Source organism: Streptomyces sp. NRRL B-3229, from assembly GCF_000719505.1.
GTDB lineage: Bacteria > Actinomycetota > Actinomycetes > Streptomycetales > Streptomycetaceae > Streptomyces > Streptomyces griseorubiginosus.
The window spans coordinates 227930-458615 of record NZ_JOGP01000001.1 but is presented as its reverse complement, the minus strand read 5'-3'; the positions used below and the strand labels follow the sequence as shown (position 1 = coordinate 458615).

General features: G+C 71.6%; 187 protein-coding genes and 6 pseudogenes (1 of these 193 only partly in view). 91 read left to right on the top strand and 102 right to left on the bottom strand.

What is annotated here, in order from left to right; all coding sequences use genetic code 11:
- Nucleotides 1–3960 carry the 3' portion of a hypothetical protein gene (locus tag IF54_RS39335; RefSeq protein ID WP_051735288.1) on the top strand. 258 nt of this gene lie to the left of the window's left edge, so 3960 of the gene's 4218 nt are visible here — the last part of the coding sequence; the start codon falls outside the window, past its left edge; it ends in the stop codon at nt 3958–3960.
- A 1-nt stretch (nt 3961) separates the two neighbouring features.
- Here the strand turns inward: IF54_RS39335 and IF54_RS0101990 are convergent, their stop codons facing one another.
- Both IF54_RS0101990 and IF54_RS0101985 read right to left on the bottom strand, forming a co-directional pair.
- Nucleotides 3962–4567, bottom strand: coding sequence for an SMI1/KNR4 family protein (locus IF54_RS0101990; RefSeq protein ID WP_030313755.1), 606 nt, complete (start codon nt 4565–4567; stop codon nt 3962–3964).
- A 10-nt stretch (nt 4568–4577) separates the two neighbouring features.
- Nucleotides 4578–5798, bottom strand: coding sequence for a glycosyl hydrolase (locus IF54_RS0101985; RefSeq protein WP_037819062.1), 1221 nt, complete (start codon nt 5796–5798; stop codon nt 4578–4580).
- A 103-nt stretch (nt 5799–5901) separates the two neighbouring features.
- Between IF54_RS0101985 and IF54_RS0101975 the strand changes: the two genes are divergently transcribed.
- Complete coding sequence (locus IF54_RS0101975; RefSeq protein WP_051735287.1) at nt 5902–6978, top strand: N-acetylglucosamine kinase; 1077 nt, start codon at nt 5902–5904, stop codon at nt 6976–6978.
- Nucleotides 6979–7109: 131 nt separating this feature from the next.
- On the top strand, nt 7110–9266 hold the full coding sequence (locus tag IF54_RS0101970; RefSeq protein ID WP_051735306.1) for a glycoside hydrolase family 3 N-terminal domain-containing protein: 2157 nt from the start codon (nt 7110–7112) through the stop codon (nt 9264–9266).
- On the opposite strand, the gene IF54_RS0101965 is transcribed toward IF54_RS0101970, so the two are convergent.
- The 6 genes from IF54_RS0101965 to IF54_RS0101940 all read right to left on the bottom strand — a co-directional run bounded on the left by IF54_RS0101965 (nt 9230) and on the right by IF54_RS0101940 (nt 18514).
- A complete protein-coding gene (locus IF54_RS0101965) occupies nt 9230–10114 on the bottom strand; it encodes a carbohydrate ABC transporter permease (protein WP_030313743.1) in 885 nt (294 codons plus the stop codon). The genes IF54_RS0101970 and IF54_RS0101965 overlap by 37 nt on opposite strands.
- Entirely contained in the window at nt 10111–11124 is a 1014-nt protein-coding gene (locus tag IF54_RS0101960) for a carbohydrate ABC transporter permease (RefSeq protein ID WP_030313741.1), read from the bottom strand. The genes IF54_RS0101965 and IF54_RS0101960 overlap by 4 nt, the downstream gene beginning before the upstream one ends.
- 2 nt (nt 11125–11126) lie before the next feature.
- Nucleotides 11127–12503 (bottom strand): extracellular solute-binding protein, encoded by a 1377-nt coding sequence (locus IF54_RS0101955; RefSeq protein ID WP_030313739.1) that lies wholly within the window; start codon nt 12501–12503, stop codon nt 11127–11129.
- Between the two features lie 118 nt (nt 12504–12621).
- Nucleotides 12622–13095: a peptidyl-prolyl cis-trans isomerase gene (locus tag IF54_RS44130; RefSeq protein WP_420790350.1), complete on the bottom strand. Its 474-nt coding sequence runs from the start codon at nt 13093–13095 to the stop codon at nt 12622–12624.
- 212 nt (nt 13096–13307) lie between these two features.
- Entirely contained in the window at nt 13308–17519 is a 4212-nt protein-coding gene (locus IF54_RS0101945; RefSeq protein ID WP_030313734.1) for an NEW3 domain-containing protein, read from the bottom strand.
- 110 nt (nt 17520–17629) lie between these two features.
- Nucleotides 17630–18514, bottom strand: coding sequence for a MurR/RpiR family transcriptional regulator (locus IF54_RS0101940; RefSeq protein WP_030313732.1), 885 nt, complete (start codon nt 18512–18514; stop codon nt 17630–17632).
- A 119-nt stretch (nt 18515–18633) separates the two neighbouring features.
- Between IF54_RS0101940 and IF54_RS0101935 the strand changes: the two genes are divergently transcribed.
- Nucleotides 18634–19398 carry a sugar isomerase domain-containing protein gene (locus IF54_RS0101935; protein ID WP_030313730.1) on the top strand — a complete coding sequence of 255 codons (765 nt, stop codon included), beginning with the start codon at nt 18634–18636 and terminating at the stop codon, nt 19396–19398.
- Between the two features lie 90 nt (nt 19399–19488).
- Here the strand turns inward: IF54_RS0101935 and IF54_RS40410 are convergent, their stop codons facing one another.
- The 4 genes from IF54_RS40410 to IF54_RS0101915 form a co-directional block, all read right to left on the bottom strand.
- On the bottom strand, nt 19489–22560 hold the full coding sequence (locus IF54_RS40410; protein ID WP_030313729.1) for a beta-N-acetylglucosaminidase domain-containing protein: 3072 nt from the start codon (nt 22558–22560) through the stop codon (nt 19489–19491).
- A gap of 47 nt (nt 22561–22607) precedes the next feature.
- Nucleotides 22608–23648, bottom strand: a complete 1041-nt coding sequence (locus tag IF54_RS0101925) for a lysylphosphatidylglycerol synthase transmembrane domain-containing protein (protein ID WP_030313728.1) — start codon at nt 23646–23648, stop codon at nt 22608–22610.
- 228 nt (nt 23649–23876) lie between these two features.
- Complete coding sequence (locus tag IF54_RS0101920) at nt 23877–24344, bottom strand: hypothetical protein (RefSeq protein WP_030313727.1); 468 nt, start codon at nt 24342–24344, stop codon at nt 23877–23879.
- Nucleotides 24345–24476: 132 nt separating this feature from the next.
- The gene (locus IF54_RS0101915; protein WP_030313726.1) at nt 24477–25466 is read right to left on the bottom strand and encodes a hypothetical protein; all 990 of its coding nucleotides are present in this window, start codon (nt 25464–25466) and stop codon (nt 24477–24479) included.
- Nucleotides 25467–25837: 371 nt separating this feature from the next.
- Between IF54_RS0101915 and IF54_RS0101910 the strand changes: the two genes are divergently transcribed.
- Together IF54_RS0101910 and IF54_RS40855 are read left to right on the top strand one after the other, a co-directional pair.
- Nucleotides 25838–29134, top strand: a complete 3297-nt coding sequence (locus IF54_RS0101910; RefSeq protein WP_030313725.1) for an AfsR/SARP family transcriptional regulator — start codon at nt 25838–25840, stop codon at nt 29132–29134.
- An 86-nt stretch (nt 29135–29220) separates the two neighbouring features.
- Nucleotides 29221–29754, top strand: a pseudogene (locus IF54_RS40855) (hypothetical protein); the annotation flags it as partial.
- Between the two features lie 31 nt (nt 29755–29785).
- Here the strand turns inward: IF54_RS40855 and IF54_RS42625 are convergent.
- Entirely contained in the window at nt 29786–30046 is a 261-nt protein-coding gene (locus IF54_RS42625) for a hypothetical protein (RefSeq protein WP_159002054.1), read from the bottom strand.
- Nucleotides 30047–30165: 119 nt separating this feature from the next.
- Here IF54_RS42625 and IF54_RS42900 point away from each other — a divergent pair.
- From IF54_RS42900 to IF54_RS0101885, 5 genes and pseudogenes are all read left to right on the top strand, one after another.
- Nucleotides 30166–30391, top strand: a pseudogene (locus IF54_RS42900) (IS5/IS1182 family transposase); the annotation flags it as partial.
- Nucleotides 30390–30881 carry a DUF6086 family protein gene (locus tag IF54_RS0101900; RefSeq protein ID WP_234438894.1) on the top strand — a complete coding sequence of 164 codons (492 nt, stop codon included), beginning with the start codon at nt 30390–30392 and terminating at the stop codon, nt 30879–30881. The pseudogene IF54_RS42900 and the gene IF54_RS0101900, both read left to right, overlap by 2 nt.
- A gap of 167 nt (nt 30882–31048) precedes the next feature.
- Nucleotides 31049–31714, top strand: a complete 666-nt coding sequence (locus tag IF54_RS0101895) for a M15 family metallopeptidase (RefSeq protein WP_030313720.1) — start codon at nt 31049–31051, stop codon at nt 31712–31714.
- A gap of 145 nt (nt 31715–31859) precedes the next feature.
- Nucleotides 31860–32342 carry an RNA polymerase sigma factor gene (locus IF54_RS0101890; RefSeq protein ID WP_234438893.1) on the top strand — a complete coding sequence of 161 codons (483 nt, stop codon included), beginning with the start codon at nt 31860–31862 and terminating at the stop codon, nt 32340–32342.
- A gap of 152 nt (nt 32343–32494) precedes the next feature.
- A complete protein-coding gene (locus IF54_RS0101885; RefSeq protein ID WP_030313716.1) occupies nt 32495–33640 on the top strand; it encodes a C40 family peptidase in 1146 nt (381 codons plus the stop codon).
- A gap of 65 nt (nt 33641–33705) precedes the next feature.
- Here IF54_RS0101885 and IF54_RS0101880 read toward each other — a convergent pair whose 3' ends face one another.
- Both IF54_RS0101880 and IF54_RS0101875 read right to left on the bottom strand, forming a co-directional pair.
- Complete coding sequence (locus tag IF54_RS0101880) at nt 33706–35148, bottom strand: sensor histidine kinase (protein WP_030313714.1); 1443 nt, start codon at nt 35146–35148, stop codon at nt 33706–33708.
- The gene (locus IF54_RS0101875; protein WP_037819059.1) at nt 35145–35819 is read right to left on the bottom strand and encodes a response regulator transcription factor; all 675 of its coding nucleotides are present in this window, start codon (nt 35817–35819) and stop codon (nt 35145–35147) included. The genes IF54_RS0101880 and IF54_RS0101875 overlap by 4 nt, the downstream gene beginning before the upstream one ends.
- 172 nt (nt 35820–35991) lie before the next feature.
- Between IF54_RS0101875 and IF54_RS0101870 the strand changes: the two genes are divergently transcribed.
- From IF54_RS0101870 to IF54_RS0101845, 6 genes are all read left to right on the top strand, one after another.
- Nucleotides 35992–37332 carry a ferric reductase-like transmembrane domain-containing protein gene (locus IF54_RS0101870; protein WP_078851838.1) on the top strand — a complete coding sequence of 447 codons (1341 nt, stop codon included), beginning with the start codon at nt 35992–35994 and terminating at the stop codon, nt 37330–37332.
- 11 nt (nt 37333–37343) lie between these two features.
- Nucleotides 37344–37748 carry an FMN-binding protein gene (locus IF54_RS0101865; RefSeq protein WP_030313708.1) on the top strand — a complete coding sequence of 135 codons (405 nt, stop codon included), beginning with the start codon at nt 37344–37346 and terminating at the stop codon, nt 37746–37748.
- Nucleotides 37749–37758: 10 nt separating this feature from the next.
- Nucleotides 37759–38517 (top strand): FAD:protein FMN transferase, encoded by a 759-nt coding sequence (locus tag IF54_RS0101860; protein ID WP_037819057.1) that lies wholly within the window; start codon nt 37759–37761, stop codon nt 38515–38517.
- An 87-nt stretch (nt 38518–38604) separates the two neighbouring features.
- Complete coding sequence (locus IF54_RS0101855) at nt 38605–39735, top strand: ABC transporter ATP-binding protein (RefSeq protein ID WP_030313705.1); 1131 nt, start codon at nt 38605–38607, stop codon at nt 39733–39735.
- Nucleotides 39732–40421, top strand: a complete 690-nt coding sequence (locus IF54_RS0101850) for an ABC transporter permease (RefSeq protein ID WP_030313703.1) — start codon at nt 39732–39734, stop codon at nt 40419–40421. Before IF54_RS0101855 ends, IF54_RS0101850 begins: the two co-directional genes overlap by 4 nt.
- The gene (locus IF54_RS0101845) at nt 40418–41086 is read left to right on the top strand and encodes an ABC transporter permease (protein WP_030313701.1); all 669 of its coding nucleotides are present in this window, start codon (nt 40418–40420) and stop codon (nt 41084–41086) included. Before IF54_RS0101850 ends, IF54_RS0101845 begins: the two co-directional genes overlap by 4 nt.
- 70 nt (nt 41087–41156) lie before the next feature.
- Here the strand turns inward: IF54_RS0101845 and IF54_RS0101840 are convergent, their stop codons facing one another.
- Genes IF54_RS0101840 through IF54_RS0101825 form a run of 4 tightly spaced genes read right to left on the bottom strand, consistent with a single transcriptional unit; the run spans nt 41157 to nt 45375 of the window.
- Entirely contained in the window at nt 41157–41762 is a 606-nt protein-coding gene (locus IF54_RS0101840; protein ID WP_030313697.1) for a GTP-binding protein, read from the bottom strand.
- Nucleotides 41749–42165, bottom strand: coding sequence for a DUF742 domain-containing protein (locus tag IF54_RS0101835; protein ID WP_020133718.1), 417 nt, complete (start codon nt 42163–42165; stop codon nt 41749–41751). Before IF54_RS0101835 ends, IF54_RS0101840 begins: the two co-directional genes overlap by 14 nt.
- Nucleotides 42166–42184: 19 nt before the next feature.
- Complete coding sequence (locus IF54_RS0101830; RefSeq protein ID WP_030313693.1) at nt 42185–42676, bottom strand: roadblock/LC7 domain-containing protein; 492 nt, start codon at nt 42674–42676, stop codon at nt 42185–42187.
- A complete protein-coding gene (locus tag IF54_RS0101825) occupies nt 42673–45375 on the bottom strand; it encodes a sensor histidine kinase (protein ID WP_030313690.1) in 2703 nt (900 codons plus the stop codon). Before IF54_RS0101825 ends, IF54_RS0101830 begins: the two co-directional genes overlap by 4 nt.
- 384 nt (nt 45376–45759) lie before the next feature.
- On the opposite strand from IF54_RS0101825, the gene IF54_RS0101820 reads away from it, so the two are divergent.
- Complete coding sequence (locus IF54_RS0101820) at nt 45760–46725, top strand: ABC transporter substrate-binding protein (protein WP_030313688.1); 966 nt, start codon at nt 45760–45762, stop codon at nt 46723–46725.
- A gap of 78 nt (nt 46726–46803) precedes the next feature.
- Here the strand turns inward: IF54_RS0101820 and IF54_RS0101815 are convergent, their stop codons facing one another.
- Genes IF54_RS0101815 through IF54_RS0101795 form a run of 5 tightly spaced genes read right to left on the bottom strand, consistent with a single transcriptional unit; the run spans nt 46804 to nt 52047 of the window.
- A complete protein-coding gene (locus IF54_RS0101815) occupies nt 46804–47400 on the bottom strand; it encodes a GTP-binding protein (protein WP_030313685.1) in 597 nt (198 codons plus the stop codon).
- Nucleotides 47387–47746 (bottom strand): DUF742 domain-containing protein, encoded by a 360-nt coding sequence (locus IF54_RS0101810; RefSeq protein ID WP_030313683.1) that lies wholly within the window; start codon nt 47744–47746, stop codon nt 47387–47389. The genes IF54_RS0101815 and IF54_RS0101810 overlap by 14 nt, the downstream gene beginning before the upstream one ends.
- Nucleotide 47747: 1 nt before the next feature.
- On the bottom strand, nt 47748–48170 hold the full coding sequence (locus tag IF54_RS0101805) for a roadblock/LC7 domain-containing protein (RefSeq protein ID WP_030313681.1): 423 nt from the start codon (nt 48168–48170) through the stop codon (nt 47748–47750).
- A 10-nt stretch (nt 48171–48180) separates the two neighbouring features.
- Nucleotides 48181–50985, bottom strand: coding sequence for a nitrate- and nitrite sensing domain-containing protein (locus tag IF54_RS0101800; protein ID WP_030313678.1), 2805 nt, complete (start codon nt 50983–50985; stop codon nt 48181–48183).
- A gap of 45 nt (nt 50986–51030) precedes the next feature.
- Nucleotides 51031–52047: a substrate-binding domain-containing protein gene (locus IF54_RS0101795; RefSeq protein WP_030313676.1), complete on the bottom strand. Its 1017-nt coding sequence runs from the start codon at nt 52045–52047 to the stop codon at nt 51031–51033.
- Between the two features lie 234 nt (nt 52048–52281).
- Between IF54_RS0101795 and IF54_RS0101790 the strand changes: the two genes are divergently transcribed.
- Nucleotides 52282–53013: a peptidase E gene (locus IF54_RS0101790; RefSeq protein ID WP_030313673.1), complete on the top strand. Its 732-nt coding sequence runs from the start codon at nt 52282–52284 to the stop codon at nt 53011–53013.
- Between the two features lie 250 nt (nt 53014–53263).
- Here the strand turns inward: IF54_RS0101790 and IF54_RS0101785 are convergent, their stop codons facing one another.
- Both IF54_RS0101785 and IF54_RS0101780 read right to left on the bottom strand, forming a co-directional pair.
- Nucleotides 53264–53815: a DUF6114 domain-containing protein gene (locus IF54_RS0101785; RefSeq protein WP_030313672.1), complete on the bottom strand. Its 552-nt coding sequence runs from the start codon at nt 53813–53815 to the stop codon at nt 53264–53266.
- Nucleotides 53815–54477, bottom strand: a complete 663-nt coding sequence (locus IF54_RS0101780) for a DUF6230 family protein (RefSeq protein ID WP_030313669.1) — start codon at nt 54475–54477, stop codon at nt 53815–53817. Before IF54_RS0101780 ends, IF54_RS0101785 begins: the two co-directional genes overlap by 1 nt.
- Nucleotides 54478–55146: 669 nt before the next feature.
- Between IF54_RS0101780 and IF54_RS0101775 the strand changes: the two genes are divergently transcribed.
- Nucleotides 55147–55806 (top strand): hypothetical protein, encoded by a 660-nt coding sequence (locus tag IF54_RS0101775; protein ID WP_030313667.1) that lies wholly within the window; start codon nt 55147–55149, stop codon nt 55804–55806.
- An 18-nt stretch (nt 55807–55824) separates the two neighbouring features.
- Here the strand turns inward: IF54_RS0101775 and IF54_RS0101770 are convergent, their stop codons facing one another.
- Nucleotides 55825–56778, bottom strand: coding sequence for a lytic polysaccharide monooxygenase (locus IF54_RS0101770; RefSeq protein WP_030313664.1), 954 nt, complete (start codon nt 56776–56778; stop codon nt 55825–55827).
- Nucleotides 56779–57235: 457 nt separating this feature from the next.
- Between IF54_RS0101770 and IF54_RS0101765 the strand changes: the two genes are divergently transcribed.
- A complete protein-coding gene (locus tag IF54_RS0101765) occupies nt 57236–59017 on the top strand; it encodes a S8 family peptidase (RefSeq protein ID WP_030313662.1) in 1782 nt (593 codons plus the stop codon).
- 93 nt (nt 59018–59110) lie between these two features.
- Here the strand turns inward: IF54_RS0101765 and IF54_RS0101760 are convergent, their stop codons facing one another.
- Complete coding sequence (locus tag IF54_RS0101760) at nt 59111–59773, bottom strand: ScbR family autoregulator-binding transcription factor (protein WP_030313659.1); 663 nt, start codon at nt 59771–59773, stop codon at nt 59111–59113.
- A gap of 158 nt (nt 59774–59931) precedes the next feature.
- Here IF54_RS0101760 and IF54_RS0101755 point away from each other — a divergent pair, with 158 nt between their 5' ends.
- The 4 genes from IF54_RS0101755 to IF54_RS0101740 all read left to right on the top strand — a co-directional run bounded on the left by IF54_RS0101755 (nt 59932) and on the right by IF54_RS0101740 (nt 63574).
- Nucleotides 59932–60858, top strand: a complete 927-nt coding sequence (locus IF54_RS0101755) for a ScbA/BarX family gamma-butyrolactone biosynthesis protein (RefSeq protein WP_030313657.1) — start codon at nt 59932–59934, stop codon at nt 60856–60858.
- Between the two features lie 70 nt (nt 60859–60928).
- Entirely contained in the window at nt 60929–61576 is a 648-nt protein-coding gene (locus IF54_RS0101750) for a ScbR family autoregulator-binding transcription factor (protein WP_030313654.1), read from the top strand.
- Nucleotides 61577–61596: 20 nt separating this feature from the next.
- Nucleotides 61597–62748, top strand: coding sequence for a damage-control phosphatase ARMT1 family protein (locus IF54_RS0101745; RefSeq protein WP_030313653.1), 1152 nt, complete (start codon nt 61597–61599; stop codon nt 62746–62748).
- Nucleotides 62749–62821: 73 nt separating this feature from the next.
- The gene (locus IF54_RS0101740) at nt 62822–63574 is read left to right on the top strand and encodes a class I SAM-dependent methyltransferase (protein ID WP_030313651.1); all 753 of its coding nucleotides are present in this window, start codon (nt 62822–62824) and stop codon (nt 63572–63574) included.
- On the opposite strand, the gene IF54_RS39325 is transcribed toward IF54_RS0101740, so the two are convergent.
- Nucleotides 63532–66804, bottom strand: coding sequence for a tetratricopeptide repeat protein (locus IF54_RS39325; protein ID WP_159002052.1), 3273 nt, complete (start codon nt 66802–66804; stop codon nt 63532–63534). The genes IF54_RS0101740 and IF54_RS39325 overlap by 43 nt on opposite strands.
- 661 nt (nt 66805–67465) lie before the next feature.
- Between IF54_RS39325 and cyc2 the strand changes: the two genes are divergently transcribed.
- The 5 genes from cyc2 to IF54_RS0101710 all read left to right on the top strand — a co-directional run bounded on the left by cyc2 (nt 67466) and on the right by IF54_RS0101710 (nt 73739).
- Nucleotides 67466–69628, top strand: a complete 2163-nt coding sequence (cyc2, locus tag IF54_RS0101730; RefSeq protein ID WP_030313649.1) for a germacradienol/geosmin synthase Cyc2 — start codon at nt 67466–67468, stop codon at nt 69626–69628.
- Nucleotides 69629–69976: 348 nt separating this feature from the next.
- Nucleotides 69977–70567, top strand: coding sequence for a PDZ domain-containing protein (locus IF54_RS0101725; RefSeq protein ID WP_030313647.1), 591 nt, complete (start codon nt 69977–69979; stop codon nt 70565–70567).
- Nucleotides 70568–70925: 358 nt separating this feature from the next.
- On the top strand, nt 70926–72050 hold the full coding sequence (locus tag IF54_RS0101720; RefSeq protein ID WP_030313645.1) for an aminopeptidase P family protein: 1125 nt from the start codon (nt 70926–70928) through the stop codon (nt 72048–72050).
- 49 nt (nt 72051–72099) lie between these two features.
- Complete coding sequence (locus IF54_RS0101715; RefSeq protein WP_030313643.1) at nt 72100–73065, top strand: aminoglycoside phosphotransferase family protein; 966 nt, start codon at nt 72100–72102, stop codon at nt 73063–73065.
- A 146-nt stretch (nt 73066–73211) separates the two neighbouring features.
- Nucleotides 73212–73739, top strand: coding sequence for a hypothetical protein (locus tag IF54_RS0101710; RefSeq protein WP_030313641.1), 528 nt, complete (start codon nt 73212–73214; stop codon nt 73737–73739).
- A 50-nt stretch (nt 73740–73789) separates the two neighbouring features.
- Here IF54_RS0101710 and treZ read toward each other — a convergent pair whose 3' ends face one another.
- Complete coding sequence (treZ, locus tag IF54_RS0101705) at nt 73790–75535, bottom strand: malto-oligosyltrehalose trehalohydrolase (protein WP_030313639.1); 1746 nt, start codon at nt 75533–75535, stop codon at nt 73790–73792.
- Nucleotides 75536–75707: 172 nt separating this feature from the next.
- Between treZ and IF54_RS0101700 the strand changes: the two genes are divergently transcribed.
- From IF54_RS0101700 to IF54_RS0101690, 3 genes are all read left to right on the top strand, one after another.
- Nucleotides 75708–76259: a DUF1707 and FHA domain-containing protein gene (locus IF54_RS0101700; protein WP_020133691.1), complete on the top strand. Its 552-nt coding sequence runs from the start codon at nt 75708–75710 to the stop codon at nt 76257–76259.
- A gap of 138 nt (nt 76260–76397) precedes the next feature.
- On the top strand, nt 76398–77762 hold the full coding sequence (locus IF54_RS0101695; RefSeq protein WP_030313638.1) for a M14 family zinc carboxypeptidase: 1365 nt from the start codon (nt 76398–76400) through the stop codon (nt 77760–77762).
- Entirely contained in the window at nt 77759–78181 is a 423-nt protein-coding gene (locus tag IF54_RS0101690; RefSeq protein ID WP_030313636.1) for an SSI family serine proteinase inhibitor, read from the top strand. Before IF54_RS0101695 ends, IF54_RS0101690 begins: the two co-directional genes overlap by 4 nt.
- A gap of 44 nt (nt 78182–78225) precedes the next feature.
- Here IF54_RS0101690 and IF54_RS0101685 read toward each other — a convergent pair whose 3' ends face one another.
- The 3 genes from IF54_RS0101685 to glgX all read right to left on the bottom strand — a co-directional run bounded on the left by IF54_RS0101685 (nt 78226) and on the right by glgX (nt 84501).
- Nucleotides 78226–79482: a M14 family zinc carboxypeptidase gene (locus IF54_RS0101685; RefSeq protein WP_030313634.1), complete on the bottom strand. Its 1257-nt coding sequence runs from the start codon at nt 79480–79482 to the stop codon at nt 78226–78228.
- A 464-nt stretch (nt 79483–79946) separates the two neighbouring features.
- A complete protein-coding gene (treY, locus tag IF54_RS0101680; protein ID WP_030313631.1) occupies nt 79947–82304 on the bottom strand; it encodes a malto-oligosyltrehalose synthase in 2358 nt (785 codons plus the stop codon).
- 70 nt (nt 82305–82374) lie between these two features.
- A complete protein-coding gene (glgX, locus tag IF54_RS0101675) occupies nt 82375–84501 on the bottom strand; it encodes a glycogen debranching protein GlgX (protein ID WP_030313629.1) in 2127 nt (708 codons plus the stop codon).
- A gap of 193 nt (nt 84502–84694) precedes the next feature.
- On the opposite strand from glgX, the gene IF54_RS0101670 reads away from it, so the two are divergent.
- The 4 genes from IF54_RS0101670 (at nt 84695) to IF54_RS0101655 (ending at nt 89090) form a co-directional block, all read left to right on the top strand.
- Nucleotides 84695–85516 (top strand): hypothetical protein, encoded by an 822-nt coding sequence (locus IF54_RS0101670; protein ID WP_030313627.1) that lies wholly within the window; start codon nt 84695–84697, stop codon nt 85514–85516.
- 61 nt (nt 85517–85577) lie between these two features.
- On the top strand, nt 85578–86897 hold the full coding sequence (locus tag IF54_RS0101665; RefSeq protein ID WP_030313624.1) for a copper amine oxidase: 1320 nt from the start codon (nt 85578–85580) through the stop codon (nt 86895–86897).
- 114 nt (nt 86898–87011) lie between these two features.
- The gene (locus IF54_RS0101660; protein ID WP_078851834.1) at nt 87012–88256 is read left to right on the top strand and encodes an SAV2148 family HEPN domain-containing protein; all 1245 of its coding nucleotides are present in this window, start codon (nt 87012–87014) and stop codon (nt 88254–88256) included.
- A 111-nt stretch (nt 88257–88367) separates the two neighbouring features.
- Entirely contained in the window at nt 88368–89090 is a 723-nt protein-coding gene (locus IF54_RS0101655) for a 3'-5' exonuclease (protein ID WP_030313620.1), read from the top strand.
- Nucleotides 89091–89097: 7 nt separating this feature from the next.
- On the opposite strand, the gene IF54_RS0101650 is transcribed toward IF54_RS0101655, so the two are convergent.
- A complete protein-coding gene (locus IF54_RS0101650; RefSeq protein WP_037819045.1) occupies nt 89098–90087 on the bottom strand; it encodes a DMT family transporter in 990 nt (329 codons plus the stop codon).
- Nucleotides 90088–90167: 80 nt separating this feature from the next.
- On the opposite strand from IF54_RS0101650, the gene IF54_RS0101645 reads away from it, so the two are divergent.
- Nucleotides 90168–91073 carry a LysR family transcriptional regulator gene (locus tag IF54_RS0101645; protein WP_030313616.1) on the top strand — a complete coding sequence of 302 codons (906 nt, stop codon included), beginning with the start codon at nt 90168–90170 and terminating at the stop codon, nt 91071–91073.
- A gap of 60 nt (nt 91074–91133) precedes the next feature.
- Here IF54_RS0101645 and IF54_RS0101640 read toward each other — a convergent pair whose 3' ends face one another.
- Nucleotides 91134–91988, bottom strand: coding sequence for an aminoglycoside phosphotransferase family protein (locus IF54_RS0101640; protein WP_030313615.1), 855 nt, complete (start codon nt 91986–91988; stop codon nt 91134–91136).
- 201 nt (nt 91989–92189) lie between these two features.
- Between IF54_RS0101640 and IF54_RS0101630 the strand changes: the two genes are divergently transcribed.
- The 4 genes and pseudogenes from IF54_RS0101630 to mgt all read left to right on the top strand — a co-directional run bounded on the left by IF54_RS0101630 (nt 92190) and on the right by mgt (nt 96529).
- On the top strand, nt 92190–93122 hold the full coding sequence (locus tag IF54_RS0101630) for a carbohydrate ABC transporter permease (RefSeq protein WP_030313613.1): 933 nt from the start codon (nt 92190–92192) through the stop codon (nt 93120–93122).
- Nucleotides 93119–93952 (top strand): carbohydrate ABC transporter permease, encoded by an 834-nt coding sequence (locus IF54_RS0101625; RefSeq protein ID WP_030313611.1) that lies wholly within the window; start codon nt 93119–93121, stop codon nt 93950–93952. Before IF54_RS0101630 ends, IF54_RS0101625 begins: the two co-directional genes overlap by 4 nt.
- A gap of 14 nt (nt 93953–93966) precedes the next feature.
- Nucleotides 93967–95241, top strand: a complete 1275-nt coding sequence (locus IF54_RS0101620; RefSeq protein WP_030313609.1) for an ABC transporter substrate-binding protein — start codon at nt 93967–93969, stop codon at nt 95239–95241.
- A gap of 57 nt (nt 95242–95298) precedes the next feature.
- Nucleotides 95299–96529: pseudogene (mgt, locus tag IF54_RS0101615) on the top strand (macrolide-inactivating glycosyltransferase).
- A gap of 90 nt (nt 96530–96619) precedes the next feature.
- On the opposite strand, the gene IF54_RS0101610 reads toward mgt, so the two are convergent.
- A complete protein-coding gene (locus IF54_RS0101610) occupies nt 96620–98887 on the bottom strand; it encodes an MMPL family transporter (RefSeq protein ID WP_030313605.1) in 2268 nt (755 codons plus the stop codon).
- Nucleotides 98888–99122: 235 nt separating this feature from the next.
- On the opposite strand from IF54_RS0101610, the gene IF54_RS0101605 reads away from it, so the two are divergent.
- From IF54_RS0101605 to IF54_RS0101595, 3 genes are all read left to right on the top strand, one after another.
- Entirely contained in the window at nt 99123–99671 is a 549-nt protein-coding gene (locus tag IF54_RS0101605) for a DUF1697 domain-containing protein (protein WP_030313603.1), read from the top strand.
- A complete protein-coding gene (locus IF54_RS0101600) occupies nt 99664–100029 on the top strand; it encodes a DUF4440 domain-containing protein (RefSeq protein WP_030313601.1) in 366 nt (121 codons plus the stop codon). Before IF54_RS0101605 ends, IF54_RS0101600 begins: the two co-directional genes overlap by 8 nt.
- A 244-nt stretch (nt 100030–100273) precedes the next feature.
- Entirely contained in the window at nt 100274–101293 is a 1020-nt protein-coding gene (locus IF54_RS0101595; protein WP_030313599.1) for a ketopantoate reductase family protein, read from the top strand.
- 80 nt (nt 101294–101373) lie between these two features.
- Here the strand turns inward: IF54_RS0101595 and IF54_RS0101590 are convergent, their stop codons facing one another.
- The 15 genes from IF54_RS0101590 to IF54_RS0101520 all read right to left on the bottom strand — a co-directional run bounded on the left by IF54_RS0101590 (nt 101374) and on the right by IF54_RS0101520 (nt 116237).
- Nucleotides 101374–102129 carry a sirohydrochlorin chelatase gene (locus tag IF54_RS0101590; protein WP_037819041.1) on the bottom strand — a complete coding sequence of 252 codons (756 nt, stop codon included), beginning with the start codon at nt 102127–102129 and terminating at the stop codon, nt 101374–101376.
- A gap of 4 nt (nt 102130–102133) precedes the next feature.
- Nucleotides 102134–103012 carry an ABC transporter permease gene (locus IF54_RS0101585; protein ID WP_030313596.1) on the bottom strand — a complete coding sequence of 293 codons (879 nt, stop codon included), beginning with the start codon at nt 103010–103012 and terminating at the stop codon, nt 102134–102136.
- Nucleotides 102999–103784: an ABC transporter ATP-binding protein gene (locus IF54_RS0101580; protein WP_030313594.1), complete on the bottom strand. Its 786-nt coding sequence runs from the start codon at nt 103782–103784 to the stop codon at nt 102999–103001. The genes IF54_RS0101585 and IF54_RS0101580 overlap by 14 nt, the downstream gene beginning before the upstream one ends.
- Before the next feature lie 36 nt (nt 103785–103820).
- Nucleotides 103821–104924: an ABC transporter substrate-binding protein gene (locus IF54_RS0101575; RefSeq protein ID WP_030313593.1), complete on the bottom strand. Its 1104-nt coding sequence runs from the start codon at nt 104922–104924 to the stop codon at nt 103821–103823.
- 222 nt (nt 104925–105146) lie between these two features.
- A complete protein-coding gene (locus IF54_RS0101565) occupies nt 105147–106481 on the bottom strand; it encodes a sulfate adenylyltransferase subunit 1 (RefSeq protein ID WP_030313589.1) in 1335 nt (444 codons plus the stop codon).
- Nucleotides 106482–106483: 2 nt separating this feature from the next.
- Complete coding sequence (cysD, locus tag IF54_RS0101560; protein WP_030313588.1) at nt 106484–107422, bottom strand: sulfate adenylyltransferase subunit CysD; 939 nt, start codon at nt 107420–107422, stop codon at nt 106484–106486.
- Nucleotides 107419–107997 (bottom strand): adenylyl-sulfate kinase, encoded by a 579-nt coding sequence (cysC, locus tag IF54_RS0101555; RefSeq protein WP_078851833.1) that lies wholly within the window; start codon nt 107995–107997, stop codon nt 107419–107421. The genes cysD and cysC overlap by 4 nt, the downstream gene beginning before the upstream one ends.
- Nucleotides 107994–108704, bottom strand: a complete 711-nt coding sequence (locus IF54_RS0101550; RefSeq protein WP_030313584.1) for a phosphoadenylyl-sulfate reductase — start codon at nt 108702–108704, stop codon at nt 107994–107996. Before IF54_RS0101550 ends, cysC begins: the two co-directional genes overlap by 4 nt.
- Complete coding sequence (locus IF54_RS0101545; RefSeq protein ID WP_030313582.1) at nt 108701–108880, bottom strand: hypothetical protein; 180 nt, start codon at nt 108878–108880, stop codon at nt 108701–108703. Before IF54_RS0101545 ends, IF54_RS0101550 begins: the two co-directional genes overlap by 4 nt.
- Nucleotides 108877–110574, bottom strand: a complete 1698-nt coding sequence (locus IF54_RS0101540; RefSeq protein ID WP_030313580.1) for a nitrite/sulfite reductase — start codon at nt 110572–110574, stop codon at nt 108877–108879. The genes IF54_RS0101545 and IF54_RS0101540 overlap by 4 nt, the downstream gene beginning before the upstream one ends.
- Before the next feature lie 126 nt (nt 110575–110700).
- Nucleotides 110701–110784 (bottom strand): putative leader peptide, encoded by an 84-nt coding sequence (locus tag IF54_RS44125; RefSeq protein WP_349817346.1) that lies wholly within the window; start codon nt 110782–110784, stop codon nt 110701–110703.
- Between the two features lie 127 nt (nt 110785–110911).
- On the bottom strand, nt 110912–111484 hold the full coding sequence (locus IF54_RS0101535; RefSeq protein ID WP_030313577.1) for a GNAT family N-acetyltransferase: 573 nt from the start codon (nt 111482–111484) through the stop codon (nt 110912–110914).
- A 17-nt stretch (nt 111485–111501) separates the two neighbouring features.
- The gene (locus IF54_RS0101530; RefSeq protein ID WP_030313575.1) at nt 111502–112800 is read right to left on the bottom strand and encodes a hypothetical protein; all 1299 of its coding nucleotides are present in this window, start codon (nt 112798–112800) and stop codon (nt 111502–111504) included.
- Between the two features lie 153 nt (nt 112801–112953).
- Complete coding sequence (locus IF54_RS0101525; protein ID WP_030313574.1) at nt 112954–114249, bottom strand: GAF domain-containing protein; 1296 nt, start codon at nt 114247–114249, stop codon at nt 112954–112956.
- Nucleotides 114250–114602: 353 nt separating this feature from the next.
- A complete protein-coding gene (locus IF54_RS0101520) occupies nt 114603–116237 on the bottom strand; it encodes an acyl-CoA dehydrogenase family protein (protein ID WP_030313571.1) in 1635 nt (544 codons plus the stop codon).
- 248 nt (nt 116238–116485) lie between these two features.
- Here IF54_RS0101520 and IF54_RS0101515 point away from each other — a divergent pair, with 248 nt between their 5' ends.
- From IF54_RS0101515 to IF54_RS0101505, 3 genes are all read left to right on the top strand, one after another.
- Nucleotides 116486–117631 (top strand): YihY/virulence factor BrkB family protein, encoded by a 1146-nt coding sequence (locus IF54_RS0101515; protein ID WP_030313568.1) that lies wholly within the window; start codon nt 116486–116488, stop codon nt 117629–117631.
- A 149-nt stretch (nt 117632–117780) separates the two neighbouring features.
- The gene (locus IF54_RS0101510) at nt 117781–118731 is read left to right on the top strand and encodes an AraC family transcriptional regulator (RefSeq protein WP_030313567.1); all 951 of its coding nucleotides are present in this window, start codon (nt 117781–117783) and stop codon (nt 118729–118731) included.
- A gap of 9 nt (nt 118732–118740) precedes the next feature.
- On the top strand, nt 118741–119406 hold the full coding sequence (locus tag IF54_RS0101505; RefSeq protein WP_030313565.1) for a helix-turn-helix domain-containing protein: 666 nt from the start codon (nt 118741–118743) through the stop codon (nt 119404–119406).
- Here IF54_RS0101505 and IF54_RS0101500 read toward each other — a convergent pair.
- Nucleotides 119389–119790, bottom strand: a complete 402-nt coding sequence (locus tag IF54_RS0101500; RefSeq protein WP_107047779.1) for a VOC family protein — start codon at nt 119788–119790, stop codon at nt 119389–119391. The genes IF54_RS0101505 and IF54_RS0101500 overlap by 18 nt on opposite strands.
- Before the next feature lie 52 nt (nt 119791–119842).
- The gene (locus IF54_RS0101495) at nt 119843–120475 is read right to left on the bottom strand and encodes a VOC family protein (protein WP_030313562.1); all 633 of its coding nucleotides are present in this window, start codon (nt 120473–120475) and stop codon (nt 119843–119845) included.
- A 301-nt stretch (nt 120476–120776) separates the two neighbouring features.
- Between IF54_RS0101495 and IF54_RS0101490 the strand changes: the two genes are divergently transcribed.
- Nucleotides 120777–121316: a peptidoglycan-binding domain-containing protein gene (locus IF54_RS0101490; RefSeq protein WP_030313561.1), complete on the top strand. Its 540-nt coding sequence runs from the start codon at nt 120777–120779 to the stop codon at nt 121314–121316.
- 33 nt (nt 121317–121349) lie between these two features.
- Here IF54_RS0101490 and IF54_RS0101485 read toward each other — a convergent pair whose 3' ends face one another.
- Together IF54_RS0101485 and IF54_RS0101480 are read right to left on the bottom strand one after the other, a co-directional pair.
- A complete protein-coding gene (locus tag IF54_RS0101485) occupies nt 121350–121811 on the bottom strand; it encodes a helix-turn-helix domain-containing protein (protein WP_030313560.1) in 462 nt (153 codons plus the stop codon).
- A gap of 254 nt (nt 121812–122065) precedes the next feature.
- Nucleotides 122066–123109: a LacI family DNA-binding transcriptional regulator gene (locus IF54_RS0101480; RefSeq protein ID WP_030313558.1), complete on the bottom strand. Its 1044-nt coding sequence runs from the start codon at nt 123107–123109 to the stop codon at nt 122066–122068.
- Nucleotides 123110–123360: 251 nt separating this feature from the next.
- Here IF54_RS0101480 and IF54_RS0101475 point away from each other — a divergent pair, with 251 nt between their 5' ends.
- Nucleotides 123361–124944, top strand: coding sequence for a carboxylesterase/lipase family protein (locus IF54_RS0101475; protein ID WP_199821162.1), 1584 nt, complete (start codon nt 123361–123363; stop codon nt 124942–124944).
- 105 nt (nt 124945–125049) lie between these two features.
- Here the strand turns inward: IF54_RS0101475 and mmuM are convergent, their stop codons facing one another.
- Nucleotides 125050–126018, bottom strand: coding sequence for a homocysteine S-methyltransferase (gene mmuM / locus IF54_RS0101470; protein WP_030313555.1), 969 nt, complete (start codon nt 126016–126018; stop codon nt 125050–125052).
- 102 nt (nt 126019–126120) lie between these two features.
- The gene (locus IF54_RS0101465) at nt 126121–128202 is read right to left on the bottom strand and encodes an autotransporter (RefSeq protein WP_030313554.1); all 2082 of its coding nucleotides are present in this window, start codon (nt 128200–128202) and stop codon (nt 126121–126123) included.
- A gap of 205 nt (nt 128203–128407) precedes the next feature.
- On the opposite strand from IF54_RS0101465, the gene IF54_RS0101460 reads away from it, so the two are divergent.
- Nucleotides 128408–129487: a family 43 glycosylhydrolase gene (locus tag IF54_RS0101460; RefSeq protein WP_030313552.1), complete on the top strand. Its 1080-nt coding sequence runs from the start codon at nt 128408–128410 to the stop codon at nt 129485–129487.
- Entirely contained in the window at nt 129484–130896 is a 1413-nt protein-coding gene (locus IF54_RS0101455) for an RICIN domain-containing protein (RefSeq protein WP_030313550.1), read from the top strand. The genes IF54_RS0101460 and IF54_RS0101455 overlap by 4 nt, the downstream gene beginning before the upstream one ends.
- Nucleotides 130897–130898: 2 nt before the next feature.
- On the opposite strand, the gene IF54_RS0101450 is transcribed toward IF54_RS0101455, so the two are convergent.
- Nucleotides 130899–132581, bottom strand: coding sequence for a rhamnogalacturonan lyase B N-terminal domain-containing protein (locus IF54_RS0101450; protein WP_030313548.1), 1683 nt, complete (start codon nt 132579–132581; stop codon nt 130899–130901).
- A 193-nt stretch (nt 132582–132774) separates the two neighbouring features.
- On the opposite strand from IF54_RS0101450, the gene IF54_RS0101445 reads away from it, so the two are divergent.
- From IF54_RS0101445 to IF54_RS0101435, 3 genes are all read left to right on the top strand, one after another.
- A complete protein-coding gene (locus IF54_RS0101445; protein WP_030313547.1) occupies nt 132775–133815 on the top strand; it encodes a rhamnogalacturonan acetylesterase in 1041 nt (346 codons plus the stop codon).
- Nucleotides 133816–134048: 233 nt separating this feature from the next.
- Complete coding sequence (locus tag IF54_RS0101440; RefSeq protein WP_030313546.1) at nt 134049–135740, top strand: DUF2264 domain-containing protein; 1692 nt, start codon at nt 134049–134051, stop codon at nt 135738–135740.
- Nucleotides 135741–135763: 23 nt separating this feature from the next.
- Nucleotides 135764–137812 (top strand): PE-PGRS family protein, encoded by a 2049-nt coding sequence (locus tag IF54_RS0101435; protein WP_234438892.1) that lies wholly within the window; start codon nt 135764–135766, stop codon nt 137810–137812.
- On the opposite strand, the gene IF54_RS0101430 is transcribed toward IF54_RS0101435, so the two are convergent.
- Nucleotides 137772–138569: an alpha/beta hydrolase gene (locus tag IF54_RS0101430; protein ID WP_030313542.1), complete on the bottom strand. Its 798-nt coding sequence runs from the start codon at nt 138567–138569 to the stop codon at nt 137772–137774. The two genes, IF54_RS0101435 and IF54_RS0101430, sit on opposite strands and share 41 nt — an antisense overlap.
- Nucleotides 138562–139149, bottom strand: coding sequence for a TetR/AcrR family transcriptional regulator (locus tag IF54_RS0101425; protein ID WP_030313540.1), 588 nt, complete (start codon nt 139147–139149; stop codon nt 138562–138564). The genes IF54_RS0101430 and IF54_RS0101425 overlap by 8 nt, the downstream gene beginning before the upstream one ends.
- A 169-nt stretch (nt 139150–139318) precedes the next feature.
- Here IF54_RS0101425 and IF54_RS0101420 point away from each other — a divergent pair, with 169 nt between their 5' ends.
- Nucleotides 139319–140563: an MFS transporter gene (locus IF54_RS0101420; protein ID WP_030313538.1), complete on the top strand. Its 1245-nt coding sequence runs from the start codon at nt 139319–139321 to the stop codon at nt 140561–140563.
- A 38-nt stretch (nt 140564–140601) separates the two neighbouring features.
- Here IF54_RS0101420 and IF54_RS0101415 read toward each other — a convergent pair whose 3' ends face one another.
- The 10 genes and pseudogenes from IF54_RS0101415 to IF54_RS0101370 form a co-directional block, all read right to left on the bottom strand.
- Complete coding sequence (locus tag IF54_RS0101415; protein WP_030313537.1) at nt 140602–141402, bottom strand: ABC transporter permease; 801 nt, start codon at nt 141400–141402, stop codon at nt 140602–140604.
- A 5-nt stretch (nt 141403–141407) separates the two neighbouring features.
- Nucleotides 141408–142211 carry an ABC transporter permease gene (locus IF54_RS0101410; RefSeq protein WP_030313535.1) on the bottom strand — a complete coding sequence of 268 codons (804 nt, stop codon included), beginning with the start codon at nt 142209–142211 and terminating at the stop codon, nt 141408–141410.
- 1 nt (nt 142212) lies between these two features.
- A complete protein-coding gene (locus IF54_RS0101405) occupies nt 142213–143208 on the bottom strand; it encodes an ABC transporter ATP-binding protein (RefSeq protein ID WP_030313534.1) in 996 nt (331 codons plus the stop codon).
- A 167-nt stretch (nt 143209–143375) separates the two neighbouring features.
- Nucleotides 143376–146294 carry a glycoside hydrolase family 2 TIM barrel-domain containing protein gene (locus IF54_RS0101400; RefSeq protein WP_030313533.1) on the bottom strand — a complete coding sequence of 973 codons (2919 nt, stop codon included), beginning with the start codon at nt 146292–146294 and terminating at the stop codon, nt 143376–143378.
- Nucleotides 146295–146321: 27 nt separating this feature from the next.
- On the bottom strand, nt 146322–147188 hold the full coding sequence (locus IF54_RS0101395; protein ID WP_030313532.1) for a carbohydrate ABC transporter permease: 867 nt from the start codon (nt 147186–147188) through the stop codon (nt 146322–146324).
- Entirely contained in the window at nt 147185–148153 is a 969-nt protein-coding gene (locus IF54_RS0101390) for a carbohydrate ABC transporter permease (protein WP_030313531.1), read from the bottom strand. The genes IF54_RS0101395 and IF54_RS0101390 overlap by 4 nt, the downstream gene beginning before the upstream one ends.
- Nucleotides 148154–148173: 20 nt before the next feature.
- Nucleotides 148174–149439, bottom strand: coding sequence for an ABC transporter substrate-binding protein (locus IF54_RS0101385; RefSeq protein WP_030313530.1), 1266 nt, complete (start codon nt 149437–149439; stop codon nt 148174–148176).
- Between the two features lie 231 nt (nt 149440–149670).
- A pseudogene (locus IF54_RS39320) lies at nt 149671–151503 on the bottom strand (glycoside hydrolase).
- A gap of 61 nt (nt 151504–151564) precedes the next feature.
- On the bottom strand, nt 151565–152812 hold the full coding sequence (locus IF54_RS0101375; RefSeq protein ID WP_030313528.1) for an ROK family transcriptional regulator: 1248 nt from the start codon (nt 152810–152812) through the stop codon (nt 151565–151567).
- 148 nt (nt 152813–152960) lie between these two features.
- Complete coding sequence (locus tag IF54_RS0101370) at nt 152961–154214, bottom strand: FAD-binding protein (protein ID WP_030313526.1); 1254 nt, start codon at nt 154212–154214, stop codon at nt 152961–152963.
- 187 nt (nt 154215–154401) lie between these two features.
- Here IF54_RS0101370 and IF54_RS0101365 point away from each other — a divergent pair, with 187 nt between their 5' ends.
- From IF54_RS0101365 to IF54_RS0101355, 3 genes are all read left to right on the top strand, one after another.
- Entirely contained in the window at nt 154402–155379 is a 978-nt protein-coding gene (locus IF54_RS0101365; protein ID WP_030313523.1) for a hydroxyacid dehydrogenase, read from the top strand.
- Nucleotides 155380–155537: 158 nt separating this feature from the next.
- Nucleotides 155538–156857, top strand: a complete 1320-nt coding sequence (locus IF54_RS0101360) for a radical SAM protein (protein ID WP_030313522.1) — start codon at nt 155538–155540, stop codon at nt 156855–156857.
- 304 nt (nt 156858–157161) lie between these two features.
- The gene (locus tag IF54_RS0101355) at nt 157162–158634 is read left to right on the top strand and encodes a cellulose-binding domain-containing protein (protein WP_030313521.1); all 1473 of its coding nucleotides are present in this window, start codon (nt 157162–157164) and stop codon (nt 158632–158634) included.
- A gap of 45 nt (nt 158635–158679) precedes the next feature.
- Here IF54_RS0101355 and IF54_RS0101350 read toward each other — a convergent pair whose 3' ends face one another.
- The 7 genes from IF54_RS0101350 to IF54_RS0101320 form a co-directional block, all read right to left on the bottom strand.
- A complete protein-coding gene (locus IF54_RS0101350; RefSeq protein ID WP_030313520.1) occupies nt 158680–159357 on the bottom strand; it encodes a GntR family transcriptional regulator in 678 nt (225 codons plus the stop codon).
- A gap of 57 nt (nt 159358–159414) precedes the next feature.
- A complete protein-coding gene (locus IF54_RS0101345) occupies nt 159415–160416 on the bottom strand; it encodes a proline racemase family protein (protein WP_030313519.1) in 1002 nt (333 codons plus the stop codon).
- A gap of 13 nt (nt 160417–160429) precedes the next feature.
- Nucleotides 160430–161323: a dihydrodipicolinate synthase family protein gene (locus IF54_RS0101340; protein ID WP_030313518.1), complete on the bottom strand. Its 894-nt coding sequence runs from the start codon at nt 161321–161323 to the stop codon at nt 160430–160432.
- Nucleotides 161324–161354: 31 nt separating this feature from the next.
- Complete coding sequence (locus IF54_RS0101335; RefSeq protein WP_030313517.1) at nt 161355–162752, bottom strand: NAD(P)/FAD-dependent oxidoreductase; 1398 nt, start codon at nt 162750–162752, stop codon at nt 161355–161357.
- Nucleotides 162745–163044 carry a (2Fe-2S)-binding protein gene (locus IF54_RS0101330; protein WP_030313516.1) on the bottom strand — a complete coding sequence of 100 codons (300 nt, stop codon included), beginning with the start codon at nt 163042–163044 and terminating at the stop codon, nt 162745–162747. Before IF54_RS0101330 ends, IF54_RS0101335 begins: the two co-directional genes overlap by 8 nt.
- A complete protein-coding gene (locus IF54_RS0101325) occupies nt 163041–164198 on the bottom strand; it encodes an NAD(P)/FAD-dependent oxidoreductase (protein ID WP_030313515.1) in 1158 nt (385 codons plus the stop codon). The genes IF54_RS0101330 and IF54_RS0101325 overlap by 4 nt, the downstream gene beginning before the upstream one ends.
- A gap of 120 nt (nt 164199–164318) precedes the next feature.
- Entirely contained in the window at nt 164319–165131 is an 813-nt protein-coding gene (locus IF54_RS0101320) for a hypothetical protein (RefSeq protein ID WP_030313514.1), read from the bottom strand.
- Between the two features lie 324 nt (nt 165132–165455).
- Between IF54_RS0101320 and rsgA the strand changes: the two genes are divergently transcribed.
- The 3 genes from rsgA to IF54_RS0101305 all read left to right on the top strand — a co-directional run bounded on the left by rsgA (nt 165456) and on the right by IF54_RS0101305 (nt 168646).
- Nucleotides 165456–166547 (top strand): ribosome small subunit-dependent GTPase A, encoded by a 1092-nt coding sequence (gene rsgA / locus IF54_RS0101315; RefSeq protein ID WP_030313513.1) that lies wholly within the window; start codon nt 165456–165458, stop codon nt 166545–166547.
- Between the two features lie 234 nt (nt 166548–166781).
- The gene (locus IF54_RS0101310) at nt 166782–168167 is read left to right on the top strand and encodes a DNA-3-methyladenine glycosylase 2 family protein (RefSeq protein WP_030313512.1); all 1386 of its coding nucleotides are present in this window, start codon (nt 166782–166784) and stop codon (nt 168165–168167) included.
- Nucleotides 168164–168646: a methylated-DNA--[protein]-cysteine S-methyltransferase gene (locus tag IF54_RS0101305; RefSeq protein ID WP_030313511.1), complete on the top strand. Its 483-nt coding sequence runs from the start codon at nt 168164–168166 to the stop codon at nt 168644–168646. The genes IF54_RS0101310 and IF54_RS0101305 overlap by 4 nt, the downstream gene beginning before the upstream one ends.
- Here the strand turns inward: IF54_RS0101305 and IF54_RS0101300 are convergent.
- Both IF54_RS0101300 and IF54_RS0101295 read right to left on the bottom strand, forming a co-directional pair.
- On the bottom strand, nt 168643–169014 hold the full coding sequence (locus IF54_RS0101300; protein ID WP_030313510.1) for a PPOX class F420-dependent oxidoreductase: 372 nt from the start codon (nt 169012–169014) through the stop codon (nt 168643–168645). The genes IF54_RS0101305 and IF54_RS0101300 overlap by 4 nt on opposite strands.
- A gap of 67 nt (nt 169015–169081) precedes the next feature.
- A complete protein-coding gene (locus IF54_RS0101295) occupies nt 169082–169564 on the bottom strand; it encodes a DUF456 domain-containing protein (RefSeq protein WP_030313509.1) in 483 nt (160 codons plus the stop codon).
- 179 nt (nt 169565–169743) lie between these two features.
- On the opposite strand from IF54_RS0101295, the gene IF54_RS43180 reads away from it, so the two are divergent.
- Together IF54_RS43180 and IF54_RS0101285 are read left to right on the top strand one after the other, a co-directional pair.
- A complete protein-coding gene (locus tag IF54_RS43180) occupies nt 169744–172335 on the top strand; it encodes a protein phosphatase 2C domain-containing protein (RefSeq protein ID WP_234438891.1) in 2592 nt (863 codons plus the stop codon).
- Nucleotides 172336–172392: 57 nt separating this feature from the next.
- The gene (locus IF54_RS0101285) at nt 172393–174135 is read left to right on the top strand and encodes a pyruvate dehydrogenase (RefSeq protein WP_030313505.1); all 1743 of its coding nucleotides are present in this window, start codon (nt 172393–172395) and stop codon (nt 174133–174135) included.
- Nucleotides 174136–174143: 8 nt separating this feature from the next.
- On the opposite strand, the gene IF54_RS0101280 is transcribed toward IF54_RS0101285, so the two are convergent.
- Entirely contained in the window at nt 174144–175679 is a 1536-nt protein-coding gene (locus IF54_RS0101280) for a helix-turn-helix domain-containing protein (RefSeq protein WP_107047775.1), read from the bottom strand.
- 203 nt (nt 175680–175882) lie between these two features.
- Between IF54_RS0101280 and IF54_RS0101275 the strand changes: the two genes are divergently transcribed.
- The 3 genes from IF54_RS0101275 (at nt 175883) to IF54_RS0101265 (ending at nt 178232) form a co-directional block, all read left to right on the top strand.
- Nucleotides 175883–176500 (top strand): hypothetical protein, encoded by a 618-nt coding sequence (locus IF54_RS0101275; RefSeq protein ID WP_030313501.1) that lies wholly within the window; start codon nt 175883–175885, stop codon nt 176498–176500.
- A gap of 110 nt (nt 176501–176610) precedes the next feature.
- Complete coding sequence (locus tag IF54_RS0101270) at nt 176611–177105, top strand: hypothetical protein (RefSeq protein ID WP_030313499.1); 495 nt, start codon at nt 176611–176613, stop codon at nt 177103–177105.
- Nucleotides 177106–177809: 704 nt separating this feature from the next.
- Nucleotides 177810–178232 carry an ATP-binding protein gene (locus tag IF54_RS0101265; RefSeq protein WP_030313497.1) on the top strand — a complete coding sequence of 141 codons (423 nt, stop codon included), beginning with the start codon at nt 177810–177812 and terminating at the stop codon, nt 178230–178232.
- A gap of 66 nt (nt 178233–178298) precedes the next feature.
- Here the strand turns inward: IF54_RS0101265 and IF54_RS0101260 are convergent, their stop codons facing one another.
- Both IF54_RS0101260 and IF54_RS0101255 read right to left on the bottom strand, forming a co-directional pair.
- Nucleotides 178299–179336, bottom strand: coding sequence for a DUF2637 domain-containing protein (locus tag IF54_RS0101260; RefSeq protein WP_030313496.1), 1038 nt, complete (start codon nt 179334–179336; stop codon nt 178299–178301).
- A 317-nt stretch (nt 179337–179653) separates the two neighbouring features.
- Entirely contained in the window at nt 179654–180520 is an 867-nt protein-coding gene (locus tag IF54_RS0101255) for a (2Fe-2S)-binding protein (protein WP_030313494.1), read from the bottom strand.
- A 170-nt stretch (nt 180521–180690) separates the two neighbouring features.
- On the opposite strand from IF54_RS0101255, the gene IF54_RS0101250 reads away from it, so the two are divergent.
- On the top strand, nt 180691–181473 hold the full coding sequence (locus IF54_RS0101250; protein ID WP_037819033.1) for a GntR family transcriptional regulator: 783 nt from the start codon (nt 180691–180693) through the stop codon (nt 181471–181473).
- A gap of 220 nt (nt 181474–181693) precedes the next feature.
- Here the strand turns inward: IF54_RS0101250 and IF54_RS0101245 are convergent, their stop codons facing one another.
- On the bottom strand, nt 181694–182467 hold the full coding sequence (locus tag IF54_RS0101245; protein ID WP_030313491.1) for a hypothetical protein: 774 nt from the start codon (nt 182465–182467) through the stop codon (nt 181694–181696).
- Nucleotides 182468–182594: 127 nt separating this feature from the next.
- Complete coding sequence (locus IF54_RS0101240) at nt 182595–184268, bottom strand: PucR family transcriptional regulator (protein WP_030313489.1); 1674 nt, start codon at nt 184266–184268, stop codon at nt 182595–182597.
- Between the two features lie 342 nt (nt 184269–184610).
- Here IF54_RS0101240 and IF54_RS0101235 point away from each other — a divergent pair, with 342 nt between their 5' ends.
- The 5 genes from IF54_RS0101235 to IF54_RS0101215 all read left to right on the top strand — a co-directional run bounded on the left by IF54_RS0101235 (nt 184611) and on the right by IF54_RS0101215 (nt 191227).
- Nucleotides 184611–185501, top strand: coding sequence for an FAD binding domain-containing protein (locus IF54_RS0101235; protein WP_030313487.1), 891 nt, complete (start codon nt 184611–184613; stop codon nt 185499–185501).
- Nucleotides 185501–186037, top strand: coding sequence for a (2Fe-2S)-binding protein (locus IF54_RS0101230; RefSeq protein ID WP_030313485.1), 537 nt, complete (start codon nt 185501–185503; stop codon nt 186035–186037). Before IF54_RS0101235 ends, IF54_RS0101230 begins: the two co-directional genes overlap by 1 nt.
- A gap of 1 nt (nt 186038) precedes the next feature.
- Nucleotides 186039–188426 carry a xanthine dehydrogenase family protein molybdopterin-binding subunit gene (locus IF54_RS0101225; RefSeq protein ID WP_030313483.1) on the top strand — a complete coding sequence of 796 codons (2388 nt, stop codon included), beginning with the start codon at nt 186039–186041 and terminating at the stop codon, nt 188424–188426.
- 144 nt (nt 188427–188570) lie between these two features.
- Entirely contained in the window at nt 188571–190028 is a 1458-nt protein-coding gene (locus IF54_RS0101220) for an NCS2 family permease (RefSeq protein WP_020133508.1), read from the top strand.
- A 47-nt stretch (nt 190029–190075) separates the two neighbouring features.
- On the top strand, nt 190076–191227 hold the full coding sequence (locus IF54_RS0101215; protein WP_030313481.1) for an XdhC family protein: 1152 nt from the start codon (nt 190076–190078) through the stop codon (nt 191225–191227).
- Here IF54_RS0101215 and IF54_RS0101210 read toward each other — a convergent pair.
- Both IF54_RS0101210 and IF54_RS0101205 read right to left on the bottom strand, forming a co-directional pair.
- Entirely contained in the window at nt 191179–192561 is a 1383-nt protein-coding gene (locus tag IF54_RS0101210; protein ID WP_030313480.1) for a lanthionine synthetase LanC family protein, read from the bottom strand. The two genes, IF54_RS0101215 and IF54_RS0101210, sit on opposite strands and share 49 nt — an antisense overlap.
- 27 nt (nt 192562–192588) lie before the next feature.
- Entirely contained in the window at nt 192589–193020 is a 432-nt protein-coding gene (locus IF54_RS0101205) for an SRPBCC family protein (RefSeq protein ID WP_030313478.1), read from the bottom strand.
- 179 nt (nt 193021–193199) lie between these two features.
- On the opposite strand from IF54_RS0101205, the gene IF54_RS0101200 reads away from it, so the two are divergent.
- Nucleotides 193200–193766: an HAD-IIIA family hydrolase gene (locus tag IF54_RS0101200; RefSeq protein ID WP_030313476.1), complete on the top strand. Its 567-nt coding sequence runs from the start codon at nt 193200–193202 to the stop codon at nt 193764–193766.
- A gap of 48 nt (nt 193767–193814) precedes the next feature.
- Here the strand turns inward: IF54_RS0101200 and IF54_RS0101195 are convergent, their stop codons facing one another.
- From IF54_RS0101195 to IF54_RS0101185, 3 genes are all read right to left on the bottom strand, one after another.
- Nucleotides 193815–194123: a DUF3040 domain-containing protein gene (locus IF54_RS0101195; protein ID WP_030313475.1), complete on the bottom strand. Its 309-nt coding sequence runs from the start codon at nt 194121–194123 to the stop codon at nt 193815–193817.
- Between the two features lie 73 nt (nt 194124–194196).
- On the bottom strand, nt 194197–194757 hold the full coding sequence (locus tag IF54_RS0101190) for a DUF305 domain-containing protein (RefSeq protein ID WP_030313473.1): 561 nt from the start codon (nt 194755–194757) through the stop codon (nt 194197–194199).
- Nucleotides 194758–194810: 53 nt separating this feature from the next.
- The gene (locus tag IF54_RS0101185) at nt 194811–195206 is read right to left on the bottom strand and encodes a DUF6153 family protein (RefSeq protein WP_030313471.1); all 396 of its coding nucleotides are present in this window, start codon (nt 195204–195206) and stop codon (nt 194811–194813) included.
- Nucleotides 195207–195562: 356 nt separating this feature from the next.
- Between IF54_RS0101185 and IF54_RS0101180 the strand changes: the two genes are divergently transcribed.
- Nucleotides 195563–196414: an isocitrate lyase/PEP mutase family protein gene (locus IF54_RS0101180; protein ID WP_030313469.1), complete on the top strand. Its 852-nt coding sequence runs from the start codon at nt 195563–195565 to the stop codon at nt 196412–196414.
- Here the strand turns inward: IF54_RS0101180 and IF54_RS0101175 are convergent.
- The 4 genes from IF54_RS0101175 to IF54_RS0101160 form a co-directional block, all read right to left on the bottom strand.
- A complete protein-coding gene (locus tag IF54_RS0101175) occupies nt 196389–196997 on the bottom strand; it encodes a hypothetical protein (RefSeq protein WP_030313467.1) in 609 nt (202 codons plus the stop codon). The two genes, IF54_RS0101180 and IF54_RS0101175, sit on opposite strands and share 26 nt — an antisense overlap.
- A gap of 303 nt (nt 196998–197300) precedes the next feature.
- Nucleotides 197301–198023, bottom strand: a complete 723-nt coding sequence (locus IF54_RS0101170) for a DUF1775 domain-containing protein (protein WP_030313465.1) — start codon at nt 198021–198023, stop codon at nt 197301–197303.
- Nucleotides 198024–198093: 70 nt separating this feature from the next.
- Nucleotides 198094–198720 carry a hypothetical protein gene (locus tag IF54_RS0101165; RefSeq protein ID WP_037819030.1) on the bottom strand — a complete coding sequence of 209 codons (627 nt, stop codon included), beginning with the start codon at nt 198718–198720 and terminating at the stop codon, nt 198094–198096.
- A 172-nt stretch (nt 198721–198892) separates the two neighbouring features.
- Complete coding sequence (locus tag IF54_RS0101160; RefSeq protein ID WP_030313461.1) at nt 198893–199120, bottom strand: twin-arginine translocase TatA/TatE family subunit; 228 nt, start codon at nt 199118–199120, stop codon at nt 198893–198895.
- Between the two features lie 346 nt (nt 199121–199466).
- On the opposite strand from IF54_RS0101160, the gene IF54_RS0101155 reads away from it, so the two are divergent.
- The 5 genes from IF54_RS0101155 to rox all read left to right on the top strand — a co-directional run bounded on the left by IF54_RS0101155 (nt 199467) and on the right by rox (nt 205878).
- Nucleotides 199467–200786, top strand: a complete 1320-nt coding sequence (locus IF54_RS0101155) for a hemolysin family protein (protein ID WP_030313459.1) — start codon at nt 199467–199469, stop codon at nt 200784–200786.
- Complete coding sequence (locus IF54_RS0101150; RefSeq protein ID WP_030313457.1) at nt 200783–201805, top strand: hemolysin family protein; 1023 nt, start codon at nt 200783–200785, stop codon at nt 201803–201805. Before IF54_RS0101155 ends, IF54_RS0101150 begins: the two co-directional genes overlap by 4 nt.
- A gap of 153 nt (nt 201806–201958) precedes the next feature.
- On the top strand, nt 201959–203281 hold the full coding sequence (locus IF54_RS0101145) for a hemolysin family protein (RefSeq protein ID WP_030313456.1): 1323 nt from the start codon (nt 201959–201961) through the stop codon (nt 203279–203281).
- Between the two features lie 78 nt (nt 203282–203359).
- A complete protein-coding gene (locus IF54_RS0101140) occupies nt 203360–204379 on the top strand; it encodes a hemolysin family protein (protein ID WP_030313454.1) in 1020 nt (339 codons plus the stop codon).
- Nucleotides 204380–204438: 59 nt separating this feature from the next.
- Entirely contained in the window at nt 204439–205878 is a 1440-nt protein-coding gene (rox, locus tag IF54_RS0101135; RefSeq protein ID WP_030313453.1) for a rifampin monooxygenase, read from the top strand.
- 21 nt (nt 205879–205899) lie between these two features.
- Here rox and IF54_RS0101130 read toward each other — a convergent pair whose 3' ends face one another.
- Entirely contained in the window at nt 205900–207546 is a 1647-nt protein-coding gene (locus IF54_RS0101130; protein WP_030313451.1) for a purine-cytosine permease family protein, read from the bottom strand.
- A gap of 212 nt (nt 207547–207758) precedes the next feature.
- A complete protein-coding gene (locus IF54_RS0101125; RefSeq protein WP_030313450.1) occupies nt 207759–208088 on the bottom strand; it encodes a helix-turn-helix transcriptional regulator in 330 nt (109 codons plus the stop codon).
- Nucleotides 208089–208218: 130 nt separating this feature from the next.
- Between IF54_RS0101125 and IF54_RS0101120 the strand changes: the two genes are divergently transcribed.
- Nucleotides 208219–208992, top strand: coding sequence for an ANTAR domain-containing protein (locus tag IF54_RS0101120; RefSeq protein ID WP_234438890.1), 774 nt, complete (start codon nt 208219–208221; stop codon nt 208990–208992).
- 87 nt (nt 208993–209079) lie between these two features.
- On the opposite strand, the gene meaB is transcribed toward IF54_RS0101120, so the two are convergent.
- Genes meaB through IF54_RS0101105 form a run of 3 tightly spaced genes read right to left on the bottom strand, consistent with a single transcriptional unit; the run spans nt 209080 to nt 214042 of the window.
- Complete coding sequence (meaB, locus tag IF54_RS0101115; protein WP_030313448.1) at nt 209080–210063, bottom strand: methylmalonyl Co-A mutase-associated GTPase MeaB; 984 nt, start codon at nt 210061–210063, stop codon at nt 209080–209082.
- A complete protein-coding gene (scpA, locus tag IF54_RS0101110) occupies nt 210060–212234 on the bottom strand; it encodes a methylmalonyl-CoA mutase (RefSeq protein ID WP_030313447.1) in 2175 nt (724 codons plus the stop codon). Before scpA ends, meaB begins: the two co-directional genes overlap by 4 nt.
- Nucleotides 212234–214042: a methylmalonyl-CoA mutase subunit beta gene (locus IF54_RS0101105; protein WP_030313445.1), complete on the bottom strand. Its 1809-nt coding sequence runs from the start codon at nt 214040–214042 to the stop codon at nt 212234–212236. Before IF54_RS0101105 ends, scpA begins: the two co-directional genes overlap by 1 nt.
- A gap of 104 nt (nt 214043–214146) precedes the next feature.
- On the opposite strand from IF54_RS0101105, the gene IF54_RS0101100 reads away from it, so the two are divergent.
- The gene (locus IF54_RS0101100; protein WP_030313443.1) at nt 214147–214497 is read left to right on the top strand and encodes an iron chaperone; all 351 of its coding nucleotides are present in this window, start codon (nt 214147–214149) and stop codon (nt 214495–214497) included.
- Nucleotides 214498–214521: 24 nt separating this feature from the next.
- Here IF54_RS0101100 and IF54_RS0101095 read toward each other — a convergent pair whose 3' ends face one another.
- A complete protein-coding gene (locus IF54_RS0101095; RefSeq protein WP_030313441.1) occupies nt 214522–215901 on the bottom strand; it encodes a glutamate decarboxylase in 1380 nt (459 codons plus the stop codon).
- 244 nt (nt 215902–216145) lie between these two features.
- Here IF54_RS0101095 and IF54_RS0101090 point away from each other — a divergent pair, with 244 nt between their 5' ends.
- Nucleotides 216146–216589: a hypothetical protein gene (locus IF54_RS0101090; protein WP_030313439.1), complete on the top strand. Its 444-nt coding sequence runs from the start codon at nt 216146–216148 to the stop codon at nt 216587–216589.
- Between the two features lie 112 nt (nt 216590–216701).
- Here the strand turns inward: IF54_RS0101090 and IF54_RS0101085 are convergent, their stop codons facing one another.
- Nucleotides 216702–218078, bottom strand: a complete 1377-nt coding sequence (locus IF54_RS0101085; RefSeq protein WP_078851858.1) for a hypothetical protein — start codon at nt 218076–218078, stop codon at nt 216702–216704.
- A gap of 116 nt (nt 218079–218194) precedes the next feature.
- On the opposite strand from IF54_RS0101085, the gene IF54_RS0101080 reads away from it, so the two are divergent.
- From IF54_RS0101080 to IF54_RS43175, 3 genes and pseudogenes are all read left to right on the top strand, one after another.
- Nucleotides 218195–219505: a molybdopterin-dependent oxidoreductase gene (locus IF54_RS0101080; protein ID WP_078851857.1), complete on the top strand. Its 1311-nt coding sequence runs from the start codon at nt 218195–218197 to the stop codon at nt 219503–219505.
- Entirely contained in the window at nt 219505–219972 is a 468-nt protein-coding gene (locus tag IF54_RS0101075; RefSeq protein ID WP_030313433.1) for a hypothetical protein, read from the top strand. Before IF54_RS0101080 ends, IF54_RS0101075 begins: the two co-directional genes overlap by 1 nt.
- Before the next feature lie 276 nt (nt 219973–220248).
- A pseudogene (locus tag IF54_RS43175) lies at nt 220249–220645 on the top strand (two-component sensor histidine kinase); the annotation flags it as partial.
- Nucleotides 220646–220734: 89 nt separating this feature from the next.
- On the opposite strand, the gene IF54_RS0101070 reads toward IF54_RS43175, so the two are convergent.
- Entirely contained in the window at nt 220735–221745 is a 1011-nt protein-coding gene (locus tag IF54_RS0101070; protein ID WP_030313431.1) for an NAD-dependent epimerase/dehydratase family protein, read from the bottom strand.
- Between the two features lie 417 nt (nt 221746–222162).
- Here IF54_RS0101070 and IF54_RS0101065 point away from each other — a divergent pair, with 417 nt between their 5' ends.
- Complete coding sequence (locus IF54_RS0101065; protein WP_030313430.1) at nt 222163–222471, top strand: hypothetical protein; 309 nt, start codon at nt 222163–222165, stop codon at nt 222469–222471.
- A 49-nt stretch (nt 222472–222520) separates the two neighbouring features.
- On the opposite strand, the gene IF54_RS0101060 is transcribed toward IF54_RS0101065, so the two are convergent.
- On the bottom strand, nt 222521–225169 hold the full coding sequence (locus tag IF54_RS0101060) for a hypothetical protein (RefSeq protein WP_030313429.1): 2649 nt from the start codon (nt 225167–225169) through the stop codon (nt 222521–222523).
- 722 nt (nt 225170–225891) lie between these two features.
- Here IF54_RS0101060 and IF54_RS0101055 point away from each other — a divergent pair.
- The 4 genes and pseudogenes from IF54_RS0101055 to IF54_RS0101040 all read left to right on the top strand — a co-directional run bounded on the left by IF54_RS0101055 (nt 225892) and on the right by IF54_RS0101040 (nt 230054).
- Nucleotides 225892–227559: an oleate hydratase gene (locus tag IF54_RS0101055; protein ID WP_267884939.1), complete on the top strand. Its 1668-nt coding sequence runs from the start codon at nt 225892–225894 to the stop codon at nt 227557–227559.
- Nucleotides 227560–227574: 15 nt separating this feature from the next.
- A pseudogene (locus IF54_RS42895) lies at nt 227575–228089 on the top strand (ornithine carbamoyltransferase subunit F); the annotation flags it as partial.
- A gap of 3 nt (nt 228090–228092) precedes the next feature.
- Nucleotides 228093–229016, top strand: coding sequence for a carbamate kinase (locus IF54_RS0101045; protein ID WP_030313427.1), 924 nt, complete (start codon nt 228093–228095; stop codon nt 229014–229016).
- A gap of 114 nt (nt 229017–229130) precedes the next feature.
- Entirely contained in the window at nt 229131–230054 is a 924-nt protein-coding gene (locus IF54_RS0101040) for a universal stress protein (protein WP_030313425.1), read from the top strand.
- Nucleotides 230055–230686: the final 632 nt, after the last annotated feature.

Below are 230686 nucleotides of genomic sequence, written 5' to 3'. Positions count from 1 at the left end.
CCCTTCAACGCATCACTGGCCTACTTCGACCCCTCCTGCAACCCGGCCACGCACACGGCAGTCTTCACCGCCTACCGTGCGGACAAGACCCGACTGGTCACGGTGAACACCCACGGCAAGGCCCTCGCGGACGTCACGGCCGCAGGCCAGATAACCTCGCCCGCGCCGATCAAGGACGCAGTGATCGCGGCCGCCGGCAACCGGCTCGTCCACATCGACCGGCACGGCGCGGCCGTCGCACTCGCCGAAACCCGGCACGCCCCCTACGACATCCATGTCCAGGCCGACGGCACAGTCAGCTACCTGGACCGCACCGGGGACACCGAAGCCGACGTCAAGACGACCGCCCACGGCAAGACGACCACCGTCGCCACCGGCAGGCTCACCGCGATGAACCTCCGCCAAGGGGCCGCCGGCGCCCTCTTCCTCACCGGCCGCTCCACCGCTGCCAAGAGCTTCAAGGCCAGCGGCATCACCGCGCTGAACGTCTCACCCGACGCCGACCTCTCCAGTCAGGGACGTCTCGCCGTCGACCCGGTCGTCTCCCCAGCCGTCCAGGCGGGCCTGGACCACATCGCCGACGCGGGCAAGGGCTTCTCCGCTCAGAAGACCAAGGAACCCACGCCCCAGCAGGAACACAGCACCACCAGCCACATCCTGACCGTCACCGGCACAGCAACGGCCACCGGTCACCACACCGAGCAGACCGTTTCGGCCCCCGACACGACAGCGGGGAGCACCACCTCACCGTCACTGACCGGCTCGAAGAAGCCGCAGACGACGATGAGCATGATGACCACTGCCGACACCACCAGCATCGAGCACGACCCCGTCGACACCGACCGCTGGTGCTCGGTGCCCCGCAACGACGTGGGCACCCAGGCGCTCCAGCCGACCCCCAATCAGGTCGAGTGGGCCGTGGACATGGCCGTCCGGGGCGACCTGCGCTCGAGTTACCTCACCCAGGGCGGGTGGCGCTCACAGACCGGGATCGGCACCATCGACCCACAGGGCATGTTCCCCGTCCCGACACTGAACACCGGCGGTCGTATCCCCGCACAGGTCGAACTGGGCATCCTCGCTCAGGAATCCAATCTGTGGCAGGCCGAATCCGGCGCCATTCCCGGCCAGATGGGCAATCCTCTCGCCGCAGTGGACGGCTTCTACGGCCACCAGAGCGGTGGGTCCCTCGCCGACTACTGGACGATCCACTGGGACGAGTCCGACTGCGGCTACGGCGTCGGCCAGGTCACCGACGGCATGCGCATGGCCGGCCACGAGAAGGCGGGGGAGACCGCTCGCGACCCCGATGAGCAGCGGGCGATCGCCCTCGACTACGCCACCAACATCGCCGCCTCGCTGTACATCCTCGCCGACAAGTGGAACGAGGTGCACCAGTCCGGCCAGACGATCACGGTGAACAACGACGACCCCGCAAAGCCCGAGAACTGGTTCGCCGCCGTGTGGAACTACAACCTCGGCTTCAACACGAAGGCCGACGCGGGCACCAACGGCAACTGGGGCCTGGGCTGGTACAACAACCCGGCCAACCCGGTCTACCCCGCGTCCCGGCTGAGCTTCATGAACACCGACATGGACCCGCTCGCCGCCAAGGACGCCGCCCACCCGCAGAACTGGCCGTACGAGGAGAAGGTGATGGGCTGGGCCGCCTGGTCCATCGACACCGGCCACTCCTATGCCACCTCCGGCCGCCAGGACTGGCCCGGCGAGTCCGGCTTCTCCTCGGCAGGCTTCCGGCCCGCCTACTGGAACGGCACGTCCGACGCATACACGGTCCCCGGCTCCGCGACCTACAACCGGGCCCACGTCTCGCCACCGCTCGACACGTTCTGCAACACCCAGAACAACTGCGACACCGCCGATCCGCCGAGCTGCCCGGACGCCGGCTGCTACACCCAGTACTGGTGGAACGCCTCCAACGCCACCTGGAAGACCGCCTGTGCCTCGACCTGCGGGTTCGAGAACATCAAGTACCAGACTTTGATCAGCGAGCCAGGACGCGGCACTCGCCTCCAGTACGGCACACCGGTGTGCAGTGGAGCGCCGACCGGTGCTGTCGTCGTCGACGATGTGCCGACGGGCACCAATACCTGGAGCGACTGCGGAACAACAAGCACCAGCGGCTCGTTCCAGTTCACCTTCTATCCCGATCCGAACGCGACCGGCCCGGGGCTCGGGCAGTACGACGCCAAGGCCGACCTGCACCAGATAGGCGGCGGGTACGACGGCCACTTCTGGTACGCCCACACCCGCGACGCCGATCACCTGGGCGGCGACGGCGGTCGCATGACGGTTCTCGGCGACTGGAAGTTCGGCAGCGCGATCACGGGTGGCCAGGGCAAGGTCTACGTGCACATACCGGACACGGGAGCGAACACCACCGACGCCACCTATCAGGTCGTCACGAAGTTCGGCACGTTCGACGAGACGGTCTCACAGGACGCCAATGAGTCGAACTCCTGGGTCTCCCTCGGCGGTTACCGGTTCGGCGACACGCCTCCGGAGGTGAAGTTGTCCAACACCACGGGCGACGGCACCGGGGACGACGACGTCGCCTGGGACGCCGTCGCGGTCGTTCCCGGCGACTTCAGCGGCATGCCCGAAGTCGACTTCGCTGCGGAGAACCCGGATGCTCCGGACCCCGACGACGTCGCCTCGCAAACGCCCGATGACGCTCCCGCGCCCACGGACGAAGGGCTTTCCGCTCTCGCCGCGAAGGCCACCGCACAGGACAGGGACGCGAGCAGTACCGCGGGCGCGTGCTCCGCCGGCAGCGACGAAGTCCAGCTCTGCGCGGGCCCCTACCAGCCGTGGAGCGAGCTGTCGAAGGGTTCGTCCACGGCGATCACCCCCAAATCCGTCGGTAGCCAGGCGGTGAGCTCCGAGCCGGTCCCCTGGTGCAAGACCGCCCCCGGATCCGACTTCCAGTACACCCGTACCCAGGGATGTCTGCGTGGCGGCTATGCCCTGTACGTCAAGGACGACAACGGTGACGTGATCGGCGGGGGAAACGTCAAGGTCGTCCAGGAGATCAAGCTTGATCCCACCTCGAACCAGTTCACCACTTGGACGGAGTTCTCCCTGCCGGATCTGACCGGCGTGGCCTCCGCGACGCTGGACGACTACTTCGAGGACTGCTGGGCCATGAGCGACTGCACAGCGGACGCGCCCGGTGCCTGGAACGGCAGCACCACTTGGACAGAAGGGGACCAGCACACCGCCAGCCGGACCGACACCTACAGCTGGAACAAGGTGGCCGGTGGCCAGTCCACGCTGGGCCTCGACTGGAACACCAGCTGGAGCTCTCCCGGTACCACGACCACGGCGAACAACCAGTGGAAGGACACGGCTTTCGCCATTCGCTGCGACAACCAGGTGGGCGGCAACACCGGGTGCGTCTTCCCCAAGGTCACTCCGACCCTGTTCCTCACCAGGGAAAAGTACCCCGCCGCCGCGGCCTATTACTGGGTCCTCATGGAGAAACTTGCCTCTCACCCGGGCAGCAAGAAGTACAAATCACCGCTCCATCGCCTCGCGGACGACACGACGGCACAGAACAACCGCAACAAGATGTGCCTGCTCGCGGTCGCCGAATGGAACCCGAACCCGGAAGCGATCGGAGCCAGCTGCGACGAGTACCCCTTCGCCAAGTCGCGCGAGAGCGGGGGGATGACGCTGGCCTCGGGCAAGTCATGCGTACAGATGTACGCGGTGAAGAACTCTGACGGCACCTACACGCTCAAGCTTGACGAGAACTACGCCTACCCGACTTGGAACGAGATCTGCGGCCGTGCCGCCATCACGAGTTCCCAGAACTCGGCGGCCGGTGGTGCCTTGGGCCGTTTCACTACGGCGGTGAGGCTGCTGGACAACGACGCCTACTACGTCAACACCGGTTATGAGTCCTGCGATCTCAGCGAGGTCTGTGACTTGAGCTGACCTACTGTGAGGGGCGGATGTGCCACTCGAGCATTCGCCCCTCATGCAGAACGGGAACGCGTGACAGGGAGGTCACCGGAGTGCCGTTCTCGACCGAGTCGCACAGGTCCACGAGCATCAGATCCATGCGCGGCCACAGCACGCGGTACTCGGGATCACCGAAGGACATCTCCCCGATTTCTCCCCAGTGATGATGCCTATGGTCCACGAACAGCAGATCGCCTGAGATGTTCCGGGCCAGGGGAACCCATTGCTCGTCCGCGATGCGGCCGACAACCAAGTCCTCCTCGCCTTCCTCGCGGGCATCCTCCACCATCGAGACGAGATCTCGATGCGCTTCCAGGATTCCGTCCACGTCCAGGAGGCTATAGCCGAGGAGAAAGGCTCCCGGGTCCGCGCCGGCCCTCCGCAAGGCAACGCCATTGTGTATTCCGAGGGTTGTCCTCACATCCTCATGGAGGGGGAACCCGAGGCTGTTTTCCAGGCGTTTGATCTCGTCGGTCGGACAGCCTTCCCGCAAGGACCCGTGATCTGCGGGAGCATGCTCGATCAGCCATCTTTCGAAGCGCTGCCACAATTCAGTGAGGCCGGGTATTCCGTTGGTCATGGGTACTACCTTACGCAAGTCGCTTGAGCTCCTTGATTCCTCGCGTCGCCAGGTATCCCTCGTCCCCCGCCCGCTCCGCCAGGACCACCGCCGGGCGCAGCCCCTCCTGACGCAGCCGCATCCACTCCTCGAAGTACGCCCCGCCCGGGCCCGACACCGACCGGGTGGACGGGGTGCAGTCCAGGACCAGGGCCGTGGCGCGGGGCTCGGGCGGCAGTGAACCGGTGCGCAGTTCCGCGATCGTCGCCGCCACCGCCTCCGCTATCGGCTTGGGGTGGCCCTGTGCGTCGAACAGGCCCAGCGTGTACTCCAGTTCGGGGAAGTCCGCGAGGGACCGGTCCACGTCGTGGGAGCACCACCAGGTAACGCCCCACAGGCCGTCGCAGCCGGAGGCGTTCAGGATCGTCTCGCGGGCGAAGTGCGGGGCGTCGGCGGCCGGGATGTGGGGTTCGGGAGCGCCGGTCTCCTGGACCCAGACCGGGCGGGCGGGGTCCTCGGCGTAGGCCTTGGCGAGTTCCGTGCCGTACTCGGCCAGGTGCAGGACCTGGGGTGAGCGGGGGCCGTAGAGGCTCGCGCAGCCGCCGGAGAAGACCCAGGGGTGGACCGTGGTGACGTCGCCCCTGCGGGCCGAGGCCTCCGGGGTGAAGGGGTGGTCGTCGCCGTACCAGGCCGCGTCGTACGCGGAGTGGGTCACCAGGCCCGCGCCCTCGCCGAGCCCCTCGCGGGCGGCGGCGAGCAGGGTGTCCAGGTAGTGGTCGACCTCCGCCGGCGTGGCCGGGTTGTGCTCGATCAGGTTGTTCAGCTCGTTGCCCAGCTGGAGGCCGATGAGGTTCGGGCGGCCGGACAGGGCGCGGCCGAGGGTGCGCAGCAGGTCCGCCTGGGCGGCGACGGCGTCCGGGTCGGTGAAGACGTTGCGGTGGTGCCAGCTGCGGGTCCACTCCGGGTAGAAGTCGAAGCTCGACAGATGGCCCTGCACGCCGTCCACCAGGACGTCCAGGCCCGCCTCGGCCGCCAGGTCCACCAGCCGCGCCAGCTGGTCGACGGCAGAGGTGCGGATCAGGGTGCGGTTGGGCTGGAGGAGCGGCCAGAGGTGGAAGATCCGGACGTGGTCGAGGCCCAGCCCGGCGATCTGGTCGAGGTCCGCGCGGGCGCGGGCCGGGTCGAAGTCGTGCCAGGCGTGGAACCAGCCGTGGCGGGGCGTGTAGTTGACGCCGAAGCGGAGCGTGGGAATGGGATCCTCCTCGGGTTCGGCCCGGTCCGACCTCGGCCCGGCTCGTGTTCCGCTCGAGTTCTGCTCTTGTCCTGCGCGAATGTATCAATCACCATAGTCATCGATGGGTAATTATTTGAACCACGACGTGCGCGACGCCGGCGCCCTGGTCATCGGCCTCGACGCCGGTGGCACCCGCACCCGCGCGGTCCTCGCCGCCGCCGCGGACGGCCGCGTGCTCGGGGAGAGCACCGGCGGCCCGGGCAACGCCATGACCGTTCCGGCCCCGCAGCTCACCGACCACCTCGCCGAGGCGCTCGCCCGGGTGGTGCCCGAGGAGGCGCGCGGCCGGGTCGTGGCCGTGACCGGCGGTTTCGCGGGCGCCACGGCCGCCTCCGCGCAGGACCCCGGCACCGTGAAGGCCCGCACGGCCCTCACCGAGGCGCTGCACCGCCTCGGCATCCCGGCCGACCGGATCGGCGTGTGCAGCGACATCGAGGCCGCCTTCGCCGCCGCCCCCGGCACCCCCTCCGAGGGCCTCGCCCTGGTCGCGGGCACCGGCGCGGTCGCCATGCGCATCACCGCCCGGCACGCCACGACCACGGTCGACGGCGACGGCTGGCTCCTCGGCGACGAGGGCAGCGGCTTCTGGATCGGCCGCAGCGCGGTCCGCGCCGCCCTGCGCATGGCCGACGGCCGCGGCCGCCCCACGGTCCTCGCCGCCTGGATCGGCCACACCCTGGGCCTGCCCGTGGACGTCCTCCCCAAGGGCCCGGTCCAGCCGTACGACCGTCACGGCACCGTCCCGCCCCCCGGCACCGGCACCCCCACCCCCGGGGTCCCCGGCTGGGAACGCGCCCGGCGTGAGGACTTCCGCCGGCATCTGCTGCCCGCCGTGCTGGCCGACCCCCCGATCCGGCTGGCGCGCTTCGCCCCGCTGGTCGCCGAGGCGGCCGCCGGGAACGACGCCGTGGCCCTGGCGATCCTCGCCGAGGCGGCCGACCACCTGCTGGACACCGTACGAGCGCTGGAACCGCGCCCCGGTGAGCGGATCGTCGCCACCGGCGGCCTTCTCGGCCCCGAGGGGCCCCTCACCGCCCCGCTCGCCGACCGACTCCACACCCATGGCCTGAACCTCGACTGGGTGGCCGACGGCCGCCCCGGCGCGGTCGCCCTCGCCCGACTGGCCCACACCTCATGAGCGACGCCCTCCACCGCGACCGCACCGCCCCGGCCGACGCCCTCCACCGCGACCGCACCGCCCCGGCCGACGCCCTCTATCGCGACCCCACCGCCCCGGTCGACGCCCGCGTCCGCGACCTCCTTGCCCGGATGACCTTGCGGGAGAAGGCCGGCCAGCTCAACCAGCGGATGTACGGCTGGGACGCCTACCGCCGCACCCCCGACGGCGGCTTCGAGCTCACCGACGCCCTGTACGCCGAGACCGACCGCTTCGAGGGTCTCGGCGCCCTGTACGGCCTCCAGCGGGCCGACGCCTGGTCCGGTGTCGAGCACGGCAGCGGGCCGGGTGCCGAGGACGGGGCCGCGCTCGCCGAACTGGTGCAGCGGCACGTCGTGCGGCGGAGCCGGCTCGGCATCCCCGCCCTCTTCGTGGAGGAGGTCCCGCACGGCCTGATGGCCCTGGACGGCACGGTCCTGCCGGTGAACCTGGCCGTGGGCGCCGGCTGGGACCCGGACCTGTACCAGCGGGCCGCCGCCCACGCCGCCGCCGAACTACGCGCCCGTGGCGGCCATGTGGCCCTGGTCTCGGCGCTGGACATCGCCCGCGATCCGCGCTGGGGCCGCACCGAGGAGTGCTTCGGCGAGGACCCGTACCTTGCCGCCCGGCTCACGGAGGCGCTGGTCCGCGGGATGCAGGGCTCCTGGGACCCCTTGGGCGGTGACGTCTTCGCCGCCGACAAGGCCCCGGTCGTCCTCAAGCACTTCGCGGGCCAGGGCGCCACCGTCGGCGGCCGCAACTCCGCCGAGTCCGAGCTCGGTTGGCGCGAGCTCCACGAGATCCACCTTCCCGCCGCCCTGGCCGGGGTCCGTTCGGGTGCCGCCGCCGTCATGGCCGCCTACAACGAGGTCGACGGGATGCCCTGCTCGGGCAACCGGGCCCTGCTCACCGGGCTGCTCCGCGAGGAGTGGGGCTTCGCCGGGCTCGTCATGGCGGACGGCCTCGCCGTCGACCGGCTGGCCCGCATCACCGGCGACAAGATCTCGGCGGGTGCCCTCGCGCTCAACTCCGGTGTGGATCTCAGCCTTTGGGACGAGGGCTTCACCCACCTGGAGGAGGCGGTCCAGCGGGGCCTCGTCACGGAGGCCGCCCTCGACGCGGCCGTCGCCCGTGTCCTGCGCCTCAAGTTCCGGCTGGGACTGTTCGAACGGCAGGACGGCACGGCCCGCCCGCCGGCCGGGGGAGCGGAGCTCAGCCGGGACGTCGCCCGGGCCGCCGTCACCCTCCTGCGCAACGACGGCGTCCTGCCCATCGGCGGACACGTCTCACGGATCGCCCTGCTCGGGCCCCAAGCAGCCACCACCGTCCACCAGTTCGGCGACTACACGGCCCCGCAGCGCCCCGGTACCGGCAGCAGCGTCCTCGACGCCCTGCGCCGGCTCGCCCCGCCCGGCCTGGACATCCGGCACGCCCCCGGCTGCACCCTCACCGGCGGGGATCTCTCCGGCATTCCGGCGGCGATCGCCGCGGCCGCCGCCTCCGACCTCGCCGTGCTGGTCCTGGGCGGCAGCAGCGCCCGTACGCCGGACACCGAGTTCGACGCCAACGGGGCCGCGCTCAAGACCGTCTCCGAGATGACCTGCGGCGAGGGGGCCGACCTGGCCGGACTGCGCCTCGGGGCAGCCCAGTACGCGCTGCTGGACGCCGTCCTGGCGACCGGCACACCGACCGCGGTGGTGCTGGTGCAGGGGCGCCCGCACGTCGTACCGGACACCGCGCCCGCGCTGCTCACGGCCTGGTACCCCGGCCCCTGGGGCGGCGACGCGATCGCCGAGGTGCTGCTCGGACTCGCCGAACCGGCCGGCCGCCTGTCCGTCTCCGTGCCGCGCTCGGCGGCCCAGCTCCCCGTCTACTACAACCACAAGGACACCGAGTACGGCGGTTACGTGGACGAGAGCGCCGAGCCCGCGTACTCCTTCGGGCACGGGCTGTCGTACACGGACTTCGACTGGACCGAGCCCGCGTTCACCGGCAGGGGTCTCAGCGTCGAAGTCACCAACGCCGGTCAGCGGTACGGCCGTTGTGTCGTGCAGGTCTATCTCCGCCGTCTGATCACCCCCACCTGGCCGCGCACCCTCGAACTGTGCGCGTTCGAGGGTGTGGGCCTTGCTCCGGGTGAGCGCCGTACGGTGACCCTGCCTCTCGAAGGCGTCACCGGCACGGTCGAGATCAGGGTCGCCGCGTCAGCCGCGCAGGCGCTCGCCGTGAAGGGTCACAGCTTCACGGCCCCCGACGAGACGCCCTTGTAGAACCACCGCTGGGTGATCACGAACAGCACCAGCACCGGGACGACGGAGATCACCGAACCGGCCATGACCATCCGCTGGTCGTAGCCGAACGAGGAGCTCTGGAGCCGGGAAAGCCCCAGGGTGAGCGTCATGTTGCTCTCGGAGCGCAGCACGATCAGCGGCCACAGGAAGTCGTCCCAGGCGCTGATGAAGGTGTTGATGACGACCACCATGATCGCGCCCCACGCGGACGGCAGGTACAGGTACCGGAAGCGCTGCCACTCGTTGGCACCGTCCAGCATCGCCGAGTCCTCGATCTCGCGCGGGACCGCGAGGAACGCCCCGCGCATGAGCAGGACGTTGATGGCGCCGACGAAGCCGGGGAGCCAGACACCGGCCAGGTTGTCGACCAGGCCCAGGTCGCGGATGCTGATGAACAGCGAGACCATGATCGACTCGAACGGGAACATCATCGAGGCGACCAGCACCACCCAGACCGACTTGCGGCCCTTCCAGGCGGGCTTGGAGAGCATGTAGCCGGCCGTCGTGGAGAAGACCAGCTGGCTGGTGACCGAGAGGGCGACCACGATCAGGCTGTTCCTGATGTACGACCACACCGGCACCTGGTCGAAGACCGTCCGGTAGGCGCGCAGCGTCGGATGGTGCGGCAGCAGCGTGGCGTCCGTGCCGAAGACGTCCTCGCTCACGCCCTTCAGGGAGGCGAGAAGCTGCCACAGCAGCGGGCCCACGGTGAGGCCGAGCACGAGCAGGAGCAGCAGATAGCGCACGACCAGCTCGCGCGGACGGCCGTAGTCACGCCAACGCGGCATCAGGCGACGGCCCTTGGTCCCGACGACACTCGTCGTCATGACTCGTCCTCCTTGGTCAGACGCTGCGCCAGCAGGGTCAGCCCCAGCGTCAGCGCGAACAGGGCCACGCTGACGGCCGAGCCGTATCCCGCGTTGCCGGTGATCGGGTCCAGGCCGACGTCCCGGATGTAGAAGGGGAGGGTGCGGTCGGCGCCGCCGGGGCCGCCGGTGGAGCTGCCGAGCATGTAGATCTCGGTGAAGACCCTGAGCGAGCCGATGCCGGTCAGGGTGCCGACGAGCATCATGGCCTGCCGGACGCCGGGGACCGTGATGTGCCAGAACCGGCGGACCGCGCCGGCCCCGTCCATCTGCGCGGCCTCGTGCAGCTCCTTGGGCACGTTTCCGAGGGCGGCCAGGTAGAACACCATGTACCAGCCCAGGCCCTTCCACAGCGTCAGGCCCATCGCGGAGAGCAGGATCAGCCACGAGTCCGAGAGGAACGGGATCGCGGACTTGATCAAGTGGGCCTTCTCCAGCCAGGTGTTGACCAGGCCGTCGTCGGCGAGCAGCCACTGCCAGCTCAGACCCACGACCACGCTGGAGGCCAACACCGGGGTGTAGAAGGCCGATCGGAAGAACCCGATGCCGGGCAGGTTCTTCTCCACCAGGACGGCCAGCATCAGCGGCAGCAGCACCATCAGCGGGACGACGATCACCGCGTACAGGATGCTGTTGCGGGTGGCGAGCCAGAAGTCGTCGTCCTGGAGCATCCGCGTGTAGTTGTCGAGCCCGACGAAACCCGCGGTGCCGCCAAGGGGTTTGGCGTTGGTGAACGACAGCAGGACCGTGTTGAGGAACGGGAACACGCCGAAGACCACCGCGCACACGATCGCCGGGGCGGTCCACAGCCAGGGCAGCCACCAACGGCGGTACATCGCCGCTCCGTTGGCCCCGGGGGCGGGACCGGGCAGCGCGGCCCTGGCGAGTCGGCGCAGGCGGGACGGGGCCGTGCCCGGCGCGGAGGTCAGGGGCTCCACGCCGGACACCGGATGCGTGATCTGTGCCGTCACCGTCAGCTGCCCTGCTTCAGCAGCTCGTTCGCCTTCTCCTGGGCGTCCTTCACCGCGTCCGCCGCGCTCTTCTTGCCCTGCATGGCGAGCTGCACCTGGGCCACGATGGCGTTCTGCACGGCCGGGGAGAGGTTGGTCTGGTTGGTGGAGGCCGTCTTGAGCTGGTCGGCGACGAGCTTGCGGGCCTGGGAGAACGGGTCGTTGCCGGTGACGTTCTGGAAGAACGGGTCGTCCAGCGACTTGGTGGTGGTCGGGAAGATCACCACGTCGGGGTCCTTGCACCAGGCCGTCTGGTTCTCGGCATTCGTGAGGAACTCCGCGAACGACAGGGCCACAGGCGCGTGCTTGCTGGTCGCGGCGACCGAGATGTACTGCGGGGCGCCGGCGGACGCCTTGCCGAGCGCGTCGTAGGGCTGCTGGCCGACGGCCGTCTTGGCGTACACCGAGGGGCTGTTCTGCTTCACGAAGCGCACGAAGCTCGGGTTCGTCGAACCGTAGGCCACCTTGCCCTGGCTGTAGAGCGTGGACGGGTCGTTGCTGGAGGACAGCGAGTCCTTCGGCATGGCGCCCTCCTTGTAGAGCTTCGCCATCCAGGCCACCCACTGGGTGGTGCGCGGGTCGTCGCCGAAGACGGCGGACCTGCCGTCGGCGGAGAGGACCTTGATACCCATCTGGTCGAAGTCGGCGGGGATGCGCCAGATCGGGTTGGCCATCGTCGCGAAGAACTTGCCGCCGGAGGCCTTGGCGACCTTCTCGTAGTCGGCGAAGAGGCCGAAGATGCTCGTCGGCGGCTTGGCCGGGTCGACGCCGGCCTTCTCCAGCAGGTCCTTGTTGTACGTCAGCAGGACACCGCCGGTGTACCAGGGCAGCGTGGTGTGGATCGCCTTGCCGGAGGCGTCCGGGAAGGTGGCGGTCTTCCAGAAGGACGGGACGAAGGGCTCGGCGGCGGCCGGGTCCTTGGTGCCGATGTCGAGCAGGTAGCCGGCCTTGGTGAGGGCGGTCGCCGTCGGTGCGTTGACGTTGATGACGTCGGCCATCGTGCAGGCCTGGGCGTCGGCGACGGTCCGGCTGGTGAAGGTGTTGTCGCCTGGGTCGTCGATCCACTTGACCTTGGTGCCGGGGTGGGCCTTCTCGAAGTCGGCGATCACTCCGTTGAAGAAGCTCCCGAAGTCTTTCTTCAGGTTCGTCGTCTGGAAGGTGATGTCGCCCTTGACCTCGCCGGTGAGCTTGCCCGACCCGACGTTGCCCTTGTCGACCTTGCAGCCGCCGGCGGTGGCGTCACCGCTGTCGGACCCGCCGCCGGACAGGCCGCAGCCGACGGCCGTGAGCGACAGCACGGCGATACAGGTCAGGGTGCGGGTCAGTCTCTTTGCGTGCATGTGATGCCCCTCCACGGCTGGTTCATTGAACCAACTCCGACTCCGATTGATGAAAAGGTGGACCAGAATTCATCGGAGGTCAATGGTTTGCCGTGTTGCTTTTAGGTTCCGTAGGAGATCAATGACGGTGTTCATGGTCCGGATGGGACGGATCGCCAGGGTGTTCGTGCCCATGGGAGTAGGTCACGCCCGCGCGCGACTGGTCCAGCCAACCGAAGAACGCCTGACGGCCGGCCGCCCTGAGGAGTTCGCGCGAGATGGCCTCGCGGACGTCCTCGTACGGCAGCGTGTCGCTGGGCGCGGCCTCGCCGAAGGGGTCGACGCCCCGTCTGAGGGCGTCCGGGGTCAGGAAGCGGTCCTGGTTGCGGTCGTAGTAGTCGCGTACGGCGGCTTCCGGGACGGTCTGCTCGGCTTCGAGGGCGGCGAGGAGGGTGCGGGCGGCTTGGGAGTGGGCCAACGCTGCCGCGACGATGCTGCCGAGGTCGGCTACGTCTGTCTCGGCGACGGCCAGGACGGAGGCGGGGGACAGCTCTTCCGGGATGCTCAGGCCTCGTTGGGAGCAGGCTCTTCGGGCGAGTTCGTCGGTGAGCACGACTTGTGTGGCCCAGCGGCGTCTTTGTCTCGCGACGGAGGGTGCCTCTGGTTGTCGTCTGGCGGGTGCGGGTTCGTTGTGGCTTGTCGCGCCCCGCGGCGGAGCCGCCGATTGGTACAGCCCCGCGCCCCTGACGGGGCGCGTCTCCAGGAACGAGTCCACACGTTCCCTCGGCAACGGGTCGCCGTCTATCAGGGCCGCGTGTTCCGGGTTCACTCGGTGACCTCCAGGGGGATCGTCCTCGTGTAGGCCACCTGGCCGTTCCATGCCGCCTTGGCCATGAGCCAGTACGTGCCCGGGGGGATCAGGGAGCCGTCGACCTCGATCACGGCCTCGGTCTGTTCTCCTCCCGGCACCCTGAAGCCCTGGAGGCCCGGCGTCACGCCCTGCCAGGTGCCCCAGGACGAGACCGCCCAGAGCTGGCCGCCGATCGGGCCCCGTGTGGTGTTGTGCAGGCTCACCGGAACCTGAGCCCGCTCACCTCTGCGCACGGTGACCCGGTCGGCGGCCAGGTCGCACGCCAGGCCCTGGCCGGCGGGCGGTCCGCCCGGCACGTCCAGGCCCAGCACGTCCTCGTAGGTCTGGCCGCCGTACGTCAGCCGGGCCGTGAGCCAGTGACGGCCGGGCTCCGGGTCCGGGGGCGGCGTCACCGTCACCTCGGACAGGGAGAAGCCGCCCGGGCCGAGTGCGTACGGCAGCACGGCGGGCTCCGCCGACCAGCCGGGCGGTACCTCGAAGACCACCGTGCCCGTGGTCGAGGCGTCCGTGAGTTCCGAGCCGACCCGGACCGTGGCCGTGACGGGGCCTGTGGCGGTCAGGGCGGTGGGGGAGACATAGACGGACACCGGCATGTTGCCGCGGGGGGCCGGTCCGGAGTTGTGGAGCCAGTAGCGGGTGTGGACCGGCTGGGCCGGCTCGTGGGCAGCGACTCCGGGGTCGGTCGCCGGCTCGGGAGCCTGTGGGGGCGTGGCCAGGACGGTGGCGACCTCGAAGCCCGTGAGCGTCGTCTCCAGGGCCCCTTCGCCGTCCGGGGTCAGCGGCTCGCCCGGCCGCTCCAGTACGTCCGCGCGGGCGCCCTCCGTCCAGGCGACCGGCCCGCGCACCCGGGCCCGCGCCGGCCGTCCGTTCACCTCGTGCACCCGGACCACGACCCCGCGTCCGGGGTCCGCCGGGGCCGAACCACCCCTGGCCAGCGGGGAACCCAGCGGCTTGAGGGCGTCCAGGAGGACCTCGCGGGCCGGTTCCACCTCCAGCAGCGACGTGGTGCGGGGCAGCAGCGGGGTGGTGCCCTCGCCGCGCACCCGGGCCGTGAGGGGATGGTTGAACTCATGCCCCCGTGCGGGGAGTTCGAGGTCCCGCCAGTCGCCCTCGCCGGCGACGACCGCGTACTCGAAGGTGTGGGACCAGCGCTGGAGCTGGAAGCCCGAGCCGTCGGGGGTGGTGCGTCGGGGCGGGTCGACCCAGATGCCGGACGGCCAGCCGGTGCAGGAGCGCATCAGCGACATGCAGAGGTCGCCGGAGCTCGTGATCACACAGCCGGGCGTGCCCCGGTTCAGGACGGCGAAGCCGCGCCCGTCCCAGGCGTCACCGGGCGGGAGCGCCTCGCCGCCGCCCGCCGCGGTGGCTGTGACGGTGAAGTCCTCCAGGTCCGTGATCAGTGCCTCGACCGCCTTGGCGTCCCCGGACGTGTCGGCGCCCGCGATCACCAGCAGCGGCAGCCGTTCGAGGTCGCGCAGGTCGGCGCCGGGCACCCACTCCTCGCGCAGGGAGGCGCGCGGCGCGACCCAGACGGCCGCCACGCCCCGCTCGGCGACCTGGCGGCGCAGTGCGCGGTCGGCGGCCGGGTCCATGGCGAGGGCCTCCGTGACCAAGGAGTTGCGGGCGGGGCCGCCGACGGCGATCCGGAGGTCGGGGAGGTTGGAGTCGACCTCCAGGTCGCCGTAGCGGGGGCCGCCCGCGACGGTCGAGGTGGCGGTGACGCCCGCGCGGACCAGGGCGGCTGCGAGCGGGGCGCCCAGCTCACCGGCCTCGTCCCAGTCGGTGTACACCAACTCGGCTACCCCGAAGGCCCGTTGACCCAGGAGCACGCCGGAGTCGTCGTGCAGGGCGACCCGTGCCGTGGACCCCAGTGCGAACCAGGTGTTGGCCGGGTTGTCGAGGGTCCACGGGAACTCCTCGCTGTTGACCTCCACGAACCCGAAGCCGCGTCCGATCACCGCGTCGGCGACCTCGTGCACGGGCAGTCCGCCCCGGACGTCGGAGGGCCAGCGGACCCGGATGAGGCGGTCCTCGCCGTCGTAGCCGTCGAGGGTCGTGGTGACGTCCAGCCGGTCCACGCCGGTCCACAGGGTCAGGCGCTGCGTGTACGTGAAGAGCCCGAGGTCGGCGCGGACGGTGATGCGGGAGCCGGCCGGGGAGTGATCGACATCGATGTCGGCGGTCACGTCGCGGCTGCGGGCGGCCGTCGTGCCGGTCGGGGTGAGGTGCCAGGGGCCCTCGCCGAAGCGCGGGTGCCGGGCGAACTCCTCCTGGACGACGAGCTCGTTGCCGATGTCCCCTGCGGGCAGGAGTTCCCGGCCCTCCAGGACGGATCGGAGACTGCTGACGGCGCCGCCGCGAGCCGGGTCGACCGTCACCTCGTAGAACTCGTTGCGGATGGTCAGGCCCTCGCCGGTGGTCCACTCGGGGATCGAACCGGCCGCCAGGGGAAGGGCCTTGAGGCCCATGCCGGGCACCTGCGGTACGACGACCTTGAGGGTGCCGTCCTCCTCGCGGACGGCCGGCAGCGGCTGGAAGTCGTCGCCGACGGGCACCAGACCCGGGTCGGCGACGGTCAGGACGTCCTGCCGTTCCCAGGTGGCGGGGTTGAAGACCACGAGATCGGGTCCGGTGCCCGGCTCGACCCGGTCGGCCAGCGCCCTCGTCGCGTCGGCGTGCACGGTCCCGGCGAGATCGGCCAACTCCCGCCAGCCGGTGAGGAGATCGATGTACACCTGGTCCGACTCGGAGCCCGTGATGGCGTCGTGGTGGGCGCCGTAGACCAGTTGGCGCCAGGCCTTGTCGAGGGCGGCGTCCGGATAGGGGTGCCCGGTGACCAGCGAGGCGAGCGTCGCCCAGGCCTCCGCGTCGGCGAGGAGCGTCTCGCCGTACCGCTGGGCCTGCTTGGTGTCGATGTAGGAGACGTCCTTGCCGGTGTAGACCGGGTTCATGTCCCGCGTCTGCGGCGAGGCTTTGCGTCCCTCGGCCTCCAACTCCGCGCGGACGGCGGCGAAGAAGTCCCGGGGGATGCCGGAGACGAACCGGGGCCAGACGTACCGGGCGTTCCAGTCGCGGTGGATGTCCATCACCCAGCGGCACGGCGGCGCGTAGTCCCCGCCGACCGGCAGCAGCACGTTGCGGGTGAGCGCGACCTGCTTGAGCCCCTTGAACAGCTTGAGGGCCTCGGCCTCCGCCTCGGGCAGCGTCGGCGCGTTGTCGATCCGCCAGCCGGCGCCGTAGTGGTTGACCATGTACGCGGTGAGGACCCCGCGCCCGGAGGGGGCGATCCAGTCGAACTCCGCCGGGAACTGCATGCGCTGGGGGTCCCGCGGCTCCTCACCGAAGACGGAGAGGGTGGGCCCCCACTGGTGGAAGGGTCCGCGCGCCCAGGAGCTGGACGTGACGCCCGCGTCCGCCATCAGCCCGGGGAACTGCGGGTCGTGCCCGAACGCGTCCAGCTGCCAGGCCGTCTCCGGCGATGCCCCGAGGATCGCCCGCTGGTATCCGTCGCCGTACAGGGCGTTGCGTACGGTCGCCTCGGCGCCGGTGAGGTTGGTGTTCGGCTCGTTGTAGGTGCCGCCCATGATCTCGACGCGGCCGGTGCGGATCAGCTCCCGCAGGAAGCCGCGCTCCTCCGGGAAGGCGTCCCAGTACGGCTTGAGGTAGTCGACCTCGGCGAGCACGAAGGTGTACGCCGGGTCGCGCCGGGCCAGATCGGAGTGGGCGCGGACCAGGCTCATCCCCGACTGGCCGCGCGAGTCGAAGGTGCGGGCGGGGAGTCCGGTGCCGGCCGGGTCGTCGGCGACGTCCCAGGTCTCGGTGTAGGCGCCCTGGGTGTTCCACCAGACCGGGTCGTAGTGGAAGTGGCTGACCATGAACATGGTCCAGCCGGGCTCGGCGGGCGTGAACTCGCCGCTCGCGCTCGCGCTCTCGTCCCCGTCGGCCGCGGTGACCGTGATCGGTCCGCCGGGGCCGGTCACGGGTATCTCGGCCCGTACGGTGCCGTCCTCGCCGACGGTGATCTCGGTCTCTCCGGTGCCGTGGCCCTCGACGCGGACGCGGACCGGGCGGCCCGGCAGGTGCTCGATCCGGGCCGCCACCACCTGGAGCGGTTGTTCGGGGGTGCCGACGAACAGCTCGGTCGACTCGACAGCGGTGACGCGCATGGGGCTCCTACGAGATGACTCGGGGGAGCCCCATCCTGGCACCGAGAGGATGATTCAAACAACCATCTTCGTGTTATCTCGGTGGTTCATCCATGCAAGATCAGTCATGGTCACCGAGTGCGGCGGGCCTTCACCGCGTGCTGCGGCGTGATGTGGTCGGTGAGCGCGAGGGAGGCGCTGGCCCGCTGGTACGCGACCTGGCCGACCCGGACGTAGAGGCAGTCCACGATCATCAGGACGGAGTGCCGGCCACCGATGCTGCCCGTGCGGAAGCTGGTCTCCGAGGTCGACGAGATGAGCCGGATGTCGGCGGCCCTGGCCAGCGGGGAGCGCGGGTCGGTGGTGATGGCGACGGTGGTCGCGCCCCGCTCCTTGGCCATCTCGAAGGGTTCGAGGGTCTCCCGGGTCGCGCCCGAGTGGGAGATCCCTATGGCCACGTCGGCCGGGGTGAGCAGGGCCGCCGAGGTGGCCGCGCCGTGCACCTCGGTCCAGCCGCGGACCTGGCAGCCGATGCGGAACAGCCGGGTCTCGGTCTCCTGGGCGACCGCGCCGCTGCCGCCGACGCCGTACACGTCGATCCGGCGTGCCTTGGCCAGCGCCTGGGCCGCGCGCTCCAGGGAGTCGAGGTCGATGCGCTCGATGGTCTGCTGGATCGCCCGCAGGTCGGCGCTGCCGACCACCTGGACGACGCGCTCCAGACTGTCGTCCGGCGAGATGTCGGGGCCGATCTCGGCCGAACCCCAGTCGGAGACCTCGCCGCGACCGCGCTCCTGGGCCAGTTCGATCAGCAGATGCTGGTAGGAGTCGAGCCCGATGGCCCGGCAGAAACGGGTCACCGTGGCCTGCGAGGTCCCGGTGCGGCGGCCCAGCTCGGCGGCCGAGCAGTGGGTGACGGCGGCCGGATCCTCCAGGATCAGCTCGCCGACCTTCCGCAGGGAACCGGCCAGCCGGGGCAGTTCGGTGCGGATCAGTGTGGTGACGTCCGTCGGAGGCATGGAAAGAAGGTATCAGCCACCCTATGGGGCACTGATTGAATACCAGGACCGTGCTGTGATTTATTGATTCATCGATCGGTGATTGAATGGTGGTTCAATCCATCAGTGGGGAGTGTCGCGTGTCCGTCGAGTCAGTCAGTGCCCAGGGCTTCGCCGAACAGAGCCTGGACGTCCTCCGTCACGTCACCGAGTCCGCCCACGAGGACGTGCGCCGAGCCGCCGGCCTCATCGCCGACTGCATCCGCGCCGACGGCGTGATCCAGGCCTTCGGCACGGGCCACTCCCAGGCGATGGTGCTGGAGGTCGCGGGCCGGGCGGGTGGGCTGGTGCCGACGAACCGCTTGCAGATGTCCGACCTCGTCGTCTACGGCGGGGACGCGCCGAGCGTTCTCGACGATCCGCTCCTGGAGCGGGAGCCGGGGATCGCCGTCCGCCTCTACGACCTGGCCGCGCCTGCGCCGCAGGATCTGTTCGTGATCATCTCCAACTCCGGGGTCAACAACGTCATCGTGGAGATGGCGCTGCACGCGAAGTCGCGTGGGCACAAGATCCTCGCGATCACTTCTCTCACCCATACCGGGGCCGTGCCCGCGGGGCATGTCAGCGGGAAGAAGCTGGTGGATCTGGCGGACGTGGTGCTGGACAACGCGGCGCCGGTGGGGGATGCGACGGTGGCCTTGCCGGGGGGTGGGGCGGTGGGGGCGCTGTCCACGTTGACCGGGGTGATGCTGGTGCAGATGGCTGTCGCCGAGGCGTGTGCGGTGCTGCTCTCCGCGGGGGAGCGGCCGCCGGTTTATGTCTCTGCCAATGTTCCTGGTGGGTTCGAGGGGAACTTGGAGTTGGAGAAGCGGTATGCGGGGCGGGTTCGGCGTACTGCTACTTAGGGTTTGGGGGCTTGGGGTATCGCGGGGAACTTGCGGCCGGTGGGGGCCGGTCGCGCAGTTCCCCGCGCCCCTGAGTGAGTTGCCCGGCCCTCAGTTCACCGGTACTGGAGTCAGGGCGACCGCCAGTGGATAGGCGCCCGTCGTCAGAGGTGACTTGACGGTGCTGGTCGCCGTGTCCACCGGGACCAGCACGTTGCCGTCCGCCGTCGTGACGTAGGCCGTGGTGCCGTTCCAGTCGAGGGCCACGTCGAAGGCCGACCTGCCCACCTTCACCGGGGTGCCGGAGGCGCCCGTGACCGTGTTCACCGGGGTGATCGTGTCGCCGTTGCTCGGGCTGACCCAGAGGGTGCGGCCGTCCGGGGAGAGACCGAGGCCGTAGGCCTGGCCGGTGACCAGGAAGGTCGGCTCCGTCTCGTTCGTCGCCGTGTCGATCGGGGTCACCGTCGAGCCGCCGGAGTCGGAGACGTACACCGTCCTGCCGTCGGGCGCGGCCACCACGTTGAAGGGGCTCGGGCCCACCGGGATCGCCTTGCCCGCGGTGGCGGCGGTCAGGTCGACCGGGGTGACCGTGTTGTCGTGGAGGTCGGCCACGTACAGGGTCCGGCCGTCGGGGGTGATCGCCATGTTCTCCGGACCGTCTCCCACGGGTATCGGTGTGCCCGTCCGCAGAGTGGCGGTGTCGATCGACTGCACTGTGCCGTCCGTGTAGTTGGCGACCCAGAGGGTGGTGCCGTCCGGCGTGAGCGCGAGGCCCGCCGGGACCTTGCCGACCGCCACCGTGGCCGTGACCGTGCCGCTCGGCACGTCGATCACGCTGACCGTGTTCGAGCCCTGGTTGGCAGCGTAGGCGGTACGGCCGTCCGCGCTCACCACGACCTCGCCGGGGTTGTCGCCGACGGGGATGTTCTTGGTCGTGCCGTCACCCAGGTCGATGGAACTGACCGACGCGCCACTGAAGTCGGCGGTCAGTGCGCGGCTCGTACCGGTGCCGTCGGTGACCTGGACAGGGAGGGCCCGGTCGAGGATGCCGGTGCCCTCGGCGATGACCGAGTGCACGCCCTCCGTCTTCCCGGTGAGGGTGATGGTGACCTTGCTGTCCGGCGTTGTGGCCGTGCCCTGGGAGGGGGTGGCGGTGACGCCCGGCGGCACGTCGAGCTTCCAGCTGACCGTCTTGGTCTGCGCGTCGGAGAAGTCGAGGGTGACCGTCGCCGATGCCCCCGGCTTCAGGGAGACGGAGGCCGGGGAGAAGGTCGCGTCCACTCCGGGGTCGGGGGCGTTCTCCAGCATCGTCGTGTAGAGGAACTGGTCCATCACGCCCGGTGAGACCTGCTGCGGGACGGCGTCCAACTCCTTCCGGTCGGCCTGGAGTTCGGCCCAGTACTTCGACACTGCGGCCGTGTCCCCGGCCCGGTGCGCGAGCAGCAGGTCCACGGCTGTCCCGCCGGCGCCGCCGTATGCGCCGAGCTTGTCGAGCCAGGGCGAGGTCTCGTCGAGGAAGCCGGGGTTGTCGAGGTGGACGCGCAACTGGGCGGGGGTGGCGGCCATGTCGGAGAAGTAGGACTTCAGCCGGGCTGCCGCCCGGTCGACTCCCCTGTTCTGCCGCAACGCCTCGCGGAAGGCGGCGATCAGGTGGGTGAGGGTGGGGGACTCGGTCGCGTCCAGCTGGGAGGAGTAGTTGTTCTCCGCGAAGATCCGCAGCCACTTTGCGGCTTTCGGGCCCGCCAGATCACGGACCGAGGCGAGGAACGCCCTGTGCGGGTCGTAGGAGTTCGGGTTCCACAGGTAGGCGGCCGAGGTGAACAGGGCGATCCGGCTGGCCTCGCCCTGGACCATCGGGTTGGCGGTCACCCCGGTCGCCTGTGCGGCCACGCCCGGCTCGCGGCCGGTGTACGGGCCGAGGAGGAGGCGGCTGGTGACGTAGTCGTTGACCGGGTAGTTGTCCCAGACCAGGATCGGGTGGCCGTAGACCTCGCGGGCCTGCTTCAGCTGGTCGGTGGTGAGGGTGGGCGCGATGACGCCGACGCCGGTCCACTCGACGACGACGGCGGAGTCGAGCTGCTCCCGAAGGGCCTTCTTGTACGGGGTGTCGGCGAGGTCGGAGTACTCGGTGGGGACCATCTCCAGGGGTTCGAGGTCCGGGTGGCTCGCGGAGAACCGCTTCCAGACGGTGTTCAGCAGGTGGGCCTGCGCGGCACCGGCCGCGGCGCCGCCCGTGCCGAACTCCTCTTCGTCCGCGGGGCAGTTCCACTTGGTGTAGCTGATGTCGTCGAGCGGGATCGCGAAGGAGCGGACACCGATGGCGTACAGCGAGTCGAACTTGGCGGTGAGGGCGTTGACATCGGCGTCGGAGGAGTAGCAGACCGAGAGGCCGGGGGACAGGGCGTAGGTGAAGCGGACGTGGTCGGCCGCGGCCCGGTCCACCAGCTCCTTCAGCAGGGCCAGTTGGGCGGCCGGGTACTCGTCCCGCCAGCGGGCGCGCAGATAGTCGTCGTCCTTGGGCGAGTAGACGTAGACGTTCTGCTTGGTACGCCCGTAGAAGTCGAGCTGGGCGAGCCGCTCGGCGTGGGTCCAGGGGGTGCCGTAGAAGCCCTCGATGACTCCGCGGAGTGCGGCGGTGGGCCAGTCGCGGATCGTGAGCTCGGGCAACTCGCGCTTTCCGGAGAGGAGTTGGCGCAGCGTCTGGGCGGCGTAGAAAGTGCCGGTCGAGTCGGTGCCGGAGAGGGCGAGGAGGGCCCGGCCGTGGCTGCGGCCGGAGGCGAGGACGTAGCCCCCGGGGGGGAGGTCCTTCGGGGAGCCGGCGTTGAGCTGCTTCAGGACCCGGTCGGTGGTGCCGTTCTCGCGGGGGCCGCCCAGGTAGACGGTGAGGGCGGCCGGGGGCGGCCGGTCGCCGGTGTGCACGGTGGTGATGCGGCCGGCTCCCGCTGCCTTCAGGGCCCCCTCGGCGACCCGTCGGGCGGAGGGGTCGGTGCCGGGGCCGACGACCTCCACGACCCGCTGGGGGACGGGCAGTTCGCCGTGTCCGACGGTGATCCGCTGAGGAGTCGGCCAGACCTGCGGCACTGGCTGCCCGGGTGCGGCCGAGGCGGGAGCCATGGGGGCGGCCAGACCGAGCGTGAGGAGCAGGGCGGCGGCCGTGCGTCTGAAGTTGATGAATGAATCCACCCTGCGAGGCTATTGATGTTGAATGAAGCATTCAATCGGAGGAACGTTCAAAGTACCTTGCGGTGCACCAGCGCCGACATGCACAGCACCCCTGGCAGCAGCGGCAGCCACACCGTCAGGACCCGGTAGCCGATCAGGGCCGCCGTGCCGACGCTCACCGGGACGCCGTAGACGGCCAGGGTGAAGACCATGGCCGCGTCCACCGGGCCGATGCCGCCGGGCGCGGGCACGGAACCGACCGCGGTGCTCGCGGCCAGGTACGCGAACGCGACCTGCGCCCAGGACAGTGTCACCCCGAGCGAGGCGCCCACCGCGTGGATCACGCTCGCCTGGAGCAGGGGCGCGGCGGCCGCACCGCCCCACAGGGCCAGGACCCGGCTGGGCATGGTGTGCAGCAGGCGGGCGTCGGTCAGTGCGGTGCGCACGAACGTGACCGCCGGCCGGCGCAGCGGACGGACCAGGACGAGGAGCAGCAGGGTGCCACCGAGACCGAGCCCCGCGGCCGCCAGGGGCAGGAACAGCATGCGGCGGTCCGGGACGAGTTCACCGAGCCGCAGCAGTCCGGGGAGGGTGACCAGGAAGCCGACCAGCACCAGCGTCTTGGCGATCGGCCTGACGAGCGAGTACAGGGCGAGCGAGGCGGTGGCCCGGGCCAGCGGGACACCCTGGCCGCGAAGGAAGCGCAGGGTGACCGCGTGGGCGCCGAGGCTCGCCGGCAGGACGTGGTTGGCGGCACCGGCGGCGAACTGCGAGGCCACCAGGAGCCCCGGGGGCAGCCGTTCGGGGAGAGCGCCCTGCCGTACGACGGACGCGGACACCCAGCCGAGGCAGGTCCACAGCAGCGCGACGAGCAGCCACCCGGGGTCGGCGTCGGCCAGCCGCGCGGTGCCGTCGTACAGGGCACGCCAGTCCAGCACCGCCCAGACGCCGATGAGCAGCACGGGCAGCAGGGTCAGCGTCCGGCGGGTGAGGCGGGACAGGGAGCGGCGGTGACCGGCGGGAGTGGGAGCCGGGGCGCTGCTCGGGAGCGGGGCCGGGGCGGGAGCGGGAAGCGGCCCCGGGGGACCTTCGAGCGGAAGCAGGGACACGGCTCACGTCGTCCTTTCGCGTCATGCCCCGTGCGGAGCGCGGGGCATGACGGAGGCAAGGCGATGCAGAGGGGACGAGTGAAACGTTCCCTCTCGGTGTGACGTTCAAATGTCCGGAAGCCGAAGGAGTGCGGGCGGGTGGGCGACACGGGGTGGGGCGGCGGTCACGGAAACGGGCCGCCCCGGCACCCTCGTCGGGGTGCCGGGGCGAGCTGGACGAGCTGATTGTCAGCTGATGAAGGAGCCCGGGGCACAGGCGGTCGAGGCCACCCAGGTGTGCGACTCGATGGCGTCGTTCATGTTCGCGTTGTTGGTGAAGTGGTTCCGGCTGAGGTCGTCCACGTACTTCTCGCCCGGCAGGAGGCAGCCGTACGAGTGGTCGTCGTACTCCCTGAGCCAGTAGAAGGCCACGACGTCCTTGCCGCCGACGAAGCCGCTGTTCATCACGGACGAGGCGCTGTTCGCGTCGCCGCCCTGGAAGGGGCCGAGGTTGTCGGCCCAATTGGGGTCCTTGCCCGCGGTGACGCCGAGGAGGGTGCCGCCGCAGTCGGTGCCGTCCCAGGCGCGGACGTTGCCGTCGCGGCCGTGGGAGTTCCAGTTGGCGTTGCAGCCGGGGCCCGCGTGGGCGGTCGCCGGGACGGCGATGCCGAGGGCCGCGATGCCCAGGGTGGCGAGGGAGACGGTCAGCTTGCGCATGACGGGTTCCTGTTCTGCTCGCGCCTCGTGGGAGGCGTGGTGGGGATGGTGAGGTGACGATCCGCGAGCGTCGTCGCGGGGTCTGTCCGTGACCCGGGGGCCGCGGATGTTCTGGGACCGGCGCGTACCAGGTCAGGCGCGGGCCGGGACGGTGCGTTCGGCGACGGTCAGGGCGTGCCGCTGCATCCGCAGGTGGGCGGTGAGGGCGGGGCCGTACTTGCCGGCGAGTTCGCCGATGTAGTGGGCCTCGCGCCGCTCACCGATGGAGCGCAGGGAGACGGAGCGGGCGCAGGTGGCGTCGGCGACCGCGATCCGGGTCTCGTTCGCGAAGGACCCGGCCTCCTCGGCCGGGGTCTGCTGCGCGCTGTGATCGCGTGTGGACTGGCGTGCCGCGTCGGGGTCGGGGAAGGGGTGGCCCGCCTTGTTCATGCACTGCGACCAGGCCGCCACCGCGCTCTTGAACTCCTTGTCGGCCAGGAGCTTGCCCACGTACAGGGGACGCAGGTTCCTGACTGCTACGTCAGAGCGGAACCACGCCTCCGGATCGCCGTACAGCGTCTTCTCGGCCTGGCCCGCGCAGCCGCCGGACTGCTTGCTGATCGTGCCGCCGGACGGTGTCGGCGCTTTCAGCACCGCAGCGTCCCGGCCGCCGTCCATCGCGATGTCGAAGGCCTTCTGACGGGACCTGGAGAGGGACTTGTGGTAGGCGATGTTGGGGTTGCGCAGGCGGGCTTGGTCCTCCTTCGCCTCGATCCGGCTGCCGTAGCCGTGGCTGCGCGCCCAGTCGACGTCGTCCTGCACATAGCCGACCGGCCGGCTCTCTTCCAGGCTCGGCGGCTTCTCCTCCCGGTAGTCGAAACCGTGCTTGCGCATGCAGACCGTGACGAGGTGCTGCTCGGCGTCGGAGATTCGCAACTCCTGGGCCCAGGTGAGCTTTGCGGTGGCCGAGGCGGCCTCGGCGCGGGCCACCGGCGAGGTGCGGTGGGCCGGGCCGGAGTCCGCCGAGCATCCGGTCAGGACGAGCGAGGACAGCGCGGCGATCGCGCCCACCGTGGTGGTCGCGCGCCGCGTGCCGCGTCCACTGGCTACCACCGTCCGGCGTGGGGCGTCGGCGCGCTTCATCGGCATGCTCCTGGGGTGTGCGGTCGAACCGGGTTGTTCCTACGAGCCGTTGACGCCCTGGGAGGCGCATCCGTATGCCCCTCGAATCGCGGTTTTTTTCTTGACCCGGGGCTCATACGAACGGCCCGGCCCAGCCGTCCCTCGGATGAGCCGGGCCTCTGCCCGTCGTCGAAATCCGGCCAACCGGCGTTCCGAGGGGAAGGCGGCGCGTACAAGGCCTGTTCCTTCGCGCAGGCCCTCTCCGGGGGCCGGGACGGGGTCGGGAACCGTCCGGATCCGGCCAGGAAGCTCCTGCGCGCGCCGTGTGATGTCCGTGCCCGTCGATATCGTCGAACGCGTATCCATGGGGTGGGTGCGGCGATCGGGGGATCATGCTCCAGGTACGACTGCTGGGTCCGGTGGAGGTGTGGCAGGGCGGTCGGCGGGCCCCGCTCGGCGGGGTCAGACCTCTAGCCGTGCTGTCCGCGCTCGTCGTCCACCTCGGCGAGGTCCTCTCCACGGACCGGCTCGTCGACTCCGTCTGGGACGAGCAGGCCCCCGCGACGGCCAGCGCCCTCGTCGCCACCCATGTCTCCGCGGTCCGCCGCGCCCTCGCCCGGGTCGACGCCGCCGAGGTGATCCGGACCCGGCCGCCGGGCTACGTCGCCGACCTCGACCCCGCCCAGGTCGACGCCCGCCGCTTCGAGGAACTCCTCGCCTCCGGCCGGTCCGAGGTTGCCCGGGGTCACCTGGAGGAGGCCGCCGACCTGCTGTCCGAGGCGCTCGGACTCTGGCGCGGCCAGGAGGCCCTGGAGGGGCTCGCACAGTCGTTCGCCCGGATCGAGGCGGCCCGGCTGGCGGAACTGCGGCTCGTCGCCCAGGAGGAGTCCTTCGGCCTGCACCTGGAGCTCGGCCGCGCCGACCGCACCATCGCGCCCCTGCTCGCCCACGTCGCCGCCCATCCCCTGCGGGAGCGGCCGCGCGGCCAGCTGATGACCGCGCTGTTCCGCACCGGCCGGGTCTCCGACGCGCTGCGCACCTACCAGGAGGGCCGCGAGGTCCTGCGGGAGGAGCTGGGCATCGACGCAGGGCCCGAACTGCGCGCCCTGCACAAGGCCGTCCTGACCAACGACCCCGCCCTGCTCGGCGCCGGCGCCCGGCCGCACGAGCCCGCGCGGTCAGGGCCCGGCTCCCGCCCGTCCTCGCCGCAGCGCCCCGGACACCCACCCCACGAGCCCTCACCCGCCGGTGCCGCGCAGCGCCCGCACGACCGAACGCTGTTCGGCACCGACGCCCGGCCGCACATCGCCTCGCGGTCCGGACCCGGCTCCCACCCACCGGTCACGGAGACCGGGCCCAACCGGATGCCCCGGCAGCGGACCACGAGCCGTACCGCGGCGGACGGCACCGGAGCGGGCACGCCGACCCGGCCCGCGCCCTCCCATCTCCCCCCGGACATCGCCGACTTCGTCGGCCGGGCGGACCAGATCGACTGGGCCGTCTCGCTGCTCGGCGGAGTCGACGACCCGGGCCGCACCGCCCCGCCCATCGGGGTGATCTCCGGACGCTCGGGCACCGGCAAGACCGCCCTCGCCGTCCACGTCGGCCACCGCACCGCCGAACTCTTCCCGGACGGCCGCCTGTTCGTGGACCTGAGGGCCGCCGACACCGCGCCCCTGGAGCCCGCCGACGCCCTCGCCCGGCTGCTGCGCGCCATGGGCGCCGAACCGGAGACCCTGCCCAGCTCGGTCGAGGAACTCACCGGCCTGTACCGCACCGTCACCGGACACCGCCGCATCCTGCTGATCCTTGACAACGCTGCCAGGGAGGCACACGTACGTCCCCTGCTGCCGCCGGGACCCGGCTCCGCGGTACTCGTCACCAGCAGGCGCCGACTGGTGGCCCTGGAAGGCGCCGCCCACCTCGACCTGACCGTGCCGGAACAGGACGAAGCCCTCGAACTCCTCCGACGCGTCGCCGGAGGGGACCGCACCGACGCCGAACCCGACCAGGCCGCCGAGATCGTCTCCCTGTGCGGGCGCCTGCCGCTCGCCGTCCGTATCGCCGGGGCCCGGCTCGCCGCCCGGCCGCACTGGGTGCCCGGCCGCCTCGCCGCCCGGCTGCGCGACGAACGGCTCAGGCTCAACGAACTGCGCGCCGGGGACCTGGAGTTGCGCACCAGCCTCGAACTGGGCTACGCCGACCTCGACCCGCAGCAGCGGCGCGCCCTGCGCCGGCTGGCCCTCCTCGACCTGCCCGACTTCGCCGCCTGGATCGCCGCACCCCTGCTGGACATCGGCACCGAGGAGGCCGAGGAGGCCGTCGAGCGGCTGGTGGACTGCCACTTCATCGACGTGATCGGCGTCGACGGCACCGGGCGCAGCCGCTACCGCATCCACGACCTGGCCCGCGAACACGCCCGCGAGCGCTGTCTGTCGGAGGAGAGCGCCGAGGAACGCTCGGCGGCCGTGCTGCGCCTCGTGGAGTGCTGGCTCGGACTGGCCGAGAAGGCCGCGGCCCGCGGACCCGGCGGCGCGGCGCGCTACTTCCCCGAACCGGCCGCCGTACGGCCCGTCGACCCGCTGGACCCGCGCGCCGAGGAGGACCTGCTCGCGCGGCCCGCCGCCTGGTTCGCCGCCGAACAGGCCGGTCTGCTCGCCGCGGTGGACCACTGCGCCGACCACGGCATGGACCGCGCCGCCCGCGACCTCGCCGGGGCGCTGATCGCCAGCTCCGTCGCCCTCTACAACCAGTTCGACGCCTGGTCCCGCTCGCACACCGCGGCGATGGCGGCGGTGCGCCGCAGCGGCGACCGCGAGGGCGAGGCGTGGCTGCACATCGGTCTGGGCCAACTCCGCTACGAACAGGACGAGTTCGAGGAGTCGTACGGCTACTTCCGGGACGCCCTGCGGCTGTTCGAGGCCCTGGGGGACGCGCCGCAGGGGTCGGCCCAGGCCCTGGTCGGCATGGCCACGGCCCGGCGCGAACAGGCCTGCTTCCGCGAGGCGTTGGAGCTGCTCGACGACGCGCTGGAGCGGTACGGGCCGGACGGCGACCGCGGCGCCCGGGCCCAGGTGCTGTACGGCCTCGGCTGTGTCCACCGCGAGCAGGGGCGGGGTCCCGAGGCCCGCGAGGCCCTGTCGCGCGCCCTGGAGCTGTACCGGGCGGAGGGCGACCGGTTCGGTGCGGCGCTGACCGTGCGGTCGCTGGCGCTGTGCCATCGGGCGGAGGACGCGTGGACGGCGGCGGAGGGGCTGCTGCGGGACGCGCTGCGGGGGTTCGAGGAACTCCAGGACACCTTGGGCCTGATGTACACGGAACAGTCGCTGGCCAAGGTGGAGCTGCGGCAGGGGCGGCTCGAGGAGGCGCGGGAACGGCTCGACCGGTGCCTGGAGGTGGCCCGCGACCGGCAGGACCGGTTCGGGGAGGCGCTGGTGCTGCGGACGCTGGGGGAGTGGCATCTGGCGGCGAATGACGCCGGGGGCGCACGGGAGCCGTTGGAGCGGGCGCTGTCGGGGTGGGAGAAGTTGCGGCTGCCGTTGTGGCGGGCGCGGACGATGTGGGATCTGGCGGAGGTGTTCGAGGCCTCGGGGGAGGTGGGGGCGGCGTCGGATGCGCGGGCTGAGGCGATGCGGGTTTTTGGAGAGTTGGGGGCCAGGGAGGCGGAGGAGCGAGGCGCTGGCGCCTGACAACGGCCGGCACAATGAGGTGGATCGCTGCTGCTTGCCGTGTCCAGGGCAGGGGTTGAGCGCTCGCCCCGTGGTGGGGACGTCACGCATCGCGACCGGACTTGTCCCGCTGCTTGGTCGACTCCTCCCACGTCCGGCCTTGAAGAAGGCAGCACACGGGCCCTTCGCCGGTCGACCGCGGGCGCGCCGGCTCGGAGTACCACGTGATCACCGACGGGCATGGCACACCGCTTGCGGTCCTGTTGACCGGCGGCAACCACAACGATGTCACCCACCGCGGCCAGGTCAGCGACCTACGCGCTCTGCCCGCGATCGCCCGGCGCGGCACACGACATGGCACCGGACTGGATACCTGCCGGTTGGTGATCGAGCGCAGCATCGCCTGGCTGCACGGCTTCCGAAGACTGCGTATCCGCTGGGAACGACGGGCTGACATCCACGAAGCGCTCCTCAAGCTCGCCTGCTCCCTGATCACCCACCGACAACTCGGCTCATCGCGTCAGCCGTTGCACGAGGTCGTCTCAGTTGGTGCGGGAGTCGCATTACGCGGTTCGGGCCGTGTGCCAGGCTTTGCCGTCCCAGCCGGCCATCTCCTCCTGCGCTGTGGGCGATGCTTCTGACCGGGCCAGATGGTGAACCGCTGGTGGACTGCTAGTGGCCACTGCAATGGAAGAGGATTTCTTCCTGCAGAACCCCCAGTTGGGCATCGTCGAGCTCTATTTCATTCTTCAATCGTTCGATCTCCTCCTTCAGTTGTTGAGTCTTTATCGGATCAGTCTCCTGAGTGAGCTTGATCTGGAGATCGGAGAGCTTTTTTCTCTTGTCTTTGAGTTCCTTTGCGCTCAGCTCGGCTTCGTGGCGCATCTTGGCGCACATGCCGATGTCAGAGCCAGCGCGAGGTGTCGTTGCCATGTCAGCACCTCTCCCGCATAGCGAGGATGTCAGGTAGCGCTGTTCTTCTACTTCTACCGTCGCACTGCCATGCAGTCCCCGCATCTTGGGGGGAGTTGAGATGAATTTCCCCCGGCAGCAAGCTTCGGTCGATAATCCACTTGCTCACCGACCGGAACGGACTGCCGCTCTCCCTCGGCACCTCGGGCGCGAACGTGCACGACAGCCTCGGTCCGGAACCGCTCGTGCGGGTCATCCCGCCGATCAGGTCGCGGCAAGCTCCACGCCGACAAGGGATACGACTACGACCACCCGCGCCGATGGCTCCGCAAGCGGGGTCCGGCACGCGGCAGCGACCGCAACGGTGATCCGGCTGGATACGCTCACCTTTCATGACCAGCCGAAAGGTGCCGTGTTGAGCCAGTACTTCGATAGAGGCGACGAGACTCTGTGGAACCCCTCCAACGGCGCTTCCCGTCTGTTCCAACGCCAAGTGTCGGTCTTCGAGGCGGAACTGGAGCTCTCATCCGGCATCGGGCCGATGGAGAACGACGAGTGCCAGATCAACCCGGCCATCTTCGAGATCTTCGTCAACGCCCTACTGGCGCAGCACCGAGGAACAAGCCACGCCGTACTGCTTGCGCTCTCCGAGGGGTTCACCGCCACCGTGCTGGTTCTCGCGGAGCGCGCCGGGATCCGGGTGGACTGGGCTCAGTCCGGGGCCGCCGCGGATGGCGCACGCGAAGATGCACAGATTTCCGCAGCCACAGGGATGCCCGCTCTGGCCGAACGGCGTTCCTGGGGTGCGGGACTGCGCGAGAGGGCACGGGAGCTCGGGCAGCACATGCCTCGCTGACCGGAGCAACCAGGTCGGCTGCGGCGCAGTCGTGGCTGGTCGCGCCCACGCGGCGGAGTCGCACATCGATACAGTCCCGCGCCCCTGACGGGGCGCTGCAAGACCCCGCTTCGCTGCTTGCAGGCGTTCTGCAGAGCAATTGCAGAGCGCCCCGGGACTCTGTTCCCGTGACCGACATCATCACGCTCGCCGATCCCCGGGTCGCCGCCGTCCGGCCGGACGAATGCGGTGAGCCGCTCGTCGATCTGCGGGTCGGCGGGCAGTTGCTGCTCGACGACCGGCAGGCCGACGACGACGGCAGCTACGCGCATCTGCGGGCCGGCGCGCTGAAGCGGCTCGTGCGGGCGCAGCGGCTGCTGCCCGCAGGGATCCGGCTGCTGGTGGTCGAGGGGTACCGGCCGCCGGACCTCCAGCGCCGCTACTTCGAGCAGTACGCGGCCACCCTGCGCGAGGACCTCCCGGACGCGGGTCCCGAGCGGATCCGTGAGCTGGCGAGCGCGTACATCTCACCGCCGGAGGTCGCCCCGCACGTCAGCGGCGGCGCGGTGGACCTGACCCTGTGCGACCGCACGGGCCGGGAACTGCCGCTCGGCACCGAGGTCAACGCCACCCCGGAGGAGAGCGGCGGCACCTGCCGCACCCACGCACCCGGCATCAGCGCCGAGGCACGTGCGAACCGGGCCCTGCTCGGCCGCGTGCTCGGCGCGACCGGATTCGTCAACTACCCCACCGAGTGGTGGCACTGGTCGTACGGCGACCGGTACTGGGCGCTGCTGCGCCGGGTGCCGACCGCCCGCTACGGCCCCGCCGACCCGCCCCGCCCTCCGGCCTGACCACCGGAGCGCGACAGCACACGAAGGACACCGCACGGGATCACCGGACCTACGTGATCCCCGCAAGAAGAATCACCGCTAGGGGGAACGAGTGGACCACAGTCACACCAGCTGTCCGCCACCACCGCGTGAGGCCGACCACGGGATGAGCCCGAAGGACTTCGACGCCTCCTTCACGGCCGACATGCCGCGGCTGCGCAGACGGCTGCTCGCGCTGACGGGGAACCCGCACGACGCCGACGACCTGCTCCAGGAGACCTATCTGCGGCTCTCCCGGCGGGCCCGCGCCCAGAGCCTGACACGACAGCAGCACCCGTACGCCTACACCTGCGCCGTCGCCCTCAACCTGCTGCGCGACTCCTGGCAGCACCCCTCCCGGCGCGAGCGCACCACCGACGAACTGCCGGAAGCCGGCTGGGACGGCGGGCTCGCCTCCTACGAGGCCTCCGCCACGGCCCTCGCGCTGCTCGGCATGCTCTCCGAGAAGGAGGCCGCCGCGGTCATCCTCGTCGATCTGGAGGGGCTCACCCACGACACGGCCGGGGAGCGGCTCGGCGCCCACCGCGGCACGGTCCAGCGGAACCGGCTGCGGGGCCTCGCCAAGATGCGCGCCGCGCTCCACAACTGACCCGGGAGGCACACCCCCACGGGGGTGGGGTGCGCCTCCCGGGTCTGACCACGGGCGTCACCGGCGTCCTGACCGGCATCCCGTCGGCGCCACTTCGAGCATTTCGAGCACCTCGACGTCACCTCGACGTCCCTCGACGAAGGAAGAGTTCCTTGAAGACCATCAGCACGCGCCGCCGGACCAGCGGCGCGATCCTGGGCGCCTCGGCCCTGGCCCTCACCGCCTTCTTCTCCGCCCCGGCCCACGCTGCCCAGGCCACCGCGGACGCGAGCTGCGGCGTCCTCGCACCCGGTGCCTCGGCCACCGCGCAGGCCGCCGTCGACGCGGCCTGTTCGCAGATCGGTGTCTGGTACAGCTGGGGCGGCGGTCACGCGGCCACCCCCGGCGCCAGCTACGGCTACTACGACGGCTCAGACCCGGACAGCCTCCACGACGGCGAACGCAAGGGCTTCGACTGCTCGGGCCTGATGCGCTACGCCTACTACCGGGCCACCGGCAAGGACCTGCTCAACGGCACCGCCGACGACCAGTTCCACACCTCGCAGGCAGCCGCCCGGTTCTCCGCCGGGCAGGGCACCGCCCCGCTGCTGCCGGGCGACCTGATGTTCTGGGGCAGCGGGCACATCCACCACGTGGCCATGTACCTGGGCAACGGCCAGATGGTCGAGGCCTACGAGTCCGGCACCCACATCCGGGTCACCTCGGTGCGCACCGGCGGCGACTACGCGGGCGCGGTCCGGATCAACGGCTCCGGCACCCCGATCCCGCCGCCCGCGAACGGTGGCACGGTCTTCGAGACCTGGGGCACCGGCGTGCGCACGCACCGCTCGCCGAGCGTGGGCTCCGACGTGGTCGACACCTTCCCCGGGCCGACGCAGGTGTCCGTGCAGTGCCAGCAGCACGCCGAGACCGTCACCGCCGAGGGCTACACCAACGACGCCTGGGCCAAACTCGCCGACGGCTCCTGGGTCACCAACATCTACATCAAGGGCCCGGCGTGGCTGCCCGGCATCCCGGACTGCGGCGGCAGCAGCACCCCGCCGCCGTCCGGTGGCAGCAAGGCGTTCCAGACCTGGGGCACCGGGGTGCGCACCCACAGCGAGCCCAACGTCAACGCCGGTGTCGTCGACTACTTCGCGCAGCCGACCACCGTCAACGTGGTCTGCCAGGCGCACGCCCAGACCGTCACGGCCGAGGGCTACACCAACGACGCCTGGGCCAAGCTCACCGACGGCTCGTGGATGACCGTCATCTACATCAAGGGTCCGGACTGGCTGCCCGGAGTGGCCACCTGCTGATCCGGTCACCGGTCCGACGCCTCGCCGGCCGACCGGCGAGGCGTCGCTGACGCGTTCGCCGGGCCTCAGCCGACCGTCAGCGGGAACGACACCGTGAACACGGTCGAGCCCGGCTCGCTCTCCAGGGCGATCGTGCCGCCGTGCGCCCGGACCAGGGAGCTCGCCACCGCGAGGCCGAGGCCGCTGCCGCCCCGGTCCCGGCTGCGGGCCTTGTCGACCCGGTAGAAGCGGTCGAAGACCCGCTCCTGGTCGGCGGCCGGGACACCGGGGCCCGCGTCCGCGATCCGCACCCGCGCGCTGCCGTCCCGCACCTGCACCCCGACCGACACCCCGGTGCCCGGCGGGGTGTGCACGGCCGCGTTGGTGAGGAGGTTGTCGAGGACCTGGCGGACCCGCTGCGGATCGAGCCGCAGCTTCAGGGCCTGCGGTCCCGGCACCACCGTCAGCGGATGGTCCGGGTGACTGGCCCGGAACGCGTCGGCCGCGTGCTCGGCCAGTTCCACCAGGTCCACCTCGGCCGGCCTCAGCGGGGTCTCCACCTCCGCCGCGTCGAGGCGGGCGAGCAGCAGCAGATCGTCCAGGAGGAAGCCCATGCGGGCCGCCTCGGCGCGCAGCCGGGCCAGGTGCCGGTCGCGCTCCTCGGGCGCGTTCGCGGCGGCGTACTGGAAGAGGTCCGCGTAGCCCCGGACGGACATCAGGGGCGTGCGCAGCTCGTGCGAGGCGTCCGCGACGAACCGGCGCAGCCGCTGCTCGGCCTCCGCGCGGACCGCGAGCGAGTCGTCGATGTGCTCCAGCATGGTGTTGAAGGCGGTGCGCAGTTCCTCGACCTCCGGCCCGCCGCCCCGCTTGTCGGCGCGCAACGGCAGCCGGGCCGCCGTCTCGGACAGGTCGTGCGAGGCGATGCCGTGCGCGGTGTGCGCCATGTCGCTCAGCGGCTTCAGGCCGCGCCGCAGCACCTTGCGGCCGACCACCACGAGCGCCAGCAGGGCGAGCCCGAACGCGATCACCTGCACGGTGATCAGCCGCCGTACCGTGTCGTCGATCTCGCCCGTCGGAGCCCCGCTGACCAGGATCACGCCGGGTGTGACCTCGCAGCTGCGCAGCCGGTACTCGCCCGCGCCCGCGATGTCCTCGGTGCGCAGCACCTCGGTGTGCGCGGAGATCTGCGCCTTGGCCACGGCGGTGAGGCCGGTGACGTCCTCGGGCAGGTCGCTCGGCTCCTCGGGCCTGCGGAGCACGGGGGAGCCGTGCGACACGTCGTACACCGCGTAGTACCAGCCCCAGTACTTCTTGCCCGCGAGTGTGCCGTTCTCCGCGATGCTCCTGGACTGGGCGACCTGGGCCAGTCCCAGCTGGTCGTCGAGCTGGTTCGACAGGTAGTCCCGCATATAGGTCGTCAGGGCCGTGCCGACCACGCCGAACACCAGCAGGGCCAGCACCCCGAGGCCCAGCGCGAGCCGGGTCCCCAGACGCATCCGGCGGTAGGCGGAGCGCAGCCGCCGGATCATTCCGCCGCCTGCCGGATGACGTACCCGAAGCCCCGCACGGTGTGGATCAGCGGTGCCCTGCCGTCGTCGGGCTCGTCCAGCTTGCGGCGCAGCCGGCTGACGACCAGCTCGACGACGTTCGAGCGGCCGCCGAAGCCGTACTCCCACACGTGGTCGAGGATCTGCGCCTTGGTGAGCACGGTCGGCGACTTGCGCATCAGGTACCGCAGCACCTCGTACTCGGTCGGGGTGAGCGTGACCAGCTTGTCGCCGCGGCGCACCTCGCGGGTGTCCTCGTCCATCGTGAGGTCCGCGACCCGGAGCACCGAGCGCTGGAAGCCGGGTCCGGCGCTGCGCCGCAGCACGGTCCGCAGCCGGGCCATCAGCTCCTCCACGGCGAACGGCTTGACCAGGTAGTCGTCGCCGCCCCGGGTCAGCCCGGCCACCCGGTCGGCGACCGCGTCCCGCGCGGTGAGGAACACCACCGGCACCATCGTGCCCGAGCGCCGCAGCCGGTCCAGGACACCGAAGCCGTCGATGTCCGGGAGCATCAGGTCGAGCACCACGATGTCCGGACGGAACTGGGCGGCGCGGGCGAGCGCCTCCTCGCCGGAGTTCGCGGTGACCGCCTCCCAGCCCTCGTAGCGGGCGACCGTCGCGACGAGATCGGCGATCGGCGGGTCGTCGTCCACGACGAGGAGTCGTACTTTTTCCACCCGCTCATAGTGCTGCAACACCGCCGGAAAGCGGGCACGGGGTGGGCTCCCGGGCCACATCGATAAGCTCTTGAAAGTTGTACGACAGCAAAACGACAGCTCCCCCCGGAGAAGCTCGACACCCAGGCCCCGATCAAGGAGCTAGTCCGTGACGACCGTCCAATCGCCCCCCTCGCCCCCCACGGCGATACAACGCCCCAGGGTGGTGGCCCGCACCGGTCTCTACGCCGTGCTGGCCGCCAACGCGGCCGTGGTCGCGTTCTTCTTCGCCCAGGCCGGCTTCGCCTCCAACGCGCTCATCGTGCTCGGCCGCCTGACCGGCCTGTACGCCGCGCTCGTCATGGCCTTCCAGCTGGTCCTGGTGGCCCGGCTGCCCTGGCTCGACCGCCGCATCGGCATGGACCGGCTGACGTCCTGGCACCGCTGCACCGGCTTCGCGCTGCTGTGGACGCTCCTCGCGCACGTCGTCCTCATCAGCTTCGGCTACGCCGAGGGCACCGATGTCGGCCCGATCGGCGAGATCGTCGACCTGGCCGAGACCACCGAGGGCGTGCTCCGCGCGGTCGTCGCGTTCCTCCTGATCCTCGTGATCGGCGCCGTCTCCGCCCGCTTCGCGCGGCGCCGCCTCGCCTACGAGACCTGGCACTTCATCCACCTGTACACCTACGTCGCTGTGGTGCTGGCCTTCACCCACCAGGTCGCCGTCGGCACCACCTTCACCTCCTCCTCGGTCGCCACCGGGTACTGGTACGGCGTCTGGGGCGTCGCGCTCGGCTCGGTGGTCCTCGGCCGCGCGGTGCTCCCGCTGTGGCGCAACTGGCGCCATCAGTTCCGGGTCACCGCCGTCGTCCCGGAGAGCGACAACGTCGTCTCGATCTACATCAGCGGCAAGGACCTCGACCAACTGCCCGCCCGGGCGGGCCAGTTCTTCCTGTGGCGGTTCCTGACCGCCGACCGCTGGTGGCAGGCCAACCCCTTCTCCCTGTCCGCCGCCCCCGACGGCAGGACGCTGCGGCTGACCGCCAAGGCGGCCGGCAAGGGCAGCGCGGCCCTCAGGCACGTCAAGGTCGGCACCCGCGTCTTCGCCGAGGGCCCCTACGGCGCGTTCACCGCCCTGCACCGCACCCGGCCCGAGTCCGTGCTCATCGCCGGCGGCGTCGGCGTCACGCCGATCCGGGCCCTCCTGGAGGAGATCCAGGGCCACGCCGTGGTGATCTACCGGGTCGGCTCCGACCGGGACGCCGTCCTCTACGACGAGCTGCGCGACCTCGCGCTCGCCAAGGGTGCCGAACTCCACCTGGTCACCGGGCCGCCGGTGCCCGACAAGCTGGCGGCGGGCGAACTGGCCCGGCTCGTGCCGGACATCGCCGAGCGGGACGTCTTCCTGTGCGGACCGCCCCCGATGATGAACGCCGTGCTGGGCAGCCTGCGGGAGCTGAACGTGCCCAGGGCGCAGACCCACTTCGAGCGCTTCAGCCTGGCGGGATGAGGATAGAGACCGTGAAACGAGCCATACCCGTCGTCGTCCTGAGCATCGCGGGCCTGGTGCCCGTGTGGCTGTACCAGCCCTCGGCCGGCTCCTCCACCGTCCAGGCCACCGCACCGGCGCCGTCCTCCACGTCCTCGGGGTCTGCGGGCTCCTCCGGCGGCAACGTCGTCACGAGCTCGACGATCACCACCGAGAAGGGCCCGGTCCAGCTCCAGGTGACCTTCGACGGCACGAAGATCACCGCCGTCAAGATGCTCCAGCAGCCGGACCACCCGCAGACCGAGGCCGCGGTGCCGAAGCTGGTCGCGGAGACCCTCCAGGCGCAGAGCGCGGACATCGACACCGTGTCCGGTGCGACCATCACCAGTGAGGGCTACAAGGAGTCCCTCCAGGCGGCGATCGACGCGAAGGGCTGAGAAACCGACCATGCTGCACCGCGTCGAACACGTCATGGGCTTCCCCGTCTCGCTCCGGGTCGACGACGAGCACGTCCCCGACTCGGCCGCGGACGCGGTCTTCGCGTGGCTGCGCGAGGTCGACGCACGGTTCAGCCCGTTCAAGGAGGACAGCGAGGTGTCGCGGTACGACCGCGCCGAGCTGTCCGAGGACGCACTGAGCGCCGATCTGCGCGAGATCCTCGACCTGTGCGAGCACTACCGTCGCGCGACCGGGGGAGCCTTCGACGTACGGCCCCCCGGTCGCCGTCTCGACCCCTGCGCGGTGGTCAAGGGCTGGTCGGTGCAGCGGGCGGCGGAGCTGCTGAAGCAGGCCGGCGCCTCCCGTTTCGTCCTCAACGCCGGCGGTGACGTGGTCACCGCCGGCGGCCCCTGGCGGGTGGGCGTACGGCATCCCGAGCACGCCGACCAGCTGTGCCTGGTCCTCTCGCTCACCGACGGGGCGGTCGCGACCTCCGCGCGCTACGAACGCGGCGACCACATCTACGACGCCCGCACCGGCCGCCCGGCGACCGGGCTGCTCAGCCTGACGGTCGTGGCGGCGACGCTGACGGAGGCCGACTCGGTCGCCACGGCGGCCTTCGCGCTGGGCCCCGAGGGCGTCGACTGGGCCGCCGCCCTGCCCGGTTGCGAGGTGTTCGCGGTGGACGCGGAACGTCGCGTGCTGCGGACCCCGGGCTTCCCGACGGCCGAGACGAAGGCGGCTTGGCGGGTCGCCGCACGGTGCTGAAACACTGGCCGTCTAGACTCTGCCGGACGGCCGTTCGACTGGCCGGAAGTGGTCAATCCCGGCCAGACCCGAAGGGTATTCGGCGCCTTGATACGGATAGATTCAGTCACCAAGCGGTACCCGGACGGCACGGTGGCGGTCGACCGGCTCTCGTTGGAGATACCCGACCGCTCGATCACCGTCCTCGTGGGGCCCTCGGGCTGCGGCAAGACGACGACCCTGCGGATGATCAACCGGATGGTCGAGCCCAGCGAGGGCACCATCCTGATCGACGGCAAGGACAGCCGTCAGCAGCCGGTCAACACCCTGCGCCGGTCCATGGGGTACGTCATCCAGAACGCCGGCCTCTTCCAGCACCGCACGATCGTCGACAACATCGCCACCGTGCCCCGGATGCTGGGCTGGGGCAAGGACAAGGCACGTGACCGGGCCAGGGAGTTGATGGAGCGGGTCGGGCTGGACGGCTCGCTCGCCAAGCGGTACCCCTACCAGCTGTCCGGCGGCCAGCAGCAGCGCGTCGGGGTGGCCCGCGCCCTCGCCGCCGACCCGCCGGTTCTCCTGATGGACGAGCCGTTCTCGGCCGTCGACCCCATCGTGCGCAAGGGCCTCCAGGACGAACTCCTGCGCATCCAGGACGAGTTGGGCAAGACCATCGTCTTCGTCACCCATGACATCGACGAGGCCGTCAAGATCGGCACCATGGTCGCCGTGCTGCGCACCGGCGGCAAGCTCGCCCAGTACGCCCCGCCCGCCGAACTCCTGTCGAACCCGGCCGACGCGTTCGTCGAGGACTTCCTCGGCGCCGACCGGGGCATCCGCCGGCTCTCCTTCTTCGGCTCCTCGGGACTGCGGCTGCTCACCGGCCCGGTCGTCGCGGTCGACGCCGGCGCCGAGCAGATCGCCGCCCGCGCCACGGACGAGGCCCCCTACCTCCTCGTCACCGACGTGGACGGCCGGCCCCTCGGCTGGAGCGAGCCGCGGGACCTGACCGCCGGGAGCGTCGACACCGCCCGACTGCTGCCGTACGGGCGGCCGTTCGTCGCCGGTACGGACTCGCTGCGGGCCGCGCTGGACTGCGCGGTGCTCTCGCCCACCGGCTGGGCGGTCGGCGTCGACGCCGAGGGACGGGTCGCCGGAGTCGTCTCCCAGCAGGCCATCGGCGAGGCGATCCGCGGGGCGCACGCGGAGGGCCGTACCGACTCCGAGGCCGTGCGGTGAACGGCTTCTTCGACATCCCCAGCGACCTCCAGCACAGCTGGCTCGGGCTGATCGGCCTGCACCTCAGGGAGGCCCTGCTGCCGGTCCTCGCCGGGCTGGTGATCGCCCTGCCGCTGTCCCAGCTGTGCGTGCGCTTCCGGTGGCTGTACCCGCCGGTGCTGTGGGTGACGACCGTGCTGTACGCCATCCCCTCACTGGCCTTCTTCGTCGTCCTCATCGACTACACCGGCCAGACCGAACTCACGGTGATGATCCCGCTCACCGTCTACACCCTCGTCATCCTGGTCCCGGCGATCGTCGACGGCGTCCGCTCGGTGCCCCAGGAGACCCTCGCCGCCGCGACCGCCATGGGCTTCGGGCCCGTCCGCCGCTACCTCCAGGTCCAGCTGCCCATCGCGGTGCCCGCCATCATCGCGGGGCTGCGGGTGGCGACCGTGTCGAGCATCTCGCTGGTCAGCGTCGGCGCCCTCATTGGCAACCAGGGCGCGCTCGGCAACCTCGTCAACGACGCCAACATCTACAACCGGCCCGAGCTCGCCGTGAACGCTGTGCTCACCATGGCGGTCCTCGCGATCCTCGCCGACGGGCTGCTGGTCGTCGTACGCCTGCTCCTGACGCCGTGGATGCCGAGCGGCGCGCGGGCGCGCCGCGCGCAGCGGCCCGAACCGGAGGTCGCCGCCCGGTGAACGTCCTCAACTTCGTCAACGCGTTCTTCAGCGACGGCGCCCACTGGCAGGGCTACGACGGCATTCCCACCCGGCTCGGGGAGCACGTCCAGTACACCCTCCAGGCGCTCGCCATCGCCGCTCTGATCGGGCTGCCGGTGGGGCTCGTCACCGGGCACTACGGGCGGGGCGGCAACGCGCTGGCCTTCATCGCCGTCGCCGGGCGGGCCCTGCCCACCTTCGGTCTGCTGGTGCTGATGACGCTGATGCTCGGGTTCGGGCTGATCAACGTGATGATCCCACTGGTGGTGCTCGCCGTGCCGCCGATCCTCGTCACCACCTACGAGGCGATGCGGTCGGTGGACCCCGCGCCGGTGGACGCGGCACGGGGCATGGGCATGCACGAGGTGGAGGTGCTCTTCCGGGTCGAACTCCCGGTCGCCCTCCCGCTGATCCTCGGCGGGCTGCGCTCCGCGGCCATCCAGATCGTGTCCACGGCCACGATCGCCGCCTATGTCTCCCTGGGCGGGCTCGGACGGTACATCGTGGACGGCCTCTACCAGCGCAACTACGAGAAGGTCGTGGGCGGAGCGACACTGGTCGCCGCGCTGGCGCTGGTCACGCTGGCGGTGTTCTGGGGGATCACCCGGCTGACCGTGTCGCGGGGCGTGCGCAGAGCCGCCTGAGGGGGTGCCGCGGTCTGTCGTGTGGCGGCCGCGGCGCCGTCGTGGCCGGTCGCGCAGTTCCTCGCGCCCCTCAGGGCGCTTCGGTACGCGCCAGTGCCTGTTCCAGTACGACCAGCAGGGCGTCCCGCACCGACCCCCGCTCCCTCGCGTCGAAGACCAGCACCGGGACGCGGTCGTTGACGTCGAGGGCCCAGCGGACCTCGTCCAGGGTGTGCTCGACCTTGCCGTCGAAGGCGTTGACGGCGACCGCGAACGGGATCTGCTTGTGCTCGAAGTAGTCGACCGCGGCGTAGCAGTCGTCCAGGCGCCGGGTGTCGACGATGACCAGTCCGCCCACCGCGCCCTCGACGATGTCGTCCCACATGAACCCGAAGCGCTCCTGACCGGGCGTGCCGAACAGGTACAGCTTCAGGGTCGGGTCGACGGTGATGCAGCCGAAGTCCATCGCGACCGTGGTCGTGGTCTTGCGCGGGGTGTGGCTGAGGTCGTCCACGCCCGCGGCGACCTCGGTGATGGCGGCCTCGGTGGTCAGCGGCTCGATCTCGGAGATGGAGCCGACCGCGGTGGTCTTGCCCACCCCGAAGCCGCCCGCGATCACCATCTTGACCGGCAGCGGCGGTCGTACGGCGGCGGAGGCCGCGGCCGAGGGCCGGAAGGCCGGTTCAGTCGGTGTCACGGAGAACCCCTCGGGAGTCGGGGATGGCGCGCAGGCCGTCGATCAGCCTGCGCAGGACGGACGCGTCGTGGGTGACGTCGGAATCGGGCACGTGCACCGTGAGCTGCCCTGCCGTGCGCAGGTCCTCGGCGAGGATCCGCACCACGTTCAGATGCAGCCGCAGCCGGGCCGCGATCTCCGCGATGGACTGCGGGATCCGGCACGCGGCCACGATGTCGTGCTGTTCGAAGGACAGCCGGTCGAGCACGGCGAGACCCTCGGCGGTGGCCACCACCTGGGTCTCCACGGGCATCGTCCGGCCGGACGGATCGGGTGCCACCCGGCCGGCGGTGACGAGGAACGGCCGTACGGCGGGCACGGGACCGCCCGGCTCCGGGTCCGGAGGCGTGCTGCCGTCCGCCATGACTGCGCTTCCTCCTCGGTCAGCGCTTCGACGTCGCGCCGACGCTGTTCTTCAGCTCCAGTACGAGCTGGGGGCTGAGCGCGGCACCGGCACGGTTGGCGAACAGCGTCATCTCGTAGGCGATGTTGCCGAGCTTGGCCTCCTTGTCGGTGACGACGCCGAGCACGGCGCCGCTGCCGATCGCGGAGACCAGGACATGGCCGCCCTCCAGGTCGATGATGACCTTGTTGAGGCCGCCGAGACCGTAGTTGCCGGAGGCGCCGGCGGCCAGGCTCGTGATGCCGGAGACGATCGCGGCGAGGCGTTCGGAGTCCGCGGGCTCACGCAGCTCCGAGACGGCTATGAGGAGGCCGTCCGAGGACACCGCGATGGCGTCGACGACACCCGCCGTCTCCGTCGCGAAACGGTTCAGCAGCCAGGTGAAGTCGGCCGCGGCGGCCTGAAGCTCGGCCGGCGTGCTGCCTGCCGTAGGGGTGCCTCCGGTCGGGGTGCCACCTGTGGACGTGCTCACTGCTCCGCTCCTTCCGTGGAGTGGTTCTGTTCGTGCGGGGGGTTGGATGCGGTCGGGTGGGTTTCCACGGTGTGGCTCGGTACCGGTCTGGTGTGGCTGCCGGTGTCCCGGTGAGCGCGCTCCACGGCCGCCTCGAACTCGTCGAGCTCGTCGCGTACCGCCTTCGCGTCGGCGGGCCGGGGAGCGGCCGTCTTCGGTACGACGTCGGCGCCGAGGGTGGTCCGCAGGGTGGCCCCGCGGACGCGGCGACGCAGCGGACGGGCGCCGGCGGGGTCGTCCGCGGTGCCGGAGGTCCCGGCGGGCACCGCCTGCTCTCCGGCGCGGGCCTTGGGGACGTACGGGGTTGAGGGGTCCGTGTCACGCTGCGGGACCCTGCGGGGAAGAGGCCCGGGCTCGCCGTCGACGGGAGCGTTCGCCGGGCCCCGGCCGGTCGGGGCGGAAGCACCGGTCGACGTGCGGGCGGTGCCCGGGGTGAGAGCACTGCCCGGCGCCGGTGCAGCGCCATCCGCACCTGAACCTCTGTGCACGGCAAGGGAGTTCGGCACCGCGACGGCGTCCGTGGCGGCTGCCCGACGGGAATCCGCGACCGTGCCGGACAGCGCACCGGTGTGCACGTCCGTCGCGGCTGGCGGACGGGAGCCGGCCGCCGTGTCCGGCAGCGCACCGGTGTCCGCGGTCGCCGCGGTACCGCCGGCGGCCACCGCCAGCGGGCTCATCGTCAGCAGGAGGGAGGACGGGATCGTCACCTCGGCCGTCACGCCCCCGCCGGGGGTGCGGGACAGGGTGACGCCGACCTCCCAGCGGCGCGCCAGCGTGCCGACGACGAAGAGGCCGAGGACCTTCGTCGGGACCAGGTCGAGGCGTTCACGGCGGATGAGCCGGGCGTTCTCCTCCGCCAGGCGCTCGGCGCTCATACCGAGACCGTGGTCGGAGATCACCACCAGCGCACCCTCGTGGCTGTCCTTGACGATCACCTCGACCGGGCTGCCCGCGGGGGAGAACGACACCGCGTTCTCCACGAGTTCGGCCACCATCAGCGTGAGGTCGCCGATGATGTCCGGCTCGACCATGACCTCCGTGCCCGCCTGGAGGGAGACCCGCTGGAAGCCCTCGATCTGGCCGAGCGCGACCCGGACGACGTTGGTCAGGGCGAGCGGACCCGAGTCCAGGACGGTCTCGCGGATGCCCGCGAGCAGCATCAGGCTGTCGGCGTTGCGGCGCAGCCGCACGGCGATGTGGTCGATGCTGTAGAGGCGTTCCAGCAGCGCCGGGTCGGTCTCACCGCGCTCGACCGCGTCGATCAGCGCCAGCTGCCGGGTGGTGAGGTTGCTGACCCGCCGGCCCACGTTGCCGAACATCTCGGCGACGTTGCGGCGGCTGAGGACCTGGCGTTCGAGCAGCGCGACCGCGGTCGTCTGCACCTGGTTGAACACGTCGGCGAGGTCACCGATCTCGTCCTTCGCGGTGACCGGCATCTCCTGGAGCCGCGGTGTCCCGGTGTCCTCGGTGTCGTCGTCGGCGACCCGCGCCAGCTCACGGCCCGCCACCTCGGCGACCTGCCGGGCGGCACCGGTCAGCGCCTGCACCGGCCGCACCACCGAGCGCCGCACGGCGACCGAGAAGGCCAGCCACAGCACGAAGCCGAGCAGGGCCGAGCCGAGCAGCCAGAACGCGTTGCTGCGGGCGTCCCGGGAGGCGGTGTCGGCGCGGTCGGCGATCTGGTCGATCAGCGAGGTGGTGGTCTTCAGCCGGGTCCGGGCCTGGGCGCGGTAGTCCGGGTAGGAGTCGAGCGCGGTCTGGAAGGCGGCCTTGATCTCGGCCGGGCTCTCCGCCTGGAGCGCCCCGGGGTCGATCTGGAGCTCCGCGTACTGCTGGGCGATCGTCGCCTGGGCGCTGTTGTGCTCGATGTCGCCGAGCGCCTCGGTCTGCGCCGGGGTGGCGAACCGGCCGAACCGCTCGACCTGGTGGGTGTACTCGTCGTAGGAGCCGATGGCGCCGATCAGCTCGATCAGGGCGTTGGAGTCGCCGGTGGTCGCGGAGAAGACACCGGTCTCGAAGGAGCCGTGCGCGGCGTCGGCGCGCAGCAGCGAGTCGAGGAGGTTGCCGGTGAAGGTGGCCGCGAGCGCCGGGTTCCGGTCCAGTCCGAGTCCGTCGATCAGACCCTTGGCCGCGTCGCTGTAGGCCGGGTCGATGTTGTCGGCGGGCAGGTACCCCTTCTCGATGGTGTCGCGCAGGTCCTCCAGGCCGTTGACCTCGCGCAGCGCCTGGGCCTCCTCGTCCGGCAGCCGGCCGCCGAAGGTCCTGCGGACCTGCTCGACCTGGTTGTCCACGCGGATCTGGGCCTCGCGGTAGGCGGTCTGCGAGGGGGTGTCGCCGGGCCGGTTGGACTGGTGGCGCACCGAGAGCAGGACGGCCTGCTGGTGCTCGGCCTCCAACTGCCCCACCAGCTTGGCCACCTGGGCGCTGTCCCGCACCAACTGGGCGGCCTTCGCCGCGTCCTGGGACTGGCCGACCTGGTCGGCGAAGAGATAGGCCAGCAGCGCGGCGACCACCGCGAGCGGCACGCCCACCAGGATGTTGAGCTTGCGCCGGAACGGCCAGCGCTCGGCGAAGTCCCGCAGGCCCCGGTCGTCGCGTGTCCTGCCCCGGCTCGGCGGCGGTGCCGACCGGGTGGACGCGTCCACCTCGTTCGTGGACACCAGCCCTCCTTCGTGGATGTCCCGGCCGACGCGCGAGGAGAGCGCGTGACCGATTCTGATCGCAACGGGACAGTGCATAGGGATACCTGAGTGGCTCCTGCACGCCTGTGTGACCGGCGCCAACTTCGGCGAGACTACAGCCTCTTCGGACAGCGCTTGCCGCCACCCCGAGTCAAGAATCCGTTACAACCTCTCGGCGCCCCGCGCGCCGGTTTCGCCTTTCCTTCACAACCGAACGGTGATGGAGGTCAATTGTGACCAGGCCGGTCTTGACTGGGCGAGAACAGGCTGGATTGGATCAGTCCAAAGGCTTCCCCCGAGGCCGAGAGCTTCACCGCAAGCTCCCTGAATCCCCTTGAGCCCCCAGAGTCCGGAACGGGAATCGTGACTGTTACCGCCGTACACCGCAGGTCCCTCAGGAAGAACCCCGGCCTGGCCGCCGTCGCGCTGGCCGCCGCAACGGTCCTGCTGGCGGGATGCGGTTCCTCCGACAAGAGCTCCGACCCCCTCAACGAGGACAGCGCGGGTGCCGGCAGCGGCGACACCGTCGTCGTCGGCTCCAACAACTTCGCCGAGAGCATCCTGCTCGCCGACATCTACGGCGAGGCCCTGAAGGCCAAGGGCGTCAAGGTCAGCTACAAGCCCAACATCGGCAGCCGCGAGACCACGTACGGCCTGCTCAAGAACGGCTCGATCACCGTCCTGCCCGAGTACAACGGCTCGCTGCTGGCCTACCTGGACAAGGACGCGGCGCAGGAGTCGGCCGAGGCCGTGAACACCGCGGTCAAGGCCAAGCTCGACCCCAAGCTGACGTTCCTCGACTCGGCGCCGGCGGAGGACAAGGACTCGGTCTCGATCAACGCGGCGACCGCGAAGAAGTACAACCTGACCGACGAGTCCACGCTCGCCGACCTCAAGAGCATCGCCGGGGAACTCGTCATCGGCGGCTCGCCCGAGTTCCAGACCCGGCAGCAGGGTCTGCTCGGCCTCGAGTCGGAGTACGGCCTGAAGTTCAAGTCCTTCAAGGCGCTCGACGCGGGCGGTCCGCTGACGCAGGCGGCGCTGAAGAAGAACACCGTGCAGGCCGCGGACATCTTCACGACCGACCCGACCATCGTCAAGGAGAAGTTCGTCGTCCTGAAGGACCCGAAGAACCTCTTCGGCTTCGCCAACGTCACCCCGCTCGTATACAAGTCCGGTCTCAGCAAGGACGGGGTGGCAGCGCTGAACGCGGTCTCCGCCAAGCTGGACACCAAGGCGCTCCTCGACATGGACCTCCAGGTCCAGCTGGAGAACAAGGACCCGCTGGACGTGGCGAAGGCCTGGCTGAAGACGAACGGCCTGGGCTGACCCACCCCCGCCGGGCCGCGGCACTCGCCGCGCCCCGGCGTCCGGACCCGACGGCCCGGCCACCGGGCCGTCCGGGCCCTAGTCGTCGACCGCCGCGGCGATCAGCAGGTCCATGAGGGCGATCAGGACGTCCCGGGAGGAGTCGCGGCGGCGTGCGTCGCACAGCACCACCGGGACGTGCTCCGGCAGTGCGAGGGACTCCCTGATGTCCTCGGCGGGGTAGGGGTGCCGGCCGTCGAAGCCGTTCACGGCGACGACGAAGGGGATGCGCCGGCGCTCGAAGAAGTCCACCGCGGCGAAGCTCGACTCCGGGCGGCGGACGTCGATCAGGACGACCGCGCCCAGGGCGCCCACCGCCAGGTCGTTCCACATGAACCAGAACCGCTGCTGGCCCGGGGTGCCGAACAGGTAGAGCACCAGTTCGTCGCTGATGGTGATCCGGCCGAAGTCCATGGCCACGGTGGTGGCCCGCTTCTGCTCGATCCCGGCGAGGTCGTCGACGCCCAGGCCGGCGACGGTGAGCGGTTCCTCCGTGCGCAGCGGGGTGATCTCGCTGACCGAGCCGACCATCGTGGTCTTGCCGACGCCGAAGCCCCCGGCGATCAGGATCTTGACGGTGTCGGGCGGGGCAGGAGTCTCAGCGGTCTCGCGGGTGCGCGTCTCAGAGCCGGCCAAGGCCTTCCCTCACTTTCTGCAACAGGTCCAGATCCGGGCGGCGGGGCGAGACCGGGCGCGGGGGATGCGCGGTGATCAGGCCCGCCTCCAGCAGATCGCAGAGCATGATGACGACCACGCTGACCGGCAGGTCGAGCAGCGCGGCCAGTTCCGCCACGGCGACCGGGCGGGCGCACCGGCGCAGGATGCGGCTCTGCTCGGGCTGCGGGCGCCGGGCCCGCTCCGGTGGCGGGTCCACCGCGGTCACCGTCGTGATGAGGGTGAAGTCGGCACGGCTGGGCCGCGTCCGTCCGCCGGTCAGGGCGAACGGCCGCACCAGCCGGCCCGCCGCGTCGCTGTCGGTCACCTCACCCGCCGGTGGGGCCGATGCCGGCCCGCGGTGCCGCGCTGAGGTGCTCGCCGATCTTCTTCACCAGCATGTTCATCTGGTACGCCACGACACCGACGTCGGCGTTCGGCCCGGTGAGGACGACGAGGTGGGCGCCGGGCCCGGCCGAGGTCAGGATGAGGAAGCTGTTGGCCATCTCGATGAGCGCCTGGCGCACCGGGCCGCCCCGGAAGTCCATGCTGACGCCCTTGCTGAGGCTCATCAGACCGGACGCGGTCGCCGCCAGCCGCTCGGCGTCGTCGCGCAGGAACCCGGTGGACTTGCTGACGACCAGCCCGTCCTCGGAGAGCACGACGGCCTGCGTCACGTCGGCGACCCGCTCCACGAGTCCGGTGAGCAGCTGGTCCAGCTGGGTGTGCGTGGCGGGGGTGGGGCGTGTCATGGCGTGTCCTTCATGAGCGATCGGTGTGGGGACCGCGGGCGGCGACGGCCGGGTCCTGCGGGGCGTCCAGGGGGCCGTCGGGGGGCTCGCCGTCCCCGGGGGTGTCGAGCGGGTCCAGCCCGTACGCGGTGGCCTCCTTCGGTACGTCGGCTGCGGCGCTGTCGGCGACGGGGTCCTGCGAGCCCTCCGGGACTTCGGCTGCGTCCTCCGAGCCCTCGGGGTCCTGCGGGCCGTCGAGGGTGTCGTCCTCGTCGCGGGCGCGTCGGGTGCCGCGCTGGAACCCGGCGAGCGAGGAAGCCGCGTGGTCCGCCGTGAAGTCCTCGGTGTCGCCCTCTTCCGCACCGGCGACCGGGGCCTCCTCCCGCAGCTCGACGGCGAGACTGGTCTGCGGCACCCGCCGGGGGAGCGGGGCGAGTCCGTCGGCCCGGGGGGCGGTGACAGCGGCCCCGGCACCGTGAGCGCCCTGCGCGTCCTGAGCGCCCTCCGCGGGCGCCGCGCCCTCCGCGTCCGGGCCGGCCTTGTCCGCGGAACGGCCCGTGCCGCCTCCGCCAGCCGTGCTGCCCTCGCCAGCCTTGCCGCCTTCGCCAGCCGTGCCGCCTCCGCCGTCCGCGCCGCTTTCCCCGGCAGCCGACGCGACTCCCCTGTGCTCCGGCTCCGCCGTCTCCGGCGAGCCCGGGAGCGCCGCGGAGTCCGGCGTACCGGCCCCGGTCACCATGTCCGCCGTACCGGCCCGGGCCGCCGTGTCCGCCGTACGGCCCGCTCCCGCCGCGCGCGCGGTCCTCGCGGGGCCGCTCGGCACCTCCGCGAGCCCGTCGTCCGCACCCGGGCCGCCGTACGAGGCACCGGCGGCGCCCGTCGCACCGGCGGCGCCCGCAGGGTCCGCCCCGGCCTCGTCCCGTACGACGATCTCGTGCGGGATCAGCACGATCGCCGTCGTCCCCCCGTACGGCGAGGACCGCAGCGTCACCTGGATGCCGTGGCGGTTGGCGAGCCGGGCGATGACGAACATGCCGAGGCGGAGGTCGTCGGCGAGGGCGACCACGTCGAACTTGGGCGCCTCGGCCAGATGGGTGTTGAAGGAGGCGTACTCCTCCTCCGACATGCCGAGCCCCCGGTCCTCGACCTCGACGACCAGCCCCTTGGCGACCAGCCCCGCCCGCACCCCGACCGGGCTCGGCGCGGGGGAGTACAGCGTGGCGTTCTCGATCAGCTCGGCCAGCAGGTGGATCACGTCGGCGACCGCGGGCGGCGCCAGGCAGACCTCCTCGTCGGTGTGCACCTCGACCCGCTGGTACTCGGCGACCTCGCCCACCGCGCTGCGCAGGATGTCGATCAGCGCGACCGGCTCGGTCCAGCTGCGTCGGGGCTGTCCGCCGCTGATGATGACCAGGTTCTCCTCGTACCGCCGCAACTGGCTTGCCGTGGAGTCCAGTTCGTACAGGCCTGCCAGGACGTCCGGGTCCTGGTGCTCGCGCTCCAGCGTGTCCAGCCGGCTGAGCTGGAGGTTGACGAGGTTCTGGCTCTGCCGGGCGATCCCGAGGATCACCTTCTGGAACCCCCGCCGGGTGTCGGCGAGTTCGACGGCGGTCTCCACGGCCGTGCGCTGTGCCGTGTTGAACGCCTTGGCCACCTGCCCGAGTTCGTCCGGACCGTAGTCCAGTTCCGGCGCGGCCCTGTCCACGTCGACCTTCTCGCCCCGCTCCAGCCGCGCCACCACGTCCGGCAGCCGCTCCTGCGCGAGACCCAGCGTGGCCACCCGCAGGCCGCGCAGGCGCCGGGACAGCGAACGGGTGATCCGCCACGACATGACCAGGCAGATCAGCAGCGCGATCAGTCCGACCGCGCTGAGCGAGGCGGCCGTCAGCAGTTGCTCGTGGGCCTTGTCCGCGCTCCTGGTCAGCAGTCCCGAGGTCTGCTGCCGGATCAGGGCGCTGTAGCGGACGGAGACCTCGGCCACCGCGGCCGTCCACCGCTTGCGCGCGTTCGGCAGGGCCACCTGCCCCGTGCCGTCGGACGGCCGTGCGGCGAGCACCTGGTCCTCGACGGACAGCAGGGTCTGCCAGTCCTCGCTCGCGAGGATCTGCTCGGTCTGTGTCTTCGCGCTGCCGCTCAGCGCGGGCACGATCTGGTCCTCGACCAGCCACCGGCGCGTGTTGACGAGTTGGACGAACTCCGCCCAGTCCTTCTCGCCGAGGTGTCCGGAGGGCCAGGCCAGGGTGAGCTCGACGTCCTCCTGCGAGGTCAGCTCCGCTGCGTGTTCCAGGGCGACGAGCGGACCGGCCTGCGAGGTGAGGTCGCCGTCGTCGACCTGGGAGAGCTGCTGGAAGGCGTGGATCTGGTCGTCGATGATCGACGTGTACTGGTCAAGGGCCTGCGCGGCGGTGATGTCGGTGGGATGGTCCACCTGGCCGCGGTAGTACTCCAGGCTGCCGACCGAGCCGAGGACCGAGTACAGCTTGTCGGCGACGCGCGCGGGCGCCTGCTGGATCTCGTCGGAGTGACCGACGAGCTGGGCCACCGCCTTGTCGGTGTCCGCGCGTTTCCGGTCCAGTACCGCCCGGGCGCCGGGCACCCCGGTGAGCCAGGCGGCGGAGGCGGCACGTTCCCCCTGGAGCGCGAGCGTGGTCTCGGTGCCCATCGCGCCGGTCGACCGGCTGAGATCCGTCTGCGAGCGCAGCCGCAGGCCCTCCGAGAACAGCTGCGTGGTCGTCACACCCCACATGGCGGCGAGCGTCACGCTCGGCACCAGCGCCAGCAGGATGAGGGAGAGACGTATGGAACCGAGGCGGCGCCGGGCACCTTTCCGGTCGGGCATGGTCGTCCTTGGGCGGTCAGGGGGAGGGGTTTCCCGAGGTCGGGGTCAACGGGTGCCGGCGGCTGCGAACTTCGCGACGGCCGCGACGTTCGTCCGGGTGACGAAGGCGGGCCCGGTGAGCACGGGGGCCACGCCGCCCCCGCTGATGTTGCCGTTGTGCCGGTACAGCCACAGCGAGTCCACCGCGAGGTAGCCCTGGAGGTACGGCTGCTGGTCCACCGCGAACTGTACGTTCCCGGCGCGGATCGCCTTGACCAGGTCGTTGTTGAGGTCGAAGGTGGCGACGTGGGCCCTGCTGCCCGCCGCCTTCACCGAACCCACCGCGTCCAGCGCGAACTGCGCGCCCAGGGTGACGACTTCGTCGATCCCGGGTTCCTGCCGCAGCTTCGCGGTGAGCACCGCGTCCACCGCGTCGGAGTCGGTGCCCTCCACGTAGAGGTTCTCGGTCTCGCCGCCGAACGTCTTCTTCACGCCGGCGCAGCGCGCCTCCAGGGCGACGTTGCCCCGCTCGTGGATGACGCACAGCGCGTGCTTGGCCCGCAGGCCGTTCAGCTTGTTCCCGACGGCCGCGCCGGCGACGCTCTCGTCCTGGCCGAAGTACTCGAGCAGGCCCTGCGACTTCCAGGCGTCGATACCGGAGTTGAGACCGACCACCGGGATGCCCGCCGCGAGGGCCGCGGCCACCGGTGCCTTCATGGCGGCCGGCTTGGCCAGGGTCACCGCGATGCCGTCGACGCGGTCGCCGATCGCGTCCCGCACCAGCTGGGCCTGGCCCGCCGGGTCGGAGTCGTTGGCGTAGGCAAGCTCGACACCGTCCTTCGCGGCGGCGGTGGCGGCTCCCTTGCGCACCAGCTCCCAGAAGGCGTCGTCCTTGCCGGCGTGGGTGAGCAGGGCGATCTTCATCCGTGCGGTGCCCGCGCCGTCCGTGCCCGCGGCGAGTCCTGTGTCGCCGGAGCCGGAGCCGGAGCCGGAACAGCCGGCGAGCAGCAGGACGACGACGGAGGCCACGGCGGCGGCGGACAGGAATCCGGAGCGGGCCCGAGGTGGGGGAGGAGGGTTCATGGGTGCGGCACCTCGCTGTGCGGCCGAGCAGGCGGAACGCGAAAGGACGGCCGGAACGCGGGCGCGTCGACCGTTTGAACTTTCACTGGCCAGGAGCCAACCGCGTGTGACCGCCGGTAGTCAAGTGATCAGCCCCTTGTAGTGACTTCTCGGTTCCGCATCGTAATGATCTTTCCGCCCGGGGCGGCGGGGAGTGACGGAGACGGGCGCGCGTCCCTGGCTAGGATCTCGTGAATGGCCACAGAACCGACGATCGTCGCGACCTCAGGAGGTCACCGCGCCGGTGGCCGCACCATGGTGTCCTTCCACGCGCTGGTCCACCACGCGGTCGACCTGTCCGGCGTCCACGGGCGCAGACCGCGCGTGATGTACGTCGGTACGGCCATCGGGGACGCCGAGCACTTCACGTCCCGGATGCACGAGGCGGCCCGGGTGGCCGGCTTCGACCTCACCCCGCTCCATCTCTTCCCCATGCCCAATCTGGACGACGTCGAGGGCGCCGTCCTGGATCAGGACGTGGTGTGGGTGATGGGCGGCTCCGCGGCGAACCTGCTCGCGGTGTGGCGGGTCCACGGCCTCGACCGGATCATGCGCAGGGCATGGCAGTCCGGCGTGGTGCTGAGCGGTGTCAGCGCGGGCTCCCTGTGCTGGTTCGAGGGCGGCACGACCGACTCGTACGGCCCCGAACTCCGCCCGCTCACCGACGGGTTGGGCCTTCTGCCGTACGGCAACGGGGTGCACTACGACAGCGACCCCGGCCGCCGCCCCCTGGTCCACCGGCTGGTGGCGGACGGCACCCTGCCCGAGACCCACTGCACGGACGACGGCGTTGGCCTCGTCTACCGCGGCACCGAACTCGTCGAGGCCGTCACGGAGATCCCCGGCAAGTCCGCCTGGACCGTCACCCGCGACGGCACCAGCACCCGAGAGGAACGCGTCGAGCCACGCAGGCTGCCTGGGGTGTGAGGGGGGTGTGAGTGTGCGGGGCGGTGTCCGCGCAGTGCGCTGGAGGGTGGCGGGTGATTGCGGGGTGCGGTGGAGGGTGCGCAGGTGATTGCGGGTTGCCGGGGGTCATGCAACAGTGCCACGGCGCCCTGGGCGAACGCGGCGAACCGCGCAGGCTGCCCGGTGCAACGGGTGGTGCCTGCGCGGTTCGGTCCCGGGAGGGGATGCGGATCCGGCGGTCCGCGGGGGTGTGGCTAGCGCGGGGTTCGGGTCACTGCGCGGTCTGCGGGGCGCCCGTGGTCATCCCGGCCGTGCCGTTCTCGGGCCGGTCGGTGTCGTACGACGGTCCGTCCTGCGCCGTCTGCTGCCCCTGCTTGCGCTGGTCGCGCCGGCTCACCCGCTGGTCCTGCTCGGGCAGCCAGCCGAAGGTGAGGACGCTGCCCACGACCCCCAGCAGGAGGCCGACCATGAAGCCGCCCAGGTTCGAGGTGAGCCAGGTGCCCATGGAGCACATGACGCCGACGATCGAGTAGAACAGCCGCTGCCCCGGGCTGAAGAGGATCAGCAGACCCACCAGGAGCATCAGGGTCGGCAGGAGGTAGCCCGCCACCCCCTGCATCCCGACATGCATGACGACCTTGATCGAGGCCTTCATGGTGAGCAGGATCCAGGCCCCGCCGAGGGTGAGCCACAGCCCGCCGAAAAAGGGGCGTCCGTACACCCAGCGGGTGAACGCGTCCTGTCCGACGGCGGGTTGCCCCCCGTCGACGGGCCGGCCGCCGTCCACCGGCTCCTGGCCGTCCAGCGGCTCCTGGCTCTCCATCAGCAACCCGAGCTGCTGAAGCTCATCTTGAGGCCGGGCAGCTTGAAGACCCCTGCCGTGGTGGCGTAGTTGGTCTGCCGCAGGTTGGCGATGTAGACCGTGTCGGCCTGCTGGCTGAAGACGCCGATGGGGCCCTTGACGCCCGCCTTGGTGAGGGTGCTGGCGTCGTTGCCGATCTCGATGTTGTTGAAGGAGGCGTCACCGGACAGCTCGGTGGAGTCCGTGGTGAGGTCGGTCGCCTCGACCTTCTTGCTGCCCTGGCCCGCCTTGATGAGCAGGTTGGTGCCACCGAGGTCGACGCTCTGGCACAGCTTGGTGAGGGTCGCGTTCTTGATGGCGGAGGTCATGATGAGGACCTGCCCACCGGTGTCACCGGCGTTCGGGCTGTTGTCCGCCATGTTGTCGAGGCCGCCGAACTGCTCGAACCCGGTGCCGTTCAGCTCCGTCGCGGTGACCGTGAACGGCATGCCGGAGATGGCGAACTGGACTCCGAGCGCACCCTCGGCGGTCATGATCGCGAGACCCGCGGTGATCACCACGGCCGGCACCGCCATGATCGCGGCCCGGCGGCCCCGAACCCGTCCGCGTCTCGCGGAGCCGTCGGGGACTTGTGGTGAACCGCTTTCGGGGGTCTCGAAGGTGTTGCCGACGGACGAGGCCATGTGCTGCTCCCAGGGACTTAGTCAACGCAAGTGGGGCTCACGTGCGGATGTGCGGCTTCAGTGGCTCGGTGTCCTGGCGCGGACATCGGCTGCGGCGCACGCCCCTTCACACCTCCCGGCGGCTGCAAGGGCTTTCCGGTGCGTACTCCGCAGTAACGCCACGGAAGTTACCGGCGGTTACGCTCGTGGGTCAAGCAAGTTGTGAGTAAAGGGTGTTGATTATGTGCCATCCGTGATCCACAACGGTCCGACATGCAGAAAAAAGCGCTGATTGAAGATCAACTGCCTTTCGATGCCTTGACGTTGACGCATGATCAGGTCTACAACTCTCCTGGCTTCCCCCGGATCCGTGGCGCCGGATCCAAGCCTTCGGGCGGTACCTGTCCGCTTTCCCGGACCGTCTGTCCTTCACGGGCTGTTCACCGCCCGAGCTCGACCCTCCACCGGCACCCGTGCGACCGCTTTCCCCCCGGGGTCGCACCGGGCCGGCCACCTCCCGCCCGGCCCGACCGGAGCCCTCCCCCATAGGGCCTCGGCCGGTCACCGGCCGGCTGCCGTTGCCGGTCCGTCACGTACGGAGAAGGCGTGACGGGTCGGCAACGGCGGACGCCGCCATGCGTCCGCGCTCCCCCCTCACCCACCCTCACCTCATGAAAGAGGCAATCCCGCATGCGTATGCGTTCTCTGGTCTCCCTCACCGCCGCTGCCGCCGCCCTCGCGCTCCCCGTGGCCGTGGCCGCCTCCGCCCCCGCCGCCGCGGACGACGTCGCGGTCCTCACCACCGGCACCGTCGGCGGCCCCGGCGTCGCCGAGGGCTCGACCATCACGGCGTCCCTGGCGAGCGGCACCTCCGCGACCCTCTACTCCACCGCGACCGGCACCAGCGGCATCACCTGTGGCACCTCCACGTTCACCGCCACGGTGGGCAGCAACCCGACCGCCCCGGGCACCGCCGTCGAGTCCCTGACCGGGCAGACCTTCGGCAACTGCACCTCGAACGTGATCGGCGTCCTCGGTGTCACCAGCATCACGGTGAACAACCTGGCCTACAACACCGACGTCTCCTCCGATGGCGCCGTCTCCGTGACCCCGACCAGCGGTCCCATCCAGACCACCGTCGTGCTGCGCACCCTGCTCGGCAGCGTCAGCTGCGTCTACCAGGCCGCGGCCGGTCTGTCCGGCACCGCCGACAACAGCGACAACAGCATCAAGTTCTCCAACCAGCAGTTCACCCGCACCTCCGGCTCCTCGCTGTGCCCCGCCAACGGCTTCTGGACCGCGAAGTACAGCCCGGTGACGGCGGGCGGCGAAGCGGTCTACGTCAACTGAACTCCGTGACCCGGTAGTTCAGCGCCGACGCAGGCGCAGGACCAGGGCGGCGCCACCGGTGAGTACCAACACCCCGGCGGCGCCGCCCGCCAGCATGGGCGCGGACGGCTTCGAGTCGGCGGCCACCGGCGTGGAGTCGGGGGCCGCCGCGGCCGCGGCACCGGCCACGGAGGAAGTCGGCGTGGCGGGCACGCCGGGAGCCGACGCCGTCGGACTCCTCGCGGGCTCCTTCTTCGCCGCCTCCTTCGCGGCGTCCTTCCCCGACTCCTTCTCCGTGGCCTTCGAGGGGGACGGAGACGCGGCGACGCCCGACCCGGCGGCCTGTTTCCCGGCCGCCGCCGCGAACACCACGTCCGAGCACGAGTAGTACGTGTCCGCCGTACTGCTGTTCTGCCAGATCGTGTACAGCACGTGCCGGCCCGTGCGGTCCTGCGGCAGCGTCATCCTGATCCGGTACGCCCCGTTCGTCAGCGCCGGGTCCTTCACCTGGGCGAACGGCTGCTCCGGCAGATCGGACCACCTCAACGGCTTCGACGGGTCGTAGCCCGGCTCGGTGAGGTACATCCGGAAGGTGCCGGTGTGCGGGATCGTCGAGATGTACTTCATGGTCAGCGTCGCACCGGGGGAGAGCCGGGTCGCCGGCCAGTCGGAGCGGGCCAGGTCCAGGCCCTTGTAGGCGGGCAGCCCGCCGCTGCACAGCTTGCCGTCCGGGATCGTCTGCCGGTCCCGGCCGTTCACGTTCGCGACCCGCAGGTTGTCCCACGCCGTGAAGGGCGAGCCGTTCGCCGCGACGGCCGCCCGGCACGCGGCGGTGCCGGTGGAGGCGCCGTCGGGGGAGCAGGCGAAGACCCGGCTCACCGGATCCGTGGGAGCGCCGTGCGCCTGCGCGGGCGCCGCCGCGAACACGGTCAGCAGGAAGGGAGTCAGGGCGGCGACCGCCGCACTCGTACGACGGGCTGTGGTCCAGGGCATCCGGGCCATCCGGAACGCCTCCTCGGGCGGCGCGGGAAAGACGGGCTTCCGTGCAGTACGCGGCGCGGACCCCACGCGTTCACCGGCACACCGGAACGTTCGCTCGCGACCTGTTCCGGCGCCCCCCGTCCGTCCGCGGGCAGACGCGGTCAAAGCGGCCGTCATCGGTCAACCGGCCATCGGCAAGGGGGTGTTCCCGGCCGCTTCAAGGGTTTCCCCTGTATCCGCATGACCAGCTCTTTGCCTATCGTTCGACCACAGCTGACCCACAGGTAACCCCGAACAGGTCACGCACGCACCCCCGTCTCTGCCCGGCCGGCCGCCGCGCTCCTGGCTTCACCTCGCTTCCGCGTGAAGCGAATCGACGCTCATGGCATCACCCCACGCCGCTTCATCGCCGAAGCGAACTGACTGCCGCTCCGCGCTGCCCGGAGCACGGCCACGAAAGGCAAGATCCTTGCGTACCTCCCCCTCCCTCCGGCGGAAGCTGATATCCGCCGCCGCCGTCTCCGCGGCCCTGCTCTCCGTCGGCACCGCATCCGTCGCCGTCGCCCAGGACGCCCCCGCCGAGGCCGCCGCCGTCCCGGCCGCGCTCACCGAGGCCGCCCCCGGCATCCAGGCCGAGCGCCTGATCGTCGGCTACAAGTCCGGTGCCGCCGAGGCCACCTCGAACAAGGCCGCCGAGGCCGACGCCGCCGCAAAGGACGCCGACTTCCAGCGCAGACTCGGCACCGGGGCCGCCCTGGTCGACCTGGGCGCGAACCCCAGCACGGCCCAAGTCGCTGACGCCGTCGCCGAGTTCAAGGCGGACCCGCAGGTCGCCTACGTCGTGCCGGACCGCTTGAACAAGCCGCAGGCGGACCCGAACGACACCGAGTACACCAAGCAGTGGGACCTGTTCGAGAGCACGGCGGGCATGAACGTGCCGGGCGCCTGGACCACCTCCACCGGCACCGGCGTCACCGTCGCCGTCATCGACACCGGTTACGTCACCCACAGCGACCTCGCCGCGAACATCGTCGCCGGCTACGACTTCATCTCCGACACCGCGGTCTCCGTCGACGGCGACGGCCGCGACAGCAACCCGGCCGACCCGGGCGACTACTACGCCGCCAACGCGTGCGGCGCGGGCATCCCGGCCTCCAGCTCCTCCTGGCACGGCACGCACGTCGCCGGCACCATCGCCGCGGTCACCAACAACAACAAGGGTGTCGCGGGCATCGCGTACGGCGCGAAGATCTCCCCGCTGCGCGTCCTCGGCAAGTGCGGCGGCTACGACTCCGACATCATCGACGCCATCACCTGGGCGTCCGGCGGCTCCGTCTCCGGCGTGCCGGCCAACACCAACGTCGCCAAGGTCATCAACATGAGCCTCGGCGGCGACGGCGCCTGCACCTCGGCGACCCAGACCGCCATCAACAACGCCGTCAGCCGCGGCACGACCGTGGTCGTGGCCGCCGGCAACGACAACGAGAACGTCTCCGGGCACTCCCCGGGCAACTGCAACAACATCATCTCGGTCGCCGCCACCAACCGCTCCGGCGCCAAGGCCTCCTACTCCAACTACGGCTCCCTGGTGGACATCTCGGCCCCCGGTGGCCAGACCAGCACCGGCACCGCCAACGGCATCCTGTCCACCCTCAACTCCGGTGCCTCGACGCCCGCTTCGGAGTCGTACGCCTACTACCAGGGCACCAGCATGGCCACCCCGCACATCGCGGGCCTGGTCGCCCTGGTGAAGTCGGCGAACCCCGCGCTGACCCCGGCGCAGATCGAGACCGCGATCAAGAACAACGCCCGTCCGCTGCCCGGCGCCTGCTCCGGCGGCTGCGGAGCGGGTCTCGCGGACGCGGCGAAGACCGTCGCGGCCGTGAGCGGCGGCGGTACGACGACGGGCACGACCTTCTCCAGCACCACCGCCGTCGCCATCCCGGACAACGGATCGGCGATCGAGTCACCCGTCACCGTCAGCGGCCGCAGCGGCAACGCCCCCTCGACCCTCCAGGTCGGCGTCGACATCACCCACACCTACCGCGGTGACCTGGTGATCTCTCTCGTCGCCCCGGACGGCACGGTGTACGGCCTGAAGACGGCGAGCTCGGACTCCGCCGACGACGTGAAGACCACCTACACGGTGAACGCCTCCTCCGAGACCGCCAACGGCACCTGGAAGCTCCGCGTCCAGGACACGGCCGCGCAGGACACGGGCACGCTCAACAGCTGGAAGCTGACCTTCTGAGCCTCCCGCTTCGACGGGACGGGTCGGCCTGTGCGTACGCAGCACCGGCCGACCCGTCCCGCGTGTGTCGTACTCAGAGGCGCGCCCCGCACCTCACGCCTCGGCACCCACCAGTTCACCGCTCTGAGCCGACGCCAGCACCCGCGCCCCCCGGTCCGGCCGGCTGTCGAGTCCGCTCAGCAGCCCCGGCACCGCGATGCTCGGCAGCAGATGGGCCCACAGGACCGAGATGCGGTGTCCGAGGTCCTCGCGGCCGTGCAGCGCACGGGACATCAGCTGCACCCCGGCGAAGGCCCCCACCAGCAGATCCGCGGTGTCACGCGGCTGCACCGTGGGCAGCAACTCGCCCTGGTCCCGGGCCCCTTGCAGCATCTCCACCACACGGTCGCTCCAGAGCCTGAACGGCCCCGTGTGATCGACCCCGGGCGGCGCGCACTGGTCCATCGTCAGGCGCACGCTCCCCTTCAGCAGGGAGTTGCCCCGCAGCCGGTGCCCGAAGACGAACGTCATGTCGATGATCTCCTGGAGCCGGCACGGATGCGGCGGCACGTCCCCCAGCGACAGCTGCTCGTCGAGCACCGCCTGGGCCAGGGACTCCTTGGAGGGGAAGTGGAAGTACAGGGCGCCTTTGGTGACTTCGGCCCGCTCCAGCACCATGGCGATGGTGGTCGCCGTGTACCCGTGCTCGTCGAAGACGGCGCCCGCCGCCTCCAGGATCGTCCTGCGTGTCCTGACGGCGCGCTCCTGTCTCGCCACAAGTACCCCTCCCATGAGCCGAGTCGGGTCTCTTCCGGTCTCGGTCAGGTCACATTGAAAACAGACCGGAATCCCTCGTACTCTATCGCTCACCGGCACGGGCACCTCGCCGTCCGTCATCGCTCCATGGAACCGCTTCGGGGGAACGAGGGGGAGACATGCCAGAGCCGCGGCAGTTCGCGGAACTCCCGTCCGAGGCCGGGCCCCTGACGGCGACCGTCCCCCGTGAGCTCGTGCACCGCGTGTCCGTCGCGGAGACCCTTCTCACCGGATGGACCAGGACGGGCCCTGACCGCTTCACCGTCACCGCCCAGTGGCCGCGTGCCCATCAGTTACACGTGTCGGCAGATCGCTCGGCCTATGAGCCGCTCCTGGTGGCAGAAACGGTCCGCCAGTGCGGGGCGCTGCTCGCCCACACCGCCTACGAGGTTCCGATCGGTCATCAGTTCGTCCTCCGGGAACTGCGGGTCGACACCCGTCCCGAGCATCTGGCGGTCGGCTCCGCCCCCGCCGAGCCCGCCGTCGACATCACCGTCGACGTGGTCCGCCGCCCCGCGGGCCGCCCCGCCGGACTGCGCTACGACGCCGTCGTGCGTCTCGGCCCGGAACGCGTCGGAACCGGTCGCATCGTCGTGAGCTGGACGAATGAGGCCGTCTACCGCCGGATGCGCGGGGGACGCACCGCCGACGTCGGGGCCCTGCGCCTGCCCCAGCCGCCTCCGGAACCGTTACCGGCCGCCACGGTGGGACGGGCCCTGCGCGCCGACGTGCTTCTGTCGCCCACCGGCCGCCCCGACCGCTGGCGGCTCAGAGTCGATACCGCACACCCCGTTTTCTTCGACCACCCGCTGGACCACGTCCCCGGCATGCTCCTCCTGGAGGCCGCCCGCCAGGCCGCACGGGCGCACGGCGGTCCGGACGGCCCGTCGCCCGCCTCCTTCCATGCCGTGTTTCACCAGTTCACCGAACTCGACAGACCGGTCTGGATCGAGGTGAGCCGTGCGGACGGCGCAGACGTACAAGTCGTAGCAATGCAAGGGGAGTCGGTGGCCTTCGAGTGCCGGGTGGGCGCCGTCGCGGGGTGAGTTATCGTGTACGGAGAGTTAGAAACAAACGGCATGCCCCGTTCTTTTCCTTCTCAGGAGTGTGCAGTCGATGCCGAGGCAGTTACGCGCTGAACAGACCCGAGCGACGATCATCACCGCCGCCGCCGATCTGTTCGACCGTCGTGGCTATGAGTCGACCAGTCTCAGCGACATCGTCGAGCACGCCCAAGTCACCAAGGGGGCGCTGTACTTCCACTTCGCGGCCAAGGGCGACCTCGCCCACGCGATCATGGAGATACAGTCCCGGACCTCGCGGCAGGTGACCGGGGACGTGGAGGCCCGCGGCTGCACCTCGCTGGAGGCGCTGGTCCGGATCACCTTCCAGATAGCGCGGTTGTCGGTCGAGGGACCCGTGCTGCGGGCCGGACTCCGGCTCGCCACCGGCGGGGTCGAGGTGCGGGAGCCGCTGCGGCACCCGTTCACGGAGTGGCTGGACCTCGCGACCGCCAAACTCCTCGGCGCGGTCAAGGAGTCCGACCTCCACCCGGACACCGACGTGGACGCGATGGCGCACTCACTCGTGTGCTTCTTCGTCGGCACCCGCGTGGTGGGACGGCACCTGGAGCCGGTGGGACGGCAGCCGCGGCGGCTCGCCCAGATGTGGCACGTCATGATCCGGGGCCTGGTGCCGGTGCCCCGCCGGGCCAGGTATCTGACCCTGGTGAGTCAGCTGGAGCAGGAGTCGAGGGCCGGCTGAGAGGTGGTTACAGTCGGCGTATGTCTCCCAGCGCCGCCGTCGTCCTCGCCAGTGAACCCGGCTCCTTCCCCCACAGCGTGCTCGCCGAGCGGCACCCCGCGATCATCGCGCAGGTGCGGGAGGCCTTCCCCTACGGCCCCGAGCAGCACCGCGCCCTCGACGCCCTGCTCGAGAACTGCACCAAGGGTGTGATCGAACCCCTCCCCGGCGGAGCGTGGGCCGAGTGGGGGATCGACACCTATGCCGGACAGTCCTGGTTCGACGTGCCCTGGCTGTGGTCGGAGAGCTACTTCTACCGCCGGCTCCTCGACGCCGTGGGCTACTTCGCGCCCGGCCCCTGGCAGGGCATCGACCCCTTCCGGCCCTCCAAGCTCGCCGAACTCGACTCCCCGGAGACGGACCAGGAACTGGCCGCGCTGTCCGAACTCGCCTCGCGGCCCGTCGAGGAGCGGGCCGCCGCCCTGCTGCACGGGTCGCTCTGGGGCAACCGCGCCGACCTGGGGTTCCGGCTCTCGGACGGCGCGGCCGAGGGCCGGGACGCCGTACCCGATCTGGTCGCCGACGACAGCGAGAGGCTGTGGGCGCTGCTGGACGGCACCGGCACGCTCTGCCTGATCGCCGACAACGCCGGCCGCGAACTCGTCCCCGACCTGCTCCTCCTCGCCCACCTTCTTGAGCACCGGCGGATCGAACGGGCCGTCCTGCACGTGAAGCCGTACCCCTACTACGTCTCCGACGCGACCAACGCCGACGTCGTCGACGCCCTGCGCCGGCTGGTGCAGGCGCCGGGGGAGGCCGGGCGGTACGGACGGCTGCTGTGGGACGCCGTGCCGGACGGACGGCTCGTCGTCCGTGCGCACCCGTTCTCGTGCGCCCCGCTGCCCTACGCGGACATGCCCGACGACCTGCGTACGGAGATCGGCCGGGCCGCGCTGACCGTCCTCAAGGGCGACCTCAACTACCGGCGCCTGGTGGGGGACCGGTGGTGGCCGCCGACCACGTCCTTCGCCGAGGCGACCGCCCGCTTCCCGGGACCGGTGGCCGCGCTGCGCACCCTCAAGTCCGATGTGGTCACCGGGCTCGACGCCCGCACCGAGGCCGCGCTGGTCGAGGCGGAGGGGCAGCGCTGGCGGACCGGCGGCACCCGTGCGCTCATCCAGGTCCGGCCCTGAGGAGCGTTATGCTGCCGACCTGTACCGGTGGGCTGCCGTACGTCCCGCCGACGGGCAGCGAAAGAGGACCCCATTGACCCCGCGGTACCTGAGCAATCCTGGGGAGCCCGTCTACGACGTGGACGCACGCCGCTACCTCGACGTCACCGACCCGCGTGACGAGGCCGACCTCCACGACGTGTTCACGGACATCTACCGCACCAACCGCTGGGGTTCCGACGAGACCCGCTCCGGACCGGGCTCCGAGCTGCAACGCATGAAGCGGGTCATCGCCCGACTCGGGCTCCTCATCGCGGACTTGGGCGTCCGGTCGGTACTGGACGCGCCCTGCGGCGACTTCAACTGGATGCGACACGTCGACCTGCACGGCGCCACCTACCTCGGCGGCGACGTCGTAGCGGAACTCGTGGCGGCCAACAGCGCCGACCACTCCGCGCCCGGGCGGGAGTTCCAGCTGCTCGACTTCACCGCGCAGCCCGTGCCGCGCGTCGACCTCATCGTGTGCCGGGACGCCCTCGTGCACTTCTCCTACCAGCATGTCGTGGAGGCGCTGACCCGGTTCCGGGAGAGCGGCTCGCGCTATCTGCTCACCACGACCTTCTCCCGGACCCCGGCCAACACCGACATCGTGACCGGCTGGTGGCGACCCATCGACCTGTGCAAGGCGCCCTTCGGTCTGCCCGAGCCGCTCCAGGTCATCGGCGACGAGGAGTCCGACGACTTCTACGACGACAAGGTGCTCGCGCTCTGGGACCTCGGGCAGATCCCGGCCCGCTTCCCGGGCTACGAACCGGCGGCTGCCGAGTCGGGGTCGCGGGGCGTCTGATCCCCCTCCGCGGCCCGCAGCCGGGCCAGCGCCTCCCCTGCGGCCAGGGTCCGCGGATGCCGTGCCCCCAGCACCTCCTCGCAGACCTCCCGTACCTCGGTGAACTCCGCTCTCGCCTGGATGAGTTCACCCTTGAGGCAGAGCAGGTCGGCCAGGTTGTGCCGGACCGCCAGGGTCCCCGGGTGCCGTGGGCCCAGCGTCTCCACGCAGTCCGCGAGCACCGTGCGGTACTCCGCCTCCGCCCGCTCGACATGTCCGCGCAGATGCAGGACGTGCGCGGCGCCGTGCCGTACGGACAGGGTCAGCAGGTGCTGCTCGCCGAGCACGGTCCGCCGGGCCTCGTAGACCTCCCTGAACTCCTGTTCCGCGGCCGCCAGCCGGCCCTGGTCCTTGAGCAGGTCGGCGAGGTTGTGGCGGACCGCCAGCGTGCCGGGGTGACGGGGTCCCAGGGTGTCGACGCAGTCCGCGAGGACCGTGCGGTACTCGGTCTCCGCCCGGTCGGTGCGGCCCCGCAGATGCAGGACGTGCGCGGCGCCGTGCCGTACCGACAGTGTCAACAGGTGCTGCTCGCCCAGCACTTCACGCCGCGCCGCGTACACCTCCCTGAACTCCGCCTCCGCTGCCTCCAGTTGCCCCCGCTCCATCAGCAGGTCGGCCAGGTTGTGGCGGACCTCCAGGGTGTGCGGGTGCATGTCGCCGAGCAGCCGGCGCTGCACCTCGAAGACCTCCCGGAACTCCGTCTCCGCGTCCCCGGGCCAGCCCCGGTCGCGCAGCACCGTGGCCAGGCCGTACCGGGCGGACACGGTCTCGGGGTGATCCTCGCCGTAGGCCTCGGCGCGCGTCGCGAGCACGGTGCGGAACTCCTGCTCGGCCTCGGCCAGCAGGCCCCGGTCGCGCAGCACGCCGGCGAGGTCGTGCCGGACCGCGAGCGTGCTCGGGTGGCGTTCGCCCAGCACCCGCGTGCACACCTGGAGCGTCTCCCGCAGCTCCGCCTCGGCCTGGCCGAACATGCCGCGCTCGTGCAGCACCTGGGCCATCTCGTGCCGGGTGGCCAGGGTGTCGGGGTGGTGGGCGCCGAGCGTCTCCCGGTAGGCGTCCAGCAGCAGGCGGTACTCCTCCTCGGCCTCCGCCAGCAGCCCCCGGTAGCGGGCCATCCACGCCACCCCCTTGCGGGCGGCGAGGGTCCCGGGGTCGCGCTCGCCCAGCAGGGCCCGGCGCGTGGCGTGCACCGCGCGGTACTCGGTCTCCGCCTCGACCGGGCGGCCCCGGCCGTGCAGCAGGTTCGCGAGCGCGTACCGGGCGTCCGCGGTCTCGCCGGAAGCGTCGCCGAACAGGGCCCGGGTGTCCGCCAGCACCGTGCGGAACAGCGACTCGGCCGCCGCCAGCCGGCCGCGCATGTGCAGCAAGTGGGCCGCGGCGGCGCGTACTTCGAGCGCGTCGGGATCATTCGGGCCGCACGCGAGCACCACCGGCTCGCAGGCGTCGAGCACCTCCTCCGCACGGTCCAGCCAGCCCCGCCGGAACAGATGCCGGGCCCCGGCCGCCGCCGCCCTGAGCGCCTTGGAGACCAGCTCGTCCTCGGCCTCGTACGGGTCGCCCATCAGGGCCAGCGGGGCGTCGCAGTGCGGGAGCAGCAGCCGCCAGCGCGGCCAGTCGCGCGGGTCGTCCTCGCTCAGCTCGGCGGTGGCGCACACGACCAGGTCGGCGACGACGGCCGCGTACTCCTCCCAGTGCTCGGCGAGGTCCCGCTGGAGCCGGCCGGCGTCCCGGACCAGCGGATGCAGCACCAGGGTGCGGGCGTGGTCGTCGCCGCCGGGCGGGGTGTGCAGTTCGACCAGGCCGAAGTCGGCGAGCGCGGTGAGCGCGGTGTACAGCTCCTGCGGTGTGACGCCGGGCAGCAGCGAGGAGGCCGCCAGCCGGTCCGGGCGTAACAGACCGACCAGCGGCACCGGAGCCTCGCCCAGGCAGCACAGCAGCCGCATCAGCGGCCGGGCCTGGGCGATGCCCCGCCGCTCCAGGAGGTCAAGGGACAGCTCCCAGGTGCCGGTCACCGGGACCGAGTAGGTGCCGCCCTGCTGCCCGGGCGGACGTTCGTCGAGGAGTTCGGTGAAGCGCTCGTCGAGGGCCACGCGGTAGTCGGCGTACGTCCGTACGGTCGTCGTGCCCGGCCAGGCGGGGAAGGCGGAGGCCGCCGCGAGGTGCGAGCCGGCGATGCGCAGCGCCAGCGGCAGCCCGCCGAGCCGCCGGGTCAGCATCCGGGCGTCCTCGCGGGAACCGGCCCGCTCCCCGGCGAGGTCCCAGAGCACCTCGGTCGCGTCGTCCTCCTCCAGGGCGTCCACGGAGTGCAGCGTGGCCCACGGCCCCCAGGTCGTCGGGCTGCTGTCCCGGCTGGTGATCAGCACCAGTCCCGGCAGCTCGGCGGCGGGCCGGATCCAGCCCGTGCCCTCCGCCAACCGGCCGTAGGGCGCGAGGTGTTCGGGCTCGTCGGCGTTGTCCACCACCAGCAGCCAGGGGCTCGCGGTGTCGCACAGCCGACGCCACAGCAGGTCGGTCGCGCTCGAACGCCCCGACCAGGCACGGTCGATGAGATCGGCGGGGGTGCCGAGCGCCGCCACCACCTCGCGCATGCCCGCGCTCAGCGCGGCGGGGTTCTTCGCCGTCACCCACCACACGTCGACGTTGAGGGCGGCGGCGTGGGCGGCGATCTCCAGGGCGACCGTGGTCTTTCCGCTGCCGCCCATGCCGTGCAGCACCCGCACACCCGAAGTCGGCTTGCCCACCAGCTGCTTGAGGGTGTCGAGGAGCGGTCCACGGCCGCGCACCCGGCGGTCGAGGCGGCCCAGCGGAGGCGCCACGGTCAGCGCGCCCGGGGCGCGGGCGGGCTCCAGCGGGGCCGCGGGCTGCTGGGCCTGGATGAAGACCGGGCGGACCACACCGGAGAACTCCTGCACGAACTCGGCCAGCAGCCCGGCCAGTTCCGGATTCCGGTCCAGCAGCCCGCGCAGGGTGCTGCCCCACTCCTCCCGCTGCTGTCGCAGGATGACCTGCTGCCGCCCCGGCGGCGCCGCGTCCAGCTCCGCCCGGGCCGCCTCCAGCCGCTCCACGTCCTCCCGGCGCAGGAACCGCGCGATCCGGTGCCTGGCCGCCTGCCAGGCGTCCGTGGTCATCAGCCCCACCATCGTGCCCGCGGCGGCGGCAGCGGTCTGGGTGAACAATTCTGCCCCGAACATCGAGGACCCCCTGTCGGCACACACCTCGACGGCTACGTCCGAACCCCTCTCCCGATTTCAGGTTCTCATGTCACGCGGTACGGAAGGGACTTGATCCTGCCGATGACGTCAAAGAGGGGCGATGACGTCAAGGAGGAAGGGATGAGAAGAGATCGTCGCGTTGTCGGCCCGGGCCTATCAGCCGGAACTTGACGGCGTCCCCGTTCGGTGAGCCGGGGTTCGGCAGCCGCCGGCTCAGGTGCTGGTGCCGCCGGGTTCGAGGCCGCCGTACGTCGCCCGGCGGCGGTTGTGGGGTGGAGCCCCGAGTGCCGAGCGTCGAGCGGGTGCGCGGTGCCGGGGGAGCAGCGGGAGCCGGGGGCGCGAAGTCCGGCGGGATCTCCCGAGCGACCCGGCCGGGCGTGGCGGGCCGTGCGGCGGTGGCAGCCGGCAGCCACAGCGAGCACGAGGTGCGCCGGGGATCGTCCTGGACCTGCCGGTGGGTCTCCCCGGGCGTCGGGGCCGGGTCGCCGTCCGGGGGCTGCCCGAGTCCGTGGCCCCGCGCGGAGCGGGGAACGTCACAAACCCCCTCCACCGTGCCCGGGTTCAGCCCCGATTCACGCGATGGTGTGATCATGTCCCGGCTCGCGGATGGCGCTTGAGGGCCCTGGGTAGGGCCCGGCTCATGACGCAGCAGCCCTTCGAACTCCCGCACTTCTACATGCCGTACCCCGCGCGGCTGAACCCGCACGTCGACGAGGCGCGCGCCCACTCGACCGCGTGGGCGCGCGAGATGGGCATGCTGGAGGGGTCCGGGATCTGGGAGCAGTCCGACCTCGACGCGCACGACTACGGCCTGCTCTGCGCCTACACACACCCCGACTGCGACGGCCCCGCGCTCTCGTTGATCACCGACTGGTACGTGTGGGTGTTCTTCTTCGACGACCACTTCCTGGAGACCTTCAAGCGCACGCAGGACCGCGCCGGCGGCAAGGCCTATCTCGACCGGTTGCCCCTGTTCATGCCGATGGACCTGTCGACCCCGATGCCCGAGCCGGAGAACCCGGTCGAGGCGGGCCTCGCCGACCTGTGGACGCGGACCGTGCCGTCGATGTCCGTCGACTGGCGGCGCCGATTCGCCGTCGCCACCGAGCATCTGCTCAACGAGTCCCTGTGGGAGCTGTCCAACATCAACGAGGGGCGGATCGCCAACCCCGTCGAGTACATCGAGATGCGCCGCAAGGTCGGCGGCGCCCCCTGGTCGGCCGGCCTGGTGGAGTACGCGACGGCCGAAGTCCCGGCGGCGGTCGCCGGGTCACGACCGCTGCGCGTCCTGATGGAGACCTTCTCCGACGCCGTCCACCTGCGCAACGACCTGTTCTCCTACCAGCGCGAGGTCGAGGACGAGGGCGAACTCAGCAACGGCGTCCTGGTCCTGGAGACCTTCTTCGGCTGCACCACTCAGGAGGCCGCCGACACCGTCAACGACGTCCTCACCTCCCGCCTCCACCAGTTCGAGCACACCGCGCTGACCGAGGTACCCGCCGTCGCCCTGGAGGAAGGTCTTTCCCCGGCCGAGGTCGCTGCCGTCGCCAAGTACACGCAGGGACTCCAGGACTGGCAGTCCGGCGGCCACGAATGGCACATGCGCTCCAGCCGCTACATGAACGCCCGGGCCGAGACCACCTCCCCCTGGCAGAACCTGACCGGCCCCGGCACCTCGGCCGCCGACGTCGGCGCCCTGCTCGCCGCGGCCGGCGCGGAGCGGCTGCGCGCCCACACGCATGTGCCGTTCCAGAAGGTCGGGCCGTCACTGCTGCCCGACTTCCACATGCCGTTCCAGGTCGAGCACAGCCCCCACCTGCCGGGCGCCCGGCCCCGCCTCACCGCGTGGATGCACCGCATGGGCATGCTCCAGGAGGGCGTCTGGGACGAGGACCGGCTCGACGCGGCCGACCTCCCGCTGTGTGCTGCGGGCATCGACCCGGACGCGAGCGCCGAGGCCCTCGACCTCAGCTCGCACTGGCTGGCCTGGGGCACCTACGGCGACGACTACTACCCCCTCGTCTACGGAGCCCGCCGCGACCTCGCCGCCGCCCGCCTCACCACCCACCGTCTCTCGCAGTGCATGCCCCTCGACGGCGAGCAGACCCTCGTGCCCGTCAACGGCATGGAACGGGGCCTGACCGATCTGTGGGCCCGCACCACGGCCGAGATGACCCCCGACCAGCGGCGCACCCTCAAGGACTCCGTGAACGCGATGACCGAGAGCTGGGTGTGGGAGCTGGCCAACCAGATCCACCACCGCGTCCCCGACCCCGTCGACTATCTGGAGATGCGGCGCGCCACCTTCGGCTCCGACCTCACCATGAGCATGTGCCGGATGGGCCACGGCCCCGCCGTCCCGCCCGAGGTCTACCGCAGCGGACCGGTCCGCTCCCTGGAGAACGCCGCCGTCGACTACGCCTGTCTGCTCAACGACGTCTTCTCGTACCAGAAGGAGATCGAGTACGAGGGCGAGATCCACAACGCGATCCTCGTCGTGCAGAACTTCTTCGGCATCGACTACCCGACCGCGCTGCGGGTCGTCCATGACCTGATGACCCAGCGCATGCAGCAGTTCGAGCACGTCGCCGCGAACGAACTGCCCGTCGTGTACGACGACTTCGGGCTCTCGGAGGAGGCACGCGAGGTGATGCGCGGCTATGTGACCGACCTCCAGCACTGGATGGCGGGCATCCTGCACTGGCACCGCACGGTCGACCGCTACAAGGCCGACTACCTGGCCGGCCGCACCCACGGCTTCCTCCCGGACAGGGCCCCGACGACACTGCCGGTGGCGGGCTGACGGGACTGCGGTGGGCGGGGCGCACGGAGTCGGCCGGGGCACGCGGAGTCGGTCGGGAGCGGGCGGGTCGGTCGGTGGGGGCTGGCGGGTCGGTCGGGAGCGGGCGGGTCGGTGGGGGCTGGCGGGTCGGTCGGGGGCGGGGTGCCCGCCCGCGTCGGGTTCCGCGACCGTCCGGCGCCCGCACGCCGCTCTCCGCGCGGCTGCGCGGAGCGCCGCGGCCCCCCGGGACCTGCTGGTTCCGGCCGCTTCCCACTCCTGACCACCCGTCAGTCTCACTCGTTCGTGGCTCGTCACGCGCCCGCGCGCCGGGTAGTCACCACCCGGTGGTGATCCAGCCGGAGGCGATCCATGGAACAGACAGCGTTGCGCCCCAAGCCGATGCCCGGTCAGGAGACCGGCGGTGGCAGGAAGCCCGGGTCCGCCCGGCGCCCGCACGCCGCGCGCCGGCGCGGACGCCGGTTCACGAGCGTGCTGTCCGGCTTGCTCGTCGCGGCCGTCCTGGTGCTGTCGGGGGTGGGCCTCGGCACGGTGGGCACCACTCTGATCGGCATGGGCAGACTGGCCGAACTCCAACGGCAGGTCGGCCTGAGCCCGGGCGGCCCGTCCACCCCGGCGCACCCGGGTCCCGCCCGGCCGTCCGCGACACCGACGTCCGCCCCCTCGGCCGCGCCCGCCGTCGCGACGCTCGGTCTGGAGGTCGTGGACGCCGAGAAGGCGGGCGCGCTGGTCGTCGGTGTCCATGTCCCGGGTCCGGGCTACACGGCGGGCCTGGTCCGCGGTGACGTACTGCTCGTGTTCGGCCGTACCCGCATCGACACGGCCGACGACCTCGCGCGAGCCGTCGCCCACGCCCGCTCCGGCCGCGAGATCGTACTGACGGTCCGCCACCGCAGCGGGGGCTACCAGCAGCTGACGGCGGTACCGGGCGTGGTGACGTGAACCCCCGCATGGCACCGCGACCCCGCCAAGCGGCGCCGGGCCGTGGGTAATGCCGTTCAGTCCCTCGAGGTGCGCCTCGGCCCTCAAGCTCTCTTCGTCGCGCTCCGTCACCGGTCGGCCTCTCATGGTGGCGAGCGCCCCTTCACCAGCTCCCGCGCGAGCGGGCCCCGGCGCCCGGGACCCGTCTCCGGGCACCGTACTGCTGCTTGCGGCCCTCCACAGCCGTAGGAGCCCGGCAGCCCGTCGCGAGGCAGCGCACTTTTCGCGCTCCGCCCGAAAACCACGCAACCGGCTCGCGCGCCCCACGCCGTGCGGGCAGGATGCTGCCCAAGACCCACACCCGCCCAGGGAGGCCCCGATGACCGGCACCGCAGCGCCCTTCGCCGCCGACGACTACCGGGCCCGCATGGAGCGCGCGGCCCGGTCGGCCGCCGAGGCAGGGCTCGCTGGACTGCTGGTGGCCCCGGGACCGGACCTGGTGTGGCTCACCGGCTACGCGCCCCCCGCCGCCACCGAACGCCTCACCTTGCTCGTCCTCGCCCCCGGCCAGGACCCCGTCCTGGTCGTCCCCGCCCTGGAGGCCCCGGACGCCGCCAAGGCCGTCGGCGCGAGCGCCCTGGCCCTGCGGGACTGGACCGACGGCAAGGACCCCTACGCCGTCACCGCCCCCCTCCTGGACGCCGGCGGCCGGTTCGGGATCAGCGACAACGCCTGGGCCATGCACCTGCTGGGCCTCCAGAAGGCGCTGCCCGGCACGTCGTACGCCGCGCTCACCGAGGCCCTTCCGATGCTGCGGGCGGTCAAGGACCGGGCGGAGCTGGAGCTGCTGGCGGCCGCGGGGGCGGCGGCCGACGCGGCGTTCGAGGAGATCCGGAAGCTTCCCTTCGGCGGCCGCCGGGAGTCCGAGGTCGCCGCGGACCTCGCCGACCTGCTGCGCCGCTTCGGCCACTCCCAGGTCGACTTCACCATCGTCGCCTCCGGCCCGAACGGCGCCAACCCGCACCACGAGGTGGGTGACCGGGTCATCGAACGCGGTGACATGGTCGTCCTCGACTTCGGCGGCCTCAAGGACGGCTACGGCTCCGACACCTCCCGCACGGTCCACGTCGGCGAACCCACCGACGAGGAACGCCGGGTGCACGACCTCGTCCGCGCCGCCCAGGAGGCGGGCTTCCACGCGGTGCGGCCCGGAGCTGCCTGTCAGGAGGTCGACCGGGCCGCCCGCGCGGTGATCGCCGACGCCGGCTACGGCGAGTACTTCATCCACCGCACCGGGCACGGCATCGGCGTGACCACGCACGAACCGCCGTACATGATCGAGGGCGAGGAACAGCCCCTCGTGCCGGGGATGTGCTTCTCCGTGGAACCCGGTGTCTATCTGCCGGGCCGTTTCGGGGTACGCATCGAGGACATCGTCACCGTCACCGAGAACGGCGGCCACAGGCTCAACGACACCACCCGCGAGATGGTCATAGTGGACTGACCCGACCCCAGGAGTCCCCTCCACCCCCCCCGAGCGACTACGGCGCGACATGACCCAGGCACCGACACCCACCGCGGACACGGTCCGCCGACTGGTCCGTTCCCTGCTCAAGGACGGGCCGTCGCTCAAGGACGGCACGTCCGACACCGGCGGGCCCGAGCTTCGGCCCGTCGCCGAGAGCGGCGCGCACTCCACCTGGTGGGTCGGCGCCCGCCATGTGCTGCGGCTGTCCGAGGACCGCGCGGCCACCGCCCGCCGACGCCGCGAACTGCGCGTGCGCGACCTGGTGCGCCCGCACGTCCCGGTCGCGGTGCCGACCAGCGTGGCAGAGGGCGAGTGGGCGCCCGGTCTCGTCTACACGCTGGACACCAAGGTCCCCGGCGGCTCGGCGGAGGAGCACGACGTCTCCGCCGTCGGCGAGGCCGACCTGGCCGGGCTCCTCACCGGGCTGCGCGAGGTGCCCGTACGGCAGGCCGAGGCGCTCGGCGTCCCGCGCGTCGCCCCGCGCTCACTGGAGGCGCTGCGCCGGGAGGCCGCCCGGGCCGCCGAGCTCCTGCGCAAGGCCGACGAGTTCGACCCGGCCCGGTTCCAGCAGCTCACCTCGGCCGCCGCGGTCCAGCTCGCCGCGCAGCCCGGCAGCGCGGTCCTCGTGCACCACGCCCTGACCGGTGAGCACCTCGTGGTCAGTGCCGACGGCCGGGTGCGGGGTGTGCTCGACTGGACCGACACGGTCGTCGGTGACCCCGCCGAGGACATCGCGGGCCTCGCCCTGGCCGTCGGCGCGCCCGCCGCCGTCCGGGCCGCCACCCTCGCCGGGTACGGAGCCCGCCCCTGCCTGCGCGGTCTCTGGCTGGCCCGCTGCGACACGGTGATCCACCTCGCCGCGGACCTGAAACGCGGGGAGGAAGCACCCCTGGGGCTGCTGAGGGCCCGGCTGGGCCGCGCCTGGGAGGCGATCCTGCTGGAGCGGGTCACCGAGCTGCGGGACGAGGGCTCGGACGACGCGGAGCCGTAGGGGCTCCACCTGTGGGCCGCTCCACCAGTAAGGCGCTCCACCCGTGGGTGGGCTCCCCCCTCAGACCGTCTCCACCTGCGTATTTCCACCCTCCGTCCACCCCTGGGCCGAGGCGCACGACCGTGCCCCAGCCGGATAGTCGGAGCATGACGATCTCCGACTGGCTCATCGACGTGGCACTCCTTCTCGTGGTCTTCCGGCAGCTCCGCGAGGAGAGACTGACCCCCCGCACGGTCCTGCTGCCCCTCGCGCTGATCACCTGGGCCGGGACCACCTACCTCCACCACATCCCCACGGCGGGCAACGACGAGCTGCTGATCGCGCTGTTCGCCGCAACCGGAGTCGCCTTCGGCCTGGCGGGGGGCCTGATCACCCGCGTGCGGTTCGCCGACGGACACATACGCGTCAAGGCGACGTGGGGCGCGGCGGCCCTGTGGGTGGTCAGCATGGGCTTCCGCCTCGGTTTCGCGGTCTGGACCTCCCACGCCTCCGGTGCGGCGCACGTCGCCCGCTTCTCCGCCGACCACGACATCACCAGTGGACAGCCCTGGGTGGCCGCCCTGATCCTCATGGCCTTCGGCGAGGTCATCGTCCGCCTCGGCGTCATCGTCGCCCGCGGCCTGCGCATACGGGATGGCCACCAGGGAGCGCCGGCCGTGCCCGCTCTCGCCTGAGGAGGGGCACGCCGGGCAGCAACGGGGGAGGCGAAGCGGTATCCGTGAGGTCAGGCCTGGAGCAGCACCACGCACGACTCGCCGGGAACATGAAGCACTCCGTCCGCGCCCGGCGCCTCCACCGGCTCCCAGGCCGCCAGGACGTGGGCCTCGCGGGGCCCGAGGGGGATGGCCGCCGTCGACTTCGCGAGGTTCACGGCGACCCGGACGTCCCCGCGCCGGAAGGCCAGCCAGCGCCGGCCCTCGTCATGGGCGATCTTGGTGTCGGCGAGGTCGGGGTCGGTGAGGTCCGGGTGTTCGTGGCGCAGCGTAAGGAGCCGGCGGTACCAGGCCAGCACCCGCGCGTGGGGCTCCCGGTCGAGCTCGGACCAGTCGAGGCAGGAGCGGTCCCGGGTCGCCGGGTCCTGAGGGTCGGGCACGTCCTCCTCCGCCCAGCCGTGCTCCGCGAACTCCCGCCGCCGCCCCCGCCGTACGGCCTCGGCGAGTTCGGGATCGGTGTGGTCGGTGAAGAACTGCCAGGGGGTGCCCGCCGCCCACTCCTCGCCCATGAACAGCATGGGGGTGAAGGGCGCGGTCAGCACCAGCGCCGCCGCGCAGGCCGCCAGGCCGGGGGAGAGGGACGCCGCCAGCCGGTCGCCCTGGGCGCGGTTGCCGATCTGGTCGTGGGTCTGGGAGTAGCCGAGCAGCCGGTGCCCGGCCGTGCGGGTGCGGTCCAGCGGACGTCCGTGGCTGCGGCCCCGGAAGCTGGACCAGGTGCCGTCGTGGAAGTAGCCGCCGGTGAGGGTCTTGGCGAGCGAGGCCAGGGGTGCGCGGGCGAAGTCGGCGTAGTAGCCCTGGGACTCGCCGGTGAGCGCGGTGTGCAGGGCGTGGTGGAAGTCGTCGTTCCACTGCGCGTGCAGCCCGAGGCCCCCCTCGGCGCGGGGGGTGATGAGGCGGGGGTCGTTGAGATCGGACTCCGCGATCAGGAACAGCGGCCGCCCCAGGTCGGCGGCGAGCGCGTCGACCGCCGTCGACAGCTCCTCCAGGAAGTGGCAGGCGCGGGTGTCCGCCAGCGCGTGCACGGCGTCCAGGCGCAGTCCGTCGATCCGGTAGTCCCGCAGCCAGGAGAGCGCGCTGCCCAGCAGATACGCGCGCACCTCGTCCGAGCCCGGCGCGTCCAGGTTGACCGCGGAACCCCAGGGAGTGTGATGCGTGTCCGTGAAGTACGGCCCGAAGGCGGGCAGGTAGTTGCCCGAGGGGCCCAGGTGATTGTGCACCACGTCGAGCACCACCCCGAGGCCCAGTTCATGCGCGCGGTCGACGAAACGCTTCAGGGCCTCGGGGCCGCCGTAGGGCTCGTGCACCGCCCACAGGGAGACCCCCTCGTATCCCCAGCCGTGCCGCCCCGGGAAGGGGCACAGGGGCATCAACTCGACGTGGCTCACGCCGAGTTCGACGAGGTGCTCGAGGCGGGCGGCGGCCGCGTCCAGGGTGCCCTCGGGGGTGTAGGTGCCCACGTGCAGCTCGTACAGGACCGCGCCCGGCAGGGGGCGGCCGGTCCACCGGCTGCGCCAGGCGTAGCGCTCGTGCTCGACGACCGCGCTGAGCCCGTCCGGTCCGTCCGGCTGGCGCCGCGAGCGCGGATCGGGCAGCACCGGGCCGTCGTCCAGCGCGAAGCCGTAGCGGGTGCCGTCCGCGGCCTCCGCCTCCGTCCACCACCATCCCGCGCGCTCCGGATCGCGTTCCAACGCGCGCGTGGCGCCCTCGCAATGGAGCGTCACACGGCCGGCCTGCGGTGCCCACACCTCGAACTGCACGGACGGTCCCCTTCGTCGGCTCATCCGGATCCAGCCCGTCCATGGTGCGTCAAACGCGATCAATCCGCCTCTGAATCAGCCCCTTTGCCGCAGGTGTCGTCGGGTCCGCGCGCGGGGCGGCCGTTGTCTCGTTTTCTGGACACCCGGGGTTCACTGCCCGACAATCACGAACGTGACGTCGTCCTTCGAGTTCAACACGTACCCCGCGCGGCTCTCCGACGTGGAGCGCGACAAGGCGCTGAAGGTGCTCCGTGACGGCGTCGCCATGGGCCGCCTGTCGCACGACACCTTCGTGCGCCGCATGGAACTGGCCCTCGTCGCCCGCCGGTCCGACGAACTCGCCGCGCTCACCGCCGACCTGCCCCAGGAGAACCGCGTCGCCCGGCTGGTGTTCGGCACCGTCGAGGCCGTCTCCGGCTTCACCGTACGGCTGCGCAGGGCATGGCAGGCCGAGCGGCTGCCCAAGCTGCTGCTGCCGCACCCCGGCAGCGGTCACGCGCTGCGCATCGGCCGGGACCCGGCCAACGGCCTCAGGCTGACCCACGAGACGGTCTCCCGCGTGCACGCCGAACTCAGCCGTCAGGGCGGGATGTGGGTGCTGCGCGACCTCGGCTCCACCAACGGCACCACGGTCAACGGCCGTCGGGTCATCGGTGCCGCCGTCGTCCGCGAGGGCGACCAGGTCGGGTTCGGGAGGATGGCCTTCCGGCTCGCGGTCAACTGAGGCCAAGCTCACCTCTGGCCTGGGCTTTACGTGCCGTCGTGGCCCAATGCCCTTTCCTCCGCACGGTGTTGACGTAACCGTCAAGTCGTGACTGACTGTGCGTACACCATGCACACCAGGTGAACCGACGGCACCACATTGTGGAGGTGTGCCCTGCCGCCCCTCCTCCGTTACCCGACCGCCGACGAGCTGGGCGCACGGGCCGCGTCACTCGTCGCCCGCCATCCCGCGGACGCCCGGCTGCGCCGGGTCGGCACCTCACGCGCCGGCAGCCCCCTGTGGCTGCTCTCCGTCGGCCACGGCAGCCGCCAGGCCCTCGTGGTCGCCGGACCGCACGCCAACGAGCCCGTGGGCGGCGGCACCGTCCTCAGACTCGCCGAGCGGGCCCTGGCCGACCCCCGCCTCACCGCCGGGGCCGACGCCACCTGGAACCTCCTGCTCTGCCTCGACCCCGACGGCCTGCGCCGCAACGAGGGCTGGCTGCGCGGCCCGTACTCCCTCGACCGCTACTTCCGGAAGTTCTTCCGGCCCGGCTTCGGCGAACAGCCGGAGTGGCTCCCGGACGGCGCACAGAACGCGGCGCTGCCGGAGACCCGCACCCTCCTCGCCCTCCAGGACGAGCTGCGCCCCTTCCTCCAGTGCTCCCTGCACGGCGTCGACGTCGGCGGCGGCTTCGTCGAACTCACCCGCGATCTGCCCGGCCTCGCCCGCCATGTCGCCCACACCGCCGCCGAGCTGAGCGTCCCGCGCGAGTTCGGCCCCTACGACACGCTCTACTGGCCGTGCCTGGGCCCCGCCGTCTACCGGATCCCGCCACCCCGCCGCGGTGACCTGGCCGCCGCCATAACGGAAGCCGCCGTCGAGTCGACCTGGTACCACCCGCACCCGTACGGCACCGTCACGGCCGTCGTCGAAGCCCCCATGTGGGGCGTGGCCGCCGTCGAGGACGCCGGCCTGCCGACCGACGCGGCCGCCGTGCTGCGGACCGTCAGCCACACCCTGCGCCGCGACGCGCGGCTCCTCGAGGACGTCCTGGCGCGGATCCGCCCGTACGTCTCGGACGCCCCGGACGCCGCCCGGCTGCTCGCCCCGGTCGAGGACTATTTACTGGTCTGCCCCGGGCTCGCCGACGCCTGGGACCCCGACGTCCCCGTCACCGCCCGCCCGCTGCCCCCGCTCAGCACCGGCCACCTGGCCGCCCTGCGCATCGCGGGCCGGCGCCTCGCCCTGCGCACCGCAGGACTCCTCCACCAGCTCGTGATCCGCGCGGGCACCGACCCGGCCGGCGCGCTGCCGGAGCTGGACCGGCTCATCGACCTGTGGTGCGCCGACTACCGCGACGGCTGCGGGGCCCGCTGGATCCCGGTCCCGCGCCAGATCGAGTACCAGTCCCGGGTCGTTCTCGCCGCCTTCGAACTCGCCGCACGGCACGCGCCCGCGCGCTCCCGTTCGGGTGAGCCCGGGTGGGGATCCGAGGCCGCCGTGCCGATGCATCGGGAATGACGCACACCCACACAGCGACAGCACTGCGACGAGCGGCCCGCACGGGACTGGCGGCGGCGGCCGTCCTGCTGGCCGTCGCGGCCCCCGTCTCGGCCGGGGACCGGTCCGGCGGCGACTACCTCTACCTCACGGTCACCAAGGGCGACAGCCGTTCCAGCGACACCCGCGGCACCCTCCTGCTGTGCGACCCGCCCCAGGGCCACGGCCGCGCCGCCGAGGCCTGCGCCCAGCTCGACGCGGCCGGCGGCGACATCGGCGCCCTTCCGGCCGCCGACGTGACCTGCCCGATGATCTACGCGCCGGTCACCGTCCAGGCGCGCGGACAGTGGAACGGCCGGCCCGTCGAGTACCGCCAGAGTTTCTCCAACGCGTGCTTGATGGAGGCACGGACCGGGGCGGTGTTCGCGCTGGAGAGCTGACCCGCCCGCAGAGAAGCACGGACGCACACGCGCGTGCCGCCGCGTCACCCTTGATCCGCCCGTTCCCGCGCGTGCAGCGCCACCGTCACGACCGTGCGGGCCTGGTGCTCCACCTGGTGCTCCAACGGCACCCAGCGGGCCCGGAAACGCTCCGCGAAGGCGTCGCTCCAGAGCCTGACGAGGTGTTCGAGGCGTGGCGCGGCGCGGTCGTCGTTCTCCCGGAGGACCCGCAGCAGCATGGCCGCCACCCGCAGCGGCAGCCGCCGGGAGAACGCGTCCACACTGCCGATGTAGGCCCGGGTCTCGTCGGCGGGGCGGGTGTGGATCCAGTCCGAGGCCAGCCCCGGCACCAGCTCCAGACCCCACGTGGCGGCCCGCAGCAGGGGCCCGTCCACCCCTTCGAGGCGCGGCCGCGCCTCCCCGAGCACCCGCTCCACCGTCCGCGCCTGCCGCAGCAGCCGGCCCGCCAGCCGCCGCATCGCCGCCGCCGGTGCCGGATGCGGTGCCGGATCGTCCACCAGGTCGCTCGCCCACATCGGCACCTCGACGACCGCGGTCAGACCGCCGTAGCGGTGCGCGTGGTACCAGGTGCTGTGCCGGGCGTCGTCCGGCATGCTCGGGTACGCCGACCCCGCGCCCGGCGCCGGCATCACATGCACCCCCGGCCCCGACGCCGGCCAGCCCGCCGCGTCCGAGGCACCGGTCTCCACCGGAATGTGCAACTCCGCCGCGGACTTGGCGAACGGCTCGGCGAGACCCGGGACGTCCTTCGTCAACTGCACCCAGCTGCCGCCCAGATCGGTGCCGTGCAGGGTCACCTGGAGGTAGGGCCGCAGTTCGTCGATCACCGCGGTCAGCGCACGGGTCTCGGGCGGCAGCCGGTCGGGCGGCAGCATCGACGGCGCCCACTCCGGCTGCTCCGCACCGGCCGGCCGGAAGAACCCGAGGTGGTAGTCGAACAGGCTGCGGGGCGCCGGGGTGACATGGAGACTCGCCCCGTCGGGATCCGCGCACAGCAGGAAGTGCCAGGCGGTGTCCGCCCGCAACTGCCGCTCGGCCAGCACCCGTTCGGCCACCGCCAGCGCCGCGGGGCCGCCGGTGGGTTCGTTGGCGTGGGCGCCCGCGACCACCAGGACGGCCCGCCGGGCGTGGCCGACCGACAGCAGGTGCAGGGGCCTGCCCGCGCGCGAGACACCCACCTGCCGCAGTCGGCAGACACCGGGTCGCCTGGCGGCCAACGTCCCTGCGGACAGCACAAGTTCGGGCACCGTGGGGTAGCGCAGCTCCGGCAGGAGACTCACCCCCGACATGTCCGACCGGCCTCGCAATCCGCAGTACCCCACGGTCCGGTTGAGCTGTCAAGGACGCCGAGGGGGAGGCGCCAGGGGGCGCCCGGAGGCAATGCGCCTACGGCGGGCACAACCGTGGTCGCCGAAGGGTGCCCTGGGCCCCCGTACCCGAGGCGCCGGCCCGGCGGTGACGGCAGGTCCGGTGTCCCCGTGCCGGAGCCGTCCGCCCCGCGGTGACGGCAGGTCCGGTGTCCCCGTGCCGGAGCCGTCCGCCCCGCGGTGACGGCAGGTCCGGTGTCCCCGTGCCGGAGCCGTCCGCTCGGCGGTGACGGCAGGTCCGACGACCCCGTGCCGGAGCCGTCCGCCCCGCGGTGACGGCAGGTCCGACGACCCCGTGCCGGAGCCACCCGCCCCGTGGTCACCGCAGGTCCGGTGCCCTCACGACGGGCCGGCCGTGCCCCGACGGCGGCTCGCGCTCACCCGGTCGCAGCCCTCCGCTCCAGCAGCGCCACCGGTGACGCGCCGAACAGGTCCGCCAGCCGTACCCGCCCCGAGAACTCCCGCTCCGGCACCAGCGCGTCGCTCCACACCCCGGCCGGCAGCGGCAGCACCGTCTCCCCCCAGCCACCCGCCTCCGCCAGCCGCAGCGACAGCCGGGTCACCGCCGTGAGCACCTCCCCGGAGCGCGTGAAGGCCACGCAGTGCCCCGCGGCGGGTCCCTCGGCGGCCAGCGGCTCATAGGCCGCCGACGCCCCGAAGACCTCCGGCCGCCGCCGGCGCAGCCGCAGCGCCGCCGCGGTGAGCGCGTCCTTGTCGCCGGAGTCCTCCGGCGGGAACCGCACGGCCCGCCGGTTGTCCGGGTCCACCAGCGCCAGGTACTCGCCCTCGGTGCCCTGGTACACGTCGGGCACCCCCGGCATGGTCAGCTGCACGAGGGCCCCACCCAGCACATTGGCCAGGATGTGCGGCCGCAGTCGGCTCCGCAGCTCGGCCACCCGCTCGCCCTGCGGCCCGCACGGCCCGGCCGCGACGAACGCCGCCACCGCCTCCTCGTACGCCGGCTCCTGCTCCGTCCAGCTCGTGTACAGGCCGGCCTCGCGCACATGCTTCAGCAGCGCCTCCCGCACCCGCCCGGGCTCCGCGGAGCCGAGCCCGAAGGCCGTCTGCCAGGCCGCCCACGCCAGTTGCGCGTCCGGCACCCCGTCACCCGTGCGCGTCACCTCCGCGAGCGTGTCCGACCACCACCCGGGGCATTCGGTGAGCACGGCCAGCGCGGCCCGCACGTCCGCGCTGCGCTTGGTGTCGTGCGTCGAGGCGACGATCCCCGTCAGCGGCCAGTCGCGCTGCACGCGCGCGCAGTACGCGTGGAACTCCTCCGGGGAGACCGCCGGGCTCCCGGGGTTCCCGCCGACCTCGGTCGCCGACAGCAGCGGCACGTACCGGTAGAACGCCGTGTCCTCCACGGACTTGGCCCGCAGCGCCGACGACGTCTGCGCGAACCGGGTCCGGAACTCCACGTGCTCCGGCCCGTCGCCGGCCCGCCCCAGCACGAGATCCCGTACGACGTCGACGGCCTCCGCCTCCTCGGGGACCGCGAAGGCGAGCCGGGCCTCGGCCGCGGCCTCCTCGGTGACCACGGCGGCGGCGTCCGAGGAGGCGTAGGGCCGGTAGACCTCCATCCGCACCAGGAGCTCCACGAGCGCGGTGCGCAGCGCCCAGGGTGCCCGGTCGCGCAACGCGGGCTCCGGGGACGCGGCGCACACGCGTACCGCCGCCCGGGTCAGCCGCTCGGTCTCGGCCGCCAGCTCGTGCGTGATCACCTTGTACGCCGCCCGTCGTACCGTCGCCGCCCAGTCGCCGCCGCGGTCCGTCTGGGGGGCCGCGAACCGCCGGTACTGGCCGAGGAGCTCCCCGAACCCGGCGGGGTCCGTGAAGAGCCCGTCGAGGTGCCGCAGGGCGTCGTAGCCGGTCGTCCCGGCCACCGGCCAGGAGGCGGGCAGGTGCTCACCGTCGGCGAGGATCTTCTCCACGACCGTCCAGCGGCCGCCGGTCGCCTCGTGCAGCCGCAGGAGATAGCCGTCGGGGTCCGCGAGGCCGTCCGGGTGGTCGATCCGCAGCCCGTCCACCACGCCCTCGTGCAGCAGCTGGAGGACCTTGCCGTGGGTGGCCTCGAACACCTCCGGGTCCTCCACCCGCACCCCGATCAGCTCGGAGATGCTGAAGAAGCGCCGGTAGTTGAGCTCCGTACGGGCCAGCCGCCACCAGCCGAGGCGGTACCACTGCGCGTCCAGGAGCTGCGGCAGCGGCAGGTCCCCGGTGCCCTCGCGGAGCGGGAAGACGTGGTCGTGGTAGCGCAGCACCTCGCCGTCCACGGTGAGGCTGCCCAGCTCCGCGCCGACCGGGCGCCCCAGCACCGGCAGCAGCACCTGGCCGTCCTGCGCCTCCCAGTCGATGTCGAACCAGCGCGCGTACGGCGACTTCGGGCCCTCCCGCAGCACCTCCCACAGGGCGCGGTTGTGGCGCGGGGCCATCGCCATGTGGTTCGGCACGATGTCCAGCACCAGGCCCAGCCCGTGCTCCCGCGCGGTGGCCGACAGCGCCCGCAGCCCGTCCTCGCCGCCCAGCTCCTCGCGCACCCGCGCGGGGTCGACGACGTCGTAGCCGTGCGTCGAACCGGGCACGGCCTCCAGGACGGGCGACAGGTGCAGATGCGAGACGCCGAGCGAGGCCAGGTAGGGCACGGCGGCCGCGGCGGCCCCGAACGGGAACTCGGGCTGCAACTGGAGCCGGTACGTGGCCGTCGGCACCGCAGGGACGGATCGCTCAGGTGTCATGCGAACCTACGTACCCGCCCTGCGGCCTTTCGTGTCATCGCTGCTCCATGTGCCCTCCCCGGGCGCCCCCCTAGACCGGCCGCTGCAACACGGTCAGGCTCCGGTCCACCAGGGTCAGCCGGTCCCCGGCCTGCACCTTCGCCCCGGTGCCGGGCGGCACCCCGTCCGGGCGGGCGGTGTCGACCACGACCTCCCACTGCCGGCCGTGGTTGACCGGCACCACGAAGTCGAGCGTCTTCGGCGAGGCGTTGAACATCAACAGGAACGAGTCGTCGGTGATCCGCTCCCCGCGCGGGCCGGGCTCGGAGATCGCGTTGCCGTTGAGGAAGACCGTCAGCGCCGAGGCCTGGGCCCGGTCCCAGTCCCGCTGGGCCATTTCCTTGCCCTCCGGGGTGAACCAGGCGATGTCGGAGAGCTCGTCATGGGTGCCCTCCACGGGCCGGCCGTGGAAGAAGCGGCGGCGCCGGAAGACCGGGTGGTCCCTGCGCAGCCACACCATCGCGCGGGTGAACTCCAGCAGCTCGCTGCCGAGCCCCGCCTCCTCGGCCCCGTCCGGCCACTGCACCCAGGCGATCTCGCTGTCCTGGCAGTAGGCGTTGTTGTTGCCGCCCTGGGTGCGGGCGAGCTCGTCGCCGTGGCTGATCATCGGCACGCCCTGGGAGAGCATCAGCGTGGCGACGAAGTTGCGCATCTGCCGGGCGCGCAGCTCCCGCACCGCCGGGTCGTCGGTCTCGCCCTCCACCCCGCAGTTCCAGGACCGGTTGTGGCTCTCGCCGTCCCGGTTGTCCTCCCCGTTGGCCTCGTTGTGCTTGTCGTTGTACGAGACCAGGTCACGCAGGGTGAAACCGTCGTGGCAGGTGACGAAGTTGATCGAGGCGAGCGGTCGCCGCCCGTCGTCCTGGTACAGGTCGGAGGAGCCGGTCAGCCGGGACGCGAACTCCGCGAGCGCGCGGCCCTCGCCCCGCCACAGGTCCCGGACGGTGTCGCGGTACTTGCCGTTCCACTCCGTCCACAGCGGCGGGAAGTTGCCCACCTGGTAGCCGCCCTCGCCCACGTCCCACGGCTCGGCGATCAGCTTCACCTGGGAGACCACCGGGTCCTGCTGCACCAGGTCGAAGAACGACGACAGCCGGTCCACCTCGTGGAACTGCCGGGCCAGAGTCGCCGCCAGGTCGAAGCGGAACCCGTCGACATGCATCTCGGTGACCCAGTACCGCAGCGAGTCCATGATCAGCTGAAGGACGTGCGGGGACCGCATCAGCAGGGAGTTCCCGGTGCCGGTGGTGTCCATGTAGTACCGCTGGTCGTCGGTCAGGCGGTAGTACTGCGGGTTGTCCAGGCCCTTGAAGGACAGGGTCGGGCCCAGGTGGTTGCCCTCGGCGGTGTGGTTGTAGACGACGTCCAGGATGACCTCGATCCCGGCCTCGTGCAGCGCCCGGACCGCCGACTTGAACTCCAGGACCTGCTGGCCGCGGTCGCCCCAGGAGGCGTACGCGTTGTGCGGGGCGAAGAAACCGATGGTGTTGTAGCCCCAGTAGTTGTTCAGGCCCATGTCGACCAGGCGGTGGTCGTTCACGAACTGGTGGACCGGCATCAGCTCCAGCGTGGTCACGCCGAGCTCCACCAGGTGCTCGATGATCGCCGGGTGCGCGAGGGCGGCGTAGGTGCCGCGCAGCTCCTCGGGCAGCCCCGGGTGCCGCATGGTGAGGCCCTTGACGTGCGCCTCGTAGATCACCGTCTCGTGGTAGCCGATCCTGGGCCGCCGGTCGTCGCCCCAGTCGAAGTACGGGTTGACCACGACCGACGTCATGGTGTGCGGCGCCGAGTCGAGGTCGTTGCGCCGGTCGGGCGCGTCGAAGTGGTAGCCGTACACCTCCTCGCCCCAGCGGATGGAACCGCTGACCGCGCGCGCGTACGGGTCGAGCAGCAGCTTCGACGAGTTGCAGCGCAGGCCGCGCTCGGGAGCGTACGGGCCGTGCGCACGGAAGCCGTAGCGCTGTCCGGGCATCACGCCGGGCAGGTACGCGTGCCGCACGAACGCGTCGCTCTCGCGCAGTTCCACCGCCGTTTCCGAGCCGTCGTCGTGCAACAGACACAGCTCTACTCGGTCCGCGGCTTCCGTGAAGACCGCGAAGTTGGTACCGGCGCCGTCGTACGTGGCACCGAGTGGATACGCCTCTCCAGGCCAGACCTGCATGGAACGACTCTTTCAGGTGTCACGCGCCCCGTGTGGCGCCTTGGGCTCGAGTGTCCACGAAAGTGATGGAACCACCTATGACTTACGTCCCTCTTACCCAGCGACCGGCGCACAGGACGATCACAGGACCGCCCTGGGCCGAACCATTGGGGCATACACGTACTCCCGGAGTTCCGGGGAGTAGGGGGAAGATGTGCGCAAGATAGTGCACCGCCACCTCGGGAAGGTGGTGGCAGGTGCGGCCATCGCGGTGGCCGGGACCGCCGTGATGATCGGGATCACCCTGCCGGGCACGGCAGGGGCGGACGCCGACCCGGCGGGCGCCGGATCGGCCGCGGGTCGGTCCGCGGCGCAGGCCGGAGCGGGCCAGGACGGGGCGGTGGCGCCCGGAGTCGTCGAGCAGGCCCCGGCGGCCGAGGGGGAGAAGGGCAAGGGCCGCGACCCGCTCACCGACGACGAGATCAAGCGGGTGGAGCAGCTCGCCGTGAACCGGCAGATGTTCAACACCAGTGAGGACGTCGAGGGCGAGCGCGGCCCCGAGCGGCTCACCGTGGACCTCGCCGACCCGAAGGCCGACGAACTCGACGACCCGAACGCGCCGCGGCGCGCGGACGTGACGTTCTACGACTACCGGGACGACACCCTCGTCACCAAGACCGTCGACCTCGCCAGCGGCAAGGTCGTCGCGACCGGCACCCAGCACGGCGTGCAGCCGCCGCTGAGCCGCGCCGAGTACACGGAAGCCGCGAGCCTGCTGATCGCCGACCCGCTGGGCGCGGACCTCAAGGCCGACTACAAGGACGCCACCGACAAGGAACTCACCGACCCGAACCAGCTGCTGCTCACCGGCGCGGTGTACCGGGCGGTACCGGGCGGCCAGCCGGCCGTGCTCGACAAGTGCGGCGAGCACCGCTGCGTACGGCTGTTCCCGAAGGTCAAGAACGGCCCCTGGATCGACGCCAGGGCCTTCGTGATCGACCTCAGCGCCCGCAAGATCGCCAAGCTCGCCGGCTGAGCCGCGTCTCTTCCTCGTCCACTTTTCCCACCTGCTCCTTCCGCAAGGGAGTCATCTCTTCATGCGTGTCAACAGAATCAGCCGCGCGCGCAGGCACGCGGCCCTCGGCGTTTCCGTGGTCGCGCTGGCCGCCGGTGTCACCACCGGCGCGGGCCCGGCCGCCGCCCAGCCGAAGGCCGCCGCCGCGGCCGCCGCGGAGTGCAGCTCCGCCTACAAGATCGAGCAGAAGCTGTCCAGCGGCACGACCTGGAGCATGTGCTGGCGCTACGACGGCAAGGCCGGGCTCGTCCTGGAGGACATCTCCTACCAGCCCAAGGGCGAGGCCGCGCCCATCAAGGTCCTCAACAGCGCCCGGCTCGGCCAGATCCACGTCCCCTACGACGACGGCAGCGTCGAGTACGACGACCTGACCGGCTTCGGCTTTGCGCAGGGCCTGATGAACCTGGACCCGGGCGAGTGCCCCGGCGGCACCATCAAGAAGGTCAAGGTCCCCGACTCCTGGGACCCGGACCAGTCCGACGTCAGCGGCCTGTGCACCACGACCCGCTCCCGCGGCCACGCCTACCGCATGCAGGGCGACAGCGCCAACAAGGTCTACCAGGCCCAGGGCAAGGACCTGCTGGTCTACTCGGTCAACCAGGTCGGCTGGTACGAGTACATGACCGAGTGGCGCTTCCAGGACGACGGCACCATCACCATGAACCTCGGTGCGACCGGCAGCCTCTCCTACTACGACTACGACGCCGGCGACGGCCGCGGCTGGCCCATCGGCAAGGGCCCGCGCGCCCAGGCCACCAGCCACAGCCACAACGCTTTCTGGCGCCTGGACTTCGCCCTCGACGGCTCCTCCAAGAACCGCGTCGAGCAGTACGACTCGACGGTCACCGCCGCCGCCGCGGGCCAGCAGGCGCCGAGCACCAAGACCACCCGCACCCCGGTCACCAAGGAACTCGCCGGCGACGCCAAGAGCTACCGCTGGTGGCGTGTGGTCAGCGCGGTCGGCAAGAACAAGGACTGGCACCCGCGGTCGTACGAGATCGTCCCCGGCCCGAGCACCAAGTACCCGGGGCGCAGCTTCACCAAGCACGACGTGTACTTCACCGAGTACAACGAGTGCGAGCAGTTCGCCAGCAACAACCCCGGCAACTGCGGTGCCGGAGCGGGCAAGTCCGTCGACAAGTGGGTCAACGGCCAGACGCTCACCCACCCGGTGGTCTGGATGAACGTGGGCTTCCACCACATCGCCCGGGACGAGGACCAGCAGCCCATGCCGGTGCACTGGCAGGGTTTCTCCATCGCCCCGAGGGACGTCACGGCTATGAATCCGCTCACTCCGGCCGAGCTCGCCGGGCAGAACGGGCAGTGGACCCCCGGTAGTTGAGATTGACCCTGTCCATCCGGCTGCACCGCCGACCGCTCCCGGAGTACCCTTCCTTGATCGTTGGGTGGGGAGACCCTCCGGGTGGCACCCGGGGGAGCGGAAGGCGGTGCGCGGGTGGGCTCGGGAGGGCTGGAGTTGCCCCCTGGTGACGAGGGTCACGAGGGGAACTCCCAAGACGCCCCGCCCGGCACGGTGTCCCTGGCACGGCCGATGGACGCGGGAGCGACGATCGGGCCGGAGCTGGACTGGGACGCCGAAGCCTGGCGTGAGGTGCGTACACGCGCGCAGCGGGCGGGGCGGGCCTACATCTGGCTGAACCTCGTGGAGCAGCGGCTGCGGGCCGTCGTGGCCGCCGTGCTGCGGCCCATCTACGAACCCGTTCACGGCCACGACGACTGGGTGGTGGCCGCCGCCGGACCCGCCGGGCAGGAATGGGTCCAGCGCGCGGTGGCCGTCCGCGAGGTCAGCCGCCGCAAGGGTTATCTGCTCGACCCCGCCGACGACAACGTCCTCAGCTTCCTCACCCTGCCCCAGCTGCGCGAGCTGATGGTGCAGCACTGGCCGTGCTTCGAGCCCTACTTCGACGAGCGCCGGGACGTCGAACTGGCCCTGGACGAGCTGGAGGTGACCCGCAACGTCGTCTCCCGCAACCGCGCCCTGTCCGAGGCGGTCCTCGGCCAGGCCGAGCGCGCCTCCGCCAAGCTCCTGGAGATACTCGGCGCCGGCGGTGACGTGCCGTCCGCCCGGCGGCTGCCCGTGGACGCGGTCGAGGACCTGGTCGGCGACCGGTACGCCGACGTGGTCGCCGTCCACCCCGACCGGGTGCGGCTGCTGCGGCAGTTCCCCGCCGAGGACATCTTCGGCGGCGCCCGCCGTCTCGACGCCGTCGGCATCGGCCTCAACCTCCTGGTGCAGAACTTCTCCGGCCGGCGTCTGGTGCGGCTCGCCGAGGCCGGCTGCCGGGTGCGGCTGCTCTTCCTGAACCCGGCCTCCAGCGCGGTCAAGCGGCGCGAGCGGGAACTGGGCATGAAGCGGGGCGAGTTGAGCCGCTCCGTCGAGATGAACATCCTCCACATGCGCCGGGTGCGCTCGCGGCTGCGCGACCCGGGCGCCTTCGAGATCCAGGTCTACGACGACACACCGCGCTTCTCGGCCTACCTGGTGGACGGCGACGGCACCGACGGCATAGCGGTCGTGCAGTCCTACCTGCGCCGGTCCCGGGGCATGGAGGCACCCGTGCTCGTGCTGCGCAACGGCAACCGGGTGGTGAAGGCGGGCGACGTGGACGACATCGGACTCTTCCCCACCTACCGCGAGGAGTTCGAGACGAACTGGGCTGATTCACGCCCGGTGTCCTGAACTGTCCGGAACCGCAGGGCCGGTAAGCGGAACGCGGCCGTCTGATTGTCAGTGGCGCATGGGAAGGTGGAGACCACTGGGGGAAAGCACCACCACGAAGGGGGACCGCCCATGGGCTGGCACCAAGAGCTGCTGATCGGCTTCGACCTGGAGACCACCGGCACCGATCCGCGCGAGGCGCGCATCGTCACCGCGGCCGTCATCGAGGTCAGGGGCGGGCAGCCCATGGGGCACCGGGAGTGGCTGGCCGACCCGGGCGTCGAGATCCCGGCGGACGCCGTCGCGGTCCACGGCATCAGCAACGAGCGGGCGGCCGGCGAGGGCCGCCCCGCCGACCAGGTCGCCGACGCCGTCGCCGACGTCCTCACCACCTACTGGAGGACCGGCGTCCCGGTCGTCGCGTACAACGCCGCCTTCGACCTGAGCCTGCTCTCCGCCGAACTGCGCCGGTACGGCCTGCCGTCCCTGCGCGAGCGCCTGGGCGACCTCGACCCGGCCCCGGTCATCGACCCGTACACCATCGACCGCTCGGTGGACCGCTACCGCCGCGGCAAACGCAACCTCGAAGCGGTCTGCACCGAGTACGGCGTCGCTCTCGACGCGGCCCATGACGCCTCTGCCGACGCCCTCGCCGCGGCCCGGCTGGCCTGCGCGATAGCCGTCCGCCATCCCAAGGTCGCCGCCCTCGGCCCGGCGGAACTGCACCGCCGCCAGATCGAGTGGTACGCGGAATGGGCAGCGGACTTCCAGGACTTCCTGCGCCGCAAGGGCGACGCGACCGCGGTGGTCGACGGCACCTGGCCGCTGCGCGAGCCGGCCGACGAGACGGTGTGAGAGACCCTCACGGGAGCAGAGCCGGCGGGGTGGGCGCCGTGGTGTCGCCCGGTGGCGTACCCGGGCACCCGATGCCCTGCTCGGCGGGACGGACTTCCCTGCGGCGCACGCCGGACGCCCGGTGGGCGCGCTCCACCGACTGCCCCCAGTAGGTGCCGGTGACCATCAGGACCGCGCCGAGCCCCGTCAGCACGGTGAAGTGCTCGCCGCCCAGCGCGACCCCGACCGCGGCGGCCCAGATCGGCTCGGTGCCCAGCAGCAGACTGGCCCGGCTGGCCGAGGTGCGCTGAACGGCCCAGGTCTGGGCGAGAAACGCGAACACACTGCAAAAAAAGGCGAGATAGAGCAGCTGGGTCCAGGTGGCGGTGTCCGCGTGGGCCAGGGCCGGCAGGTCCCGTGCGGCCGGGACCAGGAACAGGCCGGTGCCGACGAGGGTCTGCACGGTCGTCAGGTGCAGCGGCCGTATCGCCCGGCCCGCGGTGAACCGGCCGACCAGCGCCACATGGCCCGCCCGCACGACAGCGGCGCCGAGCATCAGCAGGTCGCCGAGGCGGGGAGCGTGGAAGCCGTTGCCCGCCATGAGGAGCCCGACGGCCAGGACGCACAGGCCGGCGGCGGCGTAGAAGACCGGCGGCAGCCCGCCCCGCTGACCGCCGCGGTCGAGAAGGGGGGTGAGCACGATGGTCAGGCTGATGATGAGACCGGCGTTGGCGGCGCTGGTGTGGGCGACGCCATAGGTCTCGACGACCAGGACGGCGGCCTGGGTGAGGCCGAGGGGCAGACCGGCCCGCAGCTCCTCCCGCGTCCACCGGTGAGACCTCCTACCGGGAGCGGCGACGACCACCCCCAGACACGCGAGCGCGGACAGGGCGTAGCGCGCGAACAGAACGAGCAGGACGGGAAGCGCGGCGGTGGCGGTCTGGGCGGACAGGTAACTCGAACCCCAGACGAGCGCGACCAGCAGGAGTACCACGTCGGTACGGCGGGCGTCGGACACCCGACCACCCTGCACCGAAGCGTCCCTGAAGCCCAGAACCAGTTTCTTCAACGATCTTTCAGTACTCCTACACTGTCGTGATGGACGAACGTCAGCTGCGGATCCTGCGGGAGCTGGGCGAACTGGGAAGCGTCACCGCGGTCGCCGAGGCGCTGCTCGTGACCCCCTCGGCGATCTCGCAGCAGCTGCGGCTGCTCCAGCGCTCGGTGCGGGTGCCGCTGACCGAGCGCGACGGACGCCGACTGGTCCTCACCGACGCCGGCCAGGCCCTGGCGGGCGCCGCCATCGAGGTGGAGACGGCCCTGGCACGCGCCCGGCACACGGTCGAGGAGTTCGCCGACCGCCCCGACGGCGAGGTCTCGGTGGCGGCGTTCCACAGTGCGGCCGCCGCGTTCTTCCCACCGCTGCTCCGCGCGCTGGCCGGCACGGACGGCCCGGTGCCGAGACTGGCCGACGAGGACGTCCCGCAGGAGGACTTCCCGCGCCTGACCCGCGCGTACGACATCGTCCTGGCCCACCGCCTGGAGCACGCCCCCGCCTGGCCGCCCACGGTGACCGCCACCACCCTGCTGCGCGAACCCCTGGACGTGGCCATGCCGGCCGACCATCCCCTGGCGGCCAAGCGCCGGGTGACCCCGAAGGACGTGGCCGGCGAACCCTGGATCACGGTCCACGACGGCTTCCCGGTGATGGCCACCATCGAGGCGATCTCGGCGGCAGCGGGCCACCGCCTCCACCTGGCCCACCGCATCAACGAGTTCGCGGTGGCGGCGGAGGCGGTGGCGGCGGGCGGCGGCCTGGCGCTGATGCCCCGCTGGACGATGCGCCGCCACCCGTCCCTGGCGCTGCGGCCCTTGAGCGGCGTCCAGGCGAGACGTCACATCGACGCCCTGTACCGCCCGGAGAGAACGGCGAGGAGAGCGGTCAGGACGGTTTTGGCGGAACTGAAGTCGGCAGCACAATCGATTCGTGGCGCGGCTGACTGACCTAGGGGCGCGGGGAACTGCGCGACCAGCCACAACGAACCCGCAGAGACCCACGACCTCTCAGAACGGATACCACCGCACAGTCGAATCCCCGTCCCGCAAAGAACCCACCCGCCGCTCGAACTCCACCAACGCCGCCGGATTCGACGCCGCATGCTGCGCGACCCACGCACAACTCGCCGTCTCCCGAGCCCCCCGCAGCACCGCACACCCCTCCCACTCCCGCACATCCCACCCGTACGCAGCGGTGAACGCGTCATAGGCGGCCGCAGGCACCCCGTACCGGTCCCTGGACAGCGCCATCACCACCAGATCGTGCTCCCGCAGATCCGAGGAGAAGGTCTCCAGGTCGACCAGGACCGGCCCGGACGGCCCCACATGCACGTTCCGCGGCAACGCGTCCCCGTGAATCGGCCCCGGTACCAGACGGGGCGTCACCGCTGCCGCCGCCCCCGCGAAACCGTCCCGCCGCTGTCGCAGATACTCCGCGTCGGCGGCGGAGATCGCGTCGCCCGCGAGCCGGAGCCACCGCTCGACACCGCCGAGCAGGTCCCGCGGCGGCAGGGCGAAGGGCGGCGCCGGCAGCGCGTGCACCACCCGCAGCAGTTCGGCCAGATCCCGCGGCTCGGCGGGCCGTACCGCGTCCGGCAACCGGTGCCACACGGTCACCGGATGCCCCTCGACGAGCCGGGCCTTCGGCTCGGCCGCCCGCACCGCGGGCACCCCCGCCTCCGCGAGCCACACCGCGATGTCCAGTTCCCGGCGCGCCCGGTCGAGGAGTTCGGCGTCGCGGCCGACCTTGACGACCAGGTCACCGGCGGCGAACACGGCGTTCTCGCCGAGCGCGAGCAGCAGTGCCGAGGCCGGCAGCACCCCCGTCGCGTCCAGTACATCCCGTGCCCGTGCCTCGTCCATGGTCCGGCCTCCAGTCGCCGTAGGTCCGCGTGCTCGCCCGCGCCGGGGGGAACGGCGTGATCGGGCCAATCATCGGCCAGTCTCGCATCAGCACAGGTCGGCCCGTGTGCGCGGAGTCTTGACGGGGCACGGCGTGGTCACGACCATGACGGGGCCCACCTGGACCCGGACCGTCACGAGCCGCGCGAAGGAGCCGATCACGTGACAGTGGTGACCGCGACGAAGCGGCCGGCGAGGGACGCCCCGCGCGCCGGGAGCAGGCGGAGTTCCGGCCGCGGTGCCTGGTTCCTGGTGCTGCCGGCGCTGATCCCGATCCTGGTGCTCAGTGTGGGGCCCCTGCTCTACGGGATCCTGCTGGCCTTCACCGACGCCCAGTCCGGCCGGACCCGGGCCACGCAGTGGATCGGCGGCCTGAACTTCCAGGACCTGCTGCACGACACGCTGTTCTGGGAGTCGTTCCGGATCGGTCTGGTGTGGGCGGTCGGCGTGACCGTCCCGCAGTTCCTGCTGGCGCTCGGGCTCGCCCTGCTCCTCGACCAGGACCTCAGACTGCGCTGGCTCGCCCGTGCCCTCGCGATCATCCCGTGGGCCATGCCGGAGGTCGTCGTCGGTGTGATGTGGCGGCTCGTCTACAACCCGGACGCCGGTGTCCTCAACGAGACGCTGCGCACCCTCGGCCTCGGCGACGGCCGGGACTGGCTGAGCGGTCTGTCCACGGCGCTGCCCGCCGTGATCGTCGTGGGGGTCTGGGCCGGGATGCCCCAGACGACGGTCACGCTGCTCGCCGGCCTCCAGAACACCCCGCGCGAACTCCACGAGGCCGCCGCGATGGACGGCGCGGGCGCCTGGCGCCGGTTCCGCACGGTGACCTGGCCCGCCCTGAGACCGGTGGCGCTCGCGATCACCGCGCTCAATTTCATTTGGAACTTCAACTCGTTCGCCCTGGTGTACGTGCTGACCAGCGGCGGCCCCGGCGGCCGGACCCGGCTTCCGATGCTCTTCGCCTACGAAGAGGCCTTCCGTTACGGCCAGTTCGGCTACGCGGCCGCGATGGGGCTCGTGATGGTCGCGGTGATCTCCCTGCTCCTCGCGCTCTTCCTGGTGGGTCGGATCAAGGGAGGTGACGAGGCATGAGGACCAGCACCGCCGGCCGCGTCGGCCAGTACGCCGCCCTTCTCGGGTATCTCGTCTTCCTCGCCTTCCCCTTCCTCTGGCTGATCTCCACCGCCTTCAAGTCCCCCCGTGAGCTGGGCAGTCTGCACCCCACCTGGATCCCGCGGGACCCCACCCTCGACAACTTCCGCCAGGCCTTCGACGAACAGCCCCTGCTGCGCGCCGCGGGCAACTCCCTGCTGGCCGCGCTCGCCGCCGCCGTGATCGCCGTACTGATCGCGACGCCGCTCGCCTACGTCATGGCCCGGCAGCGCACCCGGCTCGCGAAGGCCGGCACCGGCTGGGTGGTGGTCAGCCAGGCCTTCCCGCTGGTGCTGGTGATCATCCCGCTGTTCCTGGTGCTCAAGGAGCTGCGGCTGATCAACTCCCTGGCGGGGCTGGTGATGGTGTACGTCGTGTGGGCGCTGCCGTTCGCGCTGTGGATGCTCGTCGGATACGTCCGTGCCGTGCCGGGGGAGCTGGAGGAGGCCGCCGCCGTCGACGGGGCCGGACGCCTACGGACCCTGGTGTCGGTGACGGCGCCGCTGCTCGCGCCCGGCATCGTGGCGACGGCGCTGTTCGCCTTCATCACCGCGTGGAACGAGTTCTTCTTCGCCCTGGTCCTGCTGAAGACCCCGGAGAAACAGACCCTGCCGGTGATCCTCACCCACTTCATCGGTGCGGAGGGTGTCGCCGACCTGGGCCCGCTCGCGGCGGCCGCCTTCCTCGCCACTCTCCCCTCGCTGATCATCTTCGCGATCATCCAACGGCGGATCACCGGAGGCATGCTGGCCGGGGCGGTGAAGAGCTGATGCGTGGACAGCCGATGCGCGCACGGTGGATCGTCGTCCTGATGCTGCTCCTCGCCGGCTGCACCCACGGCGCCGGCGGCTCCGGCACGGGACCTGTCACCCTCCGCTTCCAGTCCCTCGCCTGGCAGGAGGAGTCCGTCGAGGCCAACAAGGCACTCGTGAAGGAGTGGAACGCGACCCATCCGGACGTCAAGGCCGAGTACGTGCAGGGGAGTTGGGACAGCGTCCACGACCAGCTGCTCACTTCCTTCGAGGGCGGGGAGGCGCCGGACATCATCCACGACGCCTCCGACGACCTCGCGGACTTCGCCTACGGCGGCTACCTCGCCGACCTGAGCGACCTGCTGCCCCAGCGACTCACATCCGACATCCCGCAGCACAGTTGGGACACCACCTCCTTCGGCGACGGGGTGTATGGCGTGCCGTTCCTCCAGGAACCCCGCGTCCTGATCGCCAACGCCACATGGCTGAAGCAGTCCGGTGTACGTGTCCCGACCGCTCAACACCCCTGGAGCTGGGGGGAGTTCCGGCGGATCACCGCCCGGCTCAGCGGTGCCGGGAAGTACGGCGTGGCCTGGCCGCTCAAGGAGCCCGTCTCCGCGACCATCAGCCTCTCCCTGTCGGCGGGCGGACAGCTCTTCCACCGGGCTGCCGACGGCAAGGTGACCATCCGCTTCGAACGGGCCGACGAAACCGTGCCGCGCACGATCCATGACCAGGCGAACACCGACCGCAGCGCCTCGCCCACCACCCTCGGCAGCGGCGGCTCCGACACCCTGCCCGGATTCTTCGGCGGCAGGTACGCGATGGTCCCGCTCGGCTTCTCCTACCGTCAGCAGATCGCGCAACAGGCGCCCAAGGGGTTCCGGTGGCAGGTCCTGCCCGCCCCGGCCGGCGCCGACGGGCTCACCCAGGGCGTCAGCCCGCAGACCCTGTCCGTCGCCGAGGACAGCCCGCACAAGAAGGAGGCCGCCGAGTTCATCGACTTCCTCCTGAGGCCGAAGAACATGGTCCGGCTGGCACTCGGCGACTGGATGCTGCCGACCGGCACGGAGGCCCTCGCCGACCCCGCCCTGCACACCGCGAAGGACGGCTGGGCGACCGGAACCGCCCTCGCCCCGCACCTCCGCCCGGCGCCCGCGCAGTCCGTGCGCGGCTACCCCGAGTGGAAGGACAAGGTGGCCACGCCCGCCTTCCAGGAGTACTACAGCGGCGCCATCGGCCTCGGTGAACTGCGGAAACGGCTGGAGGAGGACGGAAACCTGGTGCTCGCCCGCTACCAGCGCTGAAAACCGCTTGCCCGGGCCGACGGCGCCCACCGATTCGTTCCTCATGAGGCCAACCCATTGGACGAGACGTCTCGTCTCGCCTATGCTCGCCGGTATGACCAGTCGCTCGCACATCGCCATGTTCTCCACCGCCAACCACGGGCACGTGAACCCCAGTCTGGAAGTGATCCGGGAACTCGTCGCGCGCGGGCACCGGGTCACGTACGCCATTCCGCCGCTGCTCGCCGAGAAGGTCGCCGAGACCGGGGCGGAGGTGAAGCCCTGGAACTCCACGCTGCCCGGCCCCGACGACGACCCGTCGGCCTGGGGGAGCGAACTGCTCGACCATGTGGAGCTCTTCCTGGACGACGCCGTCCAGGCCCTGCCCCAGCTCGCCGAGGCCTACGACGGCGACGCGCCGGATCTCGTCCTGCACGACATCACCGCCTACCCGGCCCGGATCCTCGCCCACCGCTGGGGTGTCCCGGCGATCTCCCTCTCGCCGAACCTCGTCGCCTGGGAGGGGTACGAGGAGGAGGTCGCCGAGCCCCTGTGGGCCGAGCCGAGGAGCACCGAACGGGGACAGGCGTACTACGCCCGTTTCCAGGGGTGGTTGGACGAGAACGGGATCGCCATGCACCCGGATCCCTTCGTCGGCCGCCCCGACCGCTCCCTCGTCCTGATCCCGAAGGCGCTCCAGCCCCACGCCGACCGGGTCGACGAAACGGTGTACACCTTCGTCGGCGCCTGTCAGGGCGACCGGGCAGCGCAGGGGGAGTGGCGGCGGCCGGACGCGGCCGAGAGGGTTGTGCTCGTCTCCCTCGGCTCCTCCTTCACCAAGCGGCCCGACTTCTACAAGGAGTGCCTGCGGGCCTTCGGTGACCTTCCCGGCTGGCACCTAGTGCTTCAGATCGGCACGCACGTGGACCCGGCCGAGCTGGGCGCCGTACCGGACAACGTCGAAGTGCGGTCGTGGGTGCCGCAGTTGGCGATCCTCCGGCAGGCCGACCTGTTCGTCACCCACGCCGGCGCGGGCGGCAGCCAGGAGGGACTGGCGACCGTCACGCCGATGATCGCCGTACCGCAGGCCGTGGACCAGTTCGGCAACGCCGAGATGCTCAGCGCTCTCGGGGTCGCCCGGCGGATCGACACCGAGGACGCGACCGCCGAGGCGCTGCGTGACGCCGCGCTGGCCCTCGTCGACGACCCCGAAGTCGCCAGGAGACTCAAGGAGGTTCAGGCGGGGATGGCCCAGGAGGGCGGCACGCGTCGGGCCGCCGACCTGATCGAGGCCGCACTGCGCGCATGAGTGAGGGCCCGTTGGCACCCCGGTCGCCAACGGGCCCTCGGTATCAGGGGGTTCTGCCCCGATGAGGGGGGTTCGGCCCCGCCGAGGGGATCAGACCCTCACGCGCTCACCCTCGTCGTCCCGGGCCGGCGTGGGTCCCGCCACGGCGTCCGCGGACTCGTCGTGGGTGAGGTCCGGCAGCCGGTTCAGCCACTTCGGCAGGTACCAGTTGCGCTCGCCGAGCAGCGCCATGACCGCCGGGAGCAGCACGCCCCGGATGATCGTCGCGTCGATGAGCACCGCGGCCGCCAGGCCCACGCCCATCTGCTTCATGGACTGCATGGACAGCGTTCCGAAGATCGCGAACACGGCGACCATGATGACGGCCGCGCTGGTGACGACACCGGCCGTGGTGACCACCCCGTGCTGGATCGCGTCCCGCGTCGTACGGCCCCGCAGCCGCGCCTCGCGGATCCGCGAGACCACGAACACGTGGTAGTCCATCGACAGACCGAACAGGATCACGAAGAGGAACAGCGGCAGCCAGGTGATGATGGCCCCGACGCCCTCCGCGCCCACCAGGGACGCGCCCCAGCCGTGCTGGAAGACGGCGACGAGGATGCCGTAGGCCGCGCCCACCGACAGCAGGTTGAGCACGATCGAGGTGATCGCGACGGTCAGCGAGCGGAACGACAGGAGCATCAGCACGAAGGCGAAGATCACGACGAACGCGAACACCGGGACGACCGCCCCGGTCAGCTGGTCGTTGAAGTCCTTGGACCCGGCGACCTGACCGGTGATCGGCGCCTGGAGCCCGTCGACCTTGCCGAGCGTGGCCGGACGGACCTCGTCGCGCAGCTTGTCCAGGCTCTGACCGGCCTTGTCGAAGTCGGAGCCGCCCACCAGCGGGACGTAGACGAAGGCGAGGTTCTGCGCGTCGTGCAGCTTGATCTCGACCGGGCCCCGGGAGGCGCCCGAGGAGATCGCCCGCGCCTTGAAGTCGGCCAGTGCGGCGGTGACTTCGGGGGCGTTGATGTCGGCGGCCTTGACGACCACCTCGGCCGGCTCGGAACCGCCGGGGAAGGAGGCGTTGACCCGGTTGTAGGTCTGCACGATCGGCAGCGAGTCGCCGAACTCCTGGTCCAGGGTGAGGTTCTGGGTCTTCATGCCGAGCGCGGGCGCCGCGATGGCGAGCAGGGCGCCGGCCGCGACCACGACGCAGACGAGCGGCTTGGCTAGGACGCCCTTCAGCACGGCGGTCCAGAAGCGGCTCTCCCGGTTCCCGGCCCGCTTGCGGCGCAGCCGGCTCTCCGGGTGCAGCCAGGGGATCTTGCCCTTCTCGACCCGCTCGCCGAGGAGCGAGAGCAGCGCGGGCAGCACGGTCACGGAACCGACCATGGCGACCGCCACGACCATCAGCGAGGCCAGGCCCATCGCCTCGAACTCGGCGAGCCCGGTGAACAGCATTCCCGCCATCGCCACGCACACCGTGACACCGGAGACGATGATCGCGCGGCCGCTGGTCGCGGCGGCGATCTTCAGGGCGGTCTGCGAGTCCCGCCCGGCCTGCCGCTCCTCGCGCTCACGGCGCAGATAGAACAGGCAGTAGTCGACACCCACGGCCAGACCGACCAGCAGCATCACCGAGTTGGCGGTGTCGCTCATCGGCATCACATGGCTGACGATGCCCATCAGGCCCATCGTCGCCATGATCGCGCTGACCGCGAGCAGCACCGGCAGCAGGGCCGCGACCAGCGCGCCGAAGGCGATGAGCAGGATGCCGAGGGCCACCGGCACGGCGGAGAGCTCGGCCTTCTTGAAGTCGTCGCCGAACGCGTCGGAGAACGTCTTCTGCATGCTCGCGCCGCCGATCTCCTCGATCCGCAGCGACCCGTGCTCCTTCTGCACCCCCTCGACGGCCTTCAGCACCGGCTCGACCCGGTCGCCCGCGGTGTCCGCCTCGCCGCGCATGTCGAACTGCACGAGTGCGCTGCGGCCGTCCTTCGAGATCGTCTTCGTGTCGTACGGCGAGGTCACGTCGGTGACCTTGCCGGTGCCCTCGACCGCCTTCATGACCGCGGTGACGGCGGCCCTGAAGTCCGCGTCGGTCGCCTTGCCGCCGGCGTCCTTGGCCTGGATCAGCACCGTCTCACTGGCGGGCTCGTCGATCCCGGCGTCCTCGATGATCTTCGCGGCGGTGTGGGTCTCGCCCTTCAGCTGGTCGCTCTCCTTGACGTCGACGCGGCCCGCGGCCGAGCCGATTCCCATCGCCAGGACGACGAACAGCACCCAGATCCCGACGGCAGCCCATCGGTGCCGTGCGCTCCAGCCGCCGGCCCGGGCGGCCAGGCCACGCACCCTTGTGTCTCCGTTCCCCATGACGGGCTTGCCCCCTCGGAACCGGTGACAGCCCCCTGCCGTCACCTCTCGTTTCGAAGGTATGAGCTGGATAAACGCGTCTCGTCGTGCTGTCCGGTGAAGTGCGGGGGCGGTCGGCTCCTCCGGAGGGACCGCGTGCCCTCCGTACTGGGGAGGATCGTGACCCTTACATCTAACGGGGCTTGTGCGGGGCGGTGATCGGGGTCGGTGCTCCGGGCCGCCCTACGCTGTGCCCATGACGACCACGTACGCGGCGCTGCTGCGCGGAATCAACGTCGGAGGCAGCAGGAAGGTCCCCATGGCCGACCTGCGCACGCTGATGGAGGGGCTCGGCCACAGCGGTGTGCGCAGCTACCTCCAGAGCGGCCAGGCCGTCTTCACCGCCGACCACGGCGACGAGGAGTCCCTGGCCGCCGAGCTCACGGGCGCGATCGAGAAGCGGTTCGGCTTCGCGGTCGACGTGATCGTCCGCGACCACGCCTACCTGAGGGCCATCGCCGACGACTGCCCCTTTCCGGCAGGGGATTTGGAGGCGAAGCAGCTGCACGTGACGTATTTCTCGGCGCCCGTCGACGCGGACCGCTTCGCGGAGATCGACCAGGCTGCCTACCTCCCGGAGGAGTTCCGTCTCGGCGACCGCGCCCTGTACCTCTACGTCCCGGACGGCCTCGGCCGCTCCAAGCTCGCCGAACACCTCTCCAAGCCCCGGCTGAACAAGGGCGTGATCGCCACCAGCCGTAACTGGAACACGGTCGTCAAGCTGGTGGAGATGACCGGTGCCTGACGGCGGCGCCGCCGTGGAAGCGGCTGTCGCGGGGGAGCTGCGGCTCCTCGACCCCGGGGTGCGGGCCTCGCCGGAGCTGGTGGGGGCGCTGCTGCACCCCGAGTTCCACGAGTTCGGAGCGTCCGGCCGGCACTGGGACCGGGCGTCGATCATCGCGGCCCTCGCCGGCATCACGGACCAGGAGTCCGAACCGATCACGGCGACCGGTATGAAGGGGGTGGAGCTGGCCCCCGGCCTGGTCCACCTGACCTTCGACACGGAGCACAACGGCAGCCGCGCGCATCGCAGTTCACTGTGGCGGCTCACGGCGAGCGGCTGGCTGCTGTACTTCCATCAGGCGACACCGTTCGGGGGGTGACGGGGGGACCGGCTTCGGCGGGGTGTTCGCGGGGCCGGTCTTCGCGGGGTGGTCCCGGCCGTCCTCAATGCGTGACGCCCGGCAGGTCGTCGCAGGGGCCTTCCTCGCCCGGTTGTCGAAGTGCGGCCCCTGGCCGGTTCTCGGGGGACTGCGGGACCCCGCCCCCGAAGCTCCCCGCAGCCAGTCACCCCGATAAGCGCCACCGCCCCGAACGCCGGCGGATGCCCTGTGCGAGGCTCCTCCCATGCGCTACATCATCATCGGGGCAGGGGCGGTCGGTGGGGTCGTCGGTGGGCGGCTTGCCGGGGCCGGGTGCGAAGTCGTGCTGGTCGCTCGCGGGGCGCAGTACGCGGCGCTCCGGGACGGGGGACTGCGGCTGCGGGTGCCGGACGGGGAGTTCACCCACCGGCTGCCCGTCGTGGACGGCCCGGCCGGACTCGGCACCCTGCGCGCCGACGACGTGCTCGTCCTCGCCGTGAAGACCCAGGACACCCAGGCCGCCCTGGACGCCTGGGGCCCCGCCCCCGTGGAGGGCGGCGGCACGGCGGCCGGACGGCTGCCGCTGCTGTGCGCGCAGAACGGCGTGGAGGGCCAGCGGATGGCCCTGCGCACGTTCCGCCACGTGTACGGCGTCTGCGTGTGGCTGCCCGCCACCTTCGTGGAGCCCGGAGTCGTCTCCGCCGCGGGCAGCCCGCTCACCGGAATCCTGCACCTGGGCCGGTATCCGCGGGGCACGGACGAGACCCTGCGGCCGATCGCCGATGACCTGGAGAAGGCGAGGTTCGAGGCGCCGGTCGTGCCGGACCTGGCCCGCTGGCAGTACGCCAAGCTGCTGGCCAACCTCGCCAACGCGGTCGAGGCGGTCACCGGCCCCGTCGAGGGCGAGGCCGCCCTGGAGTTCGTCGAGCGGGTCCGCGCCGAGGGCACAGCCGTGCTCGACGCCGCCGGTATCGCGCACGCGAGCCCCGAGGAACAGCGCGCGCGGCGCGGCGACAAGGTGACCCTCGTGCCGCTGGAGAACGTCCCGCGCGGCGGCGGCTCCTCCTGGCAGTCCCTCGTCCGCGGCACCGGAACGGTCGAGGCCGACTACCTCAACGGCGAGATCGCCCTCCTCGGCCGCCTCCACGGCGTCCCGACCCCCCTGAACGAACTCCTCCAGCACCTCGCCAACACCTTCGCGCGGGAACGCAGGGAGGCCGGATCCATGCCCCTGAGCGAACTGGTGCGGCTTGCCGACGAGGCCGTGGCCGCCGTAGCCGAGTAAGCGTTCCTCGCGCCGACCAAACGCGCCTCGCGCCGACCAAACGCGCCTCGCGCCGAGGAAAGGTGCCTCTCACGCGCCTCTCACGCACTCACAGAAAGCCGCAGCCCTCGCGCCCACGCCGCGTCGTACCGTCCGAGCACCACCCGCGCCACCTCCGGCGCCGCCCCCAGCACCTCCGCCAGCACATCCGCCTCCACCGCGCCGCGCGCGATGCGGTCGGGGAGGAAGCCCGGGGCGAGGACGTACGGCGCCACGGCGACCCGGGCGCAGCCGAGCGCCCGGAGTTCCCGTACCGCGTCCTCGGTGCGGGGCAAAGCCGCGGAGGCGAACGCAGGCCGCACGGCGCACCAACCGGTGTGCCGCCACTCCCGCGCGATGTCAGCGATCACTGCGATCGCCTCCGGGTCGGTGGACCCCGCCGAGGCCAGCACGACCCCGGTCGAGGACTTGTCGGCGGGCGTCAACCCCGCCTCGTACAGCCGCCGTTCGAGCGCGGACAGGAGCAGCGGGGACGGGCCCAGCACCTCCGCCTGCCGGATCCGCAACTGCGGCGGGGCGTCCCGCAGGACCGCGGGGATGTCCGCCTTCGCGTGGAACGCCCGCGTCAACAGCAGGGGCAGCGCCACGACGTCGCGGACGCCCTCCGCCGCCAGCGACTCCAACACGCCCTGCACGGAAGGGATGTTGAAGTCCAGGAAGCCGGTCTCCACCCGCACGCCCGGGCGCAGCGCGCGCACCCGCCGTACGAGAGCGTGCACCGTCGCGGCGTGCCGCGGGTCGCGGCTGCCGTGGGCGATCACTACAAGGACGGGGCGGACCGGCTTCGTACGACGCATGGGCTCAGCCCTTCACCAGCAGACCGCGGCTGCGCAGCACCCACCGCTCCAGCGGGCTGAAGATCAGCAGGTCGATCGCGATGCCGACGAACAGGATGAGCAGGATCGCCTCGAACACCATGGCCATGTCGCTGTTGGTGCGGCCGTTCTCCAGCAACTGGCCGAGCCCCACGCCCAGGTCGGGGAACTGGGCGATGATCTCCGCGGCCATCAGCGAGCGCCAGGAGAATGCCCAGCCCTGCTTGAGTCCCGCCACATAGCCGGGCAGCGAGGCCGGCAGGGTGACGTGCCAGATGCCCTTGACGCCCGTCGCGCCCATGGTGCGGCCGGCCCGCAGGAACAGCGGCGGCACCTGGTCGACGCCGGACACCAGGCCGTTGGCGATGGAGGGAACCGCGCCGAGCAGGATCACCGCGTACATCATGGAGTTGTTCAGTCCCAGCCAGATCACGGCCGGCGGCACCCACGCCACCGACGGCAGCGACTGGAGGCCGGACAGGATCGGGCCGATGGCCGCGCGGACGAACTTCACCCGGGCCACGAGCAGTCCCAGCGGGGTGCCGATCAGCAGGGCGAAGAAGAAGCCCAGCAGACCGCGCGAGACGCTGGTCCAGATGTAGCCGAGCAGGTCGCCCTGGAGCCAGGCCTCCTTGAACGTGGAGCCCACGGCTGACGGCGACGGCAGCTTCGACGGGTCGTCGACGACCGGGTAGAGCAGGGTCCACACCACGAGGACCACCGCGAGCGCGATGACCGGTGGCAGGATCTTGTTGACGAAGGTCTGCCGCAGAGTCGGGCGGCCGCTGACCTGGGTCTCCAGCGCGTCGAGGCCCGCCTCTACGCTCCCGGCGTCCTGGGCCGGTGTCGTGTCAGTGCTGGCCATGACGGCGGATCTCCCCACGCAGTTCTTCGGTGATCTCACGGGCCAGTTCGGCCACGGGCGCGTCCTCGATGCGGCGCGGCTGCGGAATGCCGACCGTCCACTCCCGGGCGATCCGGCCGGGTCGCGAGGACAGCAGGATCACGCGCTGCGCGAGCCGTACCGCCTCGCGCACGTTGTGCGTGACGAACAGGACGGACACGCCGGTCTCCGCCCAGATCCGGGTGATCTCGTCGTGCAGCACGTCCCGGGTGATGGCGTCGAGGGCCGCGAACGGCTCGTCCATCAGCAGCAGGTTGCTCTCCTGGGCGAGCGCGCGGGCCAGTGCCACCCGCTGACGCATACCGCCCGACAGCTCGTGCACCCGCTTGCCGTACGCGCCCTTCAGGCGGACCAGTTCGAGCAGTTCCTCGGCCTTGCCGCGCCGGTCGGGCTTGGGAACTCCCCTGAGTTTCAGGGCGAGTTCGATGTTCTTGCCCGCGGTCAGCCACGGGAAGAGGGCGTGCTCCTGGAACATCAGGGCGGGGCGGCCGTCCGTCGTGATCGCGCCCGCGCTGGGCTGGTCCAGCCCAGCGACCAGGTTGAGCAGCGTGGACTTGCCGCAGCCCGAGGCCCCCAGGAGGGTGACGAACTCGCCCGGCGCGACATCGATGCTGACGTCGTCCAGGACGAGCTGCTGTCCACCCGGTCCCGCGAAGGACTTCGAGACGTGATCGAGGCGTGCTGCGTACTCGACGGACTCGTCGGCCTTGGCGAGCGTCGTGGTCGTGGCCATGGTCGTCACCTCCTGGGAACTCTTCGGGGACCGGGGTCAGCTGGTGCCGAGACCGGCGGCGTCCACCGTGGGCTCACCGTCGGCCTTGAGGACCTTGTTGAGGATCGTCAGGTCGTAGATCCCGTCGAGGTCGGGCTTCTTCAGCAGACCGGCCTTGACCGCGTGCTCCGCCTCGGTGTTGAGGGTGGCGGCCAGCGGGTCGTTGGTGAACTGGATCGACTTCCAGGCCGGGTCCAGGACCGCGGGCTTGAGCGCCTTGCCGGAGTCCGCCTCGAGCTGCTTGTTCGCCGCCGCCTTCGCCGCGTCAGGGTTGGCGTTGATCCACTTGTTGGCCTCCACCGACGCCTTCAGGACGGCCTCGACCGCCTTCGGGTGCTCCTTGAGGAAGTCCTGGCGCACGATGATGTTCGTGATCACGAACTTCTTGTCCGGCCACAGCGACGCCTCGTCGAGCAGCACCTTGCCGCCTTCGGCGACCAGCTTGGACGCGGTCGGCTCCGGCACCCAGGCGCCGTCGATGGAACCGGCCTTGTAGGCGTCCGGCGTGATCTTGTTGTCGGTGCGGACGACGGTGACGTCACCCTTGCCGCTCTGCGCGTCGACCTTCCAGCCCTGGTCGGCGATCCAGTTGAGGAACGCCACGTCCTGGGTGTTGCCGAGCTGCGGGGTGGCGATCTTCTTGCCCTTGACGTCCTTCAGGGACTTGATCTTGTCCGGGTTGACGACCAGCTTCACACCACCGGAGGCCGAACCGCCGATGATCTTCAGGCTCTTGCCGCCCGACTTGACGTAACCGTTGATCGACGGGGAGGGGCCGATCCAGCCGATGTCGATCGACTTGGAGTTGAGCGCCTCGATCTCGGACGGGCCGGCGTTGAAGGTCGCGTACGACGCCTTGGTGGCGCCCAGCTCCTTCTGGAAAAAGCCCTTGTTCACCCCGACGAGGGCGGTGCCGTGGGTGAGGTTGCCGAAGTAGCCGATCTTGACGGAGTCGAGTCCGTCGATCTTCTTGGCCCCGGCGGCGACCTTGGCGGTGTCGGTGTCCTTGGCGTCGGAGCCGTAGCCGCAAGCGGCGAGGGTGAGCAGCGGGAGCGCGGCGATGACCGCGAAGGAGCGGCGAAGAGCGGATGAAGCAGGCACGGGAGGTGTTCCTCTCGGAGGCCCGGCGGTCACGGTCTCTCAGGTCGTGGCCGGGAGGTCGGCAGGTCTGCGTCTACGGCTGTGGGGGGACGGGGCGCGCAAGCGGTGCGCGTACGTCAGCGCACACATCGCGCGACTCCGCCCTGCCCGCTGCCGAGCGCGCCGCTGCCTACGCGGCCGCCCTCCTTCGCGAACGTGGAGAAGTAGTCGGTGGAGTTCATGTCAGAAGTCCCACCCGTCGTCCTCGGACTCGTCCTTGACGGGCTCCGGGGACGCGAACGACTCGCCGACCATGCCCGCGGTGAGCGTGGTGCCGTCGTTCGGGTCGATCAGGATGAACGAACCGGTGCGCCGCGAGTCGGAGTAGGAGTCCACGGGCAGCGGCTCCGCGGTACGGATCTTCACCCGGCCGATGTCGTTGGCGACGAGCTGTCCGGGGTGCGGGTGCAGGGACAGGTCGGCGAGCGTGAGCCGGGACGGGATGTCCTTGACGATCGCCTTGACCGTGCGGGTGCCGTGCTTGAGCAGCACCCGGTGACCGACCGTCAGCGGGGCGTCGGCCACGTGGCAGACGGTCGCCTCGATGTCCTGGGTGGTCGGCGGGGCGTCCTTGCTGGGCACCAGCAGGTCGCCGCGCGAGATGTCGATGTCGTCCTCCAGGAGGATCGTCACCGACTGGGTCGTCCAGGCCACGTCGACCGGCTCACCGAGCAGGTCGATGCCGGCGATCTTCGTGGAACGGCCCGAGGGCAGCACCGTGATCTGCTCGCCGACCCGGAAGGAACCGGCGGCGATCTGACCGGCGTACCCCCGGTAGTCGGGGTGCTCCGCGGTCTGCGGCCGGATCACGTACTGCACGGGCAGACGCGCGTGGCAGTGGCTCAGGTCGTGCGTGACCGGGACCGTCTCCAGGTGCTCCAGGACGGTCGGACCGCCGTACCAGTCCATGTTCGCGGACGGCTCCACCACGTTGTCCCCGGCGAGCGCCGAGATCGGGATCGCGGTGACCTCCGGGACGCCCAGCTCGGTCGCGTACGCCGTGAACTCCTCGGCGATGGCGGCGAAGACGGGCTCGGCGTAGTCGACGAGGTCCATCTTGTTGACGGCGAGGACGACGTGCGGCACCCGCAGCAGGGCCGCGAGGGCCGCGTGCCGACGGGTCTGCTCCACGACGCCGTTGCGGGCGTCGATCAGGATCACCGTCAGCTCGGCCGTGGAGGCACCCGTCACCATGTTGCGGGTGTACTGCACGTGGCCGGGGGTGTCGGCGAGGATGAACCGCCTGCGCGGGGTGGCGAAGTAGCGGTAGGCGACGTCGATGGTGATGCCCTGCTCGCGCTCGGCGCGCAGGCCGTCGGTGAGCAGCGCGAGGTCGGGCGCGTCCTGGCCGCGGCTCGCGGAGGCGCGCTCGACCGCCTCCAGCTGGTCGGTCAGGACCGACTTGGAGTCGTGCAGCAGCCGTCCGACCAGGGTGGACTTGCCGTCGTCGACGGAGCCCGCGGTCGCGAACCGCAGCAGGGTCGTCTCCGAGAGCACCTCGGAAGTGGTCGTGCTCATCTCTAGAAATACCCCTCGCGCTTACGGTCTTCCATCGCGGCCTCGGACATCTTGTCGTCGGCGCGGGTGGCGCCCCGCTCGGTGAGCCGGGAGGCGGCGATCTCCGTGATGACCTGCTCGAGCGTCACCGCGTCGGAGTCGACGGCACCCGTGCAGGACATGTCCCCGACGGTCCGGTAGCGCACCAGCCGCTTCTCGACCGTCTCGCCGTCCTTCGGCCCGCCCCACTCACCGGCGGTGAGCCACATGCCGCTGCGCGAGAACACCTCACGCTCGTGGGCGAAGTAGATCTCCGGCAGCTCGATGCCCTCCCGGGCGATGTACTGCCACACGTCCAGCTCGGTCCAGTTGGACAGCGGGAAGACCCTGACGTGCTCACCGGGTGCGTGGCGGCCGTTGTACAGGTTCCACAGCTCGGGGCGCTGGCGGCGCGGGTCCCACTGCGAGAACTCGTCCCGCAGCGAGAACACCCGCTCCTTGGCGCGGGCCTTCTCCTCGTCGCGGCGGCCACCGCCGAAGACCGCGTCGAACTTCTCCGCCTGGATCTTCTCGGTCAGGGGGAGGGTCTGGAGCGGGTTGCGGGTCCCGTCCGGACGCTCCTTCAACACACCGCGGTCGATGTAGTCCTGTACGGAGGCCACATGGAGACGCAGCCCATGGGCGGCCACCACACGGTCGCGGTACTCAAGGACCTCGGGGAAGTTGTGTCCGGTGTCCACATGCAGCAGCGAGAAGGGGATAGCGGCCGGCGCGAACGCCTTCAGCGCCAGGTGCAGCATGACGATGGAGTCCTTGCCGCCGGAGAACAGGATCACCGGCCGCTCGAACTCACCCGCCACCTCACGGAAGATGTGCACGGCCTCGGACTCGAGGGCGTCCAGGTGGGACAGGGCGTACGGAGCCTCCGTGCCCTCGTCCGCCGTGGCGACGGTCGTCGTCATGCCAGTCCCCTCTCGGTGAGCAGCGCGTGGACCGCGGCCGCGGACTCCTGGACGGTCTGGTGCTGCGACTCGATCCGCAGATCGGGCGACTCGGGCGCCTCGTAGGGGTCGTCGACCCCGGTCAGCCCGGACAGCTCGCCCGCCGCCTGCTTGGCGTACAGGCCCTTCACATCGCGTACGGAGCACACCTCGACCGGGGTCGCCACGTGCACCTCGATGTACGCGGTGCCGCTCTCCTGGTGGCGCTTGCGCACCGCCTCACGGCTGTCGGCGTACGGCGCGATGACCGGGACCAGCGCCTTGACGCCGTTGCGGGCGAGCAGTTCGGCGAGGAAGCCGATGCGCTGCACGTTGGTGTGCCGGTCCTCGCGGCTGAAGCCGAGGCCCGCGGAGATGAACTCGCGGATCTCGTCGCCGTCGAGCACCTCGACGAGGTGGCCCTCCTCGCGCAGCCGGCCTGCCAGCTCGTACGCGATGGTGGTCTTGCCGGCACTCGGCAGACCCGTGAGCCAGACGGTGGCTCCGGTCGTCACGTGCAACTCCTTGCTGTCTGCCCGAAAGGCGTTGGCGGTCATCCGTGCAGCCCGCACTCGGTCTTGGAACGCCCGGCCCAGCGGCCGGCGCGCGCGTCCTCGCCCTCCAGGACACGGCGGGTGCAGGGGGCGCAGCCGACGGACGCGTAACCGTCCGTCAGCAGCGGGTTGGTGAGCACGCCGTGCTCCTGCACGTACGCGTCCACGTCGTCCTGGGTCCAGCGGGCGATGGGGGAGACCTTGACCTTCTGCCGCTTCTCGTCCCAGCCGACGACCGGGGTGTTGGCCCTGGTCGGGGACTCGTCGCGGCGCAGGCCCGTCGCCCAGGCCACGTAGTCCTTCAGACCCCGCTCCAGCGGCTCGACCTTGCGCAGCTTGCAGCACAGGTCGGGATCGCGGTCGTGCAGCTTCGGGCCGTACTCCGCGTCCTGCTCGGCGACCGTCTGACGCGGGGTCAGCGTGATGACGTTGACGTCCATCACGGCCTCGACCGCGTCCCGGGTGCCGATGGTCTCCTCGAAGTGGTAGCCGGTGTCGAGGAAGACGACGTCCACGCCTTTCCTCGCGCGGGAGGCGAGATGCGCGACCACCGCGTCCTCCATCGACGAGGTCACGCAGAAACGCTTGCCGAAGGTGTCGACGGCCCACTGGAGGATCTCCAGGGCGGAGGCGTCCTCCAGGTCACGGCCCGCCTGCTCGGCGAGGGCCTTGAGCTCGTCGGTCGTGCGCTCTTCCTGAGTCGTGGTCATATCTCGTCTCCCCCTGCGTCATGGTGCTGAAGGCCCCGGGCGAGCAGCCCGAGGAACTTCAACTGGAATGCGCGGTTGCAGGCCGCGCATTCCCAGGCGCCGTGGCCCTGCTCGCTGGGGCGCAGGTCCTCGTCGCCGCAGTAGGGGCAGTAGAAGGGGGCGGCCCGCTCGCTCACGACAGTGCCTCCTCGGAGGCGCGCGAGGCCCAGGCGGCGAAGCGCTCGCCGTCCTCGCGCTCGGCCTGGAACCTCTTCAGGACCCGCTCGACGTAGTCGGGCAGCTCCTCGGAGGTGACCTTCAGGCCACGCACCTTGCGGCCGAACCCGGCCTCCAGGCCGAGCGCGCCGCCCAGGTGCACCTGGTAGCCCTCGACCTGCTCGCCCTTGTCGTTGAGCACCAGCTGGCCCTTGAGACCGATGTCCGCCACCTGGATACGGGCGCAGGCGTTCGGGCAGCCGTTGAGGTTGATGGTGAGCGGCTCGTCGAACTCCGGGATGCGGCGCTCGAGTTCGTCGATCAGGGTGGCGCCGCGCTGCTTGGTCTCGACGATGGCGAGCTTGCAGTACTCGATGCCGGTGCAGGCCATGGTGCCGCGCCGGAAGGGCGAGGGCCTGGCCGTCAGGTCGAGCGCCTCCAGGGCCTCGACCAGCGGCTGGACCTGTGCCTCCTCGACATCGAGGATGATCATCTTCTGCTCGACGGTGGTCCGCACCCGGCCCGAGCCGTGGGCCTCGGCGGCCTCGGCGATCTTTGTGAGGGTGGCGCCGTCGACGCGGCCGACGCGCGGGGCGAAGCCGACGTAGAAGAGGCCGTCCTTCTGCCGGTGCACACCGACGTGGTCGCGCCAGCGGCCCGAGGGCTCGGCGGGCCCGGGACCGTCGACCAGCCGGCGCTTCAGGTAGTCGTCCTCCAGGACCTGGCGGAACTTCTCCGGGCCCCAGTCGGCGACGAGGAACTTCAGCCGGGCTCGGGTGCGCAGCCGCCGGTAGCCCCAGTCGCGGAAGATGCCGACCACGCCGGCCCACACCTCGGGGACTTCCTCCAGCGGCACCCAGGCGCCGAGCCGGACGCCGAGCTTGGGGTTGGTGGACAGGCCGCCGCCGACCCACAGGTCGAAGCCGGGGCCGTGCTCGGGGTGCTCGACGCCGACGAAGGCGATGTCGTTGATCTCGTGGACCACGTCCAGGAGCGGGGAGCCGGAGATCGCCGTCTTGAACTTGCGGGGCAGGTTGGAGAACTCCTTGCTGCCGATGTACCGCTCGTGGATCTCGTCGATCGCCCGGGTGCCGTCGATGATCTCGTCCTCGGCGATGCCGGCGACCGGCGAACCGATGATGACGCGCGGGGTGTCGCCGCAGGCCTCGGTGGTGGACAGGCCGACGGCCTCCAGCCGGTTCCAGATCTCCGGGACGTCCTCGATGCGGATCCAGTGCAGCTGGATGTTCTGCCGGTCGGTGATGTCCGCGCTGCCGCGGGCGAACTCCTCGGAGATCTCGCCGATCACGCGCAGCTGCTGGGTGGTGAGACGTCCGCCGTCGATCCGCACCCGCAGCATGAAGTACTTGTCGTCCAGCTCCTCCGGCTCCAGGATCGCGGTCTTGCCGCCGTCGATCCCGGGCTTGCGCTGGGTGTAGAGGCCCCACCAGCGCATCCGGCCGCGCAGGTCGTTGGGGTCGATCGAGTCGAAACCGCGCTTCGAGTAGATCGTCTCAATGCGTGTCCGCACATTGAGACCGTCGTCGTCCTTCTTGAACTGCTCGTTGCCGTTGAGCGGGGTGTGGTGCCCCGCGGCCCACTGACCCTCACCGCGGTGACGGCTCACCTTGCGGCGGGGCGCTGCGGCAGCAGGGTTCTGCGGGGTGGCGGCCATGGTTGTTACGTCCTTCGGGACAGGCGGAAAGCGGCTCTTACCTGCGCGTACGGGCGCATGGGTGTACCTGCGCGGCGTTGCGCGGGGAGGAGAACGGGAGTGAGTACCGGGTGACGCTGCGGCTCGTCAGCGCACCGGACAGATGGCGCTGGACATGCGGCCGAGGTCGACGTGCCGCCGACTCACCAAGGCAATTCCAGTTCCAGACATGACGGAAGCGTGTCACGGCGATCTGGACACAGTCCAGCTTTATCCGTCATGTGGACACCCTTGTCTCGCCAGGCGAGACAAGGGTGTCGTTGGTCACAAAGATCGCGAGACCTCTTGTTCCCGCAGGTCAGGCCGGGTAGGCCCCCGGCCAGGGCCCCGGCGTGGATACCTCCGCCTCCTCCTCGACCTTGGTGTCGAAGAGCTTGAAGCCCCGGCGCTGGTAGTTGCCCATCGCGTGCTCACCGTCCTTGCTGCACGTATGCAGCCACACCCGCTTGGTGTCCGTCAGCCCCGGCCAGCGGTCCGCGAGGTCCCACGCGCGGGCGACGCCGTACGAGAGCAGGTGGCCGCCGATCCGCCTCCCGCGGAAGGCCGGTATCAGGCCGAAGTAGACGATCTCCACCACCCCGTCGTCCTGGGGCTCCAGCTCCACGTAACCGGCGGGGGTGCCACGGTCGTAGGCCACCCAGGTCTCCACACCCGGCCGCTCCAGGTGTTCCCGCCATCGCGCGTACGTCCAGGAGAGCCGGTCGGTCCAGCGGATGTCCCCGCCCACGGAGGCGTACAGGAAGCGGCTGAACTCGGGGGAGGGGACTTCCGCGCGATGGATGCGGACGTCGCCCTCCGGGGGCTCGGCCGGGAGAAGGTCGGTCGGGGCGGTCTGTTCCAGGGACCAGGTGGTCACGGCGATGTTCGGCATGCCGATCAGGGAATCATCTATCCCAGAGATCTGTCGATGGAGGTCAGCGGCAGGGCGAACAGCACCCGACCCGACTGCGACCACACCTCGCCGGTCTGCTCCCAGTACGACAGCGACTCCGACTCCCCGCTCCAGCAGTTGCGGGAGTCGTCCGTGCCGCAGCGGGTGGCCTTGGCGGGGCCGGAGGTGGTCTGGCGCCACAGGGTGCCGTGATCGCCCTCGGCGCCTGCCGCCCGGCTCAGATACCACTGGGAGTCGTACGACAGGACCGGGCCGGACCCGGAGGCCTTGGTGAGGTAGGCGTCGTGCACGCGCGCGTAGCCCCCGGCGTCGGTGGCCAGCAGCCCGGCGCGGCCGGCGGCGCCGCTGAAGTCGTAGCGCCACAGCCGCGTGCCCCGGTCGTCGCCCGAGGACACCCACTCGCTCGCGACCAGGGAGTCCGGGGCGGTGCTGCGGTCCAGCGAGAGGTAGTCGGGACGGGCGCCGCCCGTGTCCCCTCCGGTCAGGCGGTAGGAGCCGACCGCGGGCAGCACCCACTGGGCGCCGTGCGCCGACCAGCCGCCGCGCACCTTGCCGACCGCGTCGCTGCGGACGCCGGCCCGCTGGATGCGGTTGATGTCGTACACGTACAGCGCGTCGCCGCCGTCGCCGCTCGCGGTCACCAGCAGCTTGTTCTGGTACCAGACCATGCCGGAGACCTGGGAGACCAGCCCGCGGTAGTCGCGTCCGCCGTCGACCGGGACGGCCAGCAGGACCCAGGAGTAGGTGGGACGGCTCATGTCGTCGGCGTCGACGAAGGCGACCCGGGCCAGGCCCCCGCCGTGCGCCGCGGTCCCGGTGCGGCTCCACGCGGAGAGGATCACCCGGTGGGTGCCCCACACGCCGTCGTCGTCGGCGTCCCCCGAGGTGGTGACCGCCCCGGCCCGCCAGGACCGGGTGTCGGCGGCGTCCCAGCAGTACGCGGCGGTGGCGCTCGGCGCCACCGGCAGTGCCTCGCGCTCGCCGGCCGTGCAGTCGATTGCGTCGCGCAGGCTCCGTTCGGCGGAGTCGAGGACCGCGGAGACCCCGACGGGGCGTCCCATCGCGGCGGAGAGCCGGTCGAGCGACCGCTCGGGAACCAGGGATTCCCTCAGGCGCAGGGAGGCGGTCTCGGCGGGGGAGTCGAGGGACTTCAACTCCCCGGGATTGGCGGCCACGGTGGCCTGGGAGGCGCTGATCATGGTGGCGGCGGCGGTCAGCGCGAGGGCGGTCCCGGCCAGGAAGGCGCGCAGGGCTCGACCGCGCCTCCGCCTGCGGTGTCTGCCACGATGCTTCATACGTCCTCCCGAGGCGGGCCAACTGCGCCTGATGATCCGTACGTTGACCGAGGAGCAGGTGGGGTGGCCCGTAGAGGGATGCTACGGCAGTACGGCACGGTTGGGGACGAAGACCGTGCAATTATGCGGGAGATGCGCCCAGATCGAGGGTTTTCACTCGGTCTCGGTGACGGCGCGGGCCCCGAGCACGGCCGGGGCCGTCGAGTGCGGCAGCAGATCGGCCGGGCTCTCCGGAAGCAGCACCTCCACCTCGGCGTCCTCGCAGAAACGATACGGCCGGTGCTCCAGGAAGGCCCCGAGGTACCGTCGTACCCGGGACATCTCCGCCCGTACCGTCACCGTACGGACCGGATCGCCGAACATGTCCTCGGCCAGGCCCGCCGCGGTCCGGCCCGAGCGGTGCAGTGCGAGCAGATAGAGCAACTCGGCATGCCTGGGGCTCAGTTCGTGACTCCAGGTGACCGATCCGCCGCCGGCCGTCACGGTCACCGTCCAGCGACGCGGGTGCGCGAGATCCAGGACGATCCGGGTGACGCCGGGCGGCTCCGGCTGGTCGGCGGCCCGGATCAACCAGCCGCCCGCCAGCGGCTCCAGCGTGCACAGACCGAGCGCGGGCAGCCAACGGCGTCCCGGCGAGGGCGATTTGGGCAGCGCGATCCGGTTCGGGTACGGCATTCCGGTCACCGCCGCCGTCCAGCCGTCCCGGTCCACCACCAGGGCCCTGCCGGTGAGCCGGGCGAGCACCGGCGAGGCCACGGCCCGCAGGTGCTCCAGCGAGGTCAGATGCAGCTCGCGCAGCCGCGCCTCGGCGAGCTTGGCCACCGAGTCGACCCAGGCGAGCGTGGCCGGATGCATGGTGTCCAGTGGTCCGCTCACGTCGACCACCCCGATCAGGCGGCCGTCCCGCGGATCCTTGATGGGGGCGCCGGTGCAGGTCCAGGTGGTCTGCGAGCGCACGAAGTGCTCGGAGGCGAACACCTGCACGGGGTGGCCCACCACCACCGGGGTGCCGATGCCGTTCGTGCCGACGACGTTCTCCCGCCAGTCGGCGCCGAGTTCGAAGCCGGTGCCGTCGGCCTTGCGCAGCACCGGCGAACTGCCCTCCCGCCACAGCACCCGGCCGTCCTCGTCGGCGACGACCATGATGTGGTGGGCGACGTCCGCGACCGCCAGCAGGCCGTCCCTGAGGACCGGCAGGACGTGCCGGAGCCGGGTGTCCTCCCGGCGCCGCTGGACCTCCTCCGGGGACAGCAGACCTGACCGGAAATCGTGGTCGGGGTCGACGCCGCCGCGCAGCATGCGGCTCCAGGACTCCTCGATCACGGGCCGCGGGGCGAGCGGTGCGGGCCGGCCGGACAGGGTGGCGGAGCGGACCTCGCTCAGCACCCTGGCCGCGCGAGCCGAGTCCACGGCGGCCAGATGGGTCACATGTGTCGGCGAGATCGGCACGGGTCCGCCCTCCGTCCGTCGTGGCTGCGCGTCCTGGCCGGCTGTCTTGACTGTCCGTCCAATAGTGCCGCTCGCGTCGGGGGCGGGAGGGCGGTCCGGCCACAGTCACCAGGAAGTTGCAACCCCCTGCAACCCTGGTGGTGGGCCCCGGCCTGGTTGAAACTTGAGCGGACGTCGTCTCGCAGCGGCGTTTTTCGGCCTCTGGGCCATCACGGGGGTGGTGCCGTGTCGGCGCAGCACCACCCCCGTCTCCGACGGTTTGGCCGGGCGCCTGCGGTGTGCCTCGTCGGGTGCGTTTGCGGCTGCGGGCCGGTGGGGGCTTGTCGCGCAGTTCCCCGCGCCCCCGGATCGGGTCAGGCCTGCGGCCTTGACCGGTCCACCACAGCCTTGAGGTCCAGGCTCGTCGGCAGAGTGCCGAAGGCCGTGCCCCCGTCCCCGCCCAGGCGGGACGCGCAGAAGGCGTCGGCCACCTCCGGTGGGGCGTGCCGGACCAGGAGGGAGCCCTGGAGGACGAGGGCCAGGCGTTCGGTGAGGTGGCGGGCGCGGCCCTCGATGCCGTCCAGGTCGGCCAGTTCCGTGAAGAGGCTCTTGACGGCGGCGTCCAGGCGGTGGTCGGCACCCCTGGTGCGGCCGATCTCCAGGAGGTAGGCGTTCAGCGCCTGCGGTTCGCGCCGGAGGGCCCGTACGACGTCCAGGGCCTGGACGTTGCCGGCGCCCTCCCAGATCGAGTTCAGCGGTGACTCACGGACCAGGCGGGGCAGGCCCGACTCCTCGACGTAGCCGTTGCCGCCCAGGCACTCCGCGGCCTCCGTGATGAGAGGTGTGCAGCGCTTGGTGATCCAGTACTTCGCCACCGGTACCGCGATCCTCAGGAAGGCGCGCTCCTGCTCGTCGCCGTTGTCGTAGGCGGCGGCCAGCCGCAGCGCGAGGGTGGTCGCCGCCTCGGACTCCAGGGCCAGGTCCGCGAGGACGTTGCGCATCAGGGGCTTGTCGACGAGCTTGCCGCCGAAGGCCTCGCGGTGCGTGCAGTGGTGGATCGCCTGGACCACGGCCTGGCGCATCAGGCCTGCGGAGCCGAGGGCGCAGTCCAGCCGGGTCGCCGCGACCATCTCGATGATGGTGCGGACCCCGCGGCCCTCGTCCCCGACGCGGCGGGCCCAGGTCCCCTCGAACTCGACCTCGGCGGAGGCGTTGGAGCGGTTGCCGAGCTTGTCCTTCAGGCGCTGGAGGAGGAAGGGGTTGCGGGTGCCGTCGTCCAGGACCCGGGGGACCAGGAAGCAGGTGAGTCCGCCGGGCGCCTGGGCGAGGACCAGGAAGCCGTCCGACATGGGGGCCGAGCAGAACCACTTGTGGCCGGTGAGCTCGTAGGTCTCGCCGTCGGGGAAGGGGCGGGCGGTCGTGGTGGCCGCCCGGACGTCGCTGCCGCCCTGCTTCTCCGTCATGCCCATCCCGAACAGCGCCCCCGCCTTGAGATGGGCGGGCCGCAGCTCGCGGTCGTAGACCATGGAGGTGAGTCTGGGCTCCCACTCGGCGGCGAGATCGGGGTCGGTGCGCAGGGCGGGTACCGCCGCGTGGGTCATCGACAGGGGGCAGCAGCTGCCCGCGTCGACCTGCGTCCACAGCAGGAAGGCGGCCGCACGCCGCACGTGTCCGCCGGGGCGGGCCCAGGCGGCGGTCAGGCCCGCGGCGACGCCCTTGCCGAGCACGCGGTGCCAGGCGGGATGGAACTCGACCTCGTCCACGCGGTGGCCGTGGCGGTCGTGGGTGCGCAGCCGGGGCGGGTTCTCGTTGGCCTGGGCACCCCACTCCTGCACCTGCGCGGAGCCGCAGGACCGGCCGAGCGCCGACAGCTCGCCGTCGACCTCGTCGAGCAGGGACGGGGCGACATGCCGCGCCACGGCTTCCTTCAGCGCGAGGTCGGCGCCGTAGACGTCGTAGCCGATCAGGGGTGGGGGCTGGTTGGTCACGGTGTGCGTGGTGCCTGCCATGCCTGCGAAAGTACCCCGGGGTGCGGGGTGGGTCACATGACGGACACGGGGGTGGGTGGGGTCGTCTCCGGGGCGGGGGCCCAGGCTGCCGCGTGCCGTGCGTCGAAAAGCAGGGGAGGTGTGTGCCTGGAGTGACCACGCGGTGGGGCGGCGGTGGCCGGTTCGAGCCTAGTCAGAGCCCTGTGGTGAGTGCCCCGCGCCGGGGCCGGGGGATGAGTGCACGCTCTCCTGGCGGATACCTTTAGGTCGTGCAGGCAGCAAGCGAATCCCCTCAACAACCCTCCGGGCGGCTCCACCGGGCCCGAGCGCTCTACCGGAACGTCTCCAAGCGCAGGACCGCCTGGCTGCTGCTCAAGGACACCGTCAACTCGTGCATCGAGTACCGCATCCTGGGGCTCGCCGCCGAGGCCGCGTTCTTCTCGCTGCTGTCGGTACCACCGCTGCTGCTCAGCCTCATCGGCCTGCTCGGCTACGTCGACGACTGGACCGGCACCGACAGCATCAGCAGCCTGGAGGCCAACCTCCTGGCCGCGGCGCGCACGGTGCTGTCCGACAAGGGGGTGCGGCAGATCGCGCAGCCGATCCTCGACGACGTGATGAAGGGCGGCCGCCCCGATGTCATCTCCGTCGGCTTCCTGTTCGCCCTGTGGTCCGGGTCGCGCGCGGTCAACGTCTTCATCGACACCATCACCGTCATGTACGGCCTCGACGGCGTCCGGGGCATCGTCAAGACCCGGCTGGTCGCGTTCGCGCTGTTCATCGCGGCGCTGCTGATCGGCTCGGTGGCGCTGCCGCTGATGGTGGCCGGGCCGGACGCCGTGGTGCGGATCGTGCCCTGGTCGGCGACGGTCGTGCAGGTCCTGTACTGGCCCGTGGTGATCATCCTGTCCGTCGCCTTCCTGACGACGCTGTACCACGTGTCCGTCCCGGTGCGCTCACCGTGGATCGAGGACGTCCCCGGCGCCCTCGTGGCCCTCGCGATGTGGGTGCTGGGCAGCTTCCTGCTGCGGATCTACCTCCAGAGCACGATCGAGGGCGCGACGATCTACGGCTCGCTGGCGGCCGCGGTCGCCGTGCTCCTGTGGATCGGCGTCTCGGCCTTCGCGGTCCTGGTGGGCGCGGCCGTCAATGCGGCGATCGACCGCGTCTGGCCGGCCGCGGCGACGGCGGCGGCGCGCGCCGCGAACGAGCGGGTGCGGGAGGCGCAGGTCGCCGAGTACGTGGCCCGCGCGGCGGCCGGCGTCCGGGACACGGACGTCGATCCGGACGACCCCGACATGCCCTCGGAGTTCCCGGAGCGCTGGTCCCGCTTCCTGCCGCCGGAGGACGTGACGTCCCGCCTGCGGACCCACGCGAAGTCGACGCATCCCCCGCACAAGCCGGAGGGGTCATGACAGGGGCGCGGTGCCGGGTGCGGGCCGACGGGGGCTGAGGGCGCCCGCCCGGACCGACGGCCGCATCACCGGGCGGGGCAACTCCCCTGCCCCGCAAGGGACCGCCGCTGAACGGCTCCTTCCCCTAAGGGCGCGTCTACGCTGGCCCCATGGACGCTCTGGCAGGCCTGCTGGAAGGACCGCGGGCGCGTGGCGCTTTCATGATCCGGGCGTGTTTCGACCCGCCCTGGGCGGTGCGGGTGGAGGACCGGGCGCCGCTGACGGTGATGCTGATGGTCCGCGGAGAGGCCGTCGTCCTGCCCGACACGGGGGAGAGCGTCCGACTGCGCCCCGGCGACCTCGCCATCGCCCGCGGACCCGACCCCTACACCTGTGCCGACGCCCCGGACACCGCCCCACAGGCGCTGATCCTGCCCGGCGCCGAGTGCCGCCACCCCGACGGCCGGACCCTGAACGGCTCCATGGACCTCGGTGTCCGCAGCTGGGGCGACCGGCTCGACGGCGGGACGGTGCTGCTCATCGGGACGTACCTGATGGACGGCGAGATCAGCAACCGGCTCCTGGACGCCCTGCCGCCGCTGCTGTCCCTGACCACCGACGTGTGGGAGTGCCCGCTGACCCCGCTCCTCATGGCGGAGATCGTGCGCGACGAACCCGGCCAGGAGGTCGTCCTGGACCGGATGCTCGACCTGCTGGTGATCGCCGCGCTCCGGGCCTGGTTCTCCCGCCCCGAGGCGGAGACGCCCGCCTGGTACGCGGCGCTCGCCGACCCGGTGGTCGGGCGGGTGCTGCGGCTGATGCAGGACGATCCGGCCCATCCGTGGACGGTGGCGTCCCTCGCCGCCAAGGCGGGGGTCTCCCGGGCGGCACTGGCCCGGCGGTTCACGGAACGCGTGGGGGAGCCGGTGATGGCGTATCTGACGGGATGGCGGCTGGCGTTGGCCGCGGATCGGTTGCGGGAGGGCACCTCGACGCTGGACGCGATCGCCCGGCAGGTCGGTTACGGCAGCGCCTTCGCTCTGTCGAGTGCGTTCAAGAGGGGCTACGGGGTCAGTCCGCAGGAGTTTCGGGTGCGGGCGGCCGGCGCCCGGACGTCCTAGCCTGGGTGGGTGTACACGGAACGGGCGTCCAGGCTCGCCGGTGCCGTCCTCTGGACCGGTGACGGCGCCGGACGCGTCCTGCCCGACGGGTGCATGGACCTGCTCTGGAACGACGGGCGGCTGCTGGTCGCAGGCCCCGATACGCGGGCGTGGGTCACCGCAGGCGCTCCCAGCACCTGGGTCGGCCTGCGTTTCCACCCCGGTACCGCACCCGCCTTCCTCGGTGTGCCCGCGCACGAACTGCGTGACCTCCGGGTCGAGTTGGCGGACCTGTGGCCTGCTGCGGACGTACGGCGGCTGCGGAGCCGTATCGCCGGGGCGGCCGACCCGGCCACCGCGCTGGAGGACATCGTGCTGGAGCGCGCCGCCCCCGCCGACCCCGTCCTGCGCGCCCTGGTGGCCTCCCTCGACGCGGGCCTGCCGGTCGGCGTGACAGCCGACGAACTCGGGCTCGGGGCACGGCAGTTGCACCGCAGGTCCCTCGTCGCCTTCGGGTACGGGCCGAAGACGCTGGCCCGGATCCTGCGCCTCCAGCGGGCGCTCGCGCTGGCCCGGGCCGGCGTGCCGTACGCGGCGACGGCGGCCCGGTGCGGCTTCGCCGACCAGGCTCATCTCGCCCGGGACGTCAGGGAGTTGACCGGCGTGCCGCTGACGCGGCTACTCGCCGCCGGGTAGCGGGGCGTACAGGTCGACGCCGTTGCCGTCGGGGTCGTGCAGGGACGCGTACCGCTGGCCCCACACCGCGTCCCACGGCTTGAGCTCCCCGTGCGCCCCCTCGCCCACCAGCCGCTCGTACACGGCGTCGACCTCGGCGGGGCTGTCGCAGCGCAGGGCGAGGCCGGTGCGGCTGCCGCCCGCCGGGACCCGCCAGCCGGGGTGGAAGGAGCGGACCGTCTCCTCGGTATCGAGCATCAGCCGCATTCCGCCCGGGAGTTCGGCCTCGGCGTGCGGCTGGGTCTCGGCGCCTTCGGGGAACGGGAAACCGAGCCGCCGGTAGAAGGCGACGGACGCGGCCATGTCGGAGGCCACCAGGCCGATGGCGTCGAATCGTGGAGTCATACCGGCACGGTAGACGGGGCTGCCGGCAGCGGTCTTGAAGGAATCGGACACGTCATCCGAAGCTCACCGGCCCGCGCGGGGTGTCCACCGTGAAGGAGAGACCCACCGGGCCCTCGGTGAGCCGCAGGTCGGTGCCGACGGCGGCGAGGAGAGGGCGGATCTCGCCCGGGGCGGGGTGGGTCGCCGCGAGGGAGAGCAGGGGCGTGCCGGGCAGGCCCGAGGCCGTGGGGTGCGGAGAGGTGCCCCAGTCGATGAGGAACGGGACCAGACCGGAGGGGTGCTGGGTGTCGCCGTCCGTGAGGCGCCACTCCAGGAGGGTCCCGTCGGGGCGGTGGCGGCTCATCGGGCGGATCTCCCCGGGGTCGTAGCCGCGGAACCGGGCGGCTGCCACCGCCGCGTCCAGGTCGGGCGGGCTGATCGCCCAGGTGACCGTGCGGGCGGCGGGCAACGTGTCCACGGTGAAGGGGCGCGGGCCCGTGGGCTCCGGCTGCTCCGGGTCCGGCCCGACGATCTCCAGATAGGCGGTGCCGCCCAGCGCCACGAGGTGGTTGCGGGTGCCGCGACCGACATGCACGCCGCCGGGGGCGGGCACGACACCGGTGCGCCGGGTGAAGTCGGCGACCGTCGCCGCCAGGTCGGGGGTCGCGAGGACCAGATGGTCGAGTCCTGCCGGAATCGCGTTCACCGCGCCGAGGCTACGCACCTGCGACCGCGCGAGGGAACACCCACGGCGGCCTGTGCTCGGGCCACGGCCTCCGGGCAGGGTGCCGGACCTGTCCCATCCCGTCCCGGCAGGTCCCCGTACGTCCCGCGCTCCCGGACCGCGCCGCCGTACACCGGGCGGACCGTCCCCCGCCGGACCGGGGACGCCTGCGGCTCTCGCCGTGCGCACCTCAGCCCTGTGACGCTGTGCCGTGCCGAGCGAAGCGAACCGCCCCAGGGGGAACCACGGGGGGAACCACGGCGGTTCGGAAAGGGAGACATCCATGAGCATGCGCAAGAGGGCCGCCGCGACGGTGACGGCCGTGTTGCTGGGCGCCGGGACCATCGGCCTCGCCGTGGCGCCGGCTGCGGAGGCGGCCCCGTACTACGGGATCGACGGCAACGGAGTCGTCAGCGACGACTTCCAGGACGAGGAGAACCTGGGCGTCGACGACCACGCCAACGGCAACGCCACCGCGCTGTGGCAGTCCGTCCTGTACGCGGACGGCGCCAAGTGGCAGGACGACGACGGGGACTGGCACAACTTCGCCAAGAACCGGATCGACGGTTCCTTCGGCCCGGAGACCGAGTCGGCGACCCAGTGGTGGCAGGAGCATTTCGGTCTCACCGACAACGACGGCGTGGTCACCGACCAGAGCTGGGAGTTCGCCCAGCAATGGCTGCACGGCCCCTTCTCGGGCGGCACCGTCCGCTACGACGGCGACAAACGGGACGTCGACTTCAAGCGGGTCGGCGGCAAGTACCGGGTGAAGCTCAAGGGCAGGGGCAGCTGGCGCAACGCCTACTACGACCAGGTCGGCTGACCCTGTCGGCGGGGGAGCGGGGCGGCCGTACCGTCACTCGCTCCCCGACGGCCACGCCCACAGCACCCCCGCCACCAGCAGCACGATCACCGCGAACGCCACCAGTGCCGCCGCCCGCCACCGCCGGTGCTCCGGACCGGGCACCGCCGGCGCCATGGCTTCCGGCGCGACCGCCTCGGGCACCTCGTCCGCCGGGATCCGCGGCGGCACCGAAGCACCCATCGGGCCGTACGGCCAGATCGGGTCGGCCAGTTCCCACAGCGCAAGCAGCCGTGCCTGGTCCGCGCCCGCCACCCGGCACAGCGCCCGCACCGCACCGCGCGGCGGCTGCTTGGCCCCGCTGAGGTACCGCTGCCAGGACGACTTGCTGTACGCGGTGCGCCGGGCGAGTTCCGCGAGGCTCAGATCCGTGCGGTCCTTGAGCTGCCGCAGCTGCTCGACGAGATGCCGGGCCTCCCTCGGCAGTGTGTCGGGCAGCGGCCGCCAGCGCGTCATGGTCGTCCCCCAAGTGCTCGCCGCCGCCCTGGCCGGGACGGCGGCCCCTCCCCGCCGCATCGTTCGACGCCCGTTTGCCCCGGCCAGTTCCCCGCGCCCATGGATGACCGAAGCTGAACGATTCCGACGCACACAGGCCCACGACCAGGGGGCACTCGGACGAACCTGCGGCGTGTCGCGGCGGCTCGGACGTCGGCCAGGGCCGCCCCGGCCGGTGGGCACCCCGGCGCGGGGCTCGGGGTGCCCGAACCCGCTCAGCCGCGCGGCGCCCCCGTGCTCGCCCGTTCCACCAGCCGTGTCGACAGTTCCGTGCGGGTGCTCTCCGGGCGGTCGCCGTCCATCATGCGGACCAGCAGCCGCAGGGCCGTCGCCGCCATTTCCGACAGGGGCTGGCGGACCGTGGTGAGGGCCGGGGTGGCCCAGCGGGCCTCGGGGAGGTCGTCGAACCCCACGACGCTCATGTCGTCCGGCACCTTCAGGCCGCGTTCGGCCAGGGCCGCGTACACGCCGAGCGCCATGCTGTCGGAGCAGACGAAGACCGCGGTCGGCGGTTCGGGCAGGTCCAGGAGTTCCAGTGTGCGGCGGTGAGCGGTGCTCTCGTCGAAGCCCGCGAGGCGGACGTACTCGGGCCGCTGCCGGACCCCCGCCGCCGCGAGCGCCGAACGGTAGCCGGCCACCCGCGCGCTGCTGCACATCTTGCGCTGGTGCCCGGCGACGACCGCGATGCGCTCATGGCCCAGCGCGAGCAGGTGCTCGGTCGCGGTCACCCCGCCCTGCCAGTTCGCCGCGCCCACCGAGACCACGCCCGACGGCGGCTCCAGGACCGGGTCGATCAGGACGTAGGGGATCCGGTGCTGGTCCAGCCAGCCGTACTGCGCCGGCGACAGCTCGGCCAGGTTGAACAGCACGCCCGAGGACCCGCGTCCGGTGAGTTTGTCCAGCCAGCCGCGCTCGGGGCGGCCGGCCCGGTTCCGGGTCAGCCCGGCGGAGACGACGACCTCCAGACCGGCGTCGTGGGCGGCCGCCTCCACCCCGTGCAGCACCGCCCCCGACCAGGAGGTCTCCAGCGAGTGCACGACCAGGTCGACGAGGCCGGACGACTTCGCGGCGTCGAACCTCGGTCTGCGGACGTAGCCGAGCCGGTCCAGGGCCTCGGTGACCCGGCGGCGCGTCTCGGGGGCCACGTCCTCGCGGCCGTTGACCACCTTGGAGGCGGTCGGCACCGACACACCCGCCTCCCGGGCCACCACCGCCAGCGTCGGACCGGCCGCCACGCTCGCACTCCCCGTGCGGACCATCGGAAACCACCCTCTCCGGCCCGCCCGAGGGCCATGGAAGTCTCGACCAGCGCGGAAAGGCAAGCGCGAGGAAGTAAGCGCTTCCTACCCTAAGTTCGCCCGGTGGCGTCGGGAAGAGGCCGGGCCCCGCCGGTCGCACCCCGACGTACGCCGAGTAGCCGCCGGAACGCGCTCTGCACCGGAATACCGGGCCGAAATGTGGTGCTCTGTTGTTCACGGTGCACAAGCGCGCTGAGGAGGCTGGTGGTCACATGGCAGCAGTCCGGACAGGTCCCGTGGTCAGCACGCCGTACGGAGCCGTACGCGGCCGCCACGAGGACGGGGTCGCGGTCTTCCAGGGCATCCCCTACGCGGCCCCGCCCTTCGGCCCGAACCGTTTCCGGCCCCCTGTCCCGCCCGAGCCCTGGGACGGCGTCCGCGACACCGTCGACTTCGGGCCGACAGCCCCGAAACCGCCGTACTCCGAGGCCTTCGGGCATTACCTCTCCGACCCGGTCGTCCCCGGAGAGGACTGCCTCAACCTCAACGTCTGGACACCCGAACCGGGCCCCGGCGCCCGCCTCCCGGTCCTGGTGTGGCTGCACGGCGGTGCCCTGACCAGGGGGTCCTCCGCGGTGCCGGTGTACGACGGACACGCCTTCGCCCGGGACGGCGTGGTGTTCGTCTCGGTCAACTACCGGCTCGGCGTCGAGGGCTACGGCCTCTTCCCGGACGCCCCCGCCAACCCCGGCCTGCGCGACCAGCTGGCCGCCCTGCGCTGGGTCCACGAGACGATCGAGGCCTTCGGCGGCGACCCCGGCCGCGTCACCCTGGCCGGACAGTCGGCCGGCGCCATCAGCATCGGGGCCCTGCTCGCCGCCCCGCAGGCCCAGGGCCTGTTCCGGCGCGCGGTCCTCCAGAGCGGGCCGCCCGAGGCGAGCGACCGCGACAAGGTACGGCGGATGGTGCGCCGCATGGCGACCCGGCTGAAGGTCCCCGCCACCGCCGCCGCCTTCGCCGAGGTCGACCGCGAGCTGCTGCTGCGCACCCAGGCCGAGGTGGGCCGCCTCAGCAGCCCCGTCCTGGGCGGCCCGGCCTTCGGCATCGTGATCGACGGTGACCTCGTGTCCCGCGACCCCCTGGAGGCGCTGGTCGAGGGCTCGGTGGCCCGCGAGGTCGAGCTGATGCTGGGCTGGACCAGCGACGAGTACCGCCTCTGGCTCGTCCCCGGCGGCCTCCTGGAGCGTGTCGACCGGCTCGGCCCGGTCGCCCTCGCCGGCGCGATGGCCCGCTGCCACTGCGGCTCCGAGGTGGTCCGCGGCTACCGCGCCCTGCACCCCGACGCCGGCACCGCCGACATCGTCGGCCAGATGGTCACCGACCACCTCCTGCGCATTCCCCTGCACCGCCTGGCCGAAGCCCGCCCCGGCTCGTCGTACGTCTACGAGTTCGCCTGGCCCTCCAACCTCCCCGACCTCGGCGCCTGCCACGCCCTCGAACTGGGCTTCGTCTTCGACACCGGCGCCGTCCCGGAGTCGGCCAAGCTCGCCGGCGAGGGAGCACCGGCCGAGCTCGCCGACGCCATGCACGGTGCCTGGGTGCGCTTCGCCACGGACGGCGACCCCGGCTGGCGGCCCTGGGACGCCACGCACCCGGTCCAGATCTTCGGCAAGGGCGACCCGTACGTCGAATCCGGTCCTCGGGACCGCGATTTCGCTGTGTGGACGGCGGACACGACCACGAAGGAGACCGCCCCGGTCTCGGAACCGGCGGAGGGCTGGCCGGCCAGGACGGCGGAACTCCGCTCGGTGGTCCGGCGGTTGCGGCGGACGGGGCTGGCCCGGCGGCAGCACTGATCGGGGCCGGGCGGGGTCGGCCGACGCCGGCGGGTCGGGGTCACCGTCACCGAGGCCCCCTTCTCCGGCTCCACCCCCATCCCGCGCACGGCGGCAACCCGCGCGTCACCCCGCGACGCCCCCGGGTCGCACCGCTGCGAGTGCCCCCGCGATCCCCGCGATCGTCCCCGGTCCGACCCGGCAGCAGCCTCCGATCAGGCGGGCACCCGAGTCCCGCCAGCCCCGTACCTGCTCCGGCGCGAAGCTCGAACTGCCCTCCCAGGCGCGGGTGTCCGCGTTCCAGGACTCCCCGCTGTTGGGGTAGACGACGACCGGCTTGCCGGTGACCCGTGCGGCGGTCTCCACCGCGGGCGCCACGTCCTCCGGGAGGCAGCAGTTGACGCCGACCGCGACGACCTCGGCCACGTCGGCGGCGAGCGCGAACGCCTCCTCGAGCGGCTGACCGGCCCGGGTGCGGTCACCCGCGACGGAGTAGGAGAGCCAGGCCGGGACCCCGAGCCCACGGACCGCCCGCAGCAGCGCCCGCGCCTCGTCGGCGTCCGGGACGGTCTCCAGCGCCAGCACGTCGGGCCCGGCCGCCGCAAGGACCTCCAGGCGGGGCCGGTGGAAGGCCTCCAGCTCGGCCACGCTCAGCCCGTACCGGCCCCGGTACTCCGAACCGTCCGCGAGCATCGCGCCGTAGGGCCCGACCGATGCCGCCACGTACAGCGGCCGCCGGACGCCCTTCGCCGCCGCCCGCCGCGTCGCCTCGCGTGCCAGCCCGACGCTGAGGGCGAGCAGCTCCGCCGCCCGCTCACGCTCGATCCCGCGCTTGGCGAACCCCTCGAAGGTGGCCTGGTAGCTGGATGTGATCGCCACGTCCGCGCCCGCCTCGTAGTACGCGAGATGCGCCTCGGTGATCGCCTCGGGCCGCTCCGCGAGCAGCCGCGCCGACCACAGTTCGTCGCTGAGGTCGTGCCCTGCGGATTCCAGCTGGTTGGACATTCCGCCGTCGAGCACGACCGGACCGGCCGCGAGAGCCTCGGCGAAGGGGCGGACGAGGGCGTCGGGGACTTCCGGGATGTCGCTGGTCATCCTTCGACGCTAACCGAACGGACGGCGGATCTCCGCGCCCGTCCGGCAACCGAACACCGGGACGGGCGGCGTTCCGCAACCACAAGAACCCGCCCTCCCGGCTCACCGGCCCGCCGCATGCCGGCCGCCGCCACCTCGCCGCCCCCACATCCCCAGGGCCGGGGTGACCGCCAGGCCCCCCAGGAGGCCGAGCGCCAGGACGTAGGGCCACCAGCCGAGGCCCTCGGCCGCGTCGGTCGGACGGGGTGCCGCGGCCTGGGCCGTCGATGTGGTGGCGGAACGGACCCGTGCGGCCGCGCTCGCCGTGTCCGTCGTGAGGACGACGTCGTTGCCGTCGCCGCCCCGGTAGGTGATCCGGTAGGTGGTGTCGGCGAGCTTGAGCCGGGTGCCCTCCTTGAGGCCCTTGAAGGTGCCCGTGGTGCGCGCACCGCCCCGGTGGTCCAGGACGGTGACCGTCCGCGCCGGTCGAATGCCGGCCGCCGCCAGGTCGAGGTCACCGGCCAGCCGTACCGCCCCCGACACCTTCAAAGGGTGCGTTCCCAGCACCAGTTCGCCCTTCGCGCTCTGCGTGTAGTCCCCGGCGACGCTCAACCCCCCGCTCACCACACCGTCGTTGACGACCGCACCCGACACCGTGCCCTTGCCGGACAGCGAGGACGCCACGCGCAGGCCCGCCGTCCCCGCGTCCAGCCGGGCCGCCGTCGAGGTGAGCCGGATGCCCTTGCTGTGGGCCAGAGTTGCCCCGCCCCGCAGGGCCAGCGTGCCGCGCTCGACCGTCGTCTCTCCCGTGTACGTGATCGCACCGCCGGTCAGAGTCGTCGTCGCCCGGCCGGCCTGCGTTAGGGAGCCGCTGCCGCTGATCCGGGGCAGGGTCAGGGGCTTGCTCGTGTTGTCGACGACGAGCGAGCCGTCGTTCACGACCCGGTAGTGGCCGCCCCTGGTGTAGAGCCCGCCGTCGCCGCCGGGTTCGCCGCTGCCCAGACGGAGTACGGCACCCTTCTCCACGGTCGTGGAACCGTCGTAGAACTGGACCGCGGCGAAGGTGACGTCGTTGCCCTTCGTCCCCTTGATGACGATGTCACCGGCACCGGGCGCGGACAGGGTGTCGTGGAAGCGGCCGCCGCCTATGGGGGCACCGAGGGTCACCGGGCCGTCGTAGTCGAAGGTCAGCAGGGAACGGGAGCGCGCCGCGAGGAGGTTGATGTACACTGTCTTCGCCGTGCCCGGCATGAAGATCCTGTTCGTCGTGCCGTCGCCCCACTGGACGTTCGCGCCCTTGATGTTGGTGCCCCGCTTGTTGACGTTCTTGGGAGCGGGCGTCCAGTTCAGGGCCGGGTCGCTGAGGGACGGGTCGGTGTCGCCGCCCCGGTTCGCCCAGCTGTACTGGCCGGTGAGGATCACCTTGCTGCCGGGCCGGGACTGGACGTTGATGTCGCTGCCGTACTCGCGCTGGTAGAAGTCCATGCGCTGGGTGACGGTCTCGCCCAGTGGCGTGTCCACCGTCCACGTGCCCTGGTTGAGCACCTTGCGGACGTTCGGCAGCGAGGTCGCGTACTCGGGCCGGCCGGCGTTGGTCTGGGTGCCGTTGTCGATGACTCCGGCGAAGGGGCCGGACGTCAGGTCCCAGGTGCCCCAGAGGAAGCGCGGCTGGGTGATCAGACCGGAGCCGCTGACCGTGCCCAGGTTGTAGGCGCTCCTCAGGGACAGCCGCAGGGTGCCGTCGACCCGGATGTTGTCCTGGTTCAGCCGGAACGCCGGGGTGCCGTAGGGGAAATGGCCGATCAGGCCGGTCGTGCCGCCGTCGCCGTACTGAAGGGTCGCCCCGCGCTCGACCGTGACCGCGGGCGGGTCGGCGGCGGTCGTGGTCACCCGGGGATGGTTGCCGCCCAGGATCCGCACCCGCTGCCGGGAGGCGGGCAGCGTGAAGTCGCTGTCCTTGGTGAGGACCAGGGTTCCGGTGCCGCGCACGGTGAGGGTGCCCTCGCCGCGGAACACCCCGTCGTACGTCGTCGTCCCGGCCGGGACGGTGACGACGGTGTCGCCGGTCAGTGTGACGTCCCGGTCTGCGAGCACGTCGGCGGTGATGTCCCGGGGGCCGGCGGCCCGGGCCGGGGGAGCCGAGGCGAGGAGGGCGACGAGGGCGCCCACGGCCGCTGCTGTCTTCTTGTGGGTTTGGCTGCGCACAGATGTGGAGACGCGCGGCGGCCGGACGGATAACAAAAACCTGGCGCACAAAACCCGGCACGCAGAAAGCGCCTTCTCCCATCGCGTCCAACCCGTTGACCGCCACCTTCCCCAGCCGTACCTTTCGGCTGTTCGCAATCACAACAGATGTTCTCAATATCGAACATCGCTCTCAGGACACCCCCCTCCCCGAGAGGCAGTGCGCATGAGCCGCGCCCACGATGTCCCCGACCGACGACTGCTGCTGAAGGGCGCCCTGGCCGCGGGCGCCCTGGCGGCGACCCCCACCGTCGCCTCGGCCGTCCCGCAGCAGAAGAAGAAGGCCGCGCCCTTCGTGAATCCCCTCGTCCGCAACCGGGCGGACCCGTTCATCCACCGTCACTCCGACGGCTTCTACTACTTCACGGCCACCGCCCCCGAGTACGACCGCATCGTCCTGCGCCGCTCCCGAACCCTGAACGGCCTCGCGACCGCCCCCGAGTCCGTCATCTGGACCAAGCACCCGACCGGTGTCATGGGCGCCCACATCTGGGCGCCGGAGCTCCACCGCATCGGCGGCAAGTGGTACGTCTACTTCGCCTCCGCACCCGCCGAGAGCATCTGGGACATCCGCATCTGGGTGCTCGAGAACGCCAACGGCAACCCCTTCAAGGGGACTTGGCAGGAGAAGGGGCAGGTCAGGACCGCCTGGGAGACGTTCTCGCTGGACGCCACCACCTTCACCCATCGCGGCAGCCGCTACCTCGCCTGGGCCCAGCACGAGCCCGGCCAGGACAACAACACCGGCATCTTCCTGTCGAGGATGGCGAACCCCTGGACGCTGACAGGCCCTCAGATCAGGCTCTCCACACCGGAGTACGACTGGGAGTGCGTCGGCTACAAGGTCAACGAGGGCCCCGCGGTCCTCGCCCGCAACGGCCGCCTCTTCATGTCCTACTCGGCCAGCGCCACCGACTGGCACTACTGCATGGGCCTGCTCACCGCCGACGCGAACGCCGACCTCATGAACCCGGCGAGCTGGTCCAAGTCAACGACCCCCGTGTTCACCAGCAACGACATCACCAAGCAGTACGGCCCCGGCCACAACTGCTTCACCGTCGCCGAGGACGGCCGCAGCGACGTGCTCGTCTACCACGCCCGCCAGTACAAGGAGATCGTCGGCGACCCGCTGAACGACCCCAACCGCCACACCCGCGTCCAGAAGCTCGGCTGGCACGCGGACGGCACCCCGGACTTCGGCATACCGGTGGCGGACACCGCCACGGACACGGAGGTCGCGTCATGAGACGTGCTCACGCGGTACTGCTCGCCCTCTGTCTGGCCCTGGCCGGCGCCCTGGCGACCGCGGGACCGGCCCAGGCCGCCCCGCTCACCATCCCCAACGGCGTGCAGTTCACGGACACTTCGGGCAACGCCCTGCACGCGCACGGCGGCGGGGTCATCAAGGTCGGCTCGTACTACTACTGGTTCGGCGAGGACCGCAACGCCGACAACACCTTCCGGTACGTGGACGCCTACCGCTCCACCGACCTGAAGAACTGGGAGTTCAGGAACCACGTCCTCACCCAGTCGTCCGCGGCCGAGCTGGGCACCGCCTACATCGAGCGGCCCAAGGTCGTCTACAACGCGACCACCGGCAAGTTCGTGATGTGGATGCACAAGGAGAACGGCACCGACTACAGCGAGGCCCGCGCGGCCGTCGCCGTATCCGACACCGTCGACGGCACCTACACCTACCGGGGCAGCTTCCGGCCGCTCGGCCAGTACATGTCCCGCGACATCACCACGTTCGTCGACACGGACGGCACCGCCTACATGGTCTCTGCGGCCAACGAGAACTACGACCTCCAGATCTACCGGCTCACCGCCGACTACACCGGCATCGCCTCCCTGGTCGCCAACCCCTGGCCGGGCGGCCACCGCGAGGCCCCGGCCCTTTTCAAGCGGGGCAACGTCTACTTCATGCTGACCTCCGGTGCGACCGGCTGGAGCGCCAACCAGCAGCAGTACGCCACCGCCACCTCCCTCGGCGGCCCCTGGACCGCGATGGCCAACATCGGCGACTCCACGACCTTCAACTCCCAGACCGCGTACGTCCTTCCGGTGCAGGGCACTTCGGGCACCTCGTACCTCTACATGGGCGACCGCTGGGGCAACTCCTTCGGCGGCACGGTCAACGACTCCCGTTACGTGTGGCTGCCGCTCACCTTCCCGACCTCCACCACGATGTCGATGTCCTGGTATCCCGAGGTCACGGTCGACACCGCCGCCGGGGCGATCGGTGGCACCAGCGCCACGTACAACACGCTCGTCGCCCGGCACAGCGGCAAGTGCGCGGACGTGGCTGACCAGTCACTGTGGCAGGGCGTCGCGATCAGCCAGTACACCTGCAACGGCGGTGGCAACCAGAAGTGGTGGTTCAAGAACCTCGGCACCGGCTACTACCAGCTGGTCGGCCGCGGCAGCTCACTGTGCCTCCAGGAGAACGCCACCGACGTGACCCAGGAGAACTGCTCGTCGACTGCGACGACCCAGCAGTGGTCGGTGGTCACCTCGGGCTCCTACGTGAACATCAAGGCCCGCGCCACCGGCGAGTGCCTGGACGTGAACGGCGCGTCCACCGCCAACTCCGCCGCGATCATCACGTACACGTGCAACGGAGGGACCAACCAGCAGTGGACGCGCGGCACCTGACGTCAGGTCAGTAGATCCAGGGCGTCGATCGACGTGCCCGCGCTGAGATAGGAGGTCGTCCCCGAACCGCTCACGATGTTGATCTTCAGCGTGTTGTACTGGCCGGTGTCCGTGCGCCAGGCACTCGCCGGCACGCTGTAGGTGAACGTGTGGTTGTTGCCCCGGTAGGACCCGTTGGTCAGCGACCGGGTGCTCGGCTGGGTGGGCGGGGAGGGGATCGCCGACGTCCAGGTGTCGTTGACGACGACCTGCGGCCGCCCGTTGGCGTAGGCCGTCGTCACCCCGATCCGCAGGGTGTGCGCGGCGGCGGCCTGCGCGGCGGTCAGCTTGAAGTACACCAGCAGACCGCTGTTGACATCCTTCCAGAGGTAGCAGGGGAACGCGGAGGTCTCGGTGCCGCTGCCGATGACGACATTGCCGGTCCAGGCGGCGGCGCGGACGTCGGACGGATGGGCGTACGTCATCAGGTCGGCGTTCTTGAAGCCGCTCGGCGTGCCCGTCCAGTCGTTGATCCGCCAGATCGCGCTCGCGTTGCTCGGGTCGTTGGAGGAGGGGATCGCGATCGAGTTCAGGGTGGTCGTACCACCGGCGGTCACCGTCACCGACGTCGTGTGGACGGCGAGTTCGCTCTTGAAGACGGTCAGCGTGTACGTCCCCGGCAGGACTCCGGCGATGGAGAAGTATCCGTCCGAGGAGCGGGCCGAACCCCAGTACTGGGCGGCCGCGTTGGCGAGTCCGACGGTGTACGGGTACGCGGTGTTCCGGCCCGTGATGCCGACGCCCGCGACTCGGCCCCGGCCGCCCGAGGCGACGTATCCGGAGATGCCGAGCGAGTCCGCCCAGGGGGTGGTGAGGGTGCCGGGGAAGAGGGACGAGGAGGGCGCGCCGCCGTCCGTGAGGGCGATGACGTACGGGCCCTGGAGGCCGAAGCGCTCGTCCTCGGTCTGGTTCTGGGCGTAGTGCAGGATCTCGTACAGGCCACCGCCGTCCGCGCTCTGGTGGCGCAGCAGGGAGCGGTAGAAGGGGCCGCCGGACGCCTTCTCGTGGTTGGAGCGCACGATCCACAGGCCGACGCCGTTCGCGCTCCAGCCGATGTAGTCGTAGTCGACGACCCGCAGCTTCGAGTAGTGCTTGGAGCGGGTCTGGCCGTCGGACTTGGCGAACACGTCCGAGGCCTCGATGGTGGTGGGCGCGTAAGTGTAGGAATCGGGCTGGTCGTTGAGGAACAGGCCGGCCTTCACGCGCAGGATGAAGCGGGTCGAGGCGACCGAGGTGTCGGCCCGGTTGGTCCACAGATAGATGTTGTTCTCGCCGCTGCGGGCCGCGTAGTAGTGCCGCAGGGTGCCGTACGCGACCGAGATCAGGATCGTCGACCCGGACTGCTTGACGGTGACCGTCGACGTGCCGAGTCCCGATTCGATGTGCGAGTTCTTGCCGCCGTAGCCCTGGTACTCGGTGCCCCTGTAGACCAGCGAAGTCAGGTCGCCGTTGGTCTTGCTGACTTTGAAGACGAGGCTCGCGCCGGTGTCGACGACGTAGTTCGAGCCGTCGTCGCGGTAGCCGAAACTCGCGGCGGACGCTGCCTGGGCGAGCGGCCCGGCGAGGGCGGCGGTGCCGGCGGCGGCCGCGGTGCCGAGGACGAAGGTACGGCGTCCGACCGGTCTGTTCGCGGTGGGTTCGGACATGGGGGTGCCTCCTTCGAGACGTGCGGGAGAGGTGCGGGTGTCTCGCAGGGTGACAGTTGAATCGATTTCGCGAAAGAGCTTTCGCCTGAAGGAAGTTGGCAGTCTCGCGAAATCGGTCCAGGGGCTAGAAAGCGCTTGCAGATAGGGGTACGGTCCAGCCGCCAGGCCATGTCGCCCATCTCGGGAGCCTCGAATGAGACGTTTCAATCTCGCCGTGCTGGCAGCGCTCACGCTGAGCACGGGCCTGACCGCCGTGCCGGCCCAGGCGCAGCCGGGCCATGCCCTCGGGATCGACAACTGCGCGGGGAACGCCTGCCACTTCGACGTCCCGCCCGGCACGTACGACGTGAAGGTCCTCCTCGGCGGCGACGCGGAGTCGAGTACCGGCGTCAGCGGCGAGACCCGGCGTTCCCTGCTGCCGGAGACGGCCGTGGCGGCCGGCGAGCGGACCGCCCGCAGCTTCACCGTGAACGTCCGCACCCCGGAGGGCGAGCCGACCGGCCCCGACGGCACCCCCGGCCTCGACCTGACACTCGGCGGCACCGCCCCCGCCCTCGCCGGCATCCGCGTCACCCCCGCCCGGCACGCCCGCCAGATCTTCCTCGTCGGCGACTCAACGGTCTGCGACCAGCCCGGCGACCCCTACTCCGGCTGGGGCCAGCAGCTGCCCCAGTACCTGCGCAAGGGCGTCTCCGTGGCCAACTACGCCGACTCCGGCGAGAGCACGGTGACGTATCTCGCCGAGCCGCGCCTGTGGGCCACCGTCCAGCAGCTGATCCGCCCCGGAGACCTCGTCCTGATCCAGCTCGCCCACAACGACAAGACCACCGACGGGGCGACGTACCGGGCGAACCTGGAGACACTGGTCGCGGGTGTGAGGGAGAAAGGCGGGAACCCTGTCCTCGTGACGCCCGTCGTGCGACGCTGGTTCAACTCGGACGGCACACTGAACAACGGGACGGCCCTGCTGGTCAACGGCCTCGGGGTGGACCATCCCGCGGTGATCCGCTCGGTGGCCGCGGCCGAGGGCGTCCCGCTGATCGACCTGACGGCGAGGACGAAGACGCTGGTGGAGTCCTTGGGCGTGGAGGGTTCCAAGGCGATCTACCTGTACAACGAGAAGAGGGACAACACCCACACCTCCGTGCACGGCGCCACCGTGTACGCGGGCCTGGTCCGCGACGAACTGCTCGCACAGGGGCTGGTGCCCGAGGGGGCTGTGCGGGTGGGATAGACGCCTGGGGCGTCCCGACCGGAACCGGGGCGCCCCAGGTCTTTGCCCGCGGGAGGTCTTGCCCGCGAGCGACCGACTCGCCGCGGGGCTCGGCCGCTTGAGCCGTTCTCCGACCGCGCGGGCCGGCCCGCCGGGCCGTTGGGCAGGAAGAGCGCACCGGGCCGCCGGGAAGAAATGGCCCTCCGGGCCGTCGAGCAGGAAGAGCCCTCCGGGCCGCCGAGAAGGAAGAAGCGATGCAGCTGCCTCCCGAGGACCGCACCCTCAGCCCGTACACCGGCTACACGCGCGCCCACTGGGAGGCCGCGGCCGACTCGCTGCTCGCGGCCGTGGAGCCGTACGCCACCGACGACCGCGCCCTCTACCACTTCCCCGGCGACCGCCAGAGCTGGACGGGCCGCCTCTCCGACGGCCTGGAGGGCTACGCCCGTACGTTCCTGCTGGCGGCCCTCCGCCCGGACGGCGCCACCCTCCAGCGGTACGCCGAGGGTCTCGCGGCCGGGGTCTCGGGCGTCTGGCCCCGGGTCGAGGACCGCCGCCAGCCGCTGGTGGAGGCGGCGTCGATCGCGTTCGCGCTGCGACTGACCCGGGAGTCCCTCTGGGACCGCCTCGACGACGGCGTACGGCAGCGGGCCGCGGCCTGGCTCGGCGACGCGCTGACCGCCGAGGCCTGGCCCTGCAACTGGGAGCTGTTCCCCGTCACCGTCGCCGGTTTCCTGGAGTCGGTCGGCCACGAGCCCGAGGCGTGCCGCAAGGCCGTGGACCGGGGCCTGACGCGGATCGAGCAGTGGTACGTCGGCGACGGCTGGTACACCGACGGCGACGGCCGCAAGTTCGACTACTACAACGGCTGGGCCATGCACCTCTACCCGGTGCTGCACGCCTGGTTTGCGCGGGACGAACGGCTGCTGGACCTCTACGGCGGCCGACTGTCCCGCCATCTCCAGGACTACGCCCGCCTGTTCGGCGCCGACGGGGCCCCGATGCACCAGGGCCGCTCCCTGACGTACCGCTTCGCCACCACGGCCCCCCTGTGGCTGGGCGCCCTGACGGGCCACACCCCGCTGCCCCCGGGCGAGACACGGCGGCTGGCCTCCGGCGCCCTCAAGTATTTCCTGGACCGGGGCGCGGTGGACTCCCACGGTCTCCTCACCCTCGGCTGGCACGGCCCCGACCCGGCGGTCCTCCAGGGCTATTCGGGCCCGGCGTCGCCGTACTGGGCCAGCAAGGGCTTCCTCGGCCTGCTCCTCCCGGCCGACCACGAGGTGTGGACCGCGGTGGAGGAACCGGCCCCGTCGGAGCGCGCCGACGCGCTCACGCCGATCGCCGCCCCCAACTGGCTTCTCCAGTCGACCGCTTCGGACGGCGTCGTCCGTCTCCACAACCACGGAAGCGAGGACGTCCGTTACGACCCGTACTACACCCGCCTCGCCTACTCCACGGTGACGGAGCCCGCAGAGTCGTACGACAACAGCCTGATCCTGGACGGTGATCCGAGCCGTACGGAGATCGAGCCGCTGGGGGTCGGCGAGGACTGGGCGGCCTCCCGGCACACGGCGGCCGGAGGCGCGCGCGTCACCGGCGTCGTCCTCGCCCGTGGATCCGCGGAGGTACGCGCCTTCCTCGTGACCGGCGCCGCCCCCGGCACCCCGGTACGCGTCACGGGCTGGGCCCCCCGGGACGGAGTCCGCACCGAACTCCTCCCCGCCGTGGCCCTGGACGGCGAGCTGACCGGCGTGACGGGCGACGGCGGCACCCTGTTCGCCGCACTGGCCCGCCTCACCGGCGACGCCGACGCGGTGCCGCTGGAAGAGAGGGTGACCGTACGGGCCGTGGGAGAGGGGGAGTTGACCGTGGCGTGGAGCGAGGGCCCGGAGCTGCGGGTCCGGCTGGACGGCTCCGGGGTCCACGTCGTCCCCGTCGGCTGAGTCGCTCGGGCAGTATGAGGATCATGGGTGGGAACGGCGAACTGACCGAACTGCTGGGCAGGGCCGGGCTGGAGGTCGTCGGGGAGCGCAGGGTCGAGGAGGTGCTGCCCGCGTCCGTGGCGTGGCGCCATGTCGCCGGATGGCAGACCGAACCGACCGTGGTCGTGGCGGACGACCGCCCCGACCCGGTCGCCGAGCTCAACGCCCAGTGGCACCGGCTGGCGTCCGAGGCGGGGACCCTCGGCGGCGACGGGGTGTTCCTCATCGCCGTCCCCGGTACCGGAGACGGCGGTTGGACACGCGTCCGGCTCGGCGGCGACTGGGACCTGGCCGGGGTGCTGGGCCCGCGGCCGGGGCAGCCGGAGTTCCTGACACTGTCCCCGGACGGGGACGCCATGGTGGGCGTCACGACCGAGGAGTACGCGGTCTGGCTCGTTGCCGTCGACCGACTCAGGGAGCGGCGCGAGGCGGCGGCCCGCGCGGCCGCCGAGGAGACGCCGGAGGACCGGGCCGCCGCCTGGGAGCGGCTGTTCCAGGGCCCGAAACCCACGGAGAAGGTGCTCAATGCCTGGGCGGACGGGCTCTCGCTCAACCCGGCGACCCCCGAGGAACTGTGGCCCCGGCTGGCGGGCCGGTCCGGGTACGGGATGTACCGCGCGCTGCCCGCGGAGGTCGTGGACGCGCTCCTGGCCCATCCGGACTGGAACCGTCGTGCGAGGGCGGCCGAGCACCAGCCGAACATCACGCCCGAGCAGTGGGCCCGGACGATCCTCGCGGAGCGGGACGAGCGGCACCGGTGGCTGCTGACCATGGTGGCCGCCGACCGCTGGGCCGAGCTCCCCGAGGACGCCTGCCGGAGGCTCGCCACCGATCCGTCCGCGCGGGTCCGCTCCGAGGCGGCCCGCCTCAAGGGCCTGCCGGCCTCCGTGGCGGTCGCGTTGGCCGCCGACCCCGACGGCGGAGTGCGAGCCGTGGCCTGCCGGGCGGCGTGGCCACACCTCGACGCCCCGGCACGAGAGGCGCTGCTGGCCGATTCCCACGACACGGTACGGGCGCGGGCGTTGCTGCTGCACCACCGGGAACACCCCATGGAACGGGCGGTGTTCGAGACCTTGGAGTCGCGAAGGGAGGCGCTGGAGGGCTGCATCCTGGACCCCGGACTCGCCGCGCACCTGGCCCGGCACGGGGATCCGGCGGAGCGCCGAGCCCTCGCCGGAAACCCCCGCCTGGCTCCGGAGCTGGTCGCCCTGCTCGGCCAGGACCCCGACGCCGGCGTGCGGTTCACGGTGTCCGTGCGAGCCGACCTCACGGAGGGGCAACGGGCCGGAATCCGCTACGACTTCGACACCGGCTCCCGGTATCGCACGCTCGACTGGGTCGTGGCGCTCTACGACGACCCGGACGCCATGCGCCGTCTGGCGGCCTCCTCCCACCCCCTCGTCCGCAGAAGCGTCGCACGAGCCCGGCACCTCCCGCCGGAGGCGGTCCAACGCCTCGCCCGGGACGAGGACCGAGTCGTCCAGCTCTTCCTCGCCGAGTCCTGCGACGACGCGCCCGCCGAGATGCTGCTGCGGGTGTGGCAGTGGTGGGACGGCGGTCTCACAGTCCCCGACCGCCCGCGCGGTCACCCGAACTTCCCCCGCGAGGACCTCCTCCGGTACGCCGACGACCCCAGCCCGCGCATGCGCCGCCTGGCCCTCGACGACCCGCGGTCCACCGCTGACCTGGTGGAGAGGTTCAGCCGCGATCCGAGCGAGGAAGTGCGCCACCGGGCTGCCCTCGACCCGCGGCTGTCCCCGGTGGCCGCGGCACGGCTGCTGGAGGATCCGCACGAAAGCATCCGCGACGCGGCCGCTCGTCACCCCCGTCTGCCCGTCCGTCTCCTGACGCAACTCCTGAGGAGCGGAGGAGTGGAAACGGCGGCGCGGAACCCGGCGCTCCCCGTCGAGGTCATGCTGCGCATGGTCGACGCTTTCAGCCCCGTGGACCCGGCGGAAGCTGCCCCTGGCGAGGCCGCCGGGGAGGCGTCCGTCAGTGGGGCCGTGTGCCCGCCCCGAGGAGCGTCCGCGTGAGCCGTTCCGCGAACTCCGTCGGATGCTGGAGGATGCCGAGGTGGCCGCCGGGGAACTCGACGAGGTCGGCCTGCCGGTCCTTCGCGAGGAACTCGGCGGTGCGGTGCAGGAGTTGCCCGCGGGAGTCGGTGCCCGCGCCAACGGTGAGGCGGACAGGGGAGGGCCCGGTCTCGGGAACGTAGGCCGTGAAGGGCCGAAGGACATGTGCGAGGGAGAGCGCCATGGGGTTCGTCAACTCCTCCTCCCGGAGCAACGGTTGCCCGTCGGGAAGCTCCCCTTCCACCTCCCGCTCCTCCAGTACCGCGGTCATCAGGGCGCCGGCCGCGGCAAGCCCCTTGGCCCGGTACACGTCGCAGATCTCCCCGAACCGGGCCTGCTGCCGCGCCCCGTCCGGCAACACCCCCACGCAGGGCGGCTCGTGGACGACGACGTGCCGCAGCCGCTCCGGATGCCGGGCGAGGAGGTCGAGCGCGACGATCGCACCCGCACTGGTGCCGAAGACATACGCCGACTCACCCTCTGGCAACGTCGCCTCCAGCACCCGCCGCGCACGGTCGCTCCAGTCCTGGACCCGCTGGTCGGCGACGGGTTCGCCGAGCCGCCCGTGGGCGAGGCCCAGGGGGTCGAGGACGACGACCGTGAAGTGCGGCGAGAGCACGTCCGTCATCGCGTCGAGCCCCATGGGATGGCCCGCGCCACCCGGGATGATCAGCAGCGTCGGTCCGTCGCCGGTGGTGTCGTAGTACAGGTCAGTCATCGGTGGTCTCCTCCTGGGGCCAGTTCTCGAGTGCGATGTGCAGGGCGTCGACGGCCTTGTCCCAGGACGCCCGTACCTCACGGGGCGCGCCGAAGCCGCCGGTGGACTCCAGGGCGCAGTAGCCGTGGAAAGTGGCGCGCAACAGGCGTACGGCATCGGTGAGATCGGGCTCGGACAGGCCGTAGGCGCGGAGCATGCCGTAGGTGATCTCGACGGTGCGGCGCAGGGCGGGGGTGCCGGCGATCAGCGACTGGTCGATACGGATCTGGGTGGCCGCGTACCGCCCCGGCCGTTCGAGCGCGTACGCGCGATAGGCCCCGGCGAAGGCGGCCAGCGCGTCCTTCCCGGCCCGCCCCGCCACCGCGACCGCGATCCGGTCGATCATCTCGCCGCCGGCCAGCAGGGCGACCCGGACGCGCAGGTCCTGAAGGTTCCTGACGTGCGAGTACAGGCTCGCGTCCTTCACCCCGAACCGCTTGGCCAGCCCGGCAAGCGTGACGTTCTCGAACCCGACCTCGTCGGCGAGATCGGCAGCGGCCACGGTGAGACGTTCGGCGGTCAGACCTGCGCGGGGGCTCATGGGAGCAGGTTACCTAGGGGGCCTAGGTTTTTGGCTAGCCATTTTATGTACGACGGACCTGTGCCGGGACAGGTCGCCGGCGTCGAGGGTGCGTCCGAGCAGTCGGAATATGCGATGCGAGCCGTCGCTCCCGGTCGTAGGGTGACCGGCGGACAACCGGGGGAGGGCCGTGACGAGCGAGGCGCAGCGGGACGGAGGGGCGGACCGGCGCACGCTTCCGCCGGTGCGGCCCCTGTGGCGGCAGCGTGACTTCGCCGTCTTCTGGGCCGCCCAGACCCTGTCCGTCCTCGGTGATTCCTTCGCTCTGATCGCGCTGCCCCTGCTGGTGCTGGAGGCGACCGGATCCGTCGCCCGCATGGGGCTGTTGACGGCGGTGGGCGGGGCAGCCGCCGTCATCGCGGCCGTGTTCGCGGGCGTGGTGGTGGACCGGGTCGACCGGCGTCGGCTGCTCGTCGGGTGCGACCTCGTGCGGATGGTGCTGTACGGCGTGATCCCGGTGGTGTGGCTCCTCGGGCCGCAGGTGTGGCTGCTGTACGGGGTGCTGCCGGTGTGCGAGGCGGTCGGGATGCTGTTCGCCGTCGGGTACGTCACCGTCGTACGGAGCCTCGTCAGTATCGGTCAACTCACCGAGGCGAACGGTCGGTTGAACGCCACGGCCGCCGCGGCCGGCGTGCTGGGGCCGGTCTGCGCGGGTGCCGTCGCGGCCTGGACCGGGCCCGCCACGGCAGTCGGCGTCGACGCGGTCAGCTTCGGGGTGTCGGCGCTCTGCACGGTCTTCGTGCGGTTCCGTGCCCGCCCGGCCGGCCCGGCCGAACGCACCGGGCTGTGGCGGGATCTGCGCACCGGAGCGGCCTTCCTGCGAAAACAGCCCGTGCTGCGCTCGCTCACCGTGCTGCTGTTCGTGTTCAGCTTCCTCACCCTCGGCCTCAACGACCTGCTGATCTACCGCCTCAAGCAGGACCTCGGCCGCGACGACGGCACGGTCGGCACCGTCATGGCCGTCGGCGCGCTCGGCACCATCACAGGGGCGCTGCTGGTGGCCCGGCTACGTCGCTGGTTCGGCTTCGGCGCGGTCTGGACCGGTTCCGTCGCCCTGTGCGGGCTCGCCGTCACCGGTATCGCCTGGACCGGGCAGGTCCCGGTCGTCGCGGCCCTGGGCGCCCTCTTCCTCGCCGGCGGCGGCATGGCGGGCACCTGCTCCATGTCCCTGCGCCAGGAGATCACCCCCGAACCCCTCCTGGGCCGCGTCACCTCGGCCTTCTGGACCCTCCACTACGCCGCGGCCCCCCTCGGCGCGGCCCTCCTCACCTGGGCAGCGGAACACCAGGGCACCACCCCGGTCGGCCTGACGGCGGGCGCCTGCTGCGTACTCGTCGCGACAGCCGCCCTGTTCACGCCGATCCGCGGGGCCTGACGGCAGCACCCCGTGAGGTGACTCCGGTGGCAGGTGTCTCACCCGCCGATCCCCGCATAATGCCGAAGGCTCCACCGCCACAGCACCCGTGAGCCCAGATACGCCGCCACCCCCACCAGCGGTGACACGGCCGCGAGCCAGTACGGGACGCCCGTGTCGTGGCCGTGGCCGGTCAGGACCGCTGCCGGGAAGTAGGCGACGAAGGCGAGGGGGAGGCCGTAGGTCAGCAGGCCGCCGACCGCCTTCGGGAGGACGTTCAGGGGGTAGCTGCCGAAGGTGCCGAGGAGTTCCTCCAGCCAGCGGCTCCAGTAGTCCGCCGCCGGATAGCGCAGGCCCGCCGAGGCGACCGCCGTGAAGAGGGCCGCCTCCAGGAACATGCCGCCGATGACCGCCGCGACGAGGTAGGAGATCCGGCCCGGTGTCCAGTCGAGCTGGCTGCGGCTCAGAGCGCCCACCATCAGGCCGACCGCGACCGTCAGGTCGCCTATCGCGTTCGTGGGGAAGAACTCCAGCTGGAGCTGGCGGTGCACCGGCATCGGGCGGGTCAGGTAGATGTCGATCCTGCCCTCCTGGATCTGCCGGCCCGAGCCGTGCACCCGGCCGAGGAAGAGGACGAACAGACCGTGCGCGAGCATCCGCGTCGCAGGGATCAGCAGCACCTCCGAGCTGTCCCAGCCGCCCATCCCGGTGAACCGGGTCAGCAGCACCGTCGCGAACACGATCACTGACACCTGCCAGATCGCCCCGATCGCGATCATCAGCAGAAACTCGGTCCGATACTCCAGTTGGGCACGGAAGTTGAGACGCGTGACGCGCCATGCGATCCGGACGCCGTTCATCGGCCTCAGCCTCCCTGGGAGATGACACGGCGGGCGGCACGCCGCCACAGGAAACGGGTGAACAGGGTGAGCGCCACGGCCCAGCCGGCCTGGACCGCCAGCTGCCCGCCGGCGTCCGACAGCGGGATACGGCCGATGTAGATCGACAGCGGCACGCTCAACGTCGCCTGGAACGGCAGGAATCCGCTCAGCGTGATGAACCAGTCCGGGAAGAACCACAACGGCGCGTACACCCCGGACAGCAGGTTCTGCGCGAAGATCAGGATCAGCATGGCCGCGTTGTTGCGGACCGTCCAGAAGCACAACTGGTCAAGGAGCAGCATCACGTTGTACAGGACCACCTGGCCGAGGAGCAGGCTCAGCACGAACACCCCTGCCACAGCCGCGGACTTGGGCGGGTCCACCACCCCCGCCGCGAGACACACCAGATAGCCGCCGAGGGCCCACGCGAAGCCGTACACCTGCTCGCCGAGCGCCCGCAGGGCGTGGTACCGCTGCGGGGGCAGCGGGCGCAGGTACCAGTACACGATCGTCCCGAAGTGCATGTGCTGGAGCACGGTGTCCCGGCCCGCGTACTGGTCCAACTCCCGCAGCCGGGAGGCCAGTACGGCCAGGACGGCGTACGTCACCGCCTGCCCCTCGGAAAGCCCCGCGGTGGTGCCGCTGCGGGCGTACAGGCCGTGCCACAGGGACGCCACCAGGATCACCTGGACGACGAGGCGGACCAGGACCGCCGTCATCCGGGGCGGCGCGTGCAGCTCGCCGAGCGGGGTGACGCGCGCGGCGCGCCAGGCGTGCAGAACCGCCATCTCAGACCGCCTCGGCGTGCACGTACGCGGCCCGCATCACGTCTTCGAGGTCCGCCTCGTCGATGGCGACGCCCGTCACCTCGTACCGCTCGATGACCGCCTTCAGCGCCTGGTGCACCGTCGGGGCGTCCGGTCCGTCGGGGCCGAAGACCACCTGCGGTCCGTCCTTGCGCAGTACGGCGATCCCGGGCAGCGGCTCGACCTCCGCGTGCGCGTCCGCGAACGTCGCCCTGACCTGCCAGGTCGAGCCGAACTTGCGGCGGATCTCGTCGAGGCTGCCGTCCAGGACGAGCCGGCCGTGGTTGATCAGCACGACCCGCTCGGCGAGCCGCTCCACCTCGGTCATGTCGTGGGTGGTCAGCAGGACCGTACGGCCCCGCTCCTCGACCTGGTGGCGCAGGAACTCCCGCACCTGCTCCTTGACCACCACGTCCATGCCGATGGTCGGCTCGTCGAGGAAGACCACCGGCGGGTCGTGCAGCAGCGCGGCCGCCAGGTCGCAGCGCACCCGCTGGCCGAGGGAGAGATGGCGGACCCGGGTGTCCCAGAACGTGGACAGCTCCAGGATGGCGTCGAACTCCGCGAGCCGGGCCGCGTGTTCGGCCTTCGGCACCTCGTAGATGTCCCGGAGGATCGAGAACGACTCCCGCACCGGCAGGTCCCACCACAGCTGGGTGCGCTGGCCGAAGACCGCGCCGATATTACGGGCGTTGCGTTCGCGTTCCTGGTACGGAACCACGCCCGCCACGCGGGCCTCGCCCGAGGTGGGCGTGAGGATGCCGGTCAGCATCTTGATGGTGGTGGACTTGCCCGCACCGTTCGGGCCGAGCAGGGCGAGGAGCTCACCGGGCGCCACGTCGAAGGTGATGTCCGAGACCGCGTGCTTGGCGACCCGCTCGGGGTTGACCAGGGAGCGCAGGGTGCCGGCGAGGCCGGGGCGGCGGACGGTGGTGTGGAAGGTCCGGGACAGACCGCGGACCTCGATGCTTCCGGGCACGCTGGGACTCCCTTGCTGGGAACAGGAGTCGCGGCCGGCCGGCTTGGAGGGCCGACCGGCCGCGGGTACACCATGACCGTCGCAGAATGTCGATCAATCGGGCAATGGATTAATCGATCCGTGAATTGGACTAATCGATCACCCGAAGATCACGGTCCACCCGGACGTCATCCGGAGACCTCCGAGAACACGAAGGAGAACTCTGCCGGCTCGGCGAGCAGGTGGTACTGCGGCAGCACGCCCGGACCGCAGGACGCGGTGCCGATGCCGTGGTGGCGGTGGTCGAGGCTGACCCACACCGTCTCGCCGGCCACGAGGTCGGTCAGGTGCGTCGCCGTGTCCAGCTGCTCGGTCGTCCAGCGCCGGGCCGCGAAGGAGAACTCCGGATCGCCCTCGATCCTGAGGCCCCCCACCTCCACCCAGCGCACGTCGGCGCGGGCGCCGTTCTCCTGTGGGCGCAGGTACGGCGTCTGGAGTGCGTCCACGGTCGCGCTCCAGCGGCCGACCTCGGAGGCCGCCCGGGTGTCCGGGTACGCCTCGCCGGGACCGCCGCCGAACCACGTGACCTCGTCGACCGCAGAGCCGACCGCAGAGCCGACCGCAGAGCCGACCGCAGAGGCGGCAGCGGAGCCCACCGCGGACAGCCCGAGCCGGACGCCGAGCCGCGGCAGCGGCACCGTCCACTGTCCCTCGGGCGTCACGGACACGGTCAGCTTCAGCCGCGAGCCGTCCGAGGTCCACCGGTACTCGGCGGCCAGGCCCACCTCGCGGGCCGCGGGCGCCACCCGGGTGCGCACGACCAGGGCCCGGGACTCCAGGTCCACCCCCACCAGACGGTGCCGCATCCGGTGCAGGCCCAGGGTCCGCCACAGCGTGCTGTAGCACAGCCCGGACTTCCACTCGGTGCCGTCGTCGTTGTCGGTCGTCGCCCGCCACACGTCCAGCCGCGGGTTCTCGACGGCGACCCCGCCGATCGTCCGCAGCGCGCCGGTGCGGCCGTCGAAGGTGGCCGGGCCGAGCGTGATCAGCCGCTCCTCGCGCACGGGTGAGGCGGAGGGCACGAGGGAGGGTCGTACGCCCGCGACCGCCGGGAACTGGCCCCAGGCGACCACATGGTCCTTCGGCGCCCACGCGGTGTCGGCGGCGAGCAGGGCCCGTACCGTCCACTGGGTCTCCGGGCCGTCCGCGTGGGCGGGCGGCTCGGGGAGCTTCAGGTCGGCGGACTCGCCGGGTGCCAGCGCCGGCACCGACAGCGTGCCCGCCTCGACGGTCTCGCCGTCCACCTGGTACGACCACTCGAAGGCGAGGGCGGACAGGTCGGCGAAGTCGTACTTGTTCGTCACCCGCACGGTTCCGTCGGAGCCCTCGATGGAGACCGGCTCGATGACCTTCTTGTACTCCAGGAGGCCGGGGGAGGGCGTGCGGTCCGGGAAGACCAGGCCGTCGCAGACGAAGTTGCCGTCGTGCAGCTCCTCGCCGAAGTCACCGCCGTAGGCGTAGCCCAGCTCGGGGTGCTTGACGCCGTGGTCGATCCACTCCCAGATGAAGCCGCCCTGGAGCCGCTCGTACTTCTCGAAGAGCTCCTGGTAGTCGGCGATGCCGCCGGGGCCGTTGCCCATGGCGTGGCCGTACTCGCACTGGATGAACGGCAGCTTCCGGCGCCCCAGGGTGCCGCCGTCCAGCTCCTTGCCGATCTGCTCGACCTCGGCGTGGTCGGCGTACATGCGGGAGTAGACGTCGGTGTCCCGGCAGTTCCAGTCGCCCTCGTAGTGGACGAGCCGTTCCGGGTCGCGCCCGTGGATCCACTCGGCCATCGCGGTCAGGCCGCGGCCGGTGCCGGCCTCGTTGCCCAGCGACCAGAAGACGATCGAGGGGTGGTTCTTGTCCCGCTCGACCATGCGGGCCGCGCGGTCCAGGAGGGCCGGGGTCCAGCGGTCGTCGTCGACGGGGTTGTCCCGCCACTCCTGCTCGGTGAAGCCGTGGGTCTCCAGGTCGCACTCGTCGACGACCCACAGGCCCAACTCGTCGCACAGGTCCAGGAAGGCCGGGTGCGGCGGGTAGTGCGAGGTGCGCACGGCGTTGATGTTGTGCCGCTTCATCAGCAGCACGTCCTCGCGCATGGTCGCGAGGTCGAGGGTGCGGCCCTTCTCGGGGTGCCACTCGTGCCGGTTGACGCCCTTGAAGAGGACCGCCTTGCCGTTGACCTTGATCAGGCCGTCCTCGAGCGCGACCGTGCGGAAGCCGATCCTGAGCGGGATCCGCTCGCCCTCGGTGACCAGCTCGCCGTCGTAGAGCCGGGGACTCTCGGCGCTCCACGGCTCCACCGGGGCCGTCACGGGCTCGCTGGTCGCGACATCGATGTCCAGGGCGGGCACCAGGACCCGTCCGTCGACGTCGGAGTCCACGCGCAGGGTGCCCTCGCCCGTGACGTGGTCGTAGGAGGCGTGCACGAAGAAGTCCTGGGCGCTGCCCGCCGGGCGGTGCAGCAGGGTCACCTCACGGAAGATGCCCGGCAGCCACCACTGGTCCTGGTCCTCCAGGTAGGACCCCGCCGACCACTGATGCACCCGGACCGCGAGGACGTTGCCCTTGGGCTTCAGCAGATGGCCCACGGCGAACTCGTGCGCGAGCCGGGAGCCCTTGAACTCGCCGAGGTCCGTGCCGTTGAGCCAGACCCGGGCGCAGGACTCGACGCCGTCGAACCGGACGACCGCGCCCCCCTCCGCGGGCCAGTCCTCCGGCAGGTCGAACACGCGCAGGTGGTCGCCGGTCGGGTTCTCCGTCGGCACGTGCGGCGGGTCCACCGGGAACGGGTAGAGGTGGTTGGTGTAGATCGGCAGCCCGAAGGCGCCCTCGCCCTGGAGGACCCAGTGCCCGGGGACCGTGACCTCGGCCCAGCCGGCGGCGTCGTATCCCTCCTCGGCGAAGGATTCGTCCTCGGCGTCGGCGGTGGCCGACAGACGGAAGCGCCAGGCGCCGTCGAGGGGCAGCGCCTTCGCGTCGGAGGATGCGTACCAGGCGCGGGGCGGGAGGGCCCCGCTGCCGGGCGACACGTCCTCGACGTAGTCGGTGGTGCGGAAAGACATCGGTCTCCAGGTCTTGAGAGAGGGGCCTCAGCCCTTGATGCCGGTCTGCGCGATCCCCTGCACCAGCCAGCGCTGGAGGAAGAGGAACACGAACACCAGGGGCAGGATGGAAATGGCGGCGGCCATGAAGATCAGGTGGAAGTTGACGGTCTGGTTGGTCATGAAGGAGGAGAGCGCGATCTGGACGGTCCAGGAGCTCGGGTCCTGCCCCATGACCAGGGGCCACAGGAAGGAGTTCCAGGCGCCGATGAACGTGATCGTGGCGATGGCCGCGAAGAAGTTCAACGAGTTGGGCACGACGATCCGCCAGTACGCGCCCCAGTAACCGAGCCCGTCCACCCGTGCCGCCTCCTCCAGCTCCTTCGGGAATCCCAGGAAGTACTGCCGGAACAGGAAGCAGGTGAAACCGCTGAACAGACCCGGGATGATCAGGCCACGATACGTGTCCACCCAGCCCAGGGAGGAGACCAGGACGAAGCTCGGGACGAAGGTCACGGCCGTCGGGACCATCAGCGTCGCGAGGACGGCGTAGAAGACCTTGTTCGCGTGCTTGTAGGGGATGCGGGCCAGGCCGTAGCCGGCCAGCGAGCAGACCAGGAGGGTGCCCAGGGTGCTGGAGACGGCGACGACCAGCGAGTTCACCATGGAGCGGCCGAACTCGACCGTGGGGTCGTTGAACAGTTCGGAGATGTTGCCCCACTGGAAGGAGGGCAGCACCTTCCAGTTCTCGCCGGTGATCTCCAGGTCCGTGGACAGGGCGTTGCGGAAGATCAGGTAGAAGGGGATCAGGAACAGCAGGGCAGCGACACTGACGGCGATGTAGAGGCCCGTGTTGCCGAAGACGCCCCGGCCCTTGCCGCGCTGCTTGCCGACCGGAGGAGTGGTGGTGGTCACTTGGAGTCCTCCCCCCTTCCGAAGCCCATGAACTTGCCCTGGAGCAGGGTGACGAGGCAGATGAGCAGCGACAGGACGACCGCGCCCGCGCTGCCCGCGCCGTAGTCCTGGCTGGTGCCGAGGGCGGTCTTGTAGAGCTCCATGAGCGGTGTCTGGGCCCAGGTCGCGTTCTGCCCGATGATGTTGAAGAACTCGTCGAACGCCTGGTAGGCCGCGACGAGCAGCAGCAGGATCACGGCGGTCGAGGTGGCGCGCAGCTGCGGCAGCGTGATGTGCCGGAAGGTCTGCCAGCCGGGCTTGGCGCCGTCGATGGCGGCGGCCTCGTAGAGCTCGGCCGGGATGTTCTGGAGCGCCGCCAGGAACAGGATCATGTAGAACCCGGACTGGATCCACAGCCGCAGGCTCACGATGACCACCCAGTACCAGGGCGGACTGGGGTTGGCGAGATAGGCGATGTTGTCGACGCCGAACCAGCCGAGAACGGTGTTCATCAGACCGAAGCGGACACCGCTGAAGATGGACATCTTCCAGATCAGCGCGGCGGCCACGTAGGAGACCGCGGTCGGCAGGAAGAACACCGAGCGGAAGAACGCGCGCATGAACCGCAACCGGTTGACCAGCAGCGCGAGCCCCAGCGACAGTGCCCAGGTGGTCGGTACGATGAATGCGGCGAACACCGTGAAGGTCAGCAGCGAGTCGGGGAAGTTGCTGTTGGTCAGGATCTGCTTGTAGTTGTCGAAGCCGATGAACTTGCTCGGCGTGACGGTGTACCGCGCGTCGAAGAAGCTGAGCCAGATGCTCCAGAAGATCGGCACGAAGACGAAGATCACCAGGCCGATGAGGAACGGCCCGGTGAAGAGCCAGAAGTTGACGGTCGGGTTGCCCCGCAGGCCCCGCCGCGGCCGGGCCGGGGAGGCCGTGGCCGGGGCGGGCTGGGCGACCCCGCGCGTGGTGGTGGTCGACATGACGTGGACTTCCCGGCGGCCTAACCGAACAGCTTCTTGAGCTCGACGTTGACCTTCTTGTCGCAGGTGTCGAGCGCCGCCTCCGGGTTGCCGTTCTTACGGACGGAGGACGCGATCACCTCGGCGAACGCGGTCTGCATCGTCTGGTCGTAGGCGATGTTGTCGAAGTGGCCGTAGTCGGTGAAGAGCTTCACGCCCTCGGCGGGCAGGCCGGTCTTGAGCTTGGTGGCCGAGGCGGCGATCGAGGTGCGCGGCGGGATGTGGAAGCCGTACGAGGTGGCCCAGTCCTCCTGGTACTGCTTCTGGTCGATCCACAGCCACTTGACGTACTCCTTGGCCGCCTCGACGTTCTTGCCCTTGGCGTTGACGAAGATCGACCAGCCGCCGTTGTAGACCGACTGCTTGCCGGCGGAGCCGATCTTCGGGAAGGGGAAGATGCCGAGGTCGTCGCCGAGTGCCTGCTGCATGGCCGGCATGGACCACATGCCGCCCCACTGCATGGCGCACAGGCCCTGGTTGAGCGAGGAAGGGTCCCAGAAGTCGGTCGGGGCGTCCAGGAGCACGTTGCCGCTGGTGAACAGCTGGCGCAGCTTCTTGAGGCCCTCGACGACGCCGTCCGTGTGGTAGGCGATCTCGTTCTTCTCGTTGATGGTGTCGGCGCCGGCGGACCAGATGATGACGTTCTGGATGGCGGTGAAGTCGTTGCCGAGGAAGGCGCCCTTGACCTTGCCCGTGGTGAGCTTGGCGGCGGCCTCGATCAGCTCGTCGAGCGTCGTCGGGACCTCGACCTTGGCCTTCTCGAACATCGACTTGCGGTAGTAGAAGAACTGCGGGTCGTCGATCATCCGTATCCCGTAGATCTTCCCGTCGACCGTGTGGGACTTGATGTCGTTGGGGTTGAAGTCGTCCTTGACCGGGTCGATCAGGTCGGTCAGGTCCGCCACCTGGCCGCTCTTGACGAGCTGGAGCTGCGGGTGGAACTCGAAGACGTCGGGCGCCTTCTTGGTGAGCAGGGCGGCGAAGAGCGCGGACTCGAAGTTGTTGCCGGTGATCCAGTTGGTGCTGACGTCGGCCTTCTTGTACGCCGCCGCGTACCGCTTGATGGCCTGCTCGGTGCCCGCCTCGCCGTAGGCGTGGAAGTACTGCGTCAGGGCCGTGCCCGAACCGGAGCCGCCTCCGCGGCCGTTGTTGCCGCCGCACGCGGCCAGTCCGCCCGCCGCGGCCAGACCCATCGCGGCCTTCATCACGTTACGACGGTTCCAGTTGGTGCTGCTCATTGCCGACATGCTGACGTCCTTGTCTCGAATACGGCTTGCGGCTCTGCGCCTTGGCTCTGCGGCTCAGCGCCAGGTGGCTCAAATGCTGTAGCGGTGCGGGGACGTTAACCTTCGGCTAAGGCTTCGGCAAGGGGTTGGACGAAGTCTGTACGAAGCGTTGTGAAGCGTTCGGGATACCGGACGCCCCGGGGTCACGGGCCGCCGCACCAGCGGCCCGCGACCCTTTGCGGGTGGAACGCGTTACTGCCCGGACCAGGCCTGGTTGGTCCCGCCGTTGCAGGTCCACAGGCCGACCTTGCTGCCGTCGGCGGTGGCTTGTCCGCCCACGTCCAGGCATTGGCCGGACGCCTCGTCGACGACCTGGCCGTTGGAGTTCAGCAGCCATGCACCGGTCGGCTCCGGGCTCGTCGTGAGCCCCGAACTGCCCGCCGTCAGATAGCCGTTCACGCCCTTCAGGCGGCCCTTCGCGTCGTACGACCACACCTGTCCGGCCCCGCCGGTGCAGCTGCTGATCGCCGCCCCGGAGGTGTCCGCGGTCAGGCACTTCCCGGACTGCCGGCCCTGGAGCGCGCCGGTGACGGCCGAGTTGCCGCGGCCCTTCTGGTCGAGGACGTACGTGGTGATGGACCGGGCCGGCAGGGTCGCCGACGCCGTACCGCCCTCGACCGCGGGCCTGGCGACGTTCGCCCAGCTCTCGGTCGCCGACGTCCGCACGGCCTTGCTCGCGCGCACCGGCGCCTTGCTGTTGAAGTGCAGGCTCAGCGCGGTGTCGGTGGTGTTGTGGTTGTTGACCACCACCACCCACTTGCCGTGGTCGTCGTAGGTGGACACCTCGACGCCGGCCGGCACCCCGGTCACGTTGTGGGCGACCGAGCCCGGCCGGACGAACTTGCTGTACTGGCCGAGCGCGTAGTAGCGCTTGGTGAAGTACAGGGTCTGGTTGCCGTTGGTGGCGTAGTTCGGGTCGTAGTAGATCAGGCCGTCGTTCCAGCCCTCGCTGTTGCGGGCCAGTGGATCGCTGCCGGCCATCTCCGACAGGGCCACCTACCACTGGAACGCCGAGTCGTGCGCGGTCGCGAAGTCCTTGTAGATGATCCGGGACAGGTTCAGGCCGCCGTCGATCGTGGGGTCGTACTCCTGCGCCCAGCCCGTGCCGCCGTTGCCGAAGCAGCAGATCTCCGTCGACCAGGACTGCTTGCCGACCGACCTGGACGTCTCGTAGACCTTGGCGCGCTGGTCGTCGCCCGGGTTGTTGTACGTGTGGTGGGCGAGCTTGTCGACGTACTGGGCGGTGCCCGGCTGCGAGATCCACTGCGGGACCTCGGTGTTGAAGCTCACCGTGGAGCTGGACTCGTCCGCGATGATGCCGGTCCGCTGGTGCCGGGCCTGCTGCTCGGCGCCCAACGCCCGCACGATGTCGTCGCGTTGGTCGACCGGGACCAGCATGCCCTCCTGGCCGCAGTCGCCGAAGCTGTTGGTCGGCTCGTTGAAGGGGCTGATGTAGTCGAACTTCACGCCCTGCTTCGCGAAGTGGGCGGTGACGTCGGCGACGTACTTCGCGTAGTCCTCGGTGTTCTCCGCCTTCAGATAGCCGCCGCAGCTCAGGCCGTTGGTCTTCCACTGCGCGGGCGCGCTGTTGACGAAGGCGATCAGGTCCTTGACCCCGTACCGGGCGGCCGCGTACAGGAAGGTGCGGCCCGCCTTGTCCTTGCTCCAGTCGTAGGACCCGTCGTCGTTCAGGAAGTCCTCGGGGGCGCGCGGCGCGTAGGTCACGCCGGTGCCGCCCCCGCCGATGTTGTAGCGGTAACTGCTCAGCGCCAGGCCGTCCTTGGAGAACAGCAGCTTGGCGACCCGGGCCTGGACCTTGGGGTCGAAGTTCTTCAGGTCGTTGACCCACCAGGCGCCCGAGGCCCCGATGTTGTCGATGGTCTGGGCCGCGTGGGGGGACACTTCGGCCGCCGAGGGGGTGGCGGCCGACGCGGGCGGGGCGGATATCAGGGGACCGGCGACGGCCAGTGCGGCCGCGGCCGTCAGCAGGGCCGGTCTCCTGCGGTGGGGGTGTGTCACGTGCATCCCTTCCGTCGTCGTGAAGGCGGTGCGGAGGCGGTGCGAAAGTCGGTGCTGTGTACGGCTCCTAGCGAGAGCTGTGGGTAGTGCTCCGCGCTGAGGTGGTGCGCTTTGTTGCGGACCTCTGCCCGACCGACTGGAGCGCCCCTTCGAGCGCGAACGTCGCCGCACCCAGACACGCCGGGTCCGTGGGGATCGGGGAGAGGACGATCTCGGTGGCGGCCATCGGCCGGGGCAGCGCGTGCCGGGCGACGGCCTCGCGCACCTCCGTGACCAGGGGCTCGCCGAGGGCGGCCGCGACCCAGCTGCTGAGCACGACCACCTCGGGGTTGAACAGGTTGACCAGGTGCGCGACGGAGGCGCCCAGATAGCGGGCGGTGTGCCGGACGACCTCGACGGCCACCGGGTCCCCGGTGAGCATCCCGCGGGCCAGTGCGTCGATGGTGGCCGTCTGGTCGCCCGGGTGCAGCAGCTCGCTGTCGGGGCTCAGCTCCCGCAGGTTCAGCATGATCCCGGGGGCGCCCACGTACGTCTCCACGCAGCCGTGGTTGCCGCACCGGCACAGGCGTCCGTCCAGGACGATCGTGTTGTGGCCCCACTCGCCGGCGCTGTTGGAGACACCGCGGTGCAGTCCGCCGCCCAGCACGAGACCGGCGCCGACGCCGGTGCCGAGGGTGACCACCACGGCGTTCTGGCTCCCGCGCGCGGCGCCGAACCACAGCTCGGCCACCGCGACGGCCCGCAGCGGGTTGTCCAGGTAGAGCGGGTAGGCGATGTACTCGGAGAGCAGGTCCACCAGCGGCACGTCGTGCCAGTCCCAGTTGGGCGCGTACTCCGAGATGCCGGTCGCGCGGTCCACCTGCCCCGGCACGCTCACGCCGACGCCGAGCACCCGGGCCCCCTCGATGCCGGCCTGGGTGACCACCGAGCCGACGGCGGCGGCGACATGGGCGACGACCTGCTCGGGGAGGCTCTCGCCGGGGCGGACGTCCTCCTCGGCGCGGGCCAGGACGTTCAACCCGAGGTCGAACAGCTCGACATGGACGTACGTCTCCGCGATGTCCACGCCGATCAACGCGCCCCCCGACGCGTTGACGGCCACGAGCCCCCGGGGCCGGCCGCCGGCCGACTCCTCGAACCCGACCTCCGTGATCATGTGGAGGTCGAGCAGCTCGCCCACGAGCGTGGCGACGGTGGCCAGGCTCAGCCCGGTGGCCGCCGCCAGCTCCTGCCGTGAGGTGGGCGACTCGGCGATGATCTGGCGCAGCACCTCGTAGCGGTTCGCGGTGCGGATGTCACGTGATGTGCGCTTCACCAGGCCTGCCCCATCCCTTCAGCTCAGGCCGGGACGACAGTGGCACCGGCGCGGCGCAAGGCTATGGGCTGCGGGGACTTTGTACAAGGGGTTAGGAAAGGGGCTTTATAAAGTCTGGCGCGAGGTCGGTGGCCAGCCGGTGGCCACGTCAGTCGGCGAGTACGGCCCGCACGAAGGCGTTGGCGAATTTTGCCCCGGGGTCCAGCTCGTGCGCCAGCTTCCGGAAGTCGCCGAGCCGCGGGTAGCGCCCGCGCAGCGCCTCCGCCGGAGTCGTGAAGACCTTCCCCCAGTGCGGCCGCGCGTCGAAGGGGTCCAGCGCCGTCTCCACTCCGCGCACCACCGGCAGCACGGCCGCGGTGTCCGCGATCCAGGTGAAGTGCAGCGCCACGGTGTCCCGCCCGTAGGAGGGGCTCAGCCACTGCTCGTCGGCGGCCACGGTCCGCACCTCGCAGATCTGGAGCACCCCGGCGACCGTGTCCCGGATGCCGTCGACCGCGTGCAGGGCGTCGAGGGCGTACTCGCGCGGCAGCAGGTACTCCGACTGGAGCTCCTCCCCGCTGCTCGGGGTGAACTCGGCCCGGAAGTGCGGGAGCCGGTCGTGCCAGGGCCCCGGCACCCCGGACTGCTCGGTGCAGTTGACCGCGGGCATCCCCGGCACCGGGTGCATCTTCTCGGCGGCGGGCACGGCCCACGGGAAGTCCGCGAACGGCTGGTCCGCGTTCCGCTTGACCCACACCTGCCGGAAGCCCGGCTCACGCCAGTCGGTGAACAGGCTCACGCTGTACGCCGCCGACATGACCGCCTCGAAAGCCGCCGAGTCCAGTCCGGCGAGGGGGAGTTCGGTGAACACGTACTGCTCGACGTCGAAGGACGGCACGAGGTCCAGGGTGAGCGCGGTGACGACACCGAGCGCGCCCAGGGAGGTCACGGCACCGCCGAAACGCGGGTCGTCCCGGCCGATGGTCAGCGGGGAGCCGTCCGCCGTGACCAGCTCCACCTCCCGCACGGCCGAGGCCAGCGGGCCGTTGCCGACGCCCGAGCCGTGGGTGCCGGTCGCCACCGAGCCGGCCACCGAGATGTGCGGCAGCGAGGCCATGTTGGGCAGCGCGAGGCCGTGGGCGTGGACCGTGCGGGCGAGTTCGGCGTAGCGGACGCCGCCCGAGACCCGTACGGTACGGGCCGCGGTGTCCACGTCGAGCACCGGCGGCAGGTCGGCGATCGACAGCAGGACGCCCTCGTCGCCCGGGTCGGCGATCTCGTTGAAGGAGTGCCCGCTGCCCAGGACGCGCACCCGGGCGCTCGCGGCGACCAGGGCACGGACCGCGGCCGGCGAGTGGGGCCGGTGCAGCTCCTTGGCGGAGTAGGTGATGTTGCCCGCCCAGTTGGTGATCGTCTCCGGCATGTCCGTCGTTCCTCCAGGGGAGTGTGTATACGTTGACCCTCTCATTTGCGGAGGCCTACCGTAGAGAGCGTTTTCCACATGCTTTCGGCAGGTATGGAGGGCCCCCGCCTTGTCCGAGCGACCCCGGACGCCGTCGTCCGAGCGGCCCCAGGTGCCGTCGTCCGAACGCCCCCGCGCGCTGTTCGCCATGACCGCCGAGAACGTGCCGCTCGTCTTCCCGCCCGAGGTGCTGGCGCGGCTGCGGGAGTCAGTGGACATCGATCCCGCGCTGGTGGCCGAGGATCTCACCGATCCGGCACTCGCCGAGGTCCTGTCCCGCACCGAGGTCCTGGTCACCGGCTGGGGCTGTCCCCGCCTGGACGCGTCCGTCCTTGACGCGGCCCCGAAGCTGCGGGCCGTCCTGCACGCGGCCGGCTCCGTCAAGGGCTTCGCCACGCCCGAGCTCTGGCGGCGCGGCATCACCGTCTCCTCGGCCGCCGAGGCCAACGCCCTGCCCGTCGCCGAGTACACCCTCGCGATGATCCTGCTCGCCGGGAAGGAGGTCCTCGTGCGGCGGGAGCAGCTGCGGGCCGGGCGGCCGTCCTCCGGCTGGGGGATCGTGCCGGGCATCGGCAACCACGGGCGGCGGGTCGGGCTGATCGGGGCGTCCCGGATCGGGCGCAAGGTGATCGAGCTGCTGCGGCCCTTCGACCTGCGGCCGGCCGTGTACGACCCCTACGTCGACGAAGCGGGCGCCGCCGCGCTGGGCGTGCCGCTGCTGTCGCTGGACGAGCTGCTGCGGAACTCCGGGATCGTCAGCGTGCACGCACCCGAGACCCCGGAGACCCGCCATCTGCTGGGCCGCCGCGAGCTGGCCCTGATGCCCGACGGGGCCGTCCTGCTCAACACCGCGCGCGGCTCGCTGGTGGACCACGACGCCCTCCTCGCCGAGCTGCGCACCGGCCGGCTCTCCGCGATCCTCGACGTCACCGACCCCGAGCCGCTCCCGGCCGACTCGCCGCTGCTGAGCCTCCCCAACGTCTTCGTGACCCCCCACCTCGCGGGTTCGCAGGGCAACGAACTGGCCCGGCTGGGCGAGGCCGTCGTGGCGGAGGCGGCGCGCGTCGCGGCGGGGGAGCGGGTGGCCCATCCGGTGACCGAAGCGGAGCTGGGGCGGACGGCCTGAGGGATCTTGCAGTGCCCTGTGTCACAGAAGGCGCTCAGGTGGCCGAATATGGATGAAACGCCATAAAGCGTGCTTCACGCAGGCCCCCCGTTCCGCCCTCGCCTCGCCGAAGGCATAACGTGAGGAGTCGTACGTCCGATCCGGGAGGAGAACACGGGATGGGCAGCCGTACCGCGCTGGTCGAGGATCTGATGGAGCGGTTCCCGCAGGTTCCGCGGGAAGCCGTCTTCAAGGAGGACCTGCTGCGAGGTGGCGTGGCCTTCGACCCGTCCGCCCTCAGCGACAACGAGTCCGGCGAGGTGAAGCCGAAGTCGTACTTCATCTTCTCCTTCGACCACGGCACCCTGCCGGAGCTGGGCGAGGCCGCGCTGCGACGGCCGCCGGAGGAGATCATCCTCACCGGCGGGCCGTACGACCTCAGGCGGACCGTGGTGTCGGTGCGGGTCAACCCCGCCTCGCCGTACCGCGTGGCCGCCGACGAGGAGGGGCTGCTCGGGCTCTACCTCGACGGGAAGCGGATCGCCGACGTGGGTGTGCCGCCGATGCCGGAGTACTACCGGCACAAGCTCTCCAGCGGGAAGTCCGTCATGGAGGTCGCCCCGACGATCCAGTGGGGCTACCTGATCTACCTGACCGTCTTCCGGGTCTGCCAGTACTTCGGCGCCAAGGAGGAGTGCCAGTACTGCGACATCAACCACAACTGGCGCCAGCACAAGGCGGCCGGGCGGCCCTACACCGGGGTCAAGGACGTCGACGAGGTCCTGGAAGCCCTGGAGATCATCGACCGCTACGACACCGCGAAGGCGTCCACCGCCTACACCCTGACCGGCGGTGCCATCACCTCCAAGCTCCAGGGCCGTGACGAGGCCGACTTCTACGGCATGTACGCCAAGGCCATCGAGGAGCACTTCCCGAACCGCTGGATCGGCAAGGTGGTCGCCCAGGCGCTGCCGAAGGACGACGTGCAGCGGTTCAAGGACTACGGCGTGCAGATCTACCACCCCAACTACGAGGTGTGGGACGAGTACCTCTTCAAGATGTACTGCCCGGGCAAGGAGCGGTACGTCGGCCGGGACGAGTGGCACAAGCGGATCCTGGACTCGGCGGACGTCTTCGGGGCGCGCAACGTGATCCCCAACTTCGTGGCGGGCGTGGAGATGGCCGAGCCCTTCGGCTTCAAGACGGTCGACGAGGCGATCGCCTCCACCACCGAGGGCCTGCGCTTCTTCATGTCGAACGGCATCACCCCCCGCTTCACCACCTGGTGCCCGGAGCCGACGACCCCGCTCGGCAAGGCCAACCCGCAGGGTGCGCCGCTGGAGTACCACATCCGGCTCCTCCAGGCCTATCGCCAGACCATGGACGACTTCGGTCTCTCCTCCCCGCCCGGCTACGGCCCTCCCGGCCCCGGCCGCGCGGTGTTCTCGGTGAGCTCCTTCATGGACAGCCTGCCCGCGCAGGAGCCGCTGGAGGTGTGAGACGCGGCCTCGCGCGAGGTCGAGTTCCCTGAGCGTGAAGACCCGGCTGCCCGGCAGCCGGGTCTTCTGTGTGACGTTTGGGCTCCGTGATACGCAGAAGGGTGGGGAGACGGTTGATTCCGCCGGGGATTGATACTTTTCCGCCTCGGGTCCGTATCCCTGGCTGGAACCGTTCGTCACCAGATTTGAATAGCCTGCTTGTCAGTTGTGTGGGAGACGTGAAAGGCTCCTGTCCTGCCGCGAGGTTCCCCCCAACTCCTTTGCCAGTATGGCGAGTTGACCTCGCTTTCGATGCAGGAGACCCATGCCCGACCTGCCGACCCCCCAGGACGCCGCTGAGGCCGCGCTGTTCTCCGAGTGCTGGGATGCCGTGCTGTCGTATGCCGACCTGTGCACGGCCGGCTCCGCCGCCGCCACCGATCTGGCCACGGAGGCATTCTCCCTCGGGATGCGCGAGGCCCGTGAAGCGGAGGCCGCCGTCCGCGGTGCGGGCCGCCGCCCGGCCCGGCTGCCCCGAATACCCCTGCTGCTCACCGCCGTTCGCACCACCGCGGCGGACTGGGAGGTGCAGGGCCTCGGCCACCGCCTCGACCCCGACCTGCGGCTCTGGCTCCACTCCGACAAGGCCGCACGCTACACCGGCCCGCCGCTCCAGCGCCCGATCGCCCTGCGCGGACTGCGCGACCTCCAGGCGGCGGACGCCGAACTGCTGTGGCTGGCCGAGGTGGAGGCACTTCCGCTGCCCGTCGTGGCCCGGCGGCTCGGCCTCGACCCGGCCACCGTCGGCGAGGAACTCGCCCAGGTGCGCGTCCTGTTCCGGGACCGCAGCAACCGCAACCACCTCGACTCGCCGATGGACGGCCCGTGCCGCAGCTACGCCCGGCTGCTGGACGCCGTCACCCGGTCCACCTCGGGCGAGACCCCGGACGACCTCTCCCGGCACCTCGCGCGCTGCCAGCAGTGCGCGGAGGCCGCCGCCTGTCTGCGGCTGCACGGCGGCGGACTGCCCGCGGCGCTGGCCGGCGGGGTCATCGGCTGGGGCGGCCTCGCCTATCTGGAACGCCGTCGCCGGGCCGCCGAGGTGCGCCTGGGCGCCGGCCGTCCGGCGCTGGAGAGCGGTCCCCCGAACCCCGGTGCGCACAAGGCGAAGGTCGTCCGCAATGGACTGCTGGTCGCGGCCGTCCTGGTCTCCCTGCTCGCCCTCGCCGTCTCGATGATGCCGGGCGGCGACATGGATCACGACGCCAAGTCCGGCACCGGCACCTCCGCCGACGGGCAGCCGGTGGCCAACCCCACCTTCCCCGTCCCCTCCGCCACCTCGCGGGCCCAGGGCTCCGCGGAGCCCACGAAGACCCCGACCACCGGTCCGTCCCCGTCGTCGAGCGCGAAGAAGTCCAATCCGGAACCGCAGGGCACCAACTCGGGCGGGGTCCCGGAGCCCGAGCCCAGCGAGAGCGCGGCGCCGTCCTGCGAGGTCGAGTACTCCCTCGTGAACCAGTGGCCCGACGGCTTCCAGGCCGCCGTCACGGTCACCACCACGGAGGCCCTCAGCGACTGGCGGCTCACATGGTCCTTCAAGGACGGCCAGAAGGTGACGCAGATGTGGGACGCGAACTACAGCCAGAGCGGGGCGAAGGTCACCGCGACCGCCAACGACTACAACAGGTCGGTCCCCGAGAACGGTTCGCTGGCCGTCGGGTTCATCGCCTCCTGGCAGGGCAAGAACGCGCCGGCGTACGACTTCTCACTGAACGGGCATGCGTGCGCCAAGGGGTAGTTCGTCGGCTGCGCGACCAGCCACGACGCACCGGTACCCGCCCGGCTACCGCGCCGCCCACAACCCCCGAACATGCCCGATGTGCTGTGTCATCACGCGATGAACCCCTTCCTCGTCGCGGGCGACCAACGCATCGAGCAGCTCCAGGTGTTCCTCGGCAGAGGCCACCAGCCGACCCGACTTCACCAACGGAGTCAGCCCGTACAGCCGGGACCGCTTGCGGAGATCCCCCACCACCTCGACCAGATGCGCGTTTCCCGCGAGCGCGAGCAGGCCGAGGTGGAAGCGGGTGTCCGCCTCGACGTACGCGATGAGGTCACCGGAGACCGCCGCCTGCACGATCTCCCGGGCAGCCGGCCGCAACGCCTCCAGGGAGACGGGGTCCGCGGTCCTGGCCAGCTCCACCACCGTGGGGATCTCGATGAGGGAGCGGATGTGCGTGTACTCGTCGAGCTGCTTCTCGGACACCTCCGTGACCCGGAACCCCTTGTTGGGGACGGTGTCGACCAGACCCTCCTTCACGAGGTCGAGCATGGCCTCGCGGACCGGCGTGGCCGAGACACCGAAGCGGGTGGCCAGCGCGGGCGCCGAGTACACCTGGCCCGGCAGCAGTTCGCCCGCGATCAGCGCCGCCCGCAGCGCGTCCGCGACCCGCTCCCGGTAGCTGCTCTTCTTGCCGCCCAGGACGGGCAGGGCCGGGGCGCCGGTGTGCTGGGCTGCCATGAGGTCGTCTCCTAGGGGGTGGTGCAATGTCACGTGCCACGACCCATTGTCGCGGGCTCAGAGCACGAACCCGGCCGGGAACGGATCCGTGGGGTCGAGCAGGTACTGGGCGGTGCCGGTGATCCAGGCCCGGCCGGTGAAACTGGGCAGCACGGCCGGCCGCCCCGCGACCTCCGTCGCGCCGAGCAGCCGGCCGGTGAACCGTGTCCCGATGAAGGACTCGTTCACGAACTCGGTGTGCAGCGGGAGTTCACCGCGTGCGTGCAGCTGGGCCATGCGCGCACTGGTGCCGGTGCCGCAGGGGGAGCGGTCGAACCAGCCGGGGTGGATGGCCATGGCGTGCCGTGAGTGACGGGCGGTGGCGCCGGGGGCGATCAGATGGACGTGGTGGCAGCCGCGGATGGAGGGGTCCTCCGGGTGCACCGGTTCCTCCTCCGCGTTGATCGCCTCCATGAGGGACAGCCCGGCCTTCAGGATGTCGTCCTTGCGGCCGCGGTCGAAGGGCAGCCCGAACTGCTCCAGCGGCAGGATGGCGTAGAAGTTGCCGCCGTACGCCAGGTCGTACGTCACCGTCCGCCCGTCGGCCAGGGTGGCCTTGCGGTCCAGGCCGACGGAGAACGACGGGACGTTCCGCAGCGTGACCGCGCTCGCCCTGCCGTCCTCCACCGCGACCTCGGCGACGACCAGGCCCGCCGGGGTGTCAAGGCGGATGGTGGTGACCGGCTCGACGACCTCCACCATGCCGGTCTCCACCAGCACGGTCGCGACCCCGATCGTGCCGTGCCCGCACATCGGCAGATAGCCGGAGACCTCGATGTAGACCACCCCCCAGTCGCAGTCGGGGCGGGTCGGCGGCTGGAGGATCGCGCCGCTCATCGCGGCGTGCCCGCGCGGCTCGTTCATCAGCAACTGCTTGATGTCGTCGCGGTGTTCACGGAAGTACAGCCGCCGCTCGTTCATCGTCGCGCCGGGGATGGTCCCGATCCCGCCGGTGATCACGCGGGTGGGCATGCCCTCGGTGTGCGAGTCGACGGCGTGCAGGACGAGTCTGCTGCGCATGGTCCCGCCTCCCTCAGGCCAGTCCGGCCGCGAGCGCCTTCTCGGTCGCGGCCCGGACGGCGGCCTCCTGCTCGGGCAGCAGCGCCACCCGGGGCGGACGGCAGGTGCCGCCGTGCCGCCCGGCGATGTCCATGGACAGCTTGATCGCCTGTACGAACTCGACCCGGGAGTCCCACCGCAGCAGCGGATGCAGTTGCCGGTACAGCGGCAGGGCGGTGTCGAGGTCGCCCCGGGTGGCGGCCCGGTACAGCTCGACCGAGGACTTCGGCAGGGCGTTGGGGTAACCGGCCACCCAGCCCTTGGCACCCGCGACGGCCAGCTCCAGCAGGACGTCGTCCGCGCCGACCAACAGGTCCAGTTCCGGGGCGAGTTCGGCGATCCGGTAGGCCCGGCGGACGTCTCCCGAGAACTCCTTCACGCCCTGGATGTGTCCCTCGCCGTGCAGCGTGGCGAGCAGCTCCGGCACCAGGTCGACCTTGGTGTCGATGGGGTTGTTGTACGCGACGACCGGCAGCCCGGCCTTCGCGACCTCGGCGTAGTGGGCGATGACGGCCCGCTCGTCGGCGCGGTAGGCGTTGGGCGGCAGCAGCATCACCGACGCGCAGCCCGCCTCGCGCGCCTGCTCGGCCCAGCGGCGGGACTCCGCCGAGCCGTACGCGGCGACTCCCGGCATCACCCGCGCACCGCCGACGGCGGCCACGGCCGTCTCGACGACCTTCGCGCGCTCCTCCGGGGTGAGCACCTGGTACTCACCGAGCGACCCGTTCGGTACGACCCCGTCGCAGCCGTTCTCGACCAGCCAGGCGCAGTGCTCCGCGTACTTGTCGTAGTTCACGGACAGGTCGTCGTCCAGCGGGAGCGCGGTGGCGACGAGGACTCCGCGCCAGGGACGAAGGTCGGTGGTCATACGGGTCTCCCTCTCGATGGGGTGTGACATGTCATCGGCTCTCGTTCTCCCCGGCCCGAGCCAGCACCCCCAGCGGCACCGGCCGCGCGAAGGGCCTGCGTACGGCCGTCTCCGCGCACCCGGCGACGCCGGCGACCCCGGGCCCGCACATCCGGCCCTGGCACCAGCCCATCCCGGCCCGCGTCAGCAGCTTCACGGTCCGCAGATCACCGGCCCCCAGCTCGCGGACCGCCTCCCGCACCGCACCGGCCGACACCTCCTCGCACCGGCACACCACCGTCTCGTCGGTGACCTGCTCGGCCCAGCGCGGGGGCGGCGCGTACACGGAGTCGACGGCGGCGAAGAAGGCGCGCAGCCGCTCCCGGGTCCGCGCGGCGGCCGCCCACCCGCGCGGATCCGGCTGCCGGCCGGAGAGCCGCGCGGCGATCGAGCGCCCGGCGATGTGCCCCTCGGCGAGCGCGAGGGCGGAGCCGCCGATCCCCGTGGTCTCGCCCGCCGCCCACACGCCCGGCACATCGGTGCGCTGCTCGTCGTCGGCGTACACGTCCGTGCCGTCGACCCGGCAGCCGAGCGCGTCGGCGAGGTCGGTGTGCGGCAGCATGCCGTGACCCACGGCAAGGGTGTCGCAGTCGAGGCGCCGCCGGGTGCCCGGGCGCACCCGCCCGTCCCGGTCGAGCGCCGCGACGGTGACCGCCTCCAGCCGCTCGGTGCCGTGCGCCTCCACGACGGTGTGGTGGAGGAGAGTGCGGACTCGGTGCCGGGTCAACTTCCCTGTGTAGAAGGCCCCTTCGGCGAGCTTGCCGGGCTGGGCCGCCAGCGCCCGGGACCGCCGCAGGAACGCTCGAGGAGCGGCCGAGTCCACCAGCGCGGCGACCGTCGCGCCCGCCGTGGCGAGCCCGGTGGCCACCGGCAGCAGCAGCGGTCCGGTCCCGGCGACGACCACGGTACGGCCGGGCAGCACGAGCCCGCCCTTGAGCATGGCCTGCGCCCCGCCCGCCGTGACGACGCCGGGCAGCGTCCAGCCGGGGAAGGGCAGCACCTTCTCATAGCCGCCGGTGGCGAGGAGGACGGCGTCGGCCCGCACCTCGGCCGGCTCCTCCTGCCCGGCACCGAGGAGGGCGTGCACGGTGAAACCGGCGGCACCACGGCGTTCGACGAACCACACATGATGATCCGTCAAGTGCCGTACCCGGCCCGCCCGTACATGACCGTCCAGCCCGTCCCGCAGGCGCTCCCAGGTGCGCCACTGGTGGTGCAGTGCCTGTGGGCGCCGGGCGCCCAGGCCTGGCGCGGGCTGCCGGTAGAACTGCCCGCCCGCCTCCGGGGCCGAGTCGACGAGCACGACGTGGATGCCGCGCGCAGCCGCGGCGAGGGCGGCCGCGAGCCCGGCCGGGCCCGCGCCGATCACCGCCAGGGTGGGTTCACTCATCGTGGCCGGTCCCCTCCTGGGTGCGGATCCGGTCGCCCGGGCGCAGGGGCAGCAGACAAGCCCGTTGGTTCGGGCGGTCGTTGACGGTCACCAGGCAGTCGAAGCAGACGCCGATGCCGCAGAACAGCCCGCGCGGGCGGCCCTCGCCCCGGGTGCCTCGCCAGGAGGTGACGCCCGCCGTCCACAGCGCGGCGGCGACCGTCTGACCGGGCAGGGCCTCGATCTCCCGCCCGTCGAGCGTGACGGTGAAGGCGGGACCGGGCTCGGCGCGCGCCAGTTCCAGCGGGTTCACACGGCCTCCTCGGTGTCGGGGAACCGGTCGGGGCGGAAGGGCGCGAGACCGAGCTCGGGGATCCCACCGGTCATCACCTGGGCGATCAACCGCCCTGTCCCCGTGGACAGTCCGATCCCCGCGCCCTCGTGCCCGCATGCGTGGAACAGCCCCGGCACCCGGGGGTCGGGGCCGATCGCCGGCAGATGGTCGGGCATGTACGGCCGGAAGCCCAGGTAGGTCCGCATCGCGCGCACCCGCTCCAGGAACGGGAACAGCCGGGTCGCGCCGGCCGCCAGCGCGCGCAGGGCCGGCAGCGACAACGACCGGTCGAAGCCGACCCGTTCACGGCTCGCGCCGACGAGGACGGGGCCGGCCGCCGTCCCCTCGACGACCGGTGAGGTCTGGAGGGCCGCCGAGTCGCTGGCCACGTCCGCCACGTAGTCGGCGGCGTACACCTTGTGGCGGATCAGCCGGGGGAGCGGCTCGGTGACGAGGACGAAGCCGCGCCGGGGGAGCACGGGCAGGCCCGCCCCCGCCAGTGCGGCCAGCTCCCCGCCCCAGGTCCCGGCTGCGTTGACGACGTACGGCGCGTGGATGTCCCCCCGGTCGGTCCGTACCCCGCGCACGGCACCTGCCGTGTCACGCGCCACCTCGGTCACGGTCGTGCCGGTGAGCAGACGGGCACCCGAGGCCCGTACGAGATGGGCCGCGGCCAGCGTCGGCATGACCTGGGCGTCCTGGGGATACAGCACACCGCCCGCGAGACCGGGCGCCAAGTGGGGCTCCAGGTCGTGGAGTTGCTCCGCGGCCACCCGCACCGCCTCGACTCCCGCGGTCCGTTGTCCGATCGCGAGCTTCTCCAGGGCGTCGAGACCGTGGGGAGTGGAGGCGACGACCAGGCCGCCCTTGCGCTCGTACTCGATGAGCCCGCCGAGCTCCTCCGCGAGCTCGGTCCACAACCGGCCGGACAGCAGGGCGAGTTCTAGCTCGGGGCCCGGTTCCTTGTCGGAGACCAGGAGATTGCCCTCACCGGCGCCGGTCGTGCCGCCGGCCACCGGGCCGCGGTCGACGACGGTCACGTCGAGGCCTGCCCGGGCGGCGTACAGAGCACAGGCGGCGCCCACCATTCCGGCTCCGACGACCACGACATCGCAGGTCAGTCGCTTGCTCACGCCAGTACCATGTCACATGGCGCTCAGCTCGGGAACACCCCCGGCCACGCCCGGTCGTCGTCGTAGTCCGGCCGCCGGGGGGCCGCCGCCCGCCGCCCGCCGCCCCGCCCGTCCGTACCGTCACTCGATCTCGCTCGGGTCGCCGGACGGGGTACGGCCCGCCTGCACGTCCTGGAGACGAGCCGTTCCCAGCTTCACGGCGGTCTCCGTGCTGTCGTGGTCCGCGCCGCCGAGACCGCCGTTGGTGACGGTGATCGCGTCCGCGCCGACCCGCACGGCAGCGACGTCGAGGGTGAGGGTGGTGGGCGTACCGCCCGACGTGCCCTGGACGGTGACCTGCAACCCCTGCCGGGCGTCGCCCTCCTTGGGCAGTGGGGCCTCGACCACCTGGACCGTGCGCTTCCCGGCCGAGCTGTCCGTGGCCGTGAACTGGTCGCACTTGTCCGGCAGGCTCTTCAGCCAGGAGAAGGAGGAGTCCAGCGTGTTCTTGTCGTAGGCGGCGACCTGGTACAGCAGCCGGGACTCGCCCTCCTGGAAGCCGGTGAGCGCGCTCGCCCCCGACGGCTTGCCCAGGAGGTCGTCGTCGTACAGCGCGTCGAGGAGCTTCTGGCAGTCGGCCGCGTTCGTCTTCGCGGTGAGGAAGTCGGCCACGTCGACCTTGCCGACCAGGAGACTGTCCTGCCAGCCGGCCGCGTTCTTCACCTGGTCCCAGTCGCCCTCCAGGTCCGCCTCCGTCACCAGCGCCGCCTTCGCCCCCGCCGCCGTGAGCGCGGACGGGGACTCCTGCGCGAGCGGCGAGGAGGAGATCCGCGTGGTGTCCGCGCTGCCCGCCCCGCTGTCGTCACCGTCCGAACAGGCGGCTGTCGTCAACAGGGCACCGGCCGCCAGGGCCGAGGCGAGCACACGGACGGGGCGGGGCGGACGCTGGGTCATCACGAGGTCTCCTGGACGTGGGCGAGGCCTTCCGGTGCCTTCCATGCCACAGCCGCCGGTCGCGTACGACCAACGCACAGGGCTGTTCGAGTGAGTGCGCGGTGACGAGAAAACCCGTGGCGCGCACGGAAGGGGCCCTCTAAAGTGAGGACCGCTTCGCACGCCGGCTCACGGCCGCCGTGCCTGACGAGCTTGGAAGAGGAGGTGTCGACCGATGGCTGTCTTTGCGATGAGCGCTGCCCGCATCCAGATCATCACGTCCACCTCCGTGGCCCTCGGCTGACCTCATATTCCTGTGCCGGGCCACCCTGTGAAGGGTCTCCCTTGACTTCCACCTCAGTTTTCACCGCTCTCGCTCCCTACGGCTGGGACGAGGCATGGGCGAAGGAGTTCGCCCCCTACGAGCCCGAAGGGCTCATCCCCGGCCGCGTGGTCCGGGTCGACCGCGGGCAGTGCGACATCGTCACCGCCGACGGGACACTGCGCGCCGACACCGCCTTCGTCACCCCGCACGACCCGATGCGGGTCCTGTGCACCGGCGACTGGGCCGTCGTCGAACCCGGGGGCAACCCCCGCTACGTACGGACGTATCTGCCGCGCCGTACCGCTTTCGTCCGCTCCACCTCCTCCAAGCGGTCCGAGGGGCAGATCCTCGCGGCCAACGTCGACCACGCCATCGTCGCCGTGTCACTGGCCGTCGAACTCGACCTCGGCCGCATCGAACGCTTCCTCGCCCTGGCCTGGGAGTCCGGTGCCCAGCCCCTCGTCGTGCTCACCAAGGCGGACCTCGTGCCGGACCCGGTCACGCTCTCCCACCTCGTGCAGGACGTGGAGATGACGGCCCCGGGAGTGCCCGTGCTGACCGTCAGCGCCCTGGACGGCGACGGCCTCGACGTCCTCGTCGCGTCCGTCTCCGGCGGTACGACCGTGCTGCTCGGGCAGTCCGGCGCGGGGAAGTCCACGCTGGCCAACGTGCTCGTCGGCGAGGACGTGATGCAGGTGCACACCACCCGGGACGTCGACGGGAAGGGCCGGCACACGACCACCACCCGCAACCTGCTCGCCCTGCCGGGCGGGGGCGTGCTGATCGACACCCCCGGCCTCAGGGGCGTGGGGCTGTGGGACGCCGAGACCGGCGTCGGACAGGTCTTCGCCGAGATCGAGGTGCTGGCCGAGCGGTGCCGGTTCCACGACTGCGCGCACGAGGCCGAGCCGGGGTGCGCGGTGCTCGCCGCGATCGACTCCGGGGAGCTGGTGCAACGGCGGCTGGAGAGCTACCGGAAGCTGATCCGGGAGAACCAGCGGATCGTGGCGAAGACCGACGCGCGGCTCCGTTCGGAGATCCGTAAGGAGTGGAAGAAGCGGGGGGCGCAGGGGAAGGCGGCGATGGAGGCGAAGAGGGGGCGCTGGGCGTAGTCGTTCGGGTGCGGCGGGGTGCGGGGCTGGTCGCGCAGTTCCCCGCGCCCCTGAGTGGGTGCAGTCCTGGCATGCCCAGCTGCAACCTGCCTAGGGGCGCGGGGCTGTATCCATGTGCGGCTCCGCCGCGTGGGCGCGACCGGCTACGACGGACCCGCACCACCCACGCACCGCACCCCCACGTCCGTTTTCCGCCAGCGGCACCTCCGCGCACGGCGGAGACTGGAACGCGTGATGGACGAAGACACCAGGTACGAAGCCGTCCGCAGCAGGGACGCCCGGTTCGACGGGGAGTTCTTCTTCGCTGTCCGGACGACCGGGATCTACTGCCGGCCCAGCTGCCCCGCGGTGACCCCGAAGCGTCACAACGTCCGCTTCTACCCGACGGCCGCCGCCGCCCAGGGCTCCGGATTCCGGGCCTGCCGGCGGTGCCGCCCGGACGCGGTGCCCGGTTCCGCCGACTGGAACGTCCGCGCCGACGTCGTGGGCCGGGCGATGCGCCTGATCGGCGACGGAGTCGTCGACCGGGAGGGCGTCGCCGGGCTCGCCGGCCGCCTCGGCTACAGCCCACGCCAGGTTCAGCGGCAGCTCACCGCCGAGCTCGGCGCGGGACCCGTCGCCCTGGCCCGGGCCCAGCGGGCCCACACCGCCCGTGTCCTGCTCCAGACCACCGCCCTGCCGGTCACCGAGATCGCGTTCGCGTCCGGCTTCGCCAGCGTGCGGCAGTTCAACGACACGGTCCGCGAGATCTACGCCGCCACGCCCACCGGCCTCCGGGCCGCCGCCAGGACCGCCCGCCGCCCGGCCACCCCCACCGCGGGCATTCCGCTACGGCTCGCCCACCGCGGCCCCTACGAGTCCGCCGCCGTCTTCGACCTACTGGAGAACGAGGCCGTTCACGGCGTCGAGGAGGTGACCGGAGCACCGGGCCGGCGCACCTACCGCCGCACCCTCCGCCTCCCGCACGGCACCGGGATCGTCGCCGTCCTCGAACGGCCCGGCACGGTCAGGGCCCCCTCCGGCGCCCACCCCGGCGGCTGGCTCGACGCCCACCTGCATCTGACCGACCCCCGCGACCTGACCACCGCCGTCGGACGGCTGCGGCGCCTGTTCGACCTCGACGCCGACCCCTACGCCGTCGACGAGCGCCTGGCCGAGGACCCGCGGCTCGCCCCGCTGGTCGCCGCCCGCCCCGGACTCCGCTCGCCCGGCGCCGCCGACCCCGAGGAGCTCGCGGTACGGGCACTGATGGGCCGTACCGCATCCGAACGGCTCGTCCTGCGTCACGGCAAGACCCTGGACGCCCCCTGCGGGAGCCTCACCCACCTCTTCCCCGAGCCCGCCGCCCTCACGGAGGCGACAGGACCACTGGGCGCGCTCGCCACCGCCCTGGCCGACGGCGCCGTACGGCTGGACCCGGGTGCCGACCGCGACGAGGCGCAGCACGCGCTGCTCGCCCTGCCCGGCCTGGACGCCCGTACCGTCGCCACCGTCCGCGCCCGCGCGCTCGGCGACCCCGATGTCGCCCCACCCGGCCTCGACACCCCCGACAGCTGGCGCCCCTGGCGCTCCTACGCCTGGCAACACCTGCGCACAGCAGGAGAGTTGGAGACATCATGACCACCCGCTGGACCCGCCTGGACAGCCCTGTCGGCGAACTGCTCCTCACCGCCGACGAGACCGGCGCGCTGACCTCGCTCTCCGTGCCCGGACAGAAGAACGGCCGTACCGTGCAGGAGGGCTGGCGGCACGACCCCGGCCCCTTCCGGGCGGCCCGGGAGCAGCTCGACGCCTACTTCGCGGGTGAACTCAAGGAGTTCCAGCTGGAGTTGCGCCCCGAGGGCACCGAGTTCCGCACCCGGGTCTGGGACGCCCTGGACGACGTCCCGTACGGCGCGACCACGACGTACGGCGAGATCGCCGCCCGCGTCGGCGCCTCCCGGGTCGCGGTACGGGCCGTCGGCGGTGCGATCGGCGCCAACCCGCTGCTGATCGTCCGCCCCTGCCACCGGGTGATCGGCGCGAACGGCTCCCTGACCGGGTACGCGGGCGGCCTCGAACGCAAGACGGCCCTGCTCACCCTGGAAGGGGCGCTCTAGCCCTCCTCCAGACCCCAGCTGTGGATGCGGCGCGGATGAATGCGGATCACTTCCTCGCTGAAATGCGGGCCCAACTCGTGCGGGCCGGTGAGGAGTTCCGCCTCCCCGCGGATGTCGATGCCGCGTACCGTCCACGGCCTCAGGCTCACGATGTCGTCGACGACCAGCGCGACCTTCGGGTTCCGCTGGAGGTTGCGCCACTTCTTGGTGCGGCCCATCGCGTGGCCGCCGATCAGGATGGTGCCGTCGTCCTGCGGGAAGAAGCCGACCGGGTTCGCCTGCGGCTGCCCGTGCTGATCGACGGTGGCCAGGCGTCCCAGCCGCTGTGACTTCAGGTATGCGCGCTCGGCCTCGCTGAATGCGGTCATGGCAGACACCCAAACACGTGCGAGGGAACCGCACATCGGAATCCGGTCCTGGGGCCGCGGTCCTGTGTCAGCCCCACAGCACCGTCCCCAGCCACGCGCCCATGATGAGCAGGCAGGTGAACAGCTCCGCCAGCACGCTGGAGCCGCCCGAGCGCATCGCCTGCCGCAGCGCGGCCCGCGCCTCCCCGTGCCGGCCGAGGCGGAGACGTTCGCAGACGTAGACGCCCGCCATGAAGCCGGGGATCGCGCCGAGCACGGGGACCAGGAAGAACCCGAGGAACGCGCCCGTCCCGGCGTACACCGCCATCCTCGGGGTGGCGCCGCTCTCCCGCAGTCGGCGCGGTGGCAGCGCCCAGCGGACCACCTGGGACAGGAACAGGGCGACGGTGGCCGACACGAGCACGAACCAGGCGACCGGCTGGGGATCCTTCAGCGCCCACCACAGGACCGCGGCCCACACCAGCCACGACCCCGGCACTCCGGGCACCAGGACGCCGACCAGGCCGAACAGCATGACCAGGCCGACCAGCAGGAGCTCCCACACCCCCATTCGTCCAGGGTGCAGGAGAGGGCGGGGACGCGCAGGTCAGCGAGTTCGGCGCCGGGGCGGACACCTTTCGTCACACCTGTTCGACGGTTCACTCGACACGCCGTTCGAGGCACTCGGTCGTGCACCATTTTTGTGGATGCCCCGTTTCCATACGGCTCCCGCGGTGGACAATTGGGGGCATGAGCCAGCAGGGGGGTAGGCCCACGGGTCACGAGGACGACTGGTGGGGGCAGCTGTACGACTCCACGGACGACACGGGCCCCGCACCGGCCCCGGACACCCTGGACGACCGCTTCGCCTCGGCGGCGGGGGCGGTGGAGGACGGCGGCGGAGGTGCCGTCGGGCCGAGCGCGCGACCTGCTGGCGGCGTGCCGGCGCCGCGCTTTCCCGAGCCGGGTGTCATGGAGCTCGGCCTCTCAGGGTCCGGTGGTGCGGAGTCCGGCTTCTCAGGGTCCGGTGGTGCGGACTCCGGCTTCTCAGGGTCCGGTGGTGCGGAGTCCGGCTTCTCCGGGGCCGGTGTTGAGCCCGGCGCCACCGCGCCCGGCTTCTCCGAGCCGGGGGACGTGCCGCCTCGCACGAGCAGCGGTCGGGACCCCGGCCGGGACCCCCGCTTCCCGGAGTCGGCGCCCGGCACCGCTCAGGGCCCTGTGGCCTTCCCTCCCGGCCCCAAGCCCCCTGGCTTCGACGAACGCGGCCCGTCGGACCTCCCGCCGTCGCCTTCCGGTGGGCGTACGTCCACGGAGACACCTCCCGTCACGAACGTCCCGGCGTCCCGCAGGCCCCCCGACGCCCCGAGGCCACCCACCGCGGCACCGCCACCTCCCACGGCCCCGCCACGCCCGGCGACACCACCCCCGCCACCGGAGGACGGCGACTGGGGCGCGCGGGAGGACTGGGGAGCTGAGCGGGGCAACGGTCGGGACGGTGCCTCGCAGGCGGCTGCCGGGCGGGTGCCTGGAGACGGGGGCCGCCGGTCCGAGTCAGGTGCCGGCTCCGGCCGGCCGGATGCGCGGGACGTCGGCGTGGGCGGTCCCGCGCAGGGCGACGACCGGCCCGGTCCGTACCACCCCGGTGCCTTCGGCTACGCCGAACCTCATGCCGGCACGGACTCGCGCATGGGCGGCCCCGGTCCGGACTCGCGCACAGGCGATTCCGGTCCGGACCCGCGCACAGGTGACTCCGGCCCGGACCTGCGCAAGGGCGACCCCGGCGTCGACCCGGACCCGCGCAAGGGCGACCCCGATGCGGGCTCCGTCTCCCCGGGCGGCTCCGGGGACGCGTCCTCCCAGGCCGGCCCCCGCCGCCCCGGGGCCCCCACGGCCCGCCGTGACGAGCCCACCCACCGCGCCGAAGGAGACTGGTGGGCCACCCCGGCTCCCGGCACCCCGCAACCCGCTGCGCCCACCGCCCCCACCGGCCCCGGCTCCACCCAGCCCAACCCGACGCCGGAGCCCCCCGACCAGGTCCGCGACGCGACGTCCGGCGGGGGTTCCTCCCCACAGCGCGGCGAGACCACGACCGACCGCCATCCCGAACCCGGTCCCCATACGGCACCGAACGCATCCTCAGCGCCCGGTCCCACCGCCGCCCCGGCAGCCGACGCCCACTCCACACCGGCCCCCGACCGCCCGTCGGCCGCCCCGCACGTCACCAGCCCCCCGTCACCCGCCCCGGACCCGGCAGCCGAAGCCCACGCCACCTCGGCCCCCGATCGCCCGTCGGCCGCCCCGCACGCCACCAGCCCCCCGTCACCCGCCCCCGACCCCCTCCGCACAGCCACCCGAGTGGACCTCCCCACGCTTCCTCCCGCCCCGGTCGGATTCGTGGGGTCCGGGCCGCCCACCTATGACGCCGAGCCCACCGCGCTCCCGCCCGCCGATCCCGACGAGCTCGACGACCTCGTGGCGGACACCGTGCTGGACGGGGCCAGGTACGGGGCCTGCACGCTGCGGGCGGTGTCCGTGCGGGGGGACTCCGCGAGGTTCCGGGGGGAGCCGAGGAGGGACTCCCTGCTCACCGCCCGTTTCGGCACCGGCGACCAGGCGCTGGTGCTCGTCGCCATGGCCACCGGCGCCCGCGCCACCCCCGGCGCCCACCGGGCCGCCGCCGAGGCCTGTCAGTGGATCGCACGGGCCGTGGGACGCAGCCACGCCCGCCTCGCGCAGGACATCGGCGCCGCCCGCCGCGGCGACCTGAAGTCCGGACTGCACCGTCTCACCGACCGCAGCCTCGGCAGACTCCGGGCCAGCGCCGCCGAGCAGGGCATCGACCCCGAGGAGTACGCGGCCACCCTGCGCTGTCTGCTGCTGCCCGCCGACCCCGACTGCCGGGTCCGTGTGTTCTTCGGCGTGGGCGACGGCGGTCTCTTCCGGCTCCGCGACGGCGAGTGGCACGACATCGAACCCCTGGTCAGCGAGGTCACCGGAGAACCCGTCGTCGGCTTCGGCTCGCTGCCCTCCGAGACCCCCGACGGCGACCGCCTCACCATGGACCTCGGCATCCCCACACCCCCGAGCCCCTACGAACCCGCCCCGGAACCGCCCCGCGCACCCTTCCGCTTCCGCGCCTCCGTCGCCCGCCCGGGTGACACCCTCCTCATGTGCACCGGCGGCCTCGCCGAACCCCTGCGCGGCGAACCCGAACTGTGCGAGTACCTCACAGGACGGTGGTCAGGGCCCCCGCCCGGACTCGCAGCGTTCCTTGCCGACAGCCAGGTGAGAGTCAAGGGGTATGCCGACGACCGGACGGCCGCCGCGGTTTGGGAGGCGTGATCGCGGCCATTGTGGATTGATGGACCCACGGAAGACCGAAGAGGGGTGCAGGGATCCATGGCCAAACAGAACGTCGCCGAGCAGTTCGTGGACATCCTCGTCAAAGCCGGAGTGAAGCGTCTCTACGGCGTCGTCGGCGACAGCCTCAACCCGGTCGTGGACGCCGTCAGGCGCAACGCCGCCATCGACTGGGTGCACGTACGGCACGAGGAGACCGCCGCCTTCGCCGCCGGCGCCGAGGCCCAGATCACCGGCAAGCTCACCGCCTGCGCCGGCTCCTGCGGGCCCGGCAACCTGCACCTCATCAACGGCCTCTACGACGCCCATCGCTCCATGGCCCCGGTCCTCGCCCTCGCCTCGCACATCCCCTCCAGCGAGATCGGCCTCGGTTTCTTCCAGGAGACCCACCCCGACCGCCTGTTCCAGGAGTGCAGCCACTACAGCGAGATGATCTCCAGCCCGAAGCAGATGCCGCGGCTGCTCCAGACCGCCATCCAGAACGCCGTCGGCCGCTCCGGCGTCAGCGTCGTCTCCCTGCCCGGCGACATCGCCGACCAGCCCGCCCCCGAGAAGGCCGCCGAGACCGCCCTCGTCACCTCACGGCCCTCCGTCCGCCCCGGCGACGCCGAGATCGACAAGCTCGTCGAGATGATCGACAAGGCCCAGAAGGTCACCCTCTTCTGCGGCAGCGGCACCGCGGGCGCGCACGCCGAGGTCATGGAGTTCGCGGAGAAGGTCAAGTCCCCCGTGGGCCACGCCCTCCGGGGCAAGGAGTGGATCCAGTACGACAACCCCTTCGACGTCGGCATGAGCGGACTGCTCGGCTACGGCGCCGCCTACGAGGCGACCCACGAGTGCGACCTGCTGATCCTGCTCGGCACCGACTTCCCGTACAACGCCTTCCTGCCCGACGACGTCCAGATCGCCCAGGTCGACGTACGGCCCGAACACCTCGGCCGCCGCTCCAAGCTGGACCTGGCCGTCTGGGGCGACGTGAAGGAGACCCTGCGGTGTCTGACGCCCCGGGTCAAGGAGAAGACGAACCGGCGCTTCCTCGACAAGATGCTCAAGAAGCACGCCGACGCGCTCGAAGGGGTCGTCAAGGCGTACACCCGCAAGGTCGAGAAGCACGTCCCGATCCACCCCGAGTACGTGGCCTCCGTACTGGACGAACTCGCCGCCGACGACGCCGTGTTCACCGTCGACACCGGTATGTGCAATGTGTGGGCCGCCCGCTACATCTCGCCCAACGGCCGTCGCCGGGTGATCGGTTCGTTCTCGCACGGGTCGATGGCGAACGCGCTGCCGATGGCGATCGGAGCCCAGTTCACCGACCGCAAACGGCAGGTCGTGTCGATGTCCGGCGACGGCGGGTTCTCCATGCTGATGGGCGACTTCCTGACCCTCGTGCAGTACGACCTCCCCGTGAAGGTCGTGCTGTTCAACAACTCCTCCCTCGGCATGGTCGAGTTGGAGATGCTGGTCGCGGGACTGCCCTCCTACGGCACCGCCAACAAGAACCCCGACTTCGCCGCCGTGGCCCGCGCCTGCGGCGCCTACGGAGAGCGCGTCGAGAAGCCGAAGGATCTCGCCGGGGCGCTCAAGGCAGCGTTCAAGCACAAGGGCCCGGCCCTCGTCGACATCGTCACCGACCCCAACGCGCTGTCCATCCCGCCGAAGATCAGCGCCGAGATGGTCACCGGATTCGCCCTGTCCGCCTCGAAGATCGTCCTCGACGGCGGGGTAGGCCGGATGGTCCAGATGGCCCGCTCCAACCTCCGGAACGTGCCTCGGCCCTAGGCCCGTCCTCAGCCGGTGTACTCCACCCAGGCCCGCTGACCGGCCGCGTCCGTGCCGTACCAGTAGCGGGGCAGGCCCTTGATGCCCGTCGTGCGGAACGGCTTGCCGTGGTCGTCGATCCGGACCGTGCCGGTGCGGCCCTGGGAGGACCAGTCCAGTTCGAGGTACCAGTTGCAGTCGCAGGTGACCGTCTCCGCGGTCACCAGCAGGATCTCCGGGTCCGTCGAGGAGACCCGGTAGGGCATCCTGACGGCCGGGATGACGTTCTCGCCGTCGTTGCCGGGCTTCGACCGGGCGATCGGACGGTCCTTGTCGAGATCGACGGAGAACTCACGCGGGGTGAGAGCGCCGCCGCACCCCTGCTCCATGGCGTACGAGTTGCCCTGGACCGGCGTCCCGCGTGAGGCCACCCGGACCCGGAGGTCCTCCAGGACGACCGCCGTGGAGCTGCGGCCCTGCACCGAGATCCGCACCATGGTCTGCCGGCCGTGGATCGCGCCCTGCGTCGCCGCCCACTGCGCCGCGTCCTGCGAGACCGGGGGCGGCGGGACCTGGGCCGGCGGCTTGGTGATGACGTAGTCGTGGCCGCAGCCCGCGAACCAGACGTGGGAGTTGGCGGTCCAGGTGAGCGGCGTACCGGTGAAGCCGCCCTGCTTCCCGGCCTTGCCGGTGCCCTGGGAGGCCGAACCCCCGCCCGGCGCCGACGCGGACGGGCTGCCGCTGTGGCCCTTGGGTGTCGGGGAGCCGGAGGTGGCGGACGGACTCGGCGAGGCGGACGGGGAGCGGTCGGGCGTGCTCGACGCCGAGGTGCGGGACGAGGGGTCGGGCGCGTCGGCGACCGTGTCCGACCCGGAACGCCCCGAGGGCAGCGCCGACAGACTGCCCAGCGTCGCCAGCAGCGCCACCGCGGCGGCCGCGGTGACGGCGATCCGCCGACGGCGGTACCAGGGGCGGGGCGGGGGAGCAGCGGTACCGGGGCCCGAGAGCAGTCCGTCGTCACCGTCGGCGTTGCTGGTCTCGTCACCGGTACCCGGGTCACCGACCGCCGCGTCCGTATCCGTGCCGCCGACCGCGGCGTCCGTAGTCGTCTCGCCGGATGTCTCCGCCGCCGTACTGCCGGCCGTCCCCGCCGCCGTACTGCCGGCCGTCCCCGCCGCCGTACTGCCGGCCGTCCCCGCCGCCGCGTCGGCGGGATCGTCTCCGGGGATCGGCGACGCCGCCGTGGCTTCCTCCGCCGCTCGGGGTCGCTGCCTCGCCGCCACCGCCGACAGCCACAGCCGGTGCAGATCCATCCGTTCCTCGGCCGAGGCCCCGCACAGCGCGGCGAATCGTTCCACCGGAGCGAAGTCGAGCGGCACCGCGTCGCCGGCGCAGTAGCGGTGCAGGGTCGAGGTGTTCATGTTCAGGCGCCGGGCCAGCGAGCCGTAACTGCGGTCCGTGCGTTCCTTCAGGCTCCGCAGCAGTGCCGCGAACTCCTGGACCTCGTCCTGCGGTTCGGGTGCGGACAACGATTCCCCCCTGATCCGGTATCCCAGGCCCACCATATACCTGCACGTCAGAAGGGGTGGGATGGTTCCACCACTCCGAAAGGGCCGCTAGTCGTTGCGCCGACCTCCTGTGACAGCGGATGCTTCTGGTGTCGCACCGACCAGGGCCGGACCGACCACCGGCGGCGGGCGTCATTCCATGCTCATGCACCCATCACTCCTGCATGCCATCACTCATGCACTCATCACGGGGGACATCCATGTTCACGCGTACTCGAGTCGGCGCGCTCTCCGCTCTCGCCCTCACCGGTCTCGCCCTCGGCGCGACGCTCGCCACTCCGGCGCAGGCGGCACCCAAGGCACCCGGCTTCCTCGCGGCCGCCGACCTCCCGCCGCACCCGAGTTCCGACTGGACCGCCGGCAAGGTCACCGGCGGGGTGGGCGAGGCAGGGCTCGGTGTCTGCGCCCAGGCCGGCGTCCCGGCCCGCTCCTCCGCATGGAACCGTGAGTTCCGAACCGAGCTGGAGACCGGCGCCCGACAGGTCACCGTCGTCCTGCGCGACACCGCGTCGGCGAAGAGCCTCGTCTCCCGGCTGAACCGGGACTTCAAGAACTGCGCGACCAGGATCGAGCAGGCAGACCCGGAGACCAGCGCGACCGGCAAGGACTTCGGAAAGCTGTCCGTCGAGGAGGGCGCCCACGTGTACGGGCTCGCGACCGAGACCTCCTGGGGCGCCCTCGACGTCCACCTCATGTCCGTCGGCCGGGACGGCCGCACCGTGACCGTCGTCAACTGGGGCGAGATGGGCCGCCTCGGCGACGCACCGGTGAAGGCCTTCAAGAAGACCACCGTCACCGCGGTCAACAAGCTCCACTGACCGGCGGGGCCGCCCTCCCGCACGGGGGTCGGGCGGGCGGCCCCGCTCCGGACCACGACACAGCAGCGCACAGCACAACAGCGCACAGCACCTGAAAACGGGGATCAGACATGAACAGCAGCACCAGGACCCGCCGTACCGCCCTGGCCGTCGGCCTCGCCCTGGCCCTCGGCCTCGGCGCCACCGCCCAGGCCTCCGCCAAAGCGCCGCGCAGCGTCGGCGGGAAGCCCTCCGACAACCTCACCCGCATCGCCGACTTCTACGGCACCTACATCGACGCGGTGACCGACGAGGACAGTGGCGGCCTCCGGGACGCGCTCCGCGCCCACTACCTCACGCCCGCCTTCCAGAAGGAGTTGAACGCCTGGGAGGAGAGGGAGCACGCCGACGGCGTCCTGCGCGCCCAGAACGTCCCGCTCGCCTGGAAGGTCACCGAGAGTGGAACCGCCAGGCACACGGAGGCCGTCGTCACCCTCACGTGGAGCGCAGGTCAGACCAGCACGCTCGTCGTCGACATGACCCGCGACACCCACAAGATCTTCCACATCGGCACCAAGGGGATCGGCACCAAGGGCGCCGGAGGCAAGAGCAGCGGAGGCAAGTGACGGCAGAATCCGGCCAGTTTCCCGCCTGCCCCGGCTCTTCACCGGCTACGGCGGGAACGGCAGCCCGGTGTAGGTGAATCGGCCCATGCGGTGTCATCCCGGTGTCCCGGGGCCGCGTGGGCCGATTGCCGTGTGGCAGCGCGGGACCGGCCGCCGACGCCGGGCCGGATGAACCGGCGCACCTCCACTCGCTGTCACGGGCGCATCCGAGGTGCCGTGCGGCAGCCCCCCGCCCGTGAGGGCTGAGGGAGCACCCGGTGTCTCGGACCGTACCTGCGTCCCGCGCGTCCCCGGCCAGCCGCGCCCTCGGCTCAACCACCGCTCCCAGCAGGGGCTTTGCGAGCCGCAGGACCGGCACGACCGCACCGGTTCGCCTGGCACATGCCGTGAGGCGAGTCCGGAGGCACGGACGTCGAGCGCCGCGGGGCGGCGCGGCCGGGAGCCGTCTTCGGGCACGGCGGTCCGGGAGCCGCGGTCCGGGAATCCGCAGCTCCGCGGGCGGGACCGGGGTCGCCCCCACAACTGTGGCCGAACACCTGGTCGTTGACGATTCGACATGACTGCCGTCCGAACTACGGGGGCATGGATCCCCGTGAACGTGTTCGAGCAGGAGGGGAACCGACATCGGCACGCGGGCGGGGGTCATGAAGAGGCAGGCACGAGGAGGCGGTCCCACGGCAGGAGGGGCCTTCTCGGCACAGACCATGGAGGAGACGACCGACGGCACCCTGGAGCTGGCGCGGTCGCCACAGCTCCGGCGGAGACTGGAGCGGGCGGACCTGGGGGCCGTACCGGAGACTCGCAGGGCCCTGCGCGAGCTGTTACGGCAGTGGGGCAGGCCCGGACGATCGGAGATTGCGGAACTGCTCACCAGCGAACTGGTCACCAACGCACTCGTCCACACCGATCGCGACGCGGTGGTCACGGCCACCGTGGGACCGCAGGCCCTGCGGGTGGAGGTACGGGACTTCGTGGCCCACCGGCCCAGGGTGCGGATACCCGAAGCGGGCGAGAGTACGCACGGCCGGGGCCTGGTCCTGGTGCAGTCCCTCGCGGACGCCTGGGGCGTACGGGCGCATGGGGTGGGAAAGTCCGTCTGGTTCGAACTGGACGCCGAAGCGGCGTGAAAGACGGCAACGGGAAGGGGGCGTGACCGCGTCGGTCACGCCCCCTTCCCATGGTGCCTCGGCTCCCTAGCCGAACTGCTGCTCAAGATCCTTGAGCTTGCGCTCCAGCGAGTCGAGACGCGGCAGAGCCATTGTGTCGTCCTCCGCGGTGAGGTCGACGGAGGAGTCAGCCCCATGGCGCACGGGCTGGAGCGAAGGACGCTGCCGTACGGGCAGCGGCTGGGGCTCCGGCGTCGATATGGCAGGCTCCGCGGACGCGCGCTCCAGAGCCGCGGCCTGCGGCGGCTGCTCCAACTGACGTCCCCGGCCGACGAATCCACGGTGGCCACGGCTGATGGCCTTCAGCTGCGCACGCTCCATGCGCTGCTGGTCCCGGCGCCGTATGCGGGCGGTTTCCTTCTGACGCTGGTCCTCGCGGACCTCGTCGACCGCCTCGTCGAGGCTGCGGACGTTCTCCAGCAGCATCAGCGACCAGGCCTTGTAGGTCTCACGGGGCGCCCTCAGCCAGCGCACCACGCGGATCTGCGGCAGCGGCCGCGGCACCAGACCCTGCTCACGGAGCGCGGCCCGGCGGGTCTGCTTCAGCGCGCGGTCGAACAGTACGGCGGCGGAGAGGGACATGCCGGAGAAGAACTGGGGGGCGCCGTCGTGGCCGAAGCCCCGCGGGGCGTGCACCCAGTTGAACCAGGCCGCCGCGCCGGCGAACGTCCACACCAGTATCCGGGAGCCGAGCGCCGCGTCACCGTGGCTGGCCTCGCGCACCGCGAGCACGGAGCAGAACATCGCCGCGCCGTCGAGCCCGAACGGCACCAGGTACTGCCAGCCGCCGGAGAGGCTCAGGTTCTCCTCACCGAAGCCGACCAGGCCGCGGAAGGAAAGGGCGGCGGCGACCGCCGCACAGCAGAAGAGGAGGACATAGGAGGCGGTGCCGTACAGGGCTTCCTTGCGCCTGCGGCGCTCCTCGCTGCGCTCCCAGGAGTCGTCTTTCGCGTGCTCCCCGCCGGACCGCTTGCTCCGCGCGAGCACCGCTACCGCCGCCAGCATGCCCAGGAGCAGTACGGCGCCCGGAAGCAGCCAGTTCAGCGATATGTCGGTCAGTCTCATCTGGGGGTCCCTTGCATTGGGATAGGGCGTAACGCCCGCCATAGTGGCCCACTCCCACCGGCCCTCAGGGGGTTTCGGGGCAAGTGGCCGCCAAGGAAGTGCAAGGGAGTTGCCCAGGGCAGCGTTTTGCTCGAACTGCCGCTTGAGGGGCGGGAGTTGAGTTCGAATAAGACTACCCGTACGGGTGGTTCTCCGGAAAGTTCCTGCGCCAAGTGAGGAAGTTGTGAAGTGCCTGTAACCGAACGGGCGTCTCAGTCGGCGTTGATCTTACGGGACCCTTCCGGGGGGTGTGCACGGGGGGTCCTCCTGACGGAAGCTCAACTCGCGGCGGTCGCGGTGAGCTTGGCGATCCGGTCCGTGTCGCAGGTGCGCGGGCAGGTGGCGCAGGTGTCGTCCGGGGCCAGTGTGTAGTACATGCAGCAGCTCACCCGGTCCCGGGTGGGCAGGGCCGCGCCGTCCGGGCCGGTCAGCATCCGGAAGGCGGGGGAGCCGACGTACGGCTTGGTGGTTCCGGGGAGGAGCCGGTCGAGTTCGCGCTCGGCCCGGTGCTTCTCGTGCTCGCCGAGGAGTCCGGCGACGTACCAGATCCCCTCGACGATCTCGTCCGTCACCATGCCCCGCAGGGCCCGGCCGCGGCGGCGCATGCGGGGGCCGAAAGCGGTGAGCAGCGGTGCCATGTGCTCGGCGATCGCGTCCCGCAGTTCGGCGCGCAGGGACTCCTCGTCGGGGACCGGGCGTGCGCCCGGGAGTGCCGCCGCGGGGTCGTCCGGGAGGCAGGCGAACGAGCTCGGGTGCACCGCGAGGGCCATCGGGCCCCGGGTGCGGTCGTAGGAGACGTGGGTCACGGGATAGCGGGGGACCCTGCGGTGGAGGAACCAGGGGGCGGTGAAGAGGAGACAGGCCGGCCAGGCGTAGCGGTGCAGGCCGAAGCCGGCGATCACGTCCGGGCGGCCCTGCCGGCGGTTGTCCCTGAGGACCTGCTCGTGGTCCCAGGCGAGGAACGCGTCCAGGGCGGTGGGGTTCCCTGCGAGGTCCGCGGCGGTGACCCAGCCGCCGCCGGCGGGGAGGGGGGTGGGCGGGGGGAGTTCGGTGACGGTCAGGGTGGGCAGGGCCTTGGTCAGGCGGGCGTAGGCGGGGGTGACGGGGGTTGCCGGGGAAACGGGGGCGGGCGGTGGTGTGGGCATGTGAGCCACCCGTTCGCGGTCGGTCTGGGGGCGGGCCTGCTTCAAAGGTAAGGCTTACCTTATCAAGGCTTTCGGGATTTGAACTGAGGCGTTCTGCGCCTAAGGTGCTTGACGGGTGAGTAACAACCCGTCGTAATGACCCCAAGTGCTGACACGTCCGAGGAGGGCCCGTGAAGGGTGTGGGGCGGGACGTGGACCGGGCCGTACGGGAGGCCGTGGCCGACGTCCGGGTGCCGCCGCAGACGCGGGCCTCCGAGATGCGGGGTGAGCACGCGCAGGCTGAGCACGCGCGCGGTGAGCACACGCACAGCGAGGTGCCGATTCCGCGGGCGGTCGTGCAGCGGGCGTCCGTGCGGGGGCAGGTCCTGGACGCTCTGCGTACGGCGTTGATGGCGGGGGAGTTGCGCCCGGGGGACGTGTACTCGGCGCCCGCGCTGGGGGAACGTTTCGGGGTGTCCGCGACGCCCGTGCGGGAGGCCATGCAGCAGCTCGCAGTGGAGGGGGCCGTCGAGGTCGTTCCCAACCGGGGGTTCCGGGTGGTCGAGCGGGGGGCCCGTGAACTGGCGGAGCTGGCCGAGGTGCGGGCGCTGATCGAGGTGCCGGTGATGGTACGGCTGGCGCGGACCGTGTCGGTGGAACGGTGGGCGGAGCTGCGACCGCTGGCGGAGGCGACGGTGCGGGCGGCGGCGTCGGGGTGCCGGGCGACGTACGCGGAGACCGATCGGGCGTTTCATCGCGGGGTGCTGGGGTTGTCGGGGAACGAGCAACTGGTGCAGATCGCGGAGGACTTGCATCGGCGGTCGCAGTGGCCGTTGGTGGGGGGTGTTTCGTCTCGGGGGCGGGGGGATCTGGTGGCGGACGCGGGGGAGCATGTCGCGTTGCTGGATGCGTTGATGGCTCGGGACGTGGATGTGGTGCGGGGCTTGGTGGGCGGGCACTTCGCCGGCGCGTGAGGGTGGTCGGGCGTCGTCTGCGGCTTCGGTGGGGGCGGGCGTTCCGCGCAGTTCCCCGCGCCCCTGAAATGCCTGCGGCGGCCCGTTGCGGTCCGGCGGGGGCGGACGGTCCCGCCGTAGCGCAGGTGAACTGCAACTCCCCAGGGGCGCGGGGAACTGCGCGACCAGCCACGAGGGACCCGCACCCGCCGAACAACCGGACTTGGCACCCCCGTTGGCGCTACGCCGACGCCGCCGGTGGAGTCAGCTGGCGGGACAGCCATGTCGGGACGCCGCCCAGGAGGCGGTGCAAGCGGCGGGCCTCCTCGCGGAGTCGGGTGGCCTCGGGTTCGACCTCCGCTTCTGCCAGGGAGGCCAGTGCAGGAGCCGTGCCGACGAGGTAGCCCAACTCCTCGCGGATCCGGAGGGATTCGGCGAAGCCGTGCCGGGCCTCGGCCAACTCGCCGTCCCGCAGGGCCAGTCCGGCAAGGTGGCGCCAGGTGCAGGAGAGCAGGAGCGGGTCGGACTGGGCCGTAGCTCCGGCGTGGGCGCGGCGGTAGGCCGCGCGGGCCGACTGGGGGGAGTGGGCCAGGTTCTCCGCCAGCAGGCCCCGGCGGAAGTCGAGGAGGGCCCTTCCCTCGGCGCCCGGGGCGATCAGCGCGGCGGCCCGGCCGAGCGCCGCCCTCGCCTCGTCCGCCCGGTCGCGCACTCCGTGGATCGTCGCCGCGTACGCAAGGTGCCCCCGTTCACAAGCGGCCGCGCCCCGCTCGTCGTCGCTGTGGGCCAGCGCCTCCGCGGTCCGCAGCGCGTCCTCCGCCTCCGCCCAGCCCTGTTCGGTGTACAGGCAGCGTTCCACCAGCAGCGCTGTCCGCTGGAGGGCCGCCCGCGCGGTGACCGGTTTTAGCAGGGCGGCCGCGTCGGCCCAGCAGGCTCTCGAGCGCAGCCGCCATACCGCGGTCTGGAGTGGATCGTCACCGGCAGTCGTTCCGTTACCAGACATGGCGGTATGCGCCACGTTGCCCTCCCCGAGCGCGCCATCGAGCTATGAGTGGTGGGCGCAGTTCAGCATGAATCCGCGGGCCCGGCCAAGGGGGTGGGTGAAGGAATTCACAAAGTCGTGGGAGTCGGGGGGTTCACGGGTTTCAGCTCATCCGCAGTGCCAGGAAGAAATCCAGCTTGTCCTCGAGGCGGGACAGGTCGCGGCTCGTCAACTGCTCGATCCGGCCGACGCGGTAGCGCAGCGTGTTGACGTGCAGGTGGAGGCGGGTGGCGCAGCGGGTCCAGGAGCCGTCGCAGTCGAGGAAGGCCTCGAGGGTGGGGATCAGCTCGGCCCGGTGACGGCGGTCGTAGTCACGCAGGGGGTCGAGGAGGCGGGCGGTGAAGGCTCGGCGGACGTCGTCGGGGACGAAGGGCAGCAGCAGGACGTGCGAGGCCAGTTCCTGGTGGCCCGCCGCGCAGACCCGGCCGGGGCGCGCCGCCGCCACCCGGCGGGCGTGCCGCGCCTCCTCCAGCGCGCCCCGCAGGCCTTCCGCCGAGTGGACCGCGGCGCTCACGCCCAGGGTGACCCGGCCGTCGCCGTCCAGGCCCGCGGAGAGGGGCTCCCGGACGGATGCGAGGAGGGCGTCGGCGAGGATGCCCGTCTCCGAGCCGTCGTGTTCCGTCGAGACGGCGGGCAGGGGGACCAGGGCGATCGCCTCGTCGCCGGTGTGGGCCACCGCGATGCGGTCCGAGGGCTCGGGGCCGGTCGCGAGGGGGTCCACCAGGATCTCCTCCAGGAGGGACTGGGCCACCGGGCCGCCTTCCAGCTCGCCGTCCTGCCACTCGACCCTGGCCACCACCACCTGCCAGTGCGGGGCGGCTCCGAGACCGGGCAGCAGCACCGGGGCGGCCACCCTGAGGCGGGCGGCGATCTCCGCCGGTGCCGCACCCGTCTGGACCAGTTCCAGGACCTCCTGGGCCAGGCGGCGGCGGACCGTGCGGGCCGCGTCCCTGCGGTCGCGCTCCACCGCGATCAGCTGGGTGACGCCCTGGAGGAGGTCGAGCCGTTCCTCGGGCCAGTCGCCGGCGTCCGCCTCCACCGCCAGCAGCCAGTCGGACAGGACCGTCTCGCGGACGTCCCGGGAGGCGTGGGGGGAGCGGCCCGAACTGCGGACCGGGAAGAGGGAGTACGTCGACGAACCGAGCGTGACCCGGTGGGGGCCGCGGCGGCCGGTGCGGGCCGCCGCCAGGTGTTCCGCCGCGAGCTTCGCGCAGAGGTCCGCGGGGAGGCCGGGGCCCGCCGTCTTCGGGCCCGCGATCGCCCGGCCGGCGGGGGAAAGCACCCAGGCGCGCAGGTCCAGGTCGGAGCCGAGGAGATCCAGGACCACGTCCGGCCCGCCGCCCGCCGGGCCCGAGGTCATCATGCGGCGGTGCCGGTCCACCACGGCCGCCAGGTCACCCGCGCGCTCGCCCGAGACCTGCCGTACGACATGCTCGGTGATCGTCGCGAACGCCACCGACTCGTGCACGGCGAAGAGGGGGAGGCGGTGCCGGGCGCAGGCCACGACCAGGTCCTCCGGGATGTCCCCGAGCTCCGCCTCGCCGGCCGCCAGCGCGGCCACGCCGGCCTGCACGAGCAGTCGTACGAACGGCTCCGAGTCGGCGGCGTCCCGGCGCCAGGCGAGGCCCGTCAGGACCAGCTCGCCGCCCGAGAGGTAGCGGCTCGGGTCGCGCAGGTCCGTGGTCATGACACCGCGCACGGTGCGGTCCAGTTCGCCCTCGCCACCGAGCAGCCGCAGGCCCAGCGCGTCGGTGTCCAGCAGTGCGCGCAGCCGCATTCTCGTCGCCGCCGTTCTTTGTCTCGAAATCTACGATGGGGGAAGGGTCCGGTGGAGGAGGAGCGGCTTCTGCCGGTTCCGGGGCTGTGTCCCAGGTCACGTGGGCCGTGCCGCACGTTTCCTCGGCGAAACGGGGAGGTTACCGAGGACCTCCGTTCATACGAATCTACAAGATGAGGGCCGCGACCAGCCAACTCCTTCATGGTTTCCGTGACTGACCCGGTCGGAGTACGGCGCTGTGTACTGGCTCCACTCCACGTAAACAGCACATGAACGAGCCCGGGCCGCCGCACACGATCTGGCTCGATCCGTACGATCACGAGACGAAGAAGAGAGCCGGTCATGGACTTCCTTCGCCCCGCCAGCTGGGAGGAGGCGCTCGCCGCGAAGGCCGAGCACCCCACCGCTGTGCCCATCGCGGGCGGCACCGACGTGATGGTCGAGATCAACTTCGACCACCGGCGGCCCGAGTACCTGCTCGACCTGAACCGTGTCGGCGAGCTGACCGACTGGGAGGTCGGCGAGGACTCCGTGCGGCTGGGCGCCTCCGTGCCGTACACGCAGATCATGGAGCACCTGCGCGGCGAGCTCCCGGGACTGGCCCTCGCCTCGCACACCGTGGCCTCCCCGCAGATCCGCAACCGCGGTGGTGTCGGCGGCAACCTCGGCACCGCCTCCCCGGCCGGTGACGCCCACCCGGCCCTGCTCGCGGCCGGCGCCGAGGTCGAGGTGGAGTCCGTACGCGGATCGCGGCGCATCCCGATCGACGAGTTCTACACCGGCGTGAAGCGCAACGCGCTCGCGGCCGACGAGCTCATCCGCGCGGTGCACGTGAAGAAGGCCGACGGGCCCCAGCAGTACAGCAAGGTGGGCACCAGGAACGCCATGGTCATCGCCGTGTGCGCGTTCGGGCTCGCTCTGCATCCCGAGACGCGGACCGTGCGGACCGGGATCGGTTCGGCCGCACCCACGCCCATTCGGGCCAAGGCCGCCGAGGAGTTCCTGAACGCGGCCCTGGAGGAGGGCGGCTTCTGGGACAACGGCAAGATCATCACCCCGTCGGTCGCCAAGCAGTTCGCGGACCTGTGCGCCGCCTCCTGCAACCCGATCGACGACGTCCGGGGCACCGCGAGCTACCGCCGCCACGCGGTCGGCATCATGGCTCGCCGCACCCTGACCTGGACCTGGGAGTCGTACCGCGGCACCGCCGCCACCACGGAGGGAGCTGCGTAATGCGCGTCAACTTCACTGTCAACGGCCGTCCGCAGGAAGCCGACGACGTCTGGGAGGGCGAGTCCCTGCTGTACGTGCTGCGCGAGCGGCTCGGACTGCCGGGCTCGAAGAACGCCTGCGAGCAGGGCGAGTGCGGGTCCTGCACGGTCCGTCTGGACGGCGTCCCGGTGTGCTCGTGCCTGGTCGCCGCCGGGCAGGTCGAGGGCCGCGAGGTCGTCACCGTCGAGGGGCTCGCGGACTACGCCAAGGAGCGCGCGTGCGGGCACCGGGCTCCCGAGGGGCAGGACTCGCAGACCGGCGAGGGCACCGAACTCGCTCCGATCCAGCAGGCGTTCATCGACGCCGGTGCCGTCCAGTGCGGCTTCTGCACACCGGGGCTGCTGGTCGCCGCCGACGAGATGCTGGAGCGCAACCCCAACCCGAGCGACGCGGACATCCGTGAGGCGCTCTCGGGAAACCTGTGCCGCTGCACCGGCTACGAGAAGATCATGGACGCGGTCCGCCTCGCGGCCGCCCGGCAGGGAGAGGCGGTCTGAGATGTCCACTCCCAACGGCACCCCCACCAAGATCACCCAGGGTTCGCAGACCAGGGGCGGCATCGGCGAGTCCACGCTCCGCCCGGACGGCACCCTCAAGGTCACCGGCGAGTTCGCGTACTCCTCCGACATGTGGCACGAGGACATGCTCTGGGGGCAGATCCTCCGCTCGACCGTCGCGCACGCCGAGATCGTGTCCATCGACACCAGCGAGGCGCTCGCCCTGCCGGGCGTGTACGCCGTCATGACCTACGACGACCTGCCGACCGAGGTGAAGAACTACGGCCTGGAGATCCAGGACACCCCGGTCCTCGCCCACGGCAAGGTCCGCCACCACGGCGAGCCTGTCGCGATCGTCGCCGCCGACCACCCCGAGACGGCCCGCCGCGCCGCCGCCAAGATCAAGGTCGAGTACCGCGAGCTGCCCGTGATCACCGACGAGGCCTCCGCGACCGCCCCCGACGCGATCCTCGTCCACGAGAACCGCGACGACCACCACATCGGGCACGTCCCGCACCCGAACATCGTGCACCGCCAGCCGATCGTCCGCGGGGACGCCCAACAGGCCGCCGAACGGGCCGACTTCGTCGTCAAGGGCGAGTACACCTTCGGCATGCAGGACCAGGCATTCCTCGGCCCCGAGTCGGGTCTCGCCGTGCCGGACGAGGACGGCGGTGTCCACCTCTACATCGCCACCCAGTGGCTGCACTCCGACCTGCGGCAGATCGCGCCCGTGCTCGGCCTGCCCGAGCGCAAGGTGCGCATGACGCTGTCCGGCGTCGGCGGAGCCTTCGGGGGCCGCGAGGACCTGTCGATGCAGATCCACGCCTGTCTGCTGGCCCTGCGCACGGGCAAGCCCGTCAAGATCGTCTACAACCGCTTCGAGTCCTTCTTCGGACACGTCCACCGCCACCCGGCCAAGCTGTACTACGAGCACGGGGCCACCCGCGACGGCAAGTTGACCCACGTCAAGTGCCGGATCGTCCTCGACGGCGGCGCCTACGCCTCCGCCTCCCCGGCCGTGGTCGGCAACGCCTCCTCGCTGTCGATCGGCCCGTACGTGGTCGACGACGTCGACATCGAGGCCATCGCCCTCTACACCAACAACCCGCCCTGCGGCGCGATGCGCGGCTTCGGCGCGGTCCAGGCGTGCTTCGCCTACGAAGCCCAGATGGACAAGCTCGCCGACGCGGTGGGCATGGACCGGGTCGAGTTCCGGCAGCTCAACGCCATGGAGCAGGGCACGATCATGCCGACGGGCCAGCCCGTCGACTCGCCGGCCCCGGTCGCCGAACTCCTGCGCCGCGTCAAGGCGATGCCCCTCCCGCCGGAGCAGCAGTGGCTGTCGGCGGGCGAGCAGGCCGACGTACGGCAGCTGCCGGGCGGTCTGTCCAACACCACCCACGGCGAAGGCGTCGTGCGCGGGGTCGGCTATGCGGTCGGCATCAAGAACGTCGGCTTCTCCGAGGGCTTCGACGACTACTCCACCGCGCGCGTGCGCATGGAGGTCGTCGGCGGTGAGCCCGTCGCCACCGTGCACACCGCGATGGCGGAGGTCGGCCAGGGCGGTGTGACCGTCCACGCGCAGATCGCCCGCACCGAGCTCGGTGTCACCCAGGTGACCATCCACCCCGCGGACACACAGGTGGGCTCGGCGGGTTCGACCTCGGCCTCCCGGCAGACGTACGTCACCGGCGGCGCCGTGAAGAACTCCTGCGAGCTGGTCCGGGAGAAGGTCCTGGAGATCGGGCGTCGCAAGTTCGGCTCCTACCATCCCGCCTGGGCCACCGCCGAGCTGCTCCTGGAGGGCGGCAAGGTCGTCACCGACGGCGGCGAGGTCCTCGCGGACCTGGCCGAGGTGCTGGAGGGCGAGTCCGTCGAGGTCGAGGCGGAGTGGCGGCACCGGCCCACCGAGGCCTTCGACCTGCGCACCGGACAGGGCTTCGGACACGTCCAGTACTCCTTCGCCGCCCACCGCGCGGTCGTCGAGGTCGACACCGAGCTCGGCCTGGTCAAAGTGATCGAGCTGGCCTGCGCGCAGGACGTCGGCAAGGCGCTCAACCCGCTCTCCGTCGTCGGCCAGATCCAGGGCGGCACGATCCAGGGCCTGGGCGTCGCGGTGATGGAGGAGATCATCGTGGACCCGGTGACGGCGAAGGTCAGGAACCCCTCGTTCACGGACTACCTGATCCCCACGATCCTCGACACGCCGACCATCCCCGTCGACGTGCTCGAACTCGCCGACGACCACGCCCCGTACGGGCTGCGCGGCATCGGCGAGGCACCCACCCTGTCCTCGACTCCCGCTGTTCTCGCGGCAATTCGCAACGCGACGGGCCTGGAGCTGAACCGGACACCGGTACGGCCGGAACACCTGACCGGCACCTGACCAACCGGCGAGTCACCCGGGGGACCTGGTCCCCCGGCCCCCAACTGTCCGTCCTGGGCCGTCCCCCGGGTCGTGCACATCCCAAATCCCGTGCCCGAAAAGGCGGTCGCACGGGTGCCCCTGTGAACCTTGGGAGACGGCACCATGACCCAGCAGCAACTCGAGCCGGCGACCACCGCCGACGACGCGGGCGAAGGCACCCGCGTCCCGGCCGGCCGGTCCTGGCTCGACCGGTACTTCCACATATCCCGGCGCGGATCCACCGTGGCACGTGAAGTGCGCGGCGGCGTCACCACCTTCATGGCGATGGCGTACATCCTCCTGCTCAACCCCCTGATCCTGTCCGGCAAGGACGTGGCCGGGGACACCCTCGGCCAGAAGGCCCTCATCACCGCGACGGCGTTCGCGGCGGCCTTCACGACGCTGCTGATGGGCTTCTTCGGCAAGGTGCCGCTCGCCCTCGCCGCCGGCCTCTCCGTCTCCGGCGTGCTGTCCTCGCAGGTCGTGCCCGTGATGACGTGGCCGCAGGCCATGGGCATGTGTGTGATGTACGGCGTGGTCATCATGCTGCTGGTCGTCACCGGCCTGCGCGAGATGATCATGAACGCGATCCCGCTGGCCCTCAAGCACGGCATCACCATGGGCATCGGCCTGTTCGTCGCCCTGATCGGCTTCTACAAGGCCGGCTTCGTCCACCAGGGCAAGGCGACCCCGGTGACGCTCGGCCCCACGGGCGAACTCGCGGGCTGGCCCGTCCTGTTGTTCGCCGTCACCCTCCTCGCCATCTTCATGCTCCAGGCGCGAGGCGTCCCCGGCGCGATCCTCCTCGGCATCGTCGGCGGGACCGTCCTGGCCGTCGTCCTCAACGCCGTCGGGGCCATCGCCCCCGGGCAGTGGGCGAGTGGCGCCCCCGAACTGCACGGCAGCGCGGTCTCGATGCCCGACTTCTCGATCTTCGGGAAGGTCGAGTTCGGGGGCTGGGGCCAGGTCGGCGCGATGACGGTCGGCATGATCGTGTTCACGCTGGTGCTCGCCGGGTTCTTCGACGCGATGGCCACCATCATCGGCGTCGGCACCGAGGCGAAGCTCGCCGACGAGCAGGGCCGGATGCCGGGCCTGTCCAAGGCGCTGTTCATCGACGGGGCGGGCGGCGCGATCGGCGGTGTGGCCGGCGCCTCGGGCCAGACCGTCTTCGTCGAGTCGGCCACCGGCGTGGGCGAGGGGGCCCGCACCGGGCTCTCCTCCGTCGTCACCGGACTGTTCTTCGCGGCCTGTCTGTTCTTCACCCCGCTCACGGCCATCGTGCCCGGCGAGGTCGCGGCCGCAGCCCTCGTGGTCATCGGCGCCATGATGATGATGAACGCCCGCCACGTCGACTGGGCCGACCGCGCGACCGCGATCCCGGTCTTCCTCACCGTCGTGATCATGCCGTTCACCTACTCGATCACCGCCGGCGTCGCCGCGGGCGTCATCTCCTACGTGGCCATCAAGGTCGCGCAGGGCAAGGCCCGGGAGATCGGCGCCTTCATGTGGGGACTGACGGTGATCTTCGTGGTCTACTACGCCCTCAACCCGATCGAGAGCTGGATGGGCGTGCACTAGCCGCCGTCAACGCCCCTGTACGCAACCGCTGTTAAGGAGACCGAGACATGCTGGACATCGCCGAAGAGCTGCACCGGTGGGTCGAGCAGGGACGTGACTTCGCCGTGGCCACCGTGGTGGCCGTCGGCGGCAGCGCGCCCCGCCGGCCGGGCGCCGCCCTCGCGGTGGACGCCGACGGCACGGCGATCGGCTCGGTCTCCGGCGGTTGCGTGGAAGGAGCCGTCTACGAGCTGTGCCAACAGGCGCTCCAGGACGGGGAGTCGGTCCTCGAACGCTTCGGCTACAGCGACGACGACGCCTTCGCGGTCGGCCTGACCTGCGGCGGCGTCATCGACATCCTGGTCACTCCGGTACGGGCGGGCGACCTTGTCCGTACGACGGTCGGGGGCGCCCTCGAAGCCGCCGCGCGCGGCGGGGCAGCGGCTCTGGCGCGGGTTGTCTCGGGCCCGGCGGCCCTGGTCGGCCGGGCCGTGACGGTCCGCCCCGACGGCTCCTGGGACGGCGGTTTCGGCGCCCACCCCGAACTGGACCGCACGGTCGCCGCCGAGGCCCGCGCCTTCCTGGACGCGGGCCGCACCGGCACCCTGGAGATCGGCGCACAGGGATCGCGCTGCGGGGTCCCGCTCACCGTGCTCGTCGAGTCCTCCGTGCCGCCGCCCCGGATGATCGTCTTCGGTGCGATCGACTTCGCGTCGGCGCTGGTGCGGGTCGGGAAGTTCCTGGGCTACCGGGTGACCGTGTGCGACGCCCGGCCGGTCTTCGCCACCGAGACCCGTTTCCCGGAGGCCGACGAGATCGTCGTCGAGTGGCCGCACCGGTACCTGGAGCGCACCGAGGTCGACGCCCGGTCCGTCCTGTGCGTCCTCACCCACGACGCCAAGTTCGACGTACCCCTGCTCCAGCTGGCCCTCACCCTCCCGGTCGCCTACGTCGGAGCCATGGGATCCCGCCGCACCCACCTGGACCGCAACGAACGCCTCCGCCAAGTCGGCGTCACCGAGATGGAGTTGGCGCGTCTGCGGTCACCCATCGGACTGGACCTCGGCGCCCGCACCCCGGAGGAGACAGCCCTGTCGATCGCCGCCGAGATCGTCGCGGCCCGGCGCGGCGGCAGCGGGGTCTCCCTCACCGGGGCGCACACCCCGATCCATCACGACGTGACGGCGGACCCGCCCCGCCGGATCGGGTCCGTGGCCTGAACGGACACCGGCGGCTGGTCCGGCCACGCGAACGCGTACCCCGGCTCACCGCCCCGGCTCAGCCGGGCGAAGCGCAGCAGCTCACGCACGATGCCCGCGCTGCCCTGCGCCCAGCCGGTGCGGGGCTCCAACTCGCTCGGGGTGGAACGGTGTTCGACGTTGGACCAGCGGGCGCCGTCGCCGTCCCGGACCGCGCGGGCGACGAGGTCGGCGACCAGGACCTGTGCGAAGTCCTCCGCCCGCCGCCCCTCGGCGATCCGGTCCGAGGCCAGAGCCAGGACGCTCGCCGTACCGCAGCAGCGGCCCTGGTTGTCCCAGAACCCGGGACGCAGCCGGCGCGGGAGCCCCGAGTGCGTGACGGTGTGCCAGCAGCGGTCGGCGAGGGCGTCCCAGGCCGGACCCCCGTCCGCCCCGCCGCCCGAGCCGCCATTCGTGTCCCTGCCTGTCTCCCTGCCCGTGTCTCTGCCCCTGCCCGCGTCTCTGCCCGAGTCGCGCAGCAGCCGGAAGATCTGGGCGTCACCGGCCGGTCCGTGGCACCAGCCGTAGCTGATCGGCTCGATCAGGTCCGGGAGGAACTGCGGGGTGGAGTGCCGGACCAGGAAGCCGTCCGGACCGGCCTGGTCGCGGGCCACGACGTCCGCGACCCCGGCCAGCGCCGAATCCACGAGGTCCGCCCGGCCGGTCGCGTACCCGATCCGGGCCAGGGCGTAGGCGATGCCGAGGGTGCCGTGGGACATGTGGTGCAGACGCGCCTCGGTGCCCGGCCGGTGCGGCCAGGTGACACCCCACTCCGTCCGCTCCGCCGCCCGGAGATAGGGCTCCACCGCGAGGACCGCGAACTCGGGGTCGCCGACCGCCAGTGCCGTCAGACCGATCCCGCCGTTGCCGCCCATCAGCTCGAACAGCTCGCCCCAGCGTTCTCCGTCGAAGCCCGACCGTACGAGAGTCATCGCCCGGTCGGCCGCCGCGCCGCAGGCGGTGTCGCCGAGTTCCTCGTGCAGGGTGTGCAGCATCAGCGCGACGCCCGCCCGGCCGAAGTACAGGGAGTTGTCGTCGAGGCCGTCGACGGCGGTTGCCAGACCTTGGCCCGCGCGAAGGGCGAGTTCGGCCCAGGAGTCGTCGCCGAAGTGCCGCCAGGCCTCCAGGAGTACGGTGACGATCCCGGCCGTGCCGTCGTACAGGGACGGGTTGGGCTCCTTCGCCGAAGGCGCGGACGGCCAGACGAGTCCGCCGTCCGCCGTCTCGCGCGCGGCCCCCACTAGCCAGCGGAGTCCGTCCACCGCGAGCGCCTCGACCTCGTCGGTCCGTACCGTCGTACCGTCAACTTCCGTCATGCCGACCACTGTTGCACGGCCCACCGATCACGTTCCGCGCAGCAGCCGGTTCAAGGCGCTTCCGAAGACCGACCGGGCCGCCGTGCCCAGCAGCAGGCCGGGGAGGAGGCGGACCTCCAGCTCCTCGCGCCAGATCACGCGGGCCCGGCCGCCGGGGCCGGGGTGCACCTCCAGTTCGGCCCAGCCCTTCACCACCCGGCCGCGCTTCTCCAACCGGCACAGACCGGAGACGCCCTCCGTCGGGGGGCGCCAGACCATGACCTCCATGGGGTCGTCGAAGGCGAGCGGGCCGACCCCGGAACGGGCGACCACCAGCGTGCCCTCGGTCGTCGGACCGGGCGGCACGACGGTGACGCGCGTCAGGGGGACGACCTCGCCGTGGCGGGGCCACTCGGTGAGGCGGCGCCACGCCTCCTCCTGGGAGAGCGGGGCGGTGCGTTCGAGAAGGAAGGTGACCACGCGCCGATCTTAGGTAATCGGGCCTGCTCAGCGGGGATTTCACGCAGGGTTCGTCACCACCGTGATCCACGGCCCGTACTGCCTCCGGCGGACCCGGTGGATCACCGGCCCCGCATGGACCGCCCCCGTGTGGTTACCCGTCAGGAAAGGAGTGACGCGAGAGCCAGGAGGTGGCGCGCATGACGCGCGTGCGTACGGTCCTGTTCGACCGCGACAGCTTTCTCGTCGAGGACGCCCTCGACCCGGACCAGGTGCGCCCGGCACCCGGAGCCCGTGAGGCGCTCGACCTGCTGCGGCTGTACGACGTCCGCACCGGGTTCGTCGCCGTACGGCCCGGCGACGGGCGCCTCAGCGACGCCGGCGTACGGGCCCTCAACCGCCGCGTCGACGAACTCCTCGGCCCCTTCGACATCTGGGGCGTGTGCCCGCACGGTCCCGACGACGGCTGCCACTGCCGTCCGCCCGAACCGGGCCTGATCCTCTGGGCGGCGGGCCGGGTGTGCACCGCGCCGGGCGACTGCGCGGTGGTCGGCACCGCGGCGGACGCCGAGGCCGCCGCCCGGGTGGGCGCCCACGGGATCCTCGTACCGGACGAGCGGACCCGCCCGGAGGAGACGGCACGGGCCGAGCACGTGGCGCCGGACCTCCTGACCGCCGTACGGGCCCTGCTCGGCGGGCCGCCGCGGGGACGGGTCCTGGTGGACGAACGGCCGATCGAGTCGGCGTTCGAGCCCGGGGAGGGCTGACCGTCCCGGCAGGGCGGGGACGCTCAGCGTTCCCGACAGGGGGGACGGTCAGCGTTCCGTCCAGCGGCACAGCAGCCGGAAGGACGCGAACAGGGTCAGCGGCCACAGGGCCGCGAACGTCCAGATGACCGCGGGCTGCGAGGTGACGATCCCCAGCACCATCAGCGTGATCGACGCCGTCAGCAGCAGCCCCACTGTGAGCACATGCGGACGGTAGTGGGTGACCCGGGAGAGGTCGGGACACCGGCGCATCCGATGGGAGCGCATCCGGCGCTCCAGACGGCGGTCGCGGCGCAACGCGCGCTCCACCTCGTCCAATATGCGCTGTTCGTGATCGGGGAGTCGCCCTGTCGCCACTGTCGCTCCTCGCGGATCCGGAGAGTCCTTCTCCGGGTGCCCGGAGAAGGACTCGTTATCCGTGAGGTGTGGGTCACTCTGCGTTGAGGAGCTTCTTCATCTCGGCGATCTCGGCGTTCTGCGCGGTGACGATGTCACCGGCCATGGCCGTGGCGTCCTTGTAGTCGCCCTTGGCCTTCTCGGTGGTGGCCATCTTCACGGCGCCCTCGTGGTGTTCGACCATCATGGTCAGGAACATGGTGTCGAACTCCTTGCCGGAGGACTTCTCCAGCTTGCCCATGTCGGCGTCGTCCATCATCCCGGCCATGCCGGAGTGCGCGGAGTGGTCCATGCCGGACATCGCCCCGGGGACCTTCTCGTCCCAGGACTTCAGCCAGCCGGTCATGGTCGTGATCTCCGGCCCCTGGGCCTTCTCGATCCGACCGGCGAGGTCCTTGACCTCGGGGGAGGAGGCCCGGCCGGAGGCGAGTTCCGCCATCTCCACGGCCTGCTGGTGGTGCGGGATCATGCCCTGGGCGAATGAGACGTCCTGGGCGTTGTGGGACGGGGCGCTACCGCTGTCGGCATCGTTCCCGCAGGCCGCGAGGGTGAACACGGCGCTCACGGACACGGCGATCAGTCGGGTGGTACGCATGCTGGAACTCCATTGCTGCTGAAGGGATCTGGACGCGTCGGAGCACGCGGTCTCTAGATCCGCAGCAGCTGGAGTTCCGAGAGGGACGGCGGAGCGCGGGCCCCGTCCTGGGACGCGAACCCGTCCGGGCAGGGCTCGTCGGAGCCTACGACGGTGAAGGCGGGGTCCGGCGCGAGCGCGGGCAGCACCGGCCCACCGCTCACTGCGCCGGACGCGCAGGTCGCGTCGGCGTGATGGAGGTGTCCGGAGCCGCAGCCGTCGTGACAGGCCTGGTCGAGGCTGACACCGGCGGCGACGGTCGCTGAGGGCGCGGGGCGCATGGCCTCGTGGCTGTGGAGCCCACCCCCGGGAGACAGCCCGTGCATGCCCAACAGCCCTGTGAGCAGCCCGAGCAGGAGCAGCGCCCGCCAGAGGGGCGGTCGCGAGCGGAGCTGCGTGGGGCTGGGCATCGGGCACATCCTAGAGGGCGGCGCCTGGACGCACCGGGGAGGGGCCCGGAGAACTGTGTGACCAGCCGCAACGGCGGCGACCGCACGGGCCTCTGGGCCGCACAGGCTTCCAGACCTCACCGGCCTCCAGGCCGTACCGGCCTCCAGACCTCACCGGCCTCCAGAACGTACCGGCCCCCCAGACCTCATCTCCCTCGCGGCCGGCGAAGTCGCCCTCGCGCCTTGACTCGCCCTCGCCGCAAAGGTGTTGCCGCTCTCGCGACCCGGCCCGGCGGAGGTCATGACATGCGCCCGTGGCCCCCGCCGCGTACCTTCGCCCTGAGCCCGTCGAGGGGCGACGGGCCGGGAAGGACCGCGTGGACACCGACCGCCGAGCCAAGGCGCAGCGCTTCGCCGACCTGCACCGGGAGGGCTGTTTCCTGCTCCCCAACGCGTGGGACGTGGGCAGCGCCCGGATCCTGGAGGCGGCCGGGTTCCCGGCCGTGGCGACGACCAGCGCGGGCGTCGCGTTCTCCCTCGGGCGGCCCGACCACGACTTCTTCGCCGAACAGCCGCCCGAGGACCGCGTCGACCGCGCCACCATGCTGGGCCGCGTCCGGGAGATCGCCGAAGGACTGCACGTCCCGGTGAGCGCCGACCTGGAGGACGGATACGGCGAGTCCCCCGAGACCGTGGCCGAGACCGTCGAGCTGACCCTCGCCTCGGGGGCCGCGGGCGGCAACATCGAGGACTTCACCGGCGACCGGGCCCGGCCCCTCTACGAGGAGAAGCTCGCCGTCGACCGCGTCCGCGCCGCCCGCGAGACCCTCATGGCCCACGGCGAGCCCTTCGTCCTGGTCGGCCGCACCGATGTGCTCCTGGTCGGCGGCCCGCTCGACGAGGCCGTACGCCGTGCCAACTCCTACCTGGAGGCGGGCGCCGACTGCGCCTTCGTCCCGGGCGCCGCGGACGCCGAGACCATCGGCGCCCTGGTCCGCGGGATCGACGGCCCGCTCAACGTGGTCATGGGGCTGACCGGCAACGCGCTGTCCCTGGACGACCTGCGCGACCTCGGTGTCCGGCGGGTCACGGTCGGCGGCAGCATCGCCCGCGCGATGTACCGAGGGCTGATCGACGCCGCACGGGAGCTGGCCGACCACGGCACCTTCTCCTACGCCGCCGACCAGCTCTCCCAGACGGAGCTCAACGACCTGTTCCGGCAGGGCTAGACGACGGCACCACGCAGCTGGGTGCCTCCGGGGCGTCCTGCGCGTGCCGGGTCAGCGCGCACACGGTCCGCAGCCCGACCTTCCACCGACCGTCCTGGAGTACGGCCGCCCCCGGGCCGCCGGTGTCGAGCCGGCGGTCGCCCAGGCGGAGGTCGTAGGCCACCTCGGCATGCACGTCGGAGGTGTACGACACGGAGGTGACCTTCGCGCGCAGCCTGCCGCCGGACGGGTCGCGGAAGAGGTTGTCGATCATCAGGGAGTTCTCGTCACCGTCCTCGACCACGGCACTGCGCTGTTCCGGCGAGGACCCGGGATCGAAGAGGACTCCCCAGGCCTTCCGGACGTCCTGTTCGGCCTGCTCGGGATCGGCGGGCGCGGTGGGTGTGGGCGAGACGGACGCCGCTGGCGAGGTCCCGGCCGAGGTCTTGCCGGGTGACCCGGTGGCGGAGGACCGGGCCGTCCGGGAGGGGCCCCCGCCCGCGCCACCGTCCTGGTCGTCACAGGCTCCGGTGAGGACGAGGACGGCGACGCCGAGCGCCACCGCCCAGGCCCCGTGCCGTGCGGGGGAGTTCGCGCGGATCATGGCTCTCCATCTCCGGGTACGCCGTGTGCCTGGCCTACCCCGCGGCGAGGCTTTCATCCAGAACACACGGGAAACCACCGGGACGGGGGCGGGGAGGTGAGCCCTTGGACGCGGCGCGGTGGTACCGGGCTCGGCCTCCGGGCGTGGCGGGGCAGTCCCGTGTTCCGCCTTTGGGGGCAGCGTGGCACCCCACACCCCGGCCCCCGGACACAGCGTGGCACCCCACACCCCGGCCACGGACGCAGTCTGGCAACGACGTCACCCGCCCCCGGACGGGGCGCGGCGTCCCCGGCACGCGTTCGTCTACTCCTCCGCGCCGCCCCGACGCCGTACCGCGAGGACCACCGCGGCTGCCGCCACGAGGATGCCCGCGCCGATGCCGGTCCAGGCGGCCGCGGACAGCCCACTGGCGGAGTCCTCGGCGGTGTCGGCTGCCTGCGCGGAGACGGTAGGGAGCGTTTCGCCGGCTGCCGGAGTCGGGTCCGCGTCGGTCGGGGCCGCCGAGGCCGGGTTCTCGGTGGCACTCGCGGACGCGATCGGCTTCGCGCCCGGTGCCGCCGCCTTCAGCGCGAGCGTCGGCGCGGGGTTCTCGCCGTTCTCGTCCAGTTCGATCCAGCGGTCCACATGCCCGTCGCCGTAGGTCTGGAGGGTCTTGAAGGCCACTTCCTTGGCGTCGGGCAACTGCCGTACGACCACGGAGTACTCCGCGCTCACACCGGTCTTCAGCTCCTTGCCTCCGACGGTGTAGCCGTCCTTGTCCGCGGTGAACTTCCAGCCCGCCGGGCCCTTGTCGTAGGTGACGTCGGCGGGGGTGATGCCCTCGGGCAGGACCACGCGCACCTCCTTGATGCCGGAGCTGTCGGACTCGGCCTCGGCGTGGAAGGTGACGGTGACGTTCTCGGCGAGGGCCTGGGCCTTGTCGGCCTCGACCTCGGTGTGGGCGGCGGCCGGAACGGCGGTCAGCGCGACGGCGGCCACGGAGGTGGCGACGGCAACGGACAGTCGGGGCAGGGTGATTCGGGACATACGGGACTCCAGGCAGGGGGGTACGGCGGGGTGGCCCTCCGGCACGGGCCGGATCGGCGTCCCCGAGGGGTCAGTGGGCGAGAGCTGCGCTCGTCGCCGGAGGACCCCGCCGCACCACCGCGTGCGCCAGCAACGGCTTTACGGTGAGCGGTCGTTGGTCGTACGTCGGCACGACGGCCGGCGCGGTCGGCGGCCCTGGTGTCACGGGCCGGGCGAGCAGCAGCCGGGCGGCCGTGAGCCGGGCCCGGACCCCGTCGATCGCCGCCGTCACCCCGCGCGCCAGCGACCAGCAGACCGCGTCCGCGCGGTGCAGCAGGACCGCGACCGCCGTGGCGGCCAGTGCGTGGGCCGCTGTCATGGCGAGGGAGCCGTGGAGCTGTTCGTGCCAGGCGGGCCGGGCCCCATGCGGATGTCCACCGGAGTGCTGGGCGGCCGCGGTGAGCGTCAGCCACAGGTGCAGCCCCGACTGGCCCGCGACACTGCACGCCACGACGGTCGCGAGGCTGCGGGGCCGCTGGACCCCGATGAGCCCCACCGCGAACAGCACGGCTGTCGCGGCGGCGCCACGCGTCCAGGGCACCGGTCCCTCGGCGAGCAGATGGTGGGCGCTCACCCCGAGGACCGTGCCGACGACGGCGAACACCGCGGCCCGCAGAACGGGCAGCGGCGCGCGGGTCGTCGTGACGGATCGGTGCATGGCCCGCTCATCATGAGCCATCCGGGGCCCGCCTGGCAGCCGGGTCGGTGAAAGATCGGCACTGCCGGCTCCGCCCGGCAGCCGGGTCGGCCGAAGGTCGGTACTCCCGTCGCCGTACGGCTGCCTCGTCGGCGGAAGGTCCGCGCCCCCGGTGCCGTACGGCAGCCATTGATCAGGCGGTGTCGGGCCCCTGCGGTCGCGGTCCCGTCGGGCTGCCGGGCTCGACGACCTCGCCCTGGATCACCTGCGGCGCCGGCTGCGGATCCCGCGCCGCGCGGGCCTCCGCCTTCAGGATCCGCGTCGACCTGCCCGCCGAACGGACCAGCTCGGGGCCCTTCTTGACGGCGATGACCGCTATGACGACGATCAGGATGATCGCGAGCTCGCTCAGTCCGAACATGGGGAAGGCCTCCGTCAGAGGTGGACACCGACGCCGGACGAGACGCCCGCCGGACCGGCAGCGTACCCCGCGCCCCCCACCGGGTGTCCCTACCATGGACCGCCCGTGACGTGCGCGGCAGCACCGTCATGGTCTGCCTTCCTTCCCGCTTGCCGTGGACCTGAGACCTCACCTTCTACAAGTGCGTAGAAAAATTCCCGGTCTCCCCCTGCCAAGGCGCTTTGCCTGTCCTTTACCATTGGGTGAACGACGTCCCGACCCGAAGGAGCCACGGACCCGCAATGGGTGAGCCTCCCAGTACCAGCCGAGCCGCGTCCCACCCGTACCAGGGGAGGCATGAGGCCCGGTGACCGAGATCCTGCTGCTCCTGCTGGCCCTCCTGCTGACGCTGGCCTGTGCCGTGTTCGTCGCCGCCGAGTTCTCCCTGACCACCGTCGAGCGCGGTGACCTGGAGCGGGCCGCCGAAGCCGGTGAACGCGGCGCCGAGGGCGCCCTGAAGGCGGTCCGGCGGCTGACCTTCCAGCTCTCCGGCGCCCAGCTCGGCATCACCGTCACCTCTCTGGTGATCGGCATGCTCGCCGAACCCTCCCTGGCCGTGCTGCTCAGGGGCCCGCTCGCCGGCCTCGGCCTGGGTGGGGCCACCGCACCGGTGGCGACCGCGCTGGGCGTGGCCCTGTCGACCGTGGTGCTGATGGTGGTCGGCGAGCTGGTGCCCAAGAACTGGGCCATCTCCCGCCCGCTGGCCGTCGCCAAGGTGGTCGCCGGGCCGCAGAGCGCCTTCACCACGGTCTTCGGCCCCTTCATCCGGCACCTCAACAACACCGCCAACGCCGTCGTACGACGCTTCGGCCTGGAGCCCGCCGAGGAGCTGGCCTCCGCCCGCAGCCCCGAGGAACTGGTCGCGCTCGCCGAGCACTCCGCCGCCGAGGGTGCCCTGGAGGCCGACTCCGCCGAACTGTTCGTGCGCACCCTGCACCTGGGCGAGCTGACCGCCGAGAACGTCATGACCCCGCGCGTCGACGTCAAGGCCCTCGAAGCCCACGCGACCGCCGCCGACGCGGCGAACCTCACCCACGCCACCGGCCTGTCCCGCTTCCCGGTCTACCGCGACAGCCTGGACGAGGTGATCGGCACCGTCCACATCCGCGACGTGCTCGCCCTGGAGCCCGGCAAGCGAGCCGTCACCCCGGTCACCGAGCTGGCCACCGCGCCCCTGCTGGTCCCGGACAGCCTCACCGCCGACCGGCTCCTTCAGCGGCTGCGGGCCACCCGCACCATGGCCGTCGTCATCGACGAGTACGGCGGCACCGCCGGAGTGGCGACCGTCGAGGACATCGTCGAGGAGGTCGTAGGCGAGGTCCGCGACGAACACGACCCCGTCGAGATGCCCGACCTGCGGCCCGCCGGCACCGGGGCCTGGGAGGCGGAGGGCTCCGTCCGCGTCGACCGGCTCGCCGGGATAGGCCTCACGGCGCCCGAGGGGCCGTACGAGACCGTGGCCGGACTGGTCGCCACCCGCCTCGCCCGCATCCCCGCCAAGGGCGACGACCTCGACCTGGACGGCTGGCGTCTGGAGGTCCTCGACGTCGACCACCACCGCGCCGGCCTGATCCGCATCACCGCACCCGCGCGGGTGCCGGTCACGGCGGGGGAGGAGTCCCGATGACCACCGTCCAACTGCTCGTCGGCGCCCTCACCCTGCTGACCAACGCGTTCTTCGTGGGCGGCGAGTTCGCCCTGATCTCCGTGCGCCGCAGCCAGATCGAGCCACGCGCGCGTGACGGCGACAAGCGGGCCCGGATGACCCTGTGGGGCCTCGAACACCTCTCCGCGATGATGGCCACCGCCCAGCTGGGCATCACCGTCTCCTCGCTGGTGCTGGGCGCGGTCGCCGAACCGGCCATCGCGCACCTGCTGGAGCCCGGCTTCGAGGCCGCCCACGTCCCGCACGGACTGGTGCACCCGATCGCCTTCGTGATCGCGCTGTCGCTGGCCACCTATCTGCACATGCTGATCGGCGAGATGGTCCCCAAGAACATCGCCCTCGCCGCCCCCGTGCCGACCGCGTTGCTCCTCGGACCGCCCCTGGTGGCCCTCACCCGGGCGCTCAGGCCCTTCGTGTTCGGCATCAACACCTTCGCCAACGCCCTGCTGAAGCTGCTGCGCGTCGAACCGAAGGACGAGGTCGAGTCGGTGTTCACCGACGACCAGCTCGCCCGCATGGTCGTCGAGTCCGGCGAGGCCGGGCTGCTCTCGCCGACCGACGGCGAACGGCTGCGGGACGCGCTGGAGCTCGGCACCCGCCCGGTCGGCGAGATCCTCGTCCCGGTCCCCAAGATGCGCACCGTCGACGCCTCGGTCACCCCGGCCCGCCTGGAGCGCATGGCCGCCGACGCGGGGTACTCCCGCTTCCCGGTCACCGGCCCGGACGGCACCCTGCTGGGCTATCTGCACATCAAGGACACCCTCGGCGTCACCGACCGCGACCGGCCCTTCCCGCGCTCCGCCCTGCACCCGGTCACCCGGGTCCGCATCGACACCCCGCTCGACGACACCCTCACCGCGCTGCGCGCCGACGGCAGCCATCTCGCGGCGGTGACGGGACAGACGGGGGCCGTCCTCGGGTTCGTGACCATGGAGGACGTCCTGTCCGAGCTGGTCGGCCCGGCGCCGGCCGCCGTGTGACGCCGTCCGATCGCCGGGCGGTCCCCCCGCCCGGCTGGTAGACCTGGGAACGCCGCTTTCGTCCCGGTCGTTCCTCCGACGCACCCCCTACTGAAGGAGCAAGCCCGTGTCCGCCCCACCGACGGACTCCCGCCCGACGCGATCGACCCGCCGTTGAGTACCGCCAGTGCCCTCCTCGGCCTGCTCGCCGTCTTCCTGCTGACCGCCGGCACCGGCTACTTCGTCGCGCAGGAGTTCGCGTACGTCTCCGCGGACCGGCTCGCCCTCTCCCGCCAGGCGGAGGCCGGCGACCGCAGGGCCGCCCGCGCGCTGACGGTGCTGGAGCGGCTGTCGTTCATGCTGTCCGGTGCCCAGCTGGGCATCACCGTCACCGGACTCGTCGTCGGCTTCATCGCCGAACCGTCGGTCTCGGCGCTGCTCAAGCCCGTCCTGACCGGCATGGGCATCCCCGAGGGCGCCGTCGGCGGCATCTCCGTCGTGCTGGCCTTCGTGCTCGCCACCGTCGTCCAGATGGTCCTCGGTGAACTCGCCCCGAAGAACCTCGCCATCGCCGTCCCCGAGCGGCTCGCCAAGGCCCTCGCGCCCTCCACGCTCGGCTACCTCAAGGTCGTCGGCCCGCTGGTGCACGTCTTCGACGGCGCCGCCAACCGCCTGCTCCGCCGGGCCGGCATCGAACCCGTCGAGGAACTCCACCACGGCGCCACCCTGGAGGAGCTCGGCCACCTCATCGGCGAGTCCCACGAGCAGGGCGAGCTGCCCCGGGACACCGCGGAACTCCTCGACCACGCCCTGGAGTTCTCCGAGCGCACCCTCGACGAGGTGATGGTGCCGCGCGTCGACACCGTCTTCGTCCGCGGGGACGCCACCGCCGCCGAGGCGGTCGGCCTGATCGCCGAGCGCGGCCACTCCACCTACCCGGTCCTCGGTGACCACCCCGACGACGTCCCCGGCGTCCTCGGCGTGCGCGAGCTGATGCGCCTGCCGGCCGCCGACTTCGCCCGGGCCACCGCGGGCTCCCTGGCCCGCAAGCCCCTCCTGCTGCCCGACACGCTGCCGTTGCCGGAGGCGGTCGCGCAGATGCGGGAGCGGGACGACGAGTTCGCGGTCGTCCTCGACGAACACGGCGGCGTCGCCGGCATCGTCACCTACGAGGACATCGCGGAGGAACTCGTCGGCGACATCGCGGACGAGACCGACACCGTCACCGAACCCGCGGTGCCCGACGGCGGGGGCTGGCTGGTCGACGCGGGCCGCCGCCTCGACGAGATCGCCGACGCCACCGGGATCGAGCTGCCCGGGGACGAGGACTACGACACCGTCGCCGGGCTGGTCGTCGACCGCCTGGGCCGTTTCCCGGCCATCGGTGACCGGGTCACCGTCGACCTGCTCGACGGAGCCCGCGCGGTGATCGACGTACGCGCCCTGGACCGGCATGTGCCGGAGCGGGTCCGCATCGAGAGGGTGGGCGAGGCATGAACTTCCCGACGGCACTCTTCGTCAGGACCGGTGAGGCATGAGCTCCACGACGGCACTCCTCGTCAGGACGGGTGAGGCATGAGTTTCCCCATGGCGCTCTTCGTCACCGTCCTGCTGCTGATCGGCAGCGGGTTCTTCGTCGCCGCCGAGTTCGCGTTGGTCGCCGCCAAGCGGCACCGCATGGAGAAGGCCGTGGTCGAGGGCCGACGGGGTGCGAAGGCGGCACTGGCAGGGATGCGCGAGCTGTCCCTGATGCTGGCCGGCGCCCAACTCGGCATCACCGTGTGCACCCTGGGCCTCGGTTCGGTCTCCAAGCCCGCGATCTCCCACGAACTCGACCCGCTGCTGCACGACCTGGGTCTGCCCACGGCTCTGAGCTACGGGGTGGCCTTCGTGTTCGCCATGGTCGTCGTGGTGTTCCTGCACATGGTGGTCGGCGAGATGGCCCCCAAGTCCTGGGCCATCGCCCACCCCGAGCGCTCCGCGATGCTGCTCTCGCCGCCCTTCCGGGCCCTCGTCAAGGCGGTCCGACCGCTGATCTCGGTGCTCAACACCCTGAGCAACGCACTGGTACGGCTGTGCCGGGTCACCCCGCGCGACGAGCTCGCCGCGGTGCACAACCGTGAGCAACTCACCCATCTGGTCGAGGAGTCGGAGCGGCTCGGACTCATCAGCGAGAGCGACTCGGAGCTGCTCACCCGCTCGCTCACCGAGCCCGAGACCCCGGTCGGCGAGCTCCGGATCCCGGCAGCGGACATCACCTCGGTGCCCGGCACCGCCGACCTCGACACCGTCCTGCGCACGGCCGCCGACCACGACCGCACGCGCATGCTGGTCCGCGAGGACGACCGGGTCCTCGGTTCCCTGCACGCCCGGGACGCCCTGGTCGCCCGCGCCCAGGGCCGCACCGCCACCGCCCGGGCCCTGGCCCGGCCGGTCCCGGAACTGACCGAGGACACCAAGGTGGCCGACGCGATCGACCTGCTGCGCCGCAACCGCGCGTCCCTGGCCGTCGTACGGGACGACTCCGGCACCCTCACGGGCATGGTCACGCTGGACGACCTGCTGGCGCGCTATCTCCAGCCGCAGGGGGTGTGACCCGGGCCCGAGCGGTCACGCAGGAGAAGAACGCACATCGCTGAGAAACGGGGGAATCGGTGTTCGACGTGATCATTGCCGGAGGCGGGCCCACCGGGCTGATGCTCGCCGCCGAACTGCGGTTGCACGGCGTGCGGGTGGCCGTGCTGGAGAAGGAGCGGGAGCCCTTCCCGTACATCCGCGCGCTCGGCCTGCACGTGCGCAGTGTCGAGGTGCTGGACCAGCGGGGCCTGCTGGAGCGGTTCCTCGCACACGGCAAGCAGTCCCGGGCGGGCAACTTCTTCGCGGGCGTCACCAGGGGCTGGCCCGCCCGGCTGGACACCGCGCACGCCTACACGCTCGCCATCCCGCAGACCGTGACCGACCGCCTCCTGGCCGAACACGCCGTGGCGGCCGGTGCCGAGATCAGGCGGGGCGCCGAACTGGTCGGGCTGAGCCAGGACGAGCGCGGCGTGGACGCCGAACTGGCCGACGGCACCCGGCTGCGGGGGCGGTACCTCGTCGGCTGCGACGGCGGCCGCAGCACCGTGCGCAAACTGCTCGGGGTCGGCTTCCCCGGTGAACCGGCCACGCGGGAGGCGCTGTTGGGCGAGATGGAGGTCGACGCCGATCCGCAGACGGTGACCGCCGTGATGACCGAGATCCGCGAGCGGGAGAAGTGGTTCGGCCTCGGACCCGTCGGGGACGGCGTGTACCGGGTCGTGGTGCCCGCCGGGGAGGTGAGCGGGGACCGGACGGTCACGCCGACCCTCGACGACTTCAGGCGACGGCTCCGGGCGGTCGCCGGCACCGACTTCGGCGTCCACTCGCCGCGCTGGCTGTCCCGCTTCGGCGACGCGGCACGGCAGGCCGACCGGTATCGGGTGGGCCGGGTGCTGCTGGCGGGAGACGCGGCGCACGTCCACGCGCCGGTGGGCGGCCAGGGCCTCAACCTCGGCATCCAGGACGCCTTCAACCTCGGCTGGAAACTGGCCGCGGAGGTGGCCGGCCGGGCTCCCGCGGGACTGCTGGACAGCTACCACGCCGAGCGGCACCCGGTCGCCGCCGACGTCCTGGACATGGTCCGCGCCCAGTCCCTGCTGATGTCCCCGGAGCCCGGACCGCGGTCGGTGGGCAGGCTGCTGGCGCGGCTCACGGAGTTCGAGGACGTGAACCGGTACCTGGTCGAGAGGATCACGGGAGTCGGGATCCGCTACGACCTCGGCCCGGGCCCCGAGCCGCTCGGCCGGCGCCTGCGGGATCTCGCGCTGGAGCGCGGCCGCCTGTACGAACGGATGCACGGCGGCCGCGGACTGCTGCTCGACCGGACCGGCCGGCTCTCACCGGCGGGCTGGTCGGACCGGGTCGACCACGTCGTCGACCCCGGTGCCGAACTGGACGCGCCCGCGGTGCTGCTGCGGCCGGACGGCCATGTGGCGTGGGTGGGCGAGGACCAGGGTGAGCTGCCGGAGCACCTTGCCCGGTGGTTCGGGGCGCCTGCGCTCACGGGTATGGCGTGACCTGACCTCTGCCGCAGACCGTCAAGCTGTCGCCGGCAGGACGTGGTCGCCCGCCTTGTCCGTGCTGAGGCACAGCGAGCACACCACGGCGTCGTGGGTGGCGCAGGCGGCCAGGTCGGGGCGCTCGTAGGGCTGGCGGCAGACATGGCAGTCGAGGGTGACCGCGCTCGGGTTGCCGTTGGCGTCCAGCAGGGGCTCGTCGATGCCGTCGCCGGTGCGGCGCAGGTAGTACCTGCCCTTGGTGACGATCGCCATCAGCGGGGTGAGGACGAAGGCGATGACGGCGGCGGCGACCGGGGAGTACGGCTGGAGGGTGTCGCCCAGGGCGTGGAAGTACATCGCGATCGACAGGCCGGACGCGGCGACGAAGGCGACCACGCCCACCGGGTTGACGGCGTGGAGCATGCCGCGGCGGAACTCCGGCTGGAGCGGGGAGAGCTTCAGCAGGTACTTGTTGATGCCGATGTCGGTGGCGACGGTGACGACCCAGGCGATCGCGCAGTTCGAGTAGAAGCCCAGGATGTCGTTGAGGAAGCTGAACATGTCCGCTTCCATGAGGGCGAGCGCGAAGCCCAGGTTGACCAGGACGAAGACCATGCGTCCGGGATAGGTCCTGGTGACCCGGGTGAAGGAGTTCGTCCAGGCGAGCGAGCCGGAGTAGGCGTTCGTCACGTTGATCTTGATCTGGCTGATCACGACGAGGGCCACGGCCAGCGGGAGGACCAGCCAGGACGGCATCATCGCGTCGAAGGCGCCCTTGAACTGCTGGATCGGTTCGGGAGCGACGTCGGGGCCGACCTTGGCGAGGATGTACACGGCGAGGAAGACACCGATGGCCTGCTTCAGCGCGCCGAGCACCACCCAGCCGGGACCCGCCATGAGGACGGCCGTCCACCAGGTGCGCTTGTTCGCCTCGGTCTTGGGCGGCATGAAGCGCAGGTAGTCGATCTGCTCACCGATCTGCGCGATGAGGGACAGGCACACGCCCGCGCCGAGCAGCACGGAGGCCGTGTTGACGCCGCCGTCGCCGTCCGTGCCGGCGTAGGCGAGGAAGCGGTCGACGGTGCCGGGGTCGGTGACGATCAGATAGACCAGCGGGCCGACCATCAGCAGCAGCCAGATCGGAGTCGTCCACACCTGGAGCTTGCTGAGCGCCTTCATGCCGTAGATGACCAGCGGGATCACCATCAGCGTGGAGACGAGATAGCCGAGCCACAGCGGCAGCCCGAGGCCGAGCTTCAGCCCCTGGGCCATGATCGAGCCTTCGAGGGCGAAGAAGATGAAGGTGAAGCTGGCGAAGATGACGCTCGTCAGCACCGAGCCGTAGTAGCCGAAGCCGGAGCCGCGGGTGATCAGGTCGAGGTCGATGTTGTAGCGGGCGCCGTAGTAGGCGAGGGGGAGACCGGTGACGAAGATGACCACGGCGGCGACCGCGATCGCCACGAGCGCGTTGCCGGTGCCGTGGGCCAGGCCGATGCCGGCGCCGATGGAGAAGTCGGCCATGTAGGCGATGCCGCCGAGGGCGGTGGTGGCCACGACCATGGGGGTCCAGCGGCGGTAGCTGCGGGGCGCGAAGCGGAGGGTGTAGTCCTCCAGGGTCTCCCTGACCGCCTGGTCTGCGACTGTCGTGGGTTCTGCCGTTGCCGACCGTGATTCAGTGGTGCTCATGTCACGCCTCCCGATGGGGTGTGCGGGGGGTGGGGATGCGTGGGGACCCGTTCGGCGTCATCGGCGGCACGGGGGAGCCCGAGGGCCGTCATGAGCGGGCTGGCAGGGCTGTTGGCGGTTGGGTGCACGGCTCCGGTCCCACGGCCGGTCACGTTACGTAGCGGCTGTTAACACCGGCGCCGGGCTGTCATGAACGCGCCGTTTCTGGAACCTCACCGGGCCTCGGGGGCGGTGGAGCGGGTCGCCTCGTCCTGGACGAGCAGGGAGAGCAGGGAGGCCACGGTCAGGCCCGCCTCGGCGGGATGGCGCAGCACCTGGCCCGCCTCGATGCGGTAGGTGTTGGTGCGGCCCTCTCGGACGTGCGAGAGGTATCCGTCCTGCTCCAGATCGGAAATGATCTTCTGTACGGCACGTTCGGTGAGCCGGCAGTACGCGGCGATGTCGCGGATGCGGGCGTTGTGGTTGTCGGCGATCGCGGCCAGTACGCGCGCGTGGTTGGTGACGAACGTCCATCCGGTGTGTGGCTCGGGCACTCCATGCATGGCTCAACTCTAGCGACCTGTTATTCACGCATCCAAAAACCTGAACTAAATTTCATGTATTAGTTGACGTATGTGGGTCGACGCAGCGAATCTGGTGAGCAAGGCAGCGGAGCACATGAGGGAGAGGGTCATGCCGGAACCTGCGCACTCGGCGCAGCCCCTCACCGCGACGGACGTCCGTCCCCCGTGTCTGGCCTCCATCGAGGCGGTGACGGCCGGCGACCGGGTGACCGTCGTCTGCCGCGGCGAGCTGGACGTCGGCGCCGAACGGCTCCAGCCGCAGCTGTACGACCTTCTGGCGACCTCGTCCATGGGGGTGGACCTGGACCTGGCGGGCGTGGGTTTCTGCGACTGCGCCGGGCTGAACGTCCTGCTGGACCTGCGCCAGGAGGCCCTGGACCAGGGCAAGACGGTCACCATCGCCTCGTGCGGCCCGGCCCTCGGGCGTCTGCTCGACCTGACCGGCGCGCGGGAACTGTTCAGGGCGGAGAGGGTGGAGGGGGCGGAGAGCCGTCCCGAGGCTCCGGACCCCGTGCCCGCCGCCCCGGAGTCAGACGTGGACGTGGACGAGGAGTTGCGTCTCGAGGTCACCCAGCTGCGCCGGGCGATGCGGACCCGGCCGTCCATCGACGTGGCCCGCGGCATCGTGATGGCCTCCTTCGGGCTGAGCTCCGAGGACGCGTGGACGGTGCTCGTCACCGTCTCCCAGAACACCAACACCAAGCTGCACCACCTCGCGGAGAGCCTGATGGGCGCGGTCCACGGGGAACCGGTCCCGGAGGACGTACGGCAGCAGATGGCGCGGGCGGTCGCCAGGGTGCGGGAGACCCCGTCGACGCCGTTCGCCGAGCCGGGAGAGCGAGCCGGCGGACCGGCCCTGGGTGCCGACGCCGGAGCCGCATGACCGGGGCCGGCGCGCAGGGGGGCTGGGGGTGCGCGTCGTCCGTACGGCGCAGCGAGCCGTCGTACGGAGCTACGAGCCGCCCCGGGGTCAGTCCGAGGTCGTGCCGAACGCCCCCAGGATGCGTTCGGCGGCCAGCGTCGCCGTCAACTCGCCGTTCCTGACCTGCTGTTCGAGGTCGGGTGCGAGGGCGCGGACGGCCGGGTCGGCGTGCAGCCGGCCGAGGAGTTCGTCGCGGACCATCGACCAGGTCCAGTCCACCTGCTGGTCGCGGCGCTTGGCGGCGAGCCGGCCCGTGGAGTCGAGCAGGGTGCGGTGCTGTTCGAGGCGTTCCCACACGGTGTCCAGGCCCGTCGACTCCCGGGCGCTGCAACTCAGCACCGGGGGCGTCCAGGCCGCGTCCTTGCCGTGCATCAGACGCAGCGCACCCGCCAACTCCCGTGCCGCCGCCTGCGCGTCACGCTGGTGCGGGCCGTCCGCCTTGTTCACGGCGATCACGTCGGCCAGCTCCAGGACGCCCTTCTTGATGCCCTGCAACTGGTCGCCGGTGCGGGCCAGCGTGAGCAGCAGGAAGGAGTCCACCATGTTGGCGACGGCGGTCTCCGACTGCCCGACGCCGACCGTCTCGACGAGGACGACGTCGTAGCCCGCCGCCTCCATCACCACGATCGACTCCCGGGTGGCCTTCGCGACCCCGCCGAGCGTGCCCGCGGTGGGGGAGGGCCGTACGAAGGCGGCCGGGTCGACGGCCAGGCGCTCCATCCGGGTCTTGTCGCCGAGGATGGAGCCGCCCGTACGGCTGGAGGACGGGTCCACGGCGAGCACGGCCACCCGGTGCCCCAGCGAGGTCAGCATCGTGCCGAACGCGTCGATGAACGTCGACTTGCCCACGCCCGGCACACCACTGACGCCGATCCGCCGGGCCCGGCCGCTGTGCGGGAGCAGCGCGGTGAGCAACTCCTGCGCCAGCACCCGGTGCTGGGGCCGGGTGGACTCGACGAGCGTGATCGCGCGGGCGATCAGCGCGCGCTTGCCGTCGAGGACGCCCTTCACATAGGTGTCGACATCGATCACAGCTCGTGCCCGAGGTCGGCCGAGAGCCGCTGGACGAGGTCGTACGCCGCGTCCGGGATCACCGTCCCGGGCGGGAAGACGGCCGCCGCGCCCATCTCCAGCAGTGTGGGCACGTCCTGCGGCGGGATCACCCCGCCGACCACGATCATGATGTCCTCCCGGCCCTCCTCGGCCAGCGCCTCCTTCAGCGCCGGTACGAGGGTGAGGTGCCCGGCCGCGAGCGACGAGACGCCGACGATGTGCACGTCCGCCTCCACGGCCTGCCGGGCCACCTCGCCCGGGGTCTGGAACAGCGGGCCGACGTCGACGTCGAAGCCGAGGTCGGCGAAGGCGGTGGCGATCACCTTCTGGCCGCGGTCGTGCCCGTCCTGGCCCATCTTCGCCACCAGGATGCGCGGCCGCCGGCCCTCGGCCTCCTCGAAGGTGTCCACCAGGGCGCGGGTGCGGTCCACGGACGGCGACTCCCCTGCTTCGTTGCGGTACACGCCGGAGATCGTACGGATCTGGCTCGCGTGCCGGCCGTAGACCTTCTCCAGGGCGTCGGAGATCTCGCCGACGGTGGCCTTCGCGCGGGCCGCGTGCACGGCCAGCTCCAGCAGGTTGCCCTCGCCGTCCGCGGCCCGGGTCAGCGCGTCGAGGGCGTCCCGGCAGGCGGTCTCGTCCCGCTCCGCGCGCAGCCGCCGCAGCTTCTCGATCTGCTGGGCGCGCACGGAGGAGTTGTCGACCTTCAGGACCTCGATCGCCTCGTCGGTCTCGACGCGGTACTTGTTGACGCCGATGACGGGCTGGCGGCCGGAGTCGATCCGGGCCTGGGTGCGGGCCGCCGCCTCCTCGATGCGCAGCTTGGGGATGCCGGCGTCGATCGCCTTCGCCATGCCGCCCGCCGCCTCCACCTCCTGGATGTGCTGCCAGGCCTTGCGGGCGAGGTCGTAGGTCAGCTTCTCCACGTAGGCGCTGCCGCCCCACGGGTCGATGACCCGGGTGGTGCCGGACTCCTGCTGGATCAGCAGCTGGGTGTTGCGGGCGATGCGCGCCGAGAAGTCGGTGGGCAGCGCCAGTGCCTCGTCGAGGGCGTTGGTGTGCAGCGACTGGGTGTGGCCCTGGGTCGCCGCCATCGCCTCGACACAGGTGCGGGTGACGTTGTTGAACACGTCCTGCGCGGTCAACGACCAGCCCGAGGTCTGCGAATGGGTGCGCAGCGAAAGGGACTTGGGGTTCTTCGGGTCGAACTGCCTGACCAGCTTCGCCCACAGCAGGCGCGCCGCCCGCAGCTTGGCGATCTCCATGAAGAAGTTCATGCCGATCGCCCAGAAGAACGACAGCCGGGGTGCGAACGCGTCCACGTCCAGGCCGACTTCACGTCCCGCGCGGATGTACTCGACACCGTCCGCCAGGGTGTACGCCAGCTCCAGGTCGGCCGTCGCGCCCGCCTCCTGGATGTGATAGCCGGAGATGGAGATGGAGTTGTAGCGCGGCATCCGCTGCGAGGTGAACGCGAAGATGTCGGAGATGATCCGCATCGACGGCTTCGGCGGGTAGATGTAGGTGTTGCGGACCATGAACTCCTTGAGGATGTCGTTCTGGATGGTCCCGGCCAACTTCTCGGGCGGCACGCCCTGTTCCTCCGCCGCCACGATGTACAGCGCCAGTACCGGCAGCACGGCGCCGTTCATCGTCATCGACACGGACATCCTGTCGAGGGGGATCCCGTCGAACAGCTGCCGCATGTCGTAGATCGAGTCGATCGCCACGCCCGCCATGCCGACGTCACCGGTCACCCGGGGGTGGTCGCTGTCGTAACCGCGGTGCGTGGGCAGGTCGAAGGCGACCGACAGGCCCTTCTGCCCGGCCGCGAGGTTGCGCCGGTAGAAGGCGTTGGACTCCTCGGCGGTGGAGAAACCCGCGTACTGGCGGATCGTCCAGGGCTGGTTGACGTACATCGTCGGGTACGGCCCGCGCAGATACGGCGCCACACCGGGGTACGTCTCCAGGAAGTCCAGGCCCTCCAGGTCACGGCCGGTGTAGAGCGGCTTGACCTCGATGCCCTCCGGGGTCTCCCAGACGGGCTCGGCCTCCTGCGTGGCGTTCTTGACGGCCGTACGCCACTCGTCGGCGCCGCCGTCGGCGGCCGGGGTCCCCAGGTCGATCCCGGTGAAGTCGGGGATTCCCATCAGGACACTCCCATGCGGTCGAGGGTGGCGGTGAGCACGGCTACGGCGTCGCAGCCCGCGAAGACATAGGAGTCCACGCCGGAGTACTGCCCCGGGCGTCCGGCGAGGAACACATGCCGTGCGCCCGCCGACTTGAGGGCCTGCGAGGTCTTCTCGGCCTGCTCCTCGTACAGCGCGTCGCTGGAGCACAGACAGGCCTCGGTGGCGCCGCTCTCCTCGAAGGTGCCCTCGGTGACGGGCTCGACCCCGCCGGCCTGGAAGAGGTTGGCGGCGAAGGTCAGCCGGGCGGTGTGGGCGGCGGCGGGGCCCAGCGCGGCCAGGAAGACCCGGGGGCGGGCCCCGGTCGCCGCGAGATGGGCGTCGGAGCGGGCGCGCAGCTCCTCGAACGCCTCGTCGCGCCGGACGCGCGGGAGACCCCCGGACGGCTGCTCAGGGGCGGGCACCCGCTCGACCGGTTTCTCCGACAGGAACGGGAACTCGCTGACACCGGTGATGGGTTCGCGGCGGGTCGCGAGCCGCTTGGAGCGCTGCGCCCACGTCGTCGCCAGGTCCGTGCGGAGCCGGCCGGAGCGCAGGACGGCCGCCTGGCCGCCGTCGCGCTCGATCGTCCGGAAGAACGCCCAGGCGGACTCGGCGAGTTCGTCGGTCAGCCGCTCCACGTACCAGGAACCGCCCGCCGGGTCGATCACCCGGGACAGGTGCGACTCCTCGACCAGGATCGTCGAGGTGTTGCGGGCGATACGGCGGGCGAACGCGTCCGGCAGGCCCAGCGCGTGGTCGAAGGGCAGCACGGTGACGGACTCGGCGCCGCCGACCCCCGCGGCCAGCGTGGCGATCGTCGCGCGCAGCATGTTCACCCACGGGTCCCGGCGGGTCATCATCACCGGCGACACCACGGCGTGCTGCGCCTGCGCGCCCGCGGCGGGCACCCCGCACACCTCGGCGACCCGCGCCCACAGCCGGCGTGCCGCGCGCAGCTTGGCGATGGTCAGGAACTGGTCGGCCGTCGCCGCGTACCGGAACTCCAACTGCGCGCAGGCCTGTTCGGCACTCAGCCCGGCCTCGGTCAGCGCCCGCAGATAGGCGACACCGGTGGCGATCGACGCGCCCAGCTCCTGCGCCGCCGAACCGCCCGCCTCGTGGTACGGCAGCGCGTCCACGGTCAGCGCCCGCAGCCCCGGGTACTCCTCGGCGCACCTGCGCGCCAGCGGGACGACCGGGGCGAAGCCCAACTCCTCGCCGGTACGGGCCTCGTGACCCAGCGGGTCGGCACCCAGGCTGCCGCGCGCGGACTCGCCCGGAATGCCGCGCTCGCCGTAGAGCCGCAGCAACTCCTCGGCAGCTTCGGCGAATTGGCGGCCCGCGTCGAGGGCGACCGGCGCGAGGTCCAGATAGACGCCGTCGAGGACCTGGCCCAGCGACGCGACCGGAATGCCCCCGTCGCCGACGGCGAGCCACAGCGAGGTGACGCCGTTCTCCAGGTCCGCGAGCACCGCGCTGTTGTCGGCGACCGCGTGCCGCTGCCGTACGTCCCAGCCGCCCGAGGTGTTCCCCTCGGGCCGTGCACCCCGTACGAAGGGGGCGAAGCCGGGGAAGCCGGGCTCGGGTGCGGTGTCGTGCGCGGTGTACAGGGGCCGGGTGCGCAACCCGTCCTCCAGCGCGGTGGACAGGGCGTCCTCCGCTGCCGCGCCGGAGACATCCCTGCCCGACTTGCGCAGGACACCAGCCACCAGGCCGTGCCACTGTTCAAGGTTCGCGTCAGGGAACTCGGCGGCCAGCGAGAGCCCGTCGTCAGGCAGGACCGTCATGCTCGGATGCTAGGCCAGACCCCCGAAGAGGCAGCAGAGGGCACGGCTGTGACCTTGCCCGCAACGTCACTGTGACGCCGGTCTCCCCTGTACAAATAGGGCGTATGGACGCTGACGTACAGGCCTATATCGACGGCATCGCCCCCGAGCACCGACCGCTCTTCGACCGCATCCACCGGCTGGTCCTGGCGGCGTACCCCGAGGCGACGGTCGGGCTCTCCTACGGCATGCCCACCTACCGGGCCGGCGCCCGCGGGCTGCACGTGGGTGTGTGGCGGCACGGCGTGTCCCTCTACGGCTGGGACGCGGACGCCGGCGCCGACCTCCTCGCCCGGCACCCGCGGCTCCTCAGCGGGAAGGGCACCCTCCGGCTGCGCTCCGGCGAGGCGGCGGACGTCACCGACGACGAGCTGAGCGCTCTCGTCCGCGCCTCGCTGGGAGCCTGCGCCGACTGACCGCGACGCCGAGTCGGTGGGGCGTCAGCCGAGCCGGGGGGCCGGCCGGTCGGTGTGCAGGCGCCTGGTGACCTCCGTCAGGTCGGCGACGAACATGCCGGCGAGTTCCGCGGTGAACCCGGTGCGGACCACCACCCGCAGCACGGAGACGTCCTGGCAGGGCGCCGGGAAGGTGTACGCGGGCAGGTGCCAGCCCCGGGCGCGCATGGCGTGGGAGACGTCGAACACCGTCAGGCCCTCGGTGCCGGGCGCCACCCGGAAGGCGAAAGCGGGCAGTTCGGAGCCGTCCGTGACCAGCTCGTAGGGGGCGATGGCCGCGATCCGGTCGGCCAGTGCGCGGGCCGTCGTACGACTGCGCGCCGCCAGGTCCCGCAGCCCCTCGAAGCCGTACCGCAAGAAGCTGTAGTACTGCGCGACCACGTGCGCGCCCGGACGCGAGAAGTTCAGGGTGAAGCTCGGGGAGCTGCCGCCGAGGTAGTCCACCTCGAAGACCAGGTCGTCGGGCAGGGCCTCGGCGTCCCGCCACAGGGCCCAGCCGAGGCCGGGGAAGACATGCCCGTACTTGTGGCCCGAGGTGTTGATGGACGCCACCCGCTCCAGCTGGAAGTCCCACATCAGGCCGGGGTCGAGGAAGGGGGCCACCATGGCACCGGACGCGCCGTCGACGTGCACCGGGATGTCGGTGCCGGTCGCGGCCTGGTAGCCGTCCAGGGCCAGGCAGATGTCCGCGACGGGCTCGTAGGAGCCGTCGAAGGTGGAGCCGAGGACGGCCACCACGCCGATGGTGTTGTCGTCGCAGTGGGCGGTCAGGGTGTCGGGCGTGAGGTGGTAGCGGCCCGGCTCCATCGGGACGTACCGCGGCTCCACCTCGAAGAAGTTCGCGAACTTCTTCCAGCACACCTGCACGTTCGCGCCCATCACGATGTTCGGGCGCGCGGTGTCCCTGCCCTGGGCGCGGCGGCGGTCCTGCCAGCGGCGCTTGAGGGCGAGCCCGCCGAGCATCGCGGCCTCGCTGGAGCCGGTGGTGGAACAGCCGCGCACCTCCGCCGGGCGCGGCGCGTGCCACAGCCGGGCGAGCATCCGCACACAGCGCTCCTCCATGGCCGTGATCTGCGGGTACTCCGCGCGGTCCGCGAGGTTCTTCTCCGCCGTCTCCGCCATCAGCTCCCGGGCCTGCGGCTCCATCCAGGTGGTGACGAAGGTGGCGAGGTTCAGCCGCGCGTTGCCGTCGAGCATCAGCTCGTCCCGCACCCGGCGGCAGACCGCCTCGGGCTCCGACGCGGACGCGGGCAGTTCGTCGACCGGCGGCAGGAGGGGGTCGGCGGCCGGTCGGTCTCGTTCGTGCGTGGTGGTCAGGGTGTCGAAGTCGAGGGCGGGCATGACGTCGGTGTGCGGGATGGGCATGAGTGACTCGATGCCTTTCTGGCTCGTACGGCCCCGTGCGCTTCGACGCTAGATCGCCAAGCGGGCCGGCATTTGTGCCGATTGCACCGATCCAGTGATCCATTTGCGCGCTGATGAACCGGATTTTCCCTTGTACATACAGACGCCTCTTCGGCACCCCGTTCCGGCCGAACCCGCTCTCCCGCGGACCGCGCCGCCGTGGAAGGCTGTGTCGGTCGGCGGTGCTGCCGGAAGGAGTCGGACCGTGGTCGAGTGGGTGTCCCTGCGCGCGGGTGCGCGGCCCGTGCCCCAGCCGGTGTCCACGACGCTGGTGTGGTCCGCGGCCTTCGCCGGCTCCCTCCTGCTCGTGGCGGCGGTGAACGCGCTCATCGGCCCGGGCAGGCCCGCGCTCGCCCTCGCCGTCCTGTCCGTGCTCGCCTCCCTGCTCGGCTGGTGCGCCCGCTTCGCGGCGGCCCCCGGCACGGCGGTCCTGTGCTGGCTCTTCCTCAACGGCTTCGCCATCCCGCCCGCGGGCACGCTCAGTTGGTCCGTCCAACGCGACACCTTCTGGCTCGTCTGCCTGCTCATTGCCGCCCTCACCGGAACGACCCTGGCCCGCCTGGGCCATGCCCGCGCCGCGTATCGCCGCCTGGCGGTTGTGCGGGCCACGGGATCGGGGGAGTGGGGTGGGGAGAGTCGTTGGGGGTGAGTGCGGGCCGGTGGGGGCTTGCGCGGGTCGGACGAGGGTGCGGTGGGGGCGCCTCGGTCGGCCGGGCGTCCGATGGGGCCCGACTCGGGTGGTTGCCGGCGACAGCCCGTGCTCACCAGCCCGTCAGCAGCAGGTGGTTCAGGAGGAGGGCGAGTACGGCCTGGGTGGTCAGCCAGGCGCGGGGGCCGGGAAGAAACGCGCACGCGGGCAGCAGCCAGGCCGCGAACGGCAGCCAGATGCGTTCCGTCTCCGCCTTGCTCATCCCGGACACGTCGGCGACCAGCAGCGCGAGCAGCGCGGCACAGACGAGCAGCGCGAGGCGGGGCTCGGAGGTGCCGAGACGGTCCCGGACAAGCAGGCCGGAGACGGAACGCCGCAGCCCCGCCACCGTCGCCAGGCCGGTGATGAGCACCGTGCAGGCCAGGTTGGCCCACACCCAGTAGCCGTACGGCCGCACCCCGCCCACGCCCTGGTGGTAGCGCGTGACCAGCAGACGGTACGCCTCCCACCAGTCGAACCCGGAGAGCGTGAACGCCGTCGGGACCACCGCGAGACCGGCGAGCAGCGGTACCAGCAGGATCGGGCGCCGCCGGATCCCGTCCCGGCCCAGCAGCAGGACCGCCGCCGCGATCACGGCGACGAGGGTGAGGCCGTACGACAGGTAGCAGGTCAGGCCGAGGAGCAGCCCGGACCCGCCCGCCGCCCACGGGGACCGTCCGGTGACCGCCAGGGCCAGCAGGGCCACCGCCCACGCCGCCACCGCCGCGAAGTACGCGTCGGCCGAGGTGCCCATCCACACCGCGGCCGGAGCAAGGACCAGGAAGGGCGCGGCCCGGCGCGCGAGCGTCTCGTCGGCCAGCGCCCGGACCGTGACCAGCACGGCCACACAGGCCGTCGCCCCGACGGTGACGCACCAGACCCCGGCCCAGCCACCGCCCCCCAGCCCGATCCGGTCGAGCAGGACGAAGGTGAGCGGCGCCGCGGGCGGGTGGCCCGCGACATGGGCGGGCCAGTGGTCGGGGGAGTTGAGCAGGATGTGGTGGGTGAAGTCCCGCAGGGTGCCCCGGATGTCATGGAAGCGGTCGATGACCTGGAGGTACTCGTGCCGGGCGGTGAGCCGGCCCGCGATTCCCCGCTGCCATCCGTCGACCAGGGCGAGCGAGAAGGTCCACGCCGTCGCCGTGGCCCACGCCAGCGGCAGCAGGGTCCGCCAGGGGAGACGGACGCCGAGGGCGGGGCCGTACGCCACGACGGTGACCGCCACCAGGACGGCGGCCGGCGTGCCGGGTCCCAGATGCGGGTCCCAGGACGCCAGCAGTGGTGGCCAGTTGACGAAGAGCGTGTGGCGAGACCCTTGGATGTGACGGCCGGCCAGGACGGCGGCGGTCACGAGCAGTACGGCGGCCCCGGCCGCGTACAGGTCCCGGCGCGGGGCGCGGGAAGGGGCGGGGCGTGCGGTCGGGAGCGGGGTCCTCAGCGGTGTGCGGATCACACCGGCACGCTAGGCCGGACAGCCGGTCGGGGGCGCGCGACCGGGCGCGACGTCAGAGTTTCGTCATGAGTCGAGAACCCTCTCGCGGGGTGGTACCGGCCTACCTTCGGCTCATGCGAGACGACCCACGCGATGCCCGCGACCGACTTGATGCAGGCGACGGACTCGATGCCGGCGACCCACTTGATGCACGCGGTCCGAGGCTCCCCACCTCCCCCGGCTTCTGGCGCAGCCCCTTGCGCGGCCCCGGGTTCACCTCGGTGCTGGGCCTGGTCCTGCTCGTCGGCATCACCGTGCTGTTCGTGACGGGCCTGCTGTCGTACGCCGCCTACAACCCGGACCTGTCGCCGGTCAACGACAAGACCCCGGACAAGGGACTCCTCGGCTTCTACCTCTTCGCATGGCCGACCGACCCGCACTGGCTGTACCGGCTCACCCAGGGCGTTCACGTCACCCTCGGCATCGCCCTGATCCCGGTCCTGCTCGCCAAGCTGTGGTCGGTGGTGCCGAGGCTGTTCACCCTGCCGCCGGCCCGCTCGCTCGCGCACGCCCTGGAGCGGATCTCCCTGCTCCTCCTGGTCGGCGGTGCCCTCTTCGAGTTCGTGACCGGGGTGCTGAACGTCCAGCTCGACTACGTCTTCCCGGGCTCCTTCTACCGTCTGCACTTCTACGGGGCGTGGGTGTTCTTCGCCGCGTTCCTGGCCCACGCGGTGCTCAGGACGCCGACCGCGCTGCGCAATCTCCGCACTCTCCGCAGGGTTCCGGAGGAGAAGAACGACCTGGTCTCCCCGCGTCCCGCCGAGCCGACCGTCTCCCGGCGGGGTGCCCTCTGGTTCGTCGGGGGCGGCTCGCTGCTGCTGTTCGCCACCACCGTCGGGCAGACCCTCGGCGGCCCGCTGCGCCGCACCGCCCTCCTCGCACCGCACGGCGGCGAACCCGGGGTCGGCCCGAACGGCTTCCAGATCAACAAGACCGCCGCCTACGCCGGGATCACCGCGGCGGACAGGGACGAGGAGGCGTGGCGGGTCGTCGTGACGGGACGCACCGGCACGGTCCGGCTCAGCCGCGCCGAGCTGGTCCAACTGCCCCTGTACAGCTCGGCGTTGCCCATCGCCTGCGTGGAGGGCTGGTCGACCGCCGACCAGTGGTGGCGCGGGGTGCGGCTGCGGGACCTCGCCGCGCTCGTCGGCCACGAGGACGATCCGCCGGACGTCTTCGTGGAGTCCCTGCAACGGCACGGCTCCTTCCGGCGGGCCGCCCTGCGCGCCAACCAGGTGGCCGACCCGCGCTCCCTGCTCGCCCTGTTCGTCAACGGCGAGCCGCTGTCCCCCGACCACGGCCACCCGGCACGGATCATCGTGCCCGCCGCGCCCGGTGTGCTCAACACCAAGTGGGTGGCCCGGATGACCTTCGGAGACCTGTGATGCGACCGCGGATTGCTGTCGGCAGCCCCTTCCAACTCCTCCTGCTCGCGGCCTCGTTCGCGCTGGCCGGGTACGCGGGCGTACGGCTCCTCGACGACGACTGGTTCGGTGTGGCGCTGTGGTTCGTCGGAGCGGCCCTGCTGCACGATCTCGTCCTGCTGCCGCTGTACGCGGCCCTGGACCGGGCGCTCCTGCGGGGGCTCGGCACGCGCCGGGAGCGGGCGGGGTACGTGCGGGTACCGGCCGCCCTTTCCGCGCTGCTGCTGCTCGTGTGGTTCCCGCTGATCAGCGGCATGGTGGAGAGCCGTTACCGCTCCGCCACCGGGCTGCCCGGGGACGTGTTCCTGGCCCGCTGGCTGCTGATCACCGCGGTTCTGTTCGGCGGCTCGGCGCTGCTGCTCGTGCTACGGCTGCTGCGGCCGCGGGTGCGCAGGGCGGCGAAGCAGCGTCCGCCGGCCGTCCACTGACCTGCCCGCTCCCAGCCGCGCGCGTACCGGAGCAGTGCCCTGGTGCCGAGCCGCGCCCAGGGGAAGGCCTCGCCGGCGCCGCGTGCGCCGGTGGGGCCGACGACCGCCACCCGGACGCGCTCGTCGACGTCCACCGCGGAGGTCTCGGCAATCAACAGGCCACCCGGACGCAGGAGTTGTGCCATCCGGTCCAGGAGGGCGCACGGGTCGCCGCCGATACCGACATCGCCGTCCATGAGCAGGGCGGTGTCCCAGCGGCCCTCGCCGGGCCAGCACCTCGCCGTCGCCTGGGCGATGTTCCTCCCCCCCGCATGACCTCACCGTCGTCACGACCGTCGTCGCCATGGCGGCCGTCGTCTCCCTGGCCATCGCCCTCCTGCTGGGTCGTTGGGTCGTCGCCCTCAGCCACGAACTGGCCATAGCAGCACGCTCCTTCGGTGACGGCGGCGCCTTCACCGCCCGCCGAGCCCGCCGCCGCCGAACTGGACGCGCTCAGTCGCGAGTTGGCGGCCACCAGCGCGCGGCTCGCCGAATTCCGGGAGCGGGAGCGGGCGTTGGAGACCTCCCGGCGCGAACTCGTCGCCTGGATCTCGCACGACCTGCGCACTCCCGCCGGCCGGTCTGCGCGCGCGCCATGTCGGAGGCATTGGAGGACGGCGTCGCCGCCGACCCCGCAACATCCCCGGCGGCTGCCGCTTCGAGGTGGTGCTGCCCGCCGCCGCTTCATGACACGGGCAGCACCACCGGACCGTGGAGCGGGCGTTACGGCTGCCGCGTGTCGCGCATCCCGGCCCGCGCGAACTCGGCCATGCCGTCCTCGAACACCGTCTCCGGCTTCCAGCCGAGTGCGTCCCGCAGCCGCGAGGAGTCCGCGGTGATGTGCCGTACGTCGCCCAGCCGGTACTCACCGGTCACGACCGGCGCGGGACCGCCGTACGCCGCGGCCAGCGCGCGGGCCATCTCGCCGACGGTGTGCGGGTCGCCGCTGCCGGTGTTGTACGCCGTCAGCGCGCCCGGCGCCGTCGAGGCCTCCAGTGCCACCGCGTTGGCCGCGGCCACATCCCGCACATGGACGAAGTCCCGCCGCTGGCCGCCGTCCTCGAAGACCCGGGGCGCCTCCCCGCGGGCCAGCGCCGAACGGAAGAAGGAGGCGACCCCGGCGTACGGGGTGTCGCGCGGCATCCCGGGGCCGTACACGTTGTGGTACCGCAGGGACACCGCCGATCCGCCGGCGCAGCGGGCCCACGCGGCGGCCAGGTGCTCCTGGGCGAGCTTGGTCGTCGCGTACACGTTCCGGGGGTCGGCCGGGGTGTCCTCGCCGGTCAGGCCGGGTGCGAGGGGAGCACCGCAGACAGGGCAGACGGGTTCGAAACGGCCCGCGTCGAGGTCGGCGACGGCACGCGGACCGGGCCGCACCACCCCGTGCTCCGGACACGCGTACCGTCCCTCGCCGTACACGACCATCGACCCGGCCAGCACGAGATGCCGTACGCCCGCCTCCGCCATGGCGGCCAGCAGGACGGCCGTGCCGACGTCGTTGTGGGAGGCGTACTCGGCCGCGTCGGCGACACCGTTGCCGAGGCCGACCTTCGCGGCCTGGTGACATACGGCGTCCACGCCGGACAGGGCGCGCCGGACGGCCGCCGGATCCCGCACGTCCGCCCCGGGATCCTCCCGGACGTCGAACACGACAGGTTCGTGCCCACGCTCCCGGAGCGCGGTGACGACATGGGACCCGATGAACCCGGCACCGCCGGTGACCAGTACACGCATACGGCCACGCTAGGTCCGTGCCGGCGCGGGATCCCGCAACAGCGCCACCACGTCATACCTCCGTAAGGCTCTTCGGTTCCGGCGGTCCGTCGGCTGCCGGCGGAGCATGCTGGTGGCAGGTGAACGGTCGGAGGTGCGGGAATGCGGTGGTGGCGGATCGGGGGGTGTGTGATCGCCCTGGTGGGAGTGCTGGCCGGGTGCGGGACCTCGGACACCGGTGGCTCGGCGACGCAGGGTCCTTCGGAGGGTCCGTCGGGGAGGACGTCGGCCGGAAGTCCGACCGCTCCATCCTCCGTGCCCCCTTCGTCTTCGTCGCAGGCTCCGTCCGGGAGTCCGACGCGGCCGGCGCCGTCCGCTTCGGCTTCGCCGCCCGCTGCCTCGGGCGCGGGCTGCGTCGCGGGCCGGGCGCAGGTCAGCGTGGCACCCGGCGACCCCGTCCGGCGGCCGGTGTGCGTGCGGCCCGGAACGGTCCTCTCCCTGGTCCTGAGCCCCCGTGCCGACGGCAAGCGGTGGACGGCCGTACGGAGTTCGGCGCCCGCCCTCGTCCTGGTGACCGGCCGGCAGGTGGCCGCCGACGGCACCGCGCACGTCTCGCTGCGGGCCGCCGGGGCCCGGGGCGGCAGCGCCGAGATCACCGTGTCGGCGAAGGAACCGGATCTGGCGGGCACCGGGGGTGTCGGCTTCACGCTCGACGTGACGGTGACGCCGTACGCGCGGGAGGGGTGACCCCGGGTTTCCGGGGTCACCCCTCCGTCAACGGACCGCGTGCTGTGCGTCAGCGGCAGTCGCTCACCGGGATGGTGTAGATGCCACGGCCGTGGGTGGCCGCGTACAGCGTGCGGCCGTCGGGGCTCAGCTTCAGCTGGAGCACGGCGACGGCCGGGAGCGAACCGACCCGCTGCCACTTGCTGCGGCCCGGCGCCCGGTAGACGACACCGAGGTCGGTGGCGACGGCGAGCCCGCCGTTCGGGGTCACGACCGCGGAGTCGGCCGGCACGTCGGGAAGGTTCACCGAGACGTCCTTCCAGGTGGTGCCGCCGTCCTTCGATTCGAAGAGATGGCCCACGCCGGCGCCCGGTCCCTCGGTCCACTGCCGGGAGAAGCCGCTGACCGTGAGGTAGACGTGGTCGGCGTTCTTCGGATCGACGGCGAACCCGCTGAGGTAGCGGTTGGGCACGGTGCCGTCCGCGCCGGTGGCGGGCAGGGCGATGTCGTGCCAGCCGGTGCCGTCCGCGTTGCCGACGGCGATGCCGCGGGTGAAGCCCTGGTTGTTGCAGGGACCGCACCAGGCCGCGTACACCTTGCCGCCCGAGGCGGCGACGGCGGTCGCGGTGTGGCCCTCGCCGAGGTCGTAGACGCTCTTCCACTCGGAGCCGCTGCGGATGGCGTAGCCATGGGTCTGCACCCAGATGTGCCGGCCGCCCGCGATCCACGTCGAGCTGTTCTTCGCGTCGGCCGCGAGCGGGGCGATGAAACGCGCCTCACTGGTGGCGTTGTCGGGCGGGGCGACACCGTACGACGTCGCCTTGCTCGGGTCGGTGATCCAACTGCCGTCGTTGACCGCGCAGTTCTGGGTCACCTGGATGGCGAGGTAGACGTACTCCTCGGCGATGTCGCAGCCGTTGGCGGGGTCGGTGAGGGTGTCGCCGCCGTCGCCGCCGAAGTTGGAGCCCATCACCTTGTCGTTGCTGCGCAGCACGGACTGACCGTTGTCCTGGAGGCCGCCGGTGACGGAGACACCGCCGTGGTCGAGGTCCTTGCCGATGCCCACCGAGTAGTACTGGAGGGTGTCGATGGTGCCGTCGTTGAGCGAGGTCCAGTCGGTGGCGTGCCCCGAGGCGTCCTGGGAGCCGTTCACCGGGCGCTTGTAGACGCCGCCGTCGTTGCCGACGTACACGAAGCTCTTGCCGTGGTAGCGGCCGATGGCGACGCCGTGCTGGTCGGAGTGCGTGGTCTGGTTGCAGTCACCGGACTGCTTGGCGGGGTCGATGGACCAGCAGGGGAAGTTGAAGTTCCAGTACGGCCCGACCGTCGACCAGGTGGAGCCGCCGTCCTTGGACTCGTAGACCTCTTCGAGGCCCGCGTACACGTGGTCAGGGTCGCTGGGGTCGACGGTGAGGAACTGGTTGTACCAGGCCTGCACGCCCGGCATGTAGCCGGCGCTGGTCAGCGCGGAACCGGAGCCGGCCAGCACCTTGTAGTCGGCGATCTTCGTCCAAGGGCCGGTCGGCGCACCGGACTTGGAGACGTAGATGCCCTCAAGGCCGCTGTCGGGGTTGGTGTTGAGCTGTTCGGGGGATTCGTCGATGGCGTAGTAGCGGGAGCCGTCGGCGGAGCGGGCGAAGGTGACGCTGCCGACGTCGTCCGCGTCGGCGGGCAGGTCGCCCAGGCCGCTGGTGATCCGGGTCCAGGTGCCGTGGACCTTGGTGTAGAAGCCGTTGTAGTCGTCACCGCTGCGCCAGCCGACGGCGAGCACGACCTTGCCCGGGTCCTTCGGGTCGATCGCGATGTCGTTGGTGATGTTCTTGTACGGGGCGGCGGGGTCGTGGGCCAGTGAACCGCCCGGCAGATAGGCGGGGTTGGGCGCGAACTCCAGCTTCCAGGAGCCCTTCAGCGTCTTCGTGGAGTGGCTCCAGACGCCCTCGCTGGTCGCCGCCCACACCTTGCCGCCGCCGAAGCGCAGCTGGTGGATGGTGGTGGACTCCAGCTCGTCGCCGCCGACTCGGCTGCGGGTCGAGAAGGTGCCGTGGTGCGGGTCGGAGAGGACGTAGACGCCGCTGCCGAGATAGGCGTCCGCGTTGGTGGTCGCCTCGCCGGTGCCCAGCCACAGCCTGCCTGCCCCGTCGAGCGCGAGCGCCCCGGTGGACTGGGTCGGCAGCCTGTCGCTGATCGGCTTCCAGTGCCCGCCGCCGCGCCCGGACCGCCAGACGCCGCCGCCGGCGCTGCCCGCGTACACGTACCCGTCGTCGTCGGCGGCGATCGCGGCCATCCGGCCGGTGACGTTGCCGGATCCGCCGCTGGAGTTGGAGTCGATGTCGCGGTAGCGGGGATCGTCGGAGTTGTACGGCAGGTCGGTGATGTTGCGCCAACTGCCCTTGGTGGAGGGCAGATTGGCCAGGCTGCTCCAGGCGGCGCCGTACGCGCCGGGGGCGACGACGCCGGGCGAGGTGCGCGCCTCGGCGTACTGGTCCGCCCCCTCGGCTATCTCGTCGGCCTCGTTGCCGTCGTCGTCGTCCTCGGCCACGTCGGGGCTGAGCATGCCGGTGGACTGCTCACGCTGGGCGGCGAGTCGGTCGAGTGCGCGAGTACCGAAGGGAACATGCCCCTTGCCGGACGCGGCGCCCGCGGGTGTCGCGACGAGAACGCCGGATGCGGTGATGGCACAGATCGCGAGCCATCGTCTCTTACGGGTGGGTGCTGACACCGGATCCTCCGGGGAAAGGTGGTCGTACGGCCCTTGTGCAGCACCCGACCACCGGCGCCGGGGGACGTCCTGCATTTGATGAGCCCTTGACCGGAACCTGCCACTGGGTTGGAGTACGCGTGACGCCGCCGTGCCGGTCGGCACGGCGGTCGGTCCGAAGAGGTGTCAGAGTCCGTACGGCACGCCCGCTTTCGCACAGTGCTTCGTGCCGTTGTGGCTCGGTGCGGCGTGCGGACTGCTGCTTGCCTGTCAGGCCGTGCTCACGGCTACGGGTTCCAGGCCCCAGCCTCGAACACTCCTGCCGTCAACGAAGCGCCACTCCACGAGACACTTGCCGCTGTCGATCCACACGTCATGCTCGCGGAAGCCTGGGATGTGGTCGTGCTCTTCGATGATCGTTCCGGCCGAGCGCCTTCGGGGACGGGGGTCGGCAAGCGGACGGGGGTCGGCAGGGGGACGGGGGTCGGCAAGCGGACGGGGGTCGGCAGGGGGACGGGGGTCGGCAGGGGGACGTGCGGGGCCGACCCGACAAGGCCCGCCCCATGGAAGACGCCTTCACGTGCGGGGACGTGGCCCGGTAAGCACCCGACCGTGCCGCGCCGTGGGGCCGACCGGACCGTGCCCGGTGCCCAACGGCCCCTGCCGCCGCCCGGGCCCCGCGAGACAGCGTGGGCACCCCGGGTCCCGTGCGACGGGCGGGTGAGCACCGAGAACGAGGAGCAGTGATGGCCAAGGCATATCTGGTGGGCAGCGGCATAGCGGCGCTGGCCGCGGCGGCTTTTCTGATCCGCGACGGCGGCTTCGACGGGGCGGACATCCACCTCTTCGAGGAGACGGAGCGGATCGGTGGCAGTCTGGACGCGGGCGGCACGCCGGAGAACGGCTACACCATGCGCGGCGGCCGGATGTTCGAGGCGGAGTTCCGCTGCACCTACGACCTGATGTCCACCATCCCCTCTCTCGACGATCCGTCGGTGTCGGTCACGCAGGAGATCCTCGCCGGACACGAGACCTTCGCCTGGAACGACAACTCACGCCTCGTCGACGGCGATGGGCAGATCGTCGACGTGACCTCCATGGGCTTCTCCGAACACGACCGGCTGGACCTGATGCGATGCCTGGCCACCCCCGAGGGACGGCTGGACGGCAAGCGCATCACCGACTGCTTCACGAGCCACTTCTTCACCACCAACTTCTGGTACATGTGGTGCACCACCTTCGCCTTCCAGCCCTGGCACAGCGCGATCGAGTTCCGCCGCTACCTCAAGCGGTTCATCCACCTGTTCCCCGAGTTCGCCACCATGTCGGGCATCCAACGCACCCGCTACAACCAGTACGACTCCCTCGTCCGCCCGCTGCGGGCATGGCTGGCCGCGCGGGGCGTGACCATCCACACCGGCTGTCGGGTACGGGACCTCGTGCTGGCGCCGGGAACGCATACGAGGGTCGAACGGATCCTGCTGGCCCGAGACGGACACGACGACGAGGTCCAGGTCACCCCTGAGGACCTCGTCCTGGTCACCAACGGCTCGATGACGGACGCCTCCTGCCTCGGCTCCCACACCGAGGCACCCGATCCGCGCAGCGCGCGCCGCTCGGATGCCTGGCTGCTGTGGCACCGTCTGGCCCGGGGCAGGGACGACTTCGGCAACCCCGGCGTCTTCGACAAGAACATCCCGGAATCCAGGTGGGAGTCGTTCACCGTCACCGCCCAGGACCCGGCGTTCCTCGACGCCATGGAGAAGTTCAGCGGGCGCGAGACGGGCAGGGGCGGGCTGATGACCTTCACCGCCTCCAACTGGCTGCTCACGATCGTGGTCAACCGGCAGCCCGTCTACCGCGACCAGCCCGAGGGCGTGTCGGTGTGGTGGGGCTACGGGCTCTTCCCGGACCGGCCCGGCAACCACACGGGCAAGCCGATGACCGAGTGCTCGGGACGAGAGATCCTCGAAGAGGTGCTGCACCACCTGAGGTTCGCCGACGACCTGACGCAACGGGTCCTGGCGGGCTCGACCGTCGTACCGTGTCTGATGCCCTACATCACCAGCCAGTTCCTGGTCCGCCGGCACGGTGACCGGCCCCGCGTGGTGCCTCGGGGGTCGGTGAACCTCGCGTTCGTCGGGCAGTTCGCCGAAGTGCCGGACGACGTGGTGTTCACCGTCGAGTACTCCGTGCGCACCGCGTGGACGGCGGTCGCCGAACTGCTCGGCCTCGACCGGCGGCCGCCTGAGGTCTACAGGGGGCACCACGAGCCGCACGTGCTGAAGGAGGCTCTGGAGACCATGCACCGCCGTCAGGTGGACGGGGCACCTCCACTGCCCGGACCCCGCATGCCGCACACCTCGCCGGGCCCGGGCCGACCGGCGGACGCGGGCGCTTCTGCCGGTTGAGTGCACGAACGGTTCGGAGACGCCCGCAACAACATGGGCAACTCACTGCTGTCGATGGGGCCCTGCTCGGCATGGACGTACGGATCGCCGCCCCCAGAGCACTGTGGCCCGAGCCCGGCCTGGTCGCGGCCTGCCGGTCGCTCGCCCTCGGCAGCGGGGCCCGCATCACCCTTGCCGAGGACGTAGAGGAGGCCGTCCACCAGGCGGACTTCCTCCACACAGACGTGTGGGTGTCCATGGGCGAGCCTGCGGACACCTGGCGGGACCGCGCCGAACTCCTGCTGCCCTACCGGGTCGACGCCAAGACGATCGGTGCCACCGGCAACCCGGACACCAGGTTCATGCACTGCCTGCCGTCCCTGCACGACCGCAGCACCCGTCTGGCACGGCAACTGTCCGACACCGACGGCCTGGACGGACTCGAAGTCACCGACGAGGTCTTCTCCTCGCCCGCCTCCCTCGTCTTCGACCAGGCCGAGAACCGCCCGCACACCATCAAGGCCGTACTCGTCGCCACTCTGGAGGACTGAACCATGCGCATCGTCGTTGCTCTCGGCGGCAACGCCCTGCTGCATCGCGGTGAACGCCCCGACGCAGCAGTGCAGCAGGCCAACATCGACCGGGCCGTCACCGCCCTGGCCGCACTGGCCCACGACAACGAGCTCGTCATCACCCACGGCAACGGTCCACAGATCGGGCTGCTCGCCGTGGAGAGCGCCACCGACCCCGTCCTCAGCGCCCCCTACCCCCTGGACGTCCTCGGCGCGCAGACCCAGGGCATGATCGGGTCGCTGCTCGCCAGGGCGCTGCGCAGTGCCCTGCCCGGCCGGCAGGTCGCAGCGCTCATCACCCACACCGTGGTCCGTGCGGACGACCGGGCCTTCGAACAGCCCACCAAGTTCGTGGGCCAGGTCTACCCGAGGAACGTCGCACACGGACTCGCCCGCACACGCGGCTGGCACATCGCCAAGGACACCACAGGATGGCGCCGCGTGGTCCCGTCCCCGGCTCCCGAGGCCATCGTCGAGACCGACACCGTCCACACGCTGCTCAGCAGCGGCGCATTGGTCATCTGCGGCGGCGGGGGAGGCGTACCGGTCATGGCCGACCGCGACACCGGCGAGCTGACCGGTGTCGAAGCCGTCGTCGACAAGGACCTCACGGCCGCCCTTCTGGCCGAGGAGCTGAAGGCGGACTTCCTGCTGATCCTCACCGACGTCCCCAACGTGTTCACGGATTTCGGCACGGCTCGCCAGCAGCCCGTTTTCGACGTGACCCCCGCGCAGTTGCGGGACCGGGCCCTGCCCGAAGGCTCGATGAAGCCGAAGGCCGAGGCTGCCGCCGGGTTCGTCGAGCGAACCGGTGCCCTGGCCGCGATCGGGGCCCTCGATGCCGCGTACGCCATCGTCCACGGGACGTCCGGGACTCTCGTACGACCTGAGCTCGCCTTCGGGTAGCGGGCAAGGACATGGCGGAACGGGAGGGGACCGTCGGCCGCGGGACAGGGACCAGTGGTCCCTGCCGGTCCGGCCGCACGGAGCGAAGACTCGAAGAACCTGAAGGAGGTTTCCATGACCCGCACCCTCACCGCCGGACTGGACGGCTCACCGGAGAGCCTGGCCGCCGCGGACTGGGCCGCCCGTGAAGCAGTCCTGCGCGACCTGCCCCTGCGGCTGGTGAACGCCTCCGAGTGGCAGGCCCCCGCCTACGCGCCGGCGACCGGACTCGGCGTGCCGACGCCGCCGCGGGATTTGCAGCACGCGGCCGCGCAACGCCTCCTGGACGAGGCGCGGGCCCACATCGCGGGCCGGCACCCCGGTCTGCGGATCGATGTGGAAGACGTCCCCGGGCTTCCTGTGCAGGCCCTGTTGACGGCCGCGGAGGAATCCGAACTGCTGGTCCTGGGGTCGCGAGGTCTGAGCCGGGTCACCGGATTCCTGCTCGGCTCCGTCTCTCTCGCCGTCCTGGCCGGGAGCGAGCGGCCGGTGGTCGTCGTACGGCCCACCGGGCCCGGCGAGCAGAACCGGCCGGCGGACGACCCGGCAGGCACCCGCCCCGCCGCAAACCATGTGCGCAGCGATGTCGTTCTCGGCCTCGACCTGGACAAGCCCGACGACACGGTGATCGACTTCGCGTTCCACGCGGCGTCGCGGCACGCGGCACGTCTGCGCGTCGTCCACGGCTGGACGCTGCCGCCCTACCTCTACGGCGGCGACCTCATGCCCGAACTGGACGCCGACCTCGGCGGGCGCGTGCGAAACGAGCTCGCCGAGGTGCTGCGGCCGTGGCAGGAGAAGTTCCCCGGCGTGGCGGTGAGCACGCAGATCACGGTCGGCGGCGCGGGCCCCCACCTGGTCGAGGCTTCCCATGACGCGGCACTGGTGGTCGTGGGCCGCAGGATCCGACGGGCGGCGGTCGGCACGCACATCGGGCCCGTGACACAGGCCCTGCTGCACCACGGCACCGCGCCGGTGGCGGTGGTCCCGCACGACTGACCGGGCGCCCCGGTCACCGGGCGCGACCCCCGAGACGGGCGGGCGGCACCGCAACACGGGCCGCCCGCCGCTTCGTTGCCCAGGACAGGCCTGCGAACCGGGGGCCGGGCCGAGGGCGTGGCGGGCGGCTGATCGTCGCGACCAGGTCCGTCCGCACCGGTGTGGCCTTCGAGGCCATTCAACGTCCGTGGGAGCGTCGAGGCGGCTGCTCCGCCGCCCGCCAGTGCCCCGGTCGACCCGTCCGACCTCGCTCCGCAGTGCTGAGAAGCCTCATTGCCGTTCTCGCCGAGTTCGCGCCGGGTGCTGACATGCGCGGCCGCCGGGGTGCCGGGGGAGAAGCGCGGGGCATCGGCGATCAGCAGCGTCGGTGCCGAATCCGACGCCTTTCGCCTGCGGCGGCGTGGGTCTGCCGAGGGTGCGGGCGATCCGCGCCTACGTCCGTGCCGCGCGGCCAGTGCAGGTCCCGCCGGGGCGCTCCCGAGGTGGGCGAGCCGGCTGCCGGTTTCCATACGCTGCCCGGCGCGTCCTGTGGACTACTTCTCCTCGGAATGTCATGACGACGCGCATTGGCCGCTGTTCGGAGCGTCGAGCAAGCCCGCCCGATGCCACCACGGCACGCGCGGCCTGCACGC

Bases quoted from the DNA above. Each gene is read 5' to 3' on its own strand.
- IF54_RS0101295 (WP_030313509.1), bottom strand. From the start codon at position 169,564: ATGGGGGTGTGGGAGCTCCTGCTGGTCGGCCTGGTCATGCTGTTCGGC.
- IF54_RS0101070 (WP_030313431.1), bottom strand. From the start codon at position 221,745: ATGCGTGTACTGGTCACCGGCGGTGCCGGGTTCATCGGGTCCCATGTC.
- IF54_RS0101350 (WP_030313520.1), bottom strand. From the start codon at position 159,357: ATGGCAGCCCAGCACACCGGCGCCCCGGCCCTGCCCGTCCTGGGCGGC.
- IF54_RS0101045 (WP_030313427.1), top strand. From the start codon at position 228,093: ATGCGCATCGTCGTTGCTCTCGGCGGCAACGCCCTGCTGCATCGCGGT.
- IF54_RS0101400 (WP_030313533.1), bottom strand. From the start codon at position 146,294: ATGTCTTTCCGCACCACCGACTACGTCGAGGACGTGTCGCCCGGCAGC.
- cysD (WP_030313588.1), bottom strand. From the start codon at position 107,422: ATGACGACGACCGTCGCCACGGCGGACGAGGGCACGGAGGCTCCGTAC.
- IF54_RS0101335 (WP_030313517.1), bottom strand. From the start codon at position 162,752: ATGAGTGAACCCACCCTGGCGGTGATCGGCGCGGGCCCGGCCGGGCTC.
- IF54_RS0101775 (WP_030313667.1), top strand. From the start codon at position 55,147: ATGCGTATGCGTTCTCTGGTCTCCCTCACCGCCGCTGCCGCCGCCCTC.
- IF54_RS0101690 (WP_030313636.1), top strand. From the start codon at position 77,759: ATGACGCACACCCACACAGCGACAGCACTGCGACGAGCGGCCCGCACG.
- IF54_RS0101990 (WP_030313755.1), bottom strand. From the start codon at position 4,567: ATGACCAACGGAATACCCGGCCTCACTGAATTGTGGCAGCGCTTCGAA.
- IF54_RS0101370 (WP_030313526.1), bottom strand. From the start codon at position 154,214: ATGCCGGAGACGATCACCAACTGGGCGGGCAACATCACCTACTCCGCC.
- IF54_RS0101175 (WP_030313467.1), bottom strand. From the start codon at position 196,997: ATGATCCGCGCGAACTCCCCCGCACGGCACGGGGCCTGGGCGGTGGCG.
- IF54_RS0101795 (WP_030313676.1), bottom strand. From the start codon at position 52,047: ATGAACCCTCCTCCCCCACCTCGGGCCCGCTCCGGATTCCTGTCCGCC.
- IF54_RS0101270 (WP_030313499.1), top strand. From the start codon at position 176,611: ATGAACAGCAGCACCAGGACCCGCCGTACCGCCCTGGCCGTCGGCCTC.
- IF54_RS0101770 (WP_030313664.1), bottom strand. From the start codon at position 56,778: ATGCCCTGGACCACAGCCCGTCGTACGAGTGCGGCGGTCGCCGCCCTG.
- IF54_RS0101780 (WP_030313669.1), bottom strand. From the start codon at position 54,477: ATGGCCTCGTCCGTCGGCAACACCTTCGAGACCCCCGAAAGCGGTTCA.
- treY (WP_030313631.1), bottom strand. From the start codon at position 82,304: ATGACACCTGAGCGATCCGTCCCTGCGGTGCCGACGGCCACGTACCGG.
- IF54_RS0101590 (WP_037819041.1), bottom strand. From the start codon at position 102,129: ATGCGTCGTACGAAGCCGGTCCGCCCCGTCCTTGTAGTGATCGCCCAC.
- IF54_RS0101530 (WP_030313575.1), bottom strand. From the start codon at position 112,800: ATGAAGCATCGTGGCAGACACCGCAGGCGGAGGCGCGGTCGAGCCCTG.
- IF54_RS0101440 (WP_030313546.1), top strand. From the start codon at position 134,049: ATGCAGCTGCCTCCCGAGGACCGCACCCTCAGCCCGTACACCGGCTAC.
- IF54_RS0101450 (WP_030313548.1), bottom strand. From the start codon at position 132,581: ATGTCCGAACCCACCGCGAACAGACCGGTCGGACGCCGTACCTTCGTC.
- IF54_RS0101165 (WP_037819030.1), bottom strand. From the start codon at position 198,720: ATGCACCGATCCGTCACGACGACCCGCGCGCCGCTGCCCGTTCTGCGG.
- IF54_RS0101415 (WP_030313537.1), bottom strand. From the start codon at position 141,402: ATGAACGGCGTCCGGATCGCATGGCGCGTCACGCGTCTCAACTTCCGT.
- IF54_RS0101285 (WP_030313505.1), top strand. From the start codon at position 172,393: ATGGCCAAACAGAACGTCGCCGAGCAGTTCGTGGACATCCTCGTCAAA.
- IF54_RS0101800 (WP_030313678.1), bottom strand. From the start codon at position 50,985: ATGCCCGACCGGAAAGGTGCCCGGCGCCGCCTCGGTTCCATACGTCTC.
- IF54_RS0101955 (WP_030313739.1), bottom strand. From the start codon at position 12,503: ATGCACGCAAAGAGACTGACCCGCACCCTGACCTGTATCGCCGTGCTG.
- IF54_RS0101230 (WP_030313485.1), top strand. From the start codon at position 185,501: ATGCGCGTCAACTTCACTGTCAACGGCCGTCCGCAGGAAGCCGACGAC.
- IF54_RS0101720 (WP_030313645.1), top strand. From the start codon at position 70,926: ATGACCGGCACCGCAGCGCCCTTCGCCGCCGACGACTACCGGGCCCGC.
- IF54_RS0101480 (WP_030313558.1), bottom strand. From the start codon at position 123,109: ATGGTCCGCACGGGGAGTGCGAGCGTGGCGGCCGGTCCGACGCTGGCG.
- IF54_RS0101340 (WP_030313518.1), bottom strand. From the start codon at position 161,323: ATGACCACCGACCTTCGTCCCTGGCGCGGAGTCCTCGTCGCCACCGCG.
- IF54_RS0101040 (WP_030313425.1), top strand. From the start codon at position 229,131: ATGACCCGCACCCTCACCGCCGGACTGGACGGCTCACCGGAGAGCCTG.
- IF54_RS0101835 (WP_020133718.1), bottom strand. From the start codon at position 42,165: ATGGCGGACGGCAGCACGCCTCCGGACCCGGAGCCGGGCGGTCCCGTG.
- IF54_RS0101580 (WP_030313594.1), bottom strand. From the start codon at position 103,784: ATGGCCACGACCACGACGCTCGCCAAGGCCGACGAGTCCGTCGAGTAC.
- IF54_RS0101200 (WP_030313476.1), top strand. From the start codon at position 193,200: ATGACGCGCGTGCGTACGGTCCTGTTCGACCGCGACAGCTTTCTCGTC.
- cysC (WP_078851833.1), bottom strand. From the start codon at position 107,997: ATGACCGCCAACGCCTTTCGGGCAGACAGCAAGGAGTTGCACGTGACG.
- cyc2 (WP_030313649.1), top strand. From the start codon at position 67,466: ATGACGCAGCAGCCCTTCGAACTCCCGCACTTCTACATGCCGTACCCC.
- IF54_RS0101860 (WP_037819057.1), top strand. From the start codon at position 37,759: ATGCTGCACCGCGTCGAACACGTCATGGGCTTCCCCGTCTCGCTCCGG.
- IF54_RS0101665 (WP_030313624.1), top strand. From the start codon at position 85,578: ATGCGTGTCAACAGAATCAGCCGCGCGCGCAGGCACGCGGCCCTCGGC.
- IF54_RS0101605 (WP_030313603.1), top strand. From the start codon at position 99,123: ATGACGACCACGTACGCGGCGCTGCTGCGCGGAATCAACGTCGGAGGC.
- IF54_RS0101100 (WP_030313443.1), top strand. From the start codon at position 214,147: ATGGACGCTGACGTACAGGCCTATATCGACGGCATCGCCCCCGAGCAC.
- IF54_RS0101445 (WP_030313547.1), top strand. From the start codon at position 132,775: ATGAGACGTTTCAATCTCGCCGTGCTGGCAGCGCTCACGCTGAGCACG.
- IF54_RS0101750 (WP_030313654.1), top strand. From the start codon at position 60,929: ATGCCGAGGCAGTTACGCGCTGAACAGACCCGAGCGACGATCATCACC.
- IF54_RS0101210 (WP_030313480.1), bottom strand. From the start codon at position 192,561: ATGACGGAAGTTGACGGTACGACGGTACGGACCGACGAGGTCGAGGCG.
- IF54_RS0101880 (WP_030313714.1), bottom strand. From the start codon at position 35,148: ATGATCCGGCGGCTGCGCTCCGCCTACCGCCGGATGCGTCTGGGGACC.
- IF54_RS0101915 (WP_030313726.1), bottom strand. From the start codon at position 25,466: ATGAAGCGCGCCGACGCCCCACGCCGGACGGTGGTAGCCAGTGGACGC.
- IF54_RS0101260 (WP_030313496.1), bottom strand. From the start codon at position 179,336: ATGAGACTGACCGACATATCGCTGAACTGGCTGCTTCCGGGCGCCGTA.
- IF54_RS0101610 (WP_030313605.1), bottom strand. From the start codon at position 98,887: ATGGGGAACGGAGACACAAGGGTGCGTGGCCTGGCCGCCCGGGCCGGC.
- IF54_RS0101460 (WP_030313552.1), top strand. From the start codon at position 128,408: ATGAGCCGCGCCCACGATGTCCCCGACCGACGACTGCTGCTGAAGGGC.
- IF54_RS0101595 (WP_030313599.1), top strand. From the start codon at position 100,274: ATGCGCTACATCATCATCGGGGCAGGGGCGGTCGGTGGGGTCGTCGGT.
- IF54_RS0101075 (WP_030313433.1), top strand. From the start codon at position 219,505: ATGCGACCGCGGATTGCTGTCGGCAGCCCCTTCCAACTCCTCCTGCTC.
- IF54_RS0101265 (WP_030313497.1), top strand. From the start codon at position 177,810: ATGGAGGAGACGACCGACGGCACCCTGGAGCTGGCGCGGTCGCCACAG.
- IF54_RS0101455 (WP_030313550.1), top strand. From the start codon at position 129,484: ATGAGACGTGCTCACGCGGTACTGCTCGCCCTCTGTCTGGCCCTGGCC.
- IF54_RS0101095 (WP_030313441.1), bottom strand. From the start codon at position 215,901: ATGCCCATCCCGCACACCGACGTCATGCCCGCCCTCGACTTCGACACC.
- IF54_RS0101215 (WP_030313481.1), top strand. From the start codon at position 190,076: ATGCTGGACATCGCCGAAGAGCTGCACCGGTGGGTCGAGCAGGGACGT.
- IF54_RS0101255 (WP_030313494.1), bottom strand. From the start codon at position 180,520: ATGCCCACACCACCGCCCGCCCCCGTTTCCCCGGCAACCCCCGTCACC.
- IF54_RS0101365 (WP_030313523.1), top strand. From the start codon at position 154,402: ATGACCGCCGAGAACGTGCCGCTCGTCTTCCCGCCCGAGGTGCTGGCG.
- IF54_RS0101220 (WP_020133508.1), top strand. From the start codon at position 188,571: ATGACCCAGCAGCAACTCGAGCCGGCGACCACCGCCGACGACGCGGGC.
- IF54_RS0101240 (WP_030313489.1), bottom strand. From the start codon at position 184,268: ATGCGGCTGCGCGCACTGCTGGACACCGACGCGCTGGGCCTGCGGCTG.
- IF54_RS43180 (WP_234438891.1), top strand. From the start codon at position 169,744: ATGAGCCAGCAGGGGGGTAGGCCCACGGGTCACGAGGACGACTGGTGG.
- IF54_RS0101130 (WP_030313451.1), bottom strand. From the start codon at position 207,546: ATGAGCACCACTGAATCACGGTCGGCAACGGCAGAACCCACGACAGTC.
- IF54_RS0101425 (WP_030313540.1), bottom strand. From the start codon at position 139,149: ATGAGCCCCCGCGCAGGTCTGACCGCCGAACGTCTCACCGTGGCCGCT.
- IF54_RS0101745 (WP_030313653.1), top strand. From the start codon at position 61,597: ATGTCTCCCAGCGCCGCCGTCGTCCTCGCCAGTGAACCCGGCTCCTTC.
- IF54_RS0101755 (WP_030313657.1), top strand. From the start codon at position 59,932: ATGCCAGAGCCGCGGCAGTTCGCGGAACTCCCGTCCGAGGCCGGGCCC.
- IF54_RS42625 (WP_159002054.1), bottom strand. From the start codon at position 30,046: ATGGCAACGACACCTCGCGCTGGCTCTGACATCGGCATGTGCGCCAAG.
- IF54_RS0101275 (WP_030313501.1), top strand. From the start codon at position 175,883: ATGTTCACGCGTACTCGAGTCGGCGCGCTCTCCGCTCTCGCCCTCACC.
- IF54_RS0101360 (WP_030313522.1), top strand. From the start codon at position 155,538: ATGGGCAGCCGTACCGCGCTGGTCGAGGATCTGATGGAGCGGTTCCCG.
- IF54_RS0101965 (WP_030313743.1), bottom strand. From the start codon at position 10,114: ATGACGACGAGTGTCGTCGGGACCAAGGGCCGTCGCCTGATGCCGCGT.
- IF54_RS0101345 (WP_030313519.1), bottom strand. From the start codon at position 160,416: ATGCGCAGCAGACTCGTCCTGCACGCCGTCGACTCGCACACCGAGGGC.
- IF54_RS0101550 (WP_030313584.1), bottom strand. From the start codon at position 108,704: ATGACCACGACTCAGGAAGAGCGCACGACCGACGAGCTCAAGGCCCTC.
- scpA (WP_030313447.1), bottom strand. From the start codon at position 212,234: ATGGGAATCCCCGACTTCACCGGGATCGACCTGGGGACCCCGGCCGCC.
- IF54_RS0101540 (WP_030313580.1), bottom strand. From the start codon at position 110,574: ATGGCCGCCACCCCGCAGAACCCTGCTGCCGCAGCGCCCCGCCGCAAG.
- glgX (WP_030313629.1), bottom strand. From the start codon at position 84,501: ATGCAGGTCTGGCCTGGAGAGGCGTATCCACTCGGTGCCACGTACGAC.
- IF54_RS0101120 (WP_234438890.1), top strand. From the start codon at position 208,219: ATGCCGGAACCTGCGCACTCGGCGCAGCCCCTCACCGCGACGGACGTC.
- IF54_RS0101805 (WP_030313681.1), bottom strand. From the start codon at position 48,170: ATGACACGCCCCACCCCCGCCACGCACACCCAGCTGGACCAGCTGCTC.
- IF54_RS0101625 (WP_030313611.1), top strand. From the start codon at position 93,119: ATGAGGACCAGCACCGCCGGCCGCGTCGGCCAGTACGCCGCCCTTCTC.
- IF54_RS0101475 (WP_199821162.1), top strand. From the start codon at position 123,361: ATGGCAGCAGTCCGGACAGGTCCCGTGGTCAGCACGCCGTACGGAGCC.
- IF54_RS0101585 (WP_030313596.1), bottom strand. From the start codon at position 103,012: ATGGCCAGCACTGACACGACACCGGCCCAGGACGCCGGGAGCGTAGAG.
- IF54_RS0101945 (WP_030313734.1), bottom strand. From the start codon at position 17,519: ATGCGCGTCACCGCTGTCGAGTCGACCGAGCTGTTCGTCGGCACCCCC.
- IF54_RS0101640 (WP_030313615.1), bottom strand. From the start codon at position 91,988: ATGGACGAGGCACGGGCACGGGATGTACTGGACGCGACGGGGGTGCTG.
- IF54_RS0101430 (WP_030313542.1), bottom strand. From the start codon at position 138,569: ATGACTGACCTGTACTACGACACCACCGGCGACGGACCGACGCTGCTG.
- IF54_RS0101320 (WP_030313514.1), bottom strand. From the start codon at position 165,131: ATGACCCAGCGTCCGCCCCGCCCCGTCCGTGTGCTCGCCTCGGCCCTG.
- IF54_RS0101170 (WP_030313465.1), bottom strand. From the start codon at position 198,023: ATGTCCCGAATCACCCTGCCCCGACTGTCCGTTGCCGTCGCCACCTCC.
- IF54_RS0101520 (WP_030313571.1), bottom strand. From the start codon at position 116,237: ATGGCAGGCACCACGCACACCGTGACCAACCAGCCCCCACCCCTGATC.
- IF54_RS0101920 (WP_030313727.1), bottom strand. From the start codon at position 24,344: ATGCGCAAGCTGACCGTCTCCCTCGCCACCCTGGGCATCGCGGCCCTC.
- IF54_RS0101390 (WP_030313531.1), bottom strand. From the start codon at position 148,153: ATGTCGACCACCACCACGCGCGGGGTCGCCCAGCCCGCCCCGGCCACG.
- IF54_RS0101485 (WP_030313560.1), bottom strand. From the start codon at position 121,811: ATGACGCGCTGGCGGCCGCTGCCCGACACACTGCCGAGGGAGGCCCGG.
- IF54_RS0101080 (WP_078851857.1), top strand. From the start codon at position 218,195: ATGCGAGACGACCCACGCGATGCCCGCGACCGACTTGATGCAGGCGAC.
- IF54_RS0101235 (WP_030313487.1), top strand. From the start codon at position 184,611: ATGGACTTCCTTCGCCCCGCCAGCTGGGAGGAGGCGCTCGCCGCGAAG.
- IF54_RS0101785 (WP_030313672.1), bottom strand. From the start codon at position 53,815: ATGGAGAGCCAGGAGCCGCTGGACGGCCAGGAGCCGGTGGACGGCGGC.
- IF54_RS0101280 (WP_107047775.1), bottom strand. From the start codon at position 175,679: ATGGTGGGCCTGGGATACCGGATCAGGGGGGAATCGTTGTCCGCACCC.
- IF54_RS0101305 (WP_030313511.1), top strand. From the start codon at position 168,164: ATGACCACCCGCTGGACCCGCCTGGACAGCCCTGTCGGCGAACTGCTC.
- IF54_RS0101970 (WP_051735306.1), top strand. From the start codon at position 7,110: ATGACCTTGCGGGAGAAGGCCGGCCAGCTCAACCAGCGGATGTACGGC.
- IF54_RS0101655 (WP_030313620.1), top strand. From the start codon at position 88,368: ATGGGCTGGCACCAAGAGCTGCTGATCGGCTTCGACCTGGAGACCACC.
- IF54_RS0101940 (WP_030313732.1), bottom strand. From the start codon at position 18,514: ATGCCTCCGACGGACGTCACCACACTGATCCGCACCGAACTGCCCCGG.
- mmuM (WP_030313555.1), bottom strand. From the start codon at position 126,018: ATGACCAGCGACATCCCGGAAGTCCCCGACGCCCTCGTCCGCCCCTTC.
- IF54_RS0101565 (WP_030313589.1), bottom strand. From the start codon at position 106,481: ATGAGCACGACCACTTCCGAGGTGCTCTCGGAGACGACCCTGCTGCGG.
- IF54_RS0101710 (WP_030313641.1), top strand. From the start codon at position 73,212: ATGACGATCTCCGACTGGCTCATCGACGTGGCACTCCTTCTCGTGGTC.
- IF54_RS0101105 (WP_030313445.1), bottom strand. From the start codon at position 214,042: ATGACGGTCCTGCCTGACGACGGGCTCTCGCTGGCCGCCGAGTTCCCT.
- IF54_RS0101185 (WP_030313471.1), bottom strand. From the start codon at position 195,206: ATGCCCAGCCCCACGCAGCTCCGCTCGCGACCGCCCCTCTGGCGGGCG.
- IF54_RS0101620 (WP_030313609.1), top strand. From the start codon at position 93,967: ATGCGCGCACGGTGGATCGTCGTCCTGATGCTGCTCCTCGCCGGCTGC.
- IF54_RS44125 (WP_349817346.1), bottom strand. From the start codon at position 110,784: ATGTCTGGAACTGGAATTGCCTTGGTGAGTCGGCGGCACGTCGACCTC.
- IF54_RS0101160 (WP_030313461.1), bottom strand. From the start codon at position 199,120: ATGTTCGGACTGAGCGAGCTCGCGATCATCCTGATCGTCGTCATAGCG.
- IF54_RS0101190 (WP_030313473.1), bottom strand. From the start codon at position 194,757: ATGCGTACCACCCGACTGATCGCCGTGTCCGTGAGCGCCGTGTTCACC.
- IF54_RS0101435 (WP_234438892.1), top strand. From the start codon at position 135,764: ATGGGTGGGAACGGCGAACTGACCGAACTGCTGGGCAGGGCCGGGCTG.
- IF54_RS0101500 (WP_107047779.1), bottom strand. From the start codon at position 119,790: ATGACTCCACGATTCGACGCCATCGGCCTGGTGGCCTCCGACATGGCC.
- IF54_RS0101140 (WP_030313454.1), top strand. From the start codon at position 203,360: ATGAGTTTCCCCATGGCGCTCTTCGTCACCGTCCTGCTGCTGATCGGC.
- IF54_RS0101645 (WP_030313616.1), top strand. From the start codon at position 90,168: ATGGACGAACGTCAGCTGCGGATCCTGCGGGAGCTGGGCGAACTGGGA.
- IF54_RS0101910 (WP_030313725.1), top strand. From the start codon at position 25,838: ATGCTCCAGGTACGACTGCTGGGTCCGGTGGAGGTGTGGCAGGGCGGT.
- IF54_RS0101225 (WP_030313483.1), top strand. From the start codon at position 186,039: ATGTCCACTCCCAACGGCACCCCCACCAAGATCACCCAGGGTTCGCAG.
- IF54_RS0101385 (WP_030313530.1), bottom strand. From the start codon at position 149,439: ATGTCGGCAATGAGCAGCACCAACTGGAACCGTCGTAACGTGATGAAG.
- IF54_RS0101725 (WP_030313647.1), top strand. From the start codon at position 69,977: ATGGAACAGACAGCGTTGCGCCCCAAGCCGATGCCCGGTCAGGAGACC.
- IF54_RS0101310 (WP_030313512.1), top strand. From the start codon at position 166,782: ATGGACGAAGACACCAGGTACGAAGCCGTCCGCAGCAGGGACGCCCGG.
- IF54_RS0101715 (WP_030313643.1), top strand. From the start codon at position 72,100: ATGACCCAGGCACCGACACCCACCGCGGACACGGTCCGCCGACTGGTC.
- IF54_RS0101355 (WP_030313521.1), top strand. From the start codon at position 157,162: ATGCCCGACCTGCCGACCCCCCAGGACGCCGCTGAGGCCGCGCTGTTC.
- IF54_RS39325 (WP_159002052.1), bottom strand. From the start codon at position 66,804: ATGTTCGGGGCAGAATTGTTCACCCAGACCGCTGCCGCCGCCGCGGGC.
- IF54_RS0101150 (WP_030313457.1), top strand. From the start codon at position 200,783: ATGACCACCGTCCAACTGCTCGTCGGCGCCCTCACCCTGCTGACCAAC.
- IF54_RS0101410 (WP_030313535.1), bottom strand. From the start codon at position 142,211: ATGGCGGTTCTGCACGCCTGGCGCGCCGCGCGCGTCACCCCGCTCGGC.
- IF54_RS0101890 (WP_234438893.1), top strand. From the start codon at position 31,860: ATGAGCCCGAAGGACTTCGACGCCTCCTTCACGGCCGACATGCCGCGG.
- IF54_RS0101490 (WP_030313561.1), top strand. From the start codon at position 120,777: ATGAGCATGCGCAAGAGGGCCGCCGCGACGGTGACGGCCGTGTTGCTG.
- IF54_RS0101535 (WP_030313577.1), bottom strand. From the start codon at position 111,484: ATGCCGAACATCGCCGTGACCACCTGGTCCCTGGAACAGACCGCCCCG.
- IF54_RS0101510 (WP_030313567.1), top strand. From the start codon at position 117,781: ATGGACGCTCTGGCAGGCCTGCTGGAAGGACCGCGGGCGCGTGGCGCT.
- IF54_RS0101975 (WP_051735287.1), top strand. From the start codon at position 5,902: ATGGGTAATTATTTGAACCACGACGTGCGCGACGCCGGCGCCCTGGTC.
- IF54_RS0101790 (WP_030313673.1), top strand. From the start codon at position 52,282: ATGGCCACAGAACCGACGATCGTCGCGACCTCAGGAGGTCACCGCGCC.
- IF54_RS0101125 (WP_030313450.1), bottom strand. From the start codon at position 208,088: ATGCATGGAGTGCCCGAGCCACACACCGGATGGACGTTCGTCACCAAC.
- IF54_RS0101300 (WP_030313510.1), bottom strand. From the start codon at position 169,014: ATGACCGCATTCAGCGAGGCCGAGCGCGCATACCTGAAGTCACAGCGG.